The 222,077-nt window shown below is 69.7% G+C and carries 227 protein-coding genes and 3 tRNA genes (2 of these 230 cut by a window edge); 98 read left to right on the forward strand and 132 right to left on the reverse strand.

Features of this window, described 5'->3' with window-relative positions; genetic code table 11:
* The 5 genes from ASG73_RS00495 to ASG73_RS00510 all read right to left on the reverse strand — a co-directional run.
* Positions 1-383 carry the 5' portion of a hypothetical protein gene (locus tag ASG73_RS00495; protein WP_055989252.1) on the reverse strand. It extends 613 nt beyond the left edge of the window, so the window shows 383 of its 996 coding nt (coding positions 1-383); it begins with the start codon at positions 381-383; its stop codon lies off the left edge, out of view.
* 93 nt (positions 384-476) lie between these two features.
* Positions 477-1,886: an FAD-binding oxidoreductase gene (locus ASG73_RS17360; RefSeq protein WP_162253948.1), complete on the reverse strand. Its 1,410-nt coding sequence runs from the start codon at positions 1,884-1,886 to the stop codon at positions 477-479.
* Positions 1,887-1,942: 56 nt separating this feature from the next.
* Positions 1,943-5,284, reverse strand: a complete 3,342-nt coding sequence (locus ASG73_RS00500) for a BTAD domain-containing putative transcriptional regulator (RefSeq protein WP_082566889.1) — start codon at positions 5,282-5,284, stop codon at positions 1,943-1,945.
* 117 nt (positions 5,285-5,401) lie between these two features.
* The gene (locus ASG73_RS00505) at positions 5,402-7,141 is read right to left on the reverse strand and encodes an FAD-dependent oxidoreductase (RefSeq protein WP_055989258.1); all 1,740 of its coding nucleotides are present in this window, start codon (positions 7,139-7,141) and stop codon (positions 5,402-5,404) included.
* Positions 7,142-7,343: 202 nt separating this feature from the next.
* Positions 7,344-8,249, reverse strand: a complete 906-nt coding sequence (locus ASG73_RS00510; protein ID WP_055989261.1) for a LysR family transcriptional regulator — start codon at positions 8,247-8,249, stop codon at positions 7,344-7,346.
* An 81-nt stretch (positions 8,250-8,330) separates the two neighbouring features.
* Between ASG73_RS00510 and ASG73_RS18030 the strand changes: the two genes are divergently transcribed.
* The 5 genes from ASG73_RS18030 (at position 8,331) to ASG73_RS00535 (ending at position 13,338) form a co-directional block, all read left to right on the forward strand.
* A complete protein-coding gene (locus ASG73_RS18030; RefSeq protein WP_055989264.1) occupies positions 8,331-8,528 on the forward strand; it encodes a hypothetical protein in 198 nt (65 codons plus the stop codon).
* A gap of 142 nt (positions 8,529-8,670) precedes the next feature.
* On the forward strand, positions 8,671-9,537 hold the full coding sequence (locus ASG73_RS00520) for a sigma-70 family RNA polymerase sigma factor (RefSeq protein WP_055989267.1): 867 nt from the start codon (positions 8,671-8,673) through the stop codon (positions 9,535-9,537).
* Positions 9,538-9,601: 64 nt separating this feature from the next.
* Positions 9,602-9,838 carry a hypothetical protein gene (locus ASG73_RS00525; RefSeq protein WP_055989270.1) on the forward strand — a complete coding sequence of 79 codons (237 nt, stop codon included), beginning with the start codon at positions 9,602-9,604 and terminating at the stop codon, positions 9,836-9,838.
* Between the two features lie 172 nt (positions 9,839-10,010).
* A complete protein-coding gene (locus ASG73_RS00530; RefSeq protein ID WP_082566891.1) occupies positions 10,011-11,708 on the forward strand; it encodes a GMC oxidoreductase in 1,698 nt (565 codons plus the stop codon).
* 127 nt (positions 11,709-11,835) lie between these two features.
* Positions 11,836-13,338, forward strand: coding sequence for a SulP family inorganic anion transporter (locus tag ASG73_RS00535; protein WP_055991228.1), 1,503 nt, complete (start codon positions 11,836-11,838; stop codon positions 13,336-13,338).
* 9 nt (positions 13,339-13,347) lie between these two features.
* Here ASG73_RS00535 and ASG73_RS00540 read toward each other — a convergent pair whose 3' ends face one another.
* A complete protein-coding gene (locus ASG73_RS00540) occupies positions 13,348-13,746 on the reverse strand; it encodes a DUF2809 domain-containing protein (protein ID WP_055989273.1) in 399 nt (132 codons plus the stop codon).
* Positions 13,747-13,827: 81 nt separating this feature from the next.
* On the opposite strand from ASG73_RS00540, the gene ASG73_RS00545 reads away from it, so the two are divergent.
* Entirely contained in the window at positions 13,828-14,358 is a 531-nt protein-coding gene (locus tag ASG73_RS00545) for a 2'-5' RNA ligase family protein (protein WP_055991231.1), read from the forward strand.
* Here the strand turns inward: ASG73_RS00545 and ASG73_RS00550 are convergent.
* Positions 14,342-14,956 carry a maleylpyruvate isomerase family mycothiol-dependent enzyme gene (locus ASG73_RS00550; RefSeq protein WP_055989276.1) on the reverse strand — a complete coding sequence of 205 codons (615 nt, stop codon included), beginning with the start codon at positions 14,954-14,956 and terminating at the stop codon, positions 14,342-14,344. The two genes, ASG73_RS00545 and ASG73_RS00550, sit on opposite strands and share 17 nt — an antisense overlap.
* A 179-nt stretch (positions 14,957-15,135) precedes the next feature.
* On the opposite strand from ASG73_RS00550, the gene ASG73_RS00555 reads away from it, so the two are divergent.
* Entirely contained in the window at positions 15,136-15,744 is a 609-nt protein-coding gene (locus ASG73_RS00555; protein WP_055989278.1) for a class I SAM-dependent methyltransferase, read from the forward strand.
* Between the two features lie 3 nt (positions 15,745-15,747).
* Here the strand turns inward: ASG73_RS00555 and ASG73_RS00560 are convergent, their stop codons facing one another.
* Together ASG73_RS00560 and ASG73_RS00565 are read right to left on the reverse strand one after the other, a co-directional pair.
* On the reverse strand, positions 15,748-16,629 hold the full coding sequence (locus ASG73_RS00560; RefSeq protein ID WP_156466077.1) for a hypothetical protein: 882 nt from the start codon (positions 16,627-16,629) through the stop codon (positions 15,748-15,750).
* 108 nt (positions 16,630-16,737) lie between these two features.
* Positions 16,738-18,072, reverse strand: coding sequence for an alpha-hydroxy-acid oxidizing protein (locus tag ASG73_RS00565; RefSeq protein ID WP_055991234.1), 1,335 nt, complete (start codon positions 18,070-18,072; stop codon positions 16,738-16,740).
* Positions 18,073-18,245: 173 nt separating this feature from the next.
* On the opposite strand from ASG73_RS00565, the gene ASG73_RS00570 reads away from it, so the two are divergent.
* The 7 genes from ASG73_RS00570 to ASG73_RS00595 all read left to right on the forward strand — a co-directional run bounded on the left by ASG73_RS00570 (position 18,246) and on the right by ASG73_RS00595 (position 24,835).
* Complete coding sequence (locus ASG73_RS00570; protein WP_055989284.1) at positions 18,246-19,934, forward strand: sodium:solute symporter family protein; 1,689 nt, start codon at positions 18,246-18,248, stop codon at positions 19,932-19,934.
* Positions 19,935-19,949: 15 nt separating this feature from the next.
* Positions 19,950-20,081 carry a putative transporter small subunit gene (locus ASG73_RS18225; protein WP_235499317.1) on the forward strand — a complete coding sequence of 44 codons (132 nt, stop codon included), beginning with the start codon at positions 19,950-19,952 and terminating at the stop codon, positions 20,079-20,081.
* 39 nt (positions 20,082-20,120) lie between these two features.
* Complete coding sequence (locus tag ASG73_RS00575; protein WP_055989287.1) at positions 20,121-20,984, forward strand: DNA topoisomerase IB; 864 nt, start codon at positions 20,121-20,123, stop codon at positions 20,982-20,984.
* 125 nt (positions 20,985-21,109) lie between these two features.
* Positions 21,110-21,562 (forward strand): hypothetical protein, encoded by a 453-nt coding sequence (locus ASG73_RS00580; RefSeq protein ID WP_055989290.1) that lies wholly within the window; start codon positions 21,110-21,112, stop codon positions 21,560-21,562.
* Positions 21,559-22,788, forward strand: coding sequence for an NRAMP family divalent metal transporter (locus tag ASG73_RS00585; RefSeq protein WP_055989294.1), 1,230 nt, complete (start codon positions 21,559-21,561; stop codon positions 22,786-22,788). Before ASG73_RS00580 ends, ASG73_RS00585 begins: the two co-directional genes overlap by 4 nt.
* 2 nt (positions 22,789-22,790) lie before the next feature.
* Positions 22,791-23,618 carry a hypothetical protein gene (locus tag ASG73_RS00590; protein ID WP_055989296.1) on the forward strand — a complete coding sequence of 276 codons (828 nt, stop codon included), beginning with the start codon at positions 22,791-22,793 and terminating at the stop codon, positions 23,616-23,618.
* A 32-nt stretch (positions 23,619-23,650) separates the two neighbouring features.
* Positions 23,651-24,835 carry a zinc-dependent alcohol dehydrogenase gene (locus tag ASG73_RS00595; RefSeq protein ID WP_055989299.1) on the forward strand — a complete coding sequence of 395 codons (1,185 nt, stop codon included), beginning with the start codon at positions 23,651-23,653 and terminating at the stop codon, positions 24,833-24,835.
* On the opposite strand, the gene ASG73_RS00600 is transcribed toward ASG73_RS00595, so the two are convergent.
* Complete coding sequence (locus ASG73_RS00600; protein WP_055989302.1) at positions 24,825-25,013, reverse strand: hypothetical protein; 189 nt, start codon at positions 25,011-25,013, stop codon at positions 24,825-24,827. The two genes, ASG73_RS00595 and ASG73_RS00600, sit on opposite strands and share 11 nt — an antisense overlap.
* Before the next feature lie 162 nt (positions 25,014-25,175).
* Between ASG73_RS00600 and ASG73_RS00605 the strand changes: the two genes are divergently transcribed.
* From ASG73_RS00605 to ASG73_RS00640, 8 genes are read left to right on the forward strand one after another with little or no spacing between them, the layout of a single operon-like run.
* Positions 25,176-26,702 (forward strand): pyridoxal phosphate-dependent decarboxylase family protein, encoded by a 1,527-nt coding sequence (locus ASG73_RS00605; protein WP_055989305.1) that lies wholly within the window; start codon positions 25,176-25,178, stop codon positions 26,700-26,702.
* Positions 26,699-28,045, forward strand: a complete 1,347-nt coding sequence (locus ASG73_RS00610; protein ID WP_055989308.1) for a lysine N(6)-hydroxylase/L-ornithine N(5)-oxygenase family protein — start codon at positions 26,699-26,701, stop codon at positions 28,043-28,045. Before ASG73_RS00605 ends, ASG73_RS00610 begins: the two co-directional genes overlap by 4 nt.
* Positions 28,042-30,456 carry a GNAT family N-acetyltransferase gene (locus ASG73_RS00615; RefSeq protein ID WP_082566892.1) on the forward strand — a complete coding sequence of 805 codons (2,415 nt, stop codon included), beginning with the start codon at positions 28,042-28,044 and terminating at the stop codon, positions 30,454-30,456. The genes ASG73_RS00610 and ASG73_RS00615 overlap by 4 nt, the downstream gene beginning before the upstream one ends.
* A complete protein-coding gene (locus ASG73_RS00620; RefSeq protein ID WP_082566893.1) occupies positions 30,453-32,294 on the forward strand; it encodes a penicillin acylase family protein in 1,842 nt (613 codons plus the stop codon). Before ASG73_RS00615 ends, ASG73_RS00620 begins: the two co-directional genes overlap by 4 nt.
* Positions 32,291-32,800 (forward strand): GNAT family N-acetyltransferase, encoded by a 510-nt coding sequence (locus ASG73_RS00625; protein ID WP_055989313.1) that lies wholly within the window; start codon positions 32,291-32,293, stop codon positions 32,798-32,800. The genes ASG73_RS00620 and ASG73_RS00625 overlap by 4 nt, the downstream gene beginning before the upstream one ends.
* 39 nt (positions 32,801-32,839) lie before the next feature.
* Positions 32,840-33,052 carry a hypothetical protein gene (locus tag ASG73_RS00630; protein ID WP_055989316.1) on the forward strand — a complete coding sequence of 71 codons (213 nt, stop codon included), beginning with the start codon at positions 32,840-32,842 and terminating at the stop codon, positions 33,050-33,052.
* 4 nt (positions 33,053-33,056) lie between these two features.
* Positions 33,057-34,367, forward strand: coding sequence for a hypothetical protein (locus ASG73_RS00635; protein ID WP_055989319.1), 1,311 nt, complete (start codon positions 33,057-33,059; stop codon positions 34,365-34,367).
* A gap of 27 nt (positions 34,368-34,394) precedes the next feature.
* Positions 34,395-34,907: a GyrI-like domain-containing protein gene (locus ASG73_RS00640; RefSeq protein ID WP_055989322.1), complete on the forward strand. Its 513-nt coding sequence runs from the start codon at positions 34,395-34,397 to the stop codon at positions 34,905-34,907.
* A gap of 16 nt (positions 34,908-34,923) precedes the next feature.
* Here the strand turns inward: ASG73_RS00640 and ASG73_RS00645 are convergent, their stop codons facing one another.
* Positions 34,924-35,241, reverse strand: a complete 318-nt coding sequence (locus tag ASG73_RS00645) for a hypothetical protein (protein WP_055989325.1) — start codon at positions 35,239-35,241, stop codon at positions 34,924-34,926.
* A gap of 75 nt (positions 35,242-35,316) precedes the next feature.
* Here ASG73_RS00645 and ASG73_RS00650 point away from each other — a divergent pair, with 75 nt between their 5' ends.
* Together ASG73_RS00650 and ASG73_RS00655 are read left to right on the forward strand one after the other, a co-directional pair.
* Positions 35,317-36,495, forward strand: a complete 1,179-nt coding sequence (locus ASG73_RS00650; RefSeq protein WP_055989328.1) for a thiolase family protein — start codon at positions 35,317-35,319, stop codon at positions 36,493-36,495.
* Positions 36,495-37,241 carry an enoyl-CoA hydratase/isomerase family protein gene (locus tag ASG73_RS00655; RefSeq protein WP_055989331.1) on the forward strand — a complete coding sequence of 249 codons (747 nt, stop codon included), beginning with the start codon at positions 36,495-36,497 and terminating at the stop codon, positions 37,239-37,241. Before ASG73_RS00650 ends, ASG73_RS00655 begins: the two co-directional genes overlap by 1 nt.
* Before the next feature lie 161 nt (positions 37,242-37,402).
* Here the strand turns inward: ASG73_RS00655 and ASG73_RS00660 are convergent, their stop codons facing one another.
* Positions 37,403-37,894 (reverse strand): DUF4395 domain-containing protein, encoded by a 492-nt coding sequence (locus tag ASG73_RS00660; protein ID WP_082566894.1) that lies wholly within the window; start codon positions 37,892-37,894, stop codon positions 37,403-37,405.
* Positions 37,895-38,008: 114 nt separating this feature from the next.
* Between ASG73_RS00660 and ASG73_RS00665 the strand changes: the two genes are divergently transcribed.
* The 4 genes from ASG73_RS00665 to ASG73_RS00680 are packed head-to-tail and all read left to right on the forward strand — an operon-like array spanning position 38,009 to position 39,593.
* Positions 38,009-38,287 (forward strand): type II toxin-antitoxin system RelE/ParE family toxin, encoded by a 279-nt coding sequence (locus ASG73_RS00665; RefSeq protein ID WP_055989337.1) that lies wholly within the window; start codon positions 38,009-38,011, stop codon positions 38,285-38,287.
* Positions 38,288-38,307: 20 nt separating this feature from the next.
* A complete protein-coding gene (locus ASG73_RS00670) occupies positions 38,308-38,592 on the forward strand; it encodes a HigA family addiction module antitoxin (RefSeq protein WP_055989339.1) in 285 nt (94 codons plus the stop codon).
* A 34-nt stretch (positions 38,593-38,626) separates the two neighbouring features.
* The gene (locus tag ASG73_RS00675; RefSeq protein WP_156466078.1) at positions 38,627-39,115 is read left to right on the forward strand and encodes a hypothetical protein; all 489 of its coding nucleotides are present in this window, start codon (positions 38,627-38,629) and stop codon (positions 39,113-39,115) included.
* Between the two features lie 10 nt (positions 39,116-39,125).
* Positions 39,126-39,593: an aminoacyl-tRNA deacylase gene (locus ASG73_RS00680; RefSeq protein WP_055989343.1), complete on the forward strand. Its 468-nt coding sequence runs from the start codon at positions 39,126-39,128 to the stop codon at positions 39,591-39,593.
* 165 nt (positions 39,594-39,758) lie between these two features.
* Here ASG73_RS00680 and ASG73_RS00685 read toward each other — a convergent pair whose 3' ends face one another.
* Positions 39,759-40,517, reverse strand: a complete 759-nt coding sequence (locus tag ASG73_RS00685; RefSeq protein ID WP_055989346.1) for an SDR family NAD(P)-dependent oxidoreductase — start codon at positions 40,515-40,517, stop codon at positions 39,759-39,761.
* Between the two features lie 131 nt (positions 40,518-40,648).
* Between ASG73_RS00685 and ASG73_RS00690 the strand changes: the two genes are divergently transcribed.
* The 4 genes from ASG73_RS00690 (at position 40,649) to ASG73_RS00705 (ending at position 44,396) form a co-directional block, all read left to right on the forward strand.
* Positions 40,649-41,605 (forward strand): 5,10-methylenetetrahydrofolate reductase, encoded by a 957-nt coding sequence (locus tag ASG73_RS00690; protein WP_082566895.1) that lies wholly within the window; start codon positions 40,649-40,651, stop codon positions 41,603-41,605.
* A gap of 40 nt (positions 41,606-41,645) precedes the next feature.
* Positions 41,646-42,485: an SMP-30/gluconolactonase/LRE family protein gene (locus tag ASG73_RS00695; RefSeq protein WP_055991240.1), complete on the forward strand. Its 840-nt coding sequence runs from the start codon at positions 41,646-41,648 to the stop codon at positions 42,483-42,485.
* 118 nt (positions 42,486-42,603) lie between these two features.
* A complete protein-coding gene (locus ASG73_RS00700; protein ID WP_055989349.1) occupies positions 42,604-43,761 on the forward strand; it encodes an LLM class flavin-dependent oxidoreductase in 1,158 nt (385 codons plus the stop codon).
* Entirely contained in the window at positions 43,758-44,396 is a 639-nt protein-coding gene (locus ASG73_RS00705; RefSeq protein ID WP_055989352.1) for an FMN reductase, read from the forward strand. The genes ASG73_RS00700 and ASG73_RS00705 overlap by 4 nt, the downstream gene beginning before the upstream one ends.
* 50 nt (positions 44,397-44,446) lie before the next feature.
* Here ASG73_RS00705 and ASG73_RS00710 read toward each other — a convergent pair whose 3' ends face one another.
* Both ASG73_RS00710 and ASG73_RS00715 read right to left on the reverse strand, forming a co-directional pair.
* Positions 44,447-45,931 (reverse strand): hypothetical protein, encoded by a 1,485-nt coding sequence (locus ASG73_RS00710; RefSeq protein ID WP_055989355.1) that lies wholly within the window; start codon positions 45,929-45,931, stop codon positions 44,447-44,449.
* A 32-nt stretch (positions 45,932-45,963) separates the two neighbouring features.
* The gene (locus ASG73_RS00715) at positions 45,964-46,884 is read right to left on the reverse strand and encodes an NAD(P)H-dependent flavin oxidoreductase (protein ID WP_055989358.1); all 921 of its coding nucleotides are present in this window, start codon (positions 46,882-46,884) and stop codon (positions 45,964-45,966) included.
* A 46-nt stretch (positions 46,885-46,930) separates the two neighbouring features.
* On the opposite strand from ASG73_RS00715, the gene ASG73_RS00720 reads away from it, so the two are divergent.
* Positions 46,931-47,611, forward strand: a complete 681-nt coding sequence (locus ASG73_RS00720; RefSeq protein ID WP_055989361.1) for a peptidylprolyl isomerase — start codon at positions 46,931-46,933, stop codon at positions 47,609-47,611.
* A 2-nt stretch (positions 47,612-47,613) separates the two neighbouring features.
* Complete coding sequence (locus tag ASG73_RS00725; RefSeq protein ID WP_055989364.1) at positions 47,614-47,952, forward strand: MGMT family protein; 339 nt, start codon at positions 47,614-47,616, stop codon at positions 47,950-47,952.
* 58 nt (positions 47,953-48,010) lie between these two features.
* Here the strand turns inward: ASG73_RS00725 and ASG73_RS00730 are convergent, their stop codons facing one another.
* From ASG73_RS00730 to ASG73_RS00780, 11 genes are all read right to left on the reverse strand, one after another.
* Positions 48,011-49,528, reverse strand: a complete 1,518-nt coding sequence (locus ASG73_RS00730) for a DHA2 family efflux MFS transporter permease subunit (protein ID WP_055989367.1) — start codon at positions 49,526-49,528, stop codon at positions 48,011-48,013.
* 36 nt (positions 49,529-49,564) lie between these two features.
* Complete coding sequence (locus ASG73_RS00735) at positions 49,565-50,053, reverse strand: MarR family winged helix-turn-helix transcriptional regulator (RefSeq protein ID WP_055989369.1); 489 nt, start codon at positions 50,051-50,053, stop codon at positions 49,565-49,567.
* Positions 50,054-50,081: 28 nt separating this feature from the next.
* Positions 50,082-50,939, reverse strand: coding sequence for an alpha/beta fold hydrolase (locus tag ASG73_RS00740; protein ID WP_055989371.1), 858 nt, complete (start codon positions 50,937-50,939; stop codon positions 50,082-50,084).
* The gene (locus ASG73_RS00745) at positions 50,936-51,622 is read right to left on the reverse strand and encodes an isochorismatase family protein (RefSeq protein ID WP_055989373.1); all 687 of its coding nucleotides are present in this window, start codon (positions 51,620-51,622) and stop codon (positions 50,936-50,938) included. The genes ASG73_RS00740 and ASG73_RS00745 overlap by 4 nt, the downstream gene beginning before the upstream one ends.
* Positions 51,619-52,311 carry an SRPBCC family protein gene (locus ASG73_RS00750; protein ID WP_055989376.1) on the reverse strand — a complete coding sequence of 231 codons (693 nt, stop codon included), beginning with the start codon at positions 52,309-52,311 and terminating at the stop codon, positions 51,619-51,621. Before ASG73_RS00750 ends, ASG73_RS00745 begins: the two co-directional genes overlap by 4 nt.
* Positions 52,308-52,817, reverse strand: coding sequence for a (2Fe-2S)-binding protein (locus ASG73_RS00755; RefSeq protein WP_055989380.1), 510 nt, complete (start codon positions 52,815-52,817; stop codon positions 52,308-52,310). Before ASG73_RS00755 ends, ASG73_RS00750 begins: the two co-directional genes overlap by 4 nt.
* A complete protein-coding gene (locus ASG73_RS00760; protein WP_055989382.1) occupies positions 52,814-55,183 on the reverse strand; it encodes a xanthine dehydrogenase family protein molybdopterin-binding subunit in 2,370 nt (789 codons plus the stop codon). Before ASG73_RS00760 ends, ASG73_RS00755 begins: the two co-directional genes overlap by 4 nt.
* Complete coding sequence (locus ASG73_RS00765; protein ID WP_055989385.1) at positions 55,180-56,013, reverse strand: FAD binding domain-containing protein; 834 nt, start codon at positions 56,011-56,013, stop codon at positions 55,180-55,182. The genes ASG73_RS00760 and ASG73_RS00765 overlap by 4 nt, the downstream gene beginning before the upstream one ends.
* Positions 56,014-56,083: 70 nt before the next feature.
* Entirely contained in the window at positions 56,084-57,478 is a 1,395-nt protein-coding gene (locus ASG73_RS00770) for an MFS transporter (protein WP_055989388.1), read from the reverse strand.
* 62 nt (positions 57,479-57,540) lie between these two features.
* Positions 57,541-58,803, reverse strand: coding sequence for an FAD-dependent monooxygenase (locus tag ASG73_RS00775; protein ID WP_235499318.1), 1,263 nt, complete (start codon positions 58,801-58,803; stop codon positions 57,541-57,543).
* A 71-nt stretch (positions 58,804-58,874) separates the two neighbouring features.
* Positions 58,875-59,906 (reverse strand): hypothetical protein, encoded by a 1,032-nt coding sequence (locus tag ASG73_RS00780; protein ID WP_055989394.1) that lies wholly within the window; start codon positions 59,904-59,906, stop codon positions 58,875-58,877.
* A gap of 291 nt (positions 59,907-60,197) precedes the next feature.
* Between ASG73_RS00780 and ASG73_RS00785 the strand changes: the two genes are divergently transcribed.
* The 3 genes from ASG73_RS00785 (at position 60,198) to ASG73_RS00795 (ending at position 62,707) form a co-directional block, all read left to right on the forward strand.
* Entirely contained in the window at positions 60,198-60,959 is a 762-nt protein-coding gene (locus tag ASG73_RS00785; protein ID WP_055989397.1) for a maleate cis-trans isomerase family protein, read from the forward strand.
* Positions 60,960-61,044: 85 nt separating this feature from the next.
* The gene (locus tag ASG73_RS00790; protein ID WP_055989400.1) at positions 61,045-61,230 is read left to right on the forward strand and encodes a hypothetical protein; all 186 of its coding nucleotides are present in this window, start codon (positions 61,045-61,047) and stop codon (positions 61,228-61,230) included.
* Position 61,231: 1 nt separating this feature from the next.
* Positions 61,232-62,707 carry a sodium:solute symporter family protein gene (locus ASG73_RS00795; protein WP_055989403.1) on the forward strand — a complete coding sequence of 492 codons (1,476 nt, stop codon included), beginning with the start codon at positions 61,232-61,234 and terminating at the stop codon, positions 62,705-62,707.
* Positions 62,708-62,823: 116 nt separating this feature from the next.
* Here ASG73_RS00795 and ASG73_RS00800 read toward each other — a convergent pair whose 3' ends face one another.
* A complete protein-coding gene (locus ASG73_RS00800) occupies positions 62,824-63,396 on the reverse strand; it encodes a nucleotidyltransferase family protein (RefSeq protein ID WP_200946635.1) in 573 nt (190 codons plus the stop codon).
* Positions 63,397-63,492: 96 nt separating this feature from the next.
* Between ASG73_RS00800 and ASG73_RS18510 the strand changes: the two genes are divergently transcribed.
* Genes ASG73_RS18510 through ASG73_RS00815 form a run of 3 tightly spaced genes read left to right on the forward strand, consistent with a single transcriptional unit; the run spans position 63,493 to position 66,775 of the window.
* Entirely contained in the window at positions 63,493-64,164 is a 672-nt protein-coding gene (locus ASG73_RS18510) for a TetR/AcrR family transcriptional regulator (protein WP_082566898.1), read from the forward strand.
* Positions 64,161-65,189 (forward strand): ABC transporter ATP-binding protein, encoded by a 1,029-nt coding sequence (locus ASG73_RS00810; protein ID WP_082566899.1) that lies wholly within the window; start codon positions 64,161-64,163, stop codon positions 65,187-65,189. The genes ASG73_RS18510 and ASG73_RS00810 overlap by 4 nt, the downstream gene beginning before the upstream one ends.
* Entirely contained in the window at positions 65,186-66,775 is a 1,590-nt protein-coding gene (locus ASG73_RS00815) for an ABC transporter permease (protein WP_055989410.1), read from the forward strand. The genes ASG73_RS00810 and ASG73_RS00815 overlap by 4 nt, the downstream gene beginning before the upstream one ends.
* Positions 66,776-66,899: 124 nt before the next feature.
* On the opposite strand, the gene ASG73_RS00820 is transcribed toward ASG73_RS00815, so the two are convergent.
* A complete protein-coding gene (locus tag ASG73_RS00820; RefSeq protein ID WP_156466080.1) occupies positions 66,900-67,679 on the reverse strand; it encodes a hypothetical protein in 780 nt (259 codons plus the stop codon).
* A gap of 157 nt (positions 67,680-67,836) precedes the next feature.
* Between ASG73_RS00820 and ASG73_RS00825 the strand changes: the two genes are divergently transcribed.
* Together ASG73_RS00825 and ASG73_RS00830 are read left to right on the forward strand one after the other, a co-directional pair.
* Positions 67,837-69,084 carry a beta-propeller fold lactonase family protein gene (locus ASG73_RS00825; protein ID WP_055989416.1) on the forward strand — a complete coding sequence of 416 codons (1,248 nt, stop codon included), beginning with the start codon at positions 67,837-67,839 and terminating at the stop codon, positions 69,082-69,084.
* Complete coding sequence (locus tag ASG73_RS00830) at positions 69,081-69,968, forward strand: diacylglycerol/lipid kinase family protein (protein WP_055989419.1); 888 nt, start codon at positions 69,081-69,083, stop codon at positions 69,966-69,968. Before ASG73_RS00825 ends, ASG73_RS00830 begins: the two co-directional genes overlap by 4 nt.
* Positions 69,969-69,989: 21 nt before the next feature.
* Here the strand turns inward: ASG73_RS00830 and ASG73_RS00835 are convergent, their stop codons facing one another.
* The 4 genes from ASG73_RS00835 to ASG73_RS00850 all read right to left on the reverse strand — a co-directional run bounded on the left by ASG73_RS00835 (position 69,990) and on the right by ASG73_RS00850 (position 73,150).
* The gene (locus ASG73_RS00835) at positions 69,990-70,709 is read right to left on the reverse strand and encodes a hypothetical protein (protein WP_156466081.1); all 720 of its coding nucleotides are present in this window, start codon (positions 70,707-70,709) and stop codon (positions 69,990-69,992) included.
* A gap of 42 nt (positions 70,710-70,751) precedes the next feature.
* Positions 70,752-71,012: a WhiB family transcriptional regulator gene (locus ASG73_RS00840; RefSeq protein WP_055991246.1), complete on the reverse strand. Its 261-nt coding sequence runs from the start codon at positions 71,010-71,012 to the stop codon at positions 70,752-70,754.
* On the reverse strand, positions 71,009-71,476 hold the full coding sequence (locus ASG73_RS00845; RefSeq protein WP_055989425.1) for a pyridoxamine 5'-phosphate oxidase family protein: 468 nt from the start codon (positions 71,474-71,476) through the stop codon (positions 71,009-71,011). The genes ASG73_RS00840 and ASG73_RS00845 overlap by 4 nt, the downstream gene beginning before the upstream one ends.
* A gap of 183 nt (positions 71,477-71,659) precedes the next feature.
* Complete coding sequence (locus ASG73_RS00850) at positions 71,660-73,150, reverse strand: peptide MFS transporter (protein WP_055989427.1); 1,491 nt, start codon at positions 73,148-73,150, stop codon at positions 71,660-71,662.
* A 162-nt stretch (positions 73,151-73,312) separates the two neighbouring features.
* Here ASG73_RS00850 and ASG73_RS00855 point away from each other — a divergent pair, with 162 nt between their 5' ends.
* Together ASG73_RS00855 and ASG73_RS00860 are read left to right on the forward strand one after the other, a co-directional pair.
* The gene (locus ASG73_RS00855) at positions 73,313-74,377 is read left to right on the forward strand and encodes a phosphotransferase family protein (RefSeq protein ID WP_055989430.1); all 1,065 of its coding nucleotides are present in this window, start codon (positions 73,313-73,315) and stop codon (positions 74,375-74,377) included.
* Between the two features lie 34 nt (positions 74,378-74,411).
* The gene (locus tag ASG73_RS00860; protein ID WP_055989433.1) at positions 74,412-75,170 is read left to right on the forward strand and encodes an SDR family oxidoreductase; all 759 of its coding nucleotides are present in this window, start codon (positions 74,412-74,414) and stop codon (positions 75,168-75,170) included.
* Positions 75,171-75,317: 147 nt separating this feature from the next.
* Here the strand turns inward: ASG73_RS00860 and ASG73_RS00865 are convergent, their stop codons facing one another.
* Positions 75,318-76,307: a helix-turn-helix transcriptional regulator gene (locus ASG73_RS00865; RefSeq protein ID WP_055989436.1), complete on the reverse strand. Its 990-nt coding sequence runs from the start codon at positions 76,305-76,307 to the stop codon at positions 75,318-75,320.
* 110 nt (positions 76,308-76,417) lie between these two features.
* Between ASG73_RS00865 and ASG73_RS00870 the strand changes: the two genes are divergently transcribed.
* The 3 genes from ASG73_RS00870 (at position 76,418) to ASG73_RS00880 (ending at position 78,225) form a co-directional block, all read left to right on the forward strand.
* The gene (locus tag ASG73_RS00870) at positions 76,418-77,008 is read left to right on the forward strand and encodes a mycothiol transferase (RefSeq protein ID WP_055989439.1); all 591 of its coding nucleotides are present in this window, start codon (positions 76,418-76,420) and stop codon (positions 77,006-77,008) included.
* A gap of 7 nt (positions 77,009-77,015) precedes the next feature.
* On the forward strand, positions 77,016-77,645 hold the full coding sequence (locus ASG73_RS00875; RefSeq protein ID WP_055989442.1) for a VOC family protein: 630 nt from the start codon (positions 77,016-77,018) through the stop codon (positions 77,643-77,645).
* Between the two features lie 163 nt (positions 77,646-77,808).
* On the forward strand, positions 77,809-78,225 hold the full coding sequence (locus tag ASG73_RS00880) for a hypothetical protein (RefSeq protein ID WP_055989445.1): 417 nt from the start codon (positions 77,809-77,811) through the stop codon (positions 78,223-78,225).
* Here ASG73_RS00880 and ASG73_RS00885 read toward each other — a convergent pair.
* Positions 78,213-78,812, reverse strand: a complete 600-nt coding sequence (locus tag ASG73_RS00885; protein WP_055989448.1) for a short chain dehydrogenase — start codon at positions 78,810-78,812, stop codon at positions 78,213-78,215. The genes ASG73_RS00880 and ASG73_RS00885 overlap by 13 nt on opposite strands.
* 68 nt (positions 78,813-78,880) lie before the next feature.
* On the opposite strand from ASG73_RS00885, the gene ASG73_RS00890 reads away from it, so the two are divergent.
* Positions 78,881-79,600, forward strand: coding sequence for a DsbA family oxidoreductase (locus tag ASG73_RS00890; protein ID WP_055989450.1), 720 nt, complete (start codon positions 78,881-78,883; stop codon positions 79,598-79,600).
* Here the strand turns inward: ASG73_RS00890 and ASG73_RS00895 are convergent.
* Entirely contained in the window at positions 79,597-80,046 is a 450-nt protein-coding gene (locus ASG73_RS00895) for a luciferase domain-containing protein (protein WP_055989453.1), read from the reverse strand. The two genes, ASG73_RS00890 and ASG73_RS00895, sit on opposite strands and share 4 nt — an antisense overlap.
* Positions 80,047-80,141: 95 nt before the next feature.
* Here ASG73_RS00895 and ASG73_RS00900 point away from each other — a divergent pair, with 95 nt between their 5' ends.
* The 3 genes from ASG73_RS00900 to ASG73_RS00910 are packed head-to-tail and all read left to right on the forward strand — an operon-like array spanning position 80,142 to position 82,212.
* Entirely contained in the window at positions 80,142-80,441 is a 300-nt protein-coding gene (locus tag ASG73_RS00900) for a Dabb family protein (RefSeq protein ID WP_055989456.1), read from the forward strand.
* A complete protein-coding gene (locus ASG73_RS00905) occupies positions 80,438-81,385 on the forward strand; it encodes a cyclase family protein (RefSeq protein WP_055989459.1) in 948 nt (315 codons plus the stop codon). Before ASG73_RS00900 ends, ASG73_RS00905 begins: the two co-directional genes overlap by 4 nt.
* Complete coding sequence (locus ASG73_RS00910; RefSeq protein ID WP_055989462.1) at positions 81,382-82,212, forward strand: carbon-nitrogen family hydrolase; 831 nt, start codon at positions 81,382-81,384, stop codon at positions 82,210-82,212. The genes ASG73_RS00905 and ASG73_RS00910 overlap by 4 nt, the downstream gene beginning before the upstream one ends.
* 17 nt (positions 82,213-82,229) lie before the next feature.
* On the opposite strand, the gene ASG73_RS00915 is transcribed toward ASG73_RS00910, so the two are convergent.
* Genes ASG73_RS00915 through ASG73_RS00945 form a run of 7 tightly spaced genes read right to left on the reverse strand, consistent with a single transcriptional unit; the run spans position 82,230 to position 87,989 of the window.
* Complete coding sequence (locus ASG73_RS00915; RefSeq protein ID WP_082566901.1) at positions 82,230-83,420, reverse strand: MFS transporter; 1,191 nt, start codon at positions 83,418-83,420, stop codon at positions 82,230-82,232.
* Positions 83,413-84,615 (reverse strand): NAD(P)/FAD-dependent oxidoreductase, encoded by a 1,203-nt coding sequence (locus ASG73_RS00920; protein ID WP_055989468.1) that lies wholly within the window; start codon positions 84,613-84,615, stop codon positions 83,413-83,415. Before ASG73_RS00920 ends, ASG73_RS00915 begins: the two co-directional genes overlap by 8 nt.
* A 4-nt stretch (positions 84,616-84,619) precedes the next feature.
* Positions 84,620-84,805 carry a rubredoxin gene (gene rd, locus ASG73_RS00925; protein WP_055989470.1) on the reverse strand — a complete coding sequence of 62 codons (186 nt, stop codon included), beginning with the start codon at positions 84,803-84,805 and terminating at the stop codon, positions 84,620-84,622.
* Complete coding sequence (locus tag ASG73_RS00930; RefSeq protein ID WP_200946636.1) at positions 84,805-85,122, reverse strand: hypothetical protein; 318 nt, start codon at positions 85,120-85,122, stop codon at positions 84,805-84,807. Before ASG73_RS00930 ends, rd begins: the two co-directional genes overlap by 1 nt.
* Positions 85,123-85,136: 14 nt before the next feature.
* Positions 85,137-85,655, reverse strand: a complete 519-nt coding sequence (locus ASG73_RS00935) for an aromatic-ring-hydroxylating dioxygenase subunit beta (protein WP_055989473.1) — start codon at positions 85,653-85,655, stop codon at positions 85,137-85,139.
* Complete coding sequence (locus ASG73_RS00940) at positions 85,652-86,869, reverse strand: aromatic ring-hydroxylating oxygenase subunit alpha (protein ID WP_055989476.1); 1,218 nt, start codon at positions 86,867-86,869, stop codon at positions 85,652-85,654. Before ASG73_RS00940 ends, ASG73_RS00935 begins: the two co-directional genes overlap by 4 nt.
* A gap of 34 nt (positions 86,870-86,903) precedes the next feature.
* Positions 86,904-87,989, reverse strand: a complete 1,086-nt coding sequence (locus tag ASG73_RS00945; RefSeq protein WP_082566903.1) for a zinc-dependent alcohol dehydrogenase — start codon at positions 87,987-87,989, stop codon at positions 86,904-86,906.
* Positions 87,990-88,115: 126 nt separating this feature from the next.
* Between ASG73_RS00945 and ASG73_RS00950 the strand changes: the two genes are divergently transcribed.
* Genes ASG73_RS00950 through ASG73_RS00965 form a run of 4 tightly spaced genes read left to right on the forward strand, consistent with a single transcriptional unit; the run spans position 88,116 to position 92,590 of the window.
* Positions 88,116-90,485, forward strand: coding sequence for a xanthine dehydrogenase family protein molybdopterin-binding subunit (locus ASG73_RS00950; RefSeq protein ID WP_055989483.1), 2,370 nt, complete (start codon positions 88,116-88,118; stop codon positions 90,483-90,485).
* Positions 90,482-91,342 (forward strand): FAD binding domain-containing protein, encoded by an 861-nt coding sequence (locus ASG73_RS00955; RefSeq protein ID WP_055989486.1) that lies wholly within the window; start codon positions 90,482-90,484, stop codon positions 91,340-91,342. The genes ASG73_RS00950 and ASG73_RS00955 overlap by 4 nt, the downstream gene beginning before the upstream one ends.
* Positions 91,339-91,824: a (2Fe-2S)-binding protein gene (locus ASG73_RS00960; protein WP_055989489.1), complete on the forward strand. Its 486-nt coding sequence runs from the start codon at positions 91,339-91,341 to the stop codon at positions 91,822-91,824. Before ASG73_RS00955 ends, ASG73_RS00960 begins: the two co-directional genes overlap by 4 nt.
* 34 nt (positions 91,825-91,858) lie before the next feature.
* The gene (locus tag ASG73_RS00965) at positions 91,859-92,590 is read left to right on the forward strand and encodes an SRPBCC family protein (RefSeq protein WP_055989492.1); all 732 of its coding nucleotides are present in this window, start codon (positions 91,859-91,861) and stop codon (positions 92,588-92,590) included.
* Between the two features lie 67 nt (positions 92,591-92,657).
* Here ASG73_RS00965 and ASG73_RS00970 read toward each other — a convergent pair whose 3' ends face one another.
* The 6 genes from ASG73_RS00970 to ASG73_RS00995 all read right to left on the reverse strand — a co-directional run bounded on the left by ASG73_RS00970 (position 92,658) and on the right by ASG73_RS00995 (position 98,210).
* Positions 92,658-93,380, reverse strand: a complete 723-nt coding sequence (locus tag ASG73_RS00970; RefSeq protein ID WP_055989495.1) for a GntR family transcriptional regulator — start codon at positions 93,378-93,380, stop codon at positions 92,658-92,660.
* A 222-nt stretch (positions 93,381-93,602) separates the two neighbouring features.
* Positions 93,603-94,868: an ABC transporter substrate-binding protein gene (locus ASG73_RS00975; RefSeq protein ID WP_055989498.1), complete on the reverse strand. Its 1,266-nt coding sequence runs from the start codon at positions 94,866-94,868 to the stop codon at positions 93,603-93,605.
* Positions 94,869-94,918: 50 nt separating this feature from the next.
* Positions 94,919-95,608, reverse strand: coding sequence for an ABC transporter ATP-binding protein (locus tag ASG73_RS00980; protein WP_055989501.1), 690 nt, complete (start codon positions 95,606-95,608; stop codon positions 94,919-94,921).
* Positions 95,589-96,359 (reverse strand): ABC transporter ATP-binding protein, encoded by a 771-nt coding sequence (locus tag ASG73_RS00985; protein WP_055989504.1) that lies wholly within the window; start codon positions 96,357-96,359, stop codon positions 95,589-95,591. The genes ASG73_RS00980 and ASG73_RS00985 overlap by 20 nt, the downstream gene beginning before the upstream one ends.
* Complete coding sequence (locus ASG73_RS00990) at positions 96,356-97,348, reverse strand: branched-chain amino acid ABC transporter permease (RefSeq protein WP_055989507.1); 993 nt, start codon at positions 97,346-97,348, stop codon at positions 96,356-96,358. The genes ASG73_RS00985 and ASG73_RS00990 overlap by 4 nt, the downstream gene beginning before the upstream one ends.
* Position 97,349: 1 nt before the next feature.
* On the reverse strand, positions 97,350-98,210 hold the full coding sequence (locus ASG73_RS00995) for a branched-chain amino acid ABC transporter permease (protein WP_055989510.1): 861 nt from the start codon (positions 98,208-98,210) through the stop codon (positions 97,350-97,352).
* Between the two features lie 479 nt (positions 98,211-98,689).
* Here ASG73_RS00995 and ASG73_RS01000 point away from each other — a divergent pair, with 479 nt between their 5' ends.
* The 3 genes from ASG73_RS01000 (at position 98,690) to ASG73_RS01010 (ending at position 102,165) form a co-directional block, all read left to right on the forward strand.
* Complete coding sequence (locus ASG73_RS01000) at positions 98,690-99,952, forward strand: amidohydrolase (protein WP_055989513.1); 1,263 nt, start codon at positions 98,690-98,692, stop codon at positions 99,950-99,952.
* 72 nt (positions 99,953-100,024) lie between these two features.
* The gene (locus ASG73_RS01005; RefSeq protein ID WP_055989517.1) at positions 100,025-100,534 is read left to right on the forward strand and encodes a MarR family winged helix-turn-helix transcriptional regulator; all 510 of its coding nucleotides are present in this window, start codon (positions 100,025-100,027) and stop codon (positions 100,532-100,534) included.
* On the forward strand, positions 100,531-102,165 hold the full coding sequence (locus tag ASG73_RS01010; protein ID WP_082566905.1) for an MDR family MFS transporter: 1,635 nt from the start codon (positions 100,531-100,533) through the stop codon (positions 102,163-102,165). Before ASG73_RS01005 ends, ASG73_RS01010 begins: the two co-directional genes overlap by 4 nt.
* A gap of 91 nt (positions 102,166-102,256) precedes the next feature.
* On the opposite strand, the gene ASG73_RS01015 is transcribed toward ASG73_RS01010, so the two are convergent.
* A complete protein-coding gene (locus ASG73_RS01015) occupies positions 102,257-103,120 on the reverse strand; it encodes a pseudouridine synthase (RefSeq protein WP_327077470.1) in 864 nt (287 codons plus the stop codon).
* Between the two features lie 153 nt (positions 103,121-103,273).
* On the opposite strand from ASG73_RS01015, the gene ASG73_RS01020 reads away from it, so the two are divergent.
* Entirely contained in the window at positions 103,274-104,296 is a 1,023-nt protein-coding gene (locus ASG73_RS01020) for a pirin family protein (RefSeq protein WP_200946638.1), read from the forward strand.
* 39 nt (positions 104,297-104,335) lie between these two features.
* Here ASG73_RS01020 and ASG73_RS01025 read toward each other — a convergent pair whose 3' ends face one another.
* The 5 genes from ASG73_RS01025 to ASG73_RS01045 all read right to left on the reverse strand — a co-directional run bounded on the left by ASG73_RS01025 (position 104,336) and on the right by ASG73_RS01045 (position 108,121).
* The gene (locus tag ASG73_RS01025) at positions 104,336-104,782 is read right to left on the reverse strand and encodes a hypothetical protein (RefSeq protein WP_055989522.1); all 447 of its coding nucleotides are present in this window, start codon (positions 104,780-104,782) and stop codon (positions 104,336-104,338) included.
* Positions 104,779-105,894 carry a hypothetical protein gene (locus tag ASG73_RS01030; protein WP_055989525.1) on the reverse strand — a complete coding sequence of 372 codons (1,116 nt, stop codon included), beginning with the start codon at positions 105,892-105,894 and terminating at the stop codon, positions 104,779-104,781. Before ASG73_RS01030 ends, ASG73_RS01025 begins: the two co-directional genes overlap by 4 nt.
* Positions 105,895-105,996: 102 nt before the next feature.
* Positions 105,997-107,082 (reverse strand): ribosome small subunit-dependent GTPase A, encoded by a 1,086-nt coding sequence (gene rsgA, locus ASG73_RS01035; protein ID WP_055989528.1) that lies wholly within the window; start codon positions 107,080-107,082, stop codon positions 105,997-105,999.
* 53 nt (positions 107,083-107,135) lie between these two features.
* The gene (locus ASG73_RS01040; RefSeq protein WP_156466082.1) at positions 107,136-107,645 is read right to left on the reverse strand and encodes a hypothetical protein; all 510 of its coding nucleotides are present in this window, start codon (positions 107,643-107,645) and stop codon (positions 107,136-107,138) included.
* On the reverse strand, positions 107,642-108,121 hold the full coding sequence (locus ASG73_RS01045; protein WP_082566906.1) for an ATP-binding protein: 480 nt from the start codon (positions 108,119-108,121) through the stop codon (positions 107,642-107,644). The genes ASG73_RS01040 and ASG73_RS01045 overlap by 4 nt, the downstream gene beginning before the upstream one ends.
* Before the next feature lie 101 nt (positions 108,122-108,222).
* Here ASG73_RS01045 and ASG73_RS01050 point away from each other — a divergent pair, with 101 nt between their 5' ends.
* From ASG73_RS01050 to ASG73_RS01060, 3 genes are read left to right on the forward strand one after another with little or no spacing between them, the layout of a single operon-like run.
* Positions 108,223-109,107: a DUF5926 family protein gene (locus tag ASG73_RS01050; RefSeq protein ID WP_055989534.1), complete on the forward strand. Its 885-nt coding sequence runs from the start codon at positions 108,223-108,225 to the stop codon at positions 109,105-109,107.
* A 2-nt stretch (positions 109,108-109,109) separates the two neighbouring features.
* Positions 109,110-109,811, forward strand: coding sequence for a glycosyltransferase (locus tag ASG73_RS01055; RefSeq protein ID WP_055989537.1), 702 nt, complete (start codon positions 109,110-109,112; stop codon positions 109,809-109,811).
* On the forward strand, positions 109,808-111,385 hold the full coding sequence (locus tag ASG73_RS01060) for a glycosyltransferase family 87 protein (RefSeq protein WP_055989540.1): 1,578 nt from the start codon (positions 109,808-109,810) through the stop codon (positions 111,383-111,385). The genes ASG73_RS01055 and ASG73_RS01060 overlap by 4 nt, the downstream gene beginning before the upstream one ends.
* Here the strand turns inward: ASG73_RS01060 and ASG73_RS01065 are convergent.
* Positions 111,291-113,444: a hypothetical protein gene (locus ASG73_RS01065; RefSeq protein WP_156466083.1), complete on the reverse strand. Its 2,154-nt coding sequence runs from the start codon at positions 113,442-113,444 to the stop codon at positions 111,291-111,293. The two genes, ASG73_RS01060 and ASG73_RS01065, sit on opposite strands and share 95 nt — an antisense overlap.
* Positions 113,445-113,500: 56 nt before the next feature.
* On the opposite strand from ASG73_RS01065, the gene ASG73_RS01070 reads away from it, so the two are divergent.
* From ASG73_RS01070 to pheA, 3 genes are read left to right on the forward strand one after another with little or no spacing between them, the layout of a single operon-like run.
* A complete protein-coding gene (locus ASG73_RS01070) occupies positions 113,501-114,772 on the forward strand; it encodes a glycosyltransferase 87 family protein (protein ID WP_082566907.1) in 1,272 nt (423 codons plus the stop codon).
* A 9-nt stretch (positions 114,773-114,781) separates the two neighbouring features.
* Positions 114,782-115,189, forward strand: a complete 408-nt coding sequence (locus tag ASG73_RS01075; protein WP_055989549.1) for a DUF4446 family protein — start codon at positions 114,782-114,784, stop codon at positions 115,187-115,189.
* Between the two features lie 22 nt (positions 115,190-115,211).
* The gene (gene pheA / locus ASG73_RS01080; protein WP_055989552.1) at positions 115,212-116,144 is read left to right on the forward strand and encodes a prephenate dehydratase; all 933 of its coding nucleotides are present in this window, start codon (positions 115,212-115,214) and stop codon (positions 116,142-116,144) included.
* Positions 116,145-116,278: 134 nt separating this feature from the next.
* Here the strand turns inward: pheA and ASG73_RS01085 are convergent, their stop codons facing one another.
* The 6 genes from ASG73_RS01085 to ASG73_RS01110 form a co-directional block, all read right to left on the reverse strand.
* Positions 116,279-117,220 carry an alpha/beta hydrolase gene (locus ASG73_RS01085; protein WP_156466084.1) on the reverse strand — a complete coding sequence of 314 codons (942 nt, stop codon included), beginning with the start codon at positions 117,218-117,220 and terminating at the stop codon, positions 116,279-116,281.
* Positions 117,221-117,243: 23 nt separating this feature from the next.
* A complete protein-coding gene (locus ASG73_RS01090; RefSeq protein ID WP_055989558.1) occupies positions 117,244-118,272 on the reverse strand; it encodes a 1-acyl-sn-glycerol-3-phosphate acyltransferase in 1,029 nt (342 codons plus the stop codon).
* Positions 118,269-119,093, reverse strand: a complete 825-nt coding sequence (locus ASG73_RS01095; protein WP_055989561.1) for a patatin-like phospholipase family protein — start codon at positions 119,091-119,093, stop codon at positions 118,269-118,271. Before ASG73_RS01095 ends, ASG73_RS01090 begins: the two co-directional genes overlap by 4 nt.
* A gap of 10 nt (positions 119,094-119,103) precedes the next feature.
* The gene (locus ASG73_RS01100) at positions 119,104-120,111 is read right to left on the reverse strand and encodes a transglutaminase family protein (RefSeq protein ID WP_162253949.1); all 1,008 of its coding nucleotides are present in this window, start codon (positions 120,109-120,111) and stop codon (positions 119,104-119,106) included.
* Positions 120,108-122,702: a circularly permuted type 2 ATP-grasp protein gene (locus tag ASG73_RS01105; protein ID WP_082566909.1), complete on the reverse strand. Its 2,595-nt coding sequence runs from the start codon at positions 122,700-122,702 to the stop codon at positions 120,108-120,110. Before ASG73_RS01105 ends, ASG73_RS01100 begins: the two co-directional genes overlap by 4 nt.
* Before the next feature lie 73 nt (positions 122,703-122,775).
* Positions 122,776-124,005 carry an endonuclease/exonuclease/phosphatase family protein gene (locus ASG73_RS01110; RefSeq protein WP_055989570.1) on the reverse strand — a complete coding sequence of 410 codons (1,230 nt, stop codon included), beginning with the start codon at positions 124,003-124,005 and terminating at the stop codon, positions 122,776-122,778.
* Between the two features lie 106 nt (positions 124,006-124,111).
* On the opposite strand from ASG73_RS01110, the gene ASG73_RS01115 reads away from it, so the two are divergent.
* Both ASG73_RS01115 and ASG73_RS01120 read left to right on the forward strand, forming a co-directional pair.
* Complete coding sequence (locus ASG73_RS01115) at positions 124,112-124,705, forward strand: ArsR/SmtB family transcription factor (RefSeq protein ID WP_055989573.1); 594 nt, start codon at positions 124,112-124,114, stop codon at positions 124,703-124,705.
* Positions 124,698-126,047, forward strand: a complete 1,350-nt coding sequence (locus ASG73_RS01120; RefSeq protein WP_055989576.1) for an MFS transporter — start codon at positions 124,698-124,700, stop codon at positions 126,045-126,047. The genes ASG73_RS01115 and ASG73_RS01120 overlap by 8 nt, the downstream gene beginning before the upstream one ends.
* Here the strand turns inward: ASG73_RS01120 and ASG73_RS01125 are convergent.
* The 4 genes from ASG73_RS01125 to ASG73_RS01140 form a co-directional block, all read right to left on the reverse strand.
* Positions 126,028-127,191 (reverse strand): acyl-CoA dehydrogenase family protein, encoded by a 1,164-nt coding sequence (locus tag ASG73_RS01125; RefSeq protein WP_055989579.1) that lies wholly within the window; start codon positions 127,189-127,191, stop codon positions 126,028-126,030. The genes ASG73_RS01120 and ASG73_RS01125 overlap by 20 nt on opposite strands.
* Positions 127,192-127,261: 70 nt before the next feature.
* Positions 127,262-128,155 carry a CoA transferase gene (locus tag ASG73_RS01130; RefSeq protein WP_055989582.1) on the reverse strand — a complete coding sequence of 298 codons (894 nt, stop codon included), beginning with the start codon at positions 128,153-128,155 and terminating at the stop codon, positions 127,262-127,264.
* Between the two features lie 5 nt (positions 128,156-128,160).
* Entirely contained in the window at positions 128,161-130,335 is a 2,175-nt protein-coding gene (locus ASG73_RS01135) for a 3-hydroxyacyl-CoA dehydrogenase NAD-binding domain-containing protein (RefSeq protein WP_055989584.1), read from the reverse strand.
* A 25-nt stretch (positions 130,336-130,360) separates the two neighbouring features.
* Positions 130,361-131,581, reverse strand: a complete 1,221-nt coding sequence (locus ASG73_RS01140; protein ID WP_055989587.1) for an acetyl-CoA C-acetyltransferase — start codon at positions 131,579-131,581, stop codon at positions 130,361-130,363.
* A 108-nt stretch (positions 131,582-131,689) separates the two neighbouring features.
* Here ASG73_RS01140 and ASG73_RS01145 point away from each other — a divergent pair, with 108 nt between their 5' ends.
* Positions 131,690-132,271 carry a TetR/AcrR family transcriptional regulator gene (locus tag ASG73_RS01145; RefSeq protein ID WP_055989590.1) on the forward strand — a complete coding sequence of 194 codons (582 nt, stop codon included), beginning with the start codon at positions 131,690-131,692 and terminating at the stop codon, positions 132,269-132,271.
* 34 nt (positions 132,272-132,305) lie between these two features.
* On the opposite strand, the gene ASG73_RS18080 is transcribed toward ASG73_RS01145, so the two are convergent.
* Positions 132,306-132,443: a hypothetical protein gene (locus ASG73_RS18080; protein ID WP_200946639.1), complete on the reverse strand. Its 138-nt coding sequence runs from the start codon at positions 132,441-132,443 to the stop codon at positions 132,306-132,308.
* Between the two features lie 132 nt (positions 132,444-132,575).
* Here ASG73_RS18080 and ASG73_RS01150 point away from each other — a divergent pair, with 132 nt between their 5' ends.
* Both ASG73_RS01150 and ASG73_RS01155 read left to right on the forward strand, forming a co-directional pair.
* Positions 132,576-133,124, forward strand: coding sequence for an NYN domain-containing protein (locus tag ASG73_RS01150; protein WP_055989593.1), 549 nt, complete (start codon positions 132,576-132,578; stop codon positions 133,122-133,124).
* Between the two features lie 17 nt (positions 133,125-133,141).
* Complete coding sequence (locus ASG73_RS01155; protein WP_055989596.1) at positions 133,142-133,741, forward strand: dihydrofolate reductase family protein; 600 nt, start codon at positions 133,142-133,144, stop codon at positions 133,739-133,741.
* A gap of 161 nt (positions 133,742-133,902) precedes the next feature.
* On the opposite strand, the gene ASG73_RS01160 is transcribed toward ASG73_RS01155, so the two are convergent.
* The 5 genes from ASG73_RS01160 to ASG73_RS01180 form a co-directional block, all read right to left on the reverse strand.
* Positions 133,903-134,190, reverse strand: a complete 288-nt coding sequence (locus ASG73_RS01160; RefSeq protein ID WP_156466085.1) for a hypothetical protein — start codon at positions 134,188-134,190, stop codon at positions 133,903-133,905.
* Positions 134,187-135,104: an acyltransferase gene (locus ASG73_RS01165; protein ID WP_055989603.1), complete on the reverse strand. Its 918-nt coding sequence runs from the start codon at positions 135,102-135,104 to the stop codon at positions 134,187-134,189. Before ASG73_RS01165 ends, ASG73_RS01160 begins: the two co-directional genes overlap by 4 nt.
* Positions 135,101-135,988 carry a crotonase/enoyl-CoA hydratase family protein gene (locus ASG73_RS01170; protein WP_055989606.1) on the reverse strand — a complete coding sequence of 296 codons (888 nt, stop codon included), beginning with the start codon at positions 135,986-135,988 and terminating at the stop codon, positions 135,101-135,103. The genes ASG73_RS01165 and ASG73_RS01170 overlap by 4 nt, the downstream gene beginning before the upstream one ends.
* A gap of 78 nt (positions 135,989-136,066) precedes the next feature.
* Positions 136,067-136,149 (reverse strand) — tRNA-Leu (locus ASG73_RS01175).
* An 81-nt stretch (positions 136,150-136,230) separates the two neighbouring features.
* Positions 136,231-136,854, reverse strand: a complete 624-nt coding sequence (locus ASG73_RS01180; RefSeq protein WP_055989609.1) for a MerR family transcriptional regulator — start codon at positions 136,852-136,854, stop codon at positions 136,231-136,233.
* 78 nt (positions 136,855-136,932) lie between these two features.
* Here ASG73_RS01180 and ASG73_RS01185 point away from each other — a divergent pair, with 78 nt between their 5' ends.
* Positions 136,933-137,430, forward strand: a complete 498-nt coding sequence (locus tag ASG73_RS01185; protein WP_055989612.1) for a DUF4188 domain-containing protein — start codon at positions 136,933-136,935, stop codon at positions 137,428-137,430.
* A gap of 1 nt (position 137,431) precedes the next feature.
* Here the strand turns inward: ASG73_RS01185 and ASG73_RS01190 are convergent, their stop codons facing one another.
* Entirely contained in the window at positions 137,432-138,346 is a 915-nt protein-coding gene (locus ASG73_RS01190; RefSeq protein WP_162253950.1) for a LysR family transcriptional regulator, read from the reverse strand.
* 81 nt (positions 138,347-138,427) lie between these two features.
* Between ASG73_RS01190 and ASG73_RS01195 the strand changes: the two genes are divergently transcribed.
* From ASG73_RS01195 to pknB, 7 genes are all read left to right on the forward strand, one after another.
* Positions 138,428-138,610 carry a hypothetical protein gene (locus ASG73_RS01195; protein WP_055989618.1) on the forward strand — a complete coding sequence of 61 codons (183 nt, stop codon included), beginning with the start codon at positions 138,428-138,430 and terminating at the stop codon, positions 138,608-138,610.
* Positions 138,611-138,775: 165 nt separating this feature from the next.
* On the forward strand, positions 138,776-139,702 hold the full coding sequence (locus ASG73_RS01200) for an FhaA domain-containing protein (protein WP_235499319.1): 927 nt from the start codon (positions 138,776-138,778) through the stop codon (positions 139,700-139,702).
* Positions 139,703-139,730: 28 nt separating this feature from the next.
* Entirely contained in the window at positions 139,731-140,228 is a 498-nt protein-coding gene (locus tag ASG73_RS01205; protein ID WP_055989624.1) for an FHA domain-containing protein FhaB/FipA, read from the forward strand.
* 2 nt (positions 140,229-140,230) lie between these two features.
* The gene (locus tag ASG73_RS01210; RefSeq protein WP_055989626.1) at positions 140,231-141,466 is read left to right on the forward strand and encodes a Stp1/IreP family PP2C-type Ser/Thr phosphatase; all 1,236 of its coding nucleotides are present in this window, start codon (positions 140,231-140,233) and stop codon (positions 141,464-141,466) included.
* Positions 141,463-142,839 (forward strand): FtsW/RodA/SpoVE family cell cycle protein, encoded by a 1,377-nt coding sequence (locus tag ASG73_RS01215; RefSeq protein WP_055989629.1) that lies wholly within the window; start codon positions 141,463-141,465, stop codon positions 142,837-142,839. Before ASG73_RS01210 ends, ASG73_RS01215 begins: the two co-directional genes overlap by 4 nt.
* Positions 142,836-144,290, forward strand: coding sequence for a peptidoglycan D,D-transpeptidase FtsI family protein (locus tag ASG73_RS01220; protein WP_055989631.1), 1,455 nt, complete (start codon positions 142,836-142,838; stop codon positions 144,288-144,290). Before ASG73_RS01215 ends, ASG73_RS01220 begins: the two co-directional genes overlap by 4 nt.
* Before the next feature lie 52 nt (positions 144,291-144,342).
* Positions 144,343-146,226: a Stk1 family PASTA domain-containing Ser/Thr kinase gene (gene pknB, locus ASG73_RS01225; RefSeq protein WP_055989634.1), complete on the forward strand. Its 1,884-nt coding sequence runs from the start codon at positions 144,343-144,345 to the stop codon at positions 146,224-146,226.
* 12 nt (positions 146,227-146,238) lie between these two features.
* Here the strand turns inward: pknB and ASG73_RS01230 are convergent, their stop codons facing one another.
* Genes ASG73_RS01230 through ASG73_RS01240 form a run of 3 tightly spaced genes read right to left on the reverse strand, consistent with a single transcriptional unit; the run spans position 146,239 to position 148,710 of the window.
* The gene (locus tag ASG73_RS01230; RefSeq protein ID WP_055989637.1) at positions 146,239-147,222 is read right to left on the reverse strand and encodes a YihY/virulence factor BrkB family protein; all 984 of its coding nucleotides are present in this window, start codon (positions 147,220-147,222) and stop codon (positions 146,239-146,241) included.
* Positions 147,223-147,239: 17 nt separating this feature from the next.
* Entirely contained in the window at positions 147,240-147,896 is a 657-nt protein-coding gene (locus ASG73_RS01235) for an aminodeoxychorismate/anthranilate synthase component II (RefSeq protein ID WP_055989639.1), read from the reverse strand.
* Between the two features lie 16 nt (positions 147,897-147,912).
* A complete protein-coding gene (locus ASG73_RS01240) occupies positions 147,913-148,710 on the reverse strand; it encodes a DUF881 domain-containing protein (RefSeq protein ID WP_055989642.1) in 798 nt (265 codons plus the stop codon).
* 81 nt (positions 148,711-148,791) lie between these two features.
* Between ASG73_RS01240 and ASG73_RS17365 the strand changes: the two genes are divergently transcribed.
* Positions 148,792-149,184, forward strand: coding sequence for a cell division protein CrgA (locus ASG73_RS17365; protein WP_235499320.1), 393 nt, complete (start codon positions 148,792-148,794; stop codon positions 149,182-149,184).
* Between the two features lie 182 nt (positions 149,185-149,366).
* Here the strand turns inward: ASG73_RS17365 and ASG73_RS01250 are convergent, their stop codons facing one another.
* Together ASG73_RS01250 and ASG73_RS01255 are read right to left on the reverse strand one after the other, a co-directional pair.
* A complete protein-coding gene (locus tag ASG73_RS01250) occupies positions 149,367-150,104 on the reverse strand; it encodes a rhomboid family intramembrane serine protease (RefSeq protein ID WP_235499321.1) in 738 nt (245 codons plus the stop codon).
* A 168-nt stretch (positions 150,105-150,272) separates the two neighbouring features.
* Entirely contained in the window at positions 150,273-150,794 is a 522-nt protein-coding gene (locus tag ASG73_RS01255; RefSeq protein ID WP_055989648.1) for a peptidylprolyl isomerase, read from the reverse strand.
* A gap of 121 nt (positions 150,795-150,915) precedes the next feature.
* On the opposite strand from ASG73_RS01255, the gene ASG73_RS01260 reads away from it, so the two are divergent.
* The gene (locus ASG73_RS01260) at positions 150,916-151,872 is read left to right on the forward strand and encodes a hypothetical protein (protein ID WP_055989651.1); all 957 of its coding nucleotides are present in this window, start codon (positions 150,916-150,918) and stop codon (positions 151,870-151,872) included.
* Between the two features lie 143 nt (positions 151,873-152,015).
* Here ASG73_RS01260 and ASG73_RS01265 read toward each other — a convergent pair whose 3' ends face one another.
* Both ASG73_RS01265 and ASG73_RS01270 read right to left on the reverse strand, forming a co-directional pair.
* Entirely contained in the window at positions 152,016-152,846 is an 831-nt protein-coding gene (locus tag ASG73_RS01265; RefSeq protein WP_055989654.1) for an alpha/beta fold hydrolase, read from the reverse strand.
* Between the two features lie 69 nt (positions 152,847-152,915).
* Positions 152,916-154,364, reverse strand: coding sequence for an MFS transporter (locus ASG73_RS01270; protein WP_055989658.1), 1,449 nt, complete (start codon positions 154,362-154,364; stop codon positions 152,916-152,918).
* Positions 154,365-154,460: 96 nt separating this feature from the next.
* Between ASG73_RS01270 and ASG73_RS18085 the strand changes: the two genes are divergently transcribed.
* Positions 154,461-154,913: a MarR family winged helix-turn-helix transcriptional regulator gene (locus tag ASG73_RS18085; RefSeq protein WP_055989661.1), complete on the forward strand. Its 453-nt coding sequence runs from the start codon at positions 154,461-154,463 to the stop codon at positions 154,911-154,913.
* On the forward strand, positions 154,910-155,266 hold the full coding sequence (locus ASG73_RS01280) for an MmcQ/YjbR family DNA-binding protein (protein ID WP_055989664.1): 357 nt from the start codon (positions 154,910-154,912) through the stop codon (positions 155,264-155,266). Before ASG73_RS18085 ends, ASG73_RS01280 begins: the two co-directional genes overlap by 4 nt.
* Before the next feature lie 69 nt (positions 155,267-155,335).
* Here ASG73_RS01280 and ASG73_RS01285 read toward each other — a convergent pair.
* From ASG73_RS01285 to gyrB, 6 genes are all read right to left on the reverse strand, one after another.
* Positions 155,336-155,408 (reverse strand) — tRNA-Ala (locus ASG73_RS01285).
* Between the two features lie 24 nt (positions 155,409-155,432).
* Positions 155,433-155,609 (reverse strand): DLW-39 family protein, encoded by a 177-nt coding sequence (locus ASG73_RS17735; protein ID WP_156466086.1) that lies wholly within the window; start codon positions 155,607-155,609, stop codon positions 155,433-155,435.
* Between the two features lie 23 nt (positions 155,610-155,632).
* Positions 155,633-155,709: transfer RNA gene (locus ASG73_RS01290), tRNA-Ile, on the reverse strand.
* An 87-nt stretch (positions 155,710-155,796) separates the two neighbouring features.
* Positions 155,797-156,144 carry a DUF3566 domain-containing protein gene (locus ASG73_RS01295; RefSeq protein ID WP_055989667.1) on the reverse strand — a complete coding sequence of 116 codons (348 nt, stop codon included), beginning with the start codon at positions 156,142-156,144 and terminating at the stop codon, positions 155,797-155,799.
* A 119-nt stretch (positions 156,145-156,263) separates the two neighbouring features.
* Positions 156,264-158,864 (reverse strand): DNA gyrase subunit A, encoded by a 2,601-nt coding sequence (gyrA, locus tag ASG73_RS01300; protein ID WP_055989670.1) that lies wholly within the window; start codon positions 158,862-158,864, stop codon positions 156,264-156,266.
* A gap of 99 nt (positions 158,865-158,963) precedes the next feature.
* The gene (gyrB, locus tag ASG73_RS01305) at positions 158,964-161,069 is read right to left on the reverse strand and encodes a DNA topoisomerase (ATP-hydrolyzing) subunit B (protein ID WP_442905319.1); all 2,106 of its coding nucleotides are present in this window, start codon (positions 161,067-161,069) and stop codon (positions 158,964-158,966) included.
* A 242-nt stretch (positions 161,070-161,311) separates the two neighbouring features.
* Between gyrB and ASG73_RS01310 the strand changes: the two genes are divergently transcribed.
* Positions 161,312-161,998 carry a hypothetical protein gene (locus ASG73_RS01310; protein ID WP_055989677.1) on the forward strand — a complete coding sequence of 229 codons (687 nt, stop codon included), beginning with the start codon at positions 161,312-161,314 and terminating at the stop codon, positions 161,996-161,998.
* A gap of 55 nt (positions 161,999-162,053) precedes the next feature.
* Here the strand turns inward: ASG73_RS01310 and ASG73_RS01315 are convergent, their stop codons facing one another.
* From ASG73_RS01315 to ASG73_RS01355, 9 genes are all read right to left on the reverse strand, one after another.
* Positions 162,054-162,920, reverse strand: a complete 867-nt coding sequence (locus ASG73_RS01315) for a hypothetical protein (RefSeq protein ID WP_055989680.1) — start codon at positions 162,918-162,920, stop codon at positions 162,054-162,056.
* 1 nt (position 162,921) lies between these two features.
* Positions 162,922-163,752 (reverse strand): hypothetical protein, encoded by an 831-nt coding sequence (locus tag ASG73_RS01320; RefSeq protein WP_055989683.1) that lies wholly within the window; start codon positions 163,750-163,752, stop codon positions 162,922-162,924.
* Positions 163,753-163,862: 110 nt separating this feature from the next.
* Positions 163,863-165,320 (reverse strand): aldehyde dehydrogenase, encoded by a 1,458-nt coding sequence (locus ASG73_RS01325; protein ID WP_055989686.1) that lies wholly within the window; start codon positions 165,318-165,320, stop codon positions 163,863-163,865.
* Positions 165,317-165,541 carry a tautomerase family protein gene (locus ASG73_RS01330; protein WP_055989689.1) on the reverse strand — a complete coding sequence of 75 codons (225 nt, stop codon included), beginning with the start codon at positions 165,539-165,541 and terminating at the stop codon, positions 165,317-165,319. Before ASG73_RS01330 ends, ASG73_RS01325 begins: the two co-directional genes overlap by 4 nt.
* A gap of 1 nt (position 165,542) precedes the next feature.
* Positions 165,543-166,328 carry a 2-keto-4-pentenoate hydratase gene (locus tag ASG73_RS01335; RefSeq protein ID WP_055989692.1) on the reverse strand — a complete coding sequence of 262 codons (786 nt, stop codon included), beginning with the start codon at positions 166,326-166,328 and terminating at the stop codon, positions 165,543-165,545.
* Positions 166,328-167,404, reverse strand: a complete 1,077-nt coding sequence (gene dmpG / locus ASG73_RS01340) for a 4-hydroxy-2-oxovalerate aldolase (RefSeq protein ID WP_055989695.1) — start codon at positions 167,402-167,404, stop codon at positions 166,328-166,330. The genes ASG73_RS01335 and dmpG overlap by 1 nt, the downstream gene beginning before the upstream one ends.
* Positions 167,401-168,378, reverse strand: a complete 978-nt coding sequence (locus tag ASG73_RS01345) for an acetaldehyde dehydrogenase (acetylating) (protein WP_055989698.1) — start codon at positions 168,376-168,378, stop codon at positions 167,401-167,403. Before ASG73_RS01345 ends, dmpG begins: the two co-directional genes overlap by 4 nt.
* An 11-nt stretch (positions 168,379-168,389) precedes the next feature.
* Entirely contained in the window at positions 168,390-169,181 is a 792-nt protein-coding gene (locus ASG73_RS01350; protein WP_055991261.1) for a 2-keto-4-pentenoate hydratase, read from the reverse strand.
* A gap of 147 nt (positions 169,182-169,328) precedes the next feature.
* The gene (locus ASG73_RS01355) at positions 169,329-170,144 is read right to left on the reverse strand and encodes an IclR family transcriptional regulator (protein WP_055989701.1); all 816 of its coding nucleotides are present in this window, start codon (positions 170,142-170,144) and stop codon (positions 169,329-169,331) included.
* A 95-nt stretch (positions 170,145-170,239) separates the two neighbouring features.
* Between ASG73_RS01355 and ASG73_RS01360 the strand changes: the two genes are divergently transcribed.
* The gene (locus ASG73_RS01360; protein ID WP_200946640.1) at positions 170,240-170,971 is read left to right on the forward strand and encodes an IclR family transcriptional regulator; all 732 of its coding nucleotides are present in this window, start codon (positions 170,240-170,242) and stop codon (positions 170,969-170,971) included.
* 31 nt (positions 170,972-171,002) lie between these two features.
* On the opposite strand, the gene ASG73_RS01365 is transcribed toward ASG73_RS01360, so the two are convergent.
* From ASG73_RS01365 to ASG73_RS01390, 6 genes are all read right to left on the reverse strand, one after another.
* Positions 171,003-172,100: an NADH:ubiquinone reductase (Na(+)-transporting) subunit F gene (locus tag ASG73_RS01365; protein ID WP_055989703.1), complete on the reverse strand. Its 1,098-nt coding sequence runs from the start codon at positions 172,098-172,100 to the stop codon at positions 171,003-171,005.
* Between the two features lie 33 nt (positions 172,101-172,133).
* On the reverse strand, positions 172,134-172,460 hold the full coding sequence (locus ASG73_RS01370; RefSeq protein ID WP_055989706.1) for a phenol hydroxylase subunit P4: 327 nt from the start codon (positions 172,458-172,460) through the stop codon (positions 172,134-172,136).
* Between the two features lies 1 nt (position 172,461).
* Complete coding sequence (locus ASG73_RS01375; protein WP_055989709.1) at positions 172,462-174,027, reverse strand: YHS domain-containing protein; 1,566 nt, start codon at positions 174,025-174,027, stop codon at positions 172,462-172,464.
* Between the two features lie 91 nt (positions 174,028-174,118).
* Positions 174,119-174,433: an MmoB/DmpM family protein gene (locus ASG73_RS01380; RefSeq protein WP_055991267.1), complete on the reverse strand. Its 315-nt coding sequence runs from the start codon at positions 174,431-174,433 to the stop codon at positions 174,119-174,121.
* A gap of 14 nt (positions 174,434-174,447) precedes the next feature.
* Positions 174,448-175,458, reverse strand: a complete 1,011-nt coding sequence (locus ASG73_RS01385) for a phenol 2-monooxygenase (protein ID WP_055989712.1) — start codon at positions 175,456-175,458, stop codon at positions 174,448-174,450.
* Between the two features lie 37 nt (positions 175,459-175,495).
* Positions 175,496-175,936, reverse strand: coding sequence for a hypothetical protein (locus tag ASG73_RS01390; RefSeq protein ID WP_055989715.1), 441 nt, complete (start codon positions 175,934-175,936; stop codon positions 175,496-175,498).
* 235 nt (positions 175,937-176,171) lie between these two features.
* On the opposite strand from ASG73_RS01390, the gene ASG73_RS01395 reads away from it, so the two are divergent.
* Positions 176,172-177,122, forward strand: coding sequence for an AraC family transcriptional regulator (locus tag ASG73_RS01395; RefSeq protein WP_055989718.1), 951 nt, complete (start codon positions 176,172-176,174; stop codon positions 177,120-177,122).
* 125 nt (positions 177,123-177,247) lie between these two features.
* Here the strand turns inward: ASG73_RS01395 and ASG73_RS01400 are convergent, their stop codons facing one another.
* The 6 genes from ASG73_RS01400 to ASG73_RS01425 form a co-directional block, all read right to left on the reverse strand.
* Complete coding sequence (locus tag ASG73_RS01400) at positions 177,248-177,694, reverse strand: GlcG/HbpS family heme-binding protein (protein ID WP_055989721.1); 447 nt, start codon at positions 177,692-177,694, stop codon at positions 177,248-177,250.
* Positions 177,694-178,623, reverse strand: a complete 930-nt coding sequence (locus ASG73_RS01405) for a catechol 2,3-dioxygenase (RefSeq protein ID WP_055989724.1) — start codon at positions 178,621-178,623, stop codon at positions 177,694-177,696. Before ASG73_RS01405 ends, ASG73_RS01400 begins: the two co-directional genes overlap by 1 nt.
* A 2-nt stretch (positions 178,624-178,625) precedes the next feature.
* Positions 178,626-178,994 (reverse strand): 2Fe-2S iron-sulfur cluster-binding protein, encoded by a 369-nt coding sequence (locus tag ASG73_RS01410; RefSeq protein WP_156466087.1) that lies wholly within the window; start codon positions 178,992-178,994, stop codon positions 178,626-178,628.
* A gap of 122 nt (positions 178,995-179,116) precedes the next feature.
* Complete coding sequence (locus ASG73_RS01415; RefSeq protein WP_055989730.1) at positions 179,117-180,232, reverse strand: SMP-30/gluconolactonase/LRE family protein; 1,116 nt, start codon at positions 180,230-180,232, stop codon at positions 179,117-179,119.
* Positions 180,233-180,377: 145 nt separating this feature from the next.
* Positions 180,378-181,019 carry a TetR/AcrR family transcriptional regulator gene (locus tag ASG73_RS01420; RefSeq protein WP_156466088.1) on the reverse strand — a complete coding sequence of 214 codons (642 nt, stop codon included), beginning with the start codon at positions 181,017-181,019 and terminating at the stop codon, positions 180,378-180,380.
* Complete coding sequence (locus ASG73_RS01425; protein ID WP_235499322.1) at positions 181,016-181,720, reverse strand: TetR/AcrR family transcriptional regulator; 705 nt, start codon at positions 181,718-181,720, stop codon at positions 181,016-181,018. The genes ASG73_RS01420 and ASG73_RS01425 overlap by 4 nt, the downstream gene beginning before the upstream one ends.
* A gap of 138 nt (positions 181,721-181,858) precedes the next feature.
* Here ASG73_RS01425 and ASG73_RS01430 point away from each other — a divergent pair, with 138 nt between their 5' ends.
* Positions 181,859-183,094 carry a flavin reductase gene (locus tag ASG73_RS01430; RefSeq protein WP_055989738.1) on the forward strand — a complete coding sequence of 412 codons (1,236 nt, stop codon included), beginning with the start codon at positions 181,859-181,861 and terminating at the stop codon, positions 183,092-183,094.
* Here ASG73_RS01430 and ASG73_RS01435 read toward each other — a convergent pair.
* Genes ASG73_RS01435 through ASG73_RS01485 form a run of 11 tightly spaced genes read right to left on the reverse strand, consistent with a single transcriptional unit; the run spans position 183,084 to position 194,760 of the window.
* Positions 183,084-184,433: an FAD-dependent oxidoreductase gene (locus ASG73_RS01435; RefSeq protein ID WP_055989740.1), complete on the reverse strand. Its 1,350-nt coding sequence runs from the start codon at positions 184,431-184,433 to the stop codon at positions 183,084-183,086. The genes ASG73_RS01430 and ASG73_RS01435 overlap by 11 nt on opposite strands.
* Positions 184,433-185,239 (reverse strand): aspartate/glutamate racemase family protein, encoded by an 807-nt coding sequence (locus tag ASG73_RS01440; protein ID WP_055989743.1) that lies wholly within the window; start codon positions 185,237-185,239, stop codon positions 184,433-184,435. Before ASG73_RS01440 ends, ASG73_RS01435 begins: the two co-directional genes overlap by 1 nt.
* Positions 185,236-186,699: an FAD-dependent tricarballylate dehydrogenase TcuA gene (tcuA, locus tag ASG73_RS01445; protein WP_055989746.1), complete on the reverse strand. Its 1,464-nt coding sequence runs from the start codon at positions 186,697-186,699 to the stop codon at positions 185,236-185,238. The genes ASG73_RS01440 and tcuA overlap by 4 nt, the downstream gene beginning before the upstream one ends.
* Entirely contained in the window at positions 186,696-187,292 is a 597-nt protein-coding gene (locus ASG73_RS01450; RefSeq protein ID WP_055989749.1) for a cysteine hydrolase family protein, read from the reverse strand. The genes tcuA and ASG73_RS01450 overlap by 4 nt, the downstream gene beginning before the upstream one ends.
* A 50-nt stretch (positions 187,293-187,342) precedes the next feature.
* A complete protein-coding gene (locus ASG73_RS01455; protein ID WP_235499323.1) occupies positions 187,343-188,146 on the reverse strand; it encodes an SDR family NAD(P)-dependent oxidoreductase in 804 nt (267 codons plus the stop codon).
* A complete protein-coding gene (locus ASG73_RS01460; RefSeq protein WP_055989752.1) occupies positions 188,143-189,588 on the reverse strand; it encodes an FAD-dependent oxidoreductase in 1,446 nt (481 codons plus the stop codon). The genes ASG73_RS01455 and ASG73_RS01460 overlap by 4 nt, the downstream gene beginning before the upstream one ends.
* A complete protein-coding gene (locus ASG73_RS01465; RefSeq protein ID WP_055989755.1) occupies positions 189,585-190,544 on the reverse strand; it encodes an isocitrate lyase/PEP mutase family protein in 960 nt (319 codons plus the stop codon). The genes ASG73_RS01460 and ASG73_RS01465 overlap by 4 nt, the downstream gene beginning before the upstream one ends.
* Positions 190,541-192,046, reverse strand: coding sequence for an MmgE/PrpD family protein (locus tag ASG73_RS01470; protein ID WP_055989758.1), 1,506 nt, complete (start codon positions 192,044-192,046; stop codon positions 190,541-190,543). Before ASG73_RS01470 ends, ASG73_RS01465 begins: the two co-directional genes overlap by 4 nt.
* A complete protein-coding gene (locus ASG73_RS01475; protein WP_156466089.1) occupies positions 192,046-193,140 on the reverse strand; it encodes an ABC transporter substrate-binding protein in 1,095 nt (364 codons plus the stop codon). Before ASG73_RS01475 ends, ASG73_RS01470 begins: the two co-directional genes overlap by 1 nt.
* A 23-nt stretch (positions 193,141-193,163) precedes the next feature.
* Complete coding sequence (locus tag ASG73_RS01480; RefSeq protein ID WP_162253951.1) at positions 193,164-193,994, reverse strand: ABC transporter permease; 831 nt, start codon at positions 193,992-193,994, stop codon at positions 193,164-193,166.
* On the reverse strand, positions 193,987-194,760 hold the full coding sequence (locus ASG73_RS01485) for an ABC transporter ATP-binding protein (protein ID WP_200946641.1): 774 nt from the start codon (positions 194,758-194,760) through the stop codon (positions 193,987-193,989). Before ASG73_RS01485 ends, ASG73_RS01480 begins: the two co-directional genes overlap by 8 nt.
* Positions 194,761-195,010: 250 nt before the next feature.
* Here ASG73_RS01485 and ASG73_RS18035 point away from each other — a divergent pair, with 250 nt between their 5' ends.
* Positions 195,011-195,634: a GntR family transcriptional regulator gene (locus ASG73_RS18035; protein ID WP_162253952.1), complete on the forward strand. Its 624-nt coding sequence runs from the start codon at positions 195,011-195,013 to the stop codon at positions 195,632-195,634.
* 50 nt (positions 195,635-195,684) lie between these two features.
* On the opposite strand, the gene ASG73_RS01495 is transcribed toward ASG73_RS18035, so the two are convergent.
* From ASG73_RS01495 to ASG73_RS01530, 8 genes are all read right to left on the reverse strand, one after another.
* Positions 195,685-196,617 carry a VOC family protein gene (locus tag ASG73_RS01495; RefSeq protein ID WP_055989767.1) on the reverse strand — a complete coding sequence of 311 codons (933 nt, stop codon included), beginning with the start codon at positions 196,615-196,617 and terminating at the stop codon, positions 195,685-195,687.
* 38 nt (positions 196,618-196,655) lie between these two features.
* Positions 196,656-197,828 (reverse strand): acyl-CoA dehydrogenase family protein, encoded by a 1,173-nt coding sequence (locus ASG73_RS01500; RefSeq protein ID WP_055989770.1) that lies wholly within the window; start codon positions 197,826-197,828, stop codon positions 196,656-196,658.
* A gap of 38 nt (positions 197,829-197,866) precedes the next feature.
* The gene (locus ASG73_RS01505) at positions 197,867-198,730 is read right to left on the reverse strand and encodes an alpha/beta fold hydrolase (RefSeq protein ID WP_055989773.1); all 864 of its coding nucleotides are present in this window, start codon (positions 198,728-198,730) and stop codon (positions 197,867-197,869) included.
* Positions 198,731-198,882: 152 nt separating this feature from the next.
* Positions 198,883-200,064 carry an acyl-CoA dehydrogenase family protein gene (locus tag ASG73_RS01510; protein WP_055989776.1) on the reverse strand — a complete coding sequence of 394 codons (1,182 nt, stop codon included), beginning with the start codon at positions 200,062-200,064 and terminating at the stop codon, positions 198,883-198,885.
* Between the two features lie 42 nt (positions 200,065-200,106).
* Positions 200,107-201,231 carry an ABC transporter permease gene (locus ASG73_RS01515; protein ID WP_082566918.1) on the reverse strand — a complete coding sequence of 375 codons (1,125 nt, stop codon included), beginning with the start codon at positions 201,229-201,231 and terminating at the stop codon, positions 200,107-200,109.
* Positions 201,224-202,789 carry a sugar ABC transporter ATP-binding protein gene (locus tag ASG73_RS01520; protein WP_055989779.1) on the reverse strand — a complete coding sequence of 522 codons (1,566 nt, stop codon included), beginning with the start codon at positions 202,787-202,789 and terminating at the stop codon, positions 201,224-201,226. The genes ASG73_RS01515 and ASG73_RS01520 overlap by 8 nt, the downstream gene beginning before the upstream one ends.
* A 3-nt stretch (positions 202,790-202,792) precedes the next feature.
* Positions 202,793-203,968 (reverse strand): sugar ABC transporter substrate-binding protein, encoded by a 1,176-nt coding sequence (locus tag ASG73_RS01525; protein ID WP_055989782.1) that lies wholly within the window; start codon positions 203,966-203,968, stop codon positions 202,793-202,795.
* A gap of 201 nt (positions 203,969-204,169) precedes the next feature.
* Positions 204,170-205,030: a fumarylacetoacetate hydrolase family protein gene (locus tag ASG73_RS01530; protein WP_055989785.1), complete on the reverse strand. Its 861-nt coding sequence runs from the start codon at positions 205,028-205,030 to the stop codon at positions 204,170-204,172.
* A 181-nt stretch (positions 205,031-205,211) separates the two neighbouring features.
* Here ASG73_RS01530 and ASG73_RS01535 point away from each other — a divergent pair, with 181 nt between their 5' ends.
* Positions 205,212-206,072 carry an alpha/beta fold hydrolase gene (locus ASG73_RS01535; protein ID WP_055991286.1) on the forward strand — a complete coding sequence of 287 codons (861 nt, stop codon included), beginning with the start codon at positions 205,212-205,214 and terminating at the stop codon, positions 206,070-206,072.
* A gap of 60 nt (positions 206,073-206,132) precedes the next feature.
* Here ASG73_RS01535 and ASG73_RS01540 read toward each other — a convergent pair whose 3' ends face one another.
* Complete coding sequence (locus ASG73_RS01540; RefSeq protein ID WP_055989788.1) at positions 206,133-206,687, reverse strand: LURP-one-related/scramblase family protein; 555 nt, start codon at positions 206,685-206,687, stop codon at positions 206,133-206,135.
* Between the two features lie 64 nt (positions 206,688-206,751).
* On the opposite strand from ASG73_RS01540, the gene ASG73_RS01545 reads away from it, so the two are divergent.
* Both ASG73_RS01545 and ASG73_RS01550 read left to right on the forward strand, forming a co-directional pair.
* On the forward strand, positions 206,752-207,663 hold the full coding sequence (locus ASG73_RS01545) for a helix-turn-helix domain-containing protein (RefSeq protein WP_055989792.1): 912 nt from the start codon (positions 206,752-206,754) through the stop codon (positions 207,661-207,663).
* A gap of 85 nt (positions 207,664-207,748) precedes the next feature.
* Positions 207,749-209,326, forward strand: a complete 1,578-nt coding sequence (locus ASG73_RS01550; protein WP_082566919.1) for a S8 family peptidase — start codon at positions 207,749-207,751, stop codon at positions 209,324-209,326.
* A 76-nt stretch (positions 209,327-209,402) separates the two neighbouring features.
* On the opposite strand, the gene ASG73_RS01555 is transcribed toward ASG73_RS01550, so the two are convergent.
* The 5 genes from ASG73_RS01555 to dnaA all read right to left on the reverse strand — a co-directional run bounded on the left by ASG73_RS01555 (position 209,403) and on the right by dnaA (position 215,668).
* Positions 209,403-209,966 (reverse strand): DUF721 domain-containing protein, encoded by a 564-nt coding sequence (locus ASG73_RS01555; RefSeq protein WP_055989795.1) that lies wholly within the window; start codon positions 209,964-209,966, stop codon positions 209,403-209,405.
* Positions 209,963-211,168, reverse strand: coding sequence for a DNA replication/repair protein RecF (recF, locus tag ASG73_RS01560; protein ID WP_055989797.1), 1,206 nt, complete (start codon positions 211,166-211,168; stop codon positions 209,963-209,965). The genes ASG73_RS01555 and recF overlap by 4 nt, the downstream gene beginning before the upstream one ends.
* A 1-nt stretch (position 211,169) precedes the next feature.
* The gene (gene gnd, locus ASG73_RS01565; RefSeq protein WP_055989800.1) at positions 211,170-212,255 is read right to left on the reverse strand and encodes a phosphogluconate dehydrogenase (NAD(+)-dependent, decarboxylating); all 1,086 of its coding nucleotides are present in this window, start codon (positions 212,253-212,255) and stop codon (positions 211,170-211,172) included.
* A gap of 46 nt (positions 212,256-212,301) precedes the next feature.
* The gene (gene dnaN / locus ASG73_RS01570) at positions 212,302-213,435 is read right to left on the reverse strand and encodes a DNA polymerase III subunit beta (RefSeq protein WP_055989804.1); all 1,134 of its coding nucleotides are present in this window, start codon (positions 213,433-213,435) and stop codon (positions 212,302-212,304) included.
* A gap of 751 nt (positions 213,436-214,186) precedes the next feature.
* On the reverse strand, positions 214,187-215,668 hold the full coding sequence (gene dnaA, locus ASG73_RS01575; RefSeq protein WP_055989807.1) for a chromosomal replication initiator protein DnaA: 1,482 nt from the start codon (positions 215,666-215,668) through the stop codon (positions 214,187-214,189).
* A 455-nt stretch (positions 215,669-216,123) separates the two neighbouring features.
* On the opposite strand from dnaA, the gene rpmH reads away from it, so the two are divergent.
* The 8 genes from rpmH to ASG73_RS01610 all read left to right on the forward strand — a co-directional run bounded on the left by rpmH (position 216,124) and on the right by ASG73_RS01610 (position 221,905).
* Positions 216,124-216,261: a 50S ribosomal protein L34 gene (rpmH, locus tag ASG73_RS01580; RefSeq protein ID WP_055991292.1), complete on the forward strand. Its 138-nt coding sequence runs from the start codon at positions 216,124-216,126 to the stop codon at positions 216,259-216,261.
* Between the two features lie 10 nt (positions 216,262-216,271).
* Entirely contained in the window at positions 216,272-216,646 is a 375-nt protein-coding gene (rnpA, locus tag ASG73_RS17375) for a ribonuclease P protein component (RefSeq protein ID WP_082566920.1), read from the forward strand.
* The gene (yidD, locus tag ASG73_RS01585; protein WP_200946642.1) at positions 216,643-216,975 is read left to right on the forward strand and encodes a membrane protein insertion efficiency factor YidD; all 333 of its coding nucleotides are present in this window, start codon (positions 216,643-216,645) and stop codon (positions 216,973-216,975) included. The genes rnpA and yidD overlap by 4 nt, the downstream gene beginning before the upstream one ends.
* Entirely contained in the window at positions 216,972-218,012 is a 1,041-nt protein-coding gene (gene yidC, locus ASG73_RS01590; RefSeq protein ID WP_082566921.1) for a membrane protein insertase YidC, read from the forward strand. Before yidD ends, yidC begins: the two co-directional genes overlap by 4 nt.
* 49 nt (positions 218,013-218,061) lie before the next feature.
* Positions 218,062-218,742 carry a Jag family protein gene (locus ASG73_RS01595; RefSeq protein ID WP_082566922.1) on the forward strand — a complete coding sequence of 227 codons (681 nt, stop codon included), beginning with the start codon at positions 218,062-218,064 and terminating at the stop codon, positions 218,740-218,742.
* A gap of 33 nt (positions 218,743-218,775) precedes the next feature.
* Entirely contained in the window at positions 218,776-219,417 is a 642-nt protein-coding gene (gene rsmG / locus ASG73_RS01600) for a 16S rRNA (guanine(527)-N(7))-methyltransferase RsmG (protein ID WP_055989810.1), read from the forward strand.
* 596 nt (positions 219,418-220,013) lie between these two features.
* Entirely contained in the window at positions 220,014-220,811 is a 798-nt protein-coding gene (locus ASG73_RS01605) for an AAA family ATPase (RefSeq protein WP_235499324.1), read from the forward strand.
* Complete coding sequence (locus ASG73_RS01610; RefSeq protein ID WP_055989813.1) at positions 220,808-221,905, forward strand: ParB/RepB/Spo0J family partition protein; 1,098 nt, start codon at positions 220,808-220,810, stop codon at positions 221,903-221,905. The genes ASG73_RS01605 and ASG73_RS01610 overlap by 4 nt, the downstream gene beginning before the upstream one ends.
* Before the next feature lie 121 nt (positions 221,906-222,026).
* Here the strand turns inward: ASG73_RS01610 and trxA are convergent, their stop codons facing one another.
* Positions 222,027-222,077, reverse strand: partial view of a thioredoxin gene (trxA, locus tag ASG73_RS01615; RefSeq protein ID WP_055989816.1) — the end only. 273 nt of this gene lie beyond the right edge of the window; only the last 51 of its 324 coding nucleotides appear in the window; its start codon lies off the right edge, out of view — the gene reads right to left on this strand; its stop codon occupies positions 222,027-222,029.

Here is a 222,077-nt window from a genome sequence, read left to right on the forward strand (position 1 = left end):
CCGGCCGGCAGCACGACCTGGTCGGGCGACACGCTCCCGTGCGGGGTCCCGCCACCGGCCAGGCTCACGTCGAGCGCAAAGGTCGCGTCCGATGTGAACGTCGGTGTCGGCCCGCTGGGCTGGTCACCTGTGAGGGTGAGCGTCAGCGAGATCGGGGTGACCCCTGCCTGGGCGAGCACGTCGGGGACTGCACCTCCCACTCCGGGCTGCGTCGTCGCGAGCTTCACCGCCACCCCGGTCGGTCCGCTCGTGGGATCGGCGGACGACGTCGGCGGCGGCGCCAGGACCATCATCGCCAGGGCGAGGAGGGCGGCGACGAGGCCAGCGAGGCCCGCCCGTCGCGCCCGTGGAGCCAGCATCGTGGTGCGGATGGAGTGCGACATCTGACGGTCCTTCGGTCCGGGGCAAGGCCCTCGAGGGTGCGTTACCAGTGGACCCACGCTGATGCACCCCGCTTGCCACCGGCTTGTCGCGTGCTAGCCGGAGGTGGGAAACCCGGTCGCCGGTGCGACTGGTCGGTTGCTCCGGATGGTGTCCAGGGGATCGATCACCCGTTTGATCGCCTCGAGCCGGATGCGGGCGGTCTCGTCCCACCACTCGCACTCCTCGTCGTGCGCGAGGAAGTTCATCAGGGTCCGACCACTGCCCGTCGGGGCCACGGCGGCCATGGCCCGATCGCCGTCCGTCCGGACCCTGCGCACGTCCTCGGGCGTGGTCGCCATCCCGAGGGCCAGGACGGTGTAGTGCTCGGGGACGGATCCGTGGCAGCCGGACGCGTCGTGCGTCAGGGCCCCGCCGAGATGTCGGACCTGCAGCATCGCCAGCGCCGTCCCACTGCCCGGACCGACGGCGGTGAGGAGCCGGTCGACGACGACGTCGTCCAGCTCGTCCAGCAGCGCGGAGCGGGTGAGGCAGGACTGGGGCTCGGTGGGCTCGCCGGTCAGCTCCAGCAGCTGTTCGACCGTGAGCTCGTCGATCTCGTCGACCACGAGACCGGCTACGGCACGCAACGGCGACAGGAGCCGGTGCGTCTCCCCCTTCGTCCCCAGGTGTGCCACCAGGACCGCCACGAAGCGTTGCCCGCGCACTGTGTCCACGGGTCTGGGCAGGTCCGCCGAGGCGACCACCTGGAACCACGTCGTGAGGGCATCCGGCGCCGCCTCGCACACTGCGCGGAAGGCCGGCAGGACCTCCGCCATGGCCGTGACCGGCCAGAGCAGGCGCCCGCCGTGCAGCTGCTCCACCGGGTGCAGCGCCAGCTCCAGCGACAGGACGATCCCGAAGCCGCCGCCACCGCCGCGCAGGGCCCACCACAGCTCCGGTTCCTCCACAGCCGTGACTCGTCGCAGCCGCCCCAGCCCGTCCACGATCTCGGCGGCGACGATGCTCTCGGACGCCAGGCCGAAGGCCCGGCCGAACCAGCTGAAGCCGCCCGTCAAGGTCATCCCCACCACGCTGGGACCCGGCGACGACCCGACCAGGAAGGTCAGTCCCGTGCCCGCCAGCGCGGCACACAGGGCTCCGCTGCTCACGCCGGCGCCGACCTGGGCCGTCCGGTGGGCGAGGTCGATCTCTATGGCGTCGAGTCGTCCGGTCTGCAGCAGGAGGGCGCCACGCAGGTCGGTCCCGGCCCCGTGGCCGACGGGCTGGGTGAAGACCTGCACCCCGTTGGCCACGGACCAACGCACCGCTGCCACGACGTCCTGCCCGTCCTCGACCTCGACCACCGCGAGGGGGTGCTGGTCGACGTACCTCTGCCAGGGCTGCCGGACCGCGTCCCACTGCTCGGCGTCGGGGCCGTGGACGGCCCCGCGGATGCGCAGGCGCAGGTCACGCAGCGCCGTCGAGGTGACACTCGAGCCGGTGTGCAACACCGAGGGCCGCATCAGTTCTCCCACCATCGCGGGCGACGCGCCCTCCGGGACCCGCCTGCCACCTTCCTTCAGGGTGCGCGTCCGTGCTGGCTGCCCGCTTGCCCACGACTTGCCGCCTCGCGCGGGCCGAGCGTCGGCTCCGGGGCCAGCGATGCGAGCAGCGCCGCCGACCGGCGGGTCCAGGGCGCGCAACCGAGGGCCTCGTTGGCCTGCTGGGCATCGGCGGCCGTTGCGGCGGCCCGGGGGTCGCCCACGGCTGCGTAGCCCACCGCGAGGAAGTGGTCGGTGACGCCACAGTGGTCGGCCCACGCACCGAGCGTGACGGTCCGACCACGGTGGGGCTCCAGCGCCTCGATGGCCCGGCGGATCTCCTCCGGGGCCCCGATGCCGGCCAGGACGACGAGGCGGAAGCACAGGTTCTCGAGGTTGCCCGCGTAGGGCCCTTCCGACCAGTCGACCTCCTCGGCGACCGTCCGGGCCGCAGCCTCCTCCCCCGCCTCAAGGAGGACGTGGGCGACGAGGAGGCGGGCCGTCTGCACCCGTGGGGGCGGGGCAGCCCGCAACCGTGCCAGGGCATGCGCACCTGCGGCGTGGCGCGCGGCCGCCAGCCACACGACGTCCTCGATGCCGATGGCACCCGACTGCCGATGCAGATCCATGGCAGCCTCCAGCAATGCGTCCGCGTCCGGCGCGTCTCGGTCCCTGGCGCGGGCCGCGTGCCACCAGGTCATGACCAGCTCCACCGCGCCGATGCCCAACCGGCCGGCCTCGGCGGCACAGCGCTCCATGGCGGCGTCCGCGGCATCCGGGCGCTGGTTCTCCCACTCGACGACCGCGCGCGACAGCAGGGCACCCACCAGCAGGTCATCGGTGGGCTCGAGCGCGAAGAGCTCGTCGACCAGCGCCAAGCGCTGCTGCGCCGACCAGATCCCCGTCGTGCCCACGAGGAGGAAGAGGATCACGCGTCGGAGCAGGTCGTCATCATCTTGGCGACGTGCCAGGGCCAGGGCCAGCGGCGCGTGCTCGCCCCGTCTGCGCCGGGTGGCGGCGTGGTAGAGCTCCACCTCGAGGACGGCGAGGAGCAGGGCGCGCGACCGCTCGCTCACCACAGGAACCGCCTCTTGGAGGGCGCCCATGAAGGCAGCCCGAGAACGACCGTGGATGGGCCACCCCCACGGTCCCACCGCCGCGAGGGTGGACACGAGCTCAGCGACCAGGTCCCAGGACCCCAGGTCGCGGGCGATCGCCACGCCGGCCTCGATCTCGCTCGCGGCCTCGTCCAACCGGGTCAGCTGCATCAGCGCCACTGCAGCGCCGCCGTGGGCGCGGGCGGCCGCCTCCGAGTCGGTCGGCACGCTGGCGAGGACGTCGCGCCACAGATCCAAGGCCTCCTTCGTCGCGTGCCGCGCTGCCGCCAGGCCCGCGGCGCGGGCCCGCCAGTGGGCAGCGCGCTCACGGTGTGCGGGGGACAGGGTCGACGCGGCCCACGCGTGCTGGGCGATGGCAGCAGCGGTGTCGGCGCCGTCGCCGAACTGGTCCTCGATGATGCGGCCGGCGCGGTCGTGCAGCCGGACCCGCCGAGCCGCACTCAGCTCGCCGTAGGCGCTGGCCCGCGCGAGTGCGTGCACGAAGGCGTAGCGGCTGCCCTGCTCGACGGCCAGACCGGCGGCGACGGCAGTGTCGAGCGCGGCCAGGACGTCGTCGACGGGAGCGCCGACCAGGGCCGCGACCACCTCGGGCTCGATGGTCAGGCCGAGGACGGAGGCGGAGACGATCACGGGGATCGCGGTCTGGGGAAGGTGGTGCATGCGCTGCCGTAGGACGTCCATGATGCCCTCGGGCACACCCACGGTGGTTGGGTCGAAGTCCTCGACGTGCGGGTGCGTCGCGAGCAGGCCCGCGTACTGCAGGACGAACAGCGGGTTGCCGCCGGTGAGCTCGGTGACGAAGGCGTCGAGGGCCTGCGTGTGCCCGCCGGCCACGCTCGTCAACAGCTCACCCACCGCGGCAGTGGTGAGCCCGTCGAGACGTACCCGCACCACATGTGCGGCGGACAGCTCCGCGAGGCAGTCGAGCAGCGGTGCAGCGAGCGGGGTGGTCGTGCGCCGGGAGAGGGCCACGACGATCGGCACCCGCAGTCGTGCGTGCGCCACGTGCCGGATCAGCTGCAGCGTGGCGGTGTCCGCGCAGTGCAGGTCCTCGATCACCACCAGGAGGGGTCGAGCCCGGGCGCGTCCCGCAAGGAGGTCCAGGACGGCGTCATAGGTGCGCAGCGGCCGGCCACCGCGAGCGGGAGCCGACGCGTCGGGGGAGACCATCGGCTCGAGCGTCTCGCGCAGCTCTGGTGGGGCGCCGGCCAGCAGGGGCCGCACGATCTCGAGCCACGGCCACAGGACGGGAGCGAGATCGTCCTCGTGGTTGTGGCCGACGACGACCTCGAACCCGTGCTGGGCCGCGAGCTCCTCGAGCGCACCGAGGTAGGCCGACTTGCCGACACCCGGCTCGCCGGCCACCAGCAGGAACTGGGCCCGACCCTCGGTCCTGGCATCGGCCAGGAGGCTGGCCGCCACCTCCAGCTCGTGCACCCGTCCGACGATCCTCGGTCCGTCGTCCGGCGAGGTGGCGGTCGTGACTGGCGACGCCCTCGCCTGCAGGGCAGGGTCCTGACGAAGGATCGCCTGCTCCCGCTCGAGCGTCGCCGGGGCCGGATCGACCCCCAGCTCGGCTGCCATCGCCCCCCGGAGCCGGCGCAGTGTCTCCAGGGCATCGGCTTGGCGGCCGCCCCGGTACTGCGCGAGGGCGAGCAGGCACCACAGTGGCTCGCGGAAGGGGTAGTCGGTACTGATCTCGGACAGGTGCAGCACCGCGGCGTCGGCGCGCCCCATGTCGAGCAGGGCCCGACCGTGCTCCACCTCGAGGTCGGCGTGCAGCTCGCGCAACCGGCCCGCATGGCGCTGGGGGCCGGGCGCGTCGAGGCCGGCATAGGGAGTCGACCACAGCAGCGCTGCCTCCTCCCCGATGGCCACGATCCGCTCGGGGGGGCGGCCGGGATCGAGCGCCTCGTGAGCAAGGTCCTCGAAGCGCCACACATCGACGTCGGCGGCATCCGCGTGCAAGAGGTAGCCGGCGGGTGTGTTGACGATCAGGTCGCCGCCGCGCCGGGTGCGATCCGGCTCCAGCAGCGACCGCAGCCGGGAGACGGCGACGTGCACCAGCCCCACGGTGGCGTGGCCTGCGTCGGTCCCCCAGATGTCGGTGGCGAGCCGGTCCGCACTCACCGCGGCATCGCGAGAGGACACGAGGGTTGCGAGGACCTGACGCTCGCGAGCGCGCGTCATGGATTGCGGGACACCGGCGACGGTCACCCGCAAACCACCAAAGGCGCTGTAGGTCACACGCACACGACTCATGGTAGGAGGCCGCGCACGGGCCGGTCAGCGCCTTCTGTGGTGGCCGACGGTGCGGAGCAGTGCGTGCCGGGCGAAGGGGACGATGGGCGCGAGCGCAACCAGTGGGGCGGACACGGCTCAGACTGCCGTTGTACGTGTCAGCGGGGACGAACCGAGCAGCGCCAGGTACTGGTGGACCTCCGAGACGACGACCGAGCCTTCACCGACGGCTGAGGCGACGCGCTTGACCGAGCGGCTGCGCACGTCCCCGACGGCGAAGAGACCGGGCACGCTCGACTCGTGGTCGCACGGTGGCCGCTCGAGCCGCCACCGGCCCGCCTCGACGACGTCCGTGCCCGTGCACACGAAGCCGCGACGGTCGCGCAGAGCGTCCTCGGGCATCCAGTCCGTCCGCGGCTCGGCGCCGATCATGACGAAGAGGGCATCCGTCGGCAGCGTCTGTCTGCCGTTCTGGCCCTCGACGACGACCTCCTCGATCCACCCACGACCGGACCCTCCGACGACACCCGCCTCTGGCAGCACCGTGATCCGGGGGCTGGCCGCGATCTCGTCGATCAGGTACTGCGACATCGTCGCCATCAGGTCGGCGCCGCGGATGACGATGGTGACCGAGTCGGCGTAGCGCGCCAGGTGCAGGGCTGCCTGACCAGCTGAGTTCCCGCCGCCGACGATCACCGTCCGTGCGCCGGCGAGTCCGTGCGCCTCCGAGACGCTCGCGCCGTAGAAGACTCCCGCGCCCGTGAGCGCCTCCAGCTCGGGTACACCCAGGCGCCGGTAGGCAACGCCGGCCGCGAGCACGACGGCCTTCGCACGCACCTGGCCGTCGCCGTCGATGGTGGCGACGAAGGGGGCGGAGGAGGTCCCGTCTGCGCTCACCTCGGGCACGGTCAGGGCCGAGACGCGGCGGCTGAGGACGAAGGTCGCCCCGAAGACCCATGCCTGCTGGAAGCCCCGCTGGGCCAGCTCGGCCCCTGAGATGCCGCGGGAGAAGCCCAGGTAGTTGCGGATCAGCGAGCTGGTCGCCGCCTGACCGCCGAGGGCAGCCTCCTCGATGCACAGGACGGACAGTCCCTCCGACGAGGCGTAGACCGCCGCGGCGAGCCCGGCCGGGCCGGCCCCCACGACGAGGACGTCGACGTCGCGTGCATCGGCGTCCACGTGGGTGCGGATGCCCCACGCCTCGATGATCTCGGCATCGGTGGGGTCCGTCAGCAGCGGGCCGCCGATGGCGGGCATCCACACGATCAGCGGTCCGTCGGTGGCGTCGATGTCCTCGCTACCGGCGCGGCGCAGCGCACTCGCTGCCTCGGGGGTGCCTCGATCGAGGTAGGCGTGCGGGATCCCGTTGCGGGAGAGCAGGCTTCGCACGTCGTGGCCACGCGGGTCGCGGGCCCGTCCGACGACGAGGACCTCTCGGCTGGAGTCGGCGACGCTGCGCGACCACGGCTGGACGAACTCGCTCACGGCCCGGTTGAAGAGCTCATCGGGGGAGGTCCAGGGCTTGAGGACGTAGTAGCTGATGTCACCGCGGGCGATGGCGCGCAGGGTCTCGTCGGCGGTCCGGCGGTCAGCCCAGGCGCCCCACGGGACGAGGAAGGCGCGGCCGGCGTCGGGGTGGAGGGTGCGCACGAGGGCGAGGAGGTCCGCGCCCCGACCGTCCGCCAGCCACGGGTCCGCGAGGACGAGAGCCACGGGGTCCCCGCGCTCCGCCGCCAGTTGCAGCGTGGCCGTCGCGGCAGGCGTGTCCCCTTCGCCGCGGACGCGGAAGTCCGCCCCGAAGCGCCGCTGCAGCTCACCCTCGATGCGGGCAAGACTCGAAGGATCGGAGTCCACCGCGAGGATCAGTGGTCGAGTCATGGTCGATCCCGTCTTCGCGTGGGTCCGGCCCGCTGGCCCGGGCCCCCACGCTACGCCGGTCTGCACCCCGCTGTCTGTACCTGCCGCACTACATCGGTGCCGGCCGGTCGCCCGGTCATCAGCCGGCCGCCGGCTGACGTGGGGCTGTCACACCCGCGCGTCTCGTTCGTCAGGACGATGAACCCAACTCAGCGCGGCACCCTCACCCCTGTGGCTCGACGCCGGCTCGCTCCTCGATGAGGTGGATGGCCCGCTGCACGTAGTCCAGGTGCGCGCTGACGTCCTGCACGTGCATCGTCACCCGGCGCAGGGGGACCGGGTCGACGACCGGGACGATCTTCACGTGGTGCGGCAGCTCCCCCTTCGCCAGCCTCGGCATCATCGCGATACCGATCCCGGCGCCGACCATCGCCAGCGCCACATTGTGGTCATCGGACCGGGCGACGTACCGCGGCTCGAAACCCGCTGCGTAGCAGGCGTCCCGGACGATCTGGGCGGTCGTGCGGTCAAACATGTCGTGGTCGATCCACGACTCCTCCTGCAGCTGCGACGCGCGGATCTCCTCGTGGTCCGCGAGGGGGTGCTCGAGCGACAGGGCGACCCCGAAGTCGTCCGTCCCGAGCACACGGCGGCGATACCCGGTGAGTGCACGCGCCTCCTGCGTCGGCACCTCCTCGTCGAGCTCGATGTCTCGGGTGCGGTAACCCGCGGGTGCACCCGGGGTGTGGATGTCGATGGCCCACTGCACCCCGGGGAACTCCTTGGTCAGGTCCGACACGACACCGGGCAGCCACGCCCGCGCCGCTGAGGCGAAGGATCCGATCGACAGAGTGGGCACAGGGTCGGCATGCAGGTCATCGATGATGGCCTCGAGCCGTCGCGCGCTCTCGAAGATCTCCGTCGACTCGTGCGCCAGACGCTCCCCGACGGCGGTCGGCTCGATCCCCCGCCCACTGCGCTCGTACAGCGGGATGCCCACCTGTTTTTGCAGCGCGATGATGTGCTGGCTGATGGTCGCCGGCGTGAAGCCGAGGTTCGCCGCGGCCCCGCTCACCGAACCACTGGCCACCACGGCGCGCCACACGGACAGACGATGCAGATCAATCATCGACCAACCATAAGGCAGAGACTGATGGTCGTTAGGAAAGAATTGCTTTAAGTTGTTGAAACTCCACGCAATACTGGACTCATGAGCATCCTCGCAGCAGTCATCGTCTTCTCCGTTCTCTTCGTCGCAGGCCTGTCCCCCTGGTGGGTCGCCGGTCGCTACGTGGACACCACCCAGGAGCGCACAGCCCTCAAGGACCTGGGTCTGACGGGCGTCATCGCCACCCTCCGTCGCGGTGCGGCCATGTACGTCCCGGCCCAGCTCAGCACGCGCGCCTGAGCCTGGGGTCCGACAGCGTCGTCGGACCGCCGACCCAGCCGACCCACCGGGCCCTCTCCCCACCATCTCGACTCACCGGGACCGTCACATCCGTGACGGTCCTTTCGTCATGGAGGTACCAGCACTCAGAGAGGATGGACCCATGGACCGCACGCACGACTTCGAGGTCGAGCGGCCACGACTGACCGCTCTGGCGACCAGGATCCTCAGCGACCACACCGAAGCAGAAGACATCGTGCAGCAGGCCTGGCTGCGGCTGCACGGCACGGACACCGACATCGAGTCGCTGCCCGCCTGGCTGACCACCGTCACCACCCGCCTGTGCCTCGACCGCCTCAAGTCACGAACACCTCTGCCGCACAGCGAGATCGAGCCCGGCGAGACCACCCCGGACATCGCCGACGACGTCGTCCTCGCGGACACCGTCGGCGTCGCCCTCCAGGCCGTCATCGAGCGGCTCACCCCCGGCGAGCGCGTCGCCTTCGTCCTGCACGACAGCTTCGGCTTCGACTTCGCCACCATCGCGGCGATCCTCGACACCACCCCGGCTGCGGCCCGCAAGCTCGCCTCGCGCGCGCGGGGGAAGGTGCGGGCTCGCTCCCTTCGCGGCTCGGCCGCGGACGGCCTCGCACCTCAGGGAGCGGGGAGAAGCGACTGGGAGGTCGTCGACGCCTTCATGGCGGCCGCCCGCGGAGGTGACTTCGACTCCCTTCTCGCCCTGCTCGCACCCGACGCGGCCATCACCGCTGACGCCGCAGCCATCGCCACCGGCACCCCCGAGCGGATCGACGGCCGGCAGCAGATCGCCGAGTTCTTCAACGGCAGCGCACACTCTGCCCTCGCCGTGCTCGTCGACGAGCGCCCCGCCGCCGCGTGGTTCCTCAAGGGCGAGGCCAAGGTGCTCTTCGACTTCACCCTCGAGGACGGTCAGGTCTGCGGCATCACCTTCCGCGCCGACCCCGAGGTGCTCGCCCGGGTCACCCGTCGCACCGACACCCGACGCGACTGAGCGTCACATCCGCACCTCCCCGCTCGTCAACACTGCACCGACACACCCGCACAGGAGACACGACATGAAGACCATGACCTGCCGACAGCTCGGTGGCCCCTGCGACCTGGCCCACCGGGGCGAGAGCGCCGACGACGTCATCAACGCCCAGGACCAGCACCTCAAGGCGATGGAGAAGGAGGGCGACGCAGCCCACCAGCCGGCCCGCAGCGAGATGAAGAAGCGCTGGCTGCGCCCGCGCAAGGCACTGGGTTGGTACAACGCCACCAAGGCGACCTTCGCCGACCTGCCGCAGGACTGAGACCGCACCACCCCAGCGACGAAGGGAGGGCCCCGCGCCCTCCCTTCGTCAGCCGCTCGGCGACCCTCGTCTCATTCGCGGTGCAGGCGCCCTGCCGGCCGGTTACCGTCGAGTCACGTGTTCACCAACGGCGGTGCTGCGGGATACCTGTGCCGCCCGGGAGGTCCCTGTCATGCACCCCAGTCGTCGTTCCCTCCTCGCTGGTGCCGGTGGCGCCGCGGCTCTCGCCGCGCTGCCCACCAGCGCCCAGACCCTGTCGATACCGGGCGTCCCGATACCGGACCTCACGGGCCCTGTGGACACACTGGGCTCCACGGGCGCCCTGAGGCCCAGCGACCGGACGGCGCACCTCGCGCACCAGGCCGCCGTCCCCGAGATCTTCCAGGCGCCCAGGCCGGTCGCCTCGCACACCGACGTCATCGTCATCGGGACCGGCTTCGGCGCCAGCGTCAGTGCGCTGCGCCTGGGCCAGGCCGGAGCCCGCGTCGCGATGCTCGAGCGCGGCTCCCGCTGGCCGCACGACCCGTGGCGACGCATCCACGCATCCGACACCGCGCTCGACGGCCGAGGCGTCTGGCACAAGCGCAGCATCAAGGACCTGCTCGGGCTCGCGCACCCGGTCGACAAGTTCGGCGGGGTCCTCGACGACACGATCTACGAGCACCTGCGGGTGTGGCGCGGAGCAGCGGTCGGCGGTGGCTCCGTCGTCTTCACCGGTGTGCTCCTCGAGCCGCCCAAGGAGTACTTCGAGCACCTCTTCGGCAGCACCGTCAGCCAGCGCGAGATGCACGAGAAGTGGTACCCCAAGGCCCGCACGATGCTCAACGCCTCGCCGATGCCCGACGACATCTACCAGGCTGCCCCCTTCGGCCACTCCCGACGGTGGGACAAGCACGCCCGCACGGCCGGCTACGAGATCGAGCAGCTGGACGGCATCTGGGACTGGGACGTCGTGCGCAAGGAGCTGCAGGGTCGCTCGCGCCGCTCGGCCACGATCGGTGAGAGCAACTACGGCAACGCCAACGGCGCCAAGTGGGACCTCACCCTCAACTACCTGCCCGCGGCCGAGGCCACCGGCAAGGTCACCGTCCACCACTGGCACGTCGTCGACCGCATCGGCCAGGACCGTCGTGGTCGCTACACCGTCGACCTGCGCGTCGTCGACCCCACGGGTCGCGTCCTGCAGGAGCGGACGCTCACCTGCGACCGGCTCGTCCTCGGCGCCGGCAGCGTCGGCACCTCCGAGCTGCTCGTGCGCGCCAGGGCCGAAGGCACCCTGCGCCATCTCGACGACTCCGTCGGCGAGGGCTTCGGCACCAACGGCGACGCGGCGATGACCCAGTTCCTCAATCTCTCCCAGGGGCTGGCCCAGGGCTCGCCCTCCGCATCGACGATCCTCGACCGGTCGGGTGACATCCCTGCACGGATGGAGAACTGGTACACGCTCGGTCTGCAGGTCAACGCCGGCATCCTCGGCTCGCTCGGCATGGCGATGGACCCGGCCCGCGCGCGCTTCGTCTACAGCGCGGCCAAGGACGGCGTGATCCTCGACTGGCCCAAGGACGGCAACCAGGCCGCCGAGGACTCGCTGCGAGCCATGCAGGACAAGATCGCCGAGGCCAACGGTGTCGGCACCGGCGTGCCGGTCCTCGGTGTGCCCGACGTCGGGACGAGCTTCACCGCGCACCCGCTCGGTGGCGCGGTGATCGGTGAGGCCACAGACTCCTACGGTCGGGTCAAGGGCCACCGCGGGCTCTACGTCATGGACGGCGCGGCCATCCCCGGCAGCACCGGTACGGCCAACCCCTCGCTGACGATCACCGCCCTGGCCGAGCGCAACATCGCGAGGGTCATCGCCGACGGGCGGTAGGACGCAGAGAACACGCGAGGCGAAGGGGGCGGCCGCGCCACCCCCGTAGTCTGGTCGGGCCCCGGGACCCACCGTCCCGGGGCCCAGCTGTCACCCACCCCCGGACGGATCCCTCGTGAGCACCGCCATGCCTCCCGCCACCGACACCACGACCCCGGACCCCTCCGTCCGGGCGGCGCTGCGCTCCCCGCGGCTGCTGCGCACCGAGGTCCTCGGGGGGCTCGTCGTCGCGCTGGCCCTGATCCCCGAGGCGATCTCCTTCTCGATCATCGCCGGCGTGGACCCGAGGGTGGGGCTCTTCGCGTCCTTCACGATGGCGGTGTCGATCGCCTTCCTCGGTGGCCGGCCGGCGATGATCTCGGCGGCCACGGGTGCCGTCGCCCTCGTCATCGCCCCGCTCATGCGCGAGCACGGCTACGACCACCTCATCGCGACGGTCCTGCTCGCCGGTGTCATCCAGATCGCGCTCGGGGTCGCCGGGGCCGCGCGGCTGATGCGCTTCATCCCACGCCAGGTGATGGTTGGGTTCGTCAACGCGCTGGCCATCCTCATCTTCATCGCCCAGATCCCCCACCTCGTCGACGTGCCGTGGCTGGTCTACCCGATGATCGCGGTCGGCATCGCGATCATCGTCGGCTTCCCCCGGCTGACGAGGGTCATCCCGGCGCCGCTCATCGCGATCGTCGCGCTCACGGCCTTCGTCCTGATGGCTGGCGCCGGCGTGCCGGACGTCGCCGACCAAGGACAGCTGCCCGACAGCCTGCCGGCGCTCTTCCTCCCCGACGTGCCGCTCACCTGGCAGACCTTGCAGATCATCGGTCCCTACGCCCTGGCCATGGCCCTGGTCGGCCTGCTCGAGTCGCTGCTCACGGCCAAGCTCGTCGACGACATCACCGACACCCACTCCGACAAGACGCGCGAAGCCTGCGGGCAGGGCGCGGCCAATGTCATCACCGGCTTCTTCGGCGGCATGGGCGGCTGCGCGATGATCGGGCAGACGATGATCAACGTCAAGGCGTCAGGGGCCCGCACCCGGATCTCGACCTTCCTCGCGGGCGTCTTCCTGCTGATCCTCGTCGTCGGCTTCGGCGACATCGTCGGCCTCATCCCCATGGCCGCGCTCGTCGCGGTGATGATCATGGTCTCCGTCGGCACCTTCGACTGGCACTCGATCCGTCCCGCCACCCTGCGTCGCATGCCGAAGTCGGAGACCACCGTCATGCTCGCCACGGTCGCGGTCACCGTCACGACGCACAACCTCGCGATCGGCGTCATCGTCGGCGTGCTCGTCGCGATGGTGCTCTTCGCCCGCCGGGTCGCCCACCTCACGCAGACCCACCGCGAGCTCGTGGAGGACGAAGGGGGCGTCACCGCCGTCTACCGCGTCACCGGAGAGCTCTTCTTCGCCTCGAGCAACGACCTGTACACGCAATTCGACTACGTCGGCGACCCCGAGCGGGTGCGCATCGACCTCACCGACAGCCACATCTGGGATGCCTCCACGGTGGCCGCCCTCGACGCGATCGCCACCAAGTACGAGCGCAAGGGCAAGAGCGTCGAGGTGACCGGTCTCAACGCGGCGAGCGCTGAGCGCCACGACCGGCTCAGCGGCGACCTCGGGATGCACTGATCTCGGCAGTCAAGGACAAGGCGCGTGTCTCGTCACGCGCTGTGTCCTTGAACCGCGGCGTGCGCCGAGCGCCATCACCCCTGCGCCGAGGACGCTCCCCACGGCGTACCAGCCGATGTCCCGCGGGTCGAAGCCTGACCCCAGCAGCAGGCTCAGGGCGGGCAACCGCGCCGGGATACCCGTGAGCTGGGCCAGCTCGACGAGCACGCAGGCGACGAAGGCCGCCCCCGCCACCGCCGCGGGCCGACCACGCCACAGCACCGAGATCGCGAAGCACGCTGCCATCGCGTAGAGCACGCTGCCCGCGGCGTCGGCCCAGGCCAGCTGCCGGACGAGCTGCACGGCCAGCCCGGCCACGACGACTGCGGCGAGGCACGAGGCGGAGAGGACGCGGGGCACGGGCGCCATCCCACTCCATCGACCTGAGCCCGACCTGTGGACCCGCCGACCGTGGCCCGGCCCGTCCACCGGGCGTGGCAGGCTCGGCCCGTGCCCGGTCACACCGTCCTGCAGCTACCCGTCCCCGCCCTCGAGGGCTGGGTCAGGGAGCGCACCCGCCACTACGACACGGGCTTCGTCTCGACCGACCCGGGCTTCGGCCATGCGCACATCACGGCACTGGCCCCCTTCGCCCGCTCGCCAAGGCCCGAGCAGCTGGCGATGATCGCCGACATCGCGGCCTCTACCGCGCCGATCACGGTGCGGCTGAACGAGATCGACCAGTTTCCCGACGGGATCATCCATCTGCGACCGGTGCCTGACCACCCCCTTCGCTCCCTGACGGACGCCCTCGTGGCGGCCTTCCCGCAGTACCCGCCCTATGCAGGGAAGTTCGGCCCGCACGCGGACCCGCACCTCACCCTCGATGCGGCCTCCGACGTGGTGTCGGTCGAGTCGACCAGGCGTCTGGTCGCCGGACTGGTGCCGGTGACGTGCACGCTCACCGAGCTGCAGCTGACCTGGTGGGAGAGCGATCGCTGCCACGTCATGCAGCAGTGGTCGCTCAACCCAGGAGGCTGAGCCCCGGTCCCTCGAGGTCGGCGAGCGCCACGGACCGGCCCGAGATCACCATGAGCAGAGCCAGCGCCGGCCCACGGACCTCTGGTCCGTCGCCGATGGACAGCTCGACATCGTTGGCGTGCAGGGTGACGCGCTCGGCGCGCTGGCGGCCGCCACCCAGGCCCTCGGAGACGCGGGCCTGGTAGCGCAGGGCCCGCTCGACACCGTCGGCGGAGTAGTCGTGCCAGATCCCCAGCGGCCGACGGATGTCCTCACCGTGGAGCACCTCCTCGACGAGACGGCTGTCCACCGGGGCGGGCGGACCGCTGCGCCGTGGGGCGACCTCACGCAGCCGGCTGAGCGTCTCGCGCGGGGTGGCGCCCTGGTTGCGCTCCATGCCCTGCTGGTTCTGCCGGTCGAAGTTGCCGCGCGCCCTCGCCATCGCCCACACCACGCCGAAGGGGGTGGCCCTCGCGTTGTCGACGAGGTGCGCCGCGACGTCGTGCACGCTCCACCCTTCGCAGAGCGAGGGCTCGCGCCACTGCTCGTCGGTCAGTCGCTCGAGGTCGTCGGCGAGCGCTGCTCGCTCGGCATGGACCAGTTCCCAGACGTCTGTCATGAGTTCACCCTGTCATCCCGGACCGACAGCGGCGACCCTTCGAGACGGTCGCGGAGCGACCTCCTCAGGGAGCGGGGGTGACGGGCCCAGGGTGGCGACCTCCTCAGGGAGCGGAGGCGTCGGGCCCAAGGTGGCGGCCTCCTCAGGGAGCGGGGGGCGACGGGCCTAGGGTGGCGAGCATGGCACCTGAGCAGAGCGAGTGGATGCGGATCGTCGCGGAGGACCCCCACCACTCCCAGTGGTACATCGACCGTTTCCGCGAGATGGCTGCCCGAGGCGACGACCTCGACGGCGAGGCCCGTCTCGTCGACGCGATGCTCCCGCGCGGGGCCCGGGTCCTCGACGCCGGCTGCGGTCCCGGCCGAGTCGGCGGCCGGCTGCACGAGCTCGGCCACGACGTCACCGGCGCCGACGTCGACCCCGCCCTCATCGCCGCCGCGCAGGAGGACCACCCGGGTCCCCGCTGGGTCGTCAGCGACCTGTCCTCGCTCGACCTGCGCGACGACGACGGGGAGCGGACTCCCTTCGACCTCATCGTGTGCGCGGGCAATGTCATGACCTTCCTCGCGCCGAGCACCCGCGGGGATGTGCTGGCCGGCTTCGCCGACCACCTCGCGGAAGGAGGGCGCGCGGTCATCGGCTTCGGCGCGGACCGCGGCTATGCCTTCGACGACTTCCTCTCGGACGCGACCGAGGCGGGCCTGCACGAGCAGGTCCGCCTCGGTGGGTGGGCTCTGGAGCCCTGGACGCAGGACGCTGGCTTCATGGTCAGCATCCTGAGCCGCTGAGCGTCAGGCGACGGGCCGTCCCTGCAGGACCCGCCAGGTGTAGGCGGTCGCGATGGACAGCACCGGCGTGACGACGAGGGTGCCGATGCCGCAGGTGCAGATGGCCAGGATGATCAGGCCGATCGCGACGAGGAGCAGCAGCAGGTTCTCGCCGAGGTGCTCCTTGACGAAGGTGAAGCTCGCGCCGAGGGCGTCGGTGGCCGAGCGCCCCTCGAGGACCGCGTAGTTGGTGTAGTAGAGCAGGAACAGCACGATGATCCCGGGGATGATGCACAGGACGAACCCGATGGTCGTCGCGACCCACATGATCAGTCCGGCCAGGAGCGCCTGGCCCCACGGGATGCGGCTGAACATCGCACCGAAGGACGTGCGTCCGGTGTCGACGACGTCGAGCGCACCGCGCACCAGCGCCAGGCCGAGGGCCCACGAGACGAAGCCGGTGACGAAGCTGCTGGTGAGGCTGGCGATCTGCGTCTTGACGAAGTCGTCCGGCAGGCCCGTCGCCGGGTCGACCTCGCTGCCCGTGTTGAACGCGCTACCGGTGATCGCGAAGTTGATCAGCAGGTTCAGCCCGAAACCGAGGACGAGGATGATCGCGGTGAGCCCGAGGAAGGGCCCGAGGTTCTGGGTGAACTTGGTCCAGCCGTACTTCACGGCATCGATCGGGCTGTACGCGCCGGAGGCCCCACCGCTCGGCGGCGGCATGCTGCCACCCCCGTAGGGCGGCTGACCACCGTACGGAGGCTGACCACCGTACGGAGGCTGGCCGCCGTAGGGAGGCTGGCCGCCGTAGGGAGGCAGGCCGCCCATCGGCGGAGGCGAGCCGTAGGGGGGCTGGCCGGGCGGCGGCGGCTGGTTCGGTGGCGGTGGCGGCTGGTAGCTCATGGGCACACCCAATCCCGCCCGCGATCGTGACGCAAGGACGACACGGCGAAGGGGAGCGTTCCCCGCGTCGCATTGCGCGCTCAGGCCTGCACGAGCAGGTCTGCGCGCTCAGGCCTGAACGAGCAGGTCCCGCGTGATGTCCGCGATCGATGCGGCACCGACGAGCCCCATCGTCAGGTCGAGCTCACCGAGGACGTTGTCGATGACCGCGCTGACCCCGGCGGCCCCGTCGAGCGCGAGCCCGTAGACGTGCGGGCGACCGAGCAGGCACGCGTCGGCCCCGAGCGCGAGGGCGACGAAGAGGTCTGCACCGGACCGCACCCCGCTGTCCATGAGGACGGTCGGGTCCGGGCCGACGGCCTGGCGCACCCGCACGAGCGCGTCAAGGGCCGCGATCGACCGATCCACCTGGCGCCCACCGTGGTTGGACACGACGACTGCGTCGACGCCGGCGTCGAAGGCCCGCCGTGCGTCGTCCTCGTGGAGCACGCCCTTGAGCACCACGGGCAGGCTCGTGCGCTCCCGGAGCGTGGCGATGTGCTCCCACGACAGGCCCGGGTTGGAGTAGATGTCGAGGAAGGTCTCGACCGCCGCCCGCGGCTCGGGCGAGCGCAGGTTGTCGCGCACCCCGCCGGGGTGCGTGCGGGACATCGAGAGCAGGGTGCCGACTCCCCCCTTCGCCGCCCTGGCCGCACGCAGCGGTCGTCGCGGGTCGATACCGAGCGACTGCGCCGCCCGCGCACCAGCACCGAGCCGCTCGCGGACGAGCTGCATGAATCGCGGGTCCGAGGTGTACTGCGCGATCCCCTCGCCCCGGGCGAAGGGCAGCGAACCCAGATCGAGGTCCTGGGTACGCCACCCGAGCATCGTCGTGTCGAGCGTGACCACGAGGGCCTGCGCGCCCGCGGCCTCCGCGCGGCCGATCATCGAGTCGACGAGCTGCTCGTCCGTGGACCAGTACAGCTGGTACCAGAAGGGGGTGCCGGCCATCGCCCGTGCCGTCGCCTCCATCGGTGAGCAGCCCTGGCAGGAGAAGACATAGGGAATCCCACTGGCGTGCGCGCCCTCGGCGATGTGCAGGTCCGCGTCCTGCGCGACGAGACCCGCCGCGCCGACCGGGGCGAGGAGGAGTGGTGCAGCGAGCTCGGTCCCGAGCACCGTGGTCCGCAGGTCGCGCTCGGTGGTCGCGTGGAGCATCCGCGGCACGACCTGCCACCGGTCGAAGGCAGCCCGGTTGGCCCTCATCGTCGCGCCCGACCCGGCACCGCCGGCGATGTACGCCCACGCCCTGCGGCTCATCACCGACTGCGCCCGGCTCTCGAGCCGAGCCATGTCGGTCGGCACGGTGGGCGTGACGCCGAGGGCACCGGGTCGGTAGATCGCGTCCTGCCGCGCGCGACCGCGACCGGCAGCCGAGGGCAGAGGGGTCTGGTGCGTGCTCATGGCCCGAGGGTAGGTGAAGTGGCACACACCCGTGAGGACGGCGAAAGCGGACGTTCACCCCGCCGACATGGGCTTTGCGCGCGTTTTCGTGCGTTTGGCGTCATTAGCCTTCTGTGCACCCCCGGGTTACCTTGCGTTCAGCCACACCCACAACACCACACCGGAAGGAACGCATGCCGACGCCACCCCTGGGGATCGCGACCATCGTCCTGCTGCTCGTCATCTTCTACGGACTGACCATGGTCATGTCCCTCAAGATCAGCCGCGGCCACGAGAACGCGGACGAGTACATGACGGCCGGCCACAACATCGGCTTCGGCATCTCCGCAGCATCGATGACGGCGACCTGGATCTGGGCCTCCTCGATGTACGCCTCGGTCACCTCGGGCTACACGTACGGCATCTCCGGACCGATCCACTACGGGCTGTGGGGCGCCCTGATGATCCTCTTCATCTACCCCTTCGGCCGGCGCATCCGCAAGGTCGCACCCAACGCGCACACCCTCGCCGAGGTCATGCGCGCGCGGCACGGTCGCTCGAGCCAGCTGATGCTCGCGATCTCCAATGTCCTGGGCAGCGTCATCTCGCTGATGTCCAACTTCATCGCCGGTGGTGCGCTCATCTCGATGCTCTCGCCGATGACCTTCATCCAGGGCGTCATCATGATCGCGGCCGGGGTCCTGCTCTACACGGTGTGGTCCGGCTTCCGCGCGTCCGTGCTCACCGACTTCGCCCAGGTCGTCGCGATGCTGCTCGCGGTGATCATCCTCGTGCCGACCTTCTTCTTCATCCTCGGCGGCCCCGACCTGCTGCGAGAGGGCGCCAGCAACCTCACACCCCAGCAGTCCAACTTCTTCTCGTCCGACGCCTTCCTCCGTCAGGGCGCTCCCTACATCGCGGCCGTCCTCGCCTACGCCATCGGCAACCAGACGATCGCGCAGCGGCTCTTCGCGGTACGTGAGGACCTCATCAAGCCGACCTTCATCACCGCGACCATCGGCTACGGCGCGACGATCATCGGCATCGGCATGCTGGGTGTGCTCGCCCTCTACTCAGGCATCAGCCCTGCCGGGGGCGACCCCAACAACCTGCTCCCGCAGCTGGCCGCGACCCACCTGACCACGCCGCTCATCGTCGTCTTCTTCGTCATGATCATCGGCTCGCTGTCCTCGACGGCCGACTCCGACCTCGCGGCGCTGTCCTCGATCGTCATGACCGACATCTACGGCGAGCGCGCCCGTCGTGAGGGCCGGATCAACCCCAGGACGATGCTGCTCATCGGTCGTCTGACGATGGTCATCGCGACCGTCGCCGCCGTGCTCTTCGCGGCGTTGGAGCTCAACATCCTCGACCTGCTCGTCTTCGTCGGGGCGATGTGGGGTTGTCTCGTCTTCCCCGTCATCGCCTCCTTCTACTGGACGCGGATCACCAACTCGGCCTTCACCGTCTCGGTGCTCGTCGCCTTCGCGATCTTCCTGCCGGTGCGTTTCTCCTGGCTGCCCGACTCCGGCGCTCTCGACCTCGTCATCGACGTGGTGGGCATCATCGGGGCCGGCATCGTCATCGGTCTGATGGCCTTCGGCTTCTTCGGTCCCAAGGTGGGCCTGGTCGTCGGGACACTCTTCGCGGTGGGGGTCGCCCCCTTCGCCATCGGGGTGATCTCGCTGTACCCGGCCCTGTCCGGCTCGCTGACCGCCTACGCCGTCTCGACGATCGTCTGCGTCGCCATGTCGCTGATGTCGCGAGGGGAACCCTTCGACTTCTCCCTCATCGCGTCGCGCACCGCTGACTTCACCACCGACGCGCCGGACGCCGATCGCGACGGCGACCTCGATCTCGACCTCGCGCCCACCCGCTCCTGACCGGAAGGACCACACATGTCCATCGCAGCACTCACCGTCTACGTCCTCGTCTGGCCCGTCATCGTGGCCGCCATCCTCGTCGTCATCTGCGTCGGCTTCTACAAGGAGTGGCGCTCGGCCAAGAACGAAGGCCGACGGATCATCTGATCGTTGGTGCGTGACGCCGTCAGCGGGTAGGACGGGGTCATGCGGCACAGCAGCCCGGACGAGCCGGGGATCACCCGACGGCGGCGGGGGCGTGGCTTCAGCCACCACCTGCCCTCCGGTCGGCTCGTCGACGCAGCCACCCGCGAGCGCATCGACGCGCTGGCCGTGCCGCCCGCGTGGCGGGAGGTGTGGATCTGCACCGATCCCGCAGCGCACCTGCTGGCGACCGGCGTCGACGAGGCCGGCCGCACGCAGTACCTCTACCACCCGCGGTGGAGGGCGGCCCGAGACCGCGAGAAGTTCGACCGGGTCCTCGAGCTCGCCCCGCTCCTCCCCGGGATGCGCCGACGGTTGCGCGCCGACCTGGGTGCCCGCGGGCTCACCCGGGCACGCGTCACGGCGGCAGCGTTGTGGCTGCTCGACACCGGCCGGCTGCGCGTCGGGTCCACCGCCTACGAGGAGGAGCACGGGTCGCACGGCGTCTCCACCCTGCTCGCCGACCACCTGCACGGCTCGCAGGGCGGGGTGGAGCTGACCTTCCCGGCGAAGGGAGGACAGCACGCCTGCGTCGTCGTCACCGACGAGGACGTCGTGCGCGCGCTGCGGGCACTGCGCCGCGCGGGGCGGAAGGGCGAGCACCTGCTCCGGTACCGCGACGGGTCGACCTGGCAGGACCTGGGCGCCGCGGCGGTCGGTGACCGGTTCTCCGAGCTCGCCGGAGAGGCCCACACCGTCAAGGACCTGCGCACGTGGGCCGCGACGGTCACCGCAGCCGAGTCGTTGGCGGCCTCGTCCAGCGCGGGGGTCGAGGAGGCCCTGCGTCTCCGAGGCGCCCCTCTCGAGCACAGCGACGCGGTCCGACGACGGGTCGAGCGCGAGCTGGTCGAGCTGCTGAGGGACTGACGCATGTCCCGGGGCCCCCGGGGTAGGACCATGGACATGATCGAAGGATGGCCACTGGCTCTCGGCTGGCTGATCCTGCTGGTGCTGATCGGCACCTTGGCATGGTTCGTCCTGCGCAGGCAGCCATGAGACGCCGAGCGCTCGGCGGGGCGCTGTCGGCCGTCGTCCTGTCGGTGGCCCTGTCCGGCTGCGTCACCCCAGCGTTGGACTCCGGAGCATTTCGGCAGAACGCGCGCGCAGCGGTCGGGTCGGGCCTGTCCGAGACGGCCACGGCGACCCTGACCGTCGAGATGATCCTGCGCGACCGGGTCACGTCCGCCGTCGCGGACACCAGCCTCAGTACCTGCGAGGACGCGATCGGTCCCATCGAGGACAGCTTCGGCAAGGTGCAACCTCCCCACGGCCGCGACGACTCCCTTCGCACCGACGTCCTCGACACCCTGGGTGACGCCGACGACGCCATCGCCGACGCCCGTATCGCTGCCCGGCGGGACGACGCGAGCGGGCTGCGGCAGGCCCTGACCGACCTACGGTCCGTGACCAAGGACTTCGAGCAGCTCGAGCGGGGACTGGGATGAAGAAGGTCCTCGGTCTCCTCCTCGGTCTGCTCACCGCCATCGGCGGCTTCGTCGACATCGGTGACATCGTCACGGCCGGCGTCGTCGGGTCCCGCTTCGGTCTGTCACTGACCTGGGTCCTCGTCCTCGGGACCTTCAGCATCTGCGTCTTCGCGGAGATGAGCGGGCGGGTCGCCGCCGTGAGCGGTCGGCCCACCTTCGACCTCATCCGGGAGCGCTTCGGTCCTCGTCTCGGGCTGCTCAACCTCCTCGGCTCCATGGCAGTCACGCTGCTGACCTTCATCGCCGAGATCGGTGGCGTCGCCCTAGCGCTGCAGCTGGCCACCAGCGTCAACCCGTACCTGTGGATCCCGGTCGTCGCGGCCGCGCTCTGGCTGGTCTTCTGGCGGGTGAAGTTCTCCGCCCTGGAGAACACCTTCGGCCTCGGTGGCCTGGCGCTCATCGTCTTCGCGGTCGCCGTGTGGCAGCTCTCGCCGGACTGGTCGCAGCTGTGGCACCAGGCCTCCCGGGCCGCCATGCCGCAGCCCGAGGGCATCCCCACCTACTGGTACTACGCGATCGCCATCTTCGGCGCGACGATGACTCCCTACGAGGTCTTCTTCTTCTCCTCCGGCGGCGTCGAGGAGAGGTGGAAGCCCAAGGACATCGCGATGATGCGCGGCAACGTCTTCCTCGGGTTCCCCCTGGGCGCACTGCTGTCGCTGGCCATCACGGCCTGCGCCGCCATCGTCTTCCTCCCCCTGTCCATCGAGGTCGGCGAGCTGAGCCAGACGGTGCTGCCCGTGGGCATCGCCCTCGGCAAGATCGGCATCGCGATCGCCCTGCTCGGGCTCTTCGCCGCCACCTTCGGCGCCGCGTGCGAGACCGGGCTGTCGGTGGGCTACAGCATCTGCCAGTACTTCGGCTGGCAGTGGGGCAAGTTCGCGGAGCCGAAGCACGCCACGCGCTTCCACACGATCCTGCTCCTGCTGTGCATCCTCGGTCCCGGCGTGCTGCTCACCACGGTCGACCCGATCATGGTGACCGAGTACTCCGTGGTCTTCAGCGCGATCGCCCTGCCCCTGACGTACCTGCCGATCCTCATCGTCGCCAACGACCGCACCTACATGGGAGACCACGCCAACGGCCGCATCGCCAACGTGCTCGGCACGGCCGTGCTCATCCCGGTCGTCGTCGCCTCCGCGGCCGCGATCCCGCTGATGATCGTCACGAGGGTGGGGCAGTGACCATGGCTGAAACCACCAGCACACGCACCTTCGACGCCAGCATCCTCATCCGCCTGCTCGACCACCAGATCGTCGACGGGGACGGACGACTCATCGGCAAGGTCGACGACCTCGCCCTGCGCGAGGACGGTGACGAGCTCGTCGTCGAGTGGCTCATGGTGGGGCCGGCCGCGCTCGCCCCTCGCTATCCCGGTCGCCTGGGGCGGTGGGGCTGGGCCATCTGGCGACGTCTCAACGACCCGGAGGACCCGGGGGTCGTCATGGTCCCCCTGTCCGAGATCGAGGAGATCAGCTCCGAGGTCCTGGTGGGAGACGCCGCCCGTGACGCCCTGCTGGCTTCCTTCGGCCTCGAGAGCTGGTTGCGCCGCAACCTCATCGGCCGCATCCCCGGGGCGAAGGGAGCAGACCCCGCCCCCGCGGAGGACACCGAACCGCCGCCGCCGTGGGCCCGCGCGGAGCGGCCGGAGGTGCCCGAGCGTGGACGCGCGGGTGGGACGCACCGCCTGACGGAGCTCCTCGCCATGACCGTGCACGGCCACGACAGGACCTCTCGCGGCTGCGTCACCGACCTGCACGGCCAGGGCACGCCGGACGGGACGGGGATCCGACTCACCCGGGTGCTCGTCGGTCCACGGCTGGCGGGGTCGAAGCTCGGGTACTCGTCCGACGAGCAGGCTGGTCCACGGGCGATCAGCTGGGTCGTCGACCGGTTGCACCGCACCGCGCACTGGCACGACTGGTCCGACCTGCGCTCCGTCTCGTGGGAGGAGCGGGGCGTCGAGATGGACCCGCACGACGATGCACGGTTGGGACGGTCGGCCGCCGGGTAACGCACGCCTGAACCGATGCCGAGGAGGCAACGATGAAGGCCGTGACCTGGCAGTCCCCCGAGACCCTCGAGGTCCTCGACGTCCCCGACCCACGGATCGAGGAGCCGACCGACGCGATCGTGCGGGTCACGTCGACCGCGATCTGCGGCTCCGACCTGCACCTCTACGGGGTGCTCGCGCCGTACCTGCAGTCCGGCGACGTCCTCGGTCACGAGGCCATGGGCATCGTCGAGGAGGTCGGCAGCGAGACCGGCGACCTGGCCGTCGGCGACCGGGTGGTCGTGCCCTTCAACATCGCCTGCGGGCACTGCTGGATGTGCAGCCGCGGGCTGCAGTCGCAGTGCGAGACCACCCAGGTGCGGGAGCAGGCCAAGGGGGCCGCGCTCTTCGGCTACTCGAGCCTCTACGGCTCCGTCCCGGGCGGGCAGGCGGAGTACCTGCGAGTACCGCAGGCGCAGTACGGACCGGTGGTGGTGCCGGAGACCGGCTCCGACGAGCGCTACCTCTATCTCTCGGACGTCCTGCCCACCGCGTGGCAGGCCGCACGCTACGCCGACGTCGGCGAGGACGACGCCGTCGTCGTCATGGGGCTGGGCCCCATCGGCCAGATGACCGCGCGTTCCGCCCTGCAGCAGGGCGCCGAGCGGGTCATCGGGGTCGACCTCGTCGACGAGCGCCTGGTGATGGCTGCCGCCCACGGCATGGAGACGGTGGACGTACGCACGGTCGACGACCTCCCTTCGACCATCGCGGAGATGACTGACGGCCGCGGCGCTGATCGGGTCATCGACGCCGTGGGGATGGAGGCGCACGGCAACCCGGTCGCCGAGCGCGTCATCGGCGCTACGAGCCGGATGCCGAAGCCCTTGGCCCGCAAGGCCATCGAGACCTTCGGCATCGACCGGCTGAAGGTGCTGCACCAGTGCTTCGACGTCGTGCGCCGCGGCGGCACGGTGTCGCTGAGCGGTGTCTACGGCGGCATGGCCGACCCGATGCCCCTCATGAAGATGTTCGACAAGCAGGTGACCGTGCGGATGGGGCAGGCCAATGTCCGTCGGTGGACCGACGAGCTGCTCGAGATGGTCTCGCGCGAGGAGGACGTCTTCGACGTCGAGGGGCTGGCCACGCACCGCGTCCCGCTCGCCGACGCGCCGGAGGCCTACCGCACCTTCCGCGACAAGGCGGACGGCTGCATCAAGGTGGTGCTCACGCCCTGAGGCGCACCACACCGAGACCGACCAGCGGGGCCCAGAGGACCTTCAGCGGCCAGATGAGCCCGATGGTGAGGAAGCCCACACCGAGGTACTGGGTGAAGTACAGCGCGGTGATGAGCCGGAACCGCTCTGCACCAAGGATCTCGACGGTTCGCGGATCGGTCGTCAGGGGCGCGGCCACGGCGGTCCTCGAGGGTCGGAGACAGGCGATCGGGTAGGCGTCATGGCACGTCGGCGGTGACGTCGGGCGCCTCACGGCTCGACGAGCGAGAAGGGCACTGAGTGGTTATGTTAGGCCAGCCATACCTTAGTTAGGTGACCCTCACTCCTAGGAGACCGCTCGGTGAACCCGCACCTCCTGACCCACGACACCGCCGCTGACTACCTCGACGGGATGTCTCGCGTGAGCCGGCTCGTCGCCCGGCACCTGGACGCTCGCGCCCCGTCGACCGGCGCGACCGTCGCCGACCTGGCGCCTCTCGTCGAGGGCGTCGACCTCGACCGACCGGCCAGCGACCTCGATGCCGCCCTCGCCGAGGTCACCGATGTCTACCTGCGCGACGCCATCTGGTTCCACCACCCGTCCTATGTCGCGCACCTCAACTGCCCCGTCGCACTGCCCGCGGTGCTCGCCGAGGCGATCATCGCGGCGGTCAACACCTCCGTCGACACCTGGGACCAGAGCGCCGGTGGCACCCTCGTCGAGCAGCGCCTGGTCCGCTGGACGGCGGGGCGTATCGGCTTCGACGAGGAGGCCGCCGACGGCGTCTTCACCAGCGGAGGGACCCAGTCCAACCTCCAGGGTCTGCTGCTCGCCCGGGGCGAGGCGCTGCGAGCGTCCGCAGTGCGGGGAGACAGCGCGAGCGAGGTGCAGCCCCGGCTACGGGTGCTGGCCACCGAGCACAGCCACTTCAGCGTCATCAAGTCCGCACGCATCATGGGCCTGCACCCGAGCGCCGTCATCCCGGTCCCCACGGCCGCGACCGGTGGCATGGCGCTCGACGCGCTGCGCCACGAGCTCGAGGGCATCCGGGAGCGCGGCGAGATCGCGATGGCGGTCGTCGCCACAGCCGGCACGACCGACCTGGGGGTCATCGACCCGATCCCCGCCATCGCTGGCCTCGCCGCGGAGCACGGGGCCTGGGTGCACGTCGACGCTGCCTACGGGGGTGGCCTGCTGCTCTCCCTTCGACGCCGCCACCTGCTCGACGGCATCGAGCGCGCGGACTCGGTGACCGTCGACTTCCACAAGACCTTCTTCCAGCCCGTCAGCTCCAGCGCGCTCATCGTGCGTGACGCCGCGACGCTGACCCACGTCACGCACCATGCGGACTACCTCAACCCGCGCACTGCCGTCACTCCCAACCAGGTGGACAAGTCCCTGCAGACCACGCGTCGCTTCGATGCGCTCAAGCTGTGGATGACGCTGCGCGTCACCGGGGCCGACGCCGTCGGCGAGATGTTCGACGAGGTCATCGACCGGGCCCACCAGGTGTGGGAGGTGCTCGTCGCTGACGACCGCTTCGAGGTCGCCGCCGAGCCGATGCTCAGCACCGTCCTCATGCGCTACCGGCCGGACGGAGTGGGCGCCCAGGACGCGGACTCGCTCAACCCGCGCATCCGTCACGCCCTGCTCGACCGGGGAGATGTCATGGTCGCCGGCACCGTCATCGACGGCCGGGCCTGGCTGAAGTTCACCCTGCTCAACCCGCAGACCTCCCTGGAGCACCTGCGCGGCATCCTCGAGACCATCGCCGCGACGGGCGACCAGCTGCTCGCGGCCCTTCGAGACGGCGCTGGCGCGCCTCCTCAGGAACCGGATCCGATGGACGAAGTGCTGCTGCTCGTCGGAGCGGAGGTGGCGCGATGAGCGAGCACGTGCACGACGTCGTGGCCATCGGGCTGGGGCCCTTCAACCTGGGCCTGGCGGCTCTCACCCACGACCTGACCGATGTCGACGGCGTCTTCCTCGAGGCGCGCGACGAGTTCTCCTGGCACCCGGGGATGATGCTCGAGGGAGCCACGATCCAGGTGCCCTTCATGGCCGATCTGGTGACGATGGCCGACCCGACGAGCCGCTTCAGCTTCCTGGCCCACCTCAAGGCTGTCGGGCGGCTCTACCCCTTCTACATCCGCGAGGACTTCAACCCCCTGCGCGCCGAGTACGACCAGTACTGCCGCTGGGTCGCCGACCAGCTCGACACCATCCGGTGGGGGCACACGGTGACCGCGGTGGAGCGCGACGTCGACGGCACCCACACGGTCACGGCTCGCCGCAGGGACGGGAGGCTCACCTCCCTTCGCGCTCGGCACGTCGTCCTGGGCATCGGGACCGAGCCGGCCGTGCCGCCCGTCGCCGAGGGTCTGGGCGGTCCGGTGACGCACTCCGGGGGTTATCTCGGCGCACGAGCCGGGCTGCAGGAGAGCGAGAGCATCACCGTCGTCGGCAGCGGCCAGTCAGCCGCCGAGATCTACCTCGACCTGCTCGAGGGGTGCGTCGACCACGGGTACCACCTGACGTGGGTCACCCGCTCGCCCCGCTTCTTCCCGATGGAGTACACCAAGCTGACGCTCGAGATGACCTCGCCCGAGTACGCCCGCTACTTCCGCGGGCTGCCGATGGAGCGGCGTGACGTCCTGCAGCGCGAGCAGCGCAATCTCTACAAGGGCATCAGCGCCGATCTCGTCGACACGATCTACGACACCCTCTACCGGCTGCGCGTCGAGACCGGCCGCCCCGTGCCCACGACCCTGCTGACCAACAGCGAGGTGCGCGAGGCCGGGTGGGACGAGAGCGCGGGGAGGTACAGCCTGCGTGTGCACCACGAGGAGCAGGACGCCTCGGTGCGGGTGACCACCCAGGGGCTCGTGCTCGCGACCGGCTATCGACCGCGGACACCGCATTTCCTCGCTCCCGTGGAGGGATCGATCCGGCGGGACGCACGCGGACGCTACGACACCGCGGCCGACTACAGCGTCGACGTCGACGGGCGGATCTTCGTGCAGAACGCCGAGGAGCACACCCACTCCGTGCTCGCCCCCGACCTGGGCATGGGCGCCCACCGCAACTCGGTGATCATCAATGCGGTGGCCGGGCGTGAGGTGTACCCCGTCGAGGAGCGGATCGCCTTCCAGCACTTCGGTGTCCACGAGATCGAGTCACCAGTGGTGAGTCCCGACGAAGAGCGCGTCCCGGCGGGGGTGGGTCGATGAGCACCTGGCACTTCCTCTCCCCCATCGGTCGGATCACCATCGAGCCGGTCGTCCCGCAGGAGCACATCGCTCTCCTCCATGCCTGGGTCACCCACCCCAGGTCCTCCTTCTGGGGGATGCAGGGACTCAGCCTCGAGCAGTCACGCGCCGCCTTCGACGAGATCGACGCCGACCCGCACCACGCGGCCTGGCTCGGTCGGGTCGACGGCGAGCCGACCTTCCTGACGGAGACCTACGACCCGGCGCACAGCGCACTGGCCGCGCACTACCGGGTCGAGCCGGGCCAGCTCGGCATGCACGTGCTCGTGGCCCCCACGGACACCCCCGTGCACGGCCTCACCTCGCAGGTCTTCCGCGCCGTCATGCACTTCTGCTTCCGCGATCCCGAGATCACCCAGGTCGTCGTCGAGCCGGACGTGCGCAACCACGCGATCCACGCCAAGAACGCAGCGGCCGGCTTCGTCGTCGATCGACGGATCGCCCTGGCGGACAAGGAGGCGCTGCTGAGCCTCTGCACCGTCGAGGCCTTCGCCGGGAGCGAGCTGGAGCGTGGCACTGCGGTATCGATCGTCGAGGGCCCCCCTTCGCCCGATGTCGCCCACCTCGAGCCGGAGGTGATGGCCCGCGCCCACCGGCATGTCGCCGCCAAGGCGATCGGCGAGTTCACCCACGAGCGGCTGCTCACCCCCGAGCCGACCGCCGACGGACGCTGGACGATCACCGCCGGCACCGCGCGCTACACCTTTGCCGCGACCCGGCACGCCCTCGAGCACTGGCGGGTCGACCCGGCGAGCATCGAGCGGACGGTCGACGGGGAGGCGACCGAGGTGGATGCCCTCACCGTCGTGTCCGACCTGCACGAGGACCTCGGCATCCCCGACCACCTGCGCTCGACCTACCTCGAGGAGCTCAGCGGGACCCTCGCCGGGCTCGCCTTCAAGTGGCACCACGAGCGGCGCACCAGCCGAGAGCTCGTGCACGCCGACTTCCAGACGATCGAGGCGGCGATGACCGAGGGCCACCCCGCCTTCGTCGCCAACAACGGACGGATCGGCTTCTCCGCGACCGACCACGCGGCCTACTCCCCCGAGGCCGGTGCGGACGTGCGCCTGGTGTGGGTCGCGGTGCGGCGCAGCGTCGCCCATCTCTCACTGGCCGACGGCCTGAGCGAGGAAGACCTCTACGGCGGCGAGCTGGACCGCACGGACCGCGAGCGGTTCTCCCTTCGGCTGGAGGCGAAGGGGGTGGACCCGGCGGACTACCTGCTCATGCCGGTCCATCCGTGGCAGTGGGACCACAAGCTCGCGGTGACCTTCGCCGCGGACCTCGCTCGGCTGGACGTCGTCCACCTGGGTACGACGAGCGACCGGTACCGGGCGCAGCAGTCGATCCGCACCTTCTTCAACCACGACCGACCCGAGCGGCACTACGTCAAGACGGCGCTGGCGATCCAGAACATGGGCTTCCTGCGGGGGCTGTCGCCGACGTACATGACCGCCACGCCGGCGATCAACGACTGGGTGGCGCAGGTCGTCGCGGGCGACCCGGAGCTGGCGGACTGCGGGTTCCGGGTGCTGCGGGAGGTCGCCGCCATCGGGTACACCGGCGATGCCTACCACCAGCTCGGCGCACCCAACCCGCACACCAAGATGGTCGCGGCCCTGTGGCGGGAGTCGCCCGTGCCGAAACTCGCTGCAGGAGAGAGGCTCCAGTCACTCACCGGACTGCTGCACCGCGACGCTGACGGTGGCGCACTCCTCACCGAGCTCATCGCCGCGAGCCCCATCGGGGCCACCGAATGGGTGCGGCGGATGCTGCGCGCCTACCTGCGGCCCGTCGTCCACTGCCTCGGCGTGCACGACCTGGCCTTCATGCCGCACGGGGAGAACGTCATCCTCGTGCTGGAGGACCATGTGCCCACCGGGGTCTTCATGAAGGACATCGGCGAGGAGGTCGTCGTGATGTCCGACCGACCGCTGCCTGCGGCTGTCGAGCGGATCCGGCACGTCCTCGACCCACGGGTGCAGTCGCTGTCGGTACTCACCGACGTGCTCGACGGGGTGCTGCGCTTCGTCGCCGAGATCCTCGCCGACGACGAGGTGATGACCGGGGGCGAGTTCTGGACGCTCGTCGCCGACTGCGTCAGCGAGCACGCGGCCGACCACCCGCGCGCGGCACGACTGGACCTGCTGCGGGAGAGCTTCGAGCACTCCTGCCTCAACCGGCTGCAGCTGCGCAACACCCTGCAGATGGTCGACCTCACCGACCCGGAGGGCTCGCTCATCCGCGTCGGGGACCTGGCCAACCCCCTGCATTGCCCTAGGGCAATGCAGACGTGCTCGACCGCTCATCTGCATTCCCCTAGGGCAATGCAGGGCATGGGGGCTGCCGAAGGGGGTGTGGCCGGGTGAGCGTGGGCGTGCGTGCCGGTCGTTGGCGGGTGGAACGGGATGCCCACGGGATCCCGCACTGCTGGGGCGAGACGCTCGAGGACCTCGCCTTCGCCCAGGGGTGGTCGGCGGCGGTCGACCGGGCCTGGCAGATCGAGGTCGAGCGGCGGCGCTCGGAGGCCACCGCGTCCGTGCTGATCGGCCCCTCGGACTGGGACGACTTCGCCTCGCGCGCAGCCCTGCCGGTGACGGCCCGGGCGGCCGTGGCGGATCTGGACGAGGAGACCCAGGCCTGGCTGCTCGCCTTCGTCGACGGAGTCAACGCCGGGCTTCCTGAAGGCGCTTCTCGCGCACCGGAGTTCGCCTCCGTCGGCGTGGACCCGCAGGAGTGGCAGCCGTGGTCGCCCGCGGGTGTCTTCCTCGTGCAGCACGTGCTCATGGGCAACTTCGGCCACGAGCTGTGGCGGCGACAGCTGCGCCAGCAGCTCGGTGACGACGCGCTCGACCTGCTGAGCCACGAAGGCGTCCCCCTCGGCGGCAGCAACGCGTGGGCACTCACCGGGTCCCGCACGATCTCCGGGGCGCCGGTGATCGCCGCGGACCCGCACCGGGTCCTCGAGGCCCCCGGGATCTACCAGCAGGTTCGCCTGTCCACCCCGCAGATCGACGTGTCGGGGTTGGCCTTCGCGGGGGTCCCCGGGGTGCCGCACTTCGGGCACGCGGGGTCGGTCGCCTGGGCGGTCACGCACGCGATGGCCGACTACCAGCGCATTGCTCCCGACGCGGATCGCGCTGTGCCCCACCCGATCTCGCCGTCGACGATCGACGGTGACATCGGGCTGGCAGCGATGCGGCGACTGCTGCTCGCGCGCAGCATCGACGACGTCGATGCCACCCTCGACGGATGGGTCGAGCCGGTCAACTCCCTCGTCATCGCCGGCGCCGACGGCCGCGTCCGCGAGCGGGTCGCCGGACGCCTCGTGACGAAGGGGGGCACCGTCGCCGCACCACCCGCTCGCCGCGACCTCGCCGACGGCGAGGTCGTCGTGCACGCCAACGACCGTCGCGCCTCGGTCGCCGATCTGGGTCGGGAGTTCGCCGCTCCCCACCGGGCACGGCGGATCGAGGAGCTGCTCGCCGAGCGCGACGTCTGGGACACGGACGGGCTCGCCGCGATCCAGATGGACACGGCGCTCGGCTCGTGGCCGACCTTCAGACTCCTCCTCGGCGGAGTCGCGGCCACCGGCGCCGCCGAGGAGGCCCGCACCCGGCTGCTCGCCTGGGACGGGCGCATGGACGCCGGCAGCAGCGACGCCGGGCTCTTCGCGACCTGGCGCAGCGAGCTCGTGCGGCTCGTCGCGGAGCACCCGCGGCTGGCGCCGCTGCACGAGCCGACCGGGCTGTCGCCGATGTTTGCTCCCTGGGTCGACCCGGTGGCCCGCGTCGGCGCCGGGATCGAGCGGGTCGTGCACGTCGGACGCGAGTGGGGCCTGCCGCTCGACGAGCTCACGGTGCAGGCCCTCGAGCGCACCGCAGATGCCGTGGCCACCCCGCCACGGACCGACGCGACGTGGGGGGAGCGGCACCACGCCCCCTTCGTCCGGGTGGTGCCCGATCTCGCCCCGCCGAGCGGGCCGATCGGCGGCGACGGGGACTGCGTGCTCGCCACCGCCGCCGCCCCCGGCCTGAGCGACCTCTGCTGGCGCGGTCCCACCGCCCGGCTCGTCTGGTCGCTCGACGGGCCGAGCGCGTGGGTCGTGCCGCTCGGCGCCGACGGCCCGCACCACGCACCCCATGCCCACGACCAGCACGAGAGCTGGCGCACGGGCGAGCTGATCCCGATCGAGAGGACCACATGAGCACGCTGAGCTTCCGCCCCCTTCGTCCCGAGGAGGACGCACCGCTGGTCCACGGCTGGGCCACCCAGCCACGCGGGCGCTTCTGGGGCATGGCCGACAAGAGTGTCGAGGAGGTGCGCGACATCTATGCCTTCGTCGACTCACTCGAGGCCCACTGGGCGTGGATCGCCGAGCAGGACGGCCGGCCCGTTGCCCTGGTGCAGACCTATGAGCCCGAGCACGACCCGGTCGCCGAGGTCTACGCCGTGCAGCCGGGTGACGTCGGTGCCCACGTCTTCGTCGCACCCGGGGAGGACGCGCTGGCCGTCGCCTGCGGGATCTTCACCTGGCTCTTCGGCGACCCGAGCGTGCAGCGGCTCGTCGGCGAACCCGACGCAGCCAACCGCGCCATCCTGCATCGACTGGAGCAGACCGGCTTCGAGCTCGGCGAGCGCGTGCCCATCGGGGACAAGGACGCCCAGCTGGTCTACCTGACCCGGGAACGCTTCGGGGCACTCATCGGCTGAGGGCCGCAGGTCACGGTCGGATTGCGAAGGGGGCGAGTGATGGACCTGCGCCCCGGGTCGCGAGAGGCTCTGGCCATGGGGACACGGACACCTGCACTGATCGCACTCGTCATCACGATGGCCTACGGCATCGGCTTCGTCTTCTTCGACAGCCCGCCCGCGGCCTATGCCGTCGTCGGCGCGCTGGTCGTGGCCGCCGCCTGGGTCGCCGTGGGCATGCTCAACCGACGCCGCGACGACTCCGTCACGTGATGCGGTGACCCAGCCACCACTCGGCGTCCCGGGCCGGCGCACCTTCATGGCCGGGACGCTCGGCGCAGTCATGCTCGGCGCAGGTGGCGCAGGGGGACTGAGCCTCTACCGCAACCGCCACGAGGTGCCCGCCACCTACGGGATCACCGTCGCGATGCGCTCCACGAGCGGACCCTGGCGGCAGACGCGTGAGCTCGTGCACGCGAGCGACCTCGAGCGGGTGCTGCCCGGGACCCGTGTCCTCGTCGGCCCCGAGCAGGAGCGGGTCGTCGAGGCGCAGGAGGAGTGGCTCTCCGGCCTCGACCTGCCCGGTGCGATCGCCGGTGCCCCGCGCGACCTCGCGCGCCAGGCCGCCCTGGACCTGTGGGTGCTGTCCACCGGCCTCCCGATCGCCGTCGCCGGCTGGTCGCCGATGTGGCGCCACGCCTGGCCCCGCGACACCGCCCACGTCGCCGTCGCCCTCCACAGCCTCGGGGACGCGAAGGGGGCGACCCGCCAGCTCGCGACCCTCGCCTCTCGTGTCGGCACGGCTGGGCGGATGCAGGCGCGGTACGCGCTCGACGGCGGCACCCCCGACGACCGGCCACCGCAGGACGACGGCTTCGGCTGGGCGCTGTGGGCTGCCGGATCGACGGTCGACTCGTGGCGGGGGACGGCGGATGAGGCGCGCATCGACGCCCTCGTGCGGCACTGCGCCACCACGGCACTGACCCGGCTGGGCCGCGACGGGCTGCCGCTCCCTTCGCCCGACTACTGGGAGCTCGACGAGCGCCAGCTGACGCTCGGCACGGCCGCTCCCCTGCTCGCGGGTCTCGAGCACGCAGTGGCGCTGACCACCGGAGATCTGCGCGAACGCTGCGCAGCCGCCGCCCTTCGCCTGGACCACCAGATCCACGCCACCTTCGGCATGCGGGGCTGGCCGCGCCGCATCGGCGGCGGGGCGAGCGACACGGCGATCGCGTGGCTGCTGCCTCCGTATCGGAGCGCACCTCCCCGCGAGAGCGAGATCCGCGCGGCCCTCGACGTGGCGGCGCGGCAGATGGCCCGGCCCAACGGCGGCTACGCGCCCGGCGGTGACTGGCGCGAGGACGGGGTCGCGTGGACCCCCGAGACCGCGGTGCTCGCCGGGGCGTGGGCGAGCGCCGACGCGACCCGTGACCGAGCCGTCGAGACGCTCGCCTGGCTGGGCGACCACCGCACCGAGGCCGGGTCCCTTCCCGAAAAGGTGCGCGACGACGGCACGCCCGCCGGTCCCGCACCTCTGGCGTGGACGGCGGCGGTGCTCCTCACGGCCGCCGCCGATCTGGGAGGGTGAAGGGATCACCCACCTCTGGAGGACCCAGTGAGCGAGCGCCCCACGTACCTCGGACCAGCCCACGAGCAGGTCGCCTACGTCACGACCCAGCAGGTCCCGACCGCAGTCCGGATGGCACAGGAGGTCATGCCCAGCGACATGGCCGGGATCTTCGACGAGACCTTCAAGACGCTCGTCCCCGCGCTGCAGGACCACGGCATCGAGATCGCCGGGCCGGCCTTCGCCCTGCACCACAAGATGCCGGGAGCTACGATGAGCTTCGAGCTCGGCTTCCCCGTCGCCAGTCCGCTCGACGGCGAGCTCGAGGCCGGCGGCATCACCTTCTACCCCTCGAGCATGCCGGCGACCCAGGTCGCGACGCTCTCCCACCTCGGGGGCTACGACGGCCTGTCCCGGGCGTGGTCCGACCTCATGCAGCAGGTCGCCGCCGACGGTCGTCGGCCGGCCCTGCCCTTCTGGGAGGTCTACGTCACCGCGCCCACGCCCGACGGCGACCCGAGCGCGCTGCGGACCGACCTGGTCCTGCCCTACGAGGGCTGAGGACCGCGACGCTCGATCAGCTGCGTCGGTCGGACAGCGCGTACGAGGCGGCTGCCGACACCGCGGCGACGCCGAGGACTGCGGGCCAAGCACCGACCTTCTTGGCCAAGGGGTGCGAGGCACCGAAGCCACCGACGTAGATGACGGCCAGGGCAGCGGTCGTGGCCGGGTCGGTCCTGGCCAGCCAGCTGCGGCCGGCGAGCAGGCCCGCCCCGCCGAGGACGAGGCCGCCGAGCGGGCGGATGCCGGTCTCCCGGGCGACGAGGAAACCGCCGACGAGCCCGAGGGCGGTGACGGGAGCGGTCTGGACGAGGTGAGCATCGCGAAGCGCCATACGGACAGGCTACGACCGGCGCGAAGGGGGATGGGATGCTGGCTGCAGACCCCTCCCGCGACACCAGGAGCACCCATGAGCACCGAGAAGATCGTCGTCATCGACGGCGCCCGCACCCCCACCGGAAGCTTCGGTGGGATGTTCAAGGACGTACCCGGCTACGAGCTCGGCGCGGTTGCCAGCCGCGCGGCGCTCGAGCGTGCTGGTGTCGCCGGCGAAGACATCTCCGAGGTCGTCATGGGCTGTATCGGCCAGGTCGGGCCCGACGCCTACAACGCCCGCCGCGTCGCCGTGGCCGCCGGCCTGCCGACCAATGTCCCCGCCTTCACCGTCAACCGCCTCTGCGGCTCCGGGCTGCAGGCCATCTGGTCCGCCGCGCAGGAGATGCGGTGGAACGACCTCGACTTCACCCTCGCCGGTGGCGACGAGTCGATGACTCGGATGCCCTTCTACGACTTCGGTGCCCGCAACGGTTACAAGCTCGGCAACCGACAGCTGCAGGACGGCACCGTCCTGATGCTCACCGACCCCTTCCACGACATCCACATGGGCGTCACCGCCGAGAATGTCGCGAAGAAGTACGACGTGTCCCGCGAGGAGCAGGACGAGTTCGCGCTGGAGTCGCAGCGTCGCGCGGCGACCCCGGAGGCCCGGGCCGCCTTCGCCGAGGAGATCACCGCCGTCGAGGTCGGGGGCCGCAAGCCCTTCACCGCCGACACGGACGAGCACCCCAAGCCCGACACCACCCTCGAGACGCTCGCCGGGCTGCGACCGGCCTTCGCCAAGAACGGCTCGGTCACGGCCGGCAACGCCTCCGGCATCAACGACGGCGCCGGTGTGGTCGTCCTGGGCCGCGAGTCCGCGGTCAAGGAGCGCGGACTCACGGGGCTCGTCAGCCTCGAGGCGGTCACGACCGCCGCGATGGAGCCCGAGCTCATGGGCTATGCCCCGACCCTCGCGCTCAAGGCGCTCTTCGAGAAGACCGGCCTGACGCCCAAGGACATCGGCGTCATCGAGCTCAACGAGGCCTTCGCCTCGCAGGCCGTCGCGGTCATCCGCGACACCGGGCTCGACCCGGCACAGGTCAACCCCTACGGCGGGGCCATCGCGCTCGGTCACCCCGTCGGTGCGACCGGCGGCATCCTCACCATCCGTGCTGCCAAGCACATGGTCCGCCACGACCTCGAGTACGGCATCGTCACCATGTGCATCGGTGGCGGCCAGGCCCTCGCGGCACTCTTCCGGAGGGTCTGATGACTGCAGTCGAGCTCACCGTCGCTGACGGCATCGGGCACATCCAGCTCAACCGGCCGGAGGCGTCCAACACCGTCGACATGGCGCTGGCGACAGGTTTGCGGGAGGCCGTGACCGCAGCGGCCGCGGACGACTCGGTGCGCGCCGTGCTCCTCACCGGGTCCGGCAAGCGCTTCTGCAGCGGCGGGGACATCCGCAGCTTCGTCGATGAAGAGGACCCTGACTACCTGCAGCGGCTGGCCGAGGAGGCCGGTGCCGCGGTCATGGCGCTGGAGGACCTGGCGAAGCCGGTCGTCGTCGCCGTGCAGGGCGCCGTCGCTGGCGGTGGCCTCGGCATCATGCTGGGTGGCGACCTGATCGTCGCGCAGGAGGGCACGAAGTTCGTCTTCGCCTACCCCGGCATCGGCCTGACGCCGGACTGCGGCGTCTCGTACCTGCTGCCCCGCGCGATCGGTCAGCAGCGGGCGCTCGCCTTCGCCCTGTCGGGTCGGCCGATGTCGGCACAGGAGGCACTGGCGCAGGGGCTGGTCGCCGAGGTGGTCGAGGACGCCGCCGCACGTGGTCGGGAGATCGCGACGGCCCTGGCCGCGGGAGCGGCCGGCGCCTTCGGTGACTCGCGCCGCCTGCTGCGCGCCTCGTGGACCCGGGACCGGGCCACCTCCGCTGCCGACGAGGCCCGGACGCTGAGCACGCGCGGCCAGGGCGAGGAGGCTCGGGCGCTCTTCGCGAAGTTCCTCGGCCGCTGAGCCGAGGCGAAGCGAATGTTACCTGCGGGTACGACGACACGTGGTGACGCGGGATGATCGAAGAACCCCGAGAACATGGGGGTCTTGTCGCAGGCGATCACGCAACTGCACGTCGTACCCGCGCGTAACATGCGCCGATGGCCCGGGAGGAGAGCCTGAGATCAGGCCGAGGCGACCGGCTGGCGAAGGGAGATGTCCGCGCAGGCCTCGCAGGTGTCCTGCGGGATGACACCCAGGCGCATGAGGTGGCCGAAGACGAAGCAGCCCGCGCAGAACCCGAGGGCCGCCTCGAGGGTGGCGAAGAGGACGAGCACGCCGAGGACGATCCCGGCCGCCAAGGTCTGACCGAACCCGAGTGCGAGGACGGCCGCCGTCGTAGAGAAGACGACACCGATGCCCTGGGCGAAGCGCTTGGGCGGGCCGGGCGTGTAGCGCGGTGCACCCAGACGGGGGCCGATGACCTTCATCGCGAGCCAGCCGAGGGGGCTGAGGCGCGGACCCGCCAGCACCCGGCCGACGAACCCGAGTGCGAGCGGCACGGTGAGCCACCACCATCCCGTGACGAGCGTGAGCACGCCAATGAGGACGACACCCGTGGCGACGGTGCGCGCCGCCTTGTCGTTGACCGGGTTGGGGAAGCTGAAGAAGGACATGACCCAAGCATAAGAGAATGTTTGGTCACCCATAACGCACTGTGATGCAGGAGGCGGTGGACGAGGCGTCACTTGCTTCTTGTATCGCGTATAGATACACGATACGCTCAGCAGGTGATCGTCAGTTTCCGACACAAGGGACTAGAGCGGCTGTACCGCACCGGGACGAAGAAGGGTGTCCAGGCGGCGCACGTCCCCAAGCTGCTGCGCATCCTGTCCGCCCTGGACGTCGCCCAAGGACCCGCCGACCTTGAGATCCCGTCCTTTCGCACTCACCGGCTCAAGGGTGACCTGACGGGCCACCACTCCATATGGGTCAACGGCAACTGGCGCATCACCTTCCGATTCATCGAGTCGGATGTCGAGCTTGTCGATTATCAGGACTACCACTAGCCCATGGAGGGAGAACCACCATGATGAAGAATCCGGTCCACCCCGGCGAGATCCTGCGTGAGGACGTCTTGACTGACCTCGGCCTCAGTGTCAGCGAGGCCGCCAATCGCCTCGGCGTCTCGCGGGTGTCGTTGAGCCGCGTCCTGCACGGCCACGCCAGGATCAGTTCCACCTTGGCGATCCGGCTCGAGGCTGCCGGCGTCGGCACCGCGCGCTCGTGGCTGGCCATGCAGTCTGCCCACGACCTGTCCGTCGAACGTGCGGCGGGCATCCCCAAGGTGCAGCGCCTGACGTCGGTCGCCTGAGGCGCCCTCAACCAGTCAGGAGGATGGCCGCGCCATGCCCACAGTGACTCGACTCGTGACCCTCGTCGACCTCGATGATCGCGTTGTGTCGCCCGAGATCAGGGACGCTCCGATCATCGATGGGCCTGCACCAGCGGGCTTTGAACCGGCGGCCATCCCCATGATCCACGGCGAACCCGACGACGACCCCACCAGGATGTCCTTCGTCGTCCTGCACCTGGCGGTCCTGGACGACGGGCGACGAGTCACGCTGCTCGATGACCGGGGGTGGGGCGCGGCTGGTTCTCCCGATCTGTGGGAGCGGACGACCGTCGACGAGATCGCCGATGATGCCCGGACCGTCGTCGGACCCGATGAGGCGTACGGCGACCACAGCCAGTACGACATGGCCGACGAGCATTGGGCCCGGCTCGCCACAACCCTCCGAGAGCACGACGTGATCATCAGCGGCACGGACCTGGGCCTGCTCCCCCACGACGTCGAGCTGAGCCAGCGCCTGAGGGCGCGACTCGGCCGGTCGTAGGCTGCCGAGCATGGACGGTGGCACCCGGGCGGCACAGGCCCTGACCGACAGCGGCATCGAGCACACGCTCACCCGGCACGGCCGGGTCGGCTCCCTCGAGGAGGCCGCAGCAGCCCGAGGTGTCGAGCCGCGGGACATCATCAAGACCCTCGTGGTGCGAAGGGGGGAGGGCGATCACCTCTTCGTCCTCGTCCCGGGCGACCGCCAGATCTCCTGGCCCAAGCTGCGTGCCCTGCTCGGCGTCAACCGGATCTCGTTGCCCGACAAGGAGATCGCCCGTGAGGTGACCGGCTACGAGCGGGGCACGATCACCCCCTTCGGCTCCCTGACGGCGCTGCCGGTCATCGCCGACGCGACCGTCGCGGGCCGGACCATCTCGATCGGGGCGGGCGAGCACGGCGTCGCCGCCACCCTCGACGCCGACGCGATGATCACCCACCTCGGCGCCCAGATCGCGGACGTCACCGAGCCGACCTGACGCGGAGGAGCGGACGCAGGGTGGGGGTCGGCCCGACTCATGGGAAAGTCCGGACTGCCCTCCCAACGCGAGTTGCGGGGAGAGCGGTCCGGACTTTTCCCTAGGGCCACCCCCAGCCCTGCGTCCGCGAACCAACTCAGCAGAGCGAGGAGAGGCGCAGCGGGGTCAGCGCGGGGCCATGCGCAGCGAGCCGTCCATGCGGATGACCTCGCCGTTGAGGTAGTCGTGCTCGATGATCATCTGGGCGAGCTGCGCGTACTCGTCGGGGCGGGCCAGTCGCTTGGGGAAGGGCACGCCTGCGGCCAGGCCCTCACGGAACTCGTCCGAGACGGTCGCGAGCATCGGGGTCTCGACGATGCCGGGGGCGATCGTCAGGACGCGGATGCCGTGCTGGGCGAGGTCGCGGGCGGCGGGCAGGGTGAGCCCGACGATGCCGCCCTTGCTCGAGGCGTAGGCGGCCTGGCCGATCTGCCCGTCGTAGGCCGCGATCGAGGCGGTGTTGATGATGACGCCGCGCGCGCCGTCCTCGAGGGCCTGCGTCTGCGTGATCTTCTCCGCGGCGAGCGTCAGCACGTTGAAGGACCCGATGAGGTTGATCTGGACGACCTTGGCGTAGAGGGCCAGGTCGTGCGGGCCCTTCTTGCCGAGGATGCGCATCGACGGGCCGATGCCCGCGCAGTTGACGACGGTGCGCAGCGGCACGCCGGCACCGGCGGCGGTGTCGACCGCGGCCTGGACCTGCTCGGGGTCGGTGACGTCGACCGCGACGTACTCGACGCCGTCGACCTGCGGAGCGCCCTCGATGCCGGCGGGCAGGTCGAAGGCGAAGACCTTCGCCCCCTGGGCTGCCAGCGCGGCGGCGGTGGCTGCGCCGAGGCCGGAGGCCCCACCGGTGACGATGGCTGCGGTGTCCTTGATCTGCATGCTTCTCCTTCGAGGGGTGCCGAGTGCTCGGGCTGAGCCTAACCAGCCCCACGCAGTGACCAGCCCCACAAGCCGGGGACGAAGGGCGGACACCGTCACGTCGTCGCCGGGCCGGCGGTTAGCGTGCTCCCATGGAGCAGCCCAGGTCCCAGGCGCACGTCCCGTCCCCCGGAGCCTTCCCCGCGCTCGCCCGCAACCCGCGCGAGGTCCTGCTCTTCGGTCTCACCCCGCCCCGCGCCGAGACGAGTCCCGAGCGCATCGCGGAGATCGCCGAGCGCACGCTGGCCCGGGTCGAGGCCCTGCCGGTCGACGCCCTCGTGCTCTACGACATCGCCGACGAGGCCGAGCGGACCGACCAGCCCCGCCCCTTCCCCTTCGCCGCGATGCTCGACCCCGGCGACTACCTGTGCCAGCAGCTCGCCCGCTGGGACCGGCCCGCGATCATCTATCGCGCGGTGGGCAAGTATGGCCAGGACGAGCTGAGCCAGTGGCTTGCTGCCGCCCCCGACAACGTGCTCACCGTCTTCGTCGGCGCCTCGAGCAGCGACGCACAGGTGCGCACGACACTCACCCGCGCCCTCGAGCTGCACCGCGAAGTGCGCCCGAGCCTGCCGCTGGGCAGCGTCACCATCCCCGAGCGGCACGCCCAGCGCGGGGACGAGCACGAGCGCCTGCTCACCAAGCAGCGGGCCGGGTCGAGCTTCTTCGTCAGCCAGATCGTCTACGACATCGCCGCGGCCAAGAACCTCGCCTCCGACTACCGCTACGCCGTCGCCCAGGACGACCTCGACCCGGCACCGCTGATCTTCACCCTCTCGCTGTGCGGCTCTGACAAGACGCTGTCCTTCCTCGAGTGGCTCGGCGTCGACGTGCCCAGCTGGGTGCGCAACGAGATCCTCCACGCCGAGGACCCGCTCCAGTGGTCAAAGGTCCACGCGCTCAACGCCGCTCGTGAGCTGTCGAGCTTCTGCCGGTACCTGGGCATCCCCTTCGGCTTCAACATCGAGTCCGTCTCGAGTCGCAAGGTCGAGATCGAGGCAGCGGTCGAGCTGACCCACCAGGTGGCGGAGATCCTCGACCGGGACTGAGCCGGCCGCCTGCGAGGGTTTGAGGGCTAGCCTCGTGACCATGCTGGCCGAACGCCTCACCCATGCCGTCGCCCACCACGCAGAAGGACCCTGCTGGTGGCCGGGCTGGGGCGGACTGCGCTGGGTCGACATGCTCGCCGGTGACGTCCTCGCCCTCGATGCGAGCGGCACGGTCACCCGCACCCATGTCGGCGACGTCGCCGCGATGATCCGGCCCCGCGCCGGCGGCGGCGCGGTCATCGCGGTCGAGCGGGGACTGGCCCTCGCCGACGAGGACTGGCGGGTGGACCCCCTTCGCCCCATGTGGGAGACGGACGCGGTCCGGATGAACGAGGGCGGGGTCGCGCCCGACGGCAGCCTGTATGTCGGCTCGATGGCCTACGACCAGGCGGAGGGGGCCGCGAGCCTCTACCGGGTCGGCCCCGACCTCGACGTGGCGACCGCCCTGGACGCGGTGACGGTCTCCAACGGCATCGACTGGTCGCCCGACGGGACGCTGGCCTACTACGACGACACCCCGACCGGGCGGATCCAGGTCTTCGACTGGTCGCCGGACGACGGGCTGACGCAGGGGCGGGTGCTCGCGGAGGTCGACGGCTTCCCCGATGGCCTGACCGTCGACGGCGAAGGGGGGATCTGGACCGCGATCTTCGGCGGCGGCCGGGTGGAGCGCCGGGCCCCCGACGGCACCCTCGACGCGGTGATCGAGGTGGGCGCACGGCAGGTGACGGCCTGCACCTTCGGCGGGGACGACCTCGACGAGCTCTACATCACGACCTCCCGCGAAGGCCTCGACGACGGCGAGGACGCTGCTGCCGGCTCGCTCTTCGTCGCCCGCCCGGGTGTGCGGGGGAAGGCGGTCACCCCTTTCGCGCGGTGAGGCCGGCCCGGCTTCGAGACGCTTGCTGCGCAAACTCCTCAGCCAGCGTTTGGGTGGGAATGGATCTGGAGCACCCCCTGTTGGTATAGTTGAAACATCAACCAATCAGGAGGCGGCAATGCAGTTCGGACTCTTCAGCGTCGGCGACGTCACCATGGACCCCACGACCGGCCGCACGCCCAGCGAGGGCGAGCGCATCGACGCGATGACCCAGATCGCGCTCAAGGCCGAGGAGGTCGGGCTCGACGTCTTCGCCACGGGTGAGCACCACAACCCGCCCTTCGTGCCCTCCGCACCGACGACCCACCTCGCGTACATCGCCGCCAAGACCGAGCACCTCAAGCTCTCGACCGCGACGACCCTCATCACCACGACCGACCCGGTGCGCATCGCCGAGGACTACGCCTTCCTGCAGCACCTCTCCGGCGGGCGCGTCGACCTGATGATGGGCCGCGGCAACACCGGCCCCGTCTACCCGTGGTTCGGCAAGGACATCCGCCAGGGCGTCCCCCTCGCGATCGAGAACTACCACCTGCTGCGCCGCCTGTGGCGCGAGGAGAATGTCAGCTGGAAGGGCCAGTTCCGCACGCCCCTGCAGGGATTCACCTCGACCCCACGACCGCTGGACGGCGTCGCCCCCTTCGTCTGGCACGGCTCGATCCGCTCCACCGAGATCGCCGAGCAGGCCGCGTACTACGGCGACGGGTTCTTCCACAACAACATCTTCTGGAACATCGAGCACACCGCCCAGATGGTCGGCCTGTACCGGCAGCGCTTCGAGCACTACGGCCACGGTGACGCCAGCCAGGCGATCGTCGGGCTCGGCGGGCAGGCCTTCATGGCACAGACCGAGGCCGAGGCCAAGCGGGTCTTCCGCCCCTACTTCGACAACGCGCCGGTCTACGGTCACGGCCCGTCGATGGAGGACTTCACCCGGCAGACCCCGCTGACCGTCGGCACCCCCGAGATGGTCATCGAGCGCACGCTGTCCTTCGCCGACCACGTGGGCGACTACCAGCGCCAGCTCTTCCTCATGGACCACGCCGGGCTGCCCCTGGAGATGGTCCTGGAGCAGGTCGAGATCCTCGGCCGCGAGGTCGTCCCGGTGCTGCGCAAGGAGTTCGAGGCACGCCGGCCCGCGGGGGTCCCGAGCGAGCCCCCGACGCACACCTCGCTGGTGGCGCAGGGCGAAGGGAGCCCCCACCGTATGGTCGTGACGAGTCCTGTCGTGATCGCCCAGCAGGACCAGAAGCAGAAGGAGATGGCCACTCAGTGACCCGAAGCGTCGTCGTCATCAGCGCCGGGCTCTCCCAGCCCTCGAGCACCCGGCTGCTCGCCGACCAGCTCGCCGCCGCCACCCGCTCCGCGGTGGGCGGGCGCGGCGAGTCGGTGGACATCGAGTTCGTCGAGCTGCGTGAGCTGGCGGTCGAGATGGCCGAGTCGATGGTGTCCGGCGGTCGACCCACCCCGGCCCTGAGCGCCGCCCAGCGGCGGGTCGCCGCGGCCGATGGACTCATCGCCGTGACACCGGTCTTCACGGCCAGCTACTCCGGACTCTTCAAGACCTTCGTCGACCTGCTCGACAAGGACGCGCTGACCGGCAAGGCCGTGCTCGTCGCGGCGACGGCAGGCACGCCCCGGCACAGCCTCGTGCTCGAGCACGCCATGCGCCCGCTCTTCGCCTACCTGCGCGCGATCGTGGTGCCGACGGCCGTCTTCGCGGCGACGCAGGACTTCGGTGGCGAGAGCGACCTCGACGCCCGGGTGCACCGGGCGGCCGGCGAGCTCGCCGGCCTCGTCGTCGCCGAGCGCACGGGGGTCGCGGGCTTCGCCCAGGGCGACGAGGAGCCCGGGCCGCTTGGTCCGGTCACCGACTTCACCGAGCTGCTGCGCGGGCACGACGGGGGTTGAGGCGAGAGGCCAACCGGCCGGCCAAACCACCAGACGGCCAGCCCCGGGGCTCAGCCCCGCACGCGCCGGCGCAGCGACCCCGGGAGCCCGGCGACGGCCGCGACACCGAGCGCGGTCCTGGGCTCGTAGCCGACCCGCCACAGCCCACCGTGGGCAGCGGCATCGCTGAAGAGCTCCTCGGGGTGCTCCCGCTGCGGCGTCTCCCGCACGAGGTCGCGCACGAGCAACGCCGCCATGAGCGGTCGCACGGTCTCGGCAGCGAAGACCTCGACGCCGAAGTGGTGCGCGCCGCCGTAGGCCGCGCCGAGCACGGGGTTCTTCGTCACGGACCGGGTCCACGTGGCCGGGGCGACGTTGAAGGAGACCCGCTGGCCGCTCCCTTCGGCAGCGACTCCACGCCACCGCTGCAGCCGCTTGGCGATCGCGTAGTTGGGGCCCTGCTGCGGCACGAGGACGTCGGCGATGCCGGGCTGGCCGTCGCGGGTGCCGCGGTAGGCGGGAGCGAAGAGCTGCCCCCGGCCCAGCGCACGCAGCGGGCCCTGGACACCCTTGAGCGCCAGGCCGCGTGCGGCCCAGCGGCGCCGCGACTCGGCGACCACGGCCGGCGGCACGACGAAGGCGTCGGTCGGCGTCGCCAACCAGGCCAGCGCGGTCTGCGGGTCGTCGTCGGTGAGCGCGTCCATGAGCAGGTCGACCGCGGCACTGACCCGCACGTGGACCCCCGAGTCGGCGTAGGCGTGCATCCCGACGGCCAGCGGCTGCTCGCCGCCGACCCGCCGGACCCACTCGAGGACCTCTCCGGGCTGGTGGATGACGTCGGCGCCGGAGTCGCCGGAGGCGTCGACGGGGAAGGTCAGGGTGCCGGCCCCACGCGAGGCCAGCCCCTTCTTGTACCGCCAGGCGCGGCTGCGCGGCAGGTCGATCGCGAGCACGTCGGCGCCCCAGGACAGCAGCGTCTCGAGCGGGCCCATCTCGGCTCCCGCACCGATGAGCAGCGCGCGGTGGCCCGGGAGCGCCAGCCACTCGGGGTGGTCGATGACGTCCGCGACGGCCTCCGCGAAGGACGGCTCGACGATGCCAGCGTCGACCCAGGCCCCGAGCTGTCCGCGCAGCTCCTCGCCCTCGATCTCGCGGCCGCCGACGGGGACCCGCAGTCGGGTGACCGGCTCGGCGGTGCCCTTCACGCTCTCGGTACCGAAGGGGGCCGCGCCGGACGGCATCGTCAGCTCGGCGTCCTCGAGCGGGACCTCGTCACCCGCGTCGTCGACCATGACCATCCGGCGGCGCATCGAGGCCAGGCCATCGGTGGCGATCCTCGCTGCCCGGTCGGCGGACCCGGCGCTCGCCGCGGTCACGTCGTGGACGTGGTCGACATAGTCCTTGCGCCAGTCGTGGGCGCCGTCGATGCGCTGGGCGAGCTCGGGGTCGACCCCTCGTACGGAGTCCGCGAGCACCCCCCTGGTCGTCGTGGTCGTCGACCGCTTGCCTTGGTCGTCGGCCGGGAAGTGCACGCCCGCAGAGGTCTCGTCGCTCATGACCTCATCCTGTGGCCCCTGTCACAGGTAAATCAAATGCCGTCCACCAGCGCGCGGACCACACTCGCCGCATCGGTCTCGGCGGTGAGGTGGTCGACACCGACGCCGGCGTAGAGCGGGGTGTAGTCGGTGTCGCCGCGCTCGCGCCCGGCGGCGTGCTCGCTCCTGGCGTCGCCGGTCATCGCGTCCTCGTCGCCGCTCCACCGCCGGACGAAGGGTGTCGCGACCGCGCGTCCGCCGAACTCCCGCGGCCACGCGATGTCCTGGGCGACGTCGTGGACCCGGGAGTACCGGGTGGCGTCGGCCGCGATGAGCGCGGCCCGGGCCTGCGGGGTGTTGTCGGCCTCGACGCAGGTGAGGAAGGGGGTGCCGCACCACACGCCGGCCGCCCCCTTGCCGAGCGCTCGGGCGACATCATCTGCGGTAGAGACGCCACCTGCAGCGAGGACGGGACGGTCGGCAGTGCCCAGGGCGAGATCGAGGATCGCCTCGGTGCCCATCTCGTCGCGGCCGTGTCCGCCCCCTTCGCCTCCGCGGGCAATGATGAGGTCCGCCCCGGCAGCGAGGGCCTGCTCGAGATCAGTCGCGTTGCCCACCTGGCAGGCGGTGCGCAGACCGGCGGCGCGCAGGCGTGCCACCGGCTCGGCGAGATCCCCGAAGGAGACCGACACCAGGGCCGGTCGCTGCTCGCCCGCGAGCGCGATGACCGCGGCGAGCTGGGCGCTCAGCTGCGGCACCCAGGCCATCAGACCGATGCCGAAGGGGGTCCCGCCCGCCCCCGCGAGCGCCGCCTGCTCCGCGATCCACTCGGGTGAAGCGCTCCCGCGCGCCCCGATCATGCCCAGGCCACCGGCCGAGGAGACGGCGTGCGCGAGGCGGCCTCCGGCGACGCCCGCCATGGGCGCGCAGACGATCGGGTGACGGATGCCGAGCAGGTCGGTGAGAGCAGCCATGCCCTCATCATGCGCCCGACCAGCCGCGGTTCGTAGACTCCGCTCCATGATCCGACGCGCACTACCCGCCATCGCCGCTGCCAGCCTCCTCGCCCTGACGGGGTGCGGCACCGACTCGGGGGGCAGTCCGGAGAGCTCGTCCGCCGCCTCCCCCTCGACCACGACGATCAGCGGCAAGACCGAGTGCCCGCCGGAGGGCGGCGCAAAGGTGCGGGTGACGGCCTTCGAGCAGGCGCCGCCGATGTGCATCGACCCGAAGAAGACGTACACGGCGAAGATCGCCACCGACGAGGGCGACGTGACCGTCAAGCTCGACGCCGAGAAGGCGCCGAAGACGGTCAACAACTTCGTCGTGCTCGCCCGGTACAAGTACTACGACGGGCTGACCTTCCACCGTGTCATCCAGGACTTCATGGCGCAGGGCGGCGACCCGGTCGGCGACGGCAGTGGCGGTCCTGGCTACCAGTTCGAGGACGAGCTGCCCCAGGCCGGCGAGTACAAGGTCGGCTCCATCGCGATGGCCAACGCGGGCCCGGACACCAACGGCTCGCAGTTCTTCATCATCACCGGTGATGCGGGTGTCGGGCTGCCCCCGAGCTACACCCTCTTCGGCCAGGTCACCCAGGGCATGGAGACCGTCACCGCGATCGAGGACGACGGGTCCATGGGCGATGGTCCGCCGAGGGAGATCCACACCATCAAGAGCGTGACGATCACCGAGAAGTAGCCATGGACGATGTCCTCGTCGAGAGGGTCCTGAGCGCGGTGGAGCTCGTCCCGCGGGGCAGGGTCATCTCGTACGGGGACATCGCCGCACTCGTCGGGACCGGTCCACGACAGGTCGGCTGGGTCCTGCGCGAGTACGGCAGCGGTGTCACCTGGTGGCGGGTGGTCAACGCGTCCGGGGACGCACCGCAGCACAAGCGGTCAGAGGTCTTCGAGCACTGGGCCACGGAGAGCATCACGGTCAAGCCCAACGGTCTGGGCTGCCGGATCAAGGAGTACCGGGTCGACCTCGAGGAGCTGGCGCGCGCCCACGCCGCCGCCACCGCCGACCTGGAGGGTTGAGGGGCCTCACACGAGCCCTGGAATTATCGGGTCACCCGAGCGGTGGAGGGCCAGGACCTCAGCCGCCGGGGCGACCCTGGTGGCGCATCTGCTCGAGCGCGAGAGCAGCGAGCGCGCCGATGACGAGGACCGCGGCGGGCAGCAGCAGCGACTCGGCGAAGGCGGACGAGAGTGACTCGGCGATGGCCGGGGGCAGGGCTGCGGGACCGCCGGCGGCGCTCCCTTCGCCGGACCCGAAGCTCTCCGCCGCCTGGGGGCCGAGGTGCGAGGCGATCCGCGCCGACATGAGCGCGGCGATGGCCGCGGACCCGATGACCGAGCCGACCTGACGGGTCGTGTTGTAGATGCCCGCGCCAGCGCCGGCGAGCTGGATCGGCAGGTTGCGGCTGGCCGTGGTGGCGAGCGGGCCCCAGATGAAGGCACCGGTCACGCCGATGAAGGTCATCGCCACGCAGACGGCCACGATCGACGAGTCGGGGGTCATCAGGCGGCTGAGGACGAAGAGGGTCACGGCGAAGCCGGCGAGGCCGACGGTCGGCAGGACGCGGGGGTGGATGCGGTCGACGAGCTCGCCCACGGGGCGGGCCAGCGCGATGGAGGCGATCGCCTGGGGCGCCATGAGCAGGGCGGCCTCGGTCGGCGAGTAGCCGCGCACGCTCTGCAGCCACACGAGGAGGGGGAACATCATCGCCGTCACGGACAGCCCCATCGTGGTGATGGCGAGGTTGGACAGGGAGAAGTTGCGGTCACGGAAGAGCCCGAGGGGCACGAGCGGCTCCTTGGGGCCGCGCGCCTGCCAGACGATGAAGCCGACGAGGATCAGCAGGCCTGCACCGATGAGCACGGGGATCGTGATGGGCCCGACGATCTGCCCCCAGTCACGCCCCTCGCCCTCCTGCAGGCCGAAGATCACGAGGAAGAGGCCGACCGCGGACAGCACGACGCCCACCCAGTCCATGGCGTGGGCGTGCCGGTCGAGGCTGGGCACGAGTCGTGCCGCGGCGACGAAGCCGATGATCCCGACGGGCACGTTGATGAAGAAGATCCACTCCCAGCCGAGGGAGTCGAGCAGGATGCCGCCGAGGAGCGGGCCGACGAGGAAGGCCACGCCAGCGGTCGCTCCCCACAGCGCCATGGCCGACCCGCGGCGCTGCGGCGGGAAGGTGCGCGTGATGACCGCCATCGTCTGCGGGGTCATCATCGACGCGCCCAGGCCCTGGACGACCCGGGCCCCGATCAGCCAGCCGATCGTCGGCGCAAGCCCGCAGGCCAAGGACGCGGCGGTGAAGATCGCCAGCCCGACCAGGTAGAGCCGCTTGGGTCCGAAGCGGTCACCGAAGCGGCCGGTGATGAGCAGCGGTACGGCATAGGCGAGCAGGTAGGCGCTCGTCACCCACAGGACCGGCTCGATGCCCGCGCCGAAGCTCTCCATCAGCGCGGGCGTCGCGATCGAGACGATCGAGACGTCGACGAGGATCATGAAGAAGCCGATGACCAGGGCCCACAGCGCCGGCCACGGGTTGGCGGGGAACTCGTCGGCTGCACTCGCCTGCGGGGCGCCGGTCTCGACTGTCATGACGCGAACGCTACGCCGCCGCAGCGACAGCCCGGATCAGTCCTCAGCAGCTGCCAGCTCGGCCGCCAGCTCGGCCCAGCGCTCGCTCAGGTCGTTGAGCTCGGCCAGGATCTCGTCCTTGCGCCGCGGGTTGTGCGCGAAGAGCCGCTGCTCGAGCTGGACGCGGCGCTCCCGCACGCGGAAGAGCTCGCTCTCACCGAGCGAGGTGATCTGGACGACCTTGCGCCGCGCATCGATCGGGGATCGGGTCCGCACGATCAGCGAGCGGCGTTCGAGCCGCCGAGCGACGTCGACCATCGTCGACGCGTCGAGCGCCGCGGCGTGGCCCACCGATGCCTGGTCCGAGCCGTCGTAGGCGTCCAGGACGTCGAGGACCGCGAACTGCGGACCGGTCAGCTGGGGGCCGATCACCCGTGACCACATGGCCGAGTACGACTGGTAGAGCTTGCGGATGACGAAGCCCGGGGCGGTGCCGAGCTGCGCGGGGGTCTCCGCTCGCCGCACGTCGCTGTTGACCTTGCTCACCCTGTCCCCGTTCGTCCGTTGATGGCCTTCAGTCCGCTCCGACGGCATCGAGTGCGTCGGACAGGACCTGTGCGGCCCCCTCGGCATTGTCCCAGAACACCATGTGGCCGGCTGCGGGGACGACATGGACGGAGGCGTGAGGGTTGATCGTGGTCACCTCGTCCATCGCTGCCGTCGGGACCACGGGGCTGTCGGCCCCCTGGATGAAGGCGACCGGTGCCGGAACCTGCGGCCACCACTCGAAGAAGTCCTCGCTCTCGAAGCCGTCGTGCGTCGCGCCGATGGCCTCGGGGGCGCAGCTGCCGAGCCACCTGGCCCGGATCTCCTGCTCGCGGCGGGGCCACGTGGGCCACGACGCGGCGACCTCGTCGGCGGTGGTGCCGCGCAGCGCCTGCTCGACCTGCCCCATGAAGGCCTCGCGAGTCGTCGGGTACGGGTCGCGTCCGGGTCCGGAGATGGGCGGGTCGATGGCGACGACGCCTGCGTGCTCGACCTCGCCGCGGGCCGCGACGAGGGTGACGATCCGAGCGCCCATCGAGTGACCCACGAGCACCGCATCGCCGGCGGGCACGAGCGCGGTGATGACCCGCTCGAGGTCCTGCGCGTAGGCCGGCATCGAGTAGTCGTCGCCGGACTGGGAGAGCCCGCGACCCCGCACGTCCGTGACCAGCACGCGGCGGGTCCGGGCCAGCTCCCGGGCCACGAAGTCCATGCCCATCGCGGGCATCGAGATCCCCGGGACGAGGACGATGGGGGCGGTGGTCGCGTCGGCGGGTCCCGCGTAGTCGAGGACGTGGAGCCCGACCTCACCGCTCACCCAGCGGCTGGTGGCACCGCTCGCGGGGAGGTCGGCGAGTGCGTCGAGGGAGACCGTGCGGTCCGTCATGAGAGTCCTCCGTGGCCCGGCGTGCCGGACAGGTAGTCGAGTGCGTCGGCGACGTCGATGACGTCGCCGTACTTGGCGTTGATGTCGAAGAGGTTGGCGTCGTGCGGGCCCTGCGCCCGGTCACCGACGGCCTCGCGGGGCACGAGGACCGAGAAGCCGTCCTGCACGGCATCCACCGCGGAGGCACGGACGCACCCGCTGGTGGTGGCCCCGGTGAGCACGACGGTGTCGCAGCCCGCCGAGCGCAGCAGCGCGGCCAGGGGGGTGCCGTGGAAGGCGGACGCCCCCTTCTTGTCGACGACCGCGTCGGTCGCCGCGTCGAAGGGCAGCCTCGGGTCGAGGACGATCCCCTCGCTGCCCTCGAGCATCGCCCGCATGCCCGCGGCCTTGGTCAGCCAGGTGATCGCGCCGGGGCGCACCTCGGCGCGGCTGTAGACGATCCGGGTGAAGATCACCGGGTGTCCCTGGGCGTGGGCGGCCTCGATGAGGCTCGCCGTCGCGGCGACGACCTGGGTCAGGTCGCTGCCCGCGTCGAACTGCGGCTCGGTGAAACCACGGGTCAGGTCGATGACCACGAGTGCCGGACGAGCCCCCCGGTCGACGCTGCCACCCCAGCCGGCGCGCGCGTACGTGTCCAGGGTCTGCGCGTCGTGGACGGTCGCGGCGGCGTCGGTCCGGCTCATCGCGATCCCGCCCGTCGGCCGAAGGCGCGGGTGAGGATCCAGCCCTCGACGCAGCCGGCGACGAAGGTCACCACGAGCGCCAGGCGCCGTCGACCCCCTTCGTCCACGAGCATCCCGAGGCCGGCCGAGGACGGCACCGCACCGGGCGAAGGGGGGACCCCCACCGGCGTGGCAGCAGCGGGAGCGGCGGAGGTGGTCGCGTCCTGCGACGCGATGGCCGCGTCCGCGGCAACCGGTGCGGGGCCCTGCTCCAGCAGGGCCGCCATGTTGGCGGCGAACTGGCCGAGGATCTTGTTGGACACCGACGCGATCGCGCCCTTGCCGAACTGGACGAACTTGCCGCGGATGTTCAGGTCCGTCGTGAGGCGCAGGACCGCCCCTTCAGGGTGCTCCACGACCTCGAGGCGCACGTCGGCCTCGGCATCGCCGTTGCCCTTCACGTCGGAACCGCGACCGACCAGGTGCATCGTGCGAGCCGTCTCGTCGACCTCCAGGAAGCGCAGCACGCCCTCGAAGGCGGCGCCGATCGGCCCCACGCGAAGGGACACCCGACCGCGGTAACCGTCCTCCCCCTCACGACCGAGCAGTTGCGCGCCGGGCAGGCACGACGCGACCCGCTCGACGTCGTTGATCAGGGCGAAGACCTCCTGCGGGGATGCCTTGACGACGGCCTCGTTGTCGATCTTCATGCGGATGCTCCTTCGGTGACGGTCGGGTCCTCGCTGCGGCGCTGCTGGGCGACCTGCTCGACGGCGTCGACGATCGTCTCGTAGCCGGTGCAGCGGCAGAGGTTCGCGGAGACGAGCTCGCGGACCTCCTCGCGCGAGGTGTCCTCCAGGTGGGGGATGCCGCCCTCGGCGAGCATGAGCATCCCCGGGGTGCAGAAGCCGCACTGCAACGAGTGGCACGCGGTGAAGGCCTCCTGGAGGTCGTTCAGCCCGCTCTCGTCGGCCAGCGACTCGACGGTGCGGATCTCGTGACCGTCCGCCATGACGCCGAGCACCAGGCAGGAGCGCGCGGGCTCCCCGTCGATCAGCACGGTGCAGGCACCGCAGATGCCGTGCTCGCACGCGACGTGGGTGCCGGTGGCTCCCACACGGTGGCGCAGCACGTCGACGAGCGTCTCGCGGGCCTCGACGAGGAGCTCGTGGGGCTCGCCGTTGACCTGCAGCTCGATGAGGTGTCGCTCGCTCATCGGGTTCCTCCTGTCATGGCCGCGTGCACCGCACGCGGGGTGATGGGGGTCCGCTCCAGGAGCGTCCCGGTGGGTTCGAGGGCGTTGTTGACCGCGCCGAGGATCGTGCCGACGGCACCGATGGTCCCGCCCTCACCCGCCCCCTTCGCCCCGGTCTCGTTGTAGATGCACGGCGTCTCGAGGTGGGCCAGCCGGATGTCCGGCATCTCCATCGCGGTCGGGATGCAGTAGTCCATGAAGCTCGCGCAGGAGGGCTCGCCGTTGGCGTCGTAGGTGACCTCCTCGAAGAGCGCGCCCGCGATGCCCTGGGCGATCCCACCGCGCGCCTGCCCCTCGACGACCTGGGGGTTGATGGCGACGCCGCAGTCCTCGACGCAGAAGTACCGCAGGATCTTCACCGCACCGGTGTCGGGGTCCAGCTCGACCACCGCCGCCTGGGTCGCGTTGGAGAAGGTGCCGTCGTTGGTCACGTCGAAGGACGCGGTCGCGTGCAGGCCGGGGCTCACCCCCTTCGGCAGGCGGTGGGCCTCCAGGTAGGCGACGCGGGCGATCTCCTCGAAGGTCAGTCGCTCGTCCGGCGTGTCCCGGCGATGGACGGAGCCGTCGCGCAGCTCGAGGTTGTCGAGGTTGGTCTCCATGAGGTGGGCCGCGATCTCGAGGAGGTCCTCCCCGAGAGCGCGTGCGGCCAGCTGGACCGCGCTGCCCCCGATGACCGCCGACCGCGAGGCGAAGGTCCCGAAGCCGTAGGTGATCCGGTCGGTGTCGCCCTGGTGGAGCTTGACCCGGGAGATGTCCAGCTGGAGCCCGTCCGCGACGATCTGGGCCATCGTCGTCTCGTGGCTCTGCCCGTGGCTCATCGTGCCGCTGGTGACCGTGACCGTGCCGTCGAGATCCATCCGGATGTCCGAGATGTCGAAGCCCGGGACCACGAGCATCTTGCGCGCGGCGAAGGCGGACGAGCCGTACCCCGTCCGCTCGCTGAAGCACGCGAAGCCGATGCCGATGTGGCGTCCCTGCGCGCGGGCCTCGGCCTGCCGCTCGAACCAACCCTCCTCGCGGACCATCTGCTCGCACAGGTCGAGCGACTCCAGGTACGAGCCGGGGTCGTAGGTGATGTTGTTGATCGAGGTGTAGGGGAACTCGGTGATGAGGTTGCGGCGGCGCACGTCCAGCGGGTCCATCCGCAGCTGGCGCCCGGCCTGGTCCATGATCTGCTCCAGGAGCATGACGTACTGCGGTCGGGAGACCCCGCGGTACGGGGCGGTCGGCGCCTTGTTGGTCGCGACGGCCCGACCCCGGACCCGGTAGGCCCCGAGGCGGTAGACCCCGGGCATCTCGCCGGAGGCCATGAGCGGCTCGATGCCGGCAGTGAAGGGGTAGCAGGAGTAGGCGCCCATGTCGCAGACGACGTCGCACTCGAAGGCGAGGAACTCACCGTCCGCGGCGAAGGCAGCGCGAGCGACGTACCGCTGCTCGCGAGCGAGGAAGGAGGCGGTGAGCGCGTCCTTGCGGTCCTCGATCCACTTGACCGGCTTGCCGACCCGCTTGGCCGCCGCGGCCACCGCGATCTCCTCGCGGCCGACGACGCACTTGAGGCCGAAGCCTCCGCCCATGTCGGGGACGATGACGCGGACCGCACGCTCCGGCACACCGATGCTGGCGGCCGTCGCGGTGCGCACGAGGTGCGGTACCTGGGTGGGGGTGTGCAGGACCAGCTGGGACTCCCGCTCGTCCCACTCCGCGAGAGCAGCACGCGTCTCCAGGGGAAGCGCGTTCTGCCGGCCCGAGTCGATGGTCATCTCGACGACCTGGGCGGCGCGCTCGAAGGCCTCGTCCAGACCGGGTGTGTCGAAGAGGGAGACGTCGACAAAGACATTGTCGGGGGCGCCGTCGTGCAGTCGGCGGGCGCCGTGCGCGAGCGCCGCGTCCGTGGAGACGATCGCGTCGAAGGTCTCGTACTCGACCCGGGCCGCCTCGACGCCGTCCTCCGCCGCGTAGGGCGTGCGGGCCACGACGATCGCGATCGGCTCACCGATGAAGCGGACGGTGTCGTGCGCGAGGACGGGCATCTCCGTCGGACGGAACTGCTCGAAGGGGCGGTCGAGCAGGGCAGCGATCGGCGCCATGACGAGGTCGTCGGCAGCGAAGGCCGCGACGACGCCGGGCGTTGCCCGGGTCGCCTCGAGGTCGACGTCGAGGATCCGGCCGAAGGCCACCTTGCTGCGGACGAACTGCGCGTGCAGCTGTCCCGTGAGCTCGATGTCATCGACGAATCGCCCTGCGCCCGTGAGGAGCCGGGGGTCCTCACGGCGGCGCACGGAGGCGCCGATGAAGGCGCCGTCCCTGGACATCTTCGGTTCGCTCATCGTGTGCGGGCCTCCTTCACGGCCTTGATGACCATCCCGGTCACGAGGTCACGCTGGTAGTCGTCGTCGACCTCGAGCTCGTCGAGGTCGGCCATCACGCTCTGACGCAGTGCCTCGTCGCTCGCCCCTGCGGCGACGGCCGCCTCGGTGGCCGGCAGGCGGGTCGGTGCCGGGGCAGCACCGCTCACGACCACCCGGGCGTCGGTGGCGCCCACGGCCGAAGGGAGGACCACTCCCGCTGCGGCGAGGGCGAAGTCGCCGTGCCGCAGGCCGTACTCGGCAAAGCCGGTGGCTCCCTTCGCCGGGGGGAAGATCACGCGGGTGACGATCTCGTCCGGCTCCAGGCAGGTCGTGTAGAGCCCGAAGAAGAGCTCCTCCGCCGGGACCTCCCGCTCACCAGCCACGCCCTCGGCCACGACACGGGCGCCGAAGAGCACCGCGAGCAGCGGCCACTCCGCTGACCCGTCGGCGTGGGCGATGCTGCCTCCGACCGTGCCCCGGGTCCGGATGGGCAGGTGACCGACGTGGCGCATGGTGCGGGCGATGAGCCCGTGCCCCGCGCTGTGACGCACGACCGGGCTCTCGAGCACGGCCTGGTGGGTGGCCAGCGCACCGATCGTCAGCTCGTCGTCGGCGAGCTCGATGGAGTCCAACCCGGGGATACGGGTGATGTCGACGAGGTGCTCGGGGCGAGCCAGGCGGAAGCTCATCATCGGGACGAGCGACTGCCCGCCGGCGATGACCTTGGACTCCTCGCCGAGGGTCGTCAGCAGGTCGACGGCATCGCTGACGCTCGATGCGCGGTGGTAGCTCACGGGTGCGGGCTTCACTCGAACTCCTCTTGATCGATCACGAAGTGGGGCGGCCCCCGCGCCGAGGATCCGACGCGGGGACGCTGGATCAGTCGAGCGCGCCGACAGGTGTCCTCGCCGGAGCCGGCTCGCCGGGCTCCACGACGGCGTCGAGGTCCATCCCCTTCGTCTCCGGACCGAACTTGGCCATCATCGCCACGGCGATGAAGACGGCGACCGAGAGGACGATGAAGGTGTTGACCAATCCGAAGGTCGGGAACATCCAGGCGCTGAAGGCGATGGGCGCCACGCCCGTCGCCACCCGGCTGGCCGAGGAGGACCACGCGAAGCCGCTGGCGCGGATCTCCGTGGGGTAGATCTCGGCGATGTAGGCATACAGCACCGGGATGGCCATCTGGATGAGGAAGCCGAAGACGCCGATCGCCACGAGGGCGAGGTTGGTCATCTCGAGCGTGTAGCCGATCCCGACGAGAGCGAGCGAGCCGAGGCTCGCGCTCACACCGAGCAACCACTTGCGGCCGGTGATGTCCACGAGCACCGCTGACAGAGCGCACCCGAAGATGCCGATGGCGCTCATGATCGTCGACCCGAGGAAGGCGACGGTGAAGGTCGCACCTGCATCGCGCAGCAGGGTCGGGAGCCAGCTGAGCGCGGCGTAGTAGACAACCATGATGCTGACGAAGAGCATCCACGCCATGAGGGTGACCATCGGCATCCGGCTCCAGATCATCCGCAGCTGCCCCAGGCCGGCGACGATGCCGTTGACCTTCGCCTCGACGACCGGCGGCTTGATCTCGTAGGGCTCGGGAGTGGCACCCGTCTCGCGCACCATCCGGTCGATGATCTCCCGGGCCTCCGCCTCACGCCCGACCTTGGCCAGGTAGATCGGCGACTCCGGGATCCCGCGACGCACCCAGAAGGTCAGCAGTGCGGGCAGCACCATGATCCCGAGCATGATCCGCCAGTTGTGCTCGACGTCGAGCAGAGCCCACGCGGACAGACCGGCAAGCGTCGCACCGATCGGCCAGAAGAGGTCGAGTGCCGTGAGCACCTTGCCGCGCACGGCCTTGGGTGAGAACTCACCGACGATCGCGTAGTCGACGGGGATGCACCCGCCGAGGCCGAAGCCGGCGAGGAAGCGGAAGGCGAGGAAGACCCCGTAGGTCGGCGAGAAGGCACCGAGCACGGAGAAGATGGCGAAGATCATCAGCGTGATGCTGAAGGCCTTCTTGCGGCCGAGTCGGTCGGCGATGCTGCCCCAGACGATGGCACCGATGGCCATACCGATGAGGTTGGCGGTGGCCACGTAGCCTCGCGCCCCGTCGGACAGGTCGAAGTCCAGGGCCACGAGTGGCGTGAGGAAGCCGTTGAGGGCGATGTCCCAGGCATCAAAGAGATAGCCGAGACCGCCGATGAGGAAGATCTTGCCTTGGACATTCCACCGCCAGGGCAGGTCCTGGACGATCTGGTCGCCAGTGCGCATGTATTTCTCCAATGGTTCTTCGGCCACGTCGTCGTGGACTCGAGACCGCGTGAGTCGAGGACTCAGCGGCGGAACTGGTAGTGGTACGACTCCATGTCTGCGTTGTTCAAGGGGCTGCCGCTCCACAGCCAGTGGTAGGACACGTCCGACTCTCCGTTGAAGCTGGCGAGCTTGAGATCGCGCTCTTCCTGCTCCGGACCGTCGGGGAGGTGGTAGAAGTCCTTGTTGCGCAGGGAAGCGTCCTGGACCATCCCCGCGTGCTTCGAGCGACGGGACACGTACCGCGAGAGGGCCGACTCGATGTCGTCTCGCGAGACCGAGCCCAGCTCCTCGGCCAGGACCGCGGCATCCTCCATGGCCTGCGAGGCGCCCTGTGCCTGGTAGGGCAGCATCGCGTGGCAGGCGTCGCCGAGCAGGGCCACCTGGCCGTCGCGCCACACCGGGTCGCGGCGACGGTGGTACATCGCCCAGACGCTGCAGTCGTCCCCGGCCTTGGAGAGCATCGCAGCGACGCGGTCATCCCAGTCCTTGTACTGCTCGAGCAACTCGTCCACGGTTGCGGGACGCGACCAGCTGTCGGCGATGCCCTCGTCAGCGGGCACGATCGCCACGATGTTGAGCATGTCACCGCCGCGGATCATGTAGTGGACCAGGTGGCGGTCGGGGCCGTACCAGATGGTGCTCTGGAAGCGGTCGACTAGCCAGCGGGTCGCCGGGTCCTCACGGATCTTGTCGCCAGGGACCAGGACGCGGTAGGCCATCTCGCCGGAGAACTCGAGAGTGTCCTCCCCACCGATCGCGTCCCGCACGGCGGAGCGGATGCCATCCGCCCCCACGACGACGTCACCGGTGAAGCGCCGACCGTCGGCGGTCACGACGACCGGTCGCTTCGGGTCGCTCTGGTCGACGTCGTCGACGTGGGCGCTGGTGATGACCTCCACGACAGGGCCGTGACCCTCGGGGTCGATGCAGGCCTCGTGGATCACCTGGTGCAGGTCGGCACGGTGGTAGTGCCAGTAGGGCGCGTTGTACGTCTCCTTGACGTAGCCGCCCAGAGCGGTGAGCCCGATGACGCTGCCGTCCTTCCAGCGTCGACGCACCTGGTCCTGCGGCTCGGTCCTGATCCGCTCGAGCTGCGGCAGCAGACCCAGGCCCATCAGCACCCGGGCGGCGTTGGGCGCGGTCTGGATGCCGGCGCCGACCTCACCGAGCTCGGCGGCCCGCTCGAGGACGGTGACGCGCAGGCCCTGCTGGCGCATGGCGAGTGCGGCGGTGAGACCGCCGAGGCCTCCGCCGACGACGACGACCTCGAGGGATTGACTCATGGACACGGGTGCCTCCTGGGGCTGCGGCGGGTGCCGCGGGGGTTCGGGTGGGAGTGGCGAAGGGGGGAGCCTCAGGGCTCGATGAGGGTCCCGGCGGCGACGACTGTGGTCTCGTCCAGCGTCACGGTGCAGTCGCGCATGGCGATGTCGAGATGGGCGTACGAGTCGCGGTGCAGGACGGGGTGCGGACCGGTCGACCAGAGGAAGTTGCCGGCGAAGGCGCGGGCCTCCATGCCCATCACCTCGTGCTTGGCGTACATGGCCTGGGCGAACCAGTCGGCGGAGCGCATCAGGCCCCAGCCCATGTGGGAGAGGTAGCGCGCCCACTTGTCGTCGGAGTCACCGAAGTAGGTCTCGATCATGTGGGCGTCGGCGCCGCCGCTGACCTTCTCGATGTGGCCGCCGGTGATCTCGAGGGTCACCGTGTCCCGGATGTACTCCTTGAAGGGCAGGATGATGTCGCCCGGGGCCAGCACGATCTGCCCGTCGGAGATCTCGGGCCAGCACAGGACCATCGTGCTCGGCCAGTGGTCCCAGCGACCGGGGTCGTCGCTGAACCCGACCTGGAAGTCGCAGCGGACATTGGTCAGGTCGACGCGCAGGTCGGTGCCCGCAGCGCTGGTGACGTGCATCGACGTCGACTCCTGGACGAGGCGCTGACCGCTGAGGACCCGGTCCTTGTCGTCGGCCACCGGCATGTTGCGCACGAGGACGTCGGGGGCGTCGCAGACGAAGAGGATGCGGGTGCCGGTCGCGAGGATCTCGTCCTGGATGGGGGCGTGGATGAAGCCCTCACGCGTCAGGTCGAGCACGAGGTCGGCCTGCTTGAGCAGATCCTGGGCGACCGTGTCGCGCAGGACGGAGGTCAGGCCCGGGCCGCCGCCGGTGTGGGTGCTCGGCACGGGGTCGGGGTTGCCGCCGGGGACGGTCGCGACGAGGACGTGGGCCCCACATGCCTTGGCCGCAGCGAAGGCCGCCGCGACGTAGTCGTCCCGGCTGCTGGGCTCGGCGAGCACGACCACGTGCTCGTCGGTCCGCAGGTTGCACAGTCGCAGCTCCTCGGTGAAGGCCTGGACGAGGTCGGCGGACGTCAGTTGATTCATCGTCGAATCTCTCTCTCAACTCATCGGCGAGTGGGTTCAGGAATCGTTTCTATACGCATGAATTGCTTGAGTCAACCCCCGGGACAGATATTTGCGCAGTTGCGCTGAGCCGCCCCACGTGATCCACGGCACATGGGAATCAGGCTCGAATCGCGCAAAAGACGTTGCAGCAGAAGGGTTCTCGCCTCGACAGCGCCCACCCGGACCAGCTGACGACGCTCGGGAACCGCCCTTCGGCAGGCCCTTGTCAGATCCTGATCATGCGTGTACGAATGGATCATGAATCCCAGAATGAGCACCCACCACGTCGGCCTGATCGTGCCGAGCTCGAACCTCACGATGGAGACGGAGCTGCCCGAGATCCTCGGTCGCCGCCGTGAGCTGCACCCTGACGACCGCTTCGTCTTCCACTCCAGCCGGATGCGGATGAAGCACGTCACGCCGGAGGAGCTGAAGGCGATGAACGCGCAGACCGATCGCGCTGCCCTCGAGCTCGCCGACGCCCGCCCCGACGTCGTCGCCTCGGCCTGCCTCGTGGCGATCATGGCCCAGGGTGCCGGCTACCACTGCACGGCCGAGGACCAGATGCGCGCGGCTCTCGAGAGCGAAGGGGTGAGCGCACCCGTCATCAGCAGCGCCGGCGCACTCCTGCGAGCCCTCACCGCCCTCGGTGCGCGCAAGGTCGTCATGGTCACGCCCTACATGAAGCCCCTCACCCAGCTCGTCGCGGACTACGTCGCCGATGCCGGGTTCGAGGTGCTCGACACCCTCTCCCTCGAGGTCTCCGACAACATCGCCGTCGCCAACCTCGACCCGATGGACCTCACCGAGCACTGGAAGCGCCTCGACCCGCAGGCCCTCGAGGACGCTGACGCGCTCGTCCTCTCGGCGTGCGTCCAGATGCCCTCTCTCCCAGCGATCCAGGCCGTCGAGGACGCTTACGGCAAGCCGGTCCTGTCGGCCGCCACGGCTACCGCTTGGTCGATGCTCACCGACCTCGGCCTCCCTGCGGAGGCTCCGGATGCGGGGTCCCTGCTCAGCGGTCGCCACTGATCAGACATTCTCTGGGCATCCGTCAGTGATGCCGCACCACCCGCGCGCCCCCGGTTTCACGTACAACGACGTATGAGGAGTTCCCATGGACCGCACCGCAACGAGACGGTGGCTGATCGTGCCGCTCGTCCTGATCCTGCTGAGTTTCGTACTGCCGTACACCCTCTTGAGCGACGTGGACGCCTGGTACGGCAGCTTCCTCTTCTGGACGCTCGCCACCGCAGTCGTCATCGGCGTCAATGCCGTCATCAGCAGCCGTTGGGAGGACTGAGATGGAGGCCACCTGGATCTGGATCGGGATCGCGGTCTACATCGCGATCGCACTCGTCACCGCCTTCCTCTCCCGAGAAGGCAGGTCGACGAGCATGTCCGACTACTTCCTCGGAAACCGCCAGATGGGCGGCTTCGTCTCGGCGATGAGCTACAGCGCCACGACCTACAGCGCATTCATGCTCGTCGGGCTCGCCGGGCTGACCTACTCAGGCGGCGTCGGCGCACTCGGGTTCGAGCTGATCTACCTGTGCGGCGTGACCCTCGTGGTGATCTTCGGCCCCCGCTTCTGGCTGGTGGGGCAGAAGTACGGCTACGTCACCCCGTCGGAGATGCTCGGCCACCGGTATGACAGTCGCACGGTCGCCGTGGTCACCGCACTGACCAGCTGCGTGTTCCTCATCCCCTACGCCGCCGTGCAGCTGGCCGGCGTCGGGTACCTGGTCAGTGGCATGAGTGGCGGCGCAGTCAGCTTCACGTCGGGCACGATCCTGGCCACCATCATGGCCATCGTCTTCTCGCTGGTCGCCGGGCTCCGCTCGGTCGCCTGGACCGACTCCCTGCAGGCCATCATGATGGTCATCAGTGCCACGCTGGTGGTCATCTACGTCGTCTACCGACTCGGCGGCGCCGGGGACTTCTTCAGCTCGCTCAGCACCGACCACAGCGGGGCGCTCTCCGTCCCGGGCAACGGGTTCTTCACCTTCAGCGTCTTCTTGGGCCTGACCCTCCCCTGGATCTTCTTCAGCATCTCCAACCCCCAGGTGAGCCAGCGCCTCTACACACCGAGGTCGATGCGCGACCTGCGCACCATGCTCCTCGGGTTCATGGTCTTCGGCTTCATCTACACCCTGGTGTCGGTCATCTGGGGTTTCGCGGCACTGCAGCGCTTCCCCGACCTGGCCACGGGTGACCTCGCGACCCCGATGCTGCTCGCCTCCGACCTGGTGCCCACCGTCCTGGGTGTCATCGTGATGATCGGCATCATCGCTGCGGCGGTCTCCACCATCGACTCGATCATGCTCACCCTCTCCTCGATGGTCACGCGCGACGTCTACCGAGTCGTCAAGAGCGAGGCCACCGAGGGAGCGCAGCTCAGGGTGGGCAAGTTCGCCCTGCCGGTGATCGCCCTGCTCGCCCTCGGGTTCGCACAGCTCGAGGTCAACCTGATCGCTGTGCTCTCCGTGTCCGCGTCGGCCGGTCTGCTGGTCATGGTCCCACCGATCATCGGGGCCTTCTTCTGGAAGCGGGGAACCGCCCAGGGCGTCATCTGCGCCACCCTCGTGGCCGGTGTGGTGGTCCTCCTCCTCGAGATGACCTCCACCCGGCTGCTGGGTCAGGGCAGCGGCGTCTGGGGCCTGCTCCTCTCGCTGGCCCTCTTCGTCGGAGTCAGCCTCGCGACACCGGCGCCGCGAGACCGCGCGGCCGACTTCCTGGGACATGTGGAGGACGGCCTGCGCAAGCACAACGCCGTGTAGCCGTCCACGCCCGCCCCGCCCTCACCTCGGGGGCTCGGGCGGGTGTGCCGCATCGCCGCCGTGCGAGGCGGCGAGGTGGCGGCCATGATTTCGCAGCGGCTGAACACCCTCTGCGGTCAGTCCCGTGCGTCCTCTCCCGGGGTGTCGACGTCGAGGCCGGTGGCCAGGTCGCCGCACTCGATCTCGTCGGCACCGTGCCGACGCAGGTAGCCACCGGCCCCGCGGTCACCCGAGAGCTCGGCGACGAGCGGGGCCCAGTGGTCACGCCCGACGAGGACCGGGTGTCCGACGACGCCCGAGTACACCGCCCGACGAAGGGAGGCCACCCCCATCTCTCCCTGCAGCAGGCGCGCCGCGACCTCCGCGGTGACATCGGGCAGGTCGACGAGGTGGATCAGCGCGGCGTCCGCGGCACTCGACTCCAGCACGCGCAGCCCGTGGGCCAGCGAAGCGCCGAGACCGTCGGCCCAGTCGGGGCAGTGCGTGTAGTCGGTGCGCGGGAGCGCCTGCTCTGCGGCAGCGCCACTCGCCCCGAGGACGACAGTGACTGCGGCACAGCCCCCTTCGTCCAGGACGGCGACCGCGCGGGCCAGCCACGAGGTGCCATCAGGATCGACCTTGAGGGCCTTGGGCATCCCCATGCGCCGCCCCGCACCCGCCGCCAGCAGCAGCCCCTGCACCATCTCCATGCGCACGACCTTAAGGAAATTCGCACCCGCGTGCGCACGACCTTGAGGAGATGCGACTCCTTGACCCACACTGAACAGGCGTTTAGTCTACTGAACATGGGTACAGTGCAGGATGATCGGACCGCCCGGGCACGAGTGCGCGATGCCGCGCTCGAGCTCTTCGCCGCCCATGGGGAGGACCGGGTGACGATGCGCCAGGTCGCCGAGCTGGCCGGCGTCTCGCCGGCCCTGGTCGTCCATCACTTCGGCTCCAAGGCCGGTCTGCGCGAGGCCGTCGTCGAGCACGTGCGCACCTGGATGGACGAGCTCTTCGACCTCTCGGCCGACACCGGCCTCGCCGAGGACCTGCAGGCCAGCGAGTGGTCCTCGATCGGGGAGATGCTCCAGCAGGCCTTGCCCGAGGGCTCACCCGTCATCCCCTACCTGCGCCGGCTGCTGATGACCGGCGACCCGGTCGCCACCCAGCTGCTGCGCGAGTGGCACCGCCGCACCGTCGAGATCTTCCGCGCGTGGGACGCCGCCGGCAAGCTGATCGCCGGACCCGACCCGCAGACCCGCGCCGCAATGGCGATGTCGTCCGACCTCGGCACGCTCCTCCTCGCCGACCACTGGCAGCAGATCCTGGGCTTCGACCCCCTCCGCGGGGAGGGCCTCGCTCGCTGGGCCGACGAGGCGATGCGTTTCTATGGAGCAATATTGCCCCCACCCGATACAGGCAAAGACAGCGCGATCGGGGCTCGCCCCCCTTCGCCCGAGGAGGCCTCATGAGTGAGTCAGCCATCATCGACGTCCACGGTCTGCACAAGACCTACGGCCGCACGCACGCTCTCGACGGGCTCGACCTGAGCGTGGCGCCCGGCGAGGTCCACGGCTTCCTCGGCCCCAACGGCGCCGGCAAGTCCACGACCATCCGCGTCCTGCTCGGCCTGACCCGCGCGGACAGCGGCGAGGTCACCGTCCTCGACGGCGACCCGTGGCACGACGCCGTCGAGCTGCACCGCCGGCTCGCCTACGTCCCTGCCGGCGTCACTCTCTGGCCCGGCCTCACCGGCGGCCAGTGCATCGACGTGCTCGGCCGGGCGCACGGCGGCCTGGACGACGCCCGCCGTGCCGACCTCGTCGAGCGCTTCGACCTCGACACCCGCAAGCGCACCCGCGACTACTCCACCGGCAACAGGCAGAAGGTCTCGCTCATCTCGGCACTGGCAGCCGATGTCGACCTGCTGCTCCTCGACGAGCCGACCTCCGGCCTCGACCCGCTCATGGAGCAGGTCTTCCAGGAGGTGGTCCGCGAGCGCGTCGCCGACGGCACGACGGTCCTGCTCTCGAGCCACATCCTCGGCGAGGTCGAGGCGCTGGCCGACCGGGTGAGCATCATCCGTGCCGGTAGGACCGTCACGACCGGCACGCTCGCGGACCTGCGGCGCAGCACGAGCAGCCGGGTGCACACCATCACCGACTCCTCCCCCGGGCTCGCCGGAGTGGACGGCGTCACCGCACTGGACACGGGGAGCGTCGACGGCCGCATCGAGACCCGCTGCCATGTGGAAGGCGCTGCGGTGAGCGAGGTCGTGGGCCTGATCCACGCCGCGGGTGTCCACACCCTGACGATCACGCCGCCGAGCCTGGACGACCTCTTCCTCGAGCAGTACCGGGAGGGGCCCTCCCTTCGAGACGGTCGCGGGGCGACCTCCTCAGGGAGCGAGCAGGACAGTCGCGGGGCGACCTCCTCAGGGAGCGAGCAGGACGGTCGCGGGGCGACCTCCGCAGGGAGCGACGAGGTGCGGCGATGAGCGCCCTCAGCACCACCGGAATCGGTACGAGCCTGCGGGTGCAGTGGCGCACCGGGCGGAAGGTCGTGCTCGCGTGGGTCCTCGGCCTCTTCGCCGTCGTCGTGCTGACCACCTCCTCGATCACCAGCCTCTACGACACCCCGGACAAGCTGCGTTCCTACGCGGAGACGACCACGAACCCGGGGATGCGTGTCCTCAACGGCGTCGTGGCCGGCACCGACACCCTCGGCGGAGCGATGGTCAACGAGCTCGGCTTCGTCGTCGCCTTCGCCGTCCCGCTCCTGGCCATCGCGCTCACCCTCCGCGGGACACGCCGGGAGGAGGAGGCCGGCCGTCTCGAGCTGCTCCTCGCGTCCCGGGTCGGGCGACAGGCACCGCTCCTCGCGGCCGTGGCCCTCGCCCTCGCCGCACTCGTCGGGCTGGGCCTGCTCACCACGCTCGCCTTCGTCGGCGTCGGCGCGGAGCCGAGCGGCTCGATCGTCTACGGCGCGGCGGTCGCATCGCTGGGGGCCACCTTCGTCGGCGTCAGCGCCATCGCGGCGCAGGCCTTCGGTCACACCCGATCGGCGTGGGCCGCCAGTCTCGGCGTCGCCGCCCTCGCCTACCTCGTCCGTGGTGCGGGAGCGGTCGACGAGACCTGGCTGCTGTGGGCCTCACCGCTCGGCTGGTACGACAAGGTGGCAGCTTTCGGTGAGCCGCGAGCGCTCCCCTTCGCCCTGAGCATCGGAGCCGCGCTTGCGCTCCTCGGGCTGGCCCTGCGGCTGTCCGCCACACGTGACGTCGGTGGCTCACTGCTCGCCCCCCGGGTCGGACCGCACCGGGCGAGCGCCGGGCTGCGCTCGCCCTTCGGCCTGGCACTGCGGGAGCACCGCACCGTGACGCTCGGCTGGGCCGTGCTCGCCGCCGTCCTCATGGGCACCTACGGCTCGCTCATGCAGACCGTCATCGACGCGATCGAGGGCAACCCCGACCTGGCGGCCTGGTTGGCGGGCGGGGAGGCGGGCATCGTCGCGCCGATGGCCGCGATGTTCGTCCTGCTGCTCGCGCTGCTCGTCGGCGGCTACGTGCTGCAGGCGCTCGGCTCGCTGCGCCGCGAGGAGATCTCCGGCCGCCTCGAGCTGCAGCTGAGCGAGGCCCGCAGCCGCGCAGCCTGGCTGACCCCGCACCTCGCCGTCATCGCCCTCGGCACGCTGCTCGTCGGCGCCGCCGGCGGGGTGGCCCTCGCGGTGAGCACCGCTGCGGCGCTGGGTGACTCGTCGTGGATCCCGACACTGCTCCTCGCCTCGGCCCAGTACCTGCCGGTGATGCTGCTGCTCGCCGGGATCTCGCTGGCGCTCTTCGGCTGGTGGCCTCGGGCACAGGCCGCCGTGTGGGTGGTCTTCGCCGTCGCCGCGGTCATCGGCTACATGGGTCCGGGGCTCGATCTACCGACCTGGCTGATCGAGTGGGCGCCCTTCGGGCTCGTCGGCGATGTCCCGGCAGAGGACCTCGACGCCACCGGCGCGCTCGTCGCGGGAGCCGGCGGGGTCGTCCTCGCCGGCCTCGGACTCCTCGGGTTCACCCGGCGCGACATCCCGCACCGGTGAGATCGGGTTTGTTACGCGCGGGTACGACGTGCACTTGTCGCGTCATGCCATAGAGGAATCCCGGAAATCCAGGGTTCTTCTGTCGGTCTACGTCAGTAGTGGTAGTCGTACCCGCGCGTAACTTCTAGTCAAGATCACCGGGGAGGCCGCCGGGCCCCCTCTCGGCATCCGATCCGGCTGCGTGCCGCGGGCCCCGCGCGGCCAGCCGCTCACGCAGCTCGTCCTGCTCGCGCCGACGGCTCATCTCGCGCCGGCCGAGCGCGAGGCCGATGAGGATCGGGATGACGTACTTGGCGTGCTCTGCCAGCCAGACCAGCCATCCAGGGGCATCCCAGTCCAGCCGCGGCAGCTCCCAGTCCGGCCAGGGGATCGACGGCAGATCGATCGAGGGCCACGGCATGGAGGGCAGGTCCACGTCGGCCCACGGGACCGAGGGCAGGTCGACCCGGCGCGCCAGCCAGAAGAACACGATGCCGATGAGGATCGGCACGACGACATCGGCCACCCCCTTGGCGACGTGCAGCGAGGCGTGGCGTCGCGGCTGCGACCTCATCCGCTCCTCACGCACGGCGGCGGGCGAACCCGGCTCGGGGACGAGGTCGAGCCCACCGACGCCGATCCGGGCAGCGGCCTCGGCCGCCCGCCGCTCACCCTCGAACCACGTGGCCCGCAGCGGCTTGCTCAAGCTGGTGAACCGCGCGCGGACCGCCCCGAGCGAGTCAGCGAGCTCGTGCTCCTCGTCGACCACGAGGTAGAGGTTGTCCTCCAGTCCCGATGTGGTGGCGGCGATCTCCTCGCCGTCGACCCACCACGTGGCCTCGTTGCGCCACCCGTCACCCACGGAGGTCTCGACGCGGTGCTTCCGCCCGTCGATCTCCATCTCGTAGACCTGTGTCTCTCCCACGACGCCGACGCTACGAGGACGCCCGGGCCGGGCCATCAGCCGCAGGTCCCTCCCTTCGTCATCCTTTGGTAGGGCTTTGGCCGATCGCGGTGCGCCTCCACCGCCGCGGGCCCGCGCGGTCGTAGGTTCGCAGGAATCAACTCCGAGGTGTGTCCCCGTGAAGATCAACAACGACCCGGTGTTTGTCCGGCGGCGCCGTATCGCCCTGGCTGCGCTCGTCATCGTCCTGCTGGTGCTCGTGCTGTGCATCGGCAAGCTCGTCGGGGGCGAGGGCAGCGCCTCTGCCGCCAAGGCACCCGCGAGCGCGCCGCCCGCCGCCTCACCGCCACCTGTGAAGGTGGAGAAGCCTGCTCCCAAGGAGAGCGCCGCGGTGACCGGCAAGCCGGCAGCACCCGCCGACTCGACCATGGTCCGCGTCCAGCGGCTCACCGGTGGGCTGACGCCCAAGTCCGTCGTCGCCTCGCCGTCGGGCCAGGTCTTCGCGCAGAACATGATGTACACGCACACCGTCAGCGCCTTCACCGCCGACGGCGCGCTGCACAAGACGATCTCCGACGCGGTCGACCTGTCCGACTTCGGCATCAAGGGGCACCCCGGCACGAGCAAGGGCGCACCGGTCGAGATGGCCTTCAGCCCCGACGGCAAGACCGCGTGGGTGAGCAACTACTCGATGTACGGCCAGGGCTTCGAGCCCGAGGGCAAGGACGCCTGCACCGGACCACAGGGCGTCTCGGACAGCTACCTCTACAAGATCGACACGGCGAAGCTCGAGATCACCGATGTCGTGAAGGTCGGCGCGGTGCCCAAGTACGTGGCCGCCACCCACGACGGCTCCAAGGTGCTCGTCACCAACTGGTGCTCGATGGACATGGACGTCGTCGACACCAGGACCAACAAGGTCACCGAGACCATCAAGCTGCCCGGCAAGCACCCCCGCGGCATCGCGATCAGCCCCGACGACGAGGTCGCCTACGTGGCGATCATGGGCTCCGACGAGACGGTCAAGGTCGACCTCGGCTCGGGCGAGGTCGTCGACTTCGCCGACACCGGTGACGGGCCCCGCCACCTGCTCGTCTCCCCCGACGGCTCACGGCTCTACGTCTCCAACAACGGCTCGGGCACCGTGAGCGAGGTCGACGCCGCCACCGGCAAGACGCTGCGCGAGGCCAAGGTCGGCAGCCAGCCCCGCTCGATGGCGATCAGCCCCGACGGCGGCGCCCTCTACGTCGGCAACTACGCCAGCAGCACGGTGAGCAAGATCGCGACCAAGGACTTCGAGGTCGTCCAGACCGAGCAGACCGACGGCCTGCCCATCGGCATCACCTACGAGCCCACCAAGAAGCGCGTGTGGGTCGCCAGCTACGGCGGCTCGATCGTGGTCTTCGACGACTCCCACGCCGCGTGAGGGTCGCGCTCGTCCTCAACCCCTCGAAGGGGGGTTGGGAGCGAGTCCTCGACCGGGTCACCGCGGCGGCCACCGAGGCCGGCTGGCCGCCACCGCCGGTGCACCTGACGACCCGCGAGGAGACCGGTCGGTCGCAGGCGGGCGACGCGGTCACCGAGGGTGCCGAGCTGGTCGTCGTCGCCGGCGGCGACGGCACGGTCCGAGCGGTCGCCCACGGGCTGTCGGGGACCGGCGTCGAGCTGGGCATCGTCCCCACCGGCACCGCCAACCTGCTCGCGCACAACCTCTCGCTCCCGCGCAGCATCCCCGCCGCGGTGCGGGTGGCGCTCACCGGCCGCGCCCGACCGGTCGACCTGGGGATCGCGCACGTGGACGACGAGGCGCGGGACCTCCCCTTCGTCGTGCTGGCGGGGATGGGCCACGACGCGGCGACGGTCGCGGCCACCCGCCCGGCGCTCAAGGAGCGCATCGGCTGGCCCGCCTACATCGCACCCGCCGCGGTCAGCGCGCTGCGCCGACCGGTCCCGGTGACGGTCCGCCACGACGGGGGCGACCCGGAGCACCTGCGTGTGTGGAGCGTGCTCGCCGCCAACTGCACGCGGGTGCACGCCGGGGTGCACATCGCGCCCGGTGGGCTCGTCGACGACGGCCTCTTCGACGTGCTCGAGATGACCGTGACCCGCCCCGGCCACTGGATCGGGGTGGCGGCGAAGGGTGTCTTCCGCCTCTCCGGCGACGTCGCCGGCCTGTCCACCCGAGCCTCCCGCGAGGTCGAGATCCTCAGCGAAGAGCCCCTGCACATCCAGCTCGACGGCGACGTCGTCGGACCGGCCCGGCGGCTGCACGTGCGCTGTCTGCAGCACGCGCTGCGCGTGCGGGCTTGAGGGCCGCGTACGAGCTGGTCGTCACTTCTCGTGAGCGACCTCGTCGATATCGTTCATCGCCAAGGTCGCCCGCATCGCCTCCACCACCTGCGGGGCCGTCCACTCATCAGGCACCGACAACAACGTGCCACTCCTGCGGTGCGACACGAGCACACCCGGGGCCGCCTCGAGGATCGCCCCAACCGACGCGTGCACCCACACCCGATACCCCAAGGGCACCTGCCACGAGCCCGTCGGACGCGCGAGGTCCAGCACAGCCTGATCCCGGAAGTTCGCCGTCCACGGTTCCCATACCTCGATGACCGCATCGACGAGCGGGTCGACCACCGCGGGCGTGAAACCACCCGGCGCAGTTTCGAAGGCGGTCACACCCGCACGGTTGACGGGGACGCGACCGCCGCGAATGCTGCCCCCGGCGTTGATCCACAACTCGATGAACAACCCGTCGAAGTCCTGGCTCAGGGAGAAGGAGTAGCCGTTCACGGGTTCCGGCAACCCGTCCTCCGCCCGGAAGACCTGGGACTCCACCCACAACGTCTGCTCCACCGCTGCGGCTGGCCACGGCCGCCACACACGGCCCTGCGCGTACCGCCACCCATCCACCGGAAACACCCCCGCCAGACCCTGCAGCGTCGCCGCCGTCTTCCCCGCCACCTCCTCCGCTGACTCCACACGTCCGCCCCAGAAACACCCCAGGTTGAAGTCGGTGTTGTCAGCCAATCGATGTGCCACAGCAGTCATCCCTTCCTCGGAACAAACTCGACCTTGATGTCGAAGTACCTCTCACCGTCGCAGGTCCCGACGCTCCTGGCTCGTCAGACCGCCCCAGATCCCGTGGTCCTGGCCCGTCCGCAGCGCGTAGGCCAGACACTCCTTGACGACCCGGCAGCCCGCGCAGATCGCCTTGGCCCGCTGCTCCTGCCACAGTGCCGGGCCGTAGGACCCGACGGGGAAGAAGGTCTCGAGCTCCTCGCCCTCGCAAGCCGCCAGCTCACGCCAGCCCGGAGCATCACGCCCCGGGCGACCTGCGCCCCTCGGGCTCAACAGCAGCCGCACTCGCTGCGGCTGGAGGTCAGCTCACGCCCGGTGACCTCTTGCAGACGGATCGCCGTCCAGAAGGTCTCCTCCGGGTGGCCCTCCCACGGGACGTCGAGCAGCTCCTCGAAGCGCGCGCAGGCGGCCGGGTCGGAGACCGTGTCGGCTGCCCCGCGCACGAGGACGCTCCACCCCGTGTGCTGCAAGGGGTCGTAGTGGTCGACCTGGAAGGTCACCGACTCGTGGTTGACGGCCGCCGCGAGGGTCGAGTCCCATCGGGTGCGGAAGGCGATGGTGCTCTCGTCGATGACGTGGTTGACCGGGAGGACGATCACCTCGCCCTTGTCCTGGAAGGCGACTCGACCCATCGGTCGCGACGCGATGCGCAGCAGGCAGTCGTCGAGGTTGAGCACGTCCAACCCACGGTGGTCGACCGGGGCGGGTGATCGGCCGGTGCTCTGGATGGTTGTCATGGTGACCTCCTGGTGTCTGCGTCCGGTGAGGAGCGCTCCTTGTGGTGGGGTCTGATTTATTTTATACGGGTTTGTCCGTTAATAATAGGGGGCGCCTCGCCTGCAGGAAGGCCGGCCCGCCGCGAGGGGCAGTGCCGGCCTTCCACGCAGTGCCGGGAGGCAGTGCGGTCACACGATCCGGGGTCAGGCGTGCTCGGGCTCGGCATCCTTCATCCGGGCGTGCACCCACGGGGACAGCGCCGCGAGCGCCAGTCCCACGACGACGGCCATGATGCCGAGCGTGAGGAAGAAGGTGCCGTCCGGCAGCCCCTCCATGGCGCGGATGAACTGCGCGGCGAGCGACTGACCGGTCGCGATGGCGAGGAACCACAGGGCCATCGCCTGGCTGGCGAAGGCCTTGGGCGCCAGCGAGGTCGTCGCCGACAGGCCGACCGGTGACAGGCACAGCTCACCGAGGGTCTGGATGACGAAGACGCCCACGAGGACCCACACCGGCGAGGTGGCGCCGGGGAATGCCGCCGCGGCCGCCGACAGCACGACGAAGGACACGCCGGCGAGGATGACACCGGTGGCGAACTTCATCGGCGTGGACGGGAACCGACCGGCCCGGCGCACCCACAGCAGGCCGAAGAGCGGGGCCAGCAGCATGATCGAGATCGGGTTGATCGACTGGAACCACTCCTCCGAGAAGTGGAAGCCGAGCGAGTCCAGATCGGTCCGGTTGGCCGCGTAGGCAGCCATCTTGGACGCCGCCTGCTCGAAGATCATCCAGAAGAGCACCGCGCCGATCCACATCGGCAGGTAGGCCGTGAGGTGGGTGCGCTCACGCGCCGTGACGGCCGTGCTGCGGAACATCACGACGAAGTACGAGATCGAGGCGACGACCGACAGGATCGAGATGGTGTCGATGACGGCGCCGACCCAGCCGCCGCGCAGCAGGCGGGCGGCCACGAGGAGCACGGCGATGAGGACGAGCAGCCCCAGGCCGAGGAGCGGGGTGCGGGTCCGGTCGCGCGGCTGCAGGGGGTTGGGGACGTCGTTGGAGACCGGGGCCAGCGCGCCGCGCCCGACCACATAGGCCACGAGGGCGAAGAGCATGCCGACCGCGGCGGCGCTGAAGCCTGCGTGGTAGCCCCACTGGTCACGCAGGAAGGCCACGACGAAGGGGGCGAAGAAGGCGCCGATGTTGATCGACATGTAGAAGATGGTGAAGCCGGAGTCCTTGCGCGGGTCCCGCTCGCCGTAGAGGTGGCCGACCATCGTCGACACATTGGGCTTGAGCAGACCCGTGCCCAGGGCCACGAGACCGATGCCGAGCCACGACGTCGTTGCCGTCGGGATCGCGAGGCTGACGTGGCCGGCCATGATGACCACGCCACCGAGGAAGACCGACCGCTGCGCGCCGATCACCCGGTCGGCGAGCCAGCCGCCCACGACGGAGAGCAGGTAGACCGCTGCGCCGTATGTCGCGACGACCGCCTCACCGAGGGGCTGGTCGAGGCCGAGTCCCCCGCTGGCCGCCGTGTCGACGATGTAGTACAGCAGGATCGCGCGCATCCCGTAGTAGGAGAAGCGCTCCCACAGCTCGATGTTGAAGAGCGTGGCCAGACCTCGGGGATGCCCGAGGAGGGTGCGTTCGGCCTGCGCGGACGGCGGTGTCGCGGCGGTGGTCATGTATCTCCTTGGGTCCGGTGGTGACCGGACGTCGACGGCCCGGGCGCACGATCTGCACGACCCGGGGCAAAAACGCGGCCCACGTTACGCCCGTGGCTGGATGGGTCGGTCCATCGCCGGTAGGTTCGACGGCATGAACCTCGATTCAGGAACGACCTCCCGATGAGCTCGGGTGCAGTGCGCCAGGAGGACGCCTTCGACGTGACGCGGGTGACGACCTGGCTGCGCGCGCAGGTCCCCGACGACCTCGCGGCCGAGCTCGAGGGCGATCCGCAGGTCCGCCAGTTCAACAGCGGCGCCTCCAACCTGACCTACGAGCTGCGGTGGCCCACAAGGGCGCTCGTCCTGCGCCGGCCGCCCCACGGAGCGCTCGGGGGCTCTGCCCACAACATGCGCCGCGAGCACGACCTGCAGGCGGCCCTCGGCCCGGTCTACCCGCACGTGCCCGGCATGGTCGCGCTGTGCACCGACGACTCGGTCCTCGGCAGCGACTTCTACGTCATGGACAAGCTCGAGGGAGCCATCGTGGGCAAGGACCTGCCCGACGGGTTGAGCCTGACCCCCGAGCAGGCACGCGCGTTGTGCGACAACGCCCTGGCGGCCCTCATCGAGCTCCACGAGGTCGATGTCAGCACCGTCCCCGCGCTCGCCGACCTCGACCGGGGCGAGGGCTATGTCCACCGCCAGGTCGAAGGGTGGATCCGCCGCTATCGCGCAGCCGCCACCGATGACGTCCCGGACTTCGAGGACGTCATGGTCTGGCTCGTCGAGCACGAACCGGCCGATCGGCCGCACGCCTTGATCCACAACGACTTCCGGCTCGACAACCTCGTGCTCGACCCCGACGACCCGACCCTCGTCGTCGGGGTCCTCGACTGGGAGCTGGCGACCGTCGGCGACCCGCTCATGGACCTCGGTGGGGCCCTGGCCTACTGGGCCCAGGCCGACGACGACGAGACGATGCGCTCCCTTCGCCTGCAGCCGACCAACTTGCCGGGCATGCTCACCCGTGCCGAGATCGTCGAGCGGTACTGCGCCGCACGGGGTTTGCAGGTGAGCGAGCGCGAGTGGGCCTTCTACGAGGTCTTCGGGCTCTTCCGCCTCGCCGGCATCGCCCAGCAGATCTACCAGCGTTACCGCGCGGGCAGCACGACCAACCCGCGCTTCGCCGTCTTCGGCCCGATGGTCACCTATCTCGACGCCCGCTGCCGATCCCTCATCGGTTGATCCGCCCCCCTTCGCCTCACCACAGGAGCACGACATGACCTTCACGACCCTCATCACCGGCGCCAGCTCGGGGCTGGGCGCCGAGATGGCCCGGCAGTTCGCCGCGCTCGGCCACGACCTGGCGCTCACCGCGCGCCGCACCGACCGCCTCGACGCGCTCAAGGCCAAGATCGCCGCCGCCCACCCCGACCGTCGGGTCGAGACCTATGCGCTGGACGTCACCGACGACGACGCCGTCACGCGGGTCTTCGAGCAGGCGAAGGGAGACCTCGGTCGCCTCGATCGCGTCATCGTCAACGCCGGGCTGGGCAAGGGGGCGCCGTACGGCAAGGGCAGCCACTACGCCAACCGCGAGACGATCACGACCAATGTGCTCGGTGCCGCGATGCAGACCGAGGCCGCGATGGCGATCTTCCGCGAGCAGAAGGCCGGTCACCTCGTGCTCATCTCCTCGGTCACCGCGCTGCGCGGCATGCCGAAGTCGATGACGACCTATGGCGCCTCCAAGGCCTTCCTCGCCTCGCTCGGCGAGGGCATCCGCAGCGAGATGATGGGCAAGCCCGACCTCGACATCGACGTCACCGTGCTCTACCCGGGGTACATCCGCACGGAGATGAACGAGAAGGTCGAGCAGAAGACGAAGTTCATGGTCGACACCGACATCGGCGTGCGTGCCATGGTCGTCGCGATCGAGGGGCGCAAGGCCAAGGCGCTCGTCCCCGCCAAGCCGTGGGTCGCTGTCGGTTCCGCGATGAAGGTGCTCCCGCTCTCGGTGGTGCGCAAGCTGCTCTGAGCTGGAGGACCGCTCCGGCCGACCGTTGGTCCGCTCCGGTCGACCGTTGGTCCGCTCCGGTCGAAGGGGGACGACGGCGCCCGCCGAAGTCCTTCGTCTCCGCGCTGCCGGCGGTTGTCCTTCCTGACTTCGGCTTGATGTGCGCCGTCATCCCCCTTCGCCCTGCGCTGTCGGATCCCGTCGGGCTCGCACCTCGGCCACAGCGGCGGTGAAGGCGTCGATCGCGTCGGCGAGCCCCGGTCCGTCGACCACCGTCAGCCTCGCCCCCAGGTCGAAGGCCGCCATCGTCAGGTGTCGGGCGAGGTCGGCGAGGTCGTCGGCGTGCGACTCGAGGTCGGTGAGGCCCGGCCGGACCTCGGTGGCGACGCCGTAGGCCGGGGGCACCCGGCGGCGCACGGCCTCGACGTCAGCGGTCAACCGCACCCGGACCCGGTGCGCGTACCCGGCGCGGGTCACCGCCCGCCGCACGTGCTCGACGGCGTCGGGTGCCTCCCGAGGGGTGAAGCGGAAGGTCGACGCCCGCACCCCGGCCATCCGGTCCAGGCGGAAGGTGCGCCAGTCCTCCCTTCGCCCGTCCCACGCGAGCAGGTACCAGCGCCGACCGGTCGCGACCAGGCGATAGGGCTCGACATCGCGCTCACTGTCCTCGCCCGTCCGCCCGGTGTACCCGAAGCGGGCCCGCACCCGGTCGCGGATCGCGTGCGCGAGGACGACCAGCACTGCGGTGTCGACGTCGTCGGTGGCCCCCGGCAGCAGGGCGGTCGCGTCGGAGAGCGCCGCGACCTCGCCGCGCAGCCGGGGCGGCATGACCTGGTCGAGCTTGGTGAGTGCGCGGACAGCCGGCTCCCCGATCGCCGAGATCCCTTGTGCGCCAACGCGAAGGGCGACGGTCACCGCTACGACCTCGTCCTCCTCGAGCAGCAGCGGCGGCATCCGCCCGCCCGACCCGAGCCGGTAGCCGCCCCCGACGCCGGGGGTCGCCGCAACCGGGTAGCCGAGGTCGCGCAGCCGCTCGACGTCCCGGCGCAGGGTGCGGGTGGTCACGCCGAGCACCTCGACGAGCTCGGGTCCCGTCCACACGGATCGGGTCTCGAAGAGTCCCAGCAGGCGCAGCACACGTTCGGTCGTCTCGGCCATGGCTCCATCGTGCGCCCGATTGGTGACCAGAAGTGTCCTCAATTGCTCGGAGACTGGTTCATGGACGAAGGGAGGCCACCCCCTTCGCACGTCGACCCGAGGAGCACCTCATGTACGCACCATCCGTCCACGACGAGATCACCGGCTACGCCGAGTATGTCGACCAGCAGCTCGAGGCGATCCGCGCCACCGCCCACGGCCTCACCGAGGAGCAGGCCCGCCTCACTCCCACGCGCTCGGCGCTGTCCATCGGTGGACTGATCAAGCACACGAGCTATGTCATCGCGGCTCCCGACGAGAAGCAGGGCTCCGTCGAGGAGGGCGGGGAGATCAGCGAGGACGCGTACGCGGCCTTCATGGACAACTTCGCCCTGCGTGACGACGAGAGCCTGGCCGCCACGATCGAGCTCTTCGATCGTCGACGCATCGCGGTGGTGCAGTGGATCCGCGACTGCGACCCGGACGCCGAGCAGACTCTCCCCCCGGCCCCTTGGTACGGCCTGATGCACTCCTCGCCGGCGAGGATGCGCTACTCCTTCGTCCACTTCGTCGAGGAGCTGGCCCGGCACGCCGGTCACGCCGACATCATCCGCGAGGAGATCGACGGGGCCAACGCCCTCGAGCTGCTGCTCGCCGACACCGGCCGGGAGGCCACCCCCTTCGCCCAGCCGTGGTCCGCCTCGGAGCCGGCCACGACATGATGGCCACGTGAGGATCACCGGACTCGTCATCAGCTCCCCCGACGTCGCCGCTGCGCAGTCCGCGTGGCGGCGGCTCGGCACCATCGATCGCGATGTGCAGGTCGAGGAGGGCGATGCGGGCCTGGCCGCCCTGGTCCTCGGCGTCGACGACATCGCTGCGACCGAAGCGCTGCTCCAGCGGCGCGGACTCACGGGTGACACGGCCGGCCTCGACGTCGGCGGGCTCACGTGGCGACTCGCCCCCTCCACAGGGGGCGAACCGGCTGACCTCACCCTCGACCACGTCGTCGTGCGCACCAGCGACCCGGAGCGAGCGGCTGCGGACTACGGTGCCCGACTCGGCATGGACCTGCGGCTCGACCGACGGCTGGAGGAGCACGGCTTCCGCGGGCTCTTCTTCCGCTGCGGCGACGCGGTGGTCGAGGTCGTGGCCCCGACGAAGGGGGTCGACGGTCCCGACGTCTTCGGCGGACTGGCTTGGCGCACAAGCGATCTCGCAGCGACCCGCGAGCGCCTGATCACCGAAGGCGTGGAGGTCTCCGAGGTCCGGGTCGGCCGCAAGCCCGGCACCCACGTCGCCACCGTCCGCGACCCCACCCTCGGCACCCCCACCCTCCTGATCTCTGCATTGCCATAGGGCAATGCAGACGAGCGGTCGCGAGCGAGCAACTTCCTGCGCTGGCGCGTAGTCGGTCACCAAGTTCACGCACTGTTGCTGTCGAGACCATGCAGCCGATAGGATTTGAGATACAGTATTCAATTGCGAGAGGGGAGCCGTGCGCAACTTTTCGATCTCATGCGTGTACGACGGCCCCGGCGCGGAGCACGTTTTGGATCATGCCCGCCTCCTCGCGGCCTCGGCCTCGCAGCCCCTGACCGTGCTGGTCACCGGTCGGGTCCTCGGCGGCGCAGAGCCCGCGCTCGTCGAGGTTGATGGAACAGCCCTCCTGCGGACGGCCCACCTGGGTGACGCAGGAGCGGCTACCTTCATCCGCCAGCCGCTGGGAACGGCCACCCTGTCGTGGGCCCACGCGCATATGCACCGCCAGCCGCACGGGATGCTCCTCGTCGCCGATCGACGCCCGAGTTTGCCTCGGGGTCTGGGCTGGCTCCACCACGTCTGCGGAGACCTGAGCTCGCAGCTGGCCCACACCAGCGATCGGTGCGACTGCGGCTGGGAGGTCAGGGCCGTGCCGAGGTTACGTCAGGGCCGGTAGACGAGCCCTGTTTCGCCACTCTCGACCGAACGAACGAAGGCCTGACCGACGGCGTGGTCGTCGACGGAGGGAAAGCCCGGAAAGGCAGCGTCGTAACGTTCGCGTGAGCCCGCGAGAACCGTCGGGCTCACGACGTTGATCCGGTGTTCACCCCACAGCTCCAACGCCGTCGAGCGGACCCACGCCTCGATGGCGGCGTTGATGGCCGACGACACACTGCCGCCACGGACCGGCTGGTCGGACAACACCCCGCTCACCAGGGTGAAGGAGCCGCCGACAGGGACGATCTCGCGCGCCTGCTGCACCAGCATGATCTGGCCCAGAAGCTTGCCCTCGAGGCCAGCCATCCACTTTTCCCTGTCCATGCTCTCCCATGGGCCGAAGGGGGTTCCCCCCACCGCCGAGACCACGGCGTCGGCCCGGCCCACCGAGGTGAGCAGACGCGCCACCGATCCCCGATCGCCCAGGTCCACCGGGTGGTCAGGCGCGGTGCGATGCGCCGCGACGACCTCGTGCCCCCGCCCCCTCAGCGCCGCCACCGCAGCGCGTCCAATGTCCCCGCTCGCTCCGACCACCAGGATCCGCATCGTCGATCTCCTTCGCCTCGATTGTTTGAATACAGGATACTGGATATGAGATCCCCTAGACTTGGGCCATGACACGGACACCTGAAGACTTCTGCAATCAGCACCCGAGGGTCATCACCGTCTGGTCCGACATCGGCTGCCCGTGGGCGACGCTCGCCTTGCACACCCTGCGCACCACGGCGGCCACGAAGCGCCAGCCCCTGCTCGTCGATCACCGAGCCTTCCCACTCGAGCTCTACAACGCCCGGCCCACTCCCAAGCTGGTCCTGGACGCGGAGATCGTGGCCATAGGCGCGCGGATCCCGGGCGTGGGCCTACGACTGTGGGATCGCGACCAGGCGACCTACCCAGTGACGACACTGCTCGCCATGGAAGCCGTCCAGGCAGCGAAGGCCCCCGATGTAGGCGGGCTCGCAGCCAGTGACCAACTGGACGCGGCTCTACGCCGGGCCATGTACCACGATCATCGCTGCATCAGCATCCTGTCGGAGGTCGAGCGGTCCGCACGGGAGTGCGACGAGGTCAACGTCGAGGCACTGCTGGAGGCGCTGCACTGTGGCAGCGCCCGCGCAGACGTGTACGCGCAGTGGATGCTTTCCCATGACGAGTCCGTCCAGGGCAGCCCGCAGATCATGACCGCGCAGGGCACCTCCCTGCACAACCCGGGAGTCACGTACAACTGGACCGCGCCGCCGACTGACGGCGGGCTGCCCCACTTCACCGCCTATGAGACGTCGTGGGCGCACGACCTGCTGGGCGAGACCTCCGCGGTGGTGGACGGCGGCTAGCTGCCCAGCGTCATGGCGTACTGCCAGGACTGCTGCACGAGCCACCAGACCACCTCGAGCTCCTGCCGATCGCGGGGGCCATACACGAGCACCGGAGGCTGCGCGGGGTGACGGACCCCCCACCCGGACCGCTCGACCACGTCCATCAACTCCTGCTCCACCATCAGGTGCAAGCTGCTGTCGGAGTGTGGGTGGACGTGCGCGAACTCGCGTCCGCCCTGGAAGGCCGCCGGGTCCCTCGAGCCGATGCCCTCGGGCAGGTGCAGGGCGCGCGAGTGCGGGACCGAGACCAGCGTCGGGGCCATGAAGACATACGGCAGGGCTCGCATCCGCGACCACAGCTCCTCCTGGAGCATCACGGGGGCCACTTGGCTGCGCTGGCCGTGCGGCGCCGGACCGACAACGTGGGGCGCCTCGCCGACGCGATTCGGGAGCTCGATCGTCACCAGAGCACTCCTTGTTCGACGGACGGGGGTAGACATGCAGATGAGATTCAGTATTCTATCTTTAGTAGTTCACCTCACACAAGGAGAAGGTCTTCATGATTCGACACGTCTTCGCTTGGCAGGTGGCCGACGACGCCGACGGCGGCGAGGTCATCCAGTTGCTCACCGACTTCTCGAAGGAGGTCGACATGATCCGCTACTTCGAAATCGGAGCACACGCGGGCGAGCCGAACGACAACGGGGACCCGTGGGACGGCGTCCTCATCACCGACTTCGACAGTTGGGGGGACCTCGAGGCGTACTCGAACCACCCCGCCCACCTCGTCCTCGTCGAGAAGCTGCTGCCCAAGGTCAAGGGCCGGGTCGTCGTCGACTTCCTGAAGGAGGACAAGTGAGCACCACAGCCGACCAGCGACTCGCCAACATCCAGGTCGGGATCAGCCCGTACGGCCCCCACGACGAACTGGGAGCCCTCAACACGTTGACTCCCGAGCGCCAGGTCTCGATCATGGCCCGCGTCGACGCCTCCACGGTCTACGACCTGAGCGTCGACTACTTCGTCGGGATGCCGAGTTTCCAGGCCGCCGGCGATCCCGCTTACCAGATCTACATGAGCCACACCCCGAACGGGACACTCGTCGACAACCTCAATGGCGCTGGCGAAGAGATCAACCGTCACGTCTGCTACTCGGGTGATGTGATCCTCATGTACACCCACACCGGGACCCATATCGACGCGCTGAACCACTTCGGTGTGGACGGCAAGATCTACAACGGCTTCAGCGCCGAGGAGAACCTCGGCAGCAGGGCCTGGACCAAGGGTGGCGCCGAGCGCATCCCCCCGATGATCGCCCGGGGTGTCCTCATCGACATTGCCACGACGAAGGGCGTCGACTGCCTCGACGACTCGTACCCGATCACCGTGGAGGACTGCCAAGAAGCCCTCGAGCGGGTGGGCCTCACCCTCGAGGAGGGCGACGTCGCGTTGATCCGCACCGGTCGTATGCGCTACTGGCCCGACGGGACCAAGACGCTCGGCAACCCTCCCGGCCTCAGCCTGGAGGCAGCGCGCTGGCTCACGTCCCAGGGCATCAGCACCATCGGATCTGACCAGGAGTGCGTCGAGGTCGGACCCTCCCAGCACGAGGACAACTGGCTGCCCGGCCACGGCCACTTCCTCACCGAGGCCGGCGTGCCGATGATCGAGCTGGCCAACCTCGAGGAACTGGCGGCGAACGCGGTCAACGAGTTCTGCTTCATCGGCTCACCGATCCGCCTACGCGGGGCGTCGGGAACCCCCCTTCGCCCCTTGGCCCTCCCCCTGAGGGACGGGCGTTGAGCACCGACCTCAAGGTTGCAGCAATCCAGGTCGCCCACGTCGACGACGAGGACCCGGACGCACGATGGGCCCGGACCAGCGAGCTGGTCCGGGCCCATCGGCATCACGACCTCATCGTCCTGCCGGAGCTGTGGTCCAACGGGGCCTTCTCCCCCGCGGGCTGGGACGAGTCCGCCGAGCCTCTCGACGGGCCGCACGTCCAACGGCTGGCCGATCTCGCACGTGAACTCGGGGTGACCCTGCACGGCGGGTCGTTCATCGAGCGGAGCATCGAGGCGGGCGCTGATGGAAGGCACCTGTGGAACACGTCCGTCGTCCTCGGTCCGGACGGATCGCTACGCGCCGTCTACCGCAAGATTCACCGCTTCGGTTTCGGCGAGGGGGAACCGCTGCTCCTCGAGGCGGGGAGCGAACTGGCGACCTTCGACATGGGCGGCACGACCATAGGCCTGGCCACCTGCTACGACCTGCGCTTCCCGGAGCTGTTCCGCGCGTATGTCGATCATGGCGTCGAGGTGTTCCTCGTCCCGGCGTCGTGGCCGGATGCACGGCGTGAGCACTGGCAGCTGCTCGGCCGGGCGCGTGCCCTCGAGAACCAGGCCTGGGTCGTGCAAGTGAATGTCACCGGGGCCCACGGTGGGCTGGATATGGGTGGTCACAGCCAGGTGGTCGCCCCCATGGGCCGGGTCGTCGGGTCCCTCGACCGTGACGAAAGCTGCCTGAGCGCCGTGCTCGACCTCGAGGTTCTGCGCGCGGCCCGCGACAACTTCCCGGTCCTCGCCGACCGCCGCGTCGGCCGGCTGGATCGTGGCGGCGTCCGGACGTGACGTGCGCGGCGCCCGGGTCAAACCGTGAATGTCGGACGCGGGCGCTGCGCCAACCACACGACCACGCAGAAGCCCCCGAGGATCAAGAAGCTGAACTCGGGCGCTAGATGCGCCGTCGCCCGCGTCACGAGGATCGGGATCCCGAAGCCGAGGTAGGCGATCGCGTAGAAGCCCGCCGTCGCCGTGCCGGCCCGGCCCGGCGCGACCACGTCCGGGATGCGCGCCAGCCCACCTGACAGCGCGAGACCACCGCCGGACCCGAGCGCAATGACGGCAGGAACGAGCAGGAGCTTGGCCGACTCGTTCACGGTCGCCGCAGCGGTGAGCGCCATGCCGATGGCGCCGAGCAGGCCGGCCATCGGCACCGCTCTCTCCCGCAGGCGTGCCTGCCAGGTGGAGACCACCGCGCCGGACCCGAGGGTCAACGCAGCCAGTCCCCCGGTCACGGCCACGGCGGCGACGGGCAGGCCCACGACGAGCGGCACCGCGTTGATGGCCGTGGCGGGGAACCCGAAGACGAAGAGCGCGGGAGGGGCCACCACCAGGAGCGCCCGACGACGGGCGCCGCTGCGGATCACGGGACCGCGCATCGCACGGCTCCCGTCCGATGCGACGCGCGCGGCTGGGACACCGACTGCAGTCCACCAGGCGATGAGAGCGCACGCGCCGGCGTGGATCAGGTAAGGGGCGAGCACCGGCCACGGCCACCACTCACCCCACAGGCCGGCGACGAGGGAACCGCCGGCGAAACCGCCACTCATGCACACCGCCGCGACCCGGGCCCCTCGCCCCGGCCCCCTGGTGGCGAGGAGCTGCTGGATCCACACGCTGGCCGACACGAAGACGGCACCGGCGGCGCCCCCCTGGACCGCTCTGAGCGCGAAGAGGGCAACGACCGACGAGCCGGCAAGGGCGAAGCCCGTGGAGATCAGGGCCGCGACGAGACCCGCCGTGAGGACGACCCTGCGGGCCCCCCACCGGTCGGTCATGGCACCGGCCACGAGCACCGCGGGGATCAGGCCGATGGCGTAGACACCAAAGAGCCCGGCCGTCTGCTCGTCGGTGAGCCCCAGCTGCTGCTGGTGGACCAGCAGCAGCGGCACCGGGACATTGGTGCCGGCGGACACCGCGACGAGCAGGGCGCCCACCCGAACGACGTGCTGGGTCGACGCCCGTGGGCCGGACTCGATCACCTTCCCGCTAAGCACGCGCGAGCTCGGTGGCCAACTGTGCCGGCAGCTCGGCTCCCTCCGTGATGACGGCTCGCGCCTCTTCGAGGTCCTCGGGGCGACCGCGGGTGACGGCGCCGACGACGCGGCCCTGGCTCAACTGCCAGACGGTGAAGTCACCGTCGCGGTCGCCCGTGACGACCTCCTGGTCGATGTCGCCAGCCAGACCCACGTACTCGAGGCTGGTCCAGTCGGCGATGTCGCTCCAGAAGTAGGGGAGCTCCGTGTGCTCCACGCCGTGCCCGAGCATGTTGCGGGCGGCCGTGCGCCCCTGTGCCTCGGCATGCCGCTCGTGCTCGATCCGCACGTGCCGTCCGTGCAGGACACTGTCGTACTCGCAGACGTCACCCGCGGAGAACACATGAGGGTCGCTCGTGGTCAACCGGGCGTCGCACAAGATGCCGCGGCTCGCACCGATCTCCAAGCCCGCACTGTGGGCGAGCTTGGTGTCCGGGACGGCACCGACACCGACGATGACGACGTCGGCCGGGACCTCGAGACCGTCGCTCGTGGCCACTGCGGTGACCCGCTCGTCCCCGAGGAAGGAGCTGACCTGGCCGCCGTGGTGGATCGTCACACCCTTTGCGCGGAGCAGGTCGTCGACGTGCTGGGCGACCTCACCACCGAAGCTCGTGGCGAGGCAGCGGTCCTCGAGCATGACCATCGTGCACTCGTGACCGAGCGCGCGCAGTGTGGCTGCGGCCTCGACGGCCACGAAGGAGCCCCCCACCAGGACGACCCGTCGCGGTCCGTCGAGCTCCTCGCGGACGTGCTGGGCGTTGAGCGGAGCACGCAGGTAGTGGACTCCGGGCAGGGTGGCTCCCTCCACGGGCAGGCGCCGGACCATCGCCCCGGTGGCCAGGAGGAGCTTGTCGTAGCCGACCTCCCTCTTGTTGGCCAGCCGCGCCACGCGCTGCTCAAGGTCGAGCGTCATCACCGGGGACCTCGTGAGGAGCGTGACGTCATGCTCGGCGTACCAGTCGTCGGGGACGACGCCCACCGGTGCATCGCCGCGCAGCAGGTCCTTGGTGATCGGCGGCCGGTGGTAGGGCGGGTGCAGCTCGCGCGTCACGAGAGTCACCGCGCCGGAGTATCCCTGCTCCCGCAGCTCGGTGGCCGCGCTCACCGAGGCGACCCCGCCCCCGATGATGAGCATGCCGCTGTCCTGGCTCATGCGATCAGTCCTCGTCGTAGGGCTCGTAGTCCGACTTGCGTGCGCCGCACACGGGGCACACCCACGAGTCGGGGATGTCCTCAAAAGCGGTGCCGGGCGGGATCCCGCCCTCGGGGTCGCCCTCGACCGGGTCGTAGATGTCGCCGCAGGCCATGCACATCCATTTCTGTCCCAGGATCGTCGTGCTCATCAGTCCTCCATCTCGGGTGTTTGGTTGGTCCATCGCGTGGCGCTGGGGTCCAGGAACTTCGACAGGTCCCGGTGGGTGAGCCAGGCCAGCGACTCGAGCTCGATGGCGTCGAGGTCGATCGTCTGCCGCGTCCGCAGATCCTCGATCCGCAGCCGGGTGCGCCCCGGCGGGCCGACCACCTTGATGCTCACCACGGCGAACTCGTTGCGGACGACGAGACGGGACGGGTCACGGTTGGACATCTCGGCGATCAGGTTGTCGATGACCTGTGCCTCGGCGTCCGGCTCATCGTCTCCCAGCAGGTGGAACTCACTCATGCTCGCTCACCGGCTCACAGCGGCAGGCCCAAGTTGCCCAGGTAGCCGTTGCGACTCACGAGGTCGACCCGCTTGACGTGGATGCGCAGACCCTCGGCCGTACGCACGAGCTGGTGTTCGTAGGAGCCGGCGTAGACGTACTGGTCGCGGTAGCGAAACTCCGTCACCACGAAGCGCGACCTCACCCGGATGAGGTCACCGTCCGGGTGACCGCCGGGGACGACCTCCTCGACGACGACATTGCTCACGAGGTGCGAGGAGACCGACGCCGGCTGCTGGGCGAAGGCGAGACCGCCCTCGAAGCGCCAGACGCGCTCGGTGAGCGTGCTGAAGCTGTCGTAGACGATGGATACCTTGCGGGAGGGGTCCTCCTCGGTACCCGAGGGGATCCAGTACGTGCAGTCGGCGGTGAAGAGGTGGAGCCACTCCGGGAAGGACCGGCTGTCGAGGAGGCTGGCCTCCCTGAAAAGGAACTGCTGGATCTCGTGCTGGAGGTCCGTCGAGGTCACCCATGCGGTCTCGGTCGTCGTCACTTGCCCTCCTCCATCATCTCGCGCCAGCGGCCCAAGAAGGCTCGCTGAGGTACCTCGTCAGCCGAGCGGCCCACCTTCAGTCCTGTCTGCGGGTCCGTCGTCTCTCGGTGCAGTCCGCGCCGCATCAGGGCGAAGTCAGAGGAGCTCCGCGTGGCCTCAAGGCCACGCGTGACCCGGTCGAAGGCGACCTCGATGTCGTCACTCGACCCGAAGCCCGACGGGCCGTAGAAGATCTCGTGGTCCCGCAGGATCCGGTTGCGCGTCTCCTCGTCGGCACCCTTGGGGAAGATCGGGTAAAGGTAGACCCAGGTCTCGTCCACCGAGCGGGGCACGACGAGGCGCAGGTGTGCACCGACGAACGCAAGGCTCGGGAAGACGTTGAGGTTGAACGGGATGAGGTCGCCGATGGCGATGGCGTGCGAGTCCCCCTCCTTCGCTCCCTCGAGGGCGCCGTACTCGTGCACCGCGTGTCCGTTCTCGAGGTTGACGCCACGCCAGCTCTCATTGGTGCGCACGTTCTTCACCCAGGGGCTGGACTTGCCGTCGTTGCGGTCCTTGAGGATGTCCAGCCAGCTCTGGTGCGTGAAGGAGAAGTGGTAGGGGTCGATCGTGTTCTCGATCTGGAGCTTCCAGTTGCCGCGGAAGGCGACCTTGTGACCCTGCGCCGACAGCTCGATACCGTCCTCACCGACCTCGCTGATGTGGTCGAGGTAGACCCGGGCGTGGCCGAGGAAGTCCTCGAGGGGCGGCACTTCGTCGCTCAGGCTGGCGAAGATGAAGCCCCGGTAGCTCTCGACCTTGGCCACGTGCACCAGGCCGAAGGCGGATTTGTCGAAGCCCTCGCCGTAGCCGTCGTCGAAGGGGACGCCGACGAGTCGACCTGCCGAGCTGTACGTCCAGCCGTGGTAGGAGCACCGGAAGAAGTTCGAGTTGCCGGTCTCCTGCTGGCACACGGCCGAGCCCCTGTGCCGGCAGCGGTTGAACATGACGCTGATGCCACCGTCATCCGAGCTGCGGCTGACGATGACCGGCTGGTTCGCGATGTGAGCGGTCTTGTAGTCCCCCCCTTCGGGGATCTCGGACTCGTGCCCGACGTAGACCCACGTCTTGGAGAAGATCTGCTCCATCTCGAGGTCGAAGATCTCCGGGTCCCGGTAGATCGCACCCGAGACCTCCCAGTCGTCGGTGATCAGCGTGCGTGGCTCAGCACTCATTAAAGGGCTCCTGCAGTGGTGTGTGGACGGGTCGTCAGCTCAGCGCGGGAATCACGCTGGATCGGATGTTCTGGGGGTCCCTGCCCGAGCCGGCCAGGGCATCCTCGGTCTGCTCGATCGTGTACTGCCCGGTGAGCAGCAGCTCAAGCGGATAACGACCGGACTCGATCAGGCGCAGGGTGGGCGGGACGACGCTCGCTGGCCGTCCCCGCACCCCGCGGATTGTCAGGACCTTGGAGTTGAGAGCCTCGAGGATCGGCTTGGCCGTGCCGCCACCTGACTTCGGCAGACCGACCTGGACCAGCGTGGCCAAGTCGCCAGCGACGGCGACCGCCGTCTCGAGCGCGGCGCTCGAGTCGGCTGCGTTGATGACCGTGTCCGCGAGTTGCCCGTTCGTCAGATCACTGATTTGCGCCAGGACCTCCTGCGTGCTGCCCGTCACGAGGTGGTGCGCGCCGAGCTTGGCGGCGATGTCGAGACGGTGGGCGTCCTGCTCCTGCCCGACCACGATGACCTTGCCGGCCCCTCGCTCGACCGCCCCGACGACGCAGGAGAGACCGTGCGGACCGGGTCCGACGATCACCGCCGTGCCGCCGGGGGGCAGGGCGCCGACCGTCCCGGCCCAGTGCAGACCGTTGGCGATCGGGATGAAGAGCTGGACGAGGTCGGCGTCCACGTGCGGGGACACCTTGTGCACGATGGCCTGGGGGTGCAGGTAGAGGTAGTCGGCGTACCCGCCGTAGAGGCCGGAACCATCGTGGATGGACTTGCCGCCGTACCTGGGCACGACGCACATCTGGTAGGCGCCCGCGAGGCAGGCGCGGCACGTGCCGCATGGCAGGTACTCCTCGACGACGATGCGATCACCGGGCGTCAGCCCCCACCGGCGGGCGGCGACGTCGCCGATCTCCTCCACGGTCCCGACCAGCTCGTGCCCGAGCACCGTCGGGAGCTCGTAGTAGGGGTTGACCCCGTGGTATGCCGCGACGTCCGTGCCGCAGACCCCGGTTGCCTCGATCTTGAGCAGACCGTCGTCCGCCGTGATCTCAGGCAGGGGCAGCTCCTCGATGCGCAAGTCTCCTGGGCCGTACAGCACCGCAGCGCGACTGGTTCTCACCATCTCAAACTCTCCTGTCGATAGAATGCAATATTCACTGTGATACAGTTCTCGTCAGTTGTCAACATCGAAGTGGATGGGCACCCCATCGGGTCCAGAGAGCCACTTCGGCGACTCATAGGAGGCCCCATGCGGCAAGAACCCAGGCTTCGTCGGAACGGGGTCGGAGCCCGACGACCGCGCCACGAGGACGAGCGGCACCTGCACGGTCGCGGAAAGTTCGTGGCAGACCTCGACCTGCCCGGCGTCCAAGAGGTTGCCTTCCTGCGCAGCCAGGTCGCGCACGGCCGGCTGCTCGCGGTGACCAAGCCCGAGGGCATCGACGAGTCCCGCATCTGGACGGCCGAGGACCTGGCCCCCTTCGCCTTGCCGCTGACCGCCACCTCGACGCTGCCGGGGTTCCGCGCGGCCCCCCTACCCAACCTCGCGGAGGGCAAGGTGCGCTACGTCGGCGAGCCCGTCGCGCTCGCCATGGCCGGCTCCCGCGCCGAGGCGGAGGACCTGGCAGCCCTGATCGACGTGGACATTGAGGCGCTGCCGGCTGCCGTGCACATCGAGAACCTCACGGACCCTGACTCCCCCAGGGTCCACGACGAGTGGCCGGACAACATCTTCGCGACGACCCAGGGAACGGTGGGCGACGTCGACGTCGCCGCGGCCGAGGCCGCGGTATCGATCACCCGCGAGTACAAGCTCAACCGCCAAGCAGTCGTCCCGCTGGAGACGAGAGCGGTCGCCGCGCACTACGACCGCAACATCGACCAGCTCGTCGTGTGGTCCTCGACCCAGACACCGCACATGCTGCGGGACATGCTCGCGGAGCTGCTGAACATCGAGGGCCGTCGACTACGAGTCATCGCGCCCGACATGGGCGGTGGATTCGGGGCGAAGTGCTCGATCTACCCCGAAGAGGTGGCGCTCGCCGCCATCGCCCTTCAGGTCACACACCCCGTGCGGTGGATCGAGGACCGGTGGGAGGCCATGGTGGCGACCACCCAGGCGCGTGACCACGCGTACCGGATCACCGCACACGCGTCTGCCGACGGACGCCTCCTCGGCGTCGAGGCCGACATCCGGGTGAACGCAGGCGCGTACTCGGTCCACCCCTGGACGGCGACGATGGACGCGTCGATGTCGGCAGCGATGATCCCCGGGCCCTACCTGCTGGAGAACTACCGGTTCACCACGCACAGCCTCGCGAGCAACAAGGCACCCCTCGGCCCGTACCGGGGCGTCGCCCGCCCCGGAGCGTGCTTCGCCATCGAGCGCACGATCGACGACCTGGCCCACGAGTTGGGCCTCGAGCCGTGGGAGATGCGGGTGCGCAACATGGTGACACCTGACCTCATGCCCTTCACCTCTATCGCCCGCAAGGTCTACGACAGCGGCAACTACCCCGAGGCAGTCCGCAGGGCGACACAGCTGATGGACCACGACGAGTGGCGCCGGCGCCAGGCAGACCGTCCCGTCTCGGGCCGGCGGCGCCTGGGCATCGGGTACGCCTCCTTCACCGAGCAAACGGCCCACGGCTGCATCGAGTGGGCGTCACGAGGGCTGGCCATCACCATCGGCAAGGAGGGCGCGCGCCTGGTCCTGGACTCCACCGGCGCCTTCACGCTCTACGTGGGGATCAAGAGTCACGGTCAAGGCCTGGAGACCACTCTCGGCCAGGTCATCAGCGAGGTCTTCGACATCGACCCGGCGTCGGTGACTGTCATCCACGGTGATACCGCGCTGACTCCGCGCGGGGACGGCACCTTCGCCTCCCGCTCGATGGTGATGGCAGGCGGCGCGTCCTTCGGGGCAGCGTCGCAGCTAGCGGAGAAGGTCCTCGCCATCGGGGCCGACCTGCTGAAGGTGGACGCCTCGACCCTGTCGTTCACCGACGGCAAGGTGGTAGGGGAGACCGGTGGGATCTCGCTGTCCCAGTTGGCGCGAGAGTTCCTCTTCACGCCGGACCACGTCCCCAATGTCGACGGAGGTCTCGAGGCGACGTACTTCTACCAACCCGAGGTCCAGACTGGCGCCTTCACCTACGCAACCCACGCGGCGGTCGTCGAGGTCGACCTCGACACGGGCGAGGTCGACCTCCTCGACTACGGCGTCGTCGAGGACTGCGGCACCGTGGTCAACCCGCTGATCGTCGACGGCCAGATCATCGGTGGCGTCGCCCAGGGCCTGGGGTCCGCACTCCTCGAGGAACTCGTCTACGACGACGATGGCCAGCCCAAGAGCACCTCCTTCCTCGACTACCTCCTACCCGGACCGGTCGAAGTCCCGGAGCTGAAGATCGAACACATGGAGACCCCTTCGCCCTACACCGTCTTCGGCATGAAGGGGGCGGGAGAGGGCGGCGCCATCGCCCCGCCAGCCGCCGTCGCCAATGCCGTCACCGATGCGCTGAGGGAGTTCGGGGCACTGATCAACGAGACACCGGTGACCCCCGAGCGCGTGTGGCAGGCACTGCAGGTGGCCGACCGAGAGAGGAACGACGCATGAAGCCAGGAGCATTTGATTACCACCGTCCCTCGACCGCTTCCGAGGCGGTGAGCATGCTCACCGAGCTCGGCGACGACGCGAAGATCCTCGCGGGGGGCCAGAGCCTGCTGCCGATCATGAACTTGCGGCTGGCCGAGCCCGCCCACCTGGTGGACATCTCGCGCGTCGGCGACCTGATGGGCGCCGACGAGGACACGACGTCGGTCACCTTGGGTGCCGCGATCACCCACCAAGCCATCGAGGACGGCCTCGTCCCCGACCCGTGTTTGGGTCTGCTCACGACGGCCGCGGCAGGGATCGGCTACCGCGCCATCCGGTGCCGCGGGACGGTCGGGGGGAGCCTCGCGCACGCCGACTCGGCCGCGGAGTGGCCGACTGTCCTCACGGCCATCGGTGCGGACGTGACCGTCCGGTCCGCTCAGGACGAGCGGACGGTGCCGCTGCGGGGGTTCTTCCACGGCTTCTTCACCACCTCGCTAGAGAGCGACGAGCTCATCACCGCGGTCCACCTCCCGCGCTTCGCGAAGAGCACCCGGTGGGCCTTGGAGAAGACCAACCGCAAGGAAGGAGAGTTCGGCGAGTCGATGGCGGTTGCCATCGTGTCCGAGGGAAGTGCCTCGATCTGGCTTGGCGCCGCCAAGGACGTCCCGGTGAACCTGGCACATGTTGAGACCCTGCTGGCGGACCACCCGGCAGATCAGGTGCCCGCCCTGGGCGAGGTTCGCGACCGGGTCGCTGCGGACCTCGACCTCTCGGTACCGGAACTCGATCTGGCGCAACGTCACCGCCTCCAGATCCACGCAGTAACCGTCCACCGCGCCCTCTCGCGCGCCCTGAGCCCGGAGGTGCCCGCATGAGCACAGTCACCGTGAAGGTCAACGTCAACGGCACACCTCGCACTATCGAGGTGGAGTCGCGCACCTCCCTCGCCGATCTCCTCAGGGACCGGGTACGACTCACCGGCACGCACTTGGGGTGCGAGCAGGGGGTGTGCGGCAGTTGCACGGTCCTCATGGACGGACTCCCGGTCCGATCGTGCCTCACCCTGGCCGCGAGCTGCGACGGAGCAGAGGTCGTCACGGTGGAGGGCCTCGACGACGCCGATGCCCACCGGTTGCGCCAACACTTCTCGACCGAAGGCGCCCTCCAGTGCGGCTTCTGCACCTCAGGCATGTTGGTCACCGGCTACGAGCTCGTACGCCGGCGCACCGAGATGGACCGCGATCAGGTCGCGTGTGCCTTGGCAGGCAACATCTGCCGGTGTACCGGCTACAACGGCATCATTCGGGCTGTCCAGAAGGCCAACGACGACGGCATGGCCGTCGACGACCTGACCTGAGCCCCCACCATCATCCAAACGCTAGGAGCAGCGAATGCAGTTCATCAGTACCTTCGACATCCCGGCACCGATCTCGCAGGCCTGGGATCTCCTCGGAGACATCCCCCAGATCGCCCCCTGCCTTCCGGGCGCCACCGTCCGGCCGCTCTCGGACGACACTTACGAAGGTGACGTGGCCATCAAGGTGGGCCCCATCAAGGCGGGGTACTCCGGCACCGCGACGGTGACGGCCCGGGACGACCAGGCACATGTCATGACCATCGAAGCGAGTGGGCGCGAGGGCAGCGGCAAGGGGTCGGCGGCAGCGACGATCACGCTGCGCCTCGCCCCAGTCAGTGACCAGGCCACGAGGGCGGAGGTGACTACCGACCTCACGATCACCGGAAAGCTGGCTCAGTTCGGGCGCAGCGCCCTCGCCGACGTGAGCCAGCGCCTGATGGACCAGTTCGCCGACAACCTCGCACGACAGGCGCTGGGCACGGACACCGCGGCCCCCGCCGCGATGCCTACTGGCGCAGCACCGGCAGCGCGCACCGACCACGCGGTCGCCGCGCCCGGTACGTCCAACGAGCTCAACGCGCTCGCCCTGGCAGGCCCTCTCGCGCTGCGGGCACTACCGGTCCTCGGCGCCGGGCTCGTTGGCATCGTGCTGGGTGCCCTGTGGGGACGGGCGAAGGGTGCTCCCGCGGCCCCGATGTCGGCGCCCCTTCCGCCGTGGTACTTCACCATGCCGTCCGGTCAGGACAGCGTCCGCTTCCCGCTCTGACACGAGCGGGTATGGATCGGCCCCCCAGCGATGTATCGCTGGGGGGCCGATCCATACCCGGGGAAGATCAGCGATCCAGATCCTCGGGGTAGCCTTCAATGTCTTGTGAGGACAGGTAGACCTTGGTCGCCTCCCACGCTGCATTCAGGTGGGTCTCGAGCGCTTCGATCGCGCCGGCGCCGTCGCCGGCCTCGATCTTCTCCGTCAAGGTTGTGTGCTCGCAGTGCGCCGCGTGCAGTCGCTTGTCGGTGCGGCTGTTGATGACGTACCGCTCCGCCGTGTTCCACAGCATGCAGAGGTGTCGGAACAGAAGGCCCTCCTTGCCGGCGGCGCGGAACAACGCGAAGTGGAAGGCCCTGTGCGCGTGCAGCATGTCCGGCGACGCCGCTGGCACACCTTGGTCGACAAGCTCCGCCATCCTGTCGAGCCAGTAACGCATGTCCTGCGCCACGTCACCGGGGTTGAGGGCCGCGCGTTCCGCCGCGAGATTTTCGATGCGGTTGAGCATGACAAAGGCGTCGTGGATGTCATTCCCGGACAGGGCGCTGATCACCGTGCCACGTCGTGGCACGTTCACCACGAGGGACTCCGCCTCGAGCTGCCGAACTGCCTCGCGCAGCGGAACCCGGCTGACGCCCAACTCCTCCGCCAACGAGTACACCGACAGGCGCTGATCAGGTTTCAGCTGCCCCAAAACGATCCGGTCGCGAATCTGCTCGGTGACGAATTCAGTTACCGTCGGGGGTGAAGCCGTTCCCGACCCGCCGCGCAACTCGTTGCGTGTGCTCATGTTTCCTCTCCTGACGTCGCCGGGAGGATCCCCCGCCCACTATCCCAACTATAGTTGTCTGTATACCAACCCGTCGTCTCTCACGCGCGCCATCAACCGCGGTTCTCTCGCAAGATACGGGAGCCACAGCGCGCAGGCGACCGGACGATGCAAATCGGTGGTGGTCCAAGAGCGCCACTCCCAGACCACCACCAACCCATTGCTAACTGCTGGGGCACCTACTCACTTGCCCTTGCCAATCGCCTCAGCCTTGTAGAACTTATCGACCGTCCACTTGCCGTCGGCCACCTGGAACACCGCGTACGAGCCGGGAACGGTGCCCGTCTCGTCGAAATCGACCGGTCCTGAGGCGCCGTCGTAGTCGATGTCCTCACCGGCCTTGAGCGCAGCAGCGCCCTCCTTGAAACTCGTGACCTTTTTGCCACTGCTGGAGACCTTCGGCAGGTTCTCCGCGATGCTCTCGCCGCACGTGCTGTCACCGGCCACTGCGGCGAGCGCCGCCAGGGTGAGCGCGTCGTAGGCGTTCTCCGCGAAGATCCCCGGCGCCTCTCCGTACTCCTTCTCGTACGCGGCGCTCAGGGCCTTGGCCTGCGGACGCTTCGCGTCCGCCTTCGCCGTGACCCCCGTCAGCCCGTCGGCCCAGTCCTTGCCCACGCCCGTGATCACGTCGTTCACGACGAGGTCGGCGGACACGATGACATCCTTGCCGTGGACCCCGGCGTCACGCATCTCCTTGAGGATGGTCGTCGCCGACTCCTGGCCACCTGCGAGGTAGACGGCATCGGCCTTCGCACCCGTCGCCTGCTGGACGACCGACTGGTAGGACGCCTGGCCCGGGTTGTACTTGATGGTCTTGACGACCTTGCCGCCGGACTTGGTGAAGTTCTCCTCGGCCTTCTGTCCGGCCGTAATCGTCGACTGGTCGTTCTGGACGACGATGACGATGTCCTTCTTGCCCTCGTCCGTCAGGTACTGGGCGATCGCTTCACCGTCCGACGCGTCCGAGGCCACGGTGCGGAAGAGGTAGGTCCCCCCGACCGCATCGAAGTTCGTCGTTCCCGCGAACTGGGAGATGATTGGCACCTTGTAGCGCGTGGCCACGCTGTCCATGGCAACGATGGGTCCGGAGGAGGGCCCGAGGATCACGGAGACCTTGTCCTTCTGCATCATGTCCGTTGCCGCACGCAGACCGACCTGAATGTCGGTCTTCTCGTCGGAGACGACGGTCGACGTCTTCCAGCCCTCGGGCAGCTCACCCGAAGCATTGACGTCGTTGATCGCGAGTTTGAAGGAGTTCTGCGAGACCTCGCCGAACTCCCCGAGCTCGCCCGTGAAGGCGGTCAGAACGCCGAACTTGAGGTCCGTCCCGCAGTCCTTGTCCGACGCGCCAGCGGTGCCGTTTGCCGACGCGCACGCCGACATCATCGACGCGAGGGCGAGGGCACCGACGCCTACTGCGGCGGTGCGCCGCTTCCCGTGGTTATTCATCTGGTGGTTCTCCTACCTGTGTGTACTTCGTTGTACCTGGTGGGTGGTCATCAATCGAGGGCGAGGGCCAGTGCCTGGTCGCCGCTCATGGCGGAGGCCGGTCCCTCGAACTTCACGGAGCCTTCTGCCAACACATACGCGCGGGCGGCTGCCGCTAGAACGGGCTCGGGGTTCTGCTCAACGATCCACACGATCGAAACCCCGGTTTGGGCGATGTCGACGATCCAGTCCGTGAGGCTCGCCGAGGCAAGCGGGGAGAGTCCCGTCGTCGGCTCGTCGAGCAGGAGCAGCTGCGGTCGTCCCAGAACGGCCATCGAGACGGCGAGTGCCTGACGCTCACCGCCGGAGAGGCTGCCCGCTGCCTGCTGAGAGCGGTCCCGCAGGATCGGGAACCGACCGAAGACGTCATCCAAGACATCCTTCGCCTGTGCCGCACCCGCCAGGTCGAGGTTCTCCTTGACGGACAGGTCACCGAAGACATTGCGTTCCTGAGGGACGTAGCCGATCCCTGCGCTGACGGCGCGGTACGGTCTCCACCCCGCCATGGTGGTGCCGTCGAGAGTCAGGGAGCCCCCCATGAAGGGGATCGCCGCCGACAGCGTCTTCATGAGAGTGGACTTTCCGGCGCCGTTGGGACCCAAGATGGCGACGAGCTCGCCGTCACCCACCTCGAAGTCCACACCGTGTAGGACCTGTGCCTTGCCGTAGCCGGAGACGAGGTCACGAGCTTGCAGATGCATCTTTGGCCCTTCCGAGGTAAGCGTTGATGACGGCCTCATCGGCGGAGATGACGTCCGGCTCTCCGGAGGCGATGAGGCCCCCCTGCGACATGACGTGGACGTAGTCGACGTTTTCGAAGAGGAAGCGCAGGTTGTGCTCGACGAGCAGGACCGTGGTCCCGTCGGCGTTGATCTCCTTGAGGGTCGTCGACAGCTGGTCCTGGTAGCCGCGGTCAAGACCCGCAGTGGGCTCGTCGAGCATGAGCAGCCGAGGCTCTCGCGCGAGCTGGCGGGCGATCTCGAGCATCCTCAGCTCACCCCCGCTCAACAAGTCGATGGTGCTGTCGGCGAGGTGCCCAAGCTTGAGCCGATCGAGCACCTCCTGCGCCGCGGCACGGTGCCGCCGATTGGGGCCTGGCCGGAAAAGCGCACCGAAGAGGCCTTCGCGCACGTCGTCGAACATCACCTCGACGTTCTGGCTCACTGTCAGGCTCGGGAAACTGCGCGGCGCCTGGAAAGTCCGAGCAACCCCGATCTTGGAGATGCCGGCGACCCCGCCCAGACCGGCTAGGTCGTGCTCACCGATCCAGATGGCTCCGGAGCTCGGCTCGAGGACACCCGTGATGAGATTGAACATCGTGGTCTTGCCCGCACCGTTCGGGCCGATGAGCCCGGCGATACCGCCCGGCGCGACGTCGAAGGTGACGTCGTCGACGGCGGTGACCCCTCCGAAGTGTTTGCTGGCGTGCTGGACGGAGATTCCGAGACTCATGTGGTCGGCTCCTTCACGAAGGCCGTGGCTGTGGGCTTGGGCTCGTGGTCGGGTCCCGTTGATGTCCTCTTGGGACGCAGACCCCTGAGCAGCTGCGCAGCGCCGCCGGGGGCGAAGCGGAGCAGGAGGATGAGCAGGAGTCCCTCGAGGACGGCCTGCACCGCACCAGTCTTCTCGGCAATCGTCGGGTTCGTCGCCAACTGGCGCACGCTCTCCTGGAAGCCGATGAGGATCCCCGCGCCGAGGATGGCACCGAGGTTGGAGCCCACGCCGCCGAGGATGAGGGCGATGAACACCGTGAAGGTGACCTCGGCGTGGAAGAGGTCGGGGCTGGCGACCGTCGTGTACCAGAGATACATGGCACCGGCGGCACCGGAAATGCCCGCGCCGAGGAGGAAAGCCTGCAGACGGAGGCGGCGGACGTTCTTGCCGGCCTGCACCGCCGCGATCTCGTCGTCCTGCAGGGCCAACAGGGCACGTCCGAAGGGTGCCCGAGTCACTCGGCTGACGATGAGCAGTGCGACGATGACCAGTGCGGCGATGAGGCCGGCCAGGACCATCGGATAGGCCTCAGGCACTATCCGGGCACTCAACGGCTGCTCGATGCCGAGGAAACCCAGGGTCCCGTTGGTCACCGAGGTCGTGTTGGTCACGAGAGACCCGAACACCTCGGCGAAGGCGAAGGTCGTGAGGGCCAAGTACTCACCGCGCAGGCGTAGGCATGGCCAGCCCGTGATCGCGGCGAAGAGGACGGCCGCGATCACCGCGCCGATCAGGCCCACCCATATCGGCTGGTCAAAGCCGAACTTGTATGTGTCGAACTCCGTGGGAGGCGGCTGCGTGATAACCACATATGCGTATGCACCAGCGGTGAAGTACGCCACGATGCCAAAGTTGATCAGGCCGGCGTACCCCATCTGCACGTTGAGTGCGAGGGCGAGGAGGGCGAAGATGCCCCCAAGCGTGATGGTCGCGATGATGAGGTCCATGTCAGGCCACCCGCACCTTCTTGCCGAAGAGACCCTGCGGCCGGAACAGCAACACGGCGATGATGATCAGGAAGGCCACGGCGGTGCGGTACCCCGAGGGAACGATCAGCGTTGACAGGTCCATGGCGATGCCGATGGTGAAGGCAGCGATCGCCACCCCGTAGACCGACCCCAGGCCAGCGAGGATGGACACTGCGAGGATCAGCAGGATCTGCGCGAAGGCCAAGTCCGTGGTGAGCGTGCCCATCATCCCCAGGCATACGCCGCCGAGGGCTGCTAGCGCGGAGGCAATGATCCACACGTCGCGCGTGGCTCGCCGCACATTGATGCCGCGGATCTCCGCCAGCTCACGGTTGTCGGCGATCGCCCGCACGGATGCCCCTGCCTGCGTCCGCGAGAGGAACAGGTGCAGCGCAAGGAAGGCCAGTCCCGCCAGAGCCACGATCGCCACCTGGTAGGGCGTGACGTTGACGCCGGCAACCTTCCAAGAGTCGAGTCGCGGGAGCGCGTAACTCTTCGTCCCAGGGCTGACGACGATCTCGGTGATGCCCTGCAGGAGATATACCACGCCCACCGAAAGGATGAGGAGGATCTCGGGCCCTCTTGCCAGCATCGACTCGAACACCGTGCGACCGATGAACCATCCGAGGCAGCCCACAGCCGCGATGCTCACGACAGCCGCGATGATGAAGTTCAACCCGACTTCAACACTCAGGTAGTAGGTCATCAGTGCGCCAACAGCCATGTACTCCGCGTGAGCGATGTTGAGGAACTTGTTCACCCGGCTCGTCAGAGCGAACCCAAGTGTTGCGATGAGGAGAAATGCGCCGCTAACGACGCCGAACCAGAGGTAACTAAGCATGCAGTCCAACCTGCCTTCTGAATACGGTATACGGAATTGTGCATGAGGAAGGTCACACGGTCAACCCCTTCACGACAGGTCCGAGACATCGCCGCGACGACATCCGTGTCGGCAATCCGGCGGCCTCAACCGCCAGGCCTACGTCGAGCGGGCCGACGCACCCGGCCCGACCGCCCGCATCCCGGGTCTCGACAGGGCGGGTGCAATGGCGACTAGAACTCCCTTCGCGCCGGACGGGATAGCGGACTAACGCTTGACCACGTCGTCGCGCATCGGTGGTGTGGGCTGGACCGTCGACTCCAGGAGCAAGGCTTCGGCGGGCCCGTGTGGCGCACAAGCGATCTCGAGGCCACGCGCGAGCGCCTGATCCAGTAACCCTCCTGAGTGCGCATCCCCTTGAGGTCGTGCGCACTCTGTGGCAATTTCCTCAAGGTCGTGCGCCACCCTGCACCTTTCGAGGGCGGGTGCAGACTGGAGCCATGGTCACCGCTGCACAGACCCTGCTGACCGACCTCGACGCCTTGGTCCCTGCGCACCTCGAGCTGTACAAGGACCTGCACAGCCACCCGGAGCTGAGCTTCCAGGAGCACCGCACCTCCGGGATCGTCGCCGACCGGCTGCGTGAGCTCGGCTACGAGGTGACGACCGACATCGGTCCGACCGGCCTGGTCGGGGTGCTGCGCAACGGCGAGGGCCCCACGGTCCTCTCCCGCGCGGACATGGATGCGCTGCCCGTGCTCGAGGAGAGCGGCCTGCCCTACGCCTCGACGGTCACCGCGATGGACACGGAGGGGCGCGAGGTCCCCGTCATGCACGCCTGCGGCCACGACATGCACGTCACCTGCCTGCTCGCCGCGGCGCAGCTGCTCGCGGAGCATCGCGAGACCTGGTCGGGCACCTTCATCGCCCTCTTCCAGCCTGCCGAGGAGGTGGGCACGGGCGCCGCCTCGATGGTCGAGGGCGGCCTGGCCACCGCCATCCCGACTCCCGACGTGGCCCTGGGCCAGCACGTCATGGGACTGCCCCACGACACCGTCGCCAGCCGCCCCGGCCCGGCGATGTCGGCCGCCGACAGCATCAGGATCACGGTGCACGGGCGTGGCACGCACGGGTCGATGCCGCACACGGGCATCGACGCCGTCCTGCTCGCGAGCTCGATCGTGGTGCGGCTGCAGGGGATCGTCGCGCGCGAGCTGGCGCCCGGTCAGTTCGGCGTCGTGACGGTCGGCAGCCTCCACGCAGGCTCCAAGAGCAATGTCATCCCCGCCCGGGCCACGCTCCTGCTCAACCTGCGCAGCTATGACGACGCGACCCGCGCCCAGCTGCGGGCGGCCGTCGAGCGGATCGTGCGGGCGGAGTGCGAGGCCTCCGGCTCGCCCACGCCGCCGGACATCGAGTACACCGATCCATTCCCGCTGACCGACAACTCCCCCGAGGTGCACGCGCGGGTGTCGGCGGCCTTCACCGAGCACTTCGGGGACAAGGCCACCCCGATGGAGCCGTCCACGGGCAGCGAGGACTTCAGCGACATCCCGCGAGCTCTCGGTGCGCCGTACCTCTACTGGATCTGGGGCGGCTTCGACCCCGAGACCTACCATCGCGCGGAGGCCGAGGGCACGCTCAACTCGACGATCCCCGGCAACCACGCGAGCACCTTCGTCCCCGTCGCCGAGCCCACCCTGCGCACCGGCGCCAGCGCGATGACGGTGGCGGTCCTGGCCTACCTGGCGAAGGGGGCCTGACCCCCTTCGTCCTCGGCGGGGCGGTTCACCGCCCATTTGGTTGGTTGCGTCATGCAGGTATATAGTTGATGGGTGCACACAACCAACCCCGCCGTCGCGACCCACCTGCAGGAGACGCTGGGTCGGGTCTTCGGGCAGTTCGCCAGGATGATCGGGCGACGTCAGGCCACCGACCCGCAGGCCATGGGGCGCACGGACTACGTCCTGCTCGGCATCCTCGAGAACTGCCCGCACGAGGCCGGGATCCGCATCTCCAAGCTGGCCGCCGCCCTCGGGCACGACCTATCGACGATCAGCCGACGGGTCAGCCACCTCGAGGGGCAGGACCTCATCGAGCGCGCCCCCGACCCGAGCGACGGGCGCGCCTACACGGTGAGCCTCAGCCCTGCCGGCCGGACGGCGCTGCACGACGAGCGCATCGCCCGCACCGGTCTCCTGGGCGCGATCCTCGTCGACTGGCCAGAGGCGGACCTCGCCGACCTCGACCGTCTCCTCACCCGCCTCAGCGACGACCTCGCCACCGATGCCGAAGCCGCCCACCGCCCTTCGCCACTCCCCACCACCGCAAGGACCGCTTCATGAGCACGACAGCCCCCGCTCCCTACACGATGAGCAAGGAGCACCGGCGCGTCTTCATCGGGCTGATGCTCGGCATGCTCGTCGCCTCGGTCAGCCAGACCATCGTCGGTCCCGCACTGCCGCGCATCGTCGCCGAGCTCGGCGGCATGGACCACTACAGCTGGGTCGCCACCGCGGCCATGCTCGTCTCCGCCGTCACCGTGCCGATCGTCGGCAAGCTGTCCGACCTCTACGGCCGCCGCACCTTCTACATCGGCGGCATCATCGTCTTCATGGTCGGCACGATCTTCGCCGGCTTCGCCCAGAGCTTCTGGATGCTCGTCATCGCCCGTGGCATCCAAGGCCTCGGCATGGGCACCCTGATGCCCCTGTCGCAGACCATCATCGGCGACATCATCCCGCCCCGTCAGCGCGGCAAGTACCAGGGCTTCATGGGCGCCGTCTTCGGCGTCACCTCGGTCGCCGGACCGCTGGCCGGCGGCGTCGTCACCGACCACCTGGGCTGGCGCTGGCTCTTCTTCGTCACCCTGCCGATCGGGCTGATCGCGCTGACCTTCATCGTCAAGTTCCTCCACATCCCGCACGAGCCACGCAAGGCGGTCATCGACTACAAGGGCATCGCGACCCTGTCGACCGCACTCGTCGCGCTGCTCGTCGCGGTCTCCTCCGGCGGCACGTCGTGGGCCTGGGGCTCGACCACCTCGCTCGCCCTCTTCGCCATCGCCATCGTCTCGGGCGTCGCCTTCGTCCTCATCCAGCTGCGCGCCGTGGAGCCGATCCTGCCGCTGCGCCTCTTCGCCGACCGCACGATCGCCCTGAGCCTGATCGCGTCCTTCGGTGTGGCCATCGTGATGTTCGGCTCGATCATCTACATCCCCGTCTACGCGCAGGGCGTCATCGGGGTCAACGCCACCAACTCCGGCCTGATCCTCATGCCGCTGATGCTCGGCTTCATCGTCTGCGGCATCCTCACCGGACTGCTCATCACCCGGACGGGCCACTACCGGCCCTTCATGCTCGCTGGCATCGCGATCATGGGCGGCGGTGTCTTCATGCTGACCCGCCTCACCCACGAGGCGACCGCCGGTCAGCTGACCCTGTCGATGGTCGTCCTCGGCATCGGGCTCGGCATGGCGATGCAGCAGTACACGCTCATCGTGCAGAACGTCGTCTCGCGCAAGGACATGGGCGTGGCCACCGCGTCGACCCAGTTCTTCCGCAATGTCGGCTCGACCGTCGGCATCGCGGTCTACGGCACGATCATGGCCAGCGGCCTGGGTGAGCGGGTCGCCTCGCACCTGCCCGCCGGGCTCCCGTCCGACGCCACCTCGCACGTCGACGCCGGCGCCGTCCTGGACCCCACCGTGCTCAGCACGCTGCCCCCGCAGGTCGCCGACGCCGTGCGGTGGGGGCTGGCGCAGCAGCTCAGCGATGCCTTCATGATCGGTCTGCCGGTCCTGGCAGTCGTCTTCGTGGCAACGCTCTTCATCCCGCACACCCCGCTGCGCGAGAGCAACGAGGAGCACCCGGTCGAGGACGCGGGCCAGCACGTGCTGGACGCCTACGCGTCGGAGTCGCCCGATGACGACCCCCGCAGCACCGAGCCCGCGATGGCGACGACCCCGCGGAGCTGAGTCGCTCCCTTCGCCCGGCACGGCCCCGTCCCCCACCCACGGGGCGGGGCCGAGCTCCACGGCGACCCACGCCAGAGTTACGTGCAGGTAGCTACGAGATCGGCAGCCGCCGGCCACTGACGAAGCGACGCTCGCGGCCGTCGATCGGGTCCACGAGCTCCACGGTGCTGGCCAGGAGCTGCAGCGGCCGGGAGAAGTCGTCGATCGAGACGTCCTGCTCGACCGGGTAGAGCGGGTCGTTCACCATCGGGATGCCGAGGTCGTTCAGGTGGAGGCGCAGCTGGTGGGTCCGCCCCGTCTGCGGGGTCAGCCGGTACACCGCCAGGTCGCCGACCCGGGACTCGACCTCGACGTGGGTCACCGCGTTGACCGGGGCATTGGGCACCACCTGGGCCTGCAGCACCCCACGCGTCTTGTGGATGTGGTTGCGGACCGTGAGGGGGAAGACCAGGTCCTCGCGCCAGGGCGCCAGCGCCAGGTAGGTCTTGCGCACCTGCCGGTCGGCGAAGAGCGTCTGGTACGGCCCGCGCCACCGGCGCTCCGTGGCCAGCATGAGGACGCCGGACGTCACCCGGTCCAGACGGTGCAGCGGGGAGAGCTCGGGCAGACCCAGCTCGTCACGCAGCCGGACCACCACGCTCTGCCGGACGTGCCGGCCTCGCGGGATCGTCGAGAGGAAGGGCGGCTTGTCCACGACGACGAGCCGCTCGTCGCGGTGGAGGACGGTCACCTCACCCGGCACCTCGGCCTCGTCGCGCAGGTCGCGGTGGAACCACACGAAGGTGTGCGGACGGTAGTCGTCGTGCGCCAGGACCGCGCGGCCGTCGTCGTAGACGAACCGTGCGTCGGCGAGCATCCCCGCCACGTCGACCTCGTCGGGGCTCTTGTCCCTCAACCAGTCGGCCATCGTCGACCACGGACGTGGGCGGCCGTGGTCGAGGTCGGGCGTGCGCACCCATGCGGCACTGAGTCCGTGGCGGGCAGGGAGGGGTGAACGAGGTGGCACATTCGCGAGACTAGGCGCTGCACCCCACGACGGCGAAGGGGGCGGAATGTTTCAGTTTCAACTACTGTTGAGACAGGTGACCGCAACCCGAAGGAGCACCCGATGCCCGCCGTGACCGTCGACAACATCCTCACCCTGCCCCGGGTGATCCAGCCGCTGCCCTACTCGGTGTCCCGGCCGGTCCTGTCCGTGAGCACCGCGCCCAAGAGCTTCGAGGGCGAGGGCTTCCCTGTCCGTCGAGCCTTCGCGGGCGTCGACACGGCGCGCCTCGACCCCTTCATCCACATGGACCAGATGGGCGAGGTCGAGTACGCCCCCGGTGAGGCACGCGGTACGAGCTGGCACCCGCACCGCGGCTTCGAGACCGTCACCTACATCATCGACGGCACCTTCGCCCACGAGGACACCCACGGTGGCGGCGGCCTGATCACCGACGGCGACACCCAGTGGATGACCGCTGGCTCGGGGCTGCTGCACATCGAGGCCCCGCCGGAGGAGCTCGTCGTGAGCGGTGGTCTCTTCAACGGTCTGCAGCTGTGGGTCAACCTGCCCAGCCACCAGAAGATGTCCGACCCGAAGTACCAGGACATCCGCTCCGGCCAGGTCGGGCTGCTCTCCAGCCATGACGGCGGCGCGCTCCTGCGCATCATCGCCGGCGAGCTCGACGGGCACGCCGGCCCCGGGATCACCACCACGCCGATCTCGATGATCCACACGACGATCGCGCCCGGCGCGCGGATGCACATCCCGTGGCCCGAGGACTTCAACGGCCTCGCCTACGTCCTGTCCGGGCGGGGTGTCGTCGGTCCCGACCGGCGACCGATCGGCGAGGGTCAGCTCGCTGTCTTCGGCGCGGGTGGCGCACTCGAGATCGCGGCGGACGACCGGCAGGACTCGCGCAGCCCGTCGCTCGAGGTGGTTCTTCTCGGGGGTCGGCCGATCCGTGAGCCGGTGGCCGCCTACGGTCCCTTCGTCATGAACACCCGCGAGGAGCTCGTCACCGCCTTCGAGGACTTCCAGGCCGGGCGCCTCGGCGTCATCCCCAAGACGCCCAAGGTGCGTCCCGCCCTGGAGATCGCCGAGGCCATGAAGCACGGCGGGCACCCCGGTCACGACGTCCTCTGAGCCCGCAGGTCCCCCTTCACCCAACCGGGAGAAGGGGGATCAGCGCGTCAGCTGCTGCAAGGAGACGTGCACCATGGCCGGGTCGCCCGGCTCGATGAGCACGAAGCGGCCCCACAGGCCGCCGTTGCCGGTCGAGGCGCTGCAGCCGCGGGTCTGCGGGCCGGCCTCGACGTCCCCGAGGAGCTCCTGGTGCATCTTGGGCACGAAGGACTGACGACCCACTCCGCCCATCGGCTCGCAGATCGCCTCCGCCTCGGCGCGCGGGGCCGTGAAGGTCAGCGCCCACGCGTGCTCGCGGTCCGGCAGGTCCGACGACGTGATCGTGACATCGCTCGCCCCGGCCGGCAGGTCCAGCCCGGCCTGCTGCATGGCCTCGCCCGGGCTCGGCAGGTCCTCCGTGGGGTCCTGCCCACCGAAGGAGATCGTCGAGCAGGCACTGAGGGCCAGGGCCAGCACCCCGACGACGACGATGGTGCGCAGTGTCACTGGATCTCCCCTGAGGTCGACATGGTCGAGGACTCACCGTACATCTCGAACTCCTTCGCGATCCCTGCCCTGTGCAGGGCCGCCAGCTGGGCATCGCTCACCGTGAGCGGTCCGATCCCGGTCTCCTTGGACCCGTCCCAGTTGTACTGGTCCTGATAGGTGACGGCCGTGCTCATCTCGTAGCGGTACGGCCCGCCGGGCTCGCTCGGCGGGTAGACCGTGACCGACCCGGTCTGGCTGTACTCCATGCCACCCGTGGCATAGAACCAGTCGGCGCTCTCGTCGGGGCCGATGTAGTAGGAGTCCCAGGGCGTGCTCACGGGATAGGTCACCGGCCCGGTGATCCCTCGCGACCTGGCATCGTCCACCGCGTCCCCCGCCAGGTCCTGGCGCTGGCTCGCCGCCTGGGAGTCCAGCCCGGGGACGTCCTCGAGCATCTGGTCGACGTCCTGCTCCAGGGGCTCCCCGCCGTTGTCGAGGAAGTGGTCGAGGTTCTGCGACGCGTTGGGCCAGTCGTCGGCCTTGAGGTCCGCACCGATGCGCGCCGCTCGGTGCGTCGCGTGGTCCACGGGTCCGGCGAACTCCGAGTCGTGCTCGCCCGCACCGCCGTCCACGGGCGTCCACGGCGGTGGCTCCGGGTCCTCGTCCAGAGAGGTCCCCGGGACGGGCTCCCCGAGCGCGGGGCCGGGGTCCGGCCGCTCCTCACCGGGCAGGCCTTCGGGCGTGCGCTTGCGGCCGTTCCACTCGTCGCGATCCGGGCGGTTCTCGTTCTCGGTGCGCGCGTCGCCCGGTGCCTCGCGGCCGCGGTCACCCGGCTCCTGCCGGTCCCGCTGGCCGGAGGACCCACCACTCGCCCCGTCCTGCTCCTCCGCCTGCTGCAGGGCAAGTCGCGCGCAGGCGCGCAGTCGTTCGGCCGCCGAACCCGTGGCCGTCGCCACCTGCTGCCAGCTGCTGCCGAACTGCTCCATGTCGGGACCGGACCACGCATCCATCAACAGGGTCAGCATCCCCGACCCTCGTGGTGCGATGTCGGCGAGGAGCTCCGCCTGCTGACCCAGCGCCTGGCTGATGTGTCGCAGTCTCGCTGTGTCCGCTCCATGGCTGACCGGCATGGTTCCCCCCTTCGACGATGTCGGGACCAACCTACGAAGGTCGCGCCGTCGTCTCCATGGGGAGGACTCCCCGACCCGAGGCGTCCGCCACGGCGAGCGCGGTCAGGCGAAGGGGTCCCGCCCTCGTTTGAGCGCGGCCTGCGCCTTGCCGGCCTTGCCGGTCGCCGCCCACCGCTTGCGAGCGGCAGAGCGGGCGGCCGGGTCGGTGCGCATGGCGATCCACTCGGCCTCGCGCTGCAGCTTGCCCCAGCTGTGCCACCGCCGCTCGTCCAGGTCACCGTCGGCGAGCGCGGCGCGCACCGCGCACCCCGGCTCGCTCTCGTGCCCGCAGTCGCTGAAGCGGCACGCCGCGACGAGCTGCTCGACGTCGGGGAAGGCGAGCGCCACCCCTTCGCCGTCCTCGTGCAGGCCGATCGACCGCAATCCGGGGGTGTCGATGAGCACCCCGCCGTCCGTGAGCGGGATCAGCTCGCGCGCGGTCGTCGTGTGCCGACCCTTGCCGTCCTGCCGTGTGCCCGAGACGACCTGGAGTGGTTGCCCCGCGAGGACGTTGACGAGCGTGGACTTACCCGCCCCCGACTGACCGATGAGGGCCGTCGTGCCGCCGGCGAGCATCGCGGCAAGGTCCTCGACCCCTTCGCCGGTCTCGGCCGAGACGGCGAGGACGCTCACCCCGGGCGCCGCCGCCTCGACCTCCGCGATCGTGGCATCCGGGTCGAAGGCCAGGTCCGCCTTGGTGAGCACCACCAGCGGTTGGGCACCCGACTCCCACGCGACGACGAGGTAGCGCTCGATCGTCGAGAGGTTGACCCGGGTCTCGAAGGGCACCGCCACGAGCACGTGGTCGAGGTTGGCGGCCATGACCTGGGCATCCGAGCGCTCCCCGGCGGCCTTGCGCACGATCGAGGTGCGGCGCGGCAGGACCACCCGCACGATGTCGCCGTCGGGGCGCCGCTCCAGACCCACCCAGTCACCGGTCGTCGGTTGGTCCTCCAGGGCAGCCCCGGCGGGCAGACGCACGAGTGCGGGGACGAGCCCACTGCAGGTGTGCACGGTGACGCGGCCGCGGTCGACGCGCCCCACGCGACCCGCCTCGACATCGAAGGGGGTCACCCCCTGGGCGTCCTCGAAGGCACTCTCGCAGGCGGCATCCCAGCCCAGACTCGTCAGATCGATCATGGTGGTCATCCCCACCACGGTGGCATCGGGCCCCTGCCCACCGCCACCGAATTACGAGCGGCTCAGGCGCGTCGGCGCCGGCTCAGCCAGAGGACCAGCCCGACGGCGAGGATGACGACCGCGAAGCAGCAGAGCATCGAACCGAAGGTGCCCATGACGATTCCGCCGATGGACATGTCGTCGCCGACGACGAAGGGCGCCGTGCAGCTGACCGTGTAGTCGCCTGCCGTGTCCGCCTCGAAGGACATGACCCGCTCGAAGCTCTTCCCGCCCCAGCTCGCCGAGGACTCACCGGTGGAGGTGTCGGTGACCATCGCTGCGTCCGGTCCCGTGACCGTGCAGCTGGCGCCCTGCGTCTGCGACCACACCGCGCGGGAGTCGCCCTGCGCGAGCTGCACGACCTGCGGGGCCGTCTGCTCGGGCTGGTCGGCGAGGTCCAGGAGCGGTCGGACGCCCAAGAAGCCGCCCACCGCGCACATCAGGAGTGAGACGAGCAGGAGCACCGAGCCGACGATGAGCACCCATGGGCGACCCCGCTCGGCCGGCTGCGGCGAGTACTGCGGAAAACTCATGGGCCGACCCTACGGCGGGACGGCCCGCCCAGCGCGGCCCACACGGTGGTCTGCCGCTCGTCGCGCTGCACGCCCCACTCGTGGGCGATGCTGCGCACGATCCGCAGGCCGCGACCGGACGTGGCCCACATCTGGCGCGGGGCCGGGGCCGGCTCGGTCTCGGCGCCGCCGTCGCTGACCTCGATCTCGACGGAGTCGCCGCGGGCCTTCCAGTGGATGCGCACCGTCCGGTCCGAGAGCGGAGCGGCATGGCGAAGGGAGTTGGTCACGAGCTCGGTGGCCACCAGCTCTGCCTCGCTGACGATCTCGTCGGAGACCCCGCGCGCGGTGAGGTCCAGGGCGATCGCCTCGCGGACCCTGGTGACGGTCTGCAGCTCCCAGCGGGCACGGATGGTGCGCGCCTGACCACGGCCGATGTCACCGCCGAAGGAGTCAACGGTGCGCGCGGCGCCCATGCCGTCGTGTGCCTGGCCCATGATCTGCAGGGGTCCCTTCGTCGCGGTCGCTGGCTAGGTCATTGTCCCTGCTCCGGCGGTGCGGCCCAACCCAGCCACGCCGAGGGCCTACGCTGACCGCCATGGGTAAGGCATCTCGTCGTAAGAAGGACGCACAGGGCAAGACCACCAAGGTCGCCCCTGCGCCCTATGTGGCACGCCCCTTCGAGGGGCTGCCGGGCGAGCCCGACTGGGTCGCCGCCTACGAGATCCTCCCGGCGGCGACGGCTGTCCTGACGCTCAAGGCGGGTGCCGTCCCCGAGGGCTCGCCCGCGACGGTCACCCTCGCGAGCGTCCTGCCGATGGCCTGGCCGGCACTGCGCCGCCAGGACGGCGAGGTCCTCATCGCCAGCCAGTCCGGCTCCAGCAGCAGCGACCCGAGCCGCGACCTCGCGCAGGCACTGCTCACCGCGCTCGCCACCGAGCCGGGCGCCCCGATCCCGCAGCTGCCGCGCACCACCGTGGAGACGCCGCGGCTGCAGGAGCTCGTCGACACCGACGCTCCCTTCGAGATCACCGTCCACGACGGCTTCGACTTCTGGGTCGACGGTCAGGAGCTGACCGGTGAGGCCGCCGCGTCGCTCGAGCAGGCCAACGAGTCGGTCGTGCCGACCTCCCCGATCGCCGGCACCCCGAGCAGCTACTGGTGCCGCATCGGCGAGCGCACCTACATCCGTCACGTCCTCGCCGACGACGAGGACACCGCGACCACGGCCCTCGCCCGGCTCCACGCGAAGGGGGAGGCGCACCTCGACGAGGAGCGTCGCCTCCTCGGCGCCTTCCGCGCCGGTGGTCTGCTCGTCCCCGTGTGGGAGGTCCCCGCCGACTCCGAGCCGTCGGAGCACGAGGGCGCGGTCGCCGACTTCGCCGCGCGGTACGCCACTGCTGTCGCAACCACCGACGAGCTCACTGCCGAGGAGCGCCGGGCCCGGTCCGGCCTGCTCTCGCGGCAGGTGACGCTGCGCTGATCATGTCCGCGGGAGTGGCCGCGATCGTCCCGGCCAAGGACGAGGCAGATCGCGTCGCCGCGACCGTCACGGCCCTCCTCGCGCTGGACGTCGTCGACCTCGTCGTCGTCGTCGACGACGGGTCGACCGATGCCACCGCCGCGGTCGCCGCCGATGCGGAGGCCGTCGTCGTGCGCCACCCGGCCAACCGGGGCAAGGCCGCAGCCCTCGAGACGGGCGTCGCGCGACTCGTCGAGGAGGAGACCCGCACCGGCTCCGATCCGCACGTCCTGCTCTTCGCCGACGCCGACCTCGGCGACTCGGCAGCCAACCTCGAGCCGCTGCTGCTCCCGGTCCTTGCCGGCACCGCCGACCTGGCCGTCGCCAACATCCCCAGGAGTGCCTCCTCGCTCGGGTCCGGACGCGTGGTGCGGCTGGCCCGGGCCCAGATCGAGGCGATGACGGGCCGCACGATCGAGCAGCCGCTGAACGGCATGCGCGCCATGACCCGGGAGACCTTCGCCGACGCGACACCGCTGGCGAGCGGCTGGGGTGTCGAGGCCGCGATGCTCGTCGACGTCCTGCGAGCCGGCCGCCGGGTCGTCGAGGTCCCCATCGAGCTGACCCATCGGCGCACCGGCAACGACCTCTCGGGACGCCTGCACCGGGCCAAGCAGCTGCGCGATGTCTCGACCGCGCTGCTCGCCCGTCGTTTCCTGTCGTGACGGACGCCCGCACCGATCGCGATCCGCTGGGGCTCGTCCTGCTCGCGGCCGCGATCGGGCTGCTGCTGCTCGTCGGGGTCAGTGGCACCTCGCTCGCGCTGCCGCCTCTCGGGAGGCACGGCTGGGCACCACCGAGCCTGCCCTGGCAGCTCGGCGGCTGGACCGTCGTCGCACTGCAGACCGTGGGCTACCTCCTCGGCGGGCTCTCGCTGTGGCGGCACGTGCGGCGGCCCACCCCCCTTCGTCTGCGGTGGTGGCAGCTCGCGCTGCTCGCCGCGCTGATCCTGCTCACGGCTCCCTTCGGCACCGCGGACCACACCAACTACGCCGCCTACGGGCGCATCCTCGTCGAGGGCGGCGACCCGTGGTCGGTGGTCCCGGCCGACTGGCGAGGCGGTATCGACCCCGTCGTCAGTCGGGTGCAGGACCCGTGGCAGGAGGCGACGAGCGTCTACGGCCCGGTCGGCACCTGGCTCATGGGTCTGTCGGCGTGGCTGGGCGGAGAGGTCGCCCGTCAGGTCGTGTGGGTCTGGCAGGTCCTGGTCGTGGCGGCCTGGCTCGGCACCCGCGAGCTGCTCGTCCGTCTCGGGCCCGCTCGCTCGACCGTCGATCGCTGGTGGACGACCAATGTCGTCGTGCTCGGCGCCGGCGTCCTCGGCGCGCACGTCGACATGCTGGCCGTCTGCGCGATGGCGGCTGCTCTCGGACTCGGGCTGGCCCGCCGGCCGCTGCTGGCCGGGCTCGCGACGGGTCTCGCCGCCAGCACCAAGCTGACTGCGGGCGTCGTCGGCATCGCGCTGCTCTGGGCGCTCGTCGCCGAGCGCAGGCACCCGCAGGCCCCCCCACCTGCGCACGACCTCAAGGAGATGCGCCCGAACCGCACTGCCCCGGCGCACGACCTCAAGGAGATGCGGTTGGGAGGAGTGGCTCGGCTGGTCATCGGCGCGCTTCTCCTCCTCGTCCCGGCTCATCTGGTCATCGGGTGGCAGGCCCTGGGTCGGATCGTGCAGGCCGGCGGCGGCATCTCCTACGCCATGCCGTGGCGGGCGGTCTACACGGCGCTGGACCTGGTGATGAGCGAGCCGGCCGCCCGGTCGGCGACCACGTGGATCGCCGCCGTCGGGTGCGTCCTGATCGCGCTCGCCCTGTGGCGCCTCACCGACGCACTGACCGAGATCCTCGCGGTCCGCGTGCTCTTCGTCCTCACGACCGCCTACTCGCTCGGGGCCGGCTACGTCCTGCCCTGGTACGAGCTGCCGCAGTGGCTCGCGACGGCGGCGCTCGTCGGTCTGCTGTCGACCGAGGGCTGGCGCCGCTTCCGTCCGCTCCTGCTGCTGCTCGTGGCCCGATCGGTCGTGCTCGCGCTGGCCTATGTCCCCGGACGAGTCCACCTGCCCGACGACATCGAGGCGGTGACCCTGGGGTTCCGCTTCGTCGCGTCACCGCTGATGACGCTGGCCGTGTGGGTCGCTCTGTGGATCATGTGGCGTCGCGCTGCCCAGACCACAGGACGAGCAGCGCCGGGCCGAGGACCAACGCCGCAGCAGCCGGGATCGCCGTACCCGAGTCGTTGAGCAGGAAGCCCACGGTGAGCGCCACGACCAGCCCGATGAGCCCGACGCGCAGGGCCGGGTAGGCCTCGAAGATCGGCTGCAACCGTTGCCCCGCAACGCTCCCCGGTCGAGCGAGGACCCAGATGAGGGCGATCAGCGCGACCGGCACGAGCAGCGCAGCGCGCTCCGGGCCGAGGAGCAGGTCGACATTGGTCTGCAGCTTGCGTCCGACGATGCCCCAGGCGTCACCGTCGAGCAGGCTCTGGAAGAACCGCCCCAGGTGGGTGCGCTTCTCCTCGGGGCGCAGCCAGTCCGCGCCCGCCATGGCGAGGAAGCCGACCCCGGTGGCCACCGCGATACCCAGCAGCCTGGGCCAGGTCAGACGCACCCCGGCGACCGCGAGGACGAGGTAGCCGACCGACGGGATGAGGGCCAGGGCCCCGCCCCCGTCAGCGCCCAGCCACGCGTCGACGACGAAGGTCGTCAGACCCACGACCGCGACCACGACGACAGCCAGGCGTCGGCGCCCTTGCCCCAGCAGCGGGTCGGCGAGTGCTGCCATGAGCAGGAAGGCGGCGGCGACGAAGATCGCGAAGGGGACATTGCCGAAGCCGTGGAAGCGGCCACCGTCCAGGGGCAGCAGCCCGAGGACGGACAGCATCGTCATCCGTCCGCCCGCGAGGAGCAGGTCACCGGCGAGCAGGAGGAAGGTCACGGCGCTCACCACCCCGACGCTGATCAGAGCAGCGGCTGGGCCCTCGGCCCGCCAGCGCAGGGCCGACCACCGCAGGGCCGCCCAGACCACCGCGAGCGCCAGGGCGAGCAGGGTCAGGTCGATGACCGTCAGGCGCAGGACGAAGGCCGTCATGGGTCGGGTCGAGTCGAACCAGCGGGTCAGGGTGACCAGGTAGGTGGACGCCGGGACCGCCATCGCCGCCAGCCCGACGAGCCCCACCCCGCGGCTCACCACCGGGCGCCAGCGCCGAGGACCGAAGCCCCACGCCAGCCCCGCGGCGGCGAGCAGGGCAACCAGCCCGATGCCGAAGCCGCGGAAGAAGGGCGGGATGACCTCGTCTGCCGCTCGCAGCTGGGCGTCGTCGTCGACGAGGGAGGCGATCCGGTCGTCGACGGGCGACGCGTCGGCGACCGGGACCAGCTGGCGGCCCGCGAGGCCCTCCGGCACGCTCATCCCGGCAGTCGTGAGCACCGTGTGGGTCACATCGGCGACCTGGGCCATCTCGTCGCGCGTCGTCGAGTCGGAGTGCAGCCACCCGGGACGGATTCCCGCGCCGGCCATGGCGAGGACCCGCAGGCCCGGCTGGCCACCGTCGTCGGACAGGCCCGCGAGGACGATGACGGTCTGCGAGTCGGCCCCCGCGACGACGTCGGCGACGACCGCATCGACCGCCGCGACCTCGCGGGTGCGGACCTCGCCGGGCTGCGGGGCGGACACCGGTGGCGCGCCGGCGAGGGTGATCGCACAGGTCTCGTTGATCCCGGGCTCGCCGCTGGGCACCACCCCGTCGCGGTCCGCCATCGCGAGCACGGCGCCGGCGCCGCTGCCGGCGATGCACCCTCCGGCCTCGCGGACGGCCGTGCCGAGGGTGCCGATCTGCGCCTTGAAGCCTTGGGCCGCAACCCCCTTCGACAGGTCCTGCCAGTAGCCACGGTCCAACTCGACCGCGGTGAGCTCGGGGCCGGACTCGGGGAGGGAGGGCAGCGGGCCGCAGTGCGGCAGCGCCCGGGGGTGGGCTCGCAGCTCCTCGCGGGTGACATCGCGGGGTACGGCGGCGCGGTTGCCGGCAGAGAGCCCGAGCCAGCCGTCGGCCGGGCAGGAGGTGAAGTAGGTGGAGCGGACGTTGAGGTTGGTGATGGCCGCGCTGCCGGCGAAGGAGTGGATGGCCGGCGTGGCCTCGGCCGTGACATCGCTCCACGACAGGCCCGGCGCACCGATGACGATGACATCGCGTGGCTCCTGCGCGGCCGCCGACGACGGTGCGAGCACCCCGAGGAGCACGAGCAGCGGGAGCACCAGCGCGAGCACACCTCCGGGACGAAGGGAGTGCCGCGCGCTCATCATGTGCCCACCGTAGTGACCTGCACGGTCTGCGAGCGTGCGTCGGACACAATGGCGGCATGTCTCGCGTGAGCCGTCCCCACCTCCTGCTGGGAGTCGTGCTCTTCGTGCTCATCGCCGCGTGGCCGATCGCGAAGTTCCTCCTGCTCTTCCCCCAGGACCAGTGGCAGGTCGACGTGCAGGTCTACCGCGAGGGAGGGATCTCGGTGCTGCAGGGGCGCGACATCTACGCGCAGATGACCCAGCCGCCGCAGCTGCTGCCCTTCACCTACCCGCCGATCGCGGCCTTCCTCTCCGTACCGCTGGCCTTCGTCCCCTTCCCCGTCGCGGCTTGGGGATGGACGATCACCCAGCTGCTCGCCAATGTCGCGATCACGTGGATCGCGTGGTTCCGGCTGCGGGAGCGGGTCGGCGTCTGGGCGCCGGTGCTCGTCGGGGTCGTCGCGGCCGGGTTCCTGTGGACCCAGCCGGTCGGCGACGGGATCCGCTTCGCCCAGGTCAACGCCTTCCTCGTGCTCGCCTGCCTGCTCGACCTGCAGCGTCCGCGCTCCCGGTGGCTCGCCAAGGTCCCGCCCGGCGCCCTCGTCGGCATGGCGATGGCGATCAAGCTGACCCCCGGCGTCTTCGTCATCCACTACCTGCTGGGCAGGCGTTGGCGCGAGGCCGGCTGGGCGATCGGGACCGCGACCTTCGTCTCCCTCGCTGCGTGGGCCGCGCTGCCGCAGGCCTCCTTCGCCTTCTGGGGCGGCGCACTGTCCGACCCGACCCGGCTGGGCCCCAACGACGGCTCGGCCAACCAGGCCTTCCGTGCGACGCTGCTGCGCCGCGGGCTCGACGGCGCCGAGCTGACCCTGGCCTGGGCACCGTGGCTGCTCGTCATGGGCGTCATCGTCTTCTGGGTCGCCCACCGAGCCCACCGTCAGGGCGACTGGATCGCCGAGGCCGGGGCGGTCGGCCTGGCCGGGTTCCTGCTCTCACCCGTCTCCTGGGTGCACCACCTGCACTGGATCATGGTCATCGTCCCGGCGATCCTCGGCTGGTCGGTCCTGCGTTCGCGACCGGACTGGCGCCGAGTGGTCGCCGCCGCCACCGTCATCGCGTGGTTCGTCTGCACGATGCCCTTCTGGGGGGTGCTGTGGACGCGCGAAGGGAGGGACCCACGCTGGTTCGGCGACCTCCTGATCGAGGGCAATGTCATCGGCAGCGTCGTCGTCCTCGCGCTGCTCGCCTGGGCGGTGCGACGGACCGGTCGCGAGCTGGCGGCCGGTGAGGTCACCCCGGCGCTCCACCCGGCACGGACAACCGGATCCACCGTCGCGGCCGGTGACTAGGGTGACGCCATGAGTGCCGTCGAGATCGCCCTGCTGTGCGGTCTCGTCCTCGCGATCGTCGCCGTCGCCGCCCTCATGGCGCGGGTCCGCTCGCTCACCGACCGCGTCGCGGTCCTCGAGGACCGCTCGCCCGTCGGGCGCGGCGACCTCGCCGCACTTCGTCATGACATCGCGCAGGCCCTGCGACACGTGGCGGTCGTGCGCTACGACGCCTTCGGCGACATGGGCGGCCGGCTCTCCTTCTCCGCCGCGATCATCGACGACACCGGCGACGGACTCGTCCTCAGCAGCATCCACGGCCGCGGGGAGTCGCGCACCTACGCCAAGGGCGTCGTCGGTGGCGACGCCGATGCCACCCTCACCCCCGAAGAGCGCCAGGCGCTCGCCGCGGCCCGCACCGGGTCGCCAGATGCCTGACCGCACGTCCCCAGGAGGAGACATGACCCGCTACGCCTACCTCGGTCCCGAGGGCACGTTCACCCAGCAGGCACTCCTGTCGTGGGTGGCGGACAGCAATCACGAGCAGGTGCCGCTGGGCTCGGTGGACGCAGCACTGGACGCGCTGCGGGCCGGTGACGTGGACGCTGCGGTGGTCCCGATCGAGAACTCCGTCGAAGGGGGCGTCTCGGCCACCCTCGACGCCCTCGCCTCGGGCGATCCCCTCGTCGTCGTCGGCGAGGTGCTCGTGCCGATCACCTTCGTCGCGTGCGCGCGGCCGGGTACGACGCTGGCGAGGGCTCGGGCCATCGGCACGCACAGCCACGCCTGGGCGCAGGTGCGCGGGTGGGCGGGCAAGACCGTGTCGCAGGCGATCTACGTGCCGACCCTGTCGACCGCGTCGGCCGCCAAGGATCTCGCGGAGCACCCTGACGACCTCGGGTACGACATCGCTGTGTGCGCCCAGATCGCGGCCGAGCACTTCGGTCTGGACGTGCTCGCGCACGACATCGGTGACATGACCAACGCGGTGACCCGCTTCGTCATCGTCGCTCGACCCGAGTGGCAGCCCGCGCCGACCGGGCGCGACAAGACGACGGTCGTGCTCTTCCAGCGCAGCGACCGCGCCGGTGGCCTGCTCGAGCTGCTCGAGCAGTTCTCGGTGCGCGGGATCAACATGACCCGTCTCGAGTCGCGGCCGACCAAGGACTCCATGGGTTCCTACTGCTTCTCGATCGACCTCGAGGGGCACGTGCAGGACGAGCGCGTCGGAGCGGCCCTGATGAGCCTGCACCGCATCTGCGCCGATGTCCGCTTCCTCGGCTCCTACCCCGCGGCCTCGGACGTCGAGATCACGATCGACCCGATCGCGACCGACCGTGCCTTCGTCGCCGCCCGCGAGTGGCTGGACCGGCTGCGCCGCCTCGGCGACTGAGTTTCCGGGCCGTTCACCACCGACCCGTCACGGGTTCCACGCGCCCCTGCCGTTGCTCCGTACTTTGTGCCACGTCCATCGACGGTGGCACAAAGTACGGAGCAACGGCAGAGTCAGGACAGAACACTGAGCGCTCAGCCCCTGGCGAGCAGGCTCTCGCACCAGTCGAGCAACCGGGCCAGGAGCGCGGCGGACTCGGGCAGGCTCGGGTCCGACAGGTACGAGTGCCACATCCCCTCGGCCAGCACGAGGTCGGCCTCGCCACCCGCCGCCCGCCACGCCGTGTGGATCTGCGCTGTGTCCGACATGAAGAGGTCGCGGGTCCCGGTCGTGAAGATCGCCGGCGGCAGTGCCTCACCGCCCCAGTCCGCGTGCACGGGCGACACGAGCGGGTCGCGGAGATCCGCATCTCCCGCATATGCCTTCGCGAAGAGCTGCTGCTGCCCGCGCCAGCGCAGGTAGGCGTCACGGCCCTCGTTGACGCGGTAGCTGTCCCCCTCCCCGGCCAGGTCACCGAAGGGGGTCAACGCCACCACCCCGAGCGGCAGCGGCGGCCCGTCGCCAGCCGTCCGCAGCTCCCGGATCCGTTGCAGCACACCGAGCGCGAGATTTGCACCGGCGGACACGCCACCGAGCAGCACTCGCGGCCCACGCTCCTCAACACCTGCCAGGTAGGCCTCGAGGCAGACATCGATGGCCACCGGGAAGCGAGCCTCGGGCGCGAGTGGGTACTCCACCGAGACGACCGGTCGCTCGAGCCCGGCTGCGAGCCGCAGCCCGGTCCCGTCGCGCGCCGACCCCCAGCAGAAGCCGCCGCCGTGGATCCACAGCACCCACGCGTCGTCGCCCCCAGCGCGCATCTCCTTGAGGTCGGGCGCGTCAGCAGCCGTCATGACCAGGTGGCCGCGCGCGCCCTCCTCGATCGTCACACCCAGTGCCGCCCGATCGGTCTCGAAGCCCGCGATCCGCTGCTTCGCCCCCTTCGTCCGCAGCCACCTGGTGATCCGCGGCGTGATCGGCCAGCGGTGGATGGTGTTGTCCGCCTCCGCTCCCGCAGCGACGGCCACCGAGCTCACGGTCCGAGGGAAGGGCGGCAGCCTCACAGGTGCTCCCGCCCGCTGATGCGGCCGTCGACCCAGTGGTTGACCTCACCCCACCGCGCATCGAGCCACTCCGCGACCTCACCCGTATCGGTGGGCACGTCCTCGCTGCGGTAGGTGCGGCCGCGGATGAGCAGCCGGTTGCGGAAGGGGACATTGCGGATGACCGCGGCCGGCCCCGAGATCATGTCGAGCCCGGTGTGCGCGATGACCATGACATCGGCATCCGGGGCATGCTGGCGGATCGAGGCGACCCCCCGCGAGCGCGCCTCGAGCACCCAGGGACGGGCGACGGCCGCGGCGAGGCGGTCGGCCTCCCCCCTCGCCCGCAGGTCACGCACCTGGTCCTCGTGCCGGTCGCGGGTCCAGTTGCGCCCCTCGGGGAAGATCAGCATCGCGTCCTTGGCGGACAGCGTCGCGGCCAGGTCGGCGACCCCCTTGGTCCGGTCGTCGCCCGCCCCGGAGCGCGAGGGCACGAAGTAGGAGTCGAGGCGCTGCAGGACCATGGAGATGCCCGGGTCCCAGAGCATCGCGTCGGCGAGGACGATCCTGGGGATCCGGCCGGCGGTGGATGCCAGCAGCCACGCGATGGCCAGCGAGTCGGCCGGCCCCGCGTGCCGCGAGATGACGACGAGCGGGTGACCGGGGCGCCCCACCGTCAGCTCGCCCTCGATCTCGATGTGGAAGCCGACCACGCGCCTGGCGGTGAAGAGCACATTGCGCAGCGCCCGCTGGATCAGCGCGAAGTGGTCCTCGTCCCAGGTCGGGCTGGTCCCTCGCGGCGAGCGCACCCGCAGGTACCAGCACTCGACGACGAGCCCGATGTCCTCCCACATGACGTACACGGCGAGGAAGAGGCAGCGCAGGATCGCCAGCCGCCGGTCCCAGGGCCACAGGAGGAGGAGGAAGGGCACGAGCAGCAGGAAGACGAGGGACATGACGACCCCGACGAAGGGGATGATCGCCTGCACCACCATGCGCAGCCAGAGCGGCGGCGCCGGGAGCGAAGGGAGAGAGCTGATCCTCATCGCGTGGTCCCCTCGAGATAGGCGCTCGTCGCATCGAAGGCTCGGGCCATGCGGTCCTCGACCTTGGCCACGGTCGCCTGGCCACGCAGCACCGCAGTCGGGGTCTTGTCGATCCCGCTGGGCAGGACGTGCAGCCGCACCGAGTCGGGCACCTCGGCGATCTCCTCGACGAAGCGGTGCCGTCGGGCGATCTCGAAGGCGACGAGGCCGACGTCGAGCGGGTTGGTCGGCGCGCTGAGCGGCTGCTCCACCCGCCCGACCTGCAGCACGTGGATGTCGGTGGCGCCGAGTGCGATGGCCCGACCGACGGGGATCGAGTGCACGAGCCCACCGTCGTAGTAGTGCGCCCCGTCGATCTCGACGGGCGCGAAGAGGCCCGGCACGGCGCAGCTGGCGGCCACCGCCGGCCCGATCTCGCCGGCCGTGAACCATCGCGAGGCCGAGCTCTCGATCTCGGCCGCGACGCACTGGAAGGGCACCGGCAGATCCTCGATGAGGTCGATCCCGAGGTGGCGAGCGACGAGGTCGGGGATCAGGCCGCGACGCATGACGTGGGTGCGGTACTTGGCGAAGCGGGCGGCCTGCCGCACCGGGTTCTCGCCCATCTCACCGGACCGGACGACATCGCGCCACAGCTCCTCGAGCCGGGCGACCCCGTCCACGCTCGGGTCGGCAGCGACGAAGGCACCGTTGACCGAACCGATGCTCGTCCCGACGACGAGGTCGGGGGTGATGCCCTGGGCGAGCAGCGCCTGCAGCATGCCCACCTGGGTCGCTCCGAGGACGCCGCCGCCACCGAGGACGAAGGCAGTCATGGGCATGGGCGCCAGATTACTTCGGCGGGGCGTCAGCGCGTGGGTCGGACCCGTCCTGAGGGATGACGTCCACGCCGACCTTCAGGCTGGAGCCACCCCCTTCGCCGAAGATCACGCCCTTGAGCGGCGAGACATCCCGGAAGTCTCGCCCCCACCCGGTGACGATGTAGCGCGAGTCGGCGAAGTGGTTGTTGGTCGGGTCGAGGTCGACCCAGTCCCCCTCCGGCGTCATCGCGGCGACCCAGGCGTGCGAGGCGTCCGAACCCGCGAGCTTGACCTCCCCGGCCGGGGGGCGCGTCTCGATGTACCCCGAGACATAGCGCCCGGGGATGCCGACCGCCCGCAGGCAGCCGGCGGCGAGGTGGGCGAAGTCCTGGCAGACGCCTTCGCGCTGGGCGAGCAGCTCCGGCAGCGTCGTCTTGACGCTCGTCGTGCCCTTGGCATAGGTGAAGTCGCGGTAGATGTCGGCGTAGAGGGCCACGAGCCCCTCGCCGAAGGGCCGGTCCGGCGGGAGGATCCCCGCGGAGTAGGCCACGACCTCGGGCGCGATCTCGACCAGCTGGGAGGGCAGCAGGTACTGGGCCGCCTCGGCCCGGTCCAGCCCTTCACCCGCGGCGACGAGCTCGGCCACCTCGGCGACCGTCCACGCGTTGAGCCGATCCATGTCCGGCGCTGGCCACTCGATCTCCATGAGGCTGCGCTTGTAGACGTCGAGCACCGTGTGCGGGGTGCGCACCTCGTAGAAGCTCGAGTGGTTGCCGAAGTGGTCCACGTGCTCGGTGAGGATGTGCGGCTCAGGCGTGATCTCGACGGTGTGCCCGATGATCCGCTGCTGATCGGTCTCCCTCGGGCGCAACAGCGCCCGACCGAAGGAGTCGGTCACGTACTCCTCGTAGGTGTAGGTCGTGCGGTGGCGCACCTCGTACTGCCGAAGGGTGTGGTGCTCCGGCTTGATGACGGGGACCAGAGGGTCCCCGGTGACGACCGGCTCGGGGGCCGGGGGGCGGGAGGGTGTGGCGCTCACCAGGACCCCTCCCCGCCGTTCCACTGGACCCACTGGACGCTGCGCCCCGGCTCCTTGCGGCTGAAGTACGCGCCATCGATCGCCTGGTGCGCCGAGCGCAGATCGCCACCCACCTGCCCCAGGGCCGCAGCGAGCGGTCGGTGCCCGTCGGTGAAGAGCTCGTCGAGGTCGAGCCCGGCGATCCGGTCCGCGAGCCCGCGGACCGCGGGGAGCGCGGCCTCGTCCTCGATGAGCTCGAGGTCCTCGACGAGCCGCTGGACCTGGAAGGCGACCGAGCGCGGGTTGCTCACGTCGCGCAGCAGCAGGTCGACCGCGGCCTGCAGCGCGGACATCGCACCGAGCCCGGCGGTCAGGCGGCGGCGATAGGTGATGACCGACTCGGCGGCGAGCAGCGCCGACTCCGTGGTCGTCCCCTCGACGACCGGGGTGCGCTCGACCGCCAGGACGCTCGCGAGCAAGCGGATCGTCTGCTGGGCGCGCTCGACCCGCTTGCCGGCGTCGGCGAAGGCCCACGCCGGGTCGCGGACCAACGACTCGACGCCGATCCCGGCGAGCGCCAGGAGGCCCTCGATGGTCTCCATGAGCAGCTCCTGCAGGTCGTCCTGCGGGACGCTGTGCTGCAGGGTCCGCTCGAGGCGGGACATGACCAGCCAGGTGTCGACGGAGAGGGTCTCGCGCACGGACTGGGCCGCGATCACCGCCCGGTGGGTGCTGTAGGCGACCGACCCGACGATGCGGGGCTCGAGGGTGAGCTCGCGCAGGTAGGGCAGGGGGTCCTCGCGGCGTGCCTGTCCCTCGTCACCGATGAACCCGGGGTGGACCGACATGACCTCGGTGACCGCCTCGAGGATCGCGAGCATCGCCGTGTGGCCGGTGGTGCCCGGGCGGGCGGCGTGGTCGTCGACGAGGTTGTCGGCCACCCGCAGCAGTCGGGCCGCGGCCTCGGCCCGCTCGGCGTAGCGACCCATCCAGTACAGGTCCGCCGCGACGCGGGGCGAGGGTGCGGCGTAGCCGGACGGCGAGCTGCCCTCGAGCAGGCTCGGGACGCTGTGGATCTCGCCCTCGCGGGGTGTGGTGTCGGAGTCGACGCGGACCCACACGTCCTTGCTCGTGGCGCCGGTGAGGCTCGAGACCGTCCCGGAGTCGGGGCGCACGGCGACCCTGCCGAGGCCGCCGGGCATGACCGCGTAGTCGTCCTCGTCGGCGACGGCGAAGGTCCGCAGGACCACGCTGCGCGGCTCGAGGCCACCGGCAGTGACGACCGGTGCGCTCGACATCGTCATCGGGTCCTGGGCCGTCCAGCGCCAGGGCTCGGACTGGATGCGCATGGCCAGCTCGTCGCGCTCCTGCGCCGTGAGCTCCCAGCCGTAGACGCTGTTGGTGTTGCCCGTGCGGGAGGCCGGCTTGACGACGAGGCTCCCCAGCTGGTTGACGATGTGGCTGAGGTGCGTGGGGTCGCCGCCCCACCAGGTCTGCGTCGACGCGAGTCTGAGGTCCTCACCGAGCACCTGGCGGCAGATCTGCGGCAGGTACGGGATGAGCGCGGGGTTCTCCAGGACGCCGGAGGAGACCGGGTTGACGATCGAGACATTGCCCAGGCGGGCGGCCTCGACGACACCGGGCAGCCCCAGGCGGGAGTCACCGCGCAGGTCGAGCTGGTCGATGGCGTCACCCTCGATGCGCCGCATGATGACGTCGACCGGGGAGAGCCCGCTGGTCGTGCGCATCCAGATCCGGCCGTCACGACTGACCAGGTCCTCGGACTCGACCACCGGCACACCGAGCACGGTCGACTGGAGCGCCTCGTCGAAGGCGGTGTCGCTCAGGGCACCGGGGGTGAGGATGACGATGCGCGGCATGTCGTCGGTCTCCGGGGCCGCGGCCACCAGCGCCTTCTGCACCTGGTAGAAGAACCCGCGCAGGCGGGCCAGGTCGACCCTGCGGTGCAGATCGGGCAGGACGCGGGCGATGATCCGGCGGTTGGCCATCGCGAAGCCGGCGCCGCTGGGGGCCTGCGTCCGGTCGGCGAAGACCTGCCAGGTCCCGTTGCGGTCGCGGGCGAGGTCCATCGCCGGCATGACGAGCTGCTTCGGCCCGGGCAGGCGGATGCCGTCGGCCTGGGGCAGCCACCCGTCGTGCCCGTAGACGGCCGCTCCGGGCAGGGTTCCCGAGCGCACGAGCCGCTGCTCCCCGCTGAGGTCCGTCAGCAGGGCGTCCAGCAGCACGGCCCGCTGCCGCACCCCTTGCTCGAGGCGGCTCCACTCGCTGGGCCCGAAGGTCAGCGGGAGGGGGTCGAGGTCCCACTCGCGCGGCTCGGTGGGGATCTGGCGGCCCTCGGGGGCCTCGCTGTCCTCCGGGGAGACCCCGGCGCCGTAGGTGATGCCGTCATCGGCGACGAAGCGTCGGGTGGCCGAGCGCGCCGCGAGCAGTGCGGGCAGGCCGGCCTCGGCAATCTGGTCGGCGAGGGGCTGGGAGGCCTCGCGGACCCCGTCGAGGGTGACGAGCTCGTCGACTCCCTCGCTGCTCGTGACCACCTCGCGGTAGTCGTCGATCAGGTCGAGGTGTTGGTCACCGAGGGCCACAGAGGACATGCTTCGACACTAACGCGCTCGGCGCCTGCGACCGCAACGCCGTCACCCGCTCGCACCGTGGGGCGAAGGGGGGTCAGTCCCGTTGGCCGTGGCCCCCGCCGACCTCGGTGTCGATCCAGACCAGCCGGTGGTCGCTCGTCGGGAAGGGGTAGCTGCCGGTGAGGCGCGACAGCGGGTCCTCGCTCGTGGGCCAGAAGACCCGGGCGTCACGGATCGGCAGGTCCCGGCTCGGCAGCACGTAGTCGACGCGGATGTTGCCCGGCGGCTCGGCGAAGTCGGCGGTGTCCTGCGCCGGGTCACCGACGTGCTCGGTGTTGATGCCGCCCTGCTGCTCGCTGGCCTCGACCGCGCCCTCGCTCGTGGGGGTCCTGGAGGTGTTGACCCGCGGGTGGTCGAGGAGCTGGTGGATCGCGTCGTCGGTGCTGTCGCCGTCGTTGGGGTCGGCGTTCTGGTCGCCCGCGATGACGAAGCTGGTGCCCTGCGAGAGGCCGCCTCGGCCCCCTTCGTCGTCACGGATCCAGCGCGCCTGCCGGCCGCCGCTCACGTAGTCGGCCCAGAAGCGGATCTCGTCGGCGTTGCGCCGACCGTTGCGGTCCTCGGGCCCGTCGAAGGTGGGGGGCGTCGGGTGGCTGGTGAGGAAGTGGACGGTCCGGTTGCCGATCTCGATCGGCAGGTCCCAGTGGCTCTTGGAGCTCAGCCGCAGGTCGGCCTGCTCGGCGGGCGAGTAGAAGTCCGTGGGGATGCGGTTGCCCGGCATCGCCTGCCACTTCAGCTGCTGGAAGGTGCGCACCTTGCGGGTGTCGATCGGGTACTTGCTGTAGACGACCATCCCGTACTGCCCGGGGAAGAGCCCGAAGCCGTAGGCGTCATCGCCACCACCGACCCGACCGTCGTTGTTGAGGTCGTGGCCGCTCGGCACGCCCGTGTTGCTCGGCGCGATGTAGTGGTACGGGTACTCCACCGGGTCGGCGCCGCGCTGGCCGACGGCCAGGTAGTTGTCGCGGAAGAGCTCGGCGGCCTCCGGCGAGTAGTCGAACTCGTTGACCAGGACGACGTCGGGGTCGACCCGCTGGATCGTCTCGGCGACATTGCGCGCCTGCTCGTTGTCGGGGGTCGCCAGGTCCTGCTCCAGCTGGCCCTCGGTCCCGCGGTTGAGCGAGGCGTTGAAAGTCGCGAAGCGCACCGCCTGCGTGTGCTGCCCGTCCCCCTGCCGCGCCGGGCGGTCATGTGCGAGAGCGGGGCTCGCGGTCAGCGCGAGCGCGGCGGCGCCGGTCAGCGCCGCATACCTGTGGAGTCGGGTCATGCGGGTGACGTTAGGTGCGAAGGGAGAACACCGCCTGACGAGAGCACGAACACTCATCTACAAATACCTCTTTGCAAACATCTCTTTGCGGTCTATCCTCGCTCCCATGGACTCCGTCATCCCCGATGTCACCCAGCTGCGCGCGCTCTCCCACCCGGTGCGCATGCGGCTGCTCGGCATGCTGCGCACCCTCGGCCCGGCCACCGCCAGCCAGGTGGCCCGCCGCCTCGGCCTCAACTCGGGCGCGACGAGCTACCACCTGCGCCAGCTCGCCGAGCACGGCTTCATCGAGGAGGCACCCGAGCTGGGCAACAAGCGGGAGCGGTGGTGGCGGGCGGCCAGCCTGATGACCTCCGTCCGGGACGAGGACGTCACCACGGACGAAGGGAGGGACGCCACCGATGCCTTCCACCAGCTGGCCGTGACCCACTCGGCGAGCCGGATGCAGGCGGCCGCGGCCCGGCGGGGTGGCGACAGCGACGAGTGGCGTCCGCTCACCTCGATCAGCGACCTGCAGGTACCGGTGACGGCCGAGCAGGCGGCGGCGATCCAGTCCCGCTTCGAGCGGCTCGTCTGGGAGGTGCTCGAGGAGCATCCGCCCACGCCGGGCGCCCTGGAGGACGGTCAGCGCCGCTATGCGGTCATCGTCTCGAGCTTCCCCACCGAGGACGAGGCCGCCTGGGAGGGCAGCGATGACTGAGCACCCCCCGTTCCCTGAGCACCCCCCGTTCCGTGAGGAGGTCGCCCCGCGACCGTCTCGAAGGGCGCTCTCCCCCACCGCCGCCCGTCGCGTCTTCCTCACCCTCACCGCGACCCGCTGGCTGCCGATCGGCTTCGTCGTGGGCCTGTTCACCCTGTGGCAGCTCGAGCGGGGGCTGACCCTCGCCCAGGCGCTGACCGCATCCGCCGTCATGGGGATCGCCGTCCTGGCCCTGGAGCTGCCGACCTCGGGCTTCGCCGACGCGCTCGGGCGCCGTCCGGTGCTCATCACGGCCGCGGTCGCCAATGTCGCGTCGATGCTCGCGCTGCTGGTGGCACACTCCTTCGCCGCCTTCGTCGTGGCCTCGGTGCTCACCGGGATCTTCCGCGCGCTCGACTCGGGACCTCTGGAGGCCTGGTACGTCGACACGGTCCATGCCAGCAACCCCGGAGCCGACGTCGACCAGGACCTCTCCCGCTCCACGTCGATGCTCGGCCTGGCGATCGCCGGTGGCGCACTCCTCTCGGGCGGTCTCGTCGCTTGGCATCCGGTCGAGTCGCACTCCGCCCTGTGGCTGCCGATCGTCGTCTGCCTGGTCCTGTCCGTCGTGCACCTGATCGCCGTCGTCGTCCTCATGCGTGAGCCCACGACCCACCTGGACTCGTCCGGGCTGGCGCGGGCGGCGCAGTCGGCCCGCGACACCCCGGGGGTCATCGGGTCCGGGCTGCGGCTGCTGTGGCACAACCCCGTGCTGCGCGGGCTCGTGCTGCTCGAGTGCTTCTGGAGCACCGCGATGATCGCGAGCGAGGCCCTCACCCCGGTGCGCATGGCAGAGCTGCTCGGCAGCGAGGAGCGAGCCGGCGTCGTCATGGGGCCGCTCGCGGCGGGTGCCTGGGCCGTCTTCGCGGTCGGCGCGTGGTTGTGCGGCAAGTCGTCGGCGCGCTGGGGTGTGGCCCGCGCCGCCATCCTCGGTCGGGTGGTCCACAGCGTGCTGACGATCGGCATGGCGCTGGCCATGGGACCGGTCGGCCTCGTCGTCGCCCACCTGCTCGTCTACACCGCGCACGGCATGCAAGGCCCCGCCTACAGTGCTCTGCTGCACCGCGAGGCGAGCGCGAGCAACCGCTCGACGGTGCTGTCCTTGGCCTCGATGTCCGCCTTCGGGTTCACGGCCCTGACGATGCCGCTGGCCGGTCTGCTGGCGCAGAGCGTCTCGACGCCGGCAGCCATGGCGGCCGCGGGCGCCTTCGGCCTCGGTGGCGTCTGGTGCCTGCTGCCCGCCCTGCGCGCCGAGCGTTCCCGCCCGGCACGCGTCGCGGCGCTCAGAGCGTGCGGGAGATGAGCTCCTTCATGATCTCGTTGGTCCCGCCGTAGATCTTCTGCACGCGGGCCGCGGCGTACAGGCGTGCGATCGGGTACTCCATCATGTAGCCGTACCCGCCGAAGAGCTGCAGGCAGCGGTCGATGACATCGCACTGCACATCGGTCGTCCAGTACTTCGCCCGCGAGGCGGTGGCCGCGTCGAGCGTGCCGTCGATGTGCAGACCGATGCAGAAGTCGAGGAAGGTGCGCGCGGCGAGGACGTCGGTGCTCACCTCGGCGAGGGTGAAGCGGGTGTTCTGGAAGGCCGAGATCGGCTTGCCGAAGGCGGTGCGCTCCTTGGTGTACGACGTGGCGAGATCGACCGCGAGGTCCGCTGATGCGACGGCACCCACCGCGATCGCCAGCCGCTCCTGCGGCAGCTGCGCCATGAGCTGGTAGAAGCCCTGCCCCTCCTCCTCGCCGAGGAGGTTGGCAACCGGGACGCGCATGTCGGTGAAGGAGAGCTCACGGGTGTCCTGCCCGTGCATCCCGATCTTGTGCAGCACCCGGCCCCGCTCGAAGCCGTCCAGACCGTCGACCTCGGCCACGATGAGCGAGATGCCCTGTGCCCCAGAGCCACCCGTGCGGGCGACGACGACCACGAGGCCGGCGTGCGAGGAGTTGGTGATGAAGGTCTTGGAGCCGTTGACGACGAAGTCGTCGCCATCGCGCTTGGCCGTGGTCTTGATGTTCTGCAGGTCCGAGCCCGTGCCGGGCTCGGTCATCGCGACGGCACCGATCAGCTCACCGGAGGCCATGCGCGGCAGCCACTTCTGCTTCTGCTCCTCGCTGCCGTAGGTCAGCACGTAGTGGGCGACGATCGAGGAGTGCACGGAGTACCCGAGCGCGTCGTCACCGGCCCGCCCCTGCTCCCAGATCACCGCGGCCTCGTGGGCGAAGCTGCCCCCTCCGCCGCCGTACTCCTCGGGGATCGAGATGCACAGCAGCCCCGCTGCACCCGCCGCCAGCCAGGTCTCCTTGTCGACCTGGTGCTGCTCGGCGAAGCGCTCCTGGTGGGGAGTCACCTCACGGCTGAAGAAGGTGCGCGCCAGGTCGCAGACATCGGACACCTCGTCCTTCATCCACGGCGAGACATAGGGCTGGGGCTGGAGGATCTCGGGCATCGTTGCCTCTCTCGATGGGTGGACGGTCTGGGGATCTCGAGGCTCGGCCGCAGGCGGCCTCACACCTCGATCAACGTTGGTCGAGGTGCGAGGAGCTCTGCGACGAAGCCTCGAGACCCGGTGAGCGAAGTGCGGTCAGCGGGATGTCGTGCTCGTCCGCCCAGGTCTGCCAGTCAGCAGCGGGGCGCTCGGCGAAGACCGCCTCGAGGCGCTCCCGGGTGCAGTCCTGCGGCTCGAGACGAAGGGCGGTGAGCAGCGCCGTCGTGAAGTGCGGCTCGAGCGCCGCGAGCGCGATCTTGCCCTCGGCGGTGTCGTAGATGCCGTAGGCCGGCAGACCACCACCGAGCAACGCGCCCGGAGCGGTCAGGCCGTGGGCCAGCGGGCGCGACATCGTGTGGGCGAGGTCGGACAGGGGCACCTCGCGGCGCACCCCTTCCCCGAGGCGAGCCCGGGCGACGAGCGCTGCCGAGGCCTCGGCAGCGGCCCGCTCGGACCCGGCGAGGTCGACCACGAGGGCGGTGGGCATGCTCCCTTCGCCCAGCAGCCCGGTACCGGCCTGGTAGGTGAGGTCGTGACCGGCGATCTCCGCCTGGTCACCGGGGTAGCCGACGATGTCGACCTGGCAGACCTGCGGGTGACTCGCGTGCACGGACTCGAAGTCCAGCCCGAGGCGCGCGAGCGCCGACGGACGGGAGGAGGTGACGAAGATGTCGGCGGTGGCCAGCAGCTTGTCGAGCACGGCGCGCCCGGCCGGCGACTTCAGGTCGACCCGACGCACCTCCTGCCCGACGTGCAGCTCGTCGTAGTACGCCTTGGCGAACTGCTCCATCGGGTCCCCGCTCGGCGGGAGGACCGTGACGACGCTCGCCCCCTGCCCGGCCAGCCGCGAGACTGCGGCCGGACCGGGCAGGTTGATGGCGATCGACAGGACCGTGACACCTGCCAGAGGTCCTGTCTCGGACATGTCGCTCAGGCCTCGTCCACGAGGGTGCCCTTGGCGGCACGCTCGGTGAGCCAGGCGCTCGGGCGGAACCGCTCACCGTAGGTGTCGGCGAGCTCGTCGGCCCGAGCGACGAAGCCGGCCAGGCCCCCTTCGTAGTTGGTCATGAAGGTCGCCGGACCACCGGTGTGCGGCGGGAAGCCGATACCGAAGATGCCGCCGATGTTGGCCGACACGGCGTCCGTGAGGACACCGTCCTCGAAGCAGCCGGCCGTCTCCAGCGCCATGATGAAGAGGTACCGGTCCTGCAGGTCCTCGAAGGGGATCTCGGTGCCCTTGCCGTACCGCTCACGCAGCTCGGGCCACAGGACCTTGGGCCCCTCCACCGGGTAGTCGTACAGACCAGCACCGGCTGCGCGGCCCTTGCGACCCAGCCCGACCATCGTGTCGATGAGCTCCTCGCCCGGACCCTTGGGCAGGGTCTTGCCCTCCGCGGCGGCGGCCTTGTCGGCCTCCGCACGGATGTGCTGGGTCAGGGTCAGCGAGACCTCGTCGAGCATCGCCAGCGGCGGGGCCGGGAAGCCGGCCTGCGTCGCGGCCCGCTCGACGAACTGCGGGTCGATGCCCTCGGCGAGCGCGGTCGCGCCCTCGAGGATCAGCGTGCCGAAGACGCGGCTGGTGTAGAAGCCACGGCCGTCACCGACGACGATCGGGATCTTGCGGATCTGCTGCACGATGTCGATCGCCCGGGCGGCAGCCTCGTCGGAGGTCTGCTCACCGCGGATGATCTCGACGAGCTGCATCTTGTCCACGGGGGAGAAGAAGTGCAGGCCGATGAAGTCCTTCGGACGGCTGGAGAAGCCCTGGAGCGAGGTGATCGGCAGGGTCGAGGTGTTGGAGCACAGGAGCGTCTCCGGACCGACGACGGCCTCAATTTCAGAGAAGACCTTCTCCTTGAGGTCGTAGTCCTCGAAGACGGCCTCGATGACGGCGTCGACGCCGGCCAGGTCGGCCACGTCGGTGCTCGGCGTGATGCGAGCCAAGACCGTGTCGGCCTTGGCCTGGTCCATCTTGCCGCGCTCGACACCCTTGGCCAGCAGCTTCTCGGAGTAGCTCTTGCCCTTGGCTGCGCCCTCGGCCGTGACGTCCTTGAGGATGACCTCGATGCCGGACATGGCGGCGGAGTAGGCGATGCCTGCTCCCATCATGCCGGCGCCGATGACGCCGATCTTGGCGACGGGACGCTTCTCGACGCCCGACGGACGCAGCTTGCCGCTGCTGATCGTCTGCATGTCGAAGAAGAAGGCCTGGATCATGGCCGTCGACTCACGACCCGCGGCGAGCTCGGTGAGGTAGCGCGACTCGATGCGGCTGGCGGTGTCGAAGTCGACCTGCGAGCCCTCGACCGCGGCCGACATGATCGCGCGGGGCGACTTGGTCGGGGCGCCCTTGAGGGTCTTGCGCAGGTTGGCGGGGAAGGCGGGCAGGTTGGCCGCGAACTTGGGGACCGACGGGGTGCCGCCCGGGATCCGGTAGCCCTTGACGTCCCAGGGCTTCACAGCCGCGGCCTCGTCGTCCTTGTGCTCACGGATCCACTGCTTGGCAGCGGGGACGAGCTCCTCGCGGGTGGCGACGAGCTGGTCGATGACGCCCTTGTCCAGCGCGGCTGCGGGGTTGCGCTGCTGACCCTGCAGGAGCCAGCCCATGAGGGCCTCCTGGATGCCGAGCATCCGCACGAGGCGCGTGACGCCGCCGCCGCCGGGGAGCAGGCCGAGGCCGACCTCGGGCAGGCCCAGCTTGATCTTGGGGTCGTCGACGGCGATGCGGTGGTGGGTCGCGAGCGCGATCTCGAGGCCGCCACCGAGTGCAGCACCGTTGATGGCGGCGACGACCGGCTTGCCGAGCTGCTCCAGGCGACGCAGCTGCGACTTGATGCCCTCGATCTCGGCGAAGAACTCACCGGCGGTCTCAGGGGTGGTGCTCTGCAGGTCGGTGAGGTTGCCACCCGCGAAGAAGGTCTTCTTCGCGGAGGTCAGCACGACACCGGTGATGTCGTCACGCTCTGCCTCGAGCCGGTCGATGGTCTCGCCCATCGCGGCCTTGTAGGTGGCGTTCATCGTGTTGGCGCCCGCGTCGGGGTCGTCCATCGTCAGGGTGACGATGCCCTCGTCGTCGCGCTCGTAACGGATCATGTTCTCGCTCATGGTTCTTCGGTTCCTATCCGCTGGTTCAGACGCGCTCGACGATGGTGGCAATGCCCATGCCACCGCCGATGCAGAGGGTGGCGATACCGCGCTCGAGGTCCCGGCGCTCGAGCTCGTCGACGAGCGTGCCGAGGATCATCGCCCCCGTGGCACCGAGGGGGTGGCCCATGGCGATCGCGCCGCCGTTGACGTTGGTCTGGTCCTCGCTCCAGCCCATGTCGCGCATGAGCTTCAGCGCCACCGCGGCGAAGGCCTCGTTGATCTCGACCAGGTCGATGTCCTTGGCGGTCATGCCGACGCGGTCCAGCGCCTTGCGGCAGGCCGGGGCCGGGCCGGTGAGCATGATCGTCGGCTCGGAACCGATGACGGCCGTGGAGATGATGCGGGCCCGGGGGGTCAGGCCCATCTCCTGGCCGGTCTTCTCGTTGCCGATGAGCATCAGCGAGGCACCGTCGACGATCCCGGAAGAGTTGCCGGCGTGGTGGACGTGGTTGATCCGGTCGACCGTGTGGTACTTCTCGAGTGCCACGGAGTCGAAGCCGCCCTGCTCGCCGATCCCGGCGAAGGAGGGCTTGAGGCCACCGAGCGAGTCGACGCTCGTGCCGGGACGGATCGTCTCGTCGCGGGCGAGGATGGTGATGCCGCTGGCGTCCTTGACCGGGATGACGGACTTGTCGAAGTAGCCGGCGTCCCACGCGGCGGCCGCGCGGGCGTGCGACTGGGCTGCGAAGCGGTCGACCTCGGCGCGGTCGATGCCTTCCACCGTCGCGATGAGGTCGGCGCCGATGCCCTGGGGGACGAAGTCGGTCGCGAGCGCGGTGGCCGGGTCCATCGCCCAGGCCCCGCCGTCGCTGGCCATGGGCACGCGGGACATCGACTCGACGCCACCGGCGAGGAAGAGGTCCTCGAAGCCGGAGCGGACCCGGGCGGCGACCTGGTTGATGGCCTCGAGGCCGGAGCCGCAGAAGCGGTTGAGCTGCACGCCGGCGACGGGCTCGGGGTAGCCGGCCTTGAGGGCGGCGATCCGCGGGAGGACGGCACCCTGGTCACCGACCGGGGAGACGATGCCCATGACGAGGTCGTCGATCTGGGCAGCGTCGAGGCCGGGGTTGCGCTCACGCACGGCGTTCAGGAGACCGACGGTCAGGTCGATCGGCTTCACCTCGTGGAGGGAGCCTGAGGACTTCCCCTTCCCACGGGGGGTGCGGACGGCGTCATAGATGACGGCCTGGGGCTGCTCGGGCATGGACCGGCTCCTTCGGTGAAACGATGGTTTTCAGTCACCCTACGCACTCGTTGAACACCTGTGCAATGGTGTGCAAAGAGTTCACCATCACATCGAAGGGAGGTCCCCATGAGTTCACGGGCCACTGCAGCGGGTGACACCCGCGAGCGGATCCGCAGCGCCGCGCTGGCCCTCTTCGCCGAGCGAGGTGTCGCGGCGACCAGCCTGCGCGAGGTCGCCCGGTCCGCAGGGGTCGCCCCGGGACTGGTCGGCCACTACTTCGGGAGCAAGGACGGTCTGCAGGAGGCCGTCGAGGACTGGGTCGTCGGGCTCTTCAGCGAGACCTTGGGCGCGGTCCCCCTCGAGGGGACGGTGACCGAGGTGGTCGCGGCACGCGACTCGGCAGTCAACGGGATGTTTGCCCGCAACCCGCACGCCGTCGACTACCTGCGGCGGGTCGTCGTCACCCCCGGCGCGGGTGATGCCCGGCTGGTGCGCAAGATCCTCGCCGAGCAGGTCGCCCAGACCGAGCACCTGCGCGACCACGGGATCGGAGCCAGTCAGGCGCCCGTCACGGAGCAGGCTGTGACGGTGCTGGTGCGCCAGCTCGGCGCCTGGCTGCTCCAGCCGGCCCTCGGCCGGCTGTGGGCGCTGTCAGGGGCGCAGGGCCCCGAGCCGCAGGTGCACGTCACCATCCGTCCCGGCCCCTGAGGAGGGTGCGAGGCAACCCTCTCGATGGGCCCTCTCAGGCCTTGGGGTCGGCGTTCTGCGGGCACTGGCACCAGCGGTCGGCCGGAACCTGGGCGCGCACGTCCGCGACGTGCTCACCGCATCCGGACCAGGTCGTCTTGCCACAGCTGCCGCACTGGACGGGCATGCACATCGCGGGCCACTTCCCTTCGTCGAGTTCCCGTCCAGCCTAGAGGGCGCAAGGCCGGATCCCATGATGGTGGGCATGGCACACGACTTCTGACGGCCGCCTCGCGGTGGGGCCGCCTCGCAGTAAGGTCTGAGCATGACCGAGCGCAGCACCTACCTCCTCGTCGACGGGGAAAACATCGACGCCACCCTGGGGGTCTCGGTCCTCGGACGGCGCCCCGAGCCGCAGGAGCGGCCGCGGTGGAACACGCTGCTGGACTACACCGAGGCGGCCTGGGGCCAGCCGGTCAAGGGCCTGTTCTTCCTCGCCGTCGCCGGTGAGCTGCCCGCCTCCTTCGTCCAGGCCCTGCTCGCGATGGGCTACCGCCCCGTCCCGCTGCGCGGCGAGGGCAAGGTCGTCGACATCGCGATCCAGCGCACGGCCGAGGCGCTCATCGAGCGCGACGCCGACGTCATGCTCGTCAGCCACGACAACGACTTCACCCCCCAGATGGAGGCGCTGGCCCAGGACGACGACCGTCGCGTCGGCATCGTCGGCTTCAGCGAGTTCATGGCGACCGGGCTCAAGCAGGTCCCGGGGGTGGAGTTCTTCGACCTCGAGTACGACGTCTCTGCCTTCAAGAGCCGCCTGCCGCGCGTCCGCGTCATCGAGATCGACGACTTCGACCCGCTCGAGTTCATCTGATCGAAGGGGGCCCCGCCGTGGGCATCGTCTACACCGACATCGCCGTGTCCGCCGACGGGTTCGCCGCCGGGCCGCGCCAGAGCGAGCAGGCCCCCATGGGCGAGATCGCCGAGGGCGCGCTCCACGCGTGGATGTTCGACGCCCCCGAGGAGAACCAGGCCGAGATCGACGCGATCCTCGACTCGGGCGCGACGGTCATGGGGCGCAACATGTTCGGTCCCGTCCGTGGCGAGTGGGACCGTGACTGGCGGGGCTGGTGGGGAGACGAACCGCCGTACCACGGGCCCGTCTTCGTGCTCACGCACTTCCCCCACGAACCGATCGAGATGGCGGGCGGCACGACCTTCCACTTCGTCACCGACGGCATCGAGGTGGCGCTCGAGCGGGCGCGCGCCGCGGCGGGCGACCGCAACATCTCCGTGGCAGGTGGGGCGAGCACGGTCAACCAGTTCCTCGCCGCCGGGCTGCTCGACGAGCTGCGCCTCCACGTGACGGCGAGTGTCCTGGGTGCCGGGGAGCGACTCTTCGAGGGCGTCCCGCCGCAGCGGCTCGAGCGGGTGTCGGTCCGGACCACCTCGCTCGTCACGCACGTGACCTATCGCCCGGTGCGCAGCTGATCGCTGGCTGCACCGAGAGTTACCTGCGGGTACGACTACCAGTTGTCCAATCACGGCCGATGCGAAGCCCGGAATTCCGGGGTTCCTGATCGCCACCCTCCATCAACTGCACGTCGTACCCGCGAGTAGTCGAGGTCACCTCGCGGGCGCGGGCCGTCTGCTCACCTGTCGCGCAGGGCCAGGAGCGCTGCGGCGAGCATCCCCACCCCGAGCACCATGACCAGGAGGCCGACGAGCAGCATGGCGCCCGCTCCGGTGTCCAGCGAGCCGTTGGTCATGACGTACCCGAGGCCACCGCACAGGAGGACCAGGACACCACCCATGAGGACGAAGACCCCGAGGACCGCCAGCACGATTCCGGCGGCCCTGCGCCCGCTTCGGTCCGGGGTGGGTGGGGTCGCCGGATGGGGCAACCCGGGCCCCGGCCCGGGCGCCGGAGGCACGCTCATCCGCGACCCAGGGCGCGGCTCAGGTTGCGCCGACGGCTTCCTTTCTCGGACGGCGCGACGCTCGTGACGCCCGCGCCCGGGGCCCCAGGCCCCTCCGCGCTCCGGTAGAAGCGGTCCTTCGCGGTCAGGGCATCCAGCCGGTGGCACCACTCGGCCCGCTCCTGCGCGCTCGTGGCGGCATCGAGCTCGGCCTCCAGCCTCTCGGGGTCGAGTACGCCCGGGCCCGGGCGGTAGATGAACTCGTCGCCCGCGTGCTTCTGGCTCTTGAGGGTCTGCGCGCGGGTGTAGGTGTGCACGGACGGTCGTGTCCAGAAGATGTCGGAGCCGACGACCCTCGCCGGCGAGCCGGCCGCCGACGCGTTGGACGGGACGTCCTTGGTCAGCACCGACCTGGCCCCTAGGATGGATCCGGAGCCGATGTGCGCGCCCTTGAGGATCAATGACTCCTGCCCCAACCACACGTGGTCGCCCACCCAGATCGAGCGGCTGGGGTTGATCCGCTCGTGCGTCGTGGCGGAGTAGACGAGGTGCGGGTCCGCGGTGCGGAAGGTCACCTCGTGGGAAAACATCGCGTCGGCGCCGATGATGACGTGGGTGCGCTCGCTCGGCAGTGCTCGTGCAGGGCTGGTGAAGGACGCGTTGGGTCCGAGGTAGAGGACCGACTCGTTGTAGGTGGTGACCTTGATCTGGGTCGTCCGGTTGGAGGCCCGGATGTGGATGACCGAGTCGTTGCCCCGGAAGCGCAGGGTGCAGCTCTTCAGCTTGGCGCCGTCCTCGACGTAGAGCACATTGCCCGTGCCGAAGAAGGCGATCGAGCTGGACTGGAAGGACGAGCCCTCCGTCTCGCGCAGGTGGACGACGTTGTCGCGCACCTGCGCGACGTCGTCGTAGGACCTGATGACCTCTTTGATCATCGGCGACCAGCCCCCACCCACTCGTCGTAGAAGTCCGGCATCTGCGAGGCACGTCCGGCGAACTCCGGATCCCGCTTGCCGAGGAAGGCAGCCACACCCTCCTTGCCGTCTCCGACGCTCGTGTGCCACATGGCCAGCGAGTCGACCCGGTGGGCCTCGACGGGGTGGTCCTGGGCGGCGTTGCGGCGCAGCATCTGTCGGGCCAGTGCGACGGCGACGGGGGACCTCCCCTTCGTCCAGCGATCGGCGAGCGCCCGGGCAGCCGTGAGCAGGTCCTCGGGCTGGTGCGGCCCCTGGGTCAGGCCCACGTCGACCGTGGCCTGCGCGTCGAGGATGTCGGCGGAGAGCACGAGGTCGAGGGCTGCCGGAAGACCGACGATCCGCGGGAGGAACCACGACGACGCGGCCTCCGGCACGATGCCGATGCGCCCGAAGACGAAACCGACCCGGGCCCTGCTCGACACCAGGCGGGCGTCCATGGCGAGCGTCATCGTCGCTCCGATGCCCACCGCAGCACCGTTGATCGCGGCGATGACCGGCTTGCGGCAGTCGTGGATCGCCAGCGTGACCCGTCCGCCGGTGTCGCGCACCCCGGCGATGAGGGCGGGGTCGTCGAGCCGGTCCATGTCGGCCAGCGACGGGCTCATCGTCTCGTCGAGACCGAAGACGTTGCCGTCCGTTGTCAGGTCCATGCCGGCGCAGAAGGCCCGCCCCGCGCCGGTGACGATGATGGCTCGCACGGTGTCGTCGTCGTTGACCTCGCGGAAGGTCCGCTCGAGCTCGTCGGCCATCTCGAGGGTGAAGGAGTTGAGCTGGTCCGGTCGGTCGAGGGTGACGGTGAGGATCCCGTCCTCGATCTCGTGGCTGATCGTCGTGTAGTTCATGGCCCGACTCTGCCGCACGTCCCGTGCCACCACGACGAAGGGCGTCCCACCAGCTGGTGGGACGCCCTTCGTGACGTGTGCGCGAGGGGGGATTTGAACCCCCACGCCCTTTCGGACACTGGCACCTGAAGCCAGCGCGTCTGCCGTTCCGCCACTCGCGCAGAGAGTGGTGCCTGCACGCCGTGAGGCGCACGAGCCGTCTCATTGTGCCCCATGACCGGCCCGATCCCCAAAGCGAGCGGTCAACCCCCTTCGCCCACGGTGAGGTGCTGCTGAGCGAGGCGGCGAAGGGGGGCGAGGACCGGGTCGACGAGGACGGTGCCGAGCACGACCTGGCGGACAGCGGCCGCCGGGTCCTGCGGCACCGAGTCGACGTCCGCCCGGGCGATGCGGAGCACCCCGTCCGCGTAGGCGGTCATCCGCTCCTCGTCAAGGCCGAGCCCGGCCGCCTCGCAGGCATCCCAGGCGGCATCGAGGTCGTCGATCACCGGGTCGAGCGGATGGACCTGCCAGCCCATGTCGGTCAGCCACGACCGCGCCCGCGACGGCGGGACCTCCCGGTCGACGCACGGCGGGACCACCACGGCGTCCTCACCCAGCAGCGCCCGCTGCGCCGCCCCGAGGACGTCGACCCGGCCAGCGCCGGGCTGGGTGATGACCTCGAGGACCCGACGGGTCGTCGCGACCGACAGGCCACCGACGCTCGTCAGCGCACGGATCAGCCGGACCCGCTCGACGTGCTCCTCGCCGTAGGCGGCGCTGGTCCGACTCAGCTGCTCGCCCGCGGGCAGCAGGTCCTCGCGCAGGTAGTACTTGAGCGTCGCGACGGGGACGTCGGTCGCGGTCGACAGCTCGGAGATCTTCATCGGCTCACCTCTTGCGCTGGATAGTACCGATCACCAATACTGGAGACCACCACTATCCAGAACATCGGGGGACACACCATGCGCCAGCAGACCCACGCCCACGAGGGCGACGTCGTCGTCTTCAACATCGGCATGACGATCCGCAAGCCGCACCGCCCCGACCTGTGGTGGACCCCCTTCGTCGCCATGCCCCGGATGATCGCCGAGCTCTCCCGCAACCGCGCGGCCGCAGACCGGGGCGAGGCCGAGGACCTCGGCTTCCTCGGCGCCCACACGCTCATGGGGCGACGCGGCCCGTGGGTCGTGCAGTACTGGCGCAGCACCGAGGACCTCTACCGCTACGCCTCGTCGGCCGATGCCCAGCACCTGCCGGCGTGGAAGAAGTTCAACGCCGTGGCCCGCAAGCACCCCGACGCGGTCGGCATCTGGCACGAGACCTTCGCCGTCCCGGCAAGCGGCATCGAGACCCTCTACGGCAACGGGGCGAGCGCCGGGCTCGGAGCTCTGACCGGCACGGCCGAGGCCACCCGGCGAGGCCGGGGAGCCCGCGAGCGCCTGGGCTCGCAGGTCGCCTGACCTACGCTGCGCGCTGCTCGTCCACGCCCCGGGCGACCTCGGCGAGGAGGGCGAGCGCGCGCTGGACGGCCGGCCTGCCCTCGGACGAGTCGCGCGTCAGGGCGACGATGCGGCGACGCGGGGTGGGCTCGTGCAGCTCGAGCGTGACGGTGCCAGCGGGCGCGGACAGCGCCGCCAGCCGCGGCAGGACCACGACGCCCACGCCGGCCGCGACGAAGGCCATCGCCGTGTGGTGGTCGTCGGAGCGGGCGACGTAGTTGGGCTCGACACCAGCGGCCGTCGCCGCGCGCCCGATGATGCGGCTGCACATGGTCGCGACGCGGTCGTCGCGGACCCAGGTCTCGCCCGCGAGGTCCACCAGCCCGATCTCACCCCGGCCGGCCAGCGCGTGGTCGGCAGGGACGATGCACACGTAGGCCTCCTCGGCGAGGACCTGACGGCACTGCCCCGGATTCTCTCGCGGCTCGCTGTCGACGTCCTCGACCCACACGTCGATGTCCGGGGCCGGACGGGTGTCGCGGTCGGCCCACTCGTTGAGCGCGAGGTCGATGACCAGACCCGGGAACTCCTCGCGCAGCCGCCGGACGACCCCAGGCAGCCACGCCTGCGCCGCCGAGCTGAAGGAGGCGATGTCCAGCGACCCGGCGTGCCCCGCACGCAGGTCGTCGACCATGCCGGTCAGGCGGGAGAGGCTGCCCATCACCTCCTCCGACTCCGCCGCGAGCAGCCGACCCGTCGGGGTCGGCACGATGCCGCGCCCGGCCTTCTCGAAGAGGACCAGTCCCGTCTCCCGCTGCAGCGCGGTGATGTGCTGGCTGATCGTCGACGGCGTGTAGCCCAGATGACGGGCGGCGCCCTGCACCGAACCATTGGCGACGACGGCGCGGAAGACCCTGAGGCGGTTGATGTCGAGCATCTCCATACTGTACGCCTGGACCGAATGGTCCGTCGATAATCTTCGCTTGTCCTTCATGGTCCTCGAGCGGAGGCTGGACCCATGAGCCACTACTCCTCCCCCTTCGCCCCCGTCGATCGTGACCAGGCCCGCCTGGTCGCCGAACTGCGTGCCGCCGCCCAGGACGACACCCGGCGCGCGCCCGTCCGCACCGACCTTCCCGCGGCGCGCCCGTCGCGTTGGCACCGCCTCGGGCTCACCCTGCGAGCACCCAGGGCGCACTGACCTCCCTTCGCCTCGGTTCGAGACGGTCGCTGCGCGCCTGCACAGCGACCAGGGCACGCGAATCTCCTTGGTGCGTGACGGCGCGGATGCAGCGATCCCACAGGGTCCGCCGTTAGGATCGCCGGACTCATGTCCGTGCCGACGCCTGCCCGAAGGGAGGAAAGCGTGAGCCTCTTCGAACGTATGGAGCGCAAGCTCGAGCGCACCGTCAACGGTGTCTTCGCCCGCGCCTTCCGCGCCGAGGTCCAGCCGCTCGAGCTCGCCTCCGCGCTGCGTCGTGCCATGGACGACCGCGCCACGATGCTGGGTCGGGGACGCACGATCGTGCCCAACCTCTTCACCGTCGAGCTGGCCCCCAGCGACTACGAGCGCCTCACCGAGTTCGACGAGGAGCTCGAGGACGAGCTGATCGCCGCCGCGCAGGAGCACGCCGAGTCGCAGCGCTACCAGCCCGGCGGTCCCCTCCAGGTCCTCTTCCACGAGGACGAGGAGCTCGAGACCGGCGTCTTCCGGGTGCGTCCGGCCACCGCCCGTCAGCGAGTCGATCGCGCCGACGGGGCCCCGTCCCTCGCCGCCGAGCAGTCCGGCGACAGCTACGACGACGACGACGGGTACGACGAGTACTCCGGCGGCTGGGAGATGTCCGACGAGGACGTCGAGCCCGTCGCCGCACCCGAGCAGACCGTCCCCCGCCCACCACCACCGCGCGCCCCCGCCCCGGCACCCGTCGCCGATGCAGCCACTGCGGTCCACCGTGCGCAGCCGCCCCGCGCGGCCCCGACCCCGGTGTCGGTCCACGACCGCCCGTGGCTCGAGGTCGACGGCGAGCGCTACCCGCTCATCGCCGCGATGACCGTCCTCGGCCGCGACGAGAGCGCCGACGTCGTCCTCGACGATCCCGGCATCTCCCGCCGACACTGCGAGGTCCGGGTGACCCATGACGGTCCGCGCCTCGTGTCGCACCTGCGCGACCTGCGGTCGACCAACGGCACCTTCCTCAACGGCGAGCGCACCGATGCGGCCCCCCTCACCGAGGGTGATCGCATCACCGTGGGCCGGACCCACGCCATCTTCCACGCCGGCCGGCGCTGACCGGTCCACTGACTACAGGAGATCCGAGTTGAGCGAGCTGACGGTCACCGTGCTGCGCCTTGGCCTGCTCGTGCTCCTGTGGGTGTTCGTCATGTCGGTCGCCTCGGTGCTGCGCACGGACCTCTTCGGCACCAGGGTCGTCACGCGGCGCCCCGCACCCGCCAAGAAGCCCGCGCGCTCGGCAGGTCGCCCGGTCGCCGAGCCGAATACGCCTCGGCCGCAGCGCAACCCGCGCATCCCGACCCAGATCGTGCTCACCACCGGGCCGCTGACCGGGACCTCTCTCCCCCTTCGTGACTCCGGGGTGCTCATCGGCCGTAACCCGGAGTGCACCCTCGTCCTCGACGACGAGTTCGCCTCGGGTCGCCACGCTCGCATCCTGCGGGCCGAGGACGGCTGGTACGTCGAGGACCTCGGCTCGACCAACGGCACCTTCGTGGGTCAGTACCGCGTCGGCGACCCCGTGCCCGTCGAGACCGGGACGGCGATCCGCATCGGACGCACCGTCATCGAGCTGAGGAGCTGACGATGGCGCTGACCTTCCACTTCGCCGCCCGCTCAGACGTCGGGCTCGTCCGCAAGGACAACCAGGACTCCGGCTATGCGGGGCCCCACCTGCTCGTCGTGGCCGACGGCATGGGCGGCCACGCCGGGGGCGACATCGCCTCGGCGACCGTCATCACCGAGCTCGTCGAGATCGACCACGACTCGCTCACCGCCTCCGAGGCGTCGACCCAGCTGAGCCGGGCGATCACCTCCGCCAACCAGGAGATCGCCCGCACCTTCGAGGACAACCCCGAGCTCGAGGGCATGGGCACGACGGTCACGGCGGTCATGCGTGCCCGCAACAAGCTGATCATCGCGCACATCGGTGACTCCCGCGCCTACCTCCTGCGCGAGGGTCGCCTGGCCCAGGTGACCAAGGACCACTCCTTCGTCCAGACCCTGATCGACGAGGGCCGGATCACCGAGGAGGAAGCCAGCACCCACCCCCAGCGCTCCGTGGTCACCCGCGTGCTCACCGGTGCGGCCGACGACGAGCCCGACGTGGGCGCCCGCGAGGCCCGGGTGGGCGATCGCTACATGCTCTGCTCCGACGGACTGTCGGGGTTCGTCGCCCTCGACACGATCGAGGAGATCCTCGCCGGGGACACCCCACCGGGACGCGCCGCGGACTCCCTCGTCTCCTTGGCCATCCGCGCGGGCGCGCCCGACAACGTCACGGTCATCGTCGCCGACGTCGTCGAGGCCAGCACCACCCCCTCCACCCAGCCGCAGGTCGTCGGCTCCGCCGCCCTGAGGCGACCCGCCAAGCGGGTCGACAACTCCCCCGCGGGCCGCGCCGCCGCCCTGACCGCCCAGGACGATGACGAAGGCGTGGAGCTGGACGAAGAGGGCTCCTCCAGTCGTGGAGGACGGTGGTTGCGTCGGATCGGCGCCCTCGTCGTGGCCCTCCTGCTCGTCGGCGCCGCTGCCTATGCCGGCTATGCGTGGACCCAGCAGCAGTACTACGTCGGGGCCCAGGACGGGCAGGTGACCGTCTACCGCGGCGTCGCCCAGGACCTGGGGCCCATCTCGCTGCACTCCGCGGTCGACCAGACCGACATCCCCTTGTCCGAGCTGCCGTCCTTCTACCGCGACGAGGTCCGGGCCACCATCTCGGTCGACTCGCGGACCGCCGCCAACCAGCGGGTCGACAGCCTGCGCGTCGCGGCCAAGAAGTGCGGCCAGCTGAGGGCCACCGGGGAGCCCTGCGGCCGATGAGGCGGGCGATCACCACCATCACGCCGGCGCGCGGCCGCAATGTCGAGCTGCTGCTCACGGCGCTGGCGATCGGCGTCGTGATCCTCGCCTACATCAACGTCTCCGTCGCCGAGTCGGGGACGGTCCCGGCGGACCTCCTGGGGCACACCGGCATCCTCGCGGCCATCGCCCTCGCGGTGCACCTCGTCCTGCGCTGGCGGGCGTCGTACGCGGACCCGATCATCCTCCCGATCGTCACCCTGCTCAACGGCATCGGGCTGGTGATGATCCATCGGCTGGACCTGGCCGCAGGTCGCGACTTCAGCTCCGGTCTGGCGCTGCGACAGCTCGTCTGGACCGGGCTGGGCGTCGGGATCGCCCTCGCGGTGCTCATCGCGCTGCGCGACCACCGGGTGCTGCGTCGCTACACCTACACGGCCGGATTGGCCGCGCTGGTCTTCATCGCGCTGCCACTCACCCCGCTCGGCCACTCGGTCTACGGCGCCAAGATCTGGATCAAGCTCGGCGCCTTCACCTTCCAGCCGGCCGAGATCGCCAAGATCCTGCTGGCGGTCTTCTTCGCCGGGTACCTCGTGCAGACCCGCGACATGCTCGCCCTCGCCGGGCACAAGGTCCTCGGCATCACCTTCCCTCGCGCCCGGGACATGGGTCCGTTGGTGATCGCCTGGCTCGCGGCCGCCTTCGTGCTCGTGCTCGAGAACGACTTCGGCACGACGCTGCTCATCTTCGGGCTCTTCGTGGCCATGCTCTACGTCGCCACCGAGCGGATCTCGTGGGTCGTCCTCGGCCTCGGCCTGGCCGCCGGCGGCGCGCTCGTCGTGTACCAGTTCGCGTCCCACGTGCAGACCCGCGTGCTGTGCTGGACCGACACCTTCTCCGAGGAAGGCATGCAGCAGTGCGGGCAGCTCGCCACGGGGATCATGGGGATGGCGGCCGGCGGCATCTCGGGCACCGGGCTGGGCCGCGGCCGGCCGTGGCTGACGCCGCTGCCGGAGTCCGACTTCATCTTCACGAGCCTCGCGGAGGAGCTCGGCCTCATCGGCATATTCGCGATCATCATGCTCTACGCGCTGCTCGTCGAGCGTGGTCTGCGCTCGGCCATCGGACTGCGGGACGGCTTCGGCAAGCTGCTGGCCACCGGGCTGACCTTCGTCCTGGCCATCCAGGTCTTCGTCGTCATCGGTGGCGTCACCCGGGTCATCCCCCTCACCGGGCTGACCCTCCCCTTCATCGCCTACGGCGGGTCCTCACTGCTGACCAACTGGACGCTCGTCGCGATCCTGCTGCGCATCAGTGACCACGCGCGCCGCCCCGAGCCCGAGTTCGACCCGGCCTCGATGGACGCCCCGACCCAGATGGTGAAGGCCCGATGAACCAACCGATCCGGCGCCTGTCCATGCTCGTCTCAGTGCTCTTCGTCCTCCTGCTCGGGTCGAGCACGTGGATCCAGGTCCTCGGCTCGCAGGACATCAACGACCGCCCCGGCAACCGTCGCACCCAGCTCGAGAGCTACGCCCGCGAGCGCGGTCAGATCCTCATCGGGGGCCGGCCGATCGCCAGCTCCACACCGACCGACGACGACCTGCAGTGGCAGCGCGTCTACAGCGACCCACGGCTCTACAGCCACATCACGGGCTGGAACTCCTTCACCTACGGCCCCGGTGGCGGCATCGAGCAGGCCGAGGACGGCCTGCTCTCGGGGCGGGACGACAAGCTCTTCTACGACCGACTCACCGGCACCATCGCCGGACGCGAGCCGAAGGGGGCCAGCCTCGAGCTGACGATCAACCCCAAGATCCAAAAGGCGGCGGACGAGGCCCTGGGCGACCAGCGCGGTGCGGTCGTGGCTCTCGACCCCCGGACCGGCGCCATCCTCGCCATGGTCTCCCACCCCGAGTTCGACCCGACGCCGCTCGTCAGCCACGACCCCGCGGTCGAGAAGAAGGCCTGGGAGTCGCTCAACTCGGACCCGGCGCGACCGCTCGTCAACCGGAGCATCACCGGCAACCTCTACCCGCCCGGCTCGGTCTTCAAGATCGTGACCGCCGCGGCCGCCCTCGAGGACGGCCAGTGGAGCGAGGACTCGACCATCCCCGGGCCCGCGGTCCTCGACCTGCCCCAGACCGAGGTCGGCCTGCCCAACTCGCACCCCGGTGCCTGCGGACCGGATGACAAGGTCACCCTCGCCGCCGCCCTGCAGGACTCGTGCAACACCGCCTTCGGCTGGCTGGGCATGCAGCTCGGGGGCGATGCGATGCGTCAGCAGGCCGGCAAGTTCGGCTTCGGGGACGACCTCGAGGTCCCCATGAAGGTCACGCCCTCGACGCTGCCCGCGCAGATGAGCCCCGCGCAGGAGGCCCAGGTGGGCATCGGCCAGTACGACGTCCGGGTCACGCCGCTCCAGGTCGCCATGGTCAGCTCGGCAGTCGCCAACGACGGGGTCGTCATGAAGCCGCACCTCGTCCAGTCCGTGCTCGGGTCCGACCTGTCGACCATCAGCGAGACCAAGCCGGAGCAGCTGTCCAAGGCCATGGAGCCCAAGACCTCCGACCAGCTCACCGACATGATGAAGCTCGTCGTGGAGCGCGGGACGGGCACCCAGGCAGCGGTGTCCGGCACCAGCGTCGCCGGCAAGACGGGGACGGCCGAGCACGGGGCGGGTCTGCCTCCGCATGCCTGGTTCACCGGCTTCGCCCCGGCCGACAACCCCCAGATCGCCGTCGCCGTCGTCGTCGAGGACGGCGGCCGCGCGGGCAACGAGGCCTACGGAGGATCGGTCGCCGGCCCCATCAGCGCCGCCGTCATGAAGGCGGCCCTCCAGTGACCGGCTCCGCGCACCCCCAGACCACTTCCACCTGCAAGCCCAGGGAGACACGATGAGCACAGCGGCACCCCGCCTGCTCGGCGGACGGTACGAGGTCGGCGAGCTCATCGGCCGAGGCGGCATGGCCGAGGTCCACCTGGGTCACGACACGCGCCTGGGGCGCCCTGTCGCCATCAAGATCCTGCGCACCGACCACGCCCGCGACGCGGCCTTCCTCGGGCGCTTCCGCCGTGAGGCACAGTCCGTCGCGGGTCTGAACCACCGCTCGATCGTCGCCGTCTACGACTCCGGCGAGGATCGTCAGGTCGAGAGCGGCGGAGCCACGCTGGACATCCCCTACATCGTCATGGAGTACGTCGACGGCCTGACGCTTCGCGAGCTGCTCAACGACTCCGAGACCGGCACCCTCGAGCCCACCGAGGCCGCCCGCATCGTCCAGCAGGTCCTCGAGGCACTCGACTACAGCCATGACATGGGCATCGTCCACCGGGACATCAAGCCCGGCAATGTCATGATCGCCGACGACGGCAGCGTCAAGGTCATGGACTTCGGCATCGCTCGCGCCATCGCCGACACCCAGGCGACGATGACCCAGACCCAGGCGGTCATCGGCACGGCGCAGTACATCTCCCCCGAGCAGGCCCGCGGGGAGACGGTCGACAAGCGCAGCGACGTCTACTCCACCGGTTGCCTCCTCTTCGAGCTCCTCACCGGTCGCACGCCGTACACGGGCGAGCCCATCTCGCTCACGTACCAGCACGTCAATGCCGACATCCCCTTCCCCTCCTCGCTCGACCCCTCCATCCCGCCGGAGCTGGACGCGATCGTCCACCACGCGCTGACCAAGGACCGCGACGAGCGCTACGTCGATGCCAAGGCGATGGCCGAGGACCTCGGCGCCTACCGCGGCGGGATGCCGATCAGCCCCGCCGCCACGGACAAGCTTGACGCTGCCACGACCGCGCTGCCGCTGGCCGCGTCCCGGGCCGAGCCCGTCCCGCGCGCCGACCCCGAGACGGCGTCCATGCCAGCGGCTCAGCAGCGGCGTCGCGGGGCCGGTCTCGGGTGGCTCATGGCCGCGCTGCTGCTCATCCCCATCGCCTTGCTCGGATGGTTTGCCTGGGACGCCAGCCAAGGTCCGGACATCGTCGAGGTGAACGTGCCCCGCGTCGTCGGGAGCACGCAGGACGCCGCGGTCGCCAAGCTGAAGCAGGTGGGGCTCACGTCCGATGTCGAGACCGTGACCGACGATGCCGCCGTCGGGACCGTCCTCACCCAGGATCCCCGTGAGGGAACTCGGGTCGCCGAGGGCGACACCGTCACCATCCAGGTGTCGGGTGGGCCCGACGAGGTCGGCGTACCGAGCATCGTCGGCATGGACCAGGCGGAGGCCACCCGCGCCCTCCAGAGTGCTGAGCTGGAGGTCGGCAAGGTGACCAAGGAGGACAGCCCCGACCAGGCGGGCAACCACGTCATCAGCTCCAGCCCCGCTGCGGCCGAGTCCGTGGCCAAGGGCACCAAGGTCGATCTGGTCGTCGCCTCCGGTGAGGTCGCGCTGACGAACTACACGGGACAGAAGATCGATGACGTGCGCAGCGACATCTTCGGCCTGAAGCTGAAGATCAAGGAAACCACCCGCTCGTCCTCCCAGGCGCCTGGCACGATCCTGCGGCAGACGCCCGGCGCCGGCAAGGTCCAGCAGGGCAGCACGGTGACCTTCGTCGTGGCGAAGGAGCCGGCCCAGACGGTCACCACGACGTCGAGCCCCAGCACCACCTCCTCCGAGACCACGTCCGACACCACGTCGTCCTCGTCGTCCTCGTCACCGGAGCCGAGCTCGACGAGCACGACGTCGGGCTCCCCGACCCCTTCGTCGACCGAACCGAGCAGCACCAAGTCGACGAGCATGACCACCCAGTCGCCGGCGAGCCCCTGACCGTCAGGGCCGTCAGTCGTCCTCGTCACGCCCCCGGGCGTCGTCGAAGAAGACATCGATCCGCTGGAAGCCCTTGAGCCGCTGGGCCTCGGCGTGCCGCGAGTACGCCCGCTGGTCGGCGCCGGTGAGGACCACCTGGTCGGTGAAGGGGGTCAGCAGCGCCCGTGGCCACAGGTGCTCCTTGCGCACGACGTTGACCTCGACGCACAGCATGATGACGACGGCCATCGTGTAGAGGAAGACGAGCAGTCCGAGGACGAGGGCGAAGACCGAGTTGAGGTTGCTGGCGCGCTCGATGACCGTGCTGACGTAGACGGCACCGACGGACTGCATGCCCTGCCAGGCGAGCGCGGCCAGGACGGCGCCCGGCAGCACATCGGTGAGGTCGAGGGGCCTGGTCGTCGAGATGATGAAGACCAGCCCGATGACGGCGGTGTTGAGCGCGATCGAGGCGATGGTGATCGCCCAGCCCGCAGAGCCGTTCGAGACGAGCCGTTGGAGGTAGGTGGTCAGGCCCGTCGTGACCACGATGGTCAGCCCGGCGAGGGCGAGCAGCAGGAGCCCACGACCGCGACTGGCGAAGGGGTTGGGCCGGGAGTTGCGCGGGATCATCCACGCGGTGTTGCTGGCGTACTGCAGGGCCTGACCGACTCCCAGGCCCCCGTAGAGAGCGGCCAGCCCGCCGATGAGCAGCCCGATCGGCCCGCCGCCCAGCGTTCCCGTGCTGCGGAGCTCGTCACCCACGATGGGGAAGTCAGACAGGGCGGAGTCGAGGATGCGCTCCTGCCACTCGGGTTGTCCCTGCAGGACGAACCCGACGACCGTCGACAGCAGCAGCAGAGCGGGGAAGAGCGAGAGGAAGCCGTAGTAGGTCAGCAGGGCGCAGAGGTAGCCACCGAAGTCGTCGAAGAACTTGTAGACGACCGCGATGGGGAAGCCCAGGACCGGGTGACGTCGCTGGACACGGTCCACCGGACCGATCGTCGGATCCCCCATGACCGACCCTCCTGCCGTCAGCTGGCAGCGATGGCCCGCGCCACGCCGTCGACATCTCGCACCAGCGGCGACAGGCCTGCGCTGCGAGCGACCGCGTCGTGGTCGCCGGTCAGCGCCAGCCAGTTGGCCAGGATGCGGTGCCCGCCCTCGGTCAGCACCGACTCGGGGTGGAACTGGACCCCGTGCAGCGGCAGGTCACTGTGGTGGGCCGCCATGACGACGCCGGACTCGGTGTGCCCGTTGGGCACCAGGGTGTCCGGGACCGTCGCGGGATCGATCGTCAGCGAGTGGTAGCGCGTGGCGGTGAAGGGGGAGGGCAGCCCGGCCAGGACCCCGGTCTGGTCGTGCAGGACCCGGCTCGTCTTGCCGTGGAGCAGCTCCGGCGCCCGCCCCACGGTCGCCCCGAGGACGATGCCGAGGGCCTGGTGCCCGAGGCAGACGCCGAGCATCGGCTGCGAGCGCTCCGCGCAGGCCTCGATCATCGCGGTGGAGACACCGGCCTGCTCCGGTGTCCCCGGCCCCGGAGAGATGAGGATGCCATCGAAGTCCGCGCCGTCAGCGGGCGCGATCGCGTCATTGCGCACGACCGTCGTCTCCGCCCCGAGCTGCTGGAGATAGCCCACGATGGTGAAGACGAAGCTGTCGTAGTTGTCGACGACGAGGATCTGGCTCACCGGGACAGTATGTCTGTCACTGGCCCGCGCGCAGAGCCCGGGCGTGCTCGAGCTTGGTGCGGCCGGTGAAGGCGGGCAGCTCGACATCGTCCTTGCGGGTGACCTCGTAGCCCAGACCCACCGCGTCGACGTACTGGCGGTAGATGTCGACCGCGGGGTCGTCGTCGAGGGCCGCCTGCAGCTCGTCCCGGTCCCCGATGGCGGTGATCGTGAAGGGCGGCGAGTACACGCGACCCTGGAGGATGAGGGTGTTGCCGACGCACCGGACCGCACTGGTGGAGATCACCCGCTGGTCCATGATCTGCATCGCCTCGGCCCCCCCGCGCCACAGGGCGTTGACGACGCCCTGGACATCCTGCTGGTGCACGACCACGTCATCGACGGTGAACCCCTCAGGCACCTCGGCGGCCGAGAGTTGGGCGTCGTCCAAGGAGACGGTCAGCGCAGGTCCCCTGACCGCGGTGAGCCCGGCATCCCGGCTGCTGGCCGACGACTGCCGAGAGATCTTCTGCAGGCGGCTGTTGCCCGGCGCCACGTCGCGCGTCAGGCGGTCGACGTCGCCGCGCAACCTCTCCACCTGCTGGCCAGAACGCTCGTTGTCGATGGTCCGCTCACGGATGAGGTCCGGCAGCCCCGTGGCCTCGCTGCGCAGATCGGTGCCGCGCGCGGTCGTGCCCGAGGTGGCAAAGAGCAGCCCGGCTCCCAGTGCGATGACCGGGACGAGTGAGGACCACCGGCTGGGCCGGTGGGTGAGCCACGTGCGGACGCGCCGACCGAGGCCACTCTCGCGACGTGACGGGTCCTGCTCGGGCACGGGGCACCCCCTTCGCTCGGTTGGTCGGGCTCTGGCCTCTACGCTAGGCCACGAACCGCACATCCTTGAAGGAGCATCACTGTGGCGAAGTCCGCCGACGACGCGAAGGACACGACCGACACGGGCGTGGCCGCGAGCGAGCCCACGACCGAGTCGACCTCCACGAAGGGCGGCACCGCCCGGAACAAGGGCGCCGACAAGCGCTCCGGTGACCCCCGCAAGCGCGCGGTCGCCCAGGCCAAGGAGGACAAGGCCGAGGCCAAGGCCCGTCACAAGGTCAAGGCGCAGCGCATCGGCAACCCGTCGTGGTTCGTCCCGCTCATGCTCACCCTGATGCTCATCGGCCTCGTGTGGGTCGTGACCTTCTACATCACTCAGGAGAAGTACCCCGTCGAGTCCTGGGGCCGCTGGAACCTGGGCGGCGGCTTCGCCTTCATCCTCGCCGGCTTCGCGATGACCACACGCTGGAAGTGACCGCGCCACTCCCTCAGACCCGAAGCACCACAGCACGCCAGAACCCGCACGACCACCAGGTCGGGCGGGTTCTGCACATTTCCCCCTGTGGACAACCCGGGTTGTCCACAGGATTGTTCACAGCTGGGGACAAGTTACACAGGTGTAACTCCCTGATTTCGGGGGTTTTGGGCGGGCTGTCCTCAGGCGAAGGGGATCAGCACCGGGGCCGGTGACGCCGCGTACTTCGCCACGCCGAGGGCGAGCACGATCACCAGGACAGCCACGATCGCGACCCAGGCGAGCGCGGGCTTGCCGCGGCTGCGGGAGGCGGCGATCGCCAGCGCGAGGAGACCTCCGGCGACCAGGCCGCCGAGGTGGGCCTCCCACGCGACATTGGGGACGACGAAACCGATGACGGCGTTGATGCCGATCGTGGCGATCATCGACGAGCTCTCCCGGCCGAGGTGCCGGTTGAGGACGATGACGGCGGCGAAGAGGCCGAAGACGGCGCCGGAGGCACCGACCACGGGAACCCAGGCACCCGGGTCACTCGGGTCGACGGGCTGGAAGAGCAGCCACGTGACCGAGCCGGCGAGGGCCGTCACGAGGTACAGCGCCAGGTAGCGCGCCCACCCGAGCATCCGCTCGAGGTAGCCGCCGACGATCCACAGCGCGAGCATGTTGAAGATGATGTGCATCGGCTGGTGGGGGCTGTGCGCGAAGGCCGAGGTGATCAGCCGCCAGGGCTCGCTCGTGCCGAGGGCCGGCGCGAACGCCACCTCTTGGAACACTCTCGGGGACGCGAGCTCACCGAGCCAGACGGCGACACAGATCGCGATGATCGCGATGGTCAGGTAGGGACGGTCGGACCCGGCTCGTCCGCCGAAGACGGTGACCTGGGGGCGTCCCCCCTTCGCCTGCTGCCGGATGCAGTCCACGCACTGGACTCCGACGGCGGCGCTGCGCTGGCATTCGGGGCACACCGGACGGCGGCACCGCTGGCAGCGGATGTAGGACACCCGGTCGGGGTGTCGGGGACAGGTGGGGACCTCCGTGTCGGGACCGCCGTCCGACACCCGGCCGGACGGCGGCTGCGACATCGTCGATCAGTCCTGGAGGATCTCGACGGACTCGATGGTGACCGGCTCGACCGGCTTGTCCATCGCGCCGGTGGGGACCGAGGCGATCTTGTCGACGACCTCGCGGCTCGGACCGTCGGCGACCTCACCGAAGATCGTGTGCTTGCCGTTGAGCCAAGGGGTCTCGCCGACGGTGACGAAGAACTGGGAACCGTTGGTGCCGCTGCCCCCTCGCTTGCCCGCGTTGGCCATCGCCAGCAGGTAGGGCTTGGCGAAGGTCAGGTCGGGGTGGATCTCGTCGTCGAACTCGTAGCCGGGTCCGCCGATGCCCTGACCCATCGGGCAACCGCCCTGGATCATGAAGCCGGGGATGATCCGGTGGAAGTCGAGCCCGTCGTAGTACTTGGTCGGGTTGGTGCGGCCGGCGTCGTCCTTGAACTCCTTCTCGCCCGTGGCGAGACCGACGAAGTTGTCGACGGTCTTGGGAGCCTGGTTCGGGAAGAGCTCGATGGTGATGTCGCCGTGGGTCGTGTGCAGGATCGCCTTCATGGCAACCATCGTAGTCAGCCCTGCCGAAACGATGGTGCGGCGGGGTTATCACGGCCTTCGGTTTCCTCAGGGAAGGATCCGGTGCAGGATGGGGTGGTACCCCACGTCCGCAGGAGGAAGTGTGTTCCAGAAGAACAACAAGGTCGAGGGTGGACGCGTCCGCGCTCACGAGACCGCCGAGTCCGCATCGCTGAAGGTCCACGAGATCATCGACAAGGTGGCCGAGCAGTCCGAGCACGGCGCGGAGCGGGCCCACGAGCTCAAGGGCTCCGCTGCTGACCACGCCGCTGCCGCGCGGGTGACCGCCACGGCCAGGGCTGCCGACCTGCGTGAGCAGGCTCAGGAGGCCAAGAAGCAGGCCGCCAAGGACGCCAAGAAGGGCAAGAAGGACGCCCGCAAGCAGGTCCGGTCGGCCACCAAGACGGCCCGCAAGCAGGGCAAGAAGGCCGGCAAGGACGCGCAGGATCTGCGCGACACCTTCGTCGACGACGTGCTGCCCAAGGTCGTCACGACCGCTTCGGGTCTGGCTGCCGCCGGCGCTGCCGCGAGCCGCAAGGCCGCGGACGAGGCCACCAACCGGGCGCCGGAGGTCATCGCCGCGCTGCGCGACGACCGCGACCCCCAGGCTGCTCTCGCCGCCGTCAAGGGCGAGAAGCCCAAGAAGAAGCGCGGGCTCAAGCTGCTGCTCCTGGCCCTCGTGGCCGGTGGCATCGCCGCCTTCGTCGCCAAGCAGAAGCAGGGCCCCAAGAAGGACCCGTGGGCCGTCCCGGCCGGCGACCCCTACAAGGCCCCCGCCACCGGGCGTGAGTCCACCGTCCCCGCCAGCCCGGCTCCGGTCGCGGCTGCTGGTGTCGCACCCGCCGCGGAGGTCGTCGACAACGCCGACGTCACCGACCCGCTCGCGGTGGCCCCGGCTGCCGAGGGCGATCAGGCTGACGGCACGGACGCCTGGAGCTCGGCGCGCGACTGGGCGGACAACTCGGCCGTCCCGTCCGTCTCGGAGTCCTCCGAGGGCGCCGACCTGTCCACCGACCACCTCGGTGGCGACCTTCCGGTCGATGGTGACAACAAGGCCTGACGTAGCACGCGTCAGCCGCATCGCTCCCTGAGGAGCGTGCGCAGCACGCGCCTCGAAGGGGGCCGGTCCGCATCACGCGGGCCGGCCCCCTTCGTGACGCTTGCAGAGCAAGCCCTCAGGGCAGCGCCTTCGTCATGCTCGGGTCAGGCGAGGAAGTTGCCGACCAGCTGGCTGAAGCTCGCGGTGTGCTCGATCTGCACCCAGTGCCCGCACTGGCCGTAGACGTGCAGCTGGGACTGCTCGATGAGCTCGTTGAGCCGCATGGAGTTGCTCAGCGGGATGACCTCGTCGTCTCGACCGTGGACGATCAGCGTGGGCTGCGTCAGCGAGCGGATGTCCGAGTCGGGAACGGTCATGGCCTCGACCGACCTCTGGCGCGGCGCGGGGAACATGGCGCTGTAGGCCTCGTGCACTCCCGGGCGGGTCGCCGCCTCGAGGCGGAGCTTGGCCAGGTCCTCGGTGAGCAGCGACTGGTCGTAGGCGAAGACACCCATGAGGTCGACCATGTTGGCCAGGCTCGGTTCGAAGCCCCACACCTTGTCCAGACCCTCGGTGATCTCGAAGGGGACACCGACGGCACCCATGAGGACGAGCTTGCTCACGCGGTCCGGGTGGTGCGTCGCGACATTGAGCGCGAGTGCCCCGCCGAAGCTGTTGCCGATGATGGCGACCCGGTCCAGACCGAGGGCGTCGAGCAGACCCACGAGGTGCTCGGTCCACGTCGCCATGTCGTAGGTGACACCGTCGGGGCGCTCCGTGTAGCCGAAGCCGAGGATGTCGGGGGCGATGACGCGGTGCTCCTTGGACAGCTCGGGCAGCACCGTCCGCCAGTTGGCCCAGGCGCTGACGCCCGGCCCCGAACCGTGGATGAGCAGGACGGGGTCGCCCTCACCCACGTCGTGGTAGTTGGTGGCGATGCCGCCCACGTCAATCGTGGCAGCGATCTCTGGGTTGGCGGTCTCGAGCGTGGTCATGTCCCGCAACCTAGGAGAGCGGCGGGCGCTGGCGAAGGGGTGTTCCGCACAGCGCCCACCGGGGTGGACTCAGGCGGTGACGGCCAGGGGCTCCTGCTCGCGCTCCGCTCGCGGCGGCCGCTGGCGCGGGATCAGCAGGCAGACGAGCGCACCGACGAGCGTGGCGCCGGCTCCCACGAGGAAGCAGATCTGGAAGGCGGACTGGTCGGGGATGACGTGCCCGCCGAGGGAGATCGTGCGGCTGGTGAGGATCGCGGCCATGACCGCGCCGGCGATCGTCGTCCCGACGGAGCGCATGAGGCCGTTGACCCCAACGCTCGCGCCCGCCTCGTGCTCCGGGACGTTGTCGAGGATCAGGGTGGGCATGGCGGCGTAGCCGATGCCGACGCCCGCACTGGCCACGAGGGTGGCGACCATGAGCTGCCACGGGGCGCTCATCAGGCCGAGCGCGATGACATAGCCAGCGCTGATGACGACGGCACCGATCGCCAGGGTGAACTTGGCGCCGATGGTGTTGATGAGGTGGCTGGAGACGGGCGCGAAGAGCATCATCATCAGTCCGCCGGGGGCCATCCACAGGCCGGCCGCAAGGATCGACTGGCCGAGGCCGTAGCCGGTGGCCTCCGGCATCTCGAGCAGCTGGGGCACGACGATCATCTGGGCCATCATCCCGAAGCCGATGAGCAGGGCCGCGATGTTGGTGAAGAGCACCGGGCGACGGACGGTGGTGCGCAGGTCGACGATCGTCTCGTCGTGGCGCAGCTGGTACCAGCCCCACACGAGCAGGACGACCAGACCTCCGGCGATGGAGCCGGCCGTGCGACCGGAGCCCCAGCCCCAGTCGGATCCCTTGCTGATGCCGATGAGGACGGCGCAGAGACCGACGGCCAGACCGATGACGCCGGGGACGTCGATGTGCGAGGGGTGGGCGTCGTGGACGGCCGGCACGATGACGGCCGTGGTGACGACGACGAGGAGGGCGAGCACGGCGGAGAACCAGAAGAGGCCGTGCCAGGAGAAGTCGTCAGCGATCCAGGCCGATAGCGGCAGGCCGACGGCACCTCCGACACCCATCGTGGCACTCACCACGGCGACCGCGCCGGCACGCTTCTCGACCGGCGCGATCTCGCGCACCAGGCTGATGGCGACAGGGATGTAGCCCATGGCCATGCCCTGCAACGCCCGCCCGACGAGGAAGGGGGCCAGACCGCTCGAGAGCGCGGCGACGACCGAGCCGACGACGAGCAGCGCTGCGGAGGCGACGAGCACCTTCTTCTTGCCGAACATGTCGGCGAGGCGACCCGTCACCGGCATGGTGATCGCCGCGGCGAGCAGGGTCGCGGTGACGGCCCACGAGGCATTGCCGGCATCCGTGTCGAGCAGCTTCGGCAGCTCGCCCTGGATCGGGATGACGAGCGACTGCATGAGGGCGCCGCTCAGACTGCCCAGACACAGGGCCGCGATGACGAGGTTCGGGGAAAACCGTGCGGGCGCGACGGCCGGCGACGAAGGGGGCATGCGGAGGAGTCCTTGTCCCGAGTGGGATATGTACGTTACACAAACTGACCTTGTGTACTGTACACATCACCCCACATCCACGAAAGGTGTCCCCGCATGACCTCCCTCACCCCTGCCCATGGGCCCGCGTGGACGGCGATCCGCGTGGCCGCCCGGTGGTCCAACGTCCGCCGCGGGGTCGAGGCCGGCCAGCAGCTCAAGGTCGCCGAGGGCCGGCTGCTGTGGCTCCTGCGTGACGGACAGCCCCGCACCCTGCGCCGGCTTGCCGAGGAGCTCGATCTCGAGCAGTCGACCGTCAACCGACAGGTCCACGCCGCGCTCGACTCCGGGATCATCGTCCGGTCCCGACCCGAGGACTCGTCCACCTATGTCGTGACGATGAGCGACGAAGGGGAGGTCCGCTTCCGCTCGGACGTGGCGCGCCTCACGAGCGTCTACGAGCGAGCCCTCGCGGTGATCCCGGAGAAGGAGCAGGAGCGCTTCCTCGAGCACCTCGATGCCTTCGTCGAGAGCCTTGACGATGCCGCCCGTGCCACGCTGGCCCCATGACGTCCGGTGAGTTGGTCCACGAGCACGCCCTTGCCCTTCCCGGCGCATGGCCGGACGAGCCCTGGGAGGGCGACCTCGTGGCGAAGGTCGGGCCGCGTGACAAGGGCAAGATCTTCGCCTTCCTCGGTGCGACCTCGATCGGGGTCAAGGCCGGCGCCTCACGCGAGGAGGCCGACGAATGGCTCGCCCGCTACCCGGACGACGCCTCGGTCATGGCCTACATCGGCCGCAACGGCTGGAACACGCTGACGGTCGGGGGCGCCATCCCGCTGGAAGAGCTCCTCGAGGCCGTCGAGGACTCCTACGCCGCCATCGTGGCCAAGCTCCCCAAGAAGCACCGGCCGACGACCTGACCATCCGCTTCGGCCGACCACGCGAGAGCCCCTGGGCAGACACCTGCTCAGGGGCTCGTCGTTCTTGTGTGGAGACTAGGGGGTTCGAACCCCTGACCCCCGCCTTGCAAAGGCGGTGCTCTACCAGCTGAGCTAAGTCCCCTGGTTCAGTTGTGCCGCGGTCCGATCAGGACGGACGGTCCGAAGCGGCGGCCCAAGCGCCACCGGAGCCAGCGGGCTTGGGGATGCTGCCCATGCGGCTCGTGGCGGCATGGAGGTCCTTCTCGGACCGCTGCTGCTCGATCTTTCGCTTGGCATACGCCGCGCCGGCTGCGGCCGCGACGAGTACGAGAACCTTCTTCATGGAACTCTCCTCACCGTCGGATGTGGTGGGCCCAGGAGGACTTGAACCTCCGACCTCTTCGTTATCAGCGAAGCGCTCTAACCGCCTGAGCTATGGGCCCGTGCTGCGCCATGGATCTCTCCGTGGCGCGACGCCCGAGATTACCCCACACCCGCCGCCGAAACCAAAACGGCGACGGGCACGCGGATCAGTCGTCGGTCAGCGTCATGTGCACGCCGCCGACGAGGCTGGCGACGATGTTGTAGAGGAAGGCACCCAAGGTCGCGATGGCCGTCCACAGGAAGACGTCGACGACCGCGATGACGATCGACAGCGAGACGACCCGGCCGAAACCGAGGAAGTCCATGACGTCGAATCTCTCGCCCGAACCCTCACCGATGATCTGGCCGGCGAGCTCGTTGACCGAGTCGAAGACCCCCATCGCGGACAGCAGGATCCACATGACGGCGGCCATGACGACCAGGGCGATGCCCATGGCCACCGAGACGAGGAAACCGACCTTCATCACTGAGAAGGGGTCGACTCGCGACACCATGAGCTTGACCCGGCGGCCCGCCCTCGGGCCGGGTTGCGAGCCTGAGCCCGCTGCCTGCGTGCGACGGGTCTGCGACGAGCCTGCGGCTGTTCTCACGGCCGTGGTCTCTCCTGTCGAGCTCACTCCTGGTCACCTCCGGGGGCGTCCCCCTGCTGGGCGGGCTCCACCGAGTCATTCCCGATGGACTGCACGTCAGGGTCCGACGCTACATCGTCCGGCTGCGCCTCACCGTCAGCCACGAGCTCCGCGTCGTCGTCACCGTGGTCGACATTGCGTGCGACTGCGACGATCGCATCGCCCTTGCGAGGCTTGGCGAAGTTCACTCCCTGCGTGTTGCGGCTGGTGCGACTGATCTCGGTCACCGCGGAGCGGACGATGTTGCCCTTCTCCATCACGACCATGACCTCGTCGTGCTCGTCCACGGCGAGCGCACCGACGAGGTGGCCGCCCTTGCCCGACTTGGCCGCGGTGACGCCCAGACCGGCACGGCCCTTGGCCGTCCACTGGGAGGCCGCAGTCCGCTTGGCCACGCCGTTCTCGAAGACGACGAAGACATCCGGGTCGCTCCCGTCGGGGATGACGTTGAGCGCCAGCAGGGAGTCGTCGCCGCGGAACTTCATGCCCGTGACCCCGCTCGTTGAGCGGCCCATCGGCCGCAGGACGTCGTCCGTGGCGTGGAACCGCACGGACATGGCCTCGCGTGAGACGAGGAGCAGGTCGTCCTCGGCGGCAACGAGAGCGGCGCCGACGAGCTCGTCGTCCTCGCGCAGCTTGATCGCGATGAGCCCGCCGCTGCGCGGCGAGTCGTACTCCGTCAGGCGGGTCTTCTTGACCAGGCCGCGCTTGGTGGCCAGGACGAGGTACGGGGCCGCCTGGTAGTCCTTGATCGCGTACACCGCGGCGATCTGCTCACCCGGCTGGAAGGCCAGCAGGTTGGCCACGTGCTGGCCCCTGGCGTCACGCGCCGCCTCGGGCAGCTCGTAGGCCTTGACGCGGTAGACCCGGCCGAGGTTGGTGAAGAAGAGCAGCCAGTGGTGGGACGTCGTCGTGAAGAAGTTGCGCACGACGTCCTCCCCACGAAGGGAGGCACCGCGCACCCCCTTGCCGCCCCGCTTCTGCGCGCGGTACTCGTCGACCCGGGTGCGCTTGGCGTAGCCGCCACGAGTGATCGTGACGACCACGTCCTCCTCGGGGATGAGGTCCTCCATGGCGACGTCACCGTCGTAGGGCAGGATCCGGCTGCGCCGGTCGTCGCCGTAGCGGTCGACGATCTCGCCGAGCTCGTCCTTGACGATCTGCCGCTGCCGCTCGGGCCTGGCGAGGATGTCCTTGTAGTCGACGATCCGGGTCTCGATCTCGTCGTGCTCGTCGATGATCTTCTGCCGCTCCAGGGCGGCGAGGCGGCGCAGCTGGAGGTTGAGGATCGCCATGGCCTGCAGCTCGTCGATGTCGAGGAGCTCGATCAGGCCGGTGCGGGCCTCGTCGACGGTGGGGGAGCGACGGATGAGCGCGATGACCTCGTCGAGCATGTCGAGGGCCTTGAGGTAGCCGCGCAGGATGTGGATCGCGGCCTCGTCCTTGCGCAACCGGTACTCGGTGCGGCGCACGATGACGTCGATCTGGTGCTCCACCCAGTGCCGGATGAAGGCCGAGATCGGCAGTGTGCGCGGCACACCGTCGACGAGAGCCAGCATGTTGGCGCCGAAATTGGTCTGCAGCTGGGTGTGCTTGTAGAGGTTGTTGAGGACGACCTTGGCGACCGCGTCCCGCTTGAGGACGATGACGAGGCGCTGGCCGGTGCGGCCGGACGTCTCGTCGCGAAGGTCCGCGATGCCTGCCAGGCGGCCCTCCTTGGTCATCTCCGCGATCTTCTGCGCCAGGGCGTCGGGATTGACCTGGTAGGGCAGCTCGGTGACGACCAGGCAGGTTCGGCCCTGGATCTCCTCGACCTCGACGACCGCCCGCATGATGATCGAGCCGCGACCGGTGCGGTAGGCCTCGTCGATCCCGCGGGTGCCCATGATGAGCGCGCCGGTGGGGAAGTCCGGGCCCTTGATGAAGCCCATGACGGCCTCGAGGGCCTCCTCACGCGTGCACTCCGGGTGGTTGAGCATCCACTGGGCCGCCTCGGCGACCTCGCGCAGGTTGTGCGGGGGGATCTGCGTGGCCATCCCCACGGCGATACCGGCCGAGCCGTTGGCCAGCAGGTTGGGGAAGCGAGCCGGCAGCACGTCGGGCTGCATCGTCTTGCCGTCGTAGTTCGGGACGAAGTCGACCGTCTCCTGGTCGATGTCGCGCACGAGCTCCAGCGACAGCGGAGCCATCTTGCACTCGGTGTACCGGGGGGCGGCCGCGCCGTCGTTGCCGGCGGAGCCGAAGTTGCCCTGGCCGTCGATGAGGGGGTAGCGCAGCGACCACGGCTGGACGAGTCGGACCATCGCATCGTAGATCGCGCTGTCACCGTGCGGGTGGTACTGGCCCATGACATCGCCGACGACGCGTGAGCACTTGTTGTAGCCACGGTCGGGGCGGTAGCCGCCGTCGTACATCGCGTAGACGATCCGACGGTGCACGGGCTTGAGGCCGTCTCGCACGTCCGGCAGCGCGCGGGAGACGATGACGCTCATCGCGTACTCGATGTAGCTGCGCTGCATCTCCGCGTTGAGGTCGATCGGCTCGGTGCGGTCGGTCTCGGGGGGTGTGGTGGGGATGTCGGTCATGTGCTCAAGTCACCTCGGGGTCGTGCCGAAGGGGGATGTCCGGGAAGCCAGCCCGGCCGGTATGTGGGGGGCACTCGGGGGACGGAGCCCCCTGAGCGTTCAGATGTCGAGGAAGCGCACGTCGCGTGCGTTCTTCTGGATGAAGCTGCGGCGCGACTCGACGTCCTCGCCCATGAGCACGGCGAAGATCTCGTCCGCGGCGGCGGCGTCGTCGAGGGTCACCTGCAGCAGGACGCGGCTCTCGGGGGCCATCGTGGTCTCCCACAGCTCCTGGTAGTTCATCTCGCCGAGACCCTTGTAGCGCTGGATCGCGTTGTCCTTGGGCAGGCGCCAACCCTTGGCCTGGCCCTCGGCCATCAAGGCGTCGCGCTCGCGGTCGGTGAAGGCGAACTCGTGGTCGTGGTTGGACCACTTGAGCCGGTAGAGGGGCGGCTGGGCAAGGTAGACGTACCCGGCCTCGATGAGCGGCTTCATGAAGCGGAAGAGCAGCGTCAGCAGCAGCGTGCGGATGTGCATGCCGTCGACATCGGCATCGGCCATCAGCACGATCTTGTGGTAGCGCGCCTTGGCGATGTCGAAGTCCTCGCCGATGCCCGTGCCGAAGGCCGAGATCAGCGCCTGGACCTCTTGGTTGGCCAGGACCCGGTCGATCCGGGCCTTCTCCACGTTGAGGATCTTGCCGCGGATGGGCAGGATCGCCTGGTTCTCCGGGTTGCGGCCGGCCTTGGCGGAGCCGCCGGCGGAGTCACCCTCGACGATGAAGACCTCGGAGACCGTGGGGTCCTTGGTCTGGCAGTCGGACAACTTGCCCGGCAGCCCGCCGGACTCCATCAGGCCCTTGCGTCGGGTCGCCTCACGCGCCTTGCGGGCCGCCATGCGGGCGGCGGCTGCGTAGACGGACTTGCGGACGATGTCCTTGCCCTCGTTGGGGTGGGCCTCGAGCCAGTGGCCGAACTCGTCGGTCATGGCCCGCTGGACGAAGCCCTTGACCTCGGAGTTGCCCAGCTTGGTCTTGGTCTGACCCTCGAACTGCGGCTCGCCGAGCTTGACCGAGATGACCGCCGTCAGGCCCTCACGGATGTCGTCACCGGTGAGGTTCTCGTCCTTGTCCTTGAGCAGGTTCTGCTTCCGGGCGAAGTCGTTGATCATCTTGGTCAACGCCGACCGGAAGCCTTCCTCGTGGGTGCCGCCCTCGTGGGTGTTGATCGCGTTGGCGTAGGTGTGCACCGACTCGCTGTAGGCACTCGTCCACTGCATGGCGATCTCGAGGGAGAGCTCACGCTCGGTGTCCTCGGTCTCCATCGAGATGATCTCGGCCGTGACGGGCTCGGCCTTCTTCAAGCTGACCAGGTGCTGCACGTAGTCGACGAGGCCGTTGTCGTAGCGGTAGGAGACCTTGCGCGCCTTCTTGGGCGCCGCGGTCTTCTCCTCGGAGTCGACGACCTCGGTGATGTCGGCGTCGACCGCGTCGAGGTCCTCGTCCTGGTCGGCCGCGCTGGGCTCGGGCACCCGCTCGTCGACGAGGTTGATCGTCAGGCCCTTGTTGAGGAAGGCCATCTGCTGGAACCGCGCGCGGATCGTCTCCCAGTCGTACTCGACCGTCTCGAAGATCTCGTCGTTGGCCCAGTAGGTGATCGTCGTGCCGGTGGCGTCAGTCTCCTCCTCGCGCTGGAGGGGGCCCATCGGGACACCGTGCTCGAAGGACATCCGGTGCGCGTACCCCTTCTGCCGCACGCACACGTCCATGCGCCGCGACAGGGCATTGACGACGGACGAGCCGACGCCGTGCAGGCCACCGGAGACCTTGTAGCCACCGCCGCCGAACTTGCCTCCGGCGTGCAGCTGGGTCAGCACGAGCTCGACGGCCGAGATGCCCTCGGCCTCGTGGATGTCGGTGGGGATGCCGCGGCCGTTGTCCTTGACCCGGACCGCACCGTTGTCCATGAGGGTGACGTCGATGGTGTCGGCATACCCGGCCATCGCCTCGTCCACCGCGTTGTCGACGATCTCCCACACGAGGTGGTGCAGACCCCGCTCACCGGTCGACCCGATGTACATGCCGGGGCGCTTGCGCACCGCCTCGAGACCCTCGAGGACCTGGATGGCGCTCGCGTCGTACTCGGGCCCCCCCGTGTCCGGGGACTTCGGCTTGTTCTCAGGCGACTGCGCGTCTGCCACGGTGCTCCTCGAGCTGGTGCGGTGCATGGAATACCGCGGGCTGGCCCTCAGGGCTGGCACCGCGGCCTCAACCCCCTGATTCTACCCCTTCTCGGCTCTGGACGACGCATCTTGGGGGCCCCTGTGGGCACTTCTCGCCGCAGATCCCCGCCGACGACGACTCCCGGTACGTCGACCGGCCCCTCAGGCGCTCTGAGAGCCGCTCTCGGCGTCCGACCGAGAATGACCCAGGTTCGGCACGCATCACCCTGCTTCCCTACGGTGAGGGAATGGAGATCTCCCGACGCGCCCGCGCCCTCGCCACCCTGACCGCCGCCTCCGCCCTCGCCCTCACGGCGTGCGGCGGCTCGTCCTCCGGCACCGACTCGTCCTCGACCAGCTCCAGCTCGTCCTCGCAGAGCGCCGCGCCCTCCTCCGAGAGCACGCCGGCGCAGAGCGACGCCCCGTCCGAGGGCTCGGTCAAGGCCACCAGGTCCGGGCTGACCTTCGACGTGCCCGACGGGTGGGAGACGATCGACCCGAGTGCGCTGGCGGGCGACAGCTCCAAGGCTCCCGATGCCCTCGACGAGGTGGCCAAGAGCGCAGGCATGTCGCCGGAGGAGTTCCTGCAGAACATGTCGCAGACCATCGACGTGCTGGTCCTGGGCGAGACCAAGGACGGGTTCGCCCAGAACATCAACGTCATCGCCAACCCCCAGCCGCTCGACGAGAAGCAGCTGAGGGCCACCCTCGAGCAGCAGAACGCCACCGTCACGAAGACCGAGCAGGTCACGACGGCCGGCGGCAAGGCTGCGTTGGCGACCTACACGATGACGGTCGGCAGCCAGACCGTCGAGGGCAAGATGCTCGCCGTCCCGTCCGCGGAGGGCGCTGGAGTCATCACCGTCTCGACGCTCGACAGGGGGGACACCGACACGATCATGTCGACCGTCGTCAAGAGCGTGCAGGCCGTCTGACCACCCTCGCTCGCACGAGGCCGTCTACCAGCCGGGTGGCGGCCTCGTGGTCTGCTCAGACGCAGTGACCGGTCGGCAGCTGGCGACGGTGCTGCCGCAGGGCGTCCACGAGCGCGTCCGCGATCACGGTGCCCTCCTGGTGGTTCCCGGCCCGGACCTGCAGGGTGACTGCGGTGTCCCCCTTCGTCCCGGGCACGATGCCGAGCTGGCGCACGACGTAACCGCGCGACGTCGGTCCCCAGCCACCCTTGAACCGAGCACCGTCGATACCACCCAGACCCCACCGCTGCCCGTCGGCGACCCGGCCCATGGCCTCGGTGATCGACGTCGAGCCGGCGAGGCAGGGCAGGGCCGCGGTGAAGCGCGTCTGGTCGCTCAGACGCCACGTCGACTGCCCGAAGGGGGAGTACCCCGCCACGGTGACCGTGGGCGGGACCCCGGTGCGGCGGTCGCGACCGCGCTGGAGCTGGACCTCGACGGCCTTCGCTGCTCGGTGGCCGCTGCCGAGGTCCGCCCACAGGCGGGCTGCCGCCTCGTTGTCCGATGCCGTGAGGGCGCGGTCGATGTCGGGGCCCATCTGCTCGCCGTGCCCTGCGCGGACGACGGCCAGGGAGAGGGGCACCTTGATCGTCGACCAGGCCACGAGAGGCTGAGCGTCTCCGACGACCTGCACCCCTCCCTCGGTGCCGACGGGGGCCCAGGCCACCGCGATGTCTGCCTCGGGGTGATCACCGATGACCCGGCCGAGCGAGCGGGCGAGCGCCTTCGAAGGGCGGGCGGTGCGCGGGGACGTCGACGGCGACGCGGTGGAGGTCGAGACCCGAGGAGAGGTCGTGCCGGCGGAGCCGTCGGACGACCCGGTGCATGCCGTGGTCAGCGCGACGAGCGCGCCCAGCCCGGCGGCCACCAGGCGTCGTGCCATGTCAGTAGAGGACGACGACGGCGTTGTTGCCGCCAACGCACGTGGTGACCTCGGCGCCGGTGCAGGTCATCGTGTAGTTCTTGTTGGTCACGGGGCTGCGGACCTCGAGGCTGGCGTTGCCGCCCTTCGGCTTCTCCCGCACGTAGGCATCTCGCACGGCACCGGCGAAGGCGCACGAGGTGACCTCCGTGCCGCGACCAGCCGCGACACCCTGCCTGGGACCGGCGCACTTGGTGATCCCCGCGGGCAACGTGCCCGAGCGCTTCGGCGGGGACGACGAGGACGTGGATGACGTGCTCGTGGACGAAGAAGTCGTCGGCTGCGACGTCGACGTGGTCGTCTCCTGCGGCGAGCTGGTCTCGGTGATCGTCGTGGACTGGGCCACCGGCTTGTCCTGGTTGCCGGTGAACCACACCGCGCCACCGACGCACAGCCCGCCGAGCAGGACACCGCCGACGAGCATCGCTGCCAGCGCCATCGGCGAGAGGCCGCGACGATGAGGCGGCTGCTGCGGCGTCGGGGCGGGGGTGGCATTCCACGTGCTGCTCTGCGAGGTCGTGGCGGGCGCGGGCGTCTGGTCCGGCTCCCACCAGCCCTCGGGCACCGCACCCTGAGGTGTGGGCTCCGGCGTGATGACGGGGGCAGGGGTCACCGCCTGGGTGGCCTCGTCACGACGACGCAGCTCGACATCCTGCGTGGGCTCGTCGTCCGGGTGCTCGGCGAAGGGCGTCCCGCTCGGCCCGGTGGACGCCGGGCCCATCCGACCGGACGGTGTCGGGTCGCCGAAGAAGTCGTCGAAGGCGTCGCCGCCATCGTTCTTCGGTCCGCTCATGGTGACTCCTCTGGCATCTCGTAGCCCTCAGATCAAGAGCAGAACCTCACGATGCCATAACGACCGGGGGGGTCCGCCAATCCGACGTGACGGCGGACACCCCTCGGACGTCAGCTGTCGTCGGGAACCGTCCGGTCGATCTGCATGACGACGGCCTTGGGCTCGGTGAAGAACTCCCGGCTGAAGTTGCCTCCCTCACGTCCGACGCCGGAGTCACCGACACCGCCGAAGGGGGTGCGCAGGTCGCGGATGAAGAAGCAGTTGACCCAGACCGTGCCCGCCTTGAGGTTGGAGCTGACGCGGTGGGCGCGCGAGAGGTTCTCGGTGAAGAGCATCGCGTTGAGCCCGTACCGGGTGTCGTTGGCCAGGTGGACGGCCTCCGCCTCGGTCTCGAAGCGGTTGACGACACAGACCGGACCGAAGATCTCCTCGCAGTACTGCTTGGAGTCCAGCGGCAGGTCGACCAGGACCGTCGGACGCACGAGCCAGCGGCCGTCCTCGTCGACACCGCCGGTGAGCATCCGCCCGCCCTGCTCCTCGATGCCCTCGAGGTAGCTCGACACCTTGTCGAAGTGCTTCTTGCTCGCGAGCGAGGAGTACTTGACCTGCGGGTCGAAGGGGTCGCCGATCGTCAACGCCTCGGCGGCCGCGACGAAGCGCTTCATGAACTCGTCGTAGATGCCGGACTGGACGAAGAGACGCGAGCCCGCGAGGCAGATCTGCCCCGAGTTGCGGAAGATCGCCTCGACAGCCCAGTAGACGGCATTGTCGATGTCCGCGTCGTCGAAGACGATGTTGGCGCCCTTGCCGCCGAGCTCGAGCGAGACGGGGGCCAGGTGGGTCGAGGCCGAGGCCATGACCGCCTTGCCGGTCGTCGAGGAACCGGTGAAGGTCACCCGGTCGACGCGGTCGTCAGCCGTGAGGGTCGATCCGGCCGGCGCACCGTGCCCGTTGAGGACATTGAGGACGCCCGGGGGGAACCCGGCCTCGACGGCCAGACGACCCAGGAGGGTCACCGACGCGGGAGTGTCCTCGCTCGGCTTGATGATGCAGGTGTTGCCCCACGCGATGGCCGGCGCGATCTTCCACGTCGCCATCATCAGCGGGAAGTTCCACGGCGAGATCGCCGCAACGACCCCGACGGGGCCGAACTCGCTGTAGGTGTGGTGACCCGACGGCATCGGGTAGACCTCGCCGGTGTGGTCGCGCTGGTGGTCGGCGAAGAAGCGGAAGTTGGCCACCGACCGACCCACGTCGTGCTTGGCCTGGGCGAAGGGCTTGCCCATGTTGGTCGAGTCGAGCGTGGCGAGGTCATCGGCCCGCTCCTCCATGAGGTCCGCGAGCTTGTGGATCGCGGCAGCCCGCTCGGGGCCGGTCATCCGCGGCCACGGACCCTCGTCGAAGGCCTTGCGGGCGCTGGCGATCGCTCGCTCGGCGTCCTCGGCGCCACCCTCGGCCGCCTGGGCGAAGACCTCCTGGGTGTAGGGGTTCCACACGTCGAAGCGCTCGCCGGAGAGGCTCTCCACCTCGACGCCGTCGATGATGTGACCGAAGAACTGGGTGCTCATGAGGTGCTCTCCTGGGGGTCTGCAGCCTGCGCGGCCTTGCGCTCGGTGATCGTGACGTCACCGGCTGCGAAGTGGTCGGTGGGGATCTCGTTGACGAGGACCCGGATGGCCTCCTTGGGCGCGACGCCGGTGTCGACGAGCGCCCCGGTGATCGCCGAGATCATCGATCGGATGGTCTCGGGCGTGCGCCCCTGCGTGAGCGTGACCTGGACGATCGGCACGTCACTCGCCCCCGTGGATCCGCACGGAGCCGAGGGTGGTGAAGTGCAGCGAGATCGAGGACCCGGGGGTGGCGAAGTACGCGTCGGTCATGCCGCCGGTGAGCACGATCCAGCCCGCCTCGATGGCGTGACCGCGCTTGGCGAGGTCGTTGGCGGCCAGCGCCAGCGCCTCTCCGGGGTGACCCTGCACGGCGGCACCGGTCGCCGAGTCGACGACCTGACCGCCGACCTCGACGAGCACGGCCTCGGTCGACAGGTCGAGGGCACTCGGCGGAACGGACACGGGTCCGGTGACGAAGGCGCCCGAGCTCGCGTTGTCGGCGATGACGTCACCGGCGGCGAACTTGAAGTCCTTGTAGCGGCTGTCGATGACCTCCGCGCCGCCGAGGACCTGGTCGACCGCCGCCATCGCCTGTGCGGCGGTGACCCCGGGGCCCTCGAGCCGCTCACCCATGACGAAGACGAGCTCCGGCTCGATGCGCGGGTGGATCAGCTTGTCCTGCGGCACGGGGTCGCCGGCCGGCAGGATCATCGCGTCCGTGAGCCACGCGACGAAGGGGGTCTCGACGCCCATGCGCTGCTGCTTGGCCCGCGAGGTGAGCCCCAGCTTGATGCCGATGAGCTTCTCGCCGCGGTCGAGGCGACGCTGGAGGGTGAGGTCCTGGATCTCGTAGCCGGTGGCCACGTCCAGCTCGGGCCACTCGTCGGTGAACTTCACCCGGTCGCGGCGCTCGTCCTCACATGCCAGGAGCTCGGTCGCGACCGACTCCACATCCCATGCCGCCATCAGACGCTCGCCTTCTTCTTGCCGTCGCGCAGCTCGAGCGCCACGTCGATGATCATGTCTTCCTGGCCGCCGACGTAGCCGTACTCGCCGACCTTCATCAGGATCTCGTGGGCCGGGACGCCGTAGCGCTCGGCCGCGCGCTCCGCGTGCAGCAGGAAGGAGCTGTACACACCCGCGTAGCCCTGGGTGATCGAGGAGCGATCCATGATCGGCATCCGGCGGATGAAGGGCTTGACGACGTCCTCGGCGGCAGCCAGGACACCGTTGATGTCGACCCCCGTGTGGATGCCCAGCCGCTCGAAGGAGGTCGCCAGCACCTCGGTGGGGGAGTTGCCCGCACCGGCGCCGAGGGCGCACAGCGAGCCGTCGATCTGCCGGGCACCGGCCCGGTAGGCCAGGACGGAGTTGGCGACGCCGAAGGACATGTTCTGGTGACCGTGGTAGCCCACCTGGGCGTCGTTGCCGATCTCTGCGACGATCGCGGACACGCGGTCCGAGACGTCCTCGAGGATCAGGGCGCCGGCGCTGTCGACGACGTAGACGCACTGGCAGCCCGCGTCGACCATGATGCGGGCCTGCTTGGCCAGCTCCTCCGGGCTGATCATGTGGCTGAGCATGAGGAAGCCGACGGTCTCCATGCCGAGCTCACGGGCCGCCCCGAAGTGCTGGATCGAGACATCGGCCTCGGTGCAGTGGGTGGCGATGCGGGCGATCTGGGCGCCCATGTTGTGCGCCTCGTGCAGCTTCTCCACGGTGCCCAGGCCCGGGAGCATGAGGACGGCGATCTTGGCCTGGTGCGCCTCGGCGACGGCGGCCTTGATGAGCGACATCTCGTCGACGGCGGAGAAGCCGTAGTTGAAGGAGGATCCGCCGAGACCGTCACCGTGGGTCACCTCGATGACCTGGACACCGGCGTCGTCAAGGGCACGGACCGTGGTGCGCACCTGCTCCTCGGTGAACTGGTGGGACATGGCGTGCGAGCCGTCGCGCAGGGTGGTGTCGGTCAGCCGGACGTCGACGCCCCCACTGAAGAGCACGGGCGAGGGTGCGGTTGCGCTGTTCTGGTCGGTGCTCATGCGGGGACCTCCTGGCCGGTCGTGGCTGCGTCCGTGGCGACCCAGCCGGAGTCGACCCCGAGCTTGTGGGCCACCATCATGTCGCCCACGCGGGCGGCGGCGGACGTGATGATGTCGAGGTTGCCGGCGTACTCCGGCAGGTAGTCGCCGCGACCCTTGACCTCGATCGGGACGGTGACGCGAGCCATGCCGTTCCACAGGTCACGGGCGTCGTCGAACTGCGGGTCGGCCCGCAGGTGGTAGCCGGGCACGTACTCCTGCACGCGGGCGACCATCGCGTGGATGGACTCCTCCAGCCGGTCGCGCAGGGCGCCCGCCTCGGCTGCCGCCTGCGGGATCGCGCAGAAGACGGTGTTGCGCATCATCAGCGGGGGCTCGACGGGGTTGAGGATGATGATCGCCTTGCCGCTCTTGGCGCCACCGACGACCTCGAGCGCCTCGCTCGTCGTCTCGGTGAACTCGTCGATGTTGGCCCGGGTACCCGGGCCGGCCGACTTGCTCGAGATCGAGGCGACGATCTCGGCGTAGGGGACGTCGACCACCGAGGAGACGGCGGCGACGATCGGCGTCGTCGCCTGGCCACCGCAGGTGATCATGTTGACGTTCATCGCGTCGAGGTTGAAGTCGAGGTTGACCGGCGGGCAGAGGTAGGGCCCGACGGCGGCCGGCGTGAGGTCGACGGCGAGGATCCCGGCCTCGGCGTACTTCGGGGCGTTGGCCTGGTGGGCCTTGGCCGAGGTGCACTCGAAGACGACGTCCGGCAGCTCGTCCTGGGCGAGGAGCCAGTCGACGCCCTCGTGGCTGGCCTCGAGGCCGAGCGTCTTGGCGCGGCGCAGGCCGTCGCTGCTCGGGTCGACGCCCACCATCCAGCGGGGGTCGAGCACCTCAGAACGACGCATGAGCTTGAACATGAGGTCGGTACCGATGTTGCCGGGGCCGACGATGGCGGCAGTTCCCTTGGTCCTGGTGGTCATGGGTGCACCTTTCACTTGTCTGCGAACACGGCGGTGACGCTGCCGAGACCACCGAAGGTCGCGGTGAAGACGTCGCCCGGCGCGACGGGGACCATCGAGGTGACGGACCCGGGGAGGATGACGTGACCGGCCTCGAGGGTCGTGCCGAGGGCACCGACCGTGTTGGCCAGCCACACGAGGCTGGTGATGGGGGAGCCGAGGACGGCGCCACCGGCGCCGGTCCCGACGACCTGGGAGTTGCGGGTGAAGACGCAGCCCGTGAGGCGCAGGTCGATGTCCTCCAGGCGGGTGGGCGTGGAGCCGAGCACGAAGCCGCCGGAGCTGGCGTTGTCCGCGATGGTGTCGACGAGCGTGATCTTCCAGTCCGCGATGCGGCTGTCGACGATCTCGAGGGCGGGCAGCACGTAGTCGATCGCGTCGATGGCGTCGGTGACCGTGACCCCGGGGCCGGTGAGCGGCTTGCGCAGGACGAAGGCGATCTCTGGCTCGACGCGCGGCTGGAGGTAGGTGTCCAGCGGGATCGGCTGGTGCTCCAGGTGGGCGAAGTCGTCGGTGAGGTGACCGAAGTCCGGCTGGTCGACGCCCAGCTGCTTCTGCATCGCGAGCGAGGTCAGACCGACCTTGTGCCCGATGATGCGGCGCCCCCCTTCGGTCCAGGTGCGCACCTGCGCGAGCTGGATCGCGTAGGCGTCCTCGACGGTCAGGCCGTCGAACTGCTCGGTGAGGGGAGCGGTCGGGGTGCCGGTCTCGTAGGCCTGCAGCAGCAGCTGCGCGGCCTTGGCCTGGTCGGGGGTGGACTCCATGGTGGTCACGCTAGGACTGCCCTTCGTGGGTCGGGGGTCTCGTTCCCGCGGGGGGAACGGTGCTCTGGCTGGATCGCGGTGGCCTGCATTGCCCTAGGGCAATGCAGGTTTGCTTGCATTGCCCTAGGGCAATGCGGGTGTGGCGGGTCAGGGGACGTAGCTCTTGGCGATGCGGTTGGCGGCGGCGGTGAGAAGGGGGACGACCCGGCGGATGTCGGCGTCGATGAGCGGCGTGGGGCCGAGGACCGAGATGGACCCGACGGCCATGCCGCGGGAGCGGATCGGGACGGCCACCGAGCTGGCCCCGACGAAGGAGCCGGAGTGCAGCACCGCGTGACCGCGGCGGCGCACGTCGGCGAGCGCCGCGTCCCACTCGGAGGCCCGGCGGATCGTGCCGCGCGCCTTGGGCGGGAAGCCCGCCTCACGGCGGTCGTGCTCCACGGTCGGGTTGAAGGCCGCGATCGCCAGGCCCGAGCTCGTGCAGTGCGCCGGCTGGCGACGACCGCTGTGACCCAGGATGCGCACCCCGTCCATCGACTCGATCCGCTCGATGTAGACGACGTCCGCACCGTCGGGGACGCCGAGGTTGACCGTGTGACCGGTCTGCTCGGCCACCGCCTGCATCACCGGCAGCGCCACGTGGCGCAGCCCGTTGCGGGCGTGGGAGAGCATCCCGAGCTCGTAGAGGTGCAGGCCCAGCCGGTAGAGACCGTTGGCGTCCTGCTCCACGAAGCCGCGACCGGCGAGCGTGCTGAGCACCCGGTGCGCGGTCGACTTGGCGACGCCGAGCCTCCGAGCGACATCGGAGACGCCGAGCGCCGAGTCCACGGCGAAGCACTCGAGCACGTCGAGCGCGGTGCCGACCGACCTCAACCCACCGGCAGCGGCCCGCTTGGGGGTCGAGGTGCACCAGGCATCCTCGGAGGCTGTCTGGGGGAAGGGGTCGTGAGTCGCCGTGGTCATCGTCGTCCACACTTTCTCTGGGTCGGTGTGTTCACTGTCGCCCCGGACTGGGGCATGATCAAGGAGTGCGTTCCGATCAACGAAACGACCCTCCGTTGTCCGTCGTCGGCCGGATCACGGCGATCCTCACCGTCATCGAGAAGGCGCCGGGGTCGGTGGGCATCAGCGAGCTCGCTGCCGCAACGGGATTGGCGAAGGGAAGCGTCCACCGGCTCGTCGGGCAGCTCATCGAGGAGCGACTCGTGGAGCGCTCCGAAGATGCCCGGCTGACGCTCGGGGTTCGCCTCTTCGAGCTCGGCTCGAGCGTCCCGCTTCCCCGTACGCTCGCCCACGCCGCCCGGCCGCTGATGCTCGACCTGCACCAGGCGACCGACCGCCAGGTCCACCTGGCGGTGCTCGACGGCGTGGAGGTCGTCTACATCGAGATCGTCTACGGCGGCCTGCCGCTCGCCTCGAGCGTCGGTGGCCGGTTGCCCGCCCATGCCACGGGAGTGGGCAAGGCACTGCTCGCGTACTCGCCGCAGGCGGTCGTGGCCGAGCGGGTCGCGGCGGGCCTGGAGCCGATGGCCCCGCGCACGATCTCCACCCCGGCGGCCCTGACCCGCGAGCTGCAGGACATCCGCACGGTCGGCACGTCCTACGACCACGAGGAGTCCCACGTCGGCATCTCGTGCGTCGCGGCGCCCGTCTTCGGCGCGGACAAGAAGATCCGGGCCGCGCTGTCGGTGACGGGGCAGACCCCACGCATGGACCTGCCCCGTCTGGGCGTGGCCGTGCGCACCGCAGCCTTCACCCTCTCGCGGCAGCTGCGGGACGCCGGCCTGTGACGCATCGTCAGCCCTGGTCGTCAGCGCTGACTCAGCGCTTGATGAGCGGACTCTTCAGCCCCGAGCCGTTCTTGTCGGACTCGTCGAAGAAGTCCTCCCGGAAGATGTCCCGGGGGAACAGGCGCCGACTCATCAGGGTCTTCAGCGCCGCGTCGACCATCGGCGGGGGACCGCACAGGTAGCCACGGCACCCGATGAGCCGCTCGTGGTCTGCCTCGATGACCGTCGTGACCATGCCGTAGGCGTAGCCGTCCGGGTCGTCGCCGTCGGCGGCGACCTCCTCGGGCGTCTCGTCGGAGAGGCAGGGGCGGTAGGTGAATTCGTCGTACTCGTCCTCGAGGGCCCGGAAGGCCTCGACGTCGTAGAGGTGCGCCCGGGTGCGCCCCCCGGCGTAGAGGGTGATCTCGCCCTCGTACTCGCCGGCCTCGAAGGCGTGGCGCACCATCGACTTCAGCGGCGCGACGCCGGTGCCGCCACCGACGAGGATCGCGTGCTTGTCGTCGCCGGTCTTGAGCACGAAGCGGCCGTACGGTCCCGACATCCGGACCTCGTCCCCCTTCGCCAGGGTCTTGAAGACCCAGCCGTCCGTCCCGCGCCCGCCCGGGACATTGCGGATGTGGAACTCCAGGCGGGTGGTCTCGCCGGGGGGCGAGCCGATCGACCAGGTGCGGTCGACCGCCTCGTCACCCTCGGCGACCGGCACGGAGAACTTCATGTACTGACCGGCGTTGAAGCCGATCTCACGGTCGAGCTCGACGACGAGGCGCTTGGTGTCCTGCGCGATGTCCTCGAGGACGACGACGGTACCGGTGTAGTCCTCGACCGGGAAGACCTCCATGTCCTCGTCGACATCGAGGTCCGCCTCGATCGTCACGTCCTCCCGCGGCTTGGCGCAGCAGGTGAGCAGCTTCCCTTCGTCCCGCTCGAAGTCCATGAGGGCGAAGGTGCTCGCCTCGCCGAGGTCCACCTCACCGTCGAGCTTGTCCACCTTGCAGGTGGCGCAGGTGCCGTGGGTGCAGCTGTGCGGCAGCCACACCCCCGCCCGGAGGCAGGCATCGAGGATCGTCTGGTCCTCGTCGCACTGGACCTCGCGGCCGACGGGTTCGACGGTGATCGTGTACTTGGTCATGGTTTTCTCCTCGAGCGGGACGAAGGGGGTGGCTTACGCAGCCACGCGGGTGCCGATGACGTCCTTGTGCCGGACGCCGAGGTCGGCGAGGGACTGACCGTCCTGCGGCTCGAAGGGCTTGCCGTGCAGGGTCCACGTCCGGCCGGCGGCCGGGTCGTAGTCCGGGTCCTCCTCGGCGAAGGGCACGAACAGCTGGTCCTTGAACTCCGCCCAGGTCATGGCGCGCGGCGCGCGGAACATGACCGGCGCGGCGAACCACAGCGTGTCCTGGAACCACACGGAGACGAGCTGGTCGTCGCCGTAGTTCTCCGCGGCGGACCGCGACGGGAAGTTGTACTCGCCCAAGCTCTTGATCGCCATGTCAGGCACCTGCCTTCTCGGTCGGGGCGGCGGTGTCGGCAGCGGCCTCGCCCTGCCACGCCACCCAGTTCTTGTGGTCCCGCGAACCGATGTACTCACCGGCGTCGCCGTCCTGCAGTCCGTACCACTCGAGGACGTCCGGCACGGTCGGCCCGCCACAGTTGCCCTGGAGGATCTGGTGCACGGGAAGCCAGGCCTGGCGGTACTTCTCCGGCTCGCGGTCGAAGATCCACTGACAGCCGTTGGAGCAGGTGTGGTAGATCTCGCCCTCGAACTCGGACTCGTGCTGGGCGAGGACGCTGGGCTCTCCCGGCTCGGTGAAGAGCATCGGGACCTGGCAGACCTGGCACAGCTGAGGCAGGCCGCGAGCGAAGTGCCGCCCGCCGTTCTCGATGTTCTTCTTCTCCTTCTCCCACAGCGGCCGGTAGTACTTGTCGAAGGTGTCCGGGTAGGCCTGCGAGAGCCAGTCGAGGTGCTCGTCGGTCGGAGCGGTCGTCGTGAAGCCGGCGGCGAAGGAGAACTGGTAGAGGGTCCAGTAGACCTGGTGCGAGAGCAGCTCCTTCTCCTTGATGGCGTCCTCGACGTGACGCGGGGGCTTGATGCCGTAGAAGGCGAGGTCCTCGAAGAGGCCGCCGAGCATCTGCTCCTCGAAGTACAGCTCGAAGGACTCCTTCCAGCTCATGACCTTGCGCGGCAGCATGTAGTCGAGCATCTGCGCGACGAGCGCCGTGACGCGGTAGGAGCGCCAGAACCACTTGTCGATCCAGCCCTGGACGATCTCGACATTGGCCTCGTCCTGCTCGAGCAGGAACTTGATGGCCTCGAGGCCGAGGGTCATGTGGCGCGACTCGTCGGACTGCGCCGAGAAGCCGAAGGTCATCGTCGGCAGGTCGCCGTTGAAGGACGCGCCGGACATGAAGGGCACGAAGAGCAGGTTGGTCAGCAGGTACTCGAAGGAGAACCCGACGGCGATGAGGAACTCGAAGGGACCGCAGGAGAGGGCGTCCTCGAAGAAGCTCTTGGGCACCGAGAGGTACCAGACCCGGTCGAAGTTCTCCGGCCAGTTGTGCATGCCCGAGTAGTACTTGTTGTAGTTGGACAGGGTGTGGATCTCGGTCTGCATGTGCCGGATCTCGTCGATCGACTGGCAGAGCGCGGCGAAGCGCGGGCCGGGGCCGGCGAAGTGGCGCGCGAGGTAGGCGAAGTGGCGGTGGGCGCCGTACTCGAGCGGCGTCACGCCCTGGATGAAGACCTTCATCGCGTTGAGGTAGCTCGCGTCGGTGAGGCTCAGGTGGCCCTGGCCCTGGGCGAAGCCGTCGAGGACGGCGTAGAGACGCTTGTCCTTCTCGGCCTGGTACTTGCAGTAGGAGTCGATCGTCAGGCGGAAGGGGTCCTCCCAGGCCGCCCAGTCGTGGATCTTGATGCCTTCGTAGTCGAGGTGCGGGAACATCTCGTCCTTGGCCACGTAGCTGGGCTCCCAGTCGAGTCCGCGGGTGAGGGCCTCGTAGCGGGCCTTCATCGACAGCTTCTTGGTCTTCTTGCTCTTCTTCTCGGGTGCGAGAGTCATCTCGGATCTCCTGTGAACGTCGTTGTTCGGTCTGTTCTTCACGCGGGTCGAGGTGCGAGGCCGCCTGCGGCCGAGCCTCGAGACCCCCTGCTCAGTGGTCCCAGGCGATGACGATCTCGTCGTCGTCCCATTCCTGGATGTTGCCGAAGTAGCTGACGATGGCCATCTGGAACTCGTGGGTCTCCCACTCGCGGCCGACCTTCTCCTCGACCGTCTCCTGGTTGATCACGATCCGTCCGGGGGCGGTGATCCGCACGAGGCCGGGGGTGTGCATCGTGGTGCACTCCGGGTTGTCCTGCTCGATGGCCTCGATGACGGGACGGTTGGACTCCGACTCCTGGATGACCACGCCGACATCGCGCACGGCCTTGGTCTGCGTCTGATCAGCTGCTGTCTGCTCACTCATGTCCATGTCCTCTCTCAGGCCTGCTCGCCGGTGTACGCGGCGCGCACCTCGGCGGCCTTGGTGGTGATCCGGTCGACGGCGTTGACTTCGGCGCCGAGCAGCTCGTCGATGCGGGCGGCGAAGGGGGTGACTGCAGCCAGGGCAGCGTCGACCGCGGCGCCGCCGTGCTCGGCGAGCATCGCGGCATTGGTCTCGCCGAGCTCGGGGTCGGCGCGCCAGGCCTTGTACAACGCGTCGATCCACTTGCGGTTGTCGTCGAACCAGCTCGACATGTGCTGCGAGATGAGCGAGTAGGCAGGAGCCCCGTTGTTGACGGCCTCGTCGTCGAGGTGCTGGTAGAGCAGGTCGTAGAGCAGGTGGTCGACGGCGTCGAGCTGCAGGAGCGCGACACCCCAGTCGGCCTCGACGATGGTCTCCTCCGCGAACTTGCGCAGGGGCTGCAGCGCCGCGTCGTCCATCCAGTGCTGCTTGGCCTCCGTCAGGAGGTCTGCGGTGCCGCCGCCGAGGGCGATGCCCGCGCGGCTGAGGACCTGGGCGTTGCCGACCCGGTCGAAGCCCGAGTAGGCAGCGGCCTGGGTGATCGACGCGCCCCAGCCGAAGCGCGCCATGTTGCACAGGATCAGCTGGCCGGCGCTCTCCAGGTGACGCAGCGGGATGACGAGCTCGGTGAGCACGCCCTTCCAGCCGTCGGAGAGGCGCTCGAGCAGGCCACGGTCCTCGATGTACTTCAGGGACGTGGCGAAGGCCTCGTGGTGGGCGGCGCGAGCCGTGACATAGGGCGCGTAGTAGAACTGCCGCGGGTCGAGGAAGGAGTAGGCATCCGTCAGCCGGAAGATGCTGTAGGAGTCGTCGAAGATCTCCCGGGTCGGGTCCCAGGTGGGCCGGTAGTGGAAGTGCTCCTTCGCCTGCACGTCGATGGTGCCCTCGAGGTAGCGCGAGGCGGGCTTGTCGCCATAGCGCTTGGCGATGTGGGTGAAGGTGTGTCGTTGGGGTTCGATGACCTGGGTCTTGAGTTCGTACTGCACTGGACGTTCTCCTCGGTCGTGGTGGGGCGAAGGGGGGTCAGGCGGAGGTCGGCGTGTCGGCGCCGGCCTCCAGGAGCTGGACCAGCAGGTCCGGCAGGGCGTCGGGTCCGACGAGCTCGCGCGCTTCGTCCCCTTCGTCGAAGGTGCCGACGATCCGGCCGAAGGCGCGCCCGTCGGCGAAGGCCGTCGAGCAGCGCGCACCGGCGTCGCCGTAGGTGACGGTGAAGGCCAGCTCGTCGGGGAGGGCCTCGTCGACCAGGTCGAGGTGTGCGCGGCCCGGGCCGAGGATCGCGTTGCCCTCGCAGACGTACTGCTCGGCGAGGGAGCGCAGGGCGACGTGCCGGTCGGCGCCGGTCCCGGTCGCGACGCGCTTGCTGATGCGGGTCTCCGGGACGGTGGTCCCGCCCGGGGCCAGCTCGGCCAGGTCCTGCTCCGGTGTGCCGACCAGCTCGGCCACGCGGGTCATGAAGGGCGTCATCCGCTCGTCTCCCTAGGGTCGATCGGAGTACGGGCTTCGCCCATCACCCCGATGTGATGTGTGCTGACGAACGTAGGCCGGTCGCGGGCTCCCCACGATCCACCCGACGCAACCTCTGTCCACCTGACGCACCCGGCTGCGTGGCCAGAGGTGTTCCGTGGTCAGGAACGCCTCGAGGTGGGAGACTGGTGGCGGTCATCATCGATGGAGCAGTGATGATCGCGAGAGGAGTGCGATGAAGCACCTTCGGGAGACCGCCCCCCGGTTCGAGGACTGGGAGGGGTTGCAGGAGGCGCTCGCCGATGCCTACTTCCCGCACGCGATGCACCCGAGCTCCTCCCCGCGGGAGGCCGCAGCATCCGGCCTGGAGGTCATCGACCTCGGCAGCTGCCGGCTGGCGCACATCCGCTTCGGCGCGACGGTCGGCATCGACTCCGACCACCCCGGTGCGGTCGCCGTCAACATCCCGCTGAGCGGTCACCTCGCCTCACGCATCGGCAGCCTCGACTTCGACGCCGGTCCCGGCCAGGCGACGGCCTTCCCCGCCGACACCCCCGCGCGGATGCCGGCCTGGACCCCCGACCTCGACGTGCTCGGGCTGCGCATCGACGCCGAGCACCTGCGCCGGGAGAGCGAGCGGGTCTTCGCGCGCAAGGGCGTCGTGCTCCCGACCGACATCGACCTGCGCACGCCGGCCGGCCGGGCCTGGTTCCAGATGGCCCGCACGACCTTCGACAACGCCCGCGACTGCGGCGGGATCCTCTACCAGGACCCGCAGGTCGCCGCGTCGATCGCGAGCATGCTCGTCACCGGCCTGCTCCTCGCGGCCGTCCCGGAGGAGCCGCCCACGCAGGGCACTCTGCGTCCGCGACCGGTCCACCGGGTCATCGAGGCCATCGCTGCGGACCCCGCGCGCGCCTGGTCACCCGCCGACCTCGCCGAGATCGCCGGGGTGAGCGTGCGACGCCTGCAGCAGTCCTTCCGCGAGCACGTGGGCACCACCCCCTTCGCCCACCTGCACGATGTGCGGCTCGAGCGCATCCACGACGACCTCGTCCACGGACGGGGCGGGACGGTCACCGACGTGGCGCTGTCGTGGGGGGTGACCCACCTGGGTCGCTTCGCCGCGGCCTATCGCGACAAGTACGGCGAGCTGCCGAGCCACACCCTCGCCACGGCCAGCTGAGCGCCGCCCCCCTTCTCCCCGGCACGTCGGGTGAGGCTCTCCCCGTTCCGTCACGTCGGGTCAGGCCGACCGTTCGTCTGCATTGCCCTATGGCAATGCAGACGAACGGTCGGCGAAAGCTCGGGTCAGACGTTGTCCGAGAGGGGCCCGGTGCCCACCGCGGCCGCTCCGGCGGCCGCAACCTGCTCGTCTTCCTCCGCAGAGCCACCGGAGGCGCCGATCGCGCCGACCAGCTCGCCGTCGACCGTGATCGGGACGCCGCCGCCGAAGGCCGCAACTCCCGGACGGTTGCCGATCCCGCGGATCACCGCGTCCTCTGCGGCCAGCGCCTCGTAGAGGCCTGCCGTCGGTGCACCACCGAAGCCGACGCTCGTGCACGCCTTGTCGATGGCGATCGGTCCGGAGTGGACGAAGGCGCCGTCCATCCGGGCGAAGGTCAGCAGCGCGCCGCCGGTGTCGACGACGGCGATGTTCATCCGCAGGCCGTGCTCGGTGGCATGCGCCAGGGCAGCGGACAGCGCCGCCCCGGCCCCCTCGAGGGTCAGGACGGCGCTGCGCCGGGTGTGGCTCATCAGGTGAGGACGCTGGTGAAGCGCTCGTTGAGCTCGCGGGAGTGGTAGAAGATCCCCTTGCCGATCTGGTCCACGGTCCAGACATTGGTCGGCCGGTCCGGGAAGGCGAGGTAGCCGCCGCCGAAGACCTCGTTGCGGTTGCCGCTCGGGTCGAAGAAGTAGGTCGTCTGCCCGCGGGTGATGCCGTGACGGGTCGGCGTGACGTCGACCGCCACGTCGTCCATCGTCAGCAGGTCCGCCGCGTGCCCGACCTGGCTCCAGTCGTCCAGCCGGAAGGCGAAGTGGTGCAGCTTGCCCTGCGGGCCGCCGATGACCGCCATCTGGTGGATCTGGTTGTTGGAGGTCAGCCAGGTACCGGCGAGCTCGTGGTCGTCCTCGAGGCTGGTCTGGATCCGCTCGGTGGGGTAGAAGTCGAAGACGTCCATGAGGAGCTTCTCCATGAGCTTCGGGTCCTCGCAGGTGATCAGCGAGTGGTCGAGCGCCGGGACGCCGATGCCCACGAGGTGCCGCGGGAAGGGGTCGGGGTTGTGCGTGCCGACCTCGGTCCCGATGGCCGTCTGCGAGTGGAAGACCTCGAAGACGTGGTCGCTGGTGGTGGTGAAGCGGATGCCGTCACCGACCTCGGGGTTCTCCCCGGCGGACATGCGCTCCACCGTCAGGCCGAAGGTCTTGGCCTTGTTCTCGATGGCCTCGATGTCGGCCTCGTGCTGGGCCTTCCAGCCGTACTTGACGACGCCGACGCCGCCCTCCTCGAGGACGACGGAGTGGTGGTCCCACTCGTCCCAGCCCTTGTAGAAGACCCGCTTGTTGCCCTCGGGCGAGACGTCCTCGAGGGTCTCGTACAGACCCATCGTGGACCCGTAGTGGTTCTTGGCCTCGGTCATGTCGGTGACACGCACGTGGGCGTACCCCATTCGCATGATGCCCATGTCTACTGCTCCTCCGGTGCGTTGCTGGCCGCCCTGGCACGCTCGCGTGCTTTCGCGTTGAGCTGGCCCAGCAGGGGGTTGACGAGGCGCAGGGACGCGTCTCGCATCTGGATCGTCAGGTCCTCGTCGGGGACAGCACGACAGCTCAGGCAGGTGCCGTCGGTGCGCTCCGTCGCCGTGATGACCGAGTCGGCCACGGTTCGGTTGTACGTGAAGGAGCCGTCGAGGACGTCCACCTTGCAGATGCCGCAGCCTCCGCGTCGGCAGCCCACCGTGTAGGCATAGCCAGCCTTCTGCAGACCGGCCAGCACGGTGTCGTCGGGCGAGATGAAGATCTCGGCTCCCGACGGCTGCACGATGATGGTTGCCACCGAGCACTCCTTCGTGGTCGACATCGAGGCATCGGCGCCCCGTTGCCTCCGACTCTCTCCCACCATGTGGACGAAGGGGGGTGGCGTTCCCCTTCGCGGAACGCCACCCCGTCAGGGCCCCGTCAGCGCAGCACCGCGATCCGGTCGCCCTTGACGGCGCCGACCCAGAGCTCGGCACCGACGGGCGCAGCCACCGTCGGCGCCCGGAAGTCGGCTGGCTCACCTTCGTAGAGGACGTGCGAGGTCATCCGACGCGGATCCACCGCGAGGACCGACACCCCGGTGGGGCAGTTCGCGAGGTCGTCGGCCTGGCAGGAGATGACGTTCTCCGGCGTGAAGTCCTGCCCGGTCACGAGCACCTCGCCCTGCCTCGAGATGCGCAGGTTGTCCGGCATGAAGGGGACGTCGATGCTCGCTCGCCCGACGGCCGACCGGGCGGACGCGCGGCTCCCGTCCAGCGGGATGCGATGCACCTGACGGCCACCCCACTCCGCCACGAAGGCCGTGCGTCCGTCACGCGTCACGACGACACCGTTGGGGCCGGCCATCGCCGAGTCCGGCACCGTGCTCCAGCCCGTCGCACGGTCCCAGCGCATGAGGTCGCCGCTCGGGGTGTCGCTGAAGATCTGCGAGAAGGGGTCCGACTGCGTCGGGTCGAAGAAGTTGGTCACCACGAGGCCGTCCCCGCCGGGGAGCGGCGCCACGCCGTTGGCGAAGGTTCCGCTGGGCAGGGTCACGCACCCGGTCCAGGTGAGCTCGGTGCCGTCGGTGAGGTCGAGCTCGAAGACCTCGACCCCCTCCCTGCCGCCGTGATTGACGGCGTAGACCTCGTACGTGTCGGTCCCCGTCTGCTCGACGTTGATCCCGTGGGGCGAGGCGATCGACGCCTCGGGCGGGCCGGGGCAGGTCGGGAAGCGGGTGCGGTCCCAGTCGACCGACCAGTCGCGCTCGGGCCAGATCTCGCTCGCCTCATGGGTGTCGCTGTCGACCGTGTAGAGATGGCCGACGCTGTTCGTGGACAGCGGGTCGGCCGACAGCCCGCTGACGAGCGCGCTGCCCGACCCGGGGAGCTCGACGATGTCCTCGGGGCTGGTCGGTCCGCTGAGGAAGCCCTCGAGCTCGTGCTTCGGCGTGGCCTGTGGCGGCGTCGCGCTCGCGCCTGTCGAGAGGGTGGCGCCGGCGAGGGCGACGGCGGCGACCGCCGCCAGACGAGGCAGTGTCGACCTGGTGATGTTCATGGGTGTGTCGTCCTCCGTGGTGCGTCGTTGAACCACCTGGCTCCGGTCGAGTCAGTGGAAGGGACACTACAGAAGATTTGGCACCCGGCAACTCCTGCTCACAGGGATCCGATGCACTGGCTGGTCCGGGCGCTCCATCCCCTCGTCAGGGACGCTTGCCCTGCTCGATGGCCTGGCGCAGGACCGCCTGGATGACCGGGACGAAGAGGTCGATGATCTCCCCGCCCTCCAAGTCGTCGAAGGCCTCGCCCGCCACCACGAGACCGTCGGACAGCGCCCGGAAGAGGACCGCGACATCGGCCGTCAGCTGGGGATCGCCGATCTGCGCCAGTGCCCGCTCGAGCCAGACCATCATCATCGTCTGCGCCTGAGCGCGGACGTCCAGATATGCCTGCCGGGTCTGCTGGGTGTCCTCCCCGGACTCCAGCAGCACCTGCATGCCGATGTTCATGAAGCTCGGGCGGCGACGCAGGGTCTCCTCCGTCGCTCGCAGCAGGTCCGAGACGTGCTCGAGGACGTCGCCCTCCTGCGCGCCCCAGCCCGGCGACTCGGCGAGCCACCGCGCGAAGCTCGTGCGGACGACCTCGGCGAAGAGCGCGTCCTTGTCGGTGAAGTGCCAGTACAGGCTGGAGACCGGCAGCCCGGACCGGGCGCAGACGGCCGCGATGGTCGCCCCCGTGACGCCACGCTCACGGGCCACCTCGGCCGCCGCCTCGAGGATGCGGTCCCGTGACGCGAGGCCACTCTCCCGCGGCCTGTCCTCGGAGCCGGGCCCCACCGGGCTCATCGAGCCCACCCCAGTTCCTGCAGGTGGGCCGCCCAGCCGGAGGCGACCAGTGCCGTCAGGCGACGCACGTCCTTGGCCGTGCTCGAGCGCACGTGCACGAAGAGGCCGTCCATGAGGACCATGTGCGTCCTGGCAACCGTGCGGGCAGCCGCGGTCCTCGCCTCCTCGTCAGGGAAGGCCTCGGGCAGGAGGACCTCCATCCACCACGTGCTCATGGCATCCTCCGTGTCGCGGCGCACCTCGAGATACCTGGCGCGCGCCTCCGGCTCCTTGACCCTCTTCTGCAGCGTGAGCAGCAGCCCCAGCTGCCAGAACTGCGGAGTCTCGACGAGGGAGAGCGCCGCCCTCTGGAAGCGTTGCTCGAGGCGCTCGCGCAGGTCATCGGGCTCTTCTCTCGAGACCCAGGTGGGCGCCGTGGGGCGCCACTGCCGGTACGAGTACTCCAGCGTGGCGGCCATCAGCTTTTCCTTGTTGCCGAAGTGCCAGTAGATCGAGCTGGCCGGCAGCCCCGTCCGCTCGACGACCTTGGCGACGGTCGTGCCGTCATACCCTGAGGTGGCGGCGATCTCCAGAGTGGCCTTCAAGATGGTCTGGCGAGACTCCTCGCCCTGCTTGTGGACCCGGTCGGTCTTGCGCGGCACGACGTCCCCTGTCAGTCGATCGATGAAGCGGATGAGCACCTGCTCACTGGAGCCCAACATACAGGGATGAGGGCCATCGAGCCGCTCATGAGCGATGTCACCGCTTGAATCCTGCGGATCAACTCGGTAACGTCACTGTAGCAATCACTACAGGCTTCCATGTGGGGCCGGGCACCGGGACTCAACGAGGAGGCTCACATGACACAGGACCGCGCACTCGGGCGGCGCTTCGACGCCGCAACCTTCCGCGAGGTACTCGGCCACTACCCGACGGGTGTCGTCGTCGTCACGGGGGTCCACCCGGACGGCGAGCCGGTGGGGATGGTCCTGGGGACTTTCACCTCGGTCTCGCTCGAGCCCGCCCTCGTGGCCTTCATGCCCGGAGCCGAGTCCGGCACCTACGCGCGGCTGCGCGAGTGCCCCTCCTTCGTCATCAATGTCCTGGCGCACGACCAGACCGATGTCTGCCGCACGATGGCCATCCCCGCCGACGACAAGTTCGATCGCGTCGGCTGGCGCCCGTCACCGACCGGGGCGCCCGTGCTCGACGAGGCGGTCGCCAGCATCCACTGCCGCCTGCACGACGAGATCCTCGCCGGCGACCACTACATCACCCTGTGTGCCGTCGAGGACCTCGAGATCGTCCGGCCGGTCACACCCCTCCTTTTCTTCCAGGGAGGGTACGGAGGCTTCAACCCCAAGGGCCTGTCGGCGCTCGGGGACGGCGACTTCATCGAGGCTCTCCGGCTCGCCGAGACGGCCCGGCCCCACATCCGGCGTCTGGCCGACCGGTACCGCTGCGAGTCCGCGGTCCTGACCGTCCTCAACGACGACGAGATGACGACCGCCGACTCCGCGTATGCCGGGAGCGCAGAGGTCTACGAGCGGCTCGGAGCACGCATCCCCCTCATGCCACCCATCGGCGACGTGTACGTCGCCCACGCCTCGCAGGAGGTGCAGGACCGCTGGTGCGCCAAGGCCGCGCCCGACGGGGAGGTGCAGGCCCGCTACCGGCGGCGCCTGGAGACGGTCCGACGCGATGGCTATGCCGTCGTCCAGGTCGGTGCCGTCGGCGCTCCCCAGTACGCCCGGCTGCACGACGCCTTGGACGAGTACGCGTCCGGTCCCCTCACACCCAGCCGTGAGCGCGCCGTCCGTGAGGTCATCGCCGAGATGGCCCACTTCTTCGAGCCGATCGACATCTGCGAGGACACCCACTACGACCTCGGCTCGATCGTCGTCCCGGTCTTCAGCCCCGATGGCGGGGTCTCGATGGTCCTGCGGCTGACCCAGCTGCCCCAGGACGTCCCCGGTGAGACGGTGCGCGAGTGGGTCGGTGGTCTGCAGGAGGCGGCGCGCGAGGTCGGGACGGCACTGCGCGGCGAGGAGAGCAGCGCAGCGCTGAGCGCCTACGAGAGCTGGTTCATGATGTGAGGCCGCCGGCGATCTCCTCGCCGATGATCCAGCCGGCACCCATGGCCGCCATGAGGCCGCTGCCCGAGGAGTAGCCCTCGGATTTGGGGCCCGCGGTGCCCACCGCGCTGCCCCCACCCACCCGCAGTCCGGACACCGTGGAGCCGTCGGCCCGCACGACCCGGCACCCCGTGTCGATGAGCGCCCCGCCCTGCGTCGTCAGCACACCGTGCGTCAGCCAGGTGTGGTGGAGTCGCCCCTGCTGGGCCCGACGACCCGGTAGCGGGCGCATGGCTCGCGCGAGCAGCTCGGCGGCGATCCCCGTCTGGTCGGCGAGGTCGACCAGGCCCGCTGCGTCGTGGATCGCTCCCGCAGCGAGGGAGTCGCGCATCATCTCCGAGGTGATGGTCTCGGCCATCGCCTGCTCGTCCCAGACCATCAGCGCCCGCTCGCCCGGCTGTGCCTGGATGTGTCCCGCGAGCCCGGAGTACCCGTTGGCCTGCTCGTCCACGAAGCGCTCACCGTCGCAGTTGATGAGGACTGCCCCCGCCCAGGGCAGCGCGGGGTTGACCCGGGTGCCGTGCCCGAGGGTCACCTGACCGTGACGCAGGCAGGCCTCCATGTGCATCCACTGGGCGCCGAGCGGCTCCAGCCAGCCGATGCTGTCACCGGTGGACGTGCTCACACCGCCGTAGAAGGGGGTGCCCAGGCTCGACGCGAAGCGCTGCATGAGCGCCGGGTTGTTGGCGAAACCGTCGGTGGCCACGACGGTGGTCGTGGCTCGGACCTCGACCGGCCGGCCGTTCTGCTCCGCGACGAACCCGACGACCCGCTCTCGGGACGGCTCGTCCGGGTCCGCCTCGGTGAGCAGTCTCCGGACCGGAGCCTCGTCGACGAAGGCGACGTTGTCGCGTGAGGCCAGCTCGGCTCGCAGGAAGGACATCAGCGGTCTCCCGCCACGACGCTCCGGGTCGGCGTGCAACCGGGGGACGCTCATCCCCTTGCGCGGCATGTCGACACCCACCTCGAGCGGGTAGCCGAGCGTGTCCGCGATCCAGTCCACGTAGCGCGGCGCCACCTCGCAGAAGCTCATCACGAGGTCGCGCAGCGACTCGTCGCCGGAGTTGCCGATGATGTCCTCGCAGTGCCGCTGCGGGGAGTCCTCGATGCCCGCCTCGCGCTGGAGGCGGGTCCCGCCGGCCGCCAGGCTGCCCGAGGAGACGTCGGCATTGCACCCCTCACGGGTGCTCTTCTCGAAGATGACGACGACGAGCTCGGGGTCCTCGCTCGCCCGCAGCGCGGCCATGACCCCGCAGGCACCACCGCCAGCGATCGCCACGTCGACGTCGATGGTGTCCATCACGTCTGGGAGGCGGCGGCGAGCCCGTAGAAGGTGCGGGCCGCGTCGACGAGGCCTCGCGGTGGCTGCTCGCCGTAGAAGCCTCTCCTCGAGGCGACCAGGCCCTGCTCCCGGTGCTGGGTCGCGCGCAGCAGTGCGACCCTGACGCAGGTGCCCAGCGAGTCCACGACCGGGACGTCGTCGATGCGACTGATGCCTTGGTCGGCGAGGAAGACGTTGAGGGGTCCCTCGCCCGGCACGATGACGTCGGCGCCCTCCGCGATCGCGCGACGGGCCGCCTCGGTGAAGGCCTCCGTCAGGGGCGCCGGGTCGGCGTACGCCTGCATGATGTCGGTGAAGGCGCGATCCACCTGCCGGATCGGTCCGACGATCCGGTCGAGCCCGTACACCTCCATGTTGCGGCGCAGCTGGGGCTCGAGCTCCGCGATGAAGTTGACGATCCCCACGCGACGCCCTAGCTGTGCTGCCATCAGCACGCTCGTCTGCCCGAGGGTGACGACGGGGATGTCGACGAGAGTCCGGACCTCCTCGTACGCGGTGTCGGGGATCGTCGCGATGAAGAAGGCGTCGTAGCCCTCGTCCTGTGCACGCAGCGCGGCCCCGACGAACTGGTCCTTGTGCAGCCCGGAGAGGTAGGCGTACTTGATGTGGGTCCCGGGGTAGTCACTCGGGTAGGTGCCGGCCCGCATCCCGTGCAGGTCGACGCTGTTGTCGGGCCCGGCCGCACCCGACAGGTGGCGCGCCAACGCATCCCTGTAGTGGGGGACGTCGTCCAGGACGGTGAAGGACTGGTGCCAGATCCTCATGACGCAGCCACCTCCCCTTCGCCGGTCCTCACCGTGGCCTGCGCACCGGCGATCCGTCCGAAGGTCGCCCCTCGCAGCACGGACGTCGACCCGACGTAGTTGGAGTAGTACAGACCGGTCATCTCACCGGCCGCGTACAGGCCCGGGATGGCCCGACCATCGCGGTCGATGACCCGGGAGGAGGCGTCGACCTTGAGCCCACCGAAGGTGAAGACATTGGCCGCCATGATCGGGTAGGCCGCGAAGGGACCCTGCTCGATCGGCCGTGCCCAGTTGCTCTTGGCGGGGTACAGGTCCACGGTGGCCAGCCCGTCCGGTCGGGTGACGTCCCACTCGCCGCCGGGACAGGCCGCGTTGTACTCGGCGATCGTCGCGGCGAGCGCCTGCGGGTCGACGTCGAGCTTGTCCGCGAGCTCCTCGATCGAGTCGCCCGTGACCGGGGGCTCCTCGGTCCGGATCGCGGTGCGGATGTTGGGGACCGCCTGACCCGCCGCATCGAGGATCATCCAGGCCATGCCACGGTCCTGCGCCTGGATGTCTCGCGTCGTGCGCTCGTACCAGGCGTCGATCGGCCCTCGTGCCTCGTCGACGAAGCGCTGCCCGTGCACGTCGACGAGGATCCCGTAGGTGAAGGCCATGATCGCGGCCTCCGGGTCGCCGGAGCGCGGGTCGATCGGCTCGGCGTGGAAGAGGCTGAAGTTGCCCGCGGTCGCCGCTCCGGCCGCGAGCGCCATCTCGATGCCCTCGCCCTTGTTGTAGTTGCCGCCGCGAGCGACCGGACGACAGATCATCGCCTTGGCCCCGTGGTAACGAGCCATCATCTCGGCGTTGCCTTCGTAGCCACCGCAGGCGAGCACGACGACACCCGTGTGGGTCACGCGCCCCGTCAGGGTCGCGGCGACGACGCCGGCCACGACGCCGTCCTCGATGACGAGCTCACGCACGGTGCTCTCGTAGGCGAAGGTGACGCCGAGCTCCTTGGCCCGGCGACTCAGGGTCTCCACGAGGGCCAGCCCACCACCGATGGGGGCGAGCCGGGTCGTCGAGGTCGTGAGGAAGAGGGTCGGGAGCTGCCCGAAGGCCATGCCGTGGCCCTCGAGCCATCGCAGCGTCGGACCGGCCTCCTCCGCGAAGGTCTCGACGTAGTCCAGGTCGACCATGGGGTGGGCCCGCAGGAGCGGCGCCCGCTTGTCCCACGACTTCGTCAGGTCAGCGGTCAGGCCGGGGTCGGGGTGGCCCATGAAGTCGTCCACAAGGGCATCCGTCAGGCCCTCGGCCGGCTCGTCGACCGAGGCCATGCGCATGTACGCCTCGGTGTAGCGCGTGTTGCCCCCGGCCTCGTCCTCGGTGGCCCGGTCGAGCAGCAGCACGCTGGCGCCGGCCTCCCGGGCACTGATCGCGGCCGAGAGGCCGGCGATGCCCGAGCCGACGACGATCACGTCGTGGGTCTGCTCGCTCATGCCCAGCTCCCGATGACCTCGTCGGCCGTGGTGACGGTGCCGAAGAGCGGCAGGGTCTTGGTCACCGCGTGGTCGTGCAGCGCGGGGTCCGGTGCGGCGCACATGTCCTCGACGATGCTCACCTGCAGACCGGAGTCACTGGCGTGACGGGCAGCCGACTCGACGACGAGGTGGGTGGCGATGCCACCCAGCACGACGTGGTCGATGCCGTCGGCGGCCAGCACCTCACGCAGGGCCGTGCCGACGAAGGGGTCGACGCACCCCTTGTCGACGACCGCCTCGTCGTCGGTCGGGGCCAGCTCGGGGAGGAACTCTGCCTCGGGCGAGCCCACCTTCATCTTCTGGTTGCCGGGGTAGCCGTCGAAGCGCGGAAGTCGGTTGGTCCGCAGCTTGTAGGTCGGGTCGAAGGCGAGACGGATGTGGAAGACCGGCACGCCGGCTGCGCGCGCGGCCTCGAGGACCTTGGACGCGGTCGAGACGACGCCACGCTCACGGACCTGGGCCGCCAGCGGCGGCGCCATGCAGAGGTCGCCCTCTTGCCCCAGGGCGATCTGGTAGTCGAGGAGGAGGAGGGCGGTGCGATCGGTGGTCATCGAGGATCCTTCGTGTCGTGGTGTGGTCTGGGAGTGAGGGAGGTGCTCGGTCACCAGGCGGACCAGCCGCCGTCGACGTAGAGCACCTGCCCGGTGACATAGCTGCTGGCCGGTGAGGCCAGGAGCAGGAGAGGGCCGGCGAAGTCGGTGTCGACGTCACCGAGGCGACCGAGCATCGTCCGCCGGGCGAACCAGTCGAGCTGCTCCGGGTCGTCGGCCAGCGGCATCGTCATCGCCGTGGGGTAGAAGACCGCGGGGGCGAGCGCATTGACGGTGACCTTCTGCGGCCCGAGCTCGCTGGCGAGGGACCGGGTCACGTTGACCACGCCCGCCTTGGAGGCGTAGTAGGCACTCTCCGGGATCGGTCCGACCCGCTCGGCGTAGACGGTCGTGAGGTTGACGATCTGGCCTCCTCCAGCCGCTGCCAGTCGGGAGCCGAACTCACGCCCCACGATCCAGCAGCCGACGAGGTTGACCTTGATGATCCGCTCGAACTCCTCGACCGAGGTCTCGTCGTAGGCCTTGCGCAGCATGATCCCGGCAGCGTTGACGAGTGTGTCGACCCGTCCGTGACGCTCGACCACGTCCTGCGCGAGTGTGCGCACGGACAGCTCGTCGGTGACGTCGACGGTGTGCGCCGAGTGGCCGCTCCCGGGCAGGCCTGCCCGGACGCGCTCCACTTGGTCGACGAGGCCGGGCAGGTTGGCCAGGGCGACCGTGGCGCCCGCGGCCGCGAGCGCGCGGGCGGCCTCCTGGCCGAGCCCGCCGGCCGAGGCGCCCACGACGACGGCCACTCGTCCGCTCATGTCGAAGGGGGAGCGGGTCCCCCCTTCGTGCTGGTCCGTCGTGGTCACCACTGCAGATCACTCTCCTCCCGGGCAGCGTGGCGGCCGGCGAGCCGACCGAAGATCGCCGACTTCCCGATGCTGGTCCCCGTCATGTAGCCGGCGCCGTGGAGCCCACCGACGACCTCGCCCGCGGCGTAGAGCCGCTCGATCGGAGAGCCGAAGACGTCGAGTACCCGCATCCGCGGGTCCACGGTCAGCCCGCAGTAGGTCGCGAGGACCACGGTGCCGGACCGCTGGGCGTAGAAGGGGGGTTCGTCGATCGGTGTGGGACGGCCGACGGCACCGACGAGGTGCTCGCGGCCGAAGGCATCACGCTCACCGGCGGTGATGCGCGCGTTGTAGTCGCGCACCGACTCCTCGAGCGCGCCCGGGTCGGTCCCCAGGTGAGTCGCCAGGTCGGCGATCGAGTCGGCGACCTCGAGCATCCCCGCGGACAGGCGGTTGGCGAAGTCGTAGATCGGGACCTCGTCCGAGCTGCTGGCCATCACCTGCGCGTCGAAGACCTGCCAGGTCTGGCCGCCCTCCTGCGCGAGGCTCTCGTCGCCCAGCTCCTTGTAGGGCCGGGACTCGTCGACGAACCGGTGGCCGTGGACGTCGACCATGATCGCGCCCTTGTAGACGGCGAGGATGCCGGTGCCGTCCTCGTCGGGGTGCGGCTCGAAGTAGATGCCGTAGGTCCCCTTGATCCAAGGCAGGTCCCGCACGCCCGCACCGAGGGCCTGGGCCATGACCATGCCGTCACCGCTGTTGCCCGGCCCCCCGGCGAGGAGGGCGTGCCTCATCTGCGGGGCGACCCGGTCGAGCAGCTCACGATCACGGGCGAAGCCTCCCGTCGCGATGACGACGGCGTCGCAGCGGATGGTGTGCCGCTGACCGTCACGCTCGACGACGACGCCGCGGACCCGGCCGTCCTCGCAGACCAGCCGCTCGACCGGGGCGTCGGTGATGATGCGTGCGCCCAGTCGACCGGCAGCATCGAAGAGATGGCGCAGCATCGCGGTCGTGTCGCTGGGGTGCGAGCGGGGGACGGACTGCCCCGAGGCCGCGTGGATGTGGCCGTACTCGACGCCGTGCGCCTTGAGCCAGCGATAGGTCCCGGCCTGGTGGCTCACATAGGTGTCGACGAGCTCGGGGTCGTTGTGGTGCAGACCCACCGTCAGGAGGTCCTGGCGCAGCAGCTCCTCGGAGTCCTCGATGCCCTGCTCACGCTGCTCGTCGGTGTCGACGAAGGCGCTGAGCCCGGCAGAGCGGATCGTCGAGCCGCCGAGGACCGGCAGCTTTTCGAGGAGGACGACGTATTGGCCCTCCTCGGCCGCGGCGAGCATCGCGGCCGCCCCGGCAAGGCCGCCCCCGAGGACGACCACACCGACCTGCTCCGGCAGCTCACGCTCGACGGGCAGACCATCGGTCGTGATGCCGGGCTCGTCGGCGAAGACCTTGGTGCTCATTGCCCGATCGCCTCCACACCGGTGGTCGGCTCCCAGGGGAGGTCGAAGGCCGCCTCCGCCGTGCGGAAGGCGTCGAGGTTCACGATGGCCTGCCGCTCCTGCCACGACACCATCCGGTCGGCGTAGGACCCCGATTCGCCGTGGGTGGCCAAGTGCTCGAGGGCCAGTTGGCCGGCATGCATGAGGGTGCGCATGAGGAAGTTGGCGAAGAGCACCACTTTGAACCCGAGGGCGTCGTACTCCGGCAGGGACAGCTCGGGCGTCTTGCCTCCTTCGACGACGTTGACGACCAGGGGCAGGCCCGCGAGCTCGCGGCCTACTCGCTCCATCTCCTCGACGGTCCGAGGGGCTTCGAGGAAGAGAACGTCCGCGCCGGCCTCGGCGTACAGGTGGGCGCGACGAATTGCCTCGTCGATGTCGTGCACGCTGCGCGCGTCGGTCCTGGCGATGACCACGGTGGCCGCGTCGTCCAGCCCTTGGCGGACGGCCGCGATCTTGCTGGCCATGTGCTCGGCCGGGATGAGGGTGTGGGAATCGAAGTGCCCGCACCGCTTGGGCATCTCCTGGTCCTCGATCTGGAGGGCAGAGGCGCCCGATCGCTCCAGCATCCTGGCTGCGCGAACGGCCATGAGAGGCCCCCCGAACCCGGTGTCGGCGTCGACGATGACGGGTGCGTCGACGGCTGAGGCGATTCGGCTGGTGTGCTCAGCGAACTCGGGCAAAGTCACCAGACCCAGGTCTGGCAGCCCGTACTGGGCATTGGCCAGCCCTGCACCCGTTGCGTAGACCGCACCGAAGCCGGCCCGCTCCGCGAGCTTGGCGCCCATCGCGTCGGTGACTCCCGGAAGGATGAATGCCTCGCCAGCGAGCCTTTCCCGAAGGCGGAGGCGTCGCTCGTGGGCGCTCCAACTCGTGGTGAGCCCCGGCAGGTCGCGAACGTTGGGTGCTGCGGTCATGACGCCCTCTCATCGACGGTCTGCGACGCCCTGATAGCGCCGCCCACCTCGTGAGCACGATCGTACTGCAAACTGTCAACACTTGACAGTTGCCGACGAATGCCATTTCTGATGGCGGCCGTCGTCCGGCGCACCGGCTGCAACGCGACCGTTCGGACGGCGTCGACGACGGGCTCGGCGAGCTCGGCGTCGAGGACCGTGGCGACGCCGGAGCGGAGCTTGGCCTCCTGCTCCCGGGCGGATAGCGGCCGGCGTGGGTGACCACGTGATTCGCTGACCTCGTGGACGAGCGAGTTCCCGTCGTGCAGCTCCACGACGACCCTGCCGCCGAAGCGCGCGTCGTCGTCGGTCGACCAGTCGCCAACAACGGCGACCTGATCGCGCGCCGCCCAGATGTCCGGCCGAGCGAGGGCCGCCAACCCGAACTGCGCCGCGCCGGCCGCACCGTCGACAAGCGTCGCCGCCATGACCCAGGTGGGCGAGTATCGCGCCTGGTTCTCGTCAGAAGGACTCGCGTACCGCATGATGTCGAGGACGATCGGGTCGACGTGGGCCACCACGCTCGCGACGTCTGTTGCCTCGAACCCGTGCTCCTCGCGAAGGGTCAGGAGCGCGTCGATGGCACCGTGGATCGAGCCGCAGCATGCGAAAGGCTTCTGCACCCGGCCCCACGGGCTTTCCAGCGCGTGGACCGGTCGCCCCTCAGCAGTGCGTGCAGCCCCCTCGGCGACCTCGACGATCGCTTGATGCACCGTGTGCTGCCCCCCGAAGGTCGCGATCATTCCCGAAGGGCCGACGAGCCAGTCCCCTGAGCTCGTGGCGCCCGCTCTCGCGAGCAGAGCAGCCTCGACCCCGGCCCGGGCAGCGAAGCCGGCGTGCAAGGCCTTGGTCGTCGTACCGAAGTTGGCCCTGATGCCACCCGCCCGGGAAGCCGCGATCCCCAAGGCGTGGCGCGTCTTTGTCGCGTCGAGGCCGAGCATGTGACAGCACGCCGCGGCCGCGCCGAGCACTCCGATGGTGCTCGTGGCATGCCAGCCCCGGTGGTAGTGGGCGTGCGACAGCGCCAGGCTGACGAGCCAATCCACTTGGTAGCCGACCATGAAGGCGTCGACGAGGTCCTTGCCCGACCGGTCGATCGCCTCACCCAGAGGCAAGAGGGCGCCGAGGAGCACGACGCTGCAGTGGCCGTGCATCGGGTGCATGAAGTCGTCCCAGTCCATGCTGTGGATGGCCGTTCCGAGGACGAAGGCTGAGTCGGCCACGGCGAAGGACCGCGTGTCGGTCAGCAGCGGAACAACCGGAACGCGGCTGTCATCGTCGTCCGCACCCACCCTTGTCGGCAGGATCGTAGCCGCGGCGATGCGCGCCTGCGGCGCGAAGACACCTGCAACTCCGACTCCGAGGGTGTCGACAATCGCCGACACCGCCGTCTCCACGGCCTTCTCGGACCAAACGGCCCGACGAGTGACAACCGCCTCGATGAGGACCTCTGTCTCACTCATCAGTCGGCGAACTCCGAGGCGGACTTCCTGACAGCCTCGGGATCGAAGTCGTTGTACGCGTCAACGAAGTCGTTGGTGTACAACCCATCCGCCTTGAGCGGCGTCGTGGTGATCTTGGAGTCCCGTGCAAATTCCAGCCAAGTGTCGATGCTGTCGGTCGGGTACTTACCAAGCGTCTGGCTCTTGACTGGGTCACCCGTCATGGCCGAGACATTGCGCCCTTCGAAGATCTCGACGTGCTTCTCGAGAAGCTTGGGGTCGTCCGAGATCTTCGTCTGCGGGTAGCGCTTCCACATCAGCTTCACGGCTGCTTCGGGGTTCTCCGTGGCCCAGACCGTCGCTTCTGCCCATGCCTTGCCGAAGCCTTTGACGAGTTCAGGGTTGGTTTTCACCCATTCGGCTTGGGCTGTGAAGGTGGTGGAGAAGAGGTCTTCGTACGCCTCGGACTTGATGTACCGCAGATGCGAACCAGCCTGCTCCATCTTCGTGTACTCGGTGTCCCACAGCATGAGTGCGTCGACCCGCTTCTGCTTCAGGGCATCGTTGGCCGCGATGCCCGTACCCGTGGCCACGAAGTCGATCTTGCTCGGATCGCCGCCAGCTTCGCTGACTGCCGCCTCGCAAAGCAGCTTCGCCCCCGAAGCCAAGTTCGCGACGCCCACCTTCTTGCCCTCCAAGTCCTTGAATGACTTGATGGAGCCGCTCTTGTTCACTGCCAACCACTGAACCGGTGCCCGCGTCCAGTTGTAGACCATCTCGACGTCCTGGCCTTTCGCCTCAGCGGCAAGGACCGCTTCAGGCGTCGGTGCACCGATCTGGACTCGGCCAGTCGCCATCTGCTGCAGAACGTCTGAGGAGCCTCCCGGCCATTGGAGTTCCACGCTGATGCCGTTGTCGGCAAAGAAGCCTTGCTCCTGGGCAACCGCGAACTGGGCCCAAGCGGCCGACATCTCGGAGGAGGGGGCAACGACCAGCTTGGTTGTCCCCTCCTTGCCCTCCTGGGCTCCGGGAGTGGACGGCGCGCAACCCGTTAGGGCCAGAACAGCGGTGGACATCAGCCCGGCAGAGCAGGCGAGAGAGTGGCGCAGTGTCATGAGTGTGAACTTTCTCTGGACTGTCACTGCCAGAAGACGAAGCGTCGTCGGCAGAGTCGAACGGACTGGTTTAGGAGCACCCCGACAAGCGCGAGGATGACGAGGATCGCGAAGACGGCCGGAGTGTCATAGGCGTTCTTGAACTGTTGGAGGAGGACACCAAGGCCCGCATCAGCACCGACGAACTCACCGGTGATGGCTCCGATGAAGGAGTTCACGACCGCCACCTCCAGGCCGGCGAACATGCTGGGGAGAGCACTTGGGAGAAGCAGCCGGCGCCAGACCTGCCACCGCGAGGCGCAGAGCGACTTGAACAGGTCCAGCCGCGCCGGATCGGTGGAGAGGATGCCATTCATCGTGTTGACGAGCATCGGGAAGAACACCAGCATCACGACGACCAAGATCTTGGGCGTGTACCCGAAGCCGAACCAGATGATGAAGAGCGGGGCAAGAGCCACCTTGGGCATCGACTGGAACGCCACGATGAAGGGGTAAACAGCCTTTCGCGTAACCGACCACTCGGCCAACACGAAGCCGACGGATACACCCAGGAATATGCCGATGGCGAGCCCGACGAGCGCCTCGTAGATCGTCACTTGCGCGTGCTGGTAAAGCAGCGTCAGCGTCGCGCCGTCGGTGAACTTGTTGAGCACCGCCGACAAAGGCGGAAAGATGAACGTGTCGATCTTGAGCAGGCGGGGAACGAACTCCCAGGCGACCAAGACCGTGATCACGGAGAGGGTCGCGATGGCGTTGCCGTTGGCACGCCCAGCGGTGCCCTTGCGTCGTGCAGGACCTCGGGGCTTGGTTGGGCTAGATGTGGTTCGCTTGTTGACGGTGCTCGCCTCAGTCACGGACAAGTTGTCCACGCTCCTTCACACGGGCCGTCTCGTCGTCCTTGGCGAAGTGAGAGCGAACGTGGGCCGTCAGTCGGCTGAACTCGGGGTCATTCATCACATCGGCTGAGCGTTCCCGCCCGAAGGGAATCTCGATGTCGTCGATGATGCGTCCAGGCCTGCTGGACATGACGATCACTCGCTCGCCCAGAAGGACGGCCTCTGGGATCGAATGCGTGATGAGCAAGGTGGTCACCCCGGCACGGGCCCACATCTGGTGGAGATCGAAGTTCATCTGCTCGCGCGTCATCGCATCCAGGGCGCCGAAAGGCTCATCGAGCAGGAGGACCTCAGGGTCCTGACCCAGAGCCCGGACGATGGAGGCGCGCTGCTGCATGCCACCTGACAGCTCCTTCGGATACTTCGTGCCGAAGGTCCCCAGTCCCGCGCGCTCGAGAAGGGCTCCCACTCGACGCCGGTACTGCTCGTCGAGGCGGTGGTGCAGGCGAGCCGGCATCAGGCAGTTCTGCTCGATCGTCATCCACGGGAGCAGCGTGGGCTGCTGAAACATGAAAGAGATCGACCGTTGTGGCCCGATCACCTCTTGGTCACCGACCGCGATCGACCCGCTGCTTAGATCCTGCAGGCCCCCGATGGCGCGCAGCAAGGTGGTTTTTCCGCACCCTGACGGCCCGACGATCGAGACGAAGCCACCAGCCTCGACCTCGAGGTCGACGCCATGGATGGCAGTGACCGGGTCCGCCCCCTTGCGTGTGAACACCACCTCGGCATCACGAACTTCAATGCGTTCTGTCACAGAGCCTCCTCACGGCGGCGCCCTTCGACCCCGCGTCGGTGCTGGACCACGTTGTCCAGCAGGACCAGACACTTTCAGCCTTGTTACCAACTGTCAACAGTCTTCATTCAACACTTTTCCGTCTTCTGTGTGCAACGATGCACCCGTGTCCGAACCCGTAGTGCCCTCGTCGCCCGCTGCCACACCGGCCCCTCGCCTTGCCCTTCGCCGCCACACGATGGCGGCGCTCGCCGAGGATGAATTGCGACAGATGGTGCTGGGAGGCGAACTTGAGCCAGGACAGCGACTCAACGAAGTCGCCTTGGCCGAGAGCCTGGGAATCAGCCGGGGGCCACTGCGGGAGGCCATCCAGCGGCTCGCCGCGGAGGGGCTGCTGCGAGTCGTCACCCACAAGGGGGCCTACGTCCCCACCTTCGACCGCCAGCAGCTGACTGACCTCTACGAACTGCGCACCACGCTGGAGTCGGCGGCCATTCGGCTCGGGACCGAGCGTGCCAGCGATCAAGCACTGGCCGACCTCCGGGCGCAGCTTGAGCGCGCCGGCGAGCTGGTCGCCCAAGGCGGCGCCTTCCCGAATGACGTCGACCTGCACGCACGCTTCGTCAGCCTGGCTGGCAATGAGCACTTCGCCGTCGTCACTCGTGACGTCCACGGCCAGATCACGCTGGCGCGGGCTCGCTCAGGATCTGACCCCGAACGAGCGCAGCAAGCCCACGCCGAACACTTGGCGATCCTGGATCGCATGGAGGCGCGCCAACCGGCTGAAGCAGCGGCCTTGATGGAGAAGCACCTGGATGCCGCCCGGGACTCCGCCCTGGAGCGACTCACGCACAAGACCTGATCTCCTCTCCTCGCCCAGAGCACGGGCGAGGAGAGGAGGACCCTTCGGTCTCAGCCTTGGACGGCGTCGGTCGCAGGCACTCCGGTCTCGGCCAGCGGATGCATGAGCCCGGGTCCGCCCTTCGTCCCCTCACCCGGGATGTGACCCCACGTGGCGGTGCGGTCGTACACGCGTGGGATCCACACCTCGTCGTCCACCTCGATGCCACCCCAGCCATATTCGACGTGGAAGCTGCTCGGCGTGCGGTGGTAGAAGCTGAACTGGCCATCGTTGGTGTGCCGGCCAAGGCTCAGGGTGATCGGGACCTCGTGCGTCTGGGCGAGCTCGTAGCCGGTGCCCACGTCGTCCATGTCCTTGACCTCGATCATCAGGTGATTCAGGCCAGCCGTACCCGGAGGGCCCTGACCCAGAGCCAGGCTGTGGTGGCGCGTGTTGCAGTGGTAGAACCGCGCGTTGAGGCGACCGGGGACGATGATCTTGTCCGAGAGACGGAACCCGAAGTTGCTGAAGAACCTGTGTCCTTCCTCGATGTCCGGCAGGAGCAGCAGGACGTGGCCGAGCCCCTGATCGCCGGTGACGAAGCCGGTGATCGGTCGGGTCGCCAGGAAGCTCCCGGGTACGGAGCTCTGGCCCCAGGTCACCTCGTGGCGAAAGCCCCACGGGTCCGTGAAGAAGACGAGGCGGTTGACATCGCGGGAGGCAGCCAGCTCGTCGTCGCCACGACCGTGCTCGACACCGAGGTCGGCGCACACACGCAGGACCTCGTCGAGGTCCTCCTCGTAGTTGACCGCCCAGCCGATGTACTCGGTGCGGTCCTCGTCACCGGGGTGGATCTGCAGCCGCCAGGCGGCGTCGTCGAACTTGATGCGGACCGCTCCGTCGGGTCCGTCGACGAGCTGCGCACCCCAGACGTTGCGGACGAGGTCGGGCCACTCGGCGGTGTGCGGAGAGGTGATGCCCAGATAGGCAAGACGGGTGATCATGTCGGTCTCCTGTACGTGGTTGCAGAGAGCTGTCGCCGTCAGGCGAAGAGCATCGGGTTGGTGATCTCGCCGCCGAAGTCGAGCGTCGCGGCAGCGTTGTAGATCGGGCCTTCGACATTGCAGATGTGGCTCATGGCGGCCTGCATGTCACGCCAGTAGCGCTCGTTGGGCATGCGCTCGTGGATGCTCTGCGAGCCCGCGATCTTGTAGAGGCGGTCGATGGCGTCGATCGAGCGGCGCACAGCGCGCACCCCGTTGCGACGGATCTGGACCCGCTCCTTCATCGTGAGGTCACCACCACCGTCGACGAAGTCGTAGAGCTCCTTCATGTCGTTCAGGAGCACGGTTCGACTGGCCGCGACGTCGGCCGCTGCCTCCGAGTAGACGTGCATCAGGATGGGGTCCTGCTTGGCGACCCGCTGGTCTGCCGTGACGCGGTCGACGACGTAGTCACGGAAGACCTGGAGCGCGCCCTCGGCGATCCCCTGGGTCCCGGAGTTGATGGCGGCGGAGAAGGCGACCGGGAACTTCAGGCGGTAGAGCGTCTTGCCCGGCTGGCGGTCCTCGTAGTCGCCGGCGTTCATCTCCGGCCCACCGACCGTGCGGTAGTCCGGGACGAAGACGTCCTTCATGCGCACGTCCTTGGAACCGGTGCCCTTGAGCCCGATGACATTCCAGCTGTCCTCGACAATCTCGTAGTCCTTGCGAGGGATGACGAAGTGGCGGACCTGAGGAGGCATGAGGGGCTTGCCGTCGGAGTCCCCGACCATGCCGCCGAGGATGACCCAGTCAGAGGCGTCCGTGCCGGTGGAGTAGGGCCACTGCCCCGTGAAGAGGTAGCCGCTGTCCACGGGGGTACCGACGCCGAAGGGCGCGTAGGGCGAGGCCGTCCACACATCGTGGTCCTCGCCCCAGATCTCTTCCTGGAGCCGGGGGTCCATCATGGCGATCTCCCACGGGTGCACGCCGACGACGCCCGTCACCCAACCGGCCGAAGGGGAGTACTTCCCGACCTCCATGGCGGTCTGCATGAACTCGACGGGGTGGGCCTCGGCCCCGCCGTACTGCTCGGGGGCGTACAGGCGCATGACGCCCGAGTCGCGCAGGACCTTGACGGTCGCATCGGTCAGCTTGCCGGCCCGGTCGCAGGCCACCGCCTCGGAGCGGAGCAGGTCGGCGTTGGCGCGGATGTGCTCGATCGGAGAAGTCATCGTCGAGTCCTCTTCTGGTCTGGGTTCTTGGGTGGTTGTCAGGCGGCGGCGGTGGCGTGAAGGAACTCGCGCACGAGGCGGTTGAACTCCTCGGCATGCTCGACCTGGGCCCAGTGGCCGCAGCGGTTCAGCAGCACCAGGCGCGAGTCCGGGATACGGGCGAGCAGCTGCAGCGAGTGCTCGAAGTGGACGACTCGGTCGTCGCGGCCGTGGATGAGCAGGGCCGGGACCGTGACCTCGCGCAGGGCGTCGAGGCTGAACCACTTGGCGATCGGTCCACCGGCTGCGAAACCGTCCAGGTAGTTCTTCAGGTGCTCGGGGTTGGCCAGCGCCGCCCGGGCGCGCTCCTCGGCGAGCTCGTCCGTGCCGAAGCGCTCGGAGTCGTAGGTCATGACCTCGACGAGGGCCTTCATCGACGCCGCGGTGGGCTCCCGGTATCCGCCCAGGAGGACCTTCATCCCCTCGGAGAGACCGCCACCCGGCTGGGTGATCGAGGCGGCGCCCGATCCGGGCCCCATCGTGATGATCCGGTTGACCCGCTCGGGGTACTCGGTCGCCAGTCGCAGCGTCGTGATGCCGCCCATGGAGTTGCCGATGAAGGCGGCCTGCTCGATGCCGAGCGCGTCCAGGAGCTGGACCGCGGCCTTGGCGTGGTCGTTCTCGTCGCGGGTCACTGCGGAGGAGCGGCCCCAGCCCGGCATGTCCGGAGCGATGACCCTGAAGTCCTGGCTCAGCTCGGGGATGTTGTTCTGGAAGTTGCTCCACCCGGTCGCCCCGGGGCCGGAGCCGTGGAGCAGGACGATGACGGGAGCGTCCTGCGGGCCAGCGTCGTTGTAGTGAATGGTCCAGTCAGGGGTGGTCACTGACCGGGCGCAGCTCTCCTCGGTGATCGGCTGGCTCATCAAGACTCCTTTGTCTCCGTAGCACCTGTGTCCTCGTCGATCCCCCGCTCTGGGCGGTTCGTCTTCGGTAGCGACCAAGCGTCTTTGCTGTAGTGGTTGCTACAGAGTAGGACGAGCAACTCCGTCTTGGCAACCCCCCTTCCACCCCCGGCTCAGTACAGAGCGCTGGGCGGCACCTGCCCGCCGAAGAGGTGCGCGCCCCAGGCGGTGTAGCAGATCTCGCGGACATTGCACACGTGCGACGCCGCGACCTGCAGGTCACGCCAGTACGGCTCGAGCGGGGAGGCCTGCTGGATGGCGCTCGAGCCCATGAGTCGGTACAGGTCACCGACAGCGGTAACCGCCCGATCGGTCGCGCGCACCTGGTCGATGCGGAAGCGCAACCGGTCCTCGATGCTGATGTGTCCGCGCCCTTCGCTCACCCGGTCGAAGTGTGTGGCGACGAGCTGCCGGAGGTGGGCGATGCCGGCCTCGACGTCCGACTCGGCACGTGCCAGCGCTTCCATGGTGAAGGGGTCGGTCTTGCTCGCCGTGCCCTGCGTGGAGACCCTCTTGGCGATGTGCGCATACGCGGCATCGACGGCTCCTCGCGCGATGCCGAAGGTGCCCGCGCTGATCGCGAAGGGGAACATCAGCCCGAACTGCATGTGGAAGAGCGGGTTGTCCGGACGATGACGGTCCGTGTAGACGTTGGCGCGGACGTCATCGGCGACGAGGACCCGGTGCTCGGGGACGAAGGCGTCGACCGTGATGTCGTTGGACCCGGTCCCCGCCAGCCCCATGACATTCCAGCTCTCCGGGATGATCTCGATGTCCGACATCGGCACGAGGACGTGGACCACGGTGGGAGGCATCAGGGCCTCGCCGTCGTCACCGGCGATCATCCCGCCGAGGATCGACCACTCGACGTGGTCGCTGCCCGTCGCGAAGGGCCAGCGACCGGTGAACCGGTAGCCACCCTCGGTCGGGACCAGTCGACCGAAGGGGGCATAGGGCGAGGACACCCAGTCCTCCGCCCTCTCTCCCTTCGCCCCGTACACGTCGTCCTCGGCCTGCGGGCCCCAGATCCCCAGCTCCCAGGGGTGGATCCCGACCACCCCGGCCACCCAGCCCGCCGACGGGTGGTGACGACCGACCTCGACGACCCAGTCGAAGAAGTCGTTCGGGTGGCCCTCGAAGCCGCCGTGGTCCTTCGAGTGGAGGATCTTCATCCCCTCCGAGGCGCGGATGATCTCCACGCTCTTGTCGGTGAGCCGTCCGAGACGGTCACTCGGGCGTGCCTCGGCACGCAGCTCCTCGGCGTGCTCACGGATGTACTGCAGGGGTGCGTTCATGTCGGGTCCTGTGCTCGGTGCTGGTGGGACGAAGGGGGGAGGTCAGGCCGTCGTCGTCCGCGAACGGATGACCTTGGCCAGGGCGACCGCGATGACGAGTCCGGCCCCGTAGAAGACGTTCTGGATCCAGCCGGAGAAACCCAGCAGCTGGAGACCGAAGATGCCTGTCGTGAGGAAGTAGATGGCGATGATCGTCCCGATGGGGTTGAACATGCCGGGCTGGACGACCGCGGTCCCGAGGAAGACGGCTGCCAGGGCCGGCAGCAGGAAGGTCATCGTCGTGCTGGGGTCGATGCCCCCGACGGTGCCGACGAGGATGATGCCCGACAGCCCGGCCATCAGGGCGCCGGCCAGGTAGCTGCCGACCCTGACCCGGTTGACCCGGATGCCTGCGAGGCGGGCGACCTCGGGGTTGGACCCGATGAAGAGCATGCCGCGGCCGAGGGGCGTCCACCCGAGGACGTAAGCGATGAGCGCGGCGAGCGCCAGGCCGTAGAAGAAGCTGAGGGGCAGGCCCAGCAGCCGGTGGTCGACGATCGCGGTCAGACCGTCGGAGGCCACCGACACGATGTTGGATCCCGAGATCATCTGGGTGAGCCCGGTGAGCAGGGTCGCCATGCCGAGGGTGACGACGAGCGAGCTCAGGTCCATGAAGACGACGAAGAAGGCATTGACCAGCCCGGCGACGAGGGCGACCACGACACCGGCCGCGACCGCAGCCGCGATCGGCCAGCCGTGCACCCCGCCGAGGACCGCGACGGTCGTCGCCGACATGCCCATGACCGAGGCGATCGACAGGTCGAACTCGCCGACGACGAGGGTGATCATCGCCGAGAGCGCCAGGAAGACCAGGACCGACTGGGAACCGAGGATCGAGGACAGGGTGCTCGTGTTCCAGAACTTCGTCGGCATGAGGATCGCGTAGACGGCGATCATGGCCACCCAGACGAGCACGAGGCCGTACCTGCTCGTGAGGACGTGCAGCCACCCCGGCTCGAAGCGGGAACGCAGCGTCGTGCGCGTCGGCGCAGGGCTCGACGCTGCCGGTGCACCGCTGTCGGAGACGAGTCGTTGCGTGGTGCCCGTGTCGGACACGACTCCGTGCCCGGTCTCGGCCGGAGCAGATGCCCGGTCGAGGGGCGGGGTCGGGGTGGTGGGATCAGACATGGGTGGCTCCAGCGGTGGGGGTGGCGGGCAGGGGTGAGTCGTGCGAGCCACCGGCGTAGATCGCCTTGAGCAGCTCGTCGGGGTCGTTGGTACGCAGCTCGACCAGGGGCTGGCCGGGGTGGAAGACGAGGATGCGGTCGCACACCTCGACGAGGTCACTGGGTTCGATGCTCACGTGGAGCACGCCGATGCCACGATCGGCTGCCTCGCCGATCGTCGTGAGGATGTCGCGTCGTGCCCCGACGTCGACGGCCTGCGTCGGCTCGTGCAGCACGAGGTAGTCCGGGCGGACGGAGAGCCACTTGCCGAGGAGCACCTTCTGCTGGTTGCCGCCCGAGAGCTCCTTGACCAGGGCTTGTGGGCCCGTGGTCTTGATGTCGAGGCGATCGATGTAGTGGCGGCTGTCCGACTCCTGCCATCCGCGAGCGACGTGCCAGAGCCGGCCACGGCGGCGCAGGTTGGGCAGGGCGATGTTGTCCCGCAGGGACAGCTCCAGGGCCAGTCCCTCACGGATGCGCCCCTCGGGGACCAGGGCGATGCCGTGGCGAACGGCCCGGTTGACGTCCAGTCGGGCCAGCGGGGTGGTCTGCCCACCCACCTCGAGTGTGCCGGCGTCTGCCTGTCGGGCACCGGTGATGGCATAAGGCACCGACTCGAAGCCCGAGCCCGGGAGCCCCGTGAGGCCCACGACCTCCCCGGCACGGACGGTGATGTCCAGACCCTCGATGCCCTCGGTGGCCAGACCGGTGATGACCAGGGCCTCGGCGTCGGGCGAAGGGGAGCCCGCCCGCCTGATCGCCGAGTCGACGCTCTTGCCGAGCATCAGTCGCGCCAGGTCCGCCTCGTCGACGTCAGCGGTCCTCACCCCGGCACCCGCGACCTTGCCGTCCCGCAGGACGGTGACCCGGTCCGAGACCGAGAGGACCTCGTCGAGGTTGTGGCTGACCATGAGCACGCTCGTGCCCTCGGCGACGACCCGACGCAGCAGGGTGTGGAAGTGCTCCAGCTCCTCGCGCGGGAGAGCTCGCGTCGCCTCGTCCAGGACGACGAGCCCCTCACCCGGGCGCTGGTCACGCAGCGCCCGGGCGATGGCCACCTCGGCGCGTTCGGCAGCCGAGAGCCGACCGACGGGCGTGCTCGGGTCGATGTCCAGGTCGAGCCGTCCGAGGACCTGCCGGGCGATCTCGTGCTGGGCAGACCAGTCGATCTTGCGCGTCACGGGATGGACGACGTAGCCACCGATGCCGATGTTCTCGGACACCGAGAGGTGGTCGAGCAGACCAAGATCCTGGTGGACCACCGAGATGCCCGCCTGGCGTGCGTCACGCCACTGCACCGGGAGGGCCAGGGCCGTGTTGTCCAGCCGGAGCGAGCCGCCCTCGTCAGGTGCGTGGTACCCGGTGAGCACCTTGACGAGGGTCGACTTGCCCGAGCCGTTCTGGCCGATGAGGGCGTGGATCTCGCCGGGTCGGATGACCAGGTCGGTATCCGAGAGGACCGTGTTCGAGCCGAAGGTCTTGCTGATCCCGCGAGCCTCCAGCCTCATCAGCGTCGCCATGCCTTACTTGACCCCCCATGCGGTGAGGAAGTCCTGCTGGTACCCGGTGCCGAACCAGTCATCGGTGAGGTAGGTCTTCGGGTCGAGGGTCAGGTCAGCGACGTTGTCAGGGGTGAAGGCGCGGGTCACCAGATCCTCTGCGGGCTCGACCTTCTCGCCGGACGCCATCTGCATCAAGGCGTTGACGTGCTTCCAGCCCTCGAAGATCACCGGGGTGCCCAGGTCACTGGCCTGGGTCCCGTCCTTGATCCGCTGGAGACCGGCCAGGTCGCTGCTGGAGCTGTAGACCTTGACCTGCTTGATCTTGTTGGCGCTCTTCGCCCCCTGGATGGCCGGGGGGACGAAGGTGTCGACCGGCACGACGATCGCGTTGGTCTCGGGGTTGCTGACGAGAGCGGCCGAGACGGTGGAGGCCAGCTTGTCGAGGTTGGCGGTGGTGAACTCCACCGAGTCGCTCTCGCAGCTGGGGCACAGCTCCTTGAACTTCGCGATCATCCGGTCGCTCGCTTCCTCGGTCGTCGAGGAGTCCATGAGCTTCAGGAAGAGGGGCTTGGTCTTCTCACCCTGTCCGGCGTATGCGTCCGTCGCCATGGCCTCGTAGAGCAGGGCCACGCGCTCCGTGGCGTCGAAGAAGGCCAGGTTGTCGCTCTTCTTGGCCTTCTTCGACTCGTGCATCGACCCGATGAGGACCTTCGTCCCCTTGGCCGTGAGCGCATCGATCGCGGCCGGGACCATGTCGTAGTCGACGAAGTTGGTGATGACGTAGTCGACCTCCTGGTCCCCGGCGGTCTTGAGGCAGGCGGCGATCTCCGTCGGGTTGAACTTGCCGTCACAGGTGTTGACGGTCGCGCCGAGCTTCTTGAGCGCCTGCTCCTCACCCACGCCCACACCGTGGATGACGGGGATCTGGTCGCCCAGCGGGATGAGCGTGACCTTCTTGCCCTTGAGGTCAGCGGGCTTGGCGATCGAGGTGACCTCCGGCCACTCGGTGATCTCCTTGCTCCAGTCGGCGACCTGGGCCTTGGCATCGTCGACGGATGCGGCCTTCGCGTCGGTGCTTCCGGAGGACGTGTCGCCCGAGGACTGCTCGCCTGCACCGCACGCGGTGAGGGCGAGAGCGGCCGTGGCAACCGCGGCCAGAACCCTGATGGGCCTGACGGTTGTGGTGATGCGAGACATGATCGGCTCCTTTGCCGTGTCGCACCGCTGGCGCGGCGTTCTGCAATACGCAGGGGTGTCGCTCTCACGACAAAGAAGACATCATTGTCGTGTAGTGCTTGTTCTAGAGAAGCACAGGCAGACCACGTGTGGCAAGAGTCACCGCAGATTGTTCCTGTAAGTATCGATGCAGCGAAGCGGCTCGTTCGGGGGCCTGGTCCACTACCGACCAGCTACGAGGCGGTGCTCCATGCGGCCGACCCCGTTCACCCAGGTGGTGAGGACCTGCCCGTCCGCCAGGAATCGCGGTGGCGTGCGCGCCATACCGACGCCATCCGGGGTGCCGGTGAAGACGAGGTCGCCGGGCTGGAAGCTCAGCACCTCGGAGAGCTGGGCGATGGCGCTCACCACCGAGTGGAGGAGATGGGCGGTGGTGCCGTCCTGGACGACCTCCCCGTCGACGGCACAGCCCAGGGACAGGTCCTCCAGATCAGGGGCGTCATCGAGCGTGACCACCCAGGGACCGATGGGGGAGAAGCCGGGGAAGGATTTCGCCAGACCGAACTGCGGGGCCGGGCCACGCAGCTGCCGCTCACGTTCGGACAGGTCCTGCCCGACGGTGATCCCGGCCAGGGCTGCCGCCACCTCGTGCTCCTGTGCTCGGTGGAGCGTCCGCCCCAGGACCGCGACCACCTCGACCTCCCAGTCCACCGAGCCGTCAGGAAGCACGACATCGCCGTGCGCGCCGGTGATCGAGCTGGGCCACTTGGTGAAGACGGGCGGCAGGCCCTCCGGGGCCTCGAATCCCGACTCGTGGGCGTGCTCGGCGTAGTTGAGCCCGATCGCGACGACAGCCGACGGGCGGGGGACCGGGGCGTCAAGCTCCTCGACCGTGACCGGCCGTGCTGCCTCGGGGTCCGCGGCCGCCAGGAGCGAGCGGATCTCGTCCACGGCGCCGTACATCGCCATGGGGTCCGGGTCGATCCGCCCCTCCGAGAGCCGGGAGACGTCATGGGCCAGCAGCGGACCCCCTTCGCCCCCGGGCAGCACGACGCCACGTCCACGCAGACTGGCCAACCTCATGACTCATCTCTTTCCTGTAGTGAATGCAACAGGAATAGTCGTCTCAGGGTGCCGGCGTCAACCAGCATCTCTAGCTGCGATACATCGGTTGACAGGCGCTCGTAGGACCATAGAGTGTAGTAACCACTACACAATGTTGACGATCAATGAAGACCGTCGACCGCGCACGGAGGACATGTCGATGCCGACGAAGAACGCCGAGGTCACCAGCCGCGACATCGCCCTGGGCGATGTCACCTACCGGGTCCACTCCACGGGAGAGCCGGGCATGCCCCCCCTTCTCCTGCTGCACGGATCGGGCCCCGGAGCCACGGGCACCTCCAACTGGAAGGCCGTGATCGAGGAGCTGGGCGACCGCTACCACTGCATCGCTCCCGACATGATCGGCTTCGGCGACTCGACCCACCTCGAGGACCCGCCACGGGGGATGAAGGCACTCAACGCCGTCCAGGCCCGCACGCTCTTCGAGCTGCTCGACGCGCTCGAGGTCCCGGGCAAGGCCACTCTTGTCGGCAACTCGATGGGCGGGATGATCTCGCTGGAGATGGCACTCATCGACGCAGACCGCGTCGGGCCGATGCTGCTCATGGGGTCAGGCGGCGCGCCCGACCTGCCGGTGACCGAGGGTCTGCAGCACCTCTTCTCCTTCTACGCCGACCCGACGGCGGCGTCGATGAAGCAGCTCCTGTCGTCCTTCGTGTACGACATCGGCGTCCTCGGGGACAAGGTCGACGAGGTCGCCGCCGAGCGCATGCCCTACATCCAGCGCGAGGACATCAAGCGCTCCCACGCGGCGATGTTCGACCCGCAGGCTCCCAAGCCCGGCTTCACCGCCGAGGAGATGGCGTCGATCCCGCACAAGGTCCTGTGCGTGCACGGTCGTGACGACATCATCGTGCCCGTCCAGTCGAGCACCTGGCTGGCCCAGAACCTGCCCGATGCCAACCTGCACATCATCCCCAAGACGGGCCACTGGACTCAGATCGAGGCCCACGACACCTTCATCTTCCTCCTGGAGAGCCTCGTCGCCGGCAAGTTCTGACGGGCCTCCCTCGCCTGACACACGTGTGCGCACCTCCCTCGGCGGGTGCGCACACGTGTGTCAGCCGTTGTTGCGCTGCTTGGCCCGGATCATGTCGAGGGCCAGCACGGCACCGATGGTGCCGAGCTTCTCGGGGACCGGCACCTGCGGGACGAACCCGAGGACATAGCGCTCACGCCCGAGGAATGCCTGGGCCACACCGGGCCAGCTCCGGCTCGCGGTGGCGGCCAGGCCGCCCGGTCCGGTGACGGTGAACTCACGGTCGAAGACCGACCCCTCGAGTCGCAGCACGGGACCGGTCGCCAGCTCCACGCGCAGCGACTTCTTGAGGAAGGTGAACTCCTTGACGATCTGGGCCAACGGCTGGCCCCACCCGTCCGTCACCTCGAAGCGGTCGAGCCCGAGGTTGGGGATGTCGTCGACCCTCAGCAGGAGCGAGTTGTCAGCGTCGACCACCGCGAGCTGCCGGTTGCCCATGAACATCCGGCTGGCGGTGCTGCCCTCGGTGACGATGCGCCCGATGGGCTGCCCGCCCAGATCCTGGATGCCGAAGTCGCTGGAGAGGAAGGAGCGGACCTGGTCCATGACGAGCGCATCAGTGGTGAGGATTCCCATGCCGCCATCATGGCCCGTCCTTCTCGACGAGCGCGCTCGGTTACTCGCTGGTTTGATGTGAAGGATGTCTGAATCTCGGGGACTACCCGGCTCGACCGGAAGCTTCGCGGACACGCTGCGACGAGCCATCGAGCAGCGTGGCCTCAGCCTTGAGCGGATTCAGGCCCACCTCGACGACCGAGGGGTCGCGGTCAGCGTGGCCACGCTGAGCTACTGGAAGACCGGCCGGAGCCAGCCCGGACGCCGGACTTCGCTCGCGACGGTCGAGCACCTCGAGACGGTGCTGAGGATCGATCCCGGTGGGCTCACCGGTTCCCTGCCGACGACTCGTGGGCGTGCCCGGCGCACGCCACTACCGGAGATCGACAGCCTGTGGGAGGAGCCCTCCTCGGGTGCCATCCTCAACCGCCTCGACACCCGCTGGGACGCCGATCTGGACCGGGTCATGCTCCACGACCGGCTCCTGCTGGGGAAGGACCGTCGTTACCGGAGTCTGATCGTGCGTCAAGCCCTTCGAGCTCGTCGTGACGGCCCCGACCGTCGGGTCCTGCTCCACCAGATGGACGACACGACGGTGCCCTTGCCTCGCCTGGACGTCGTGCGGGGGGCCAGCCTCGGCCGGCTCGAGAGCGACGAGGCCGGTGGCGTCCTGGGGGCTGAGCTCCACTTCTGCCAGCCCCTGCGGCGGGGCGAGACGGTCATCGTCGAGTACGAACTCACCTGGGAGGGAGGCGGACCGGCGGACACCTGCTGCACCCGCAAGCTGCGGACACCCCTGCGCGAGCTGCTCCTCGAGGTCGAGTTCGAGCCGTCGACGCACCCCACCCGGATCTTGTCCTTCAGCGGCGACCGCGAGTCCACCGTGCCCCTGGACGTCGAGCACCGCGCGACCGTCGTCCACACCGACAATGCGCCCGGACCAACGGGTCTGCGCTGGAGCTGGGACGAGTCACCCGGATCGGTCGAACCCACCTGAGTTAACTGTTAAGGCCCGTCGAGGACTACTGCGTGCCGGCGCTGACTGCCATCGTCGTCAGCACCTCTTGCACGGAAGGATTCTCATGAAGCTCACCACCCCGAGACTCGGGTTCGTCCTCACGGCGGCGCTCGCCGGGACCAGTCTCGCGGCCGTCACCCCGGCCGCCGCAGCACCCGGCCCGGACAGCCCTGCCGCAACCTCCCACTCAGCAGTGACCGACAGGGGGCCGGCGCCCGTGACCGGCTCCTCGGCCGACGGCCGCTACATCGTCGTCCTCGAGAAGCAGGCCACGGCGGCCTCCGTCCGCAGCGCACAGGCCCAAGCCCGCCGGGACGGCGCCCAGGTGACCCACACCTACGGCAGCGCCCTCACCGGCTTCGCCGCGAAGCTGCCGGCCAAAGCGCTCAACGGTCTGCGCAACAACCCGAACGTCAAGTTCATCGAGCCCGACAGCCAGGTGCGCGCAACCGGCACCGAGACGCCCGCGACGTGGGGCCTCGACCGGGTCGACCAGCGCAGCCTCCCGCTGAACAACTCCTACGACTACTCCCAGTCGGGACTGGGAGTCACCGCCTACATCATCGACACGGGCATCAACACCGCTCACCGGGAGTTCAGCGGTCGCGCGTCCTCCGGCTACAGCGCCATCTCCGACGGCCGGGGCAGCAATGACTGCAACGGCCACGGCACCCATGTCGCCGGAACCGTCGGCGGCGAGACCTACGGGGTCGCCCAGGACGTCGATCTCGTGGCCGTTCGGGTGCTCGACTGCCAGGGGTCCGGCTCCAACTCCGGCGTCATCGCCGGTGTGGACTGGGTGACCGCGAACCACTCCGCCGGCGCACCCGCCGTGGCGAACATGAGCCTCGGCGGCGGCGTCTCCAGCGCCCTCGACACCGCCGTCGCCAACTCCATCGCCGATGGCGTGACCTACGCCCTCGCGGCCGGCAACGACTCCGGCAGAGACGCCTGCCAGGGGTCGCCGGGTCGAGTGGCGACCGGACTGACCATCGGTTCGTCCACCAGCACCGACGCCCGCTCCAGCTTCAGCAACATCGGCAGCTGCGTCGACCTCTTCGCGCCCGGCTCGAGCATCACCTCCGCCTGGTACACCAGCACCACCGCGACGAACACCATCAGTGGCACCTCGATGGCGACCCCGCACGTCGCGGGTGCGGCGGCGCTCCACCTGGAGGCCAACCCGAGCGCCAGCCCGGCGAGCGTCTCCACCGCGCTCATCTCGAACTCGACCACGGGCGCCCTGACCGACGTCGGGACGAACTCCCCGAACCGACTGCTCTACACCGGGGCCGGCGGCACGAGCCCTGCTCCCGACCCCACCCCCACGGGCTGCAGCACCCTGCCCGAGAAGGAGTCCGGCACCCTCAGCTCCGGCGGGACCGCCTTCCACCCCGGCAGCAGCGGCTACTACTACTCGGGCGCCGGGACGCAGGTCGGCTGCATCAGCGGACCTACGGGCGCTGACTTCGACCTCTACCTCGAGAAGTGGAACGGGTCCAGCTGGTCAGTCGTCGCCAGGGGCATCTCCGCCACCGCCGACGAGTCGGTGAGCCACACCGGCACCTCGGGCTACTACTCCTGGCGAGTGAAGTCCTACTCGGGCTCGGGCAGCTACACCTTCGGGCTCGACCGCCCCTGATCACCTGAGCGCTCACGCCACAGCGTCCGCGGGGACGGTCGGGACACCGGCCGTCCCCGCGGATGCAGCACGAGGATCAGCCGTAGGTGTCGCGCGGCCCCCGACCATCGCTGGTTCGCCGCAGGCCACGGGACCACGAGGGGGCACTCGGCCCGTGGACCCGGATCTCGTGGACCACATCCGGTCCCACCGACTCGGCGATCCGCCCCAGGAGCGAGCTGGAGAGCAGCCGGATCTGGGTGGCCCAGGCCGTCGAGTCCGCCCGGACCGACAGCACACCGGCCTCGAAGGTCACCGGCTCGCAGTGCTCGGCGACCTGCCGGCCGACGATCTCCGGCCATCGACCCATGACCGACCCGGCAGCCACGTCCACCTGCCAGCCGCGGTCACCCATGAGCCGCTCGACCTGGTCGCCGATGGTCTGCGGGTCCCGCCCACCCGTCGACAGGACGCCCTGCGGCTGCCACTTCCGCTTGCGCTTCGGCTTCATCCCCGGCCGCAGGCCCTTCTTCGCCGCGGCTGCCCGTGCCCGGGAGAGGGCAGAGGCGGCCGCGTCCTCGACGGTCGGCTCCACCTCCGTCTCCTCCACGTCGGGCTCCTCGCTCTCACCCGACGACGGAGGGACCTCCCCTTCGCTCATGGCACGCTCACCTCGCCCAGGCTGACCGTGTAGGTCCGGCCCTCGAGCACCGCCGGGACGTCCTCGGGGACGGCAGCGGTGATGAGGACCTGCTCGCAGTCGGAGATCAGTGCCGCGAGACGTTCGCGCCGTCCGGAGTCGAGCTCGGCGAAGACGTCGTCGAGGACCAGGACGGGGTCGTCGCCGAGATCGTGGCGCAGCAGGTGGTAGGCCGCCAGCCGCAGCCCGAGGGCGAAGGACCACGACTCACCGTGGGAGGCATATCCCTTGGCGGGCATCGGCCCGAGGCCGAGGACGAGGTCGTCACGGTGCGGGCCGACGAGGTTGACGCCCCGCTCGATCTCCTGGTCGCGCACCCGGGCCATGGACTCGATCAGCATCGTGCGCAGCTCGTCCATCTCCGGCACCTCGCCGGCCGCGATCGACTCGGCCGCCTCCTCGTACAGCGAGCTGCGGTAGACCGCGGTCGCCTCCGACTGGTTGGCGCTCACCTCGCGGTAGGCCTCCTGCAGGTGTGGCACGAGGTCACGCAGCAGCCGCAGCCGCGCGTAGAGCAGCTGGCTGCCCACGGTCGCGAGGTGGTCGTCCCAGATGTCGAGGGTGCGCACCGCCTCCTCCGCCGCGGCCCGGGGGTCCACGCCCTCCGGCGCCGACTGGCTGCGGCGGCCACGTCCACGCTTGCCACCGAGGAGCGCGGCCGCGGACTTCAGCAGCGCGCCACGCTGCTTGAGGATCTTGTCGTAGTCCGAGCGCACCCCGGACCAGCGCGGTTGGCGTTGCACGAGCAGGTCGTCGAGGAAGCGTCGCCGCTCGCCCGGGTCACCCTTGACGAGAGCCAGGTCCTCCGGCGCGAAGAGGACGGTGCGCAGCGTCCCGAGCACATCCCGGGTGCGAGGAAGGGCGGAACGGTTGAGCTTGGCGCGATTGGCCCGGCCCGGCGTGATCTCCAGCTCGACGAGGCTCTCCCGACCCTCGCGCACGACGGCGCAGCGCACGATCGCCCGGTCGGCACCGAAGCGCACGAGCGGCTGGTCCGTGGCCACCCGGTGGCTGGAGAGCGAGGCGACGTACCCGATCGCCTCGACGAGATTGGTCTTGCCCTGACCGTTGAGGCCGACGAGCGTGGTGATGCCGGGCTCGAGGGCCACCTCGGCCGCGGGATAGCTGCGGAAGTCGCCGACGCTCAGGTGCCGTACGTGCACGTCACTGCGTCGACTCGGAACCGCTCGTCGGTCCGGGCGACCCACCGGTGCTCTGCGTGCCGGAGGTCGGACCGGCCTGGGCCGCGTCACCCTTCGCCGAGTCGGCGGGGGAGGCGGGCTTGTCGACCTTCTTCGCCTCCTGGGCGGTGCTCGCGGCGGGGGAGGCCACTCCCTTCGCTGCCTCGGCACGCAGGTCATCGCCCTCGGCGACGGTCATGACCTGGTGACCACCGAACTGGCCGCGCAGCGCGGCGACGGCCTGCATCGCGGGGCTGACCTGCTGGCGGGAGGCGAAGCGGGCGAAGAGCGAGGCCGAGATGACCGGCATCGGCACGGCATTGGCGATGCCCTCCTCGACGGTCCATCGGCCCTCGCCGGAGTCAGCGGTGTAGTCGCTGACGTCGTCCATGCTCGGGTTCTCCTCGAGGGCCTTGACCATGAGGTCCAGGAGCCAGGAGCGCACGACGGTACCGCGGCTCCACGCCTTGAAGGCCCCGGGGACGTCGGTGACGATGTCCTTCTTCTCGAGCAGCTCGTAGCCCTCGGCGTAGGCGTGCATCAGGCCGTACTCGATGCCGTTGTGCACCATCTTGACGTAGTGACCCGCGCCGACCTCGCCGGCGTGGACGAAGCCCTCGTCGCGCGGTCCCTCGGGACGCAGGGCGTCGAAGATCGGCATCGCGAGCTCGACATGCTCGGCGTCGCCGCCGACCATGAGCCCGTAGCCGTTGTCGAGTCCCCAGATCCCGCCGGAGACACCGCAGTCGACGTACCCGATCTGCTGGGCACCGAGCAGCTCGGCATTGGGCCCGTCCTCGCTGAAGCGGGAGTTCCCACCGTCGACGACCAGGTCACCCGGCTTCAGCCGGTCGGCGAGATCCGTGATCACGGACTTGGTGATCTCCCCTGCCGGCACCATGACCCACACGACGCGCGGCGCCTGCAGCGCATCGATCATGGCCTGGACGCTCTCGGCGTCCGAGACCTCGGGGTTGGTGTCATAACCGATGACCTCGTGGCCGGCACGGCGCACACGCTCCCGCATGTTGCCGCCCATCTTGCCCAAACCGATGAGACCGAGCTGCATGACGAGCCTTCCTGACGGGGCACCCTGCGAGAGGGCGAAGGGGGGATCAGCCGGCGAGTCGCACCGGCTGGAGGACGTAGCGGTAGGTCGTGTCGAGCTCGCCGTCCTGACTGTCCTGACCGGTGACCATCGCCGGCTTGAGGGGGGCGGTGAAGGACAGCCGGGTGAAGGTCGTGCCCAGCACGCCCAGTCCGTCCAGCAGGTAGCCGGGGTTGAAGGCGACCTCGATGTCTGGGCCGTCGACCTTGGCCTCGACCGCCTCGGAGGCCTGGGCGTCATCGCCGGTGCCGGCCTCGATGGTCACCTGACCGTCGGTGAAACGCAGCCGGACGGGAGTGTTGCGCTCGGTGACCAGGGCGACGCGCTTGACGGCCTCGGTGAGCACCTCGGTGTTGACGACGGCCTCGGTCTCGCTGGAGTTGGGGAAGATCTTGGAGACCTTGGGGTACTCACCATCGAGCAGCCGGCTGGTCGTGTGACGCTGACCGGCCTCGAAGCCGACGAGTCCGGACCCACCGGCAGCGGCGCCGAGGGAGACCTCGATGGACCCGGCGGCGCCGAGCGCCTTGGCCGTGTCCGAGAGGGTGCGGGCCGGGATGAGTGCGACGTGGCTGGCGTCCGAGGCGTTGGGGCTCCAGGTCAGCTCACGCATCGCCAGCCGATAGCGGTCGGTGGCCAGGAGCGTGACCTTCTCGCCCTCGATCTCGACGCGGACGCCGGTGAGGATCGGCAGGGTGTCGCCGCGGTCGGCCGCGATCTGGACCTGCTGGACGGCCTGGGTGAAGGCGGTGCCGTCGATGCTGCCGCTGCCCTCGGGTGAGGTCGGCAGTGTCGGGTACTCGTCGGCCGGCATCTGGAGGAGGGCGAAGCGTGAGCTGCCGCAGGTGACCTGGACCTTGGAACCGTCGGTCACGATGTCGACCGGCCTGCCGGGCAGGTTGCGGGAGATGTCAGCGAGCAGCCGTCCGAGGACGAGGACCGTGCCGGGCTCGGTGACCTCGGCAGCGACCGTGATGCGTGCCGAGACCTCGTAGTCGAAGGTCGAAAGGGTGATGGAGCCGTCGTCCGCTGCCTCGATGAGGACACCGGCCAGGACGGGGACCGGCGGACGGTTCGGAAGGCCACGGGCCACCCAGGTGACCGCCTCGGCCAGTACATCGCGCTCGACGCGGAACTTCACGACAAACCTACTTTCGACGCGCTCCTGCGCGAGCTCATCCGAATGACACAAACATTCACGCGCAGCACAGCGCATGGATTGCTGACATTACGCGCTCAGGGCCGCACTGGTGAATCGAGGTCCTTGTCATTTCAGTGGCGGGGCCTCGTCCACAGATGGGGCCGTCGTCATGCGTGGGGGAGGAAATGGATGGATAGAGGTCTCATCGTTGTCATAGGCGGTGTGGATACCGTGGACAAGTGCCTCCAGGCCAGTGGTGGCGGCGATCTTGGGTGTGGACAAGGCCGTGGACCGCCCGTGGACAGTCCCGGTTGCCTGTGTGCGACGGACGGTCGTCACCAGCTCGACGGTGTCCTGCACAACTCGTGCACAGGCTCGTCCTCAGGGTCCTGTGGGTAACGGGGCCCTGATTTTCCGGTCTTCCGTGTCCTGCTGCTGCAGTCGGGGTGTTGCTGAGCGCCGGGGCTGTCGTCATGTGGACGACACGCCGTGATGCCTGGGCGAGCGTGTGGATGACCGGAAGGTGATCGCCGGAAAGTAGCGACTCGCGAGTACCCACAAGAGTTTCCACAGGCTGGGGACATGTGGACAACGGTGAGGGACGCTGAAACTCATCGGTGGTCACGATTGGGTCTCCCCGTCACGCACAGCTGGGGAGAACTCTGTGGACAACTTCGGGATGAGGGTCGCCAAGGTCGCTGTGAGGTGGTGGATCACAGGTCGAAGGGGTCGCCCGAGACTGGGCGAGAGGTCAGCCGACCTGTTGCTTGATGCGGTTGGTCAGCTCGGTGACCTGGTTGTAGATCGCGCGGCGCTCACCCATCAGCTCACGGATCTTGCGTTCGGCGTGCATGACCGTCGTGTGGTCGCGCCCCCCGAACTGCTCACCGATCTTGGGCAGCGACATGTCGGTGAGCTCGCGGCAGAGGTACATCGCGATCTGGCGCGCCGTGACGAGCAGTCGGGTGCGTGACGCACTCTGCAGGTCCTCGATGTTCAGACCGAAGTAGTCGGCCGTCTGCGCCATGATCGTCGCGCTCGAGATCTCGCTGGACTGCTCGTTGGGGATCAGGTCCTTGAGGACGATCTGGGCCAGACCGATGTCGACGGGCTGGCGGTTGAGGCTGGCGAAGGCCGTGACGCGGATCAGGGCGCCCTCGAGCTCTCGGATGTTGGTGCTGATCCGGCTGGCGATGAACTCCAGGACATCGGCCGGGACCGACAGCCTCTCCTGGATGGCCTTCTTGCGCAGGATCGCGATCCTCGTCTCGAGGTCGGGCGGTTGCACGTCGGTGAGCAGACCCCACTCGAAGCGGCTGCGCATGCGCTCCTCGAACCCGGACAGCAGCTTGGGCGGCACGTCGGAGGTGATGACGACCTGCTTGTTGGCGTTGTGCAGCGTGTTGAAGGTGTGGAAGAACTCTTCCTGGGTCTGCATCTTGCCCTGAAGGAACTGGATGTCATCGATGAGCAGGACGTCGACATCGCGGTAGCGGCGCTGGAAGTTGGCGGCCTTGTCGTCGCGGATGCTGTTGATGAAGTCGTTGGTGAACTCCTCGGAGTTCACGTACCGCACCTTGACGTGGGGGTAGAGGCTGCGGGCGTAGTGGCCGATCGCGTGCAGCAGGTGGGTCTTGCCCAGCCCGGACTCGCCGTAGATGAAGAGCGGGTTGTAGGCCTTCGCCGGCGCCTCGGCCACGGCGACGGCGGCTGCGTGGGCGAAGCGGTTGCTCGCACCGATGACGAAGGTGTCGAAGATGTACTTGGGGTTGAGCCTGGTGAGCTCCACCTGCTCGGGCTGGGGCCGACCACGACGAGAACGGACCGGGACCGGCTCAGGGTCCTCGTCGACCAGGCCGTCGTCCCGGTCCTCCACCGGCAACGTGGAGGACAGGCCCTGGGGTCGTGGCCTGGGTGGGGCGTCCGCCTCGGAGTCCAGACCTTCGGTCGCGGGGAGCGGGTCGCCATCGGCGAGGTCGGGGTCGACGGTGACCGCCAGGCGGATCGGGCGCCCCAGCTGGTCCGAGAGGGCCTGGGTGACGTGGCGACGCAGACGCTGCTCGACGAAGTTCTTGGAGAAGTCGTCCGGGACCGCGATCAACGCGGTGTCATCCAGAAGCCCGACCAGACGCGCCATGCTGAGGAAGGCCCGACGGGTGACCGGGACACCGTCGGCGTCCAAGGACTCGAGGGTTGTGCGCCACACCTCGCTGAAGTCGACCGCGTCGGCCACTGGGGGCACACCTCAAATTCCTGCGGCTCAGGGCCGATCGGGTCACTCTGACAACAGTCATCCTGCACCCTCGAGGGCTTCATCCACAAAGTTGTCCACAGTCTGTGGGTATAGATGGGGGGCAGGCGGTGAAGGGCTGACGCTAACAACACCCACGGGTCCGGGCAACCCGACCGGACCGGCAATCCATGAGCAATCGGCGTGTCGACTTCACATCGCGGGTCTGCAGTGGCAGCGTTGAGCGATTGCACGCCATCGGGGCGAAGGCGCCCCCGTGGTTTGACCTCGTGAGCGGCTGTCCCGTACCTTGGACGTCGGCCTGTCGGCCGCTTTCGCATGCCCATGATCCAGCCGGAGCATTCCGGTGTCCAGACGTGGGCTTCCGATCGTGGCCGAAGATGGCCGTCGACTTCAGCACCGGGTCCTACAGGCCCACAGATCATCGGAGACCGCACATGAGCAAGCGCACCTTCCAGCCGAACAACCGTCGCCGCGCCAAGACGCACGGCTTCCGCCTGCGCATGCGCACCCGCGCCGGCCGGTCCATCTTGGCGAACCGTCGCGCCAAGGGCCGCGGCAAGATCTCCGCCTGACGAGCCGACGGTGCTGCCCGCGCGGCACCGCCTGACGGACCGCGCGGACTTCGCGGCAACCATCCGGGGACGAGGCGCTCGTCGCCACGGTTCCAGGCTGCTCGTGGTTCATGCCCGTGTGGCGGACGCGACTCAGACCGACGTCCGGGGAGACTCTTCCCCGCGCGTCGGTCTCGTTGTGTCCAAAGCAGTGGGTAATGCCGTGATTCGCACGCGGGTCAAGAGGCGCCTGAGGGCACAGGCCGCGCCACTCCTGGCCAGTCTGCCGGCGGGTGCGGACCTCGTGGTCCGGGCCAACCCTGCCGCTGCACAGGCAACGAGCGATGAGTTGGGTGCGGCATTGCGGCACTGCCTGCGCCACCTGCTCGTTGGTGACGGGAGATGAAGATCCTCGCGCTGCCCCTGGTGTGGCTCGTCCGTGGCTACCAGCTTCTGGTCTCGCCGCTCCTCCCGCAGACCTGTCGATACTTCCCGAGCTGCTCGGCCTACGGAGTGACCGCATTGCAGCGGTTCGGTCTCGTCCGTGGTGCCTATCTGACCGTGCATCGCCTCGTGCGGTGCAATCCCTGGTCCGCCGGGGGCATTGACCACGTGCCTGAGACGTGGGCGCAGCGTGGGTCGTCTGACCTGACCCGGCCCCGCTTCGCCGACATCGAGGCGCACGACGACGGCGTCGACATCGACGCCACCGACCGAAGGACGTTCACCGCGTGAGCTTCAGCAGCATCATCTACCCCTTCGAGTGGCTCGTCTCCTGGATCATGTATCTGTGGCACGGGGCCCTCACCTCGATCGGCCTCCCGGAGGCCAGCGGTTGGACCTGGACCCTGTCCATCGTCGGGCTCGTCCTCGTCATGCGAGCGGCGCTCATCCCGCTCTTCGTCAAGCAGATCCACGCCTCGCGCAAGATGCAGCTGATCCAGCCCGAGATGGCCAAGATCCAGGCCAAGTACAAGGGCAAGACCGACCCCGACTCCCGTCAGAAGATGACGGAAGAGACGATGGCGCTCTACAAGGACAGCGGGACCAACCCGTTCGCGTCCTGCTTGCCGATCATCGCCCAGATGCCCTTCTTCTTCGGCCTCTTCCGGGTGCTCAACAACCTTGACGAGATCGGGTCCGGCGCCAGAGAGGGCATCGGCCCGATCACCCAGCAGGTCGCCGCGCAGGCCGAGTCGTCCTCGATCTTCGGCGCCCCGCTGTCCGCCCAGTTCCTGGGCACCGAAGGCGGTCTGAGCGTCAAGATCGTCACGATCACGCTCATCATCCTGATGTCGCTGACCACCTTCACGACGCAGTACCAGCTGATGCGCAAGAACATGCCGGCTGCGGCGTTGGAAGGTCAGTTCGCCCAGCAGCAGAAGATCATGCTGTACCTCTTCCCGATCATCTTCGCGGTCTCTGGTGTGTACTTCCCGATCGGTGTCCTCATCTACTGGTTCACGACCAACGTGTGGACCATGTGCCAGCAGTTCTACGTGATCCGCCGGATGCCGGCACCCGGATCAGCGGCAGAGAAGGCGATGCAGGACCGTCGGCGCAAGGCCGGCAAGTCGCCGGACACCTTCGAGGAGACGCGCGAGCGGGCCCACGATGCCGAGATGAGCCAGGAGCTCGAGTCCAAGGGCGTCATCTCCGGTCAGCGGCAGCAGCCGACGTCGAAGAAGCGCGCCAAGAAGAAGGGCGGTACGCCGCCGAAGTCAGGTCAGCCATCTGCCGTTGACGAGCAGAAGCCCACGACCGACAACTGACCTCGGCCGCCCCACGAGGACAGCCGCCCCGCCACACGCAGGAGAACCCATGACTGACAACCCCACACCCGAGGCTGCACCGGAGCAGGACGCTCCCGATCCGGAGACCGTACCTACGGAGGCGAGCCAGCCGCGCAAGACGCGACGCCAGCTCCTGGAGCGCGAAGGGGAGGTCGCCGCCGACTTCCTCGAGACGCTCTTGGACATCGCTGACCTCGACGGGGACATCGATCTGGACATCGATGGAGACCGCGCCGCGGTGGCCGTCGTCGACTCCGACGAGGGACGCGTTCCTCGTCGACTCGTCGGGCAGGACGGCAAGGTCCTCGAGGCCCTGCAGGAGCTCACTCGCCTGGCGGTGCAGTCCGCCACGGGTGACCGCAGCCGCCTGATGCTCGACGTCGCCGGCCACCGTGCGGCCCGCCGTGCGGAGCTCGTCGAGGTTGCTGGCCGTGCCGTCGCCTCGGTGAAGGAGAGCGGCGAGGCAGTCGAGCTCGAGCCGATGAGCGCCTTCGAGCGCAAGGTCGTGCACGACGAGGTCCTGGCCGCAGGGCTCGTGTCTGACTCGTCCGGCACGGAGCCGCGTCGGTTCGTCGTGGTGCACCCGGCCGACGAGGGCGACGACGCAGAGGCAGACGCAGACGCAGAGGCACAGTCAGACACAGGTGCAGTCGCGGGCGCGATCGCTGCCGACGCCACTGCCGACGAGGACTCGTCGACGGGGGTGTGACGACCACCCCGTTTCACGTGAAACGCTGGGGTCATGACTGCTGAGATCCCGCCGGCACCGCAAGGCGCCCACCGACTCTTCGGTGGGCGCGTTGCCTGTGCCGAGGCCTTCACCGCGATCCTTGCCGACACCGGAGTCAGCCACGGGCTGATCGGTCCACGAGAGGTCCCCATCCTTTGGGACCGCCACGTTCTCAACTGCGCCGTCATCGAGGATGCCTTCGCCCCAGACGCTCGAGTGATTGATGTCGGGTCGGGCGCCGGGCTTCCGGGCATCGCGGTGGCCATCGCGCGACCAGACCTCGACATCCATCTAGTGGAGCCGATGCTCCGACGGACGGAGTGGCTGACGACCACTGTCCAGGATCTGGGTCTGGACAATGTCACCGTCCACCGTGGGCGCGCCGAGGAGTTTCATGACGTCCTGCAGGCCCGCTACGTCACCGCGCGAGCGGTGGCGCGGCTCGACAAGCTCGCCCGGTGGTGTCTCCCGTTGGTCGAACCGGGTGGCAGCATGATCGCGATGAAGGGACGGGCAGCAGCCGAGGAGCTCGAGTCGGCTGCGAAGATGCTCCGTCGTCTCGGCGTCACACGGAGCACGGTGACCCCACACGGCGAGGGTCTTGTGGATGAGCCGACCCTGACTGTGGACAGCGTCAAGGGGTCGAGCCGATAGATGGCTGCTCGGCGTGGTCCAGACGTTGCAAACACGCGCGTTTCACGTGAAACGGGTGTCCCATCCAGTCGCGTGTTTCACGTGAAACATGATGCGGTTGTCCGCCGGTGGCTGTGGACAAGCCTGTGCATCAAGAGCACGAACACGTCCCCGCCACGTTCTGCGGTCCCGACGGGCAGACTCCTTTTGGCGTGTCGGGCAAGGGTGGGGTTGTATGGCTGGGCTCGCCGTCCTACAGGAGGAATGTCTCGGTGACTTCAGCACGATCCGTAGCCCGGGGCGTCGGGTGGCCGACACTGGCCCCGGCGGCCGAGAGTGCGCCCATCGGCTGGCTGGGGGCCGGCCCGACGGCCGCCCCGGGCACGCCACCAGAGACTCGCGACGTCGAGGTCGCCGAGAAGAACCCGCGTGAGGCCCCAGTTTCTGTCGACACGCATCACGTGAAGGGTGACCCTGAGATGTCCGACCCCCTGACCGTCCCCGTCCGCACGACGGGCTCAGCGGCGGTGGCCGAGAAGCTCCCGACCGAAAAGGTTGTGGCTGACGACAAGCGGCCCTCTCGGCCGAGCTTGCCGCGACCTGCACAGCCCCGCGTCATGACGGTGTCCAACCAGAAGGGGGGTGTGGGCAAGACGACGACTGCCGTCAACATCGCGGCAGCCTTGGCCCAGAGCGGACTTCGGGTCCTGCTGATCGACACCGACCCCCAGGGCAATGCCAGCACGGCTCTGAACATCGACCACCGCGCTGAGGTGCCGAGCATCTACGACGTGCTCGTGGACGGTGTGGCCATCTCGGAGGTCATGCAGCAGTGTCCGGATGTGGACAACCTGTGGTGCGTGCCGGCCACGATCGACCTTGCGGGCGCCGAGATCGAGCTCGTCTCCCTTGTGGCACGTGAGAGCCGCATGGCGAAGGCGCTCGACGCGTGGATGCGAGAGCGCGACACCTCAGGTGTCCCACGCATCGACTACGTGATCATCGACTGCCCGCCGAGCCTGGGCCTGCTCACGGTCAATGCCTTTGTCGCCGCACAAGAGGTGCTCATCCCGATCCAGTGCGAGTACTACGCCCTTGAGGGTCTGAGCCAGCTGCTCAACAACATCACGCTCATCAAGACGCACCTCAACCAGGATCTGCATGTCTCGACCATCCTCCTGACGATGTATGACGCTCGGACTCGTCTCTCGGCCCAGGTGGCCAGCGAGGTGCGTGAGCACTTCCCGCAAGAGGTCCTGAGCGCCACCGTCCCGCGCTCGGTCCGCGTGTCCGAAGCCCCGAGCCATGGCCAGACCGTCATCACCTATGACCCGCAGAGCACCGGCGCGCGGTGCTACCTGGACGCAGCCGCTGAGATCGCCCATCGTGGCGCAGAGATGAAGGATGACGCATGAGTGAGAAGCGACGGGGCCTCGGACGTGGACTGGGCGCCCTGATCCCCGAGTCCAGCGGCGCTCCGCGAGCCGAGCGGCCGGTTGACGTGTTCTTCCGTGACCAGGCTCGTCCGGTGTCGGTTCCGAACACGGCGGCAGGAATGCTGGCTGAGTCGGCGACACCCGGCGGGACGTCGACCACAGCGTCCGCCGAAGCGGGCAGCTCGTCCACCCCCGCAAGCCTTCTCCCGGAGCACGAGGAGCACGATGGCACGCCTGACGAGGGTCTCGCAGCAGTGCCCGGGGCGACCTTCGCAGAGGTCTCCGTCTCCGCGATCAGGCCCAACCCTAGGCAGCCACGGACCGTCTTCGACGAGGACGACATGGCTGAGCTCGTGCACTCGATCCAGGAGATCGGGGTGCTCCAGCCGATCGTCGTGCGCCGGGTCGACGGCGTCGACGGCGTGGACTTCGAGCTCATCATGGGTGAGCGTCGCTGGCGGGCGAGCAAGGAAGCCGGCAAGGAGACCGTCCCGGCCATCATCAAGGCAACCGAGGATGACGCCCTTCTGCGGGACGCCCTTCTGGAGAACCTCCATCGGAGCAACCTCAACGTCCTGGAGGAGGCCGCGGCCTACCGACAGCTGCTGGACGACTTCGGGTGCAGTCAGGAAGAGCTCGCAGGGCGTATCGGGCGTTCACGCCCGCAGATCTCCAACACGCTTCGCCTGCTGCGCCTGCCCCCGCTCGTCGCGAGGCGGGTTGCCGCGGGTGTCTTGAGTGCGGGTCACGCCCGTGCCCTCCTCACCCTGGAGGATGGCGGGCAGATGGAGCGCCTGGCACAGCGGATCGTGGCAGAGGGCTTGTCCGTGCGTACCGTGGAGGAAATCGTCGCTCTCGGCATGGACCCCGAGAAGGAGCGACGGGCCGCTCCCCGTGCCGGGAAGCGCCACCCCCAGCTCGACGACCTCGCCGGGCAGCTCAGCGACCGTCTCGACACGCGCGTCAAGATCAACCTCGGTCAGCGCAAGGGACGGATGACGATCGAGTTCGCCTCGATGGAGGACCTGCACCGGGTCCTCGGCCAGATGGGCGTCGACGCCGACGAGTCCTGAGGGCCATGAGGCCGGGCGTCGGACCCGGGCACGAACGAGGCCGCGTGGCCGAAGGACGATACCTTCACCACGCGGCCTCTTGCCGCTCAGCCACACGAATCACGTTGTGGCGCAAGGGAACTCAGCCGATGAAGGGCTCGAGCTCCTTGACGATCTTGGGCTTCGGCAGGGC

This window comes from Janibacter sp. Soil728 (assembly GCF_001428305.1).
Classification (GTDB): Bacteria; Actinomycetota; Actinomycetes; order Actinomycetales; family Dermatophilaceae; genus Janibacter.

Excerpts from the sequence above, each read along its gene's own strand:
- ASG73_RS17360 (WP_162253948.1), bottom strand. The coding sequence starts at position 1,886 with ATGCGGCCCTCGGTGTTGCACACCGGCTCGAGTGTCACCTCGACGGCG.
- ASG73_RS00500 (WP_082566889.1), bottom strand. The coding sequence starts at position 5,284 with ATGAGTCGTGTGCGTGTGACCTACAGCGCCTTTGGTGGTTTGCGGGTG.
- ASG73_RS00505 (WP_055989258.1), bottom strand. The coding sequence starts at position 7,141 with ATGACTCGACCACTGATCCTCGCGGTGGACTCCGATCCTTCGAGTCTT.
- ASG73_RS00510 (WP_055989261.1), bottom strand. The coding sequence starts at position 8,249 with ATGATTGATCTGCATCGTCTGTCCGTGTGGCGCGCCGTGGTGGCCAGT.
- ASG73_RS18030 (WP_055989264.1), top strand. The coding sequence starts at position 8,331 with ATGAGCATCCTCGCAGCAGTCATCGTCTTCTCCGTTCTCTTCGTCGCA.
- ASG73_RS00520 (WP_055989267.1), top strand. The coding sequence starts at position 8,671 with ATGGACCGCACGCACGACTTCGAGGTCGAGCGGCCACGACTGACCGCT.
- ASG73_RS00525 (WP_055989270.1), top strand. The coding sequence starts at position 9,602 with ATGAAGACCATGACCTGCCGACAGCTCGGTGGCCCCTGCGACCTGGCC.
- ASG73_RS00530 (WP_082566891.1), top strand. The coding sequence starts at position 10,011 with ATGCACCCCAGTCGTCGTTCCCTCCTCGCTGGTGCCGGTGGCGCCGCG.
- ASG73_RS00535 (WP_055991228.1), top strand. The coding sequence starts at position 11,836 with ATGCCTCCCGCCACCGACACCACGACCCCGGACCCCTCCGTCCGGGCG.
- ASG73_RS00540 (WP_055989273.1), bottom strand. The coding sequence starts at position 13,746 with ATGGCGCCCGTGCCCCGCGTCCTCTCCGCCTCGTGCCTCGCCGCAGTC.
- ASG73_RS00550 (WP_055989276.1), bottom strand. The coding sequence starts at position 14,956 with ATGACAGACGTCTGGGAACTGGTCCATGCCGAGCGAGCAGCGCTCGCC.
- ASG73_RS00555 (WP_055989278.1), top strand. The coding sequence starts at position 15,136 with ATGGCACCTGAGCAGAGCGAGTGGATGCGGATCGTCGCGGAGGACCCC.
- ASG73_RS00560 (WP_156466077.1), bottom strand. The coding sequence starts at position 16,629 with ATGAGCTACCAGCCGCCACCGCCACCGAACCAGCCGCCGCCGCCCGGC.
- ASG73_RS00565 (WP_055991234.1), bottom strand. The coding sequence starts at position 18,072 with ATGAGCACGCACCAGACCCCTCTGCCCTCGGCTGCCGGTCGCGGTCGC.
- ASG73_RS00570 (WP_055989284.1), top strand. The coding sequence starts at position 18,246 with ATGCCGACGCCACCCCTGGGGATCGCGACCATCGTCCTGCTGCTCGTC.
- ASG73_RS18225 (WP_235499317.1), top strand. The coding sequence starts at position 19,950 with ATGTCCATCGCAGCACTCACCGTCTACGTCCTCGTCTGGCCCGTCATC.
- ASG73_RS00575 (WP_055989287.1), top strand. The coding sequence starts at position 20,121 with ATGCGGCACAGCAGCCCGGACGAGCCGGGGATCACCCGACGGCGGCGG.
- ASG73_RS00580 (WP_055989290.1), top strand. The coding sequence starts at position 21,110 with ATGAGACGCCGAGCGCTCGGCGGGGCGCTGTCGGCCGTCGTCCTGTCG.
- ASG73_RS00585 (WP_055989294.1), top strand. The coding sequence starts at position 21,559 with ATGAAGAAGGTCCTCGGTCTCCTCCTCGGTCTGCTCACCGCCATCGGC.
- ASG73_RS00590 (WP_055989296.1), top strand. The coding sequence starts at position 22,791 with ATGGCTGAAACCACCAGCACACGCACCTTCGACGCCAGCATCCTCATC.
- ASG73_RS00595 (WP_055989299.1), top strand. The coding sequence starts at position 23,651 with ATGAAGGCCGTGACCTGGCAGTCCCCCGAGACCCTCGAGGTCCTCGAC.
- ASG73_RS00610 (WP_055989308.1), top strand. The coding sequence starts at position 26,699 with ATGAGCGAGCACGTGCACGACGTCGTGGCCATCGGGCTGGGGCCCTTC.
- ASG73_RS00615 (WP_082566892.1), top strand. The coding sequence starts at position 28,042 with ATGAGCACCTGGCACTTCCTCTCCCCCATCGGTCGGATCACCATCGAG.
- ASG73_RS00625 (WP_055989313.1), top strand. The coding sequence starts at position 32,291 with ATGAGCACGCTGAGCTTCCGCCCCCTTCGTCCCGAGGAGGACGCACCG.
- ASG73_RS00630 (WP_055989316.1), top strand. The coding sequence starts at position 32,840 with ATGGACCTGCGCCCCGGGTCGCGAGAGGCTCTGGCCATGGGGACACGG.
- ASG73_RS00645 (WP_055989325.1), bottom strand. The coding sequence starts at position 35,241 with ATGGCGCTTCGCGATGCTCACCTCGTCCAGACCGCTCCCGTCACCGCC.
- ASG73_RS00650 (WP_055989328.1), top strand. The coding sequence starts at position 35,317 with ATGAGCACCGAGAAGATCGTCGTCATCGACGGCGCCCGCACCCCCACC.
- ASG73_RS00655 (WP_055989331.1), top strand. The coding sequence starts at position 36,495 with ATGACTGCAGTCGAGCTCACCGTCGCTGACGGCATCGGGCACATCCAG.
- ASG73_RS00660 (WP_082566894.1), bottom strand. The coding sequence starts at position 37,894 with ATGTCCTTCTTCAGCTTCCCCAACCCGGTCAACGACAAGGCGGCGCGC.
- ASG73_RS00670 (WP_055989339.1), top strand. The coding sequence starts at position 38,308 with ATGATGAAGAATCCGGTCCACCCCGGCGAGATCCTGCGTGAGGACGTC.
- ASG73_RS00675 (WP_156466078.1), top strand. The coding sequence starts at position 38,627 with ATGCCCACAGTGACTCGACTCGTGACCCTCGTCGACCTCGATGATCGC.
- ASG73_RS00680 (WP_055989343.1), top strand. The coding sequence starts at position 39,126 with ATGGACGGTGGCACCCGGGCGGCACAGGCCCTGACCGACAGCGGCATC.
- ASG73_RS00685 (WP_055989346.1), bottom strand. The coding sequence starts at position 40,517 with ATGCAGATCAAGGACACCGCAGCCATCGTCACCGGTGGGGCCTCCGGC.
- ASG73_RS00690 (WP_082566895.1), top strand. The coding sequence starts at position 40,649 with ATGGAGCAGCCCAGGTCCCAGGCGCACGTCCCGTCCCCCGGAGCCTTC.
- ASG73_RS00695 (WP_055991240.1), top strand. The coding sequence starts at position 41,646 with ATGCTGGCCGAACGCCTCACCCATGCCGTCGCCCACCACGCAGAAGGA.
- ASG73_RS00700 (WP_055989349.1), top strand. The coding sequence starts at position 42,604 with ATGCAGTTCGGACTCTTCAGCGTCGGCGACGTCACCATGGACCCCACG.
- ASG73_RS00710 (WP_055989355.1), bottom strand. The coding sequence starts at position 45,931 with ATGAGCGACGAGACCTCTGCGGGCGTGCACTTCCCGGCCGACGACCAA.
- ASG73_RS00715 (WP_055989358.1), bottom strand. The coding sequence starts at position 46,884 with ATGGCTGCTCTCACCGACCTGCTCGGCATCCGTCACCCGATCGTCTGC.
- ASG73_RS00720 (WP_055989361.1), top strand. The coding sequence starts at position 46,931 with ATGATCCGACGCGCACTACCCGCCATCGCCGCTGCCAGCCTCCTCGCC.
- ASG73_RS00725 (WP_055989364.1), top strand. The coding sequence starts at position 47,614 with ATGGACGATGTCCTCGTCGAGAGGGTCCTGAGCGCGGTGGAGCTCGTC.
- ASG73_RS00730 (WP_055989367.1), bottom strand. The coding sequence starts at position 49,528 with ATGACAGTCGAGACCGGCGCCCCGCAGGCGAGTGCAGCCGACGAGTTC.
- ASG73_RS00740 (WP_055989371.1), bottom strand. The coding sequence starts at position 50,939 with ATGACGGACCGCACGGTCTCCCTCGACGCACTCGCCGACCTCCCCGCG.
- ASG73_RS00745 (WP_055989373.1), bottom strand. The coding sequence starts at position 51,622 with ATGAGCCGGACCGACGCCGCCGCGACCGTCCACGACGCGCAGACCCTG.
- ASG73_RS00750 (WP_055989376.1), bottom strand. The coding sequence starts at position 52,311 with ATGAAGATCGACAACGAGGCCGTCGTCAAGGCATCCCCGCAGGAGGTC.
- ASG73_RS00755 (WP_055989380.1), bottom strand. The coding sequence starts at position 52,817 with ATGAGCGAGCGACACCTCATCGAGCTGCAGGTCAACGGCGAGCCCCAC.
- ASG73_RS00760 (WP_055989382.1), bottom strand. The coding sequence starts at position 55,183 with ATGAGCGAACCGAAGATGTCCAGGGACGGCGCCTTCATCGGCGCCTCC.
- ASG73_RS00770 (WP_055989388.1), bottom strand. The coding sequence starts at position 57,478 with ATGCGCACTGGCGACCAGATCGTCCAGGACCTGCCCTGGCGGTGGAAT.
- ASG73_RS00775 (WP_235499318.1), bottom strand. The coding sequence starts at position 58,803 with ATGAGTCAATCCCTCGAGGTCGTCGTCGTCGGCGGAGGCCTCGGCGGT.
- ASG73_RS00780 (WP_055989394.1), bottom strand. The coding sequence starts at position 59,906 with ATGAATCAACTGACGTCCGCCGACCTCGTCCAGGCCTTCACCGAGGAG.
- ASG73_RS00785 (WP_055989397.1), top strand. The coding sequence starts at position 60,198 with ATGAGCACCCACCACGTCGGCCTGATCGTGCCGAGCTCGAACCTCACG.
- ASG73_RS00790 (WP_055989400.1), top strand. The coding sequence starts at position 61,045 with ATGGACCGCACCGCAACGAGACGGTGGCTGATCGTGCCGCTCGTCCTG.
- ASG73_RS00795 (WP_055989403.1), top strand. The coding sequence starts at position 61,232 with ATGGAGGCCACCTGGATCTGGATCGGGATCGCGGTCTACATCGCGATC.
- ASG73_RS00800 (WP_200946635.1), bottom strand. The coding sequence starts at position 63,396 with ATGGAGATGGTGCAGGGGCTGCTGCTGGCGGCGGGTGCGGGGCGGCGC.
- ASG73_RS18510 (WP_082566898.1), top strand. The coding sequence starts at position 63,493 with ATGGGTACAGTGCAGGATGATCGGACCGCCCGGGCACGAGTGCGCGAT.
- ASG73_RS00810 (WP_082566899.1), top strand. The coding sequence starts at position 64,161 with ATGAGTGAGTCAGCCATCATCGACGTCCACGGTCTGCACAAGACCTAC.
- ASG73_RS00815 (WP_055989410.1), top strand. The coding sequence starts at position 65,186 with ATGAGCGCCCTCAGCACCACCGGAATCGGTACGAGCCTGCGGGTGCAG.
- ASG73_RS00835 (WP_156466081.1), bottom strand. The coding sequence starts at position 70,709 with ATGACTGCTGTGGCACATCGATTGGCTGACAACACCGACTTCAACCTG.
- ASG73_RS00845 (WP_055989425.1), bottom strand. The coding sequence starts at position 71,476 with ATGACAACCATCCAGAGCACCGGCCGATCACCCGCCCCGGTCGACCAC.
- ASG73_RS00850 (WP_055989427.1), bottom strand. The coding sequence starts at position 73,150 with ATGACCACCGCCGCGACACCGCCGTCCGCGCAGGCCGAACGCACCCTC.
- ASG73_RS00855 (WP_055989430.1), top strand. The coding sequence starts at position 73,313 with ATGAGCTCGGGTGCAGTGCGCCAGGAGGACGCCTTCGACGTGACGCGG.
- ASG73_RS00860 (WP_055989433.1), top strand. The coding sequence starts at position 74,412 with ATGACCTTCACGACCCTCATCACCGGCGCCAGCTCGGGGCTGGGCGCC.
- ASG73_RS00865 (WP_055989436.1), bottom strand. The coding sequence starts at position 76,307 with ATGGCCGAGACGACCGAACGTGTGCTGCGCCTGCTGGGACTCTTCGAG.
- ASG73_RS00870 (WP_055989439.1), top strand. The coding sequence starts at position 76,418 with ATGTACGCACCATCCGTCCACGACGAGATCACCGGCTACGCCGAGTAT.
- ASG73_RS00885 (WP_055989448.1), bottom strand. The coding sequence starts at position 78,812 with ATGCGGATCCTGGTGGTCGGAGCGAGCGGGGACATTGGACGCGCTGCG.
- ASG73_RS00890 (WP_055989450.1), top strand. The coding sequence starts at position 78,881 with ATGACACGGACACCTGAAGACTTCTGCAATCAGCACCCGAGGGTCATC.
- ASG73_RS00900 (WP_055989456.1), top strand. The coding sequence starts at position 80,142 with ATGATTCGACACGTCTTCGCTTGGCAGGTGGCCGACGACGCCGACGGC.
- ASG73_RS00920 (WP_055989468.1), bottom strand. The coding sequence starts at position 84,615 with ATGAGCCAGGACAGCGGCATGCTCATCATCGGGGGCGGGGTCGCCTCG.
- rd (WP_055989470.1), bottom strand. The coding sequence starts at position 84,805 with ATGAGCACGACGATCCTGGGACAGAAATGGATGTGCATGGCCTGCGGC.
- ASG73_RS00930 (WP_200946636.1), bottom strand. The coding sequence starts at position 85,122 with ATGAGTGAGTTCCACCTGCTGGGAGACGATGAGCCGGACGCCGAGGCA.
- ASG73_RS00940 (WP_055989476.1), bottom strand. The coding sequence starts at position 86,869 with ATGAGTGCTGAGCCACGCACGCTGATCACCGACGACTGGGAGGTCTCG.
- ASG73_RS00945 (WP_082566903.1), bottom strand. The coding sequence starts at position 87,989 with ATGGTGAGAACCAGTCGCGCTGCGGTGCTGTACGGCCCAGGAGACTTG.
- ASG73_RS00950 (WP_055989483.1), top strand. The coding sequence starts at position 88,116 with ATGCGGCAAGAACCCAGGCTTCGTCGGAACGGGGTCGGAGCCCGACGA.
- ASG73_RS00955 (WP_055989486.1), top strand. The coding sequence starts at position 90,482 with ATGAAGCCAGGAGCATTTGATTACCACCGTCCCTCGACCGCTTCCGAG.
- ASG73_RS00960 (WP_055989489.1), top strand. The coding sequence starts at position 91,339 with ATGAGCACAGTCACCGTGAAGGTCAACGTCAACGGCACACCTCGCACT.
- ASG73_RS00965 (WP_055989492.1), top strand. The coding sequence starts at position 91,859 with ATGCAGTTCATCAGTACCTTCGACATCCCGGCACCGATCTCGCAGGCC.
- ASG73_RS00970 (WP_055989495.1), bottom strand. The coding sequence starts at position 93,380 with ATGAGCACACGCAACGAGTTGCGCGGCGGGTCGGGAACGGCTTCACCC.
- ASG73_RS00975 (WP_055989498.1), bottom strand. The coding sequence starts at position 94,868 with ATGAATAACCACGGGAAGCGGCGCACCGCCGCAGTAGGCGTCGGTGCC.
- ASG73_RS00980 (WP_055989501.1), bottom strand. The coding sequence starts at position 95,608 with ATGCATCTGCAAGCTCGTGACCTCGTCTCCGGCTACGGCAAGGCACAG.
- ASG73_RS00985 (WP_055989504.1), bottom strand. The coding sequence starts at position 96,359 with ATGAGTCTCGGAATCTCCGTCCAGCACGCCAGCAAACACTTCGGAGGG.
- ASG73_RS00990 (WP_055989507.1), bottom strand. The coding sequence starts at position 97,348 with ATGGACCTCATCATCGCGACCATCACGCTTGGGGGCATCTTCGCCCTC.
- ASG73_RS00995 (WP_055989510.1), bottom strand. The coding sequence starts at position 98,210 with ATGCTTAGTTACCTCTGGTTCGGCGTCGTTAGCGGCGCATTTCTCCTC.
- ASG73_RS01000 (WP_055989513.1), top strand. The coding sequence starts at position 98,690 with ATGGTCACCGCTGCACAGACCCTGCTGACCGACCTCGACGCCTTGGTC.
- ASG73_RS01010 (WP_082566905.1), top strand. The coding sequence starts at position 100,531 with ATGAGCACGACAGCCCCCGCTCCCTACACGATGAGCAAGGAGCACCGG.
- ASG73_RS01020 (WP_200946638.1), top strand. The coding sequence starts at position 103,274 with ATGCCCGCCGTGACCGTCGACAACATCCTCACCCTGCCCCGGGTGATC.
- ASG73_RS01030 (WP_055989525.1), bottom strand. The coding sequence starts at position 105,894 with ATGCCGGTCAGCCATGGAGCGGACACAGCGAGACTGCGACACATCAGC.
- rsgA (WP_055989528.1), bottom strand. The coding sequence starts at position 107,082 with ATGACCACCATGATCGATCTGACGAGTCTGGGCTGGGATGCCGCCTGC.
- ASG73_RS01040 (WP_156466082.1), bottom strand. The coding sequence starts at position 107,645 with ATGAGTTTTCCGCAGTACTCGCCGCAGCCGGCCGAGCGGGGTCGCCCA.
- ASG73_RS01045 (WP_082566906.1), bottom strand. The coding sequence starts at position 108,121 with ATGGGCCAGGCACACGACGGCATGGGCGCCGCGCGCACCGTTGACTCC.
- ASG73_RS01050 (WP_055989534.1), top strand. The coding sequence starts at position 108,223 with ATGGGTAAGGCATCTCGTCGTAAGAAGGACGCACAGGGCAAGACCACC.
- ASG73_RS01055 (WP_055989537.1), top strand. The coding sequence starts at position 109,110 with ATGTCCGCGGGAGTGGCCGCGATCGTCCCGGCCAAGGACGAGGCAGAT.
- ASG73_RS01065 (WP_156466083.1), bottom strand. The coding sequence starts at position 113,444 with ATGATGAGCGCGCGGCACTCCCTTCGTCCCGGAGGTGTGCTCGCGCTG.
- ASG73_RS01070 (WP_082566907.1), top strand. The coding sequence starts at position 113,501 with ATGTCTCGCGTGAGCCGTCCCCACCTCCTGCTGGGAGTCGTGCTCTTC.
- ASG73_RS01075 (WP_055989549.1), top strand. The coding sequence starts at position 114,782 with ATGAGTGCCGTCGAGATCGCCCTGCTGTGCGGTCTCGTCCTCGCGATC.
- pheA (WP_055989552.1), top strand. The coding sequence starts at position 115,212 with ATGACCCGCTACGCCTACCTCGGTCCCGAGGGCACGTTCACCCAGCAG.
- ASG73_RS01090 (WP_055989558.1), bottom strand. The coding sequence starts at position 118,272 with ATGAGGATCAGCTCTCTCCCTTCGCTCCCGGCGCCGCCGCTCTGGCTG.
- ASG73_RS01095 (WP_055989561.1), bottom strand. The coding sequence starts at position 119,093 with ATGCCCATGACTGCCTTCGTCCTCGGTGGCGGCGGCGTCCTCGGAGCG.
- ASG73_RS01105 (WP_082566909.1), bottom strand. The coding sequence starts at position 122,702 with ATGTCCTCTGTGGCCCTCGGTGACCAACACCTCGACCTGATCGACGAC.
- ASG73_RS01110 (WP_055989570.1), bottom strand. The coding sequence starts at position 124,005 with ATGACCCGACTCCACAGGTATGCGGCGCTGACCGGCGCCGCCGCGCTC.
- ASG73_RS01115 (WP_055989573.1), top strand. The coding sequence starts at position 124,112 with ATGGACTCCGTCATCCCCGATGTCACCCAGCTGCGCGCGCTCTCCCAC.
- ASG73_RS01120 (WP_055989576.1), top strand. The coding sequence starts at position 124,698 with ATGACTGAGCACCCCCCGTTCCCTGAGCACCCCCCGTTCCGTGAGGAG.
- ASG73_RS01125 (WP_055989579.1), bottom strand. The coding sequence starts at position 127,191 with ATGCCCGAGATCCTCCAGCCCCAGCCCTATGTCTCGCCGTGGATGAAG.
- ASG73_RS01130 (WP_055989582.1), bottom strand. The coding sequence starts at position 128,155 with ATGTCCGAGACAGGACCTCTGGCAGGTGTCACGGTCCTGTCGATCGCC.
- ASG73_RS01135 (WP_055989584.1), bottom strand. The coding sequence starts at position 130,335 with ATGAGCGAGAACATGATCCGTTACGAGCGCGACGACGAGGGCATCGTC.
- ASG73_RS01140 (WP_055989587.1), bottom strand. The coding sequence starts at position 131,581 with ATGCCCGAGCAGCCCCAGGCCGTCATCTATGACGCCGTCCGCACCCCC.
- ASG73_RS01145 (WP_055989590.1), top strand. The coding sequence starts at position 131,690 with ATGAGTTCACGGGCCACTGCAGCGGGTGACACCCGCGAGCGGATCCGC.
- ASG73_RS18080 (WP_200946639.1), bottom strand. The coding sequence starts at position 132,443 with ATGTGCATGCCCGTCCAGTGCGGCAGCTGTGGCAAGACGACCTGGTCC.
- ASG73_RS01150 (WP_055989593.1), top strand. The coding sequence starts at position 132,576 with ATGACCGAGCGCAGCACCTACCTCCTCGTCGACGGGGAAAACATCGAC.
- ASG73_RS01160 (WP_156466085.1), bottom strand. The coding sequence starts at position 134,190 with ATGAGCGTGCCTCCGGCGCCCGGGCCGGGGCCCGGGTTGCCCCATCCG.
- ASG73_RS01165 (WP_055989603.1), bottom strand. The coding sequence starts at position 135,104 with ATGATCAAAGAGGTCATCAGGTCCTACGACGACGTCGCGCAGGTGCGC.
- ASG73_RS01170 (WP_055989606.1), bottom strand. The coding sequence starts at position 135,988 with ATGAACTACACGACGATCAGCCACGAGATCGAGGACGGGATCCTCACC.
- ASG73_RS01180 (WP_055989609.1), bottom strand. The coding sequence starts at position 136,854 with ATGAAGATCTCCGAGCTGTCGACCGCGACCGACGTCCCCGTCGCGACG.
- ASG73_RS01185 (WP_055989612.1), top strand. The coding sequence starts at position 136,933 with ATGCGCCAGCAGACCCACGCCCACGAGGGCGACGTCGTCGTCTTCAAC.
- ASG73_RS01190 (WP_162253950.1), bottom strand. The coding sequence starts at position 138,346 with ATGCTCGACATCAACCGCCTCAGGGTCTTCCGCGCCGTCGTCGCCAAT.
- ASG73_RS01195 (WP_055989618.1), top strand. The coding sequence starts at position 138,428 with ATGAGCCACTACTCCTCCCCCTTCGCCCCCGTCGATCGTGACCAGGCC.
- ASG73_RS01210 (WP_055989626.1), top strand. The coding sequence starts at position 140,231 with ATGGCGCTGACCTTCCACTTCGCCGCCCGCTCAGACGTCGGGCTCGTC.
- ASG73_RS01215 (WP_055989629.1), top strand. The coding sequence starts at position 141,463 with ATGAGGCGGGCGATCACCACCATCACGCCGGCGCGCGGCCGCAATGTC.
- ASG73_RS01220 (WP_055989631.1), top strand. The coding sequence starts at position 142,836 with ATGAACCAACCGATCCGGCGCCTGTCCATGCTCGTCTCAGTGCTCTTC.
- pknB (WP_055989634.1), top strand. The coding sequence starts at position 144,343 with ATGAGCACAGCGGCACCCCGCCTGCTCGGCGGACGGTACGAGGTCGGC.
- ASG73_RS01230 (WP_055989637.1), bottom strand. The coding sequence starts at position 147,222 with ATGGGGGATCCGACGATCGGTCCGGTGGACCGTGTCCAGCGACGTCAC.
- ASG73_RS01255 (WP_055989648.1), bottom strand. The coding sequence starts at position 150,794 with ATGAAGGCGATCCTGCACACGACCCACGGCGACATCACCATCGAGCTC.
- ASG73_RS01265 (WP_055989654.1), bottom strand. The coding sequence starts at position 152,846 with ATGACCACGCTCGAGACCGCCAACCCAGAGATCGCTGCCACGATTGAC.
- ASG73_RS01270 (WP_055989658.1), bottom strand. The coding sequence starts at position 154,364 with ATGCCCCCTTCGTCGCCGGCCGTCGCGCCCGCACGGTTTTCCCCGAAC.
- ASG73_RS18085 (WP_055989661.1), top strand. The coding sequence starts at position 154,461 with ATGACCTCCCTCACCCCTGCCCATGGGCCCGCGTGGACGGCGATCCGC.
- ASG73_RS01280 (WP_055989664.1), top strand. The coding sequence starts at position 154,910 with ATGACGTCCGGTGAGTTGGTCCACGAGCACGCCCTTGCCCTTCCCGGC.
- ASG73_RS17735 (WP_156466086.1), bottom strand. The coding sequence starts at position 155,609 with ATGAAGAAGGTTCTCGTACTCGTCGCGGCCGCAGCCGGCGCGGCGTAT.
- ASG73_RS01295 (WP_055989667.1), bottom strand. The coding sequence starts at position 156,144 with ATGGTGTCGCGAGTCGACCCCTTCTCAGTGATGAAGGTCGGTTTCCTC.
- gyrA (WP_055989670.1), bottom strand. The coding sequence starts at position 158,864 with ATGACCGACATCCCCACCACACCCCCCGAGACCGACCGCACCGAGCCG.
- gyrB (WP_442905319.1), bottom strand. The coding sequence starts at position 161,069 with ATGCACCGCACCAGCTCGAGGAGCACCGTGGCAGACGCGCAGTCGCCT.
- ASG73_RS01310 (WP_055989677.1), top strand. The coding sequence starts at position 161,312 with ATGGAGATCTCCCGACGCGCCCGCGCCCTCGCCACCCTGACCGCCGCC.
- ASG73_RS01315 (WP_055989680.1), bottom strand. The coding sequence starts at position 162,920 with ATGGCACGACGCCTGGTGGCCGCCGGGCTGGGCGCGCTCGTCGCGCTG.
- ASG73_RS01320 (WP_055989683.1), bottom strand. The coding sequence starts at position 163,752 with ATGAGCGGACCGAAGAACGATGGCGGCGACGCCTTCGACGACTTCTTC.
- ASG73_RS01325 (WP_055989686.1), bottom strand. The coding sequence starts at position 165,320 with ATGAGCACCCAGTTCTTCGGTCACATCATCGACGGCGTCGAGGTGGAG.
- ASG73_RS01335 (WP_055989692.1), bottom strand. The coding sequence starts at position 166,328 with ATGGCGGCATGGGATGTGGAGTCGGTCGCGACCGAGCTCCTGGCATGT.
- dmpG (WP_055989695.1), bottom strand. The coding sequence starts at position 167,404 with ATGAGCACCGACCAGAACAGCGCAACCGCACCCTCGCCCGTGCTCTTC.
- ASG73_RS01345 (WP_055989698.1), bottom strand. The coding sequence starts at position 168,378 with ATGACCACCAGGACCAAGGGAACTGCCGCCATCGTCGGCCCCGGCAAC.
- ASG73_RS01350 (WP_055991261.1), bottom strand. The coding sequence starts at position 169,181 with ATGGAGTCCACCCCCGACCAGGCCAAGGCCGCGCAGCTGCTGCTGCAG.
- ASG73_RS01355 (WP_055989701.1), bottom strand. The coding sequence starts at position 170,144 with ATGACCACGGCGACTCACGACCCCTTCCCCCAGACAGCCTCCGAGGAT.
- ASG73_RS01365 (WP_055989703.1), bottom strand. The coding sequence starts at position 172,100 with ATGACCAAGTACACGATCACCGTCGAACCCGTCGGCCGCGAGGTCCAG.
- ASG73_RS01370 (WP_055989706.1), bottom strand. The coding sequence starts at position 172,460 with ATGGCGATCAAGAGCTTGGGCGAGTACAACTTCCCGTCGCGGTCCGCC.
- ASG73_RS01375 (WP_055989709.1), bottom strand. The coding sequence starts at position 174,027 with ATGACTCTCGCACCCGAGAAGAAGAGCAAGAAGACCAAGAAGCTGTCG.
- ASG73_RS01380 (WP_055991267.1), bottom strand. The coding sequence starts at position 174,433 with ATGAGTGAGCAGACAGCAGCTGATCAGACGCAGACCAAGGCCGTGCGC.
- ASG73_RS01390 (WP_055989715.1), bottom strand. The coding sequence starts at position 175,936 with ATGACGCCCTTCATGACCCGCGTGGCCGAGCTGGTCGGCACACCGGAG.
- ASG73_RS01395 (WP_055989718.1), top strand. The coding sequence starts at position 176,172 with ATGAAGCACCTTCGGGAGACCGCCCCCCGGTTCGAGGACTGGGAGGGG.
- ASG73_RS01400 (WP_055989721.1), bottom strand. The coding sequence starts at position 177,694 with ATGAGCCACACCCGGCGCAGCGCCGTCCTGACCCTCGAGGGGGCCGGG.
- ASG73_RS01405 (WP_055989724.1), bottom strand. The coding sequence starts at position 178,623 with ATGGGCATCATGCGAATGGGGTACGCCCACGTGCGTGTCACCGACATG.
- ASG73_RS01415 (WP_055989730.1), bottom strand. The coding sequence starts at position 180,232 with ATGAACATCACCAGGTCGACACTGCCTCGTCTGGCGGCGGTCGCCGCC.
- ASG73_RS01420 (WP_156466088.1), bottom strand. The coding sequence starts at position 181,019 with ATGAGCCCGGTGGGGCCCGGCTCCGAGGACAGGCCGCGGGAGAGTGGC.
- ASG73_RS01425 (WP_235499322.1), bottom strand. The coding sequence starts at position 181,720 with ATGTTGGGCTCCAGTGAGCAGGTGCTCATCCGCTTCATCGATCGACTG.
- ASG73_RS01430 (WP_055989738.1), top strand. The coding sequence starts at position 181,859 with ATGACACAGGACCGCGCACTCGGGCGGCGCTTCGACGCCGCAACCTTC.
- ASG73_RS01435 (WP_055989740.1), bottom strand. The coding sequence starts at position 184,433 with ATGGACACCATCGACGTCGACGTGGCGATCGCTGGCGGTGGTGCCTGC.
- ASG73_RS01440 (WP_055989743.1), bottom strand. The coding sequence starts at position 185,239 with ATGAGGATCTGGCACCAGTCCTTCACCGTCCTGGACGACGTCCCCCAC.
- tcuA (WP_055989746.1), bottom strand. The coding sequence starts at position 186,699 with ATGAGCGAGCAGACCCACGACGTGATCGTCGTCGGCTCGGGCATCGCC.
- ASG73_RS01450 (WP_055989749.1), bottom strand. The coding sequence starts at position 187,292 with ATGACCACCGATCGCACCGCCCTCCTCCTCCTCGACTACCAGATCGCC.
- ASG73_RS01460 (WP_055989752.1), bottom strand. The coding sequence starts at position 189,588 with ATGAGCACCAAGGTCTTCGCCGACGAGCCCGGCATCACGACCGATGGT.
- ASG73_RS01465 (WP_055989755.1), bottom strand. The coding sequence starts at position 190,544 with ATGACCGCAGCACCCAACGTTCGCGACCTGCCGGGGCTCACCACGAGT.
- ASG73_RS01470 (WP_055989758.1), bottom strand. The coding sequence starts at position 192,046 with ATGAGTGAGACAGAGGTCCTCATCGAGGCGGTTGTCACTCGTCGGGCC.
- ASG73_RS01475 (WP_156466089.1), bottom strand. The coding sequence starts at position 193,140 with ATGACACTGCGCCACTCTCTCGCCTGCTCTGCCGGGCTGATGTCCACC.
- ASG73_RS18035 (WP_162253952.1), top strand. The coding sequence starts at position 195,011 with ATGGCGGCGCTCGCCGAGGATGAATTGCGACAGATGGTGCTGGGAGGC.
- ASG73_RS01495 (WP_055989767.1), bottom strand. The coding sequence starts at position 196,617 with ATGATCACCCGTCTTGCCTATCTGGGCATCACCTCTCCGCACACCGCC.
- ASG73_RS01500 (WP_055989770.1), bottom strand. The coding sequence starts at position 197,828 with ATGACTTCTCCGATCGAGCACATCCGCGCCAACGCCGACCTGCTCCGC.
- ASG73_RS01505 (WP_055989773.1), bottom strand. The coding sequence starts at position 198,730 with ATGAGCCAGCCGATCACCGAGGAGAGCTGCGCCCGGTCAGTGACCACC.
- ASG73_RS01510 (WP_055989776.1), bottom strand. The coding sequence starts at position 200,064 with ATGAACGCACCCCTGCAGTACATCCGTGAGCACGCCGAGGAGCTGCGT.
- ASG73_RS01515 (WP_082566918.1), bottom strand. The coding sequence starts at position 201,231 with ATGTCTGATCCCACCACCCCGACCCCGCCCCTCGACCGGGCATCTGCT.
- ASG73_RS01520 (WP_055989779.1), bottom strand. The coding sequence starts at position 202,789 with ATGGCGACGCTGATGAGGCTGGAGGCTCGCGGGATCAGCAAGACCTTC.
- ASG73_RS01525 (WP_055989782.1), bottom strand. The coding sequence starts at position 203,968 with ATGTCTCGCATCACCACAACCGTCAGGCCCATCAGGGTTCTGGCCGCG.
- ASG73_RS01530 (WP_055989785.1), bottom strand. The coding sequence starts at position 205,030 with ATGAGGTTGGCCAGTCTGCGTGGACGTGGCGTCGTGCTGCCCGGGGGC.
- ASG73_RS01535 (WP_055991286.1), top strand. The coding sequence starts at position 205,212 with ATGCCGACGAAGAACGCCGAGGTCACCAGCCGCGACATCGCCCTGGGC.
- ASG73_RS01540 (WP_055989788.1), bottom strand. The coding sequence starts at position 206,687 with ATGGGAATCCTCACCACTGATGCGCTCGTCATGGACCAGGTCCGCTCC.
- ASG73_RS01545 (WP_055989792.1), top strand. The coding sequence starts at position 206,752 with ATGTCTGAATCTCGGGGACTACCCGGCTCGACCGGAAGCTTCGCGGAC.
- ASG73_RS01550 (WP_082566919.1), top strand. The coding sequence starts at position 207,749 with ATGAAGCTCACCACCCCGAGACTCGGGTTCGTCCTCACGGCGGCGCTC.
- ASG73_RS01555 (WP_055989795.1), bottom strand. The coding sequence starts at position 209,966 with ATGAGCGAAGGGGAGGTCCCTCCGTCGTCGGGTGAGAGCGAGGAGCCC.
- gnd (WP_055989800.1), bottom strand. The coding sequence starts at position 212,255 with ATGCAGCTCGGTCTCATCGGTTTGGGCAAGATGGGCGGCAACATGCGG.
- rpmH (WP_055991292.1), top strand. The coding sequence starts at position 216,124 with ATGAGCAAGCGCACCTTCCAGCCGAACAACCGTCGCCGCGCCAAGACG.
- yidD (WP_200946642.1), top strand. The coding sequence starts at position 216,643 with ATGAAGATCCTCGCGCTGCCCCTGGTGTGGCTCGTCCGTGGCTACCAG.
- ASG73_RS01595 (WP_082566922.1), top strand. The coding sequence starts at position 218,062 with ATGACTGACAACCCCACACCCGAGGCTGCACCGGAGCAGGACGCTCCC.
- rsmG (WP_055989810.1), top strand. The coding sequence starts at position 218,776 with ATGACTGCTGAGATCCCGCCGGCACCGCAAGGCGCCCACCGACTCTTC.
- ASG73_RS01605 (WP_235499324.1), top strand. The coding sequence starts at position 220,014 with ATGACGGTGTCCAACCAGAAGGGGGGTGTGGGCAAGACGACGACTGCC.
- ASG73_RS01610 (WP_055989813.1), top strand. The coding sequence starts at position 220,808 with ATGAGTGAGAAGCGACGGGGCCTCGGACGTGGACTGGGCGCCCTGATC.